The sequence below is a fragment of the Pseudidiomarina gelatinasegens genome (assembly GCF_004025325.1).
Taxonomy (GTDB): Bacteria; Pseudomonadota; Gammaproteobacteria; order Enterobacterales; family Alteromonadaceae; genus Pseudidiomarina; species Pseudidiomarina gelatinasegens.
This window is the reverse complement of the sequence record NZ_RSFE01000001.1, coordinates 230687-458015: the sequence shown is the minus strand read 5'-3', so window position 1 is coordinate 458015 and position 227329 is coordinate 230687. Positions and strand designations below refer to the sequence as shown.

General features: G+C 48.7%; 205 protein-coding genes, 4 tRNA genes and 5 pseudogenes (1 of these 214 only partly in view). 158 read left to right on the top strand and 56 right to left on the bottom strand.

From position 1 onward, the window contains the following. A pseudogene (locus EGC76_RS02210) lies at window positions 1–515 on the bottom strand (transposase); the annotation flags it as partial. 42 nt (window positions 516–557) lie between these two features. On the opposite strand from EGC76_RS02210, the gene EGC76_RS02205 reads away from it, so the two are divergent. Next, window positions 558–1058 (top strand): hypothetical protein, encoded by a 501-nt coding sequence (locus tag EGC76_RS02205; RefSeq protein WP_128351379.1) that lies wholly within the window; start codon window positions 558–560, stop codon window positions 1056–1058. 8 nt (window positions 1059–1066) lie between these two features. Then, window positions 1067–1549 carry a hypothetical protein gene (locus EGC76_RS02200; RefSeq protein WP_128351378.1) on the top strand — a complete coding sequence of 161 codons (483 nt, stop codon included), beginning with the start codon at window positions 1067–1069 and terminating at the stop codon, window positions 1547–1549. Between the two features lie 72 nt (window positions 1550–1621). Here EGC76_RS02200 and EGC76_RS02195 read toward each other — a convergent pair whose 3' ends face one another. After that, window positions 1622–1930, bottom strand: a complete 309-nt coding sequence (locus tag EGC76_RS02195; protein WP_128351377.1) for a hypothetical protein — start codon at window positions 1928–1930, stop codon at window positions 1622–1624. Window positions 1931–2292: 362 nt separating this feature from the next. On the opposite strand from EGC76_RS02195, the gene acnB reads away from it, so the two are divergent. The 7 genes from acnB to EGC76_RS02160 all read left to right on the top strand — a co-directional run bounded on the left by acnB (window position 2293) and on the right by EGC76_RS02160 (window position 10228). Further along, window positions 2293–4881: a bifunctional aconitate hydratase 2/2-methylisocitrate dehydratase gene (acnB, locus tag EGC76_RS02190; protein WP_128351376.1), complete on the top strand. Its 2589-nt coding sequence runs from the start codon at window positions 2293–2295 to the stop codon at window positions 4879–4881. A gap of 224 nt (window positions 4882–5105) precedes the next feature. After that, window positions 5106–5633, top strand: a complete 528-nt coding sequence (locus EGC76_RS02185; protein WP_128351375.1) for a YajG family lipoprotein — start codon at window positions 5106–5108, stop codon at window positions 5631–5633. A gap of 46 nt (window positions 5634–5679) precedes the next feature. Continuing rightward, window positions 5680–6315 (top strand): penicillin-binding protein activator LpoB, encoded by a 636-nt coding sequence (locus EGC76_RS02180; RefSeq protein WP_128351374.1) that lies wholly within the window; start codon window positions 5680–5682, stop codon window positions 6313–6315. After that, window positions 6272–7504 carry a COG3014 family protein gene (locus EGC76_RS02175; protein ID WP_128351373.1) on the top strand — a complete coding sequence of 411 codons (1233 nt, stop codon included), beginning with the start codon at window positions 6272–6274 and terminating at the stop codon, window positions 7502–7504. Before EGC76_RS02180 ends, EGC76_RS02175 begins: the two co-directional genes overlap by 44 nt. A gap of 22 nt (window positions 7505–7526) precedes the next feature. After that, window positions 7527–7988, top strand: a complete 462-nt coding sequence (locus EGC76_RS02170) for a putative periplasmic lipoprotein (RefSeq protein ID WP_128351372.1) — start codon at window positions 7527–7529, stop codon at window positions 7986–7988. A gap of 1 nt (window position 7989) precedes the next feature. Continuing rightward, window positions 7990–8868, top strand: coding sequence for a hypothetical protein (locus tag EGC76_RS02165; RefSeq protein ID WP_128351371.1), 879 nt, complete (start codon window positions 7990–7992; stop codon window positions 8866–8868). A gap of 46 nt (window positions 8869–8914) precedes the next feature. Next, on the top strand, window positions 8915–10228 hold the full coding sequence (locus EGC76_RS02160; RefSeq protein WP_128351370.1) for a S41 family peptidase: 1314 nt from the start codon (window positions 8915–8917) through the stop codon (window positions 10226–10228). Window positions 10229–10230: 2 nt separating this feature from the next. On the opposite strand, the gene EGC76_RS02155 is transcribed toward EGC76_RS02160, so the two are convergent. Then, window positions 10231–12081, bottom strand: coding sequence for a DUF885 domain-containing protein (locus EGC76_RS02155; protein ID WP_128351369.1), 1851 nt, complete (start codon window positions 12079–12081; stop codon window positions 10231–10233). Window positions 12082–12278: 197 nt separating this feature from the next. Between EGC76_RS02155 and EGC76_RS02150 the strand changes: the two genes are divergently transcribed. After that, entirely contained in the window at window positions 12279–13205 is a 927-nt protein-coding gene (locus EGC76_RS02150) for a Dyp-type peroxidase (protein ID WP_128351368.1), read from the top strand. 70 nt (window positions 13206–13275) lie between these two features. Here the strand turns inward: EGC76_RS02150 and argR are convergent, their stop codons facing one another. Next, complete coding sequence (gene argR / locus EGC76_RS02145) at window positions 13276–13749, bottom strand: transcriptional regulator ArgR (protein ID WP_128351367.1); 474 nt, start codon at window positions 13747–13749, stop codon at window positions 13276–13278. Window positions 13750–13917: 168 nt separating this feature from the next. Here argR and mdh point away from each other — a divergent pair, with 168 nt between their 5' ends. The 11 genes from mdh to EGC76_RS02090 all read left to right on the top strand — a co-directional run bounded on the left by mdh (window position 13918) and on the right by EGC76_RS02090 (window position 23093). Beyond that, window positions 13918–14850 (top strand): malate dehydrogenase, encoded by a 933-nt coding sequence (mdh, locus tag EGC76_RS02140; RefSeq protein WP_128351366.1) that lies wholly within the window; start codon window positions 13918–13920, stop codon window positions 14848–14850. Between the two features lie 24 nt (window positions 14851–14874). Continuing rightward, window positions 14875–15423, top strand: a complete 549-nt coding sequence (rrtA, locus tag EGC76_RS02135) for a rhombosortase (RefSeq protein WP_128351365.1) — start codon at window positions 14875–14877, stop codon at window positions 15421–15423. A 45-nt stretch (window positions 15424–15468) separates the two neighbouring features. Further along, a complete protein-coding gene (gene ispB / locus EGC76_RS02130; protein ID WP_128351364.1) occupies window positions 15469–16440 on the top strand; it encodes an octaprenyl diphosphate synthase in 972 nt (323 codons plus the stop codon). Window positions 16441–16626: 186 nt separating this feature from the next. Further along, window positions 16627–16938 (top strand): 50S ribosomal protein L21, encoded by a 312-nt coding sequence (gene rplU / locus EGC76_RS02125; RefSeq protein WP_128351363.1) that lies wholly within the window; start codon window positions 16627–16629, stop codon window positions 16936–16938. 18 nt (window positions 16939–16956) lie between these two features. Next, the gene (gene rpmA, locus EGC76_RS02120; RefSeq protein ID WP_128351362.1) at window positions 16957–17214 is read left to right on the top strand and encodes a 50S ribosomal protein L27; all 258 of its coding nucleotides are present in this window, start codon (window positions 16957–16959) and stop codon (window positions 17212–17214) included. Between the two features lie 82 nt (window positions 17215–17296). Beyond that, a complete protein-coding gene (gene cgtA, locus EGC76_RS02115; RefSeq protein WP_128351361.1) occupies window positions 17297–18469 on the top strand; it encodes an Obg family GTPase CgtA in 1173 nt (390 codons plus the stop codon). Between the two features lie 115 nt (window positions 18470–18584). Continuing rightward, the gene (gene folA, locus EGC76_RS02110) at window positions 18585–19082 is read left to right on the top strand and encodes a type 3 dihydrofolate reductase (protein WP_128351360.1); all 498 of its coding nucleotides are present in this window, start codon (window positions 18585–18587) and stop codon (window positions 19080–19082) included. A gap of 132 nt (window positions 19083–19214) precedes the next feature. Continuing rightward, window positions 19215–19628 carry a DUF3718 domain-containing protein gene (locus EGC76_RS02105; RefSeq protein ID WP_164876776.1) on the top strand — a complete coding sequence of 138 codons (414 nt, stop codon included), beginning with the start codon at window positions 19215–19217 and terminating at the stop codon, window positions 19626–19628. A 91-nt stretch (window positions 19629–19719) separates the two neighbouring features. Continuing rightward, window positions 19720–21192, top strand: a complete 1473-nt coding sequence (locus EGC76_RS02100) for an alpha/beta hydrolase (protein ID WP_128351358.1) — start codon at window positions 19720–19722, stop codon at window positions 21190–21192. Between the two features lie 9 nt (window positions 21193–21201). After that, window positions 21202–21936, top strand: coding sequence for an ABC transporter ATP-binding protein (locus EGC76_RS02095; RefSeq protein WP_128351357.1), 735 nt, complete (start codon window positions 21202–21204; stop codon window positions 21934–21936). Further along, the gene (locus EGC76_RS02090; protein ID WP_128351356.1) at window positions 21933–23093 is read left to right on the top strand and encodes an ABC transporter permease; all 1161 of its coding nucleotides are present in this window, start codon (window positions 21933–21935) and stop codon (window positions 23091–23093) included. Before EGC76_RS02095 ends, EGC76_RS02090 begins: the two co-directional genes overlap by 4 nt. A 110-nt stretch (window positions 23094–23203) precedes the next feature. Here the strand turns inward: EGC76_RS02090 and EGC76_RS02085 are convergent, their stop codons facing one another. From EGC76_RS02085 to folE2, 5 genes are all read right to left on the bottom strand, one after another. Further along, window positions 23204–24535, bottom strand: a complete 1332-nt coding sequence (locus EGC76_RS02085; protein ID WP_128351355.1) for an NAD(P)/FAD-dependent oxidoreductase — start codon at window positions 24533–24535, stop codon at window positions 23204–23206. A gap of 30 nt (window positions 24536–24565) precedes the next feature. Then, the gene (locus tag EGC76_RS02080) at window positions 24566–25123 is read right to left on the bottom strand and encodes a GNAT family N-acetyltransferase (RefSeq protein WP_128351354.1); all 558 of its coding nucleotides are present in this window, start codon (window positions 25121–25123) and stop codon (window positions 24566–24568) included. Window positions 25124–25226: 103 nt separating this feature from the next. Beyond that, complete coding sequence (gene ahcY / locus EGC76_RS02075; protein ID WP_128351353.1) at window positions 25227–26591, bottom strand: adenosylhomocysteinase; 1365 nt, start codon at window positions 26589–26591, stop codon at window positions 25227–25229. 112 nt (window positions 26592–26703) lie between these two features. Next, entirely contained in the window at window positions 26704–27717 is a 1014-nt protein-coding gene (locus EGC76_RS02070) for an adenosine kinase (RefSeq protein ID WP_128351352.1), read from the bottom strand. Between the two features lie 90 nt (window positions 27718–27807). Continuing rightward, window positions 27808–28746: a GTP cyclohydrolase FolE2 gene (gene folE2 / locus EGC76_RS02065; protein ID WP_246013867.1), complete on the bottom strand. Its 939-nt coding sequence runs from the start codon at window positions 28744–28746 to the stop codon at window positions 27808–27810. Window positions 28747–28899: 153 nt separating this feature from the next. Here folE2 and EGC76_RS02060 point away from each other — a divergent pair, with 153 nt between their 5' ends. Continuing rightward, window positions 28900–29259, top strand: coding sequence for an Hpt domain-containing protein (locus EGC76_RS02060; RefSeq protein ID WP_164876775.1), 360 nt, complete (start codon window positions 28900–28902; stop codon window positions 29257–29259). On the opposite strand, the gene arcA is transcribed toward EGC76_RS02060, so the two are convergent. The 8 genes from arcA to mutH form a co-directional block, all read right to left on the bottom strand. Next, window positions 29236–29991: a two-component system response regulator ArcA gene (gene arcA, locus EGC76_RS02055; protein ID WP_128351350.1), complete on the bottom strand. Its 756-nt coding sequence runs from the start codon at window positions 29989–29991 to the stop codon at window positions 29236–29238. The two genes, EGC76_RS02060 and arcA, sit on opposite strands and share 24 nt — an antisense overlap. 109 nt (window positions 29992–30100) lie before the next feature. Next, on the bottom strand, window positions 30101–31747 hold the full coding sequence (locus tag EGC76_RS02050) for a HAMP domain-containing sensor histidine kinase (protein WP_128351349.1): 1647 nt from the start codon (window positions 31745–31747) through the stop codon (window positions 30101–30103). Window positions 31748–31768: 21 nt separating this feature from the next. Then, a complete protein-coding gene (locus EGC76_RS02045) occupies window positions 31769–32800 on the bottom strand; it encodes a methyltransferase (protein WP_128351348.1) in 1032 nt (343 codons plus the stop codon). A 25-nt stretch (window positions 32801–32825) separates the two neighbouring features. Next, window positions 32826–33848, bottom strand: coding sequence for a succinylglutamate desuccinylase/aspartoacylase family protein (locus EGC76_RS02040; protein ID WP_128351347.1), 1023 nt, complete (start codon window positions 33846–33848; stop codon window positions 32826–32828). A 13-nt stretch (window positions 33849–33861) separates the two neighbouring features. Then, window positions 33862–34767 carry a 30S ribosomal protein S6--L-glutamate ligase gene (gene rimK, locus EGC76_RS02035; protein ID WP_128351346.1) on the bottom strand — a complete coding sequence of 302 codons (906 nt, stop codon included), beginning with the start codon at window positions 34765–34767 and terminating at the stop codon, window positions 33862–33864. Then, window positions 34764–35195 (bottom strand): ATP-dependent zinc protease family protein, encoded by a 432-nt coding sequence (locus EGC76_RS02030; RefSeq protein ID WP_128351345.1) that lies wholly within the window; start codon window positions 35193–35195, stop codon window positions 34764–34766. The genes rimK and EGC76_RS02030 overlap by 4 nt, the downstream gene beginning before the upstream one ends. A gap of 34 nt (window positions 35196–35229) precedes the next feature. Further along, window positions 35230–35925, bottom strand: a complete 696-nt coding sequence (locus EGC76_RS02025) for a DUF2982 domain-containing protein (protein WP_128351344.1) — start codon at window positions 35923–35925, stop codon at window positions 35230–35232. Then, on the bottom strand, window positions 35918–36628 hold the full coding sequence (gene mutH / locus EGC76_RS02020; RefSeq protein ID WP_128351343.1) for a DNA mismatch repair endonuclease MutH: 711 nt from the start codon (window positions 36626–36628) through the stop codon (window positions 35918–35920). Before mutH ends, EGC76_RS02025 begins: the two co-directional genes overlap by 8 nt. 57 nt (window positions 36629–36685) lie before the next feature. Here mutH and rppH point away from each other — a divergent pair, with 57 nt between their 5' ends. From rppH to tcdA, 8 genes are all read left to right on the top strand, one after another. After that, window positions 36686–37201: an RNA pyrophosphohydrolase gene (gene rppH, locus EGC76_RS02015; protein WP_128351342.1), complete on the top strand. Its 516-nt coding sequence runs from the start codon at window positions 36686–36688 to the stop codon at window positions 37199–37201. Window positions 37202–37246: 45 nt separating this feature from the next. Continuing rightward, a complete protein-coding gene (gene ptsP / locus EGC76_RS02010) occupies window positions 37247–39520 on the top strand; it encodes a phosphoenolpyruvate--protein phosphotransferase (protein WP_128351341.1) in 2274 nt (757 codons plus the stop codon). Window positions 39521–39529: 9 nt separating this feature from the next. After that, a complete protein-coding gene (locus tag EGC76_RS02005) occupies window positions 39530–40321 on the top strand; it encodes a sulfite exporter TauE/SafE family protein (protein WP_128351340.1) in 792 nt (263 codons plus the stop codon). Window positions 40322–40324: 3 nt separating this feature from the next. Further along, the gene (gene lgt, locus EGC76_RS02000; RefSeq protein WP_128351339.1) at window positions 40325–41146 is read left to right on the top strand and encodes a prolipoprotein diacylglyceryl transferase; all 822 of its coding nucleotides are present in this window, start codon (window positions 40325–40327) and stop codon (window positions 41144–41146) included. Then, window positions 41143–41994 (top strand): thymidylate synthase, encoded by an 852-nt coding sequence (locus tag EGC76_RS01995; protein ID WP_128351338.1) that lies wholly within the window; start codon window positions 41143–41145, stop codon window positions 41992–41994. Before lgt ends, EGC76_RS01995 begins: the two co-directional genes overlap by 4 nt. Before the next feature lie 384 nt (window positions 41995–42378). Further along, on the top strand, window positions 42379–42711 hold the full coding sequence (locus tag EGC76_RS01990) for a helix-turn-helix transcriptional regulator (RefSeq protein WP_128351337.1): 333 nt from the start codon (window positions 42379–42381) through the stop codon (window positions 42709–42711). Then, on the top strand, window positions 42705–44021 hold the full coding sequence (locus EGC76_RS01985) for a type II toxin-antitoxin system HipA family toxin (RefSeq protein ID WP_128351336.1): 1317 nt from the start codon (window positions 42705–42707) through the stop codon (window positions 44019–44021). Before EGC76_RS01990 ends, EGC76_RS01985 begins: the two co-directional genes overlap by 7 nt. Before the next feature lie 21 nt (window positions 44022–44042). Beyond that, window positions 44043–44801: a tRNA cyclic N6-threonylcarbamoyladenosine(37) synthase TcdA gene (gene tcdA / locus EGC76_RS01980; RefSeq protein ID WP_128351335.1), complete on the top strand. Its 759-nt coding sequence runs from the start codon at window positions 44043–44045 to the stop codon at window positions 44799–44801. A gap of 2 nt (window positions 44802–44803) precedes the next feature. Here the strand turns inward: tcdA and EGC76_RS01975 are convergent, their stop codons facing one another. The 3 genes from EGC76_RS01975 to EGC76_RS01965 all read right to left on the bottom strand — a co-directional run bounded on the left by EGC76_RS01975 (window position 44804) and on the right by EGC76_RS01965 (window position 46140). Next, the gene (locus tag EGC76_RS01975; protein WP_128351334.1) at window positions 44804–45217 is read right to left on the bottom strand and encodes a helix-turn-helix domain-containing protein; all 414 of its coding nucleotides are present in this window, start codon (window positions 45215–45217) and stop codon (window positions 44804–44806) included. Between the two features lie 23 nt (window positions 45218–45240). After that, window positions 45241–45555, bottom strand: a complete 315-nt coding sequence (locus EGC76_RS01970; protein ID WP_128351333.1) for a type II toxin-antitoxin system HigB family toxin — start codon at window positions 45553–45555, stop codon at window positions 45241–45243. Between the two features lie 180 nt (window positions 45556–45735). Next, window positions 45736–46140, bottom strand: a complete 405-nt coding sequence (locus EGC76_RS01965; protein ID WP_128351332.1) for a SufE family protein — start codon at window positions 46138–46140, stop codon at window positions 45736–45738. Between the two features lie 129 nt (window positions 46141–46269). Here EGC76_RS01965 and EGC76_RS01960 point away from each other — a divergent pair, with 129 nt between their 5' ends. From EGC76_RS01960 to EGC76_RS01940, 5 genes are all read left to right on the top strand, one after another. After that, window positions 46270–47019: an electron transfer flavoprotein subunit beta/FixA family protein gene (locus tag EGC76_RS01960; protein WP_128351331.1), complete on the top strand. Its 750-nt coding sequence runs from the start codon at window positions 46270–46272 to the stop codon at window positions 47017–47019. Next, window positions 47016–47945, top strand: a complete 930-nt coding sequence (locus EGC76_RS01955) for an electron transfer flavoprotein subunit alpha/FixB family protein (RefSeq protein WP_128351330.1) — start codon at window positions 47016–47018, stop codon at window positions 47943–47945. Before EGC76_RS01960 ends, EGC76_RS01955 begins: the two co-directional genes overlap by 4 nt. Window positions 47946–48229: 284 nt before the next feature. After that, window positions 48230–49102, top strand: a complete 873-nt coding sequence (locus EGC76_RS01950; protein WP_128351329.1) for a hypothetical protein — start codon at window positions 48230–48232, stop codon at window positions 49100–49102. 229 nt (window positions 49103–49331) lie between these two features. Beyond that, a complete protein-coding gene (locus tag EGC76_RS01945) occupies window positions 49332–51176 on the top strand; it encodes a DUF1302 domain-containing protein (RefSeq protein WP_246013866.1) in 1845 nt (614 codons plus the stop codon). 234 nt (window positions 51177–51410) lie between these two features. Continuing rightward, on the top strand, window positions 51411–53426 hold the full coding sequence (locus EGC76_RS01940; protein ID WP_128351327.1) for a S9 family peptidase: 2016 nt from the start codon (window positions 51411–51413) through the stop codon (window positions 53424–53426). 22 nt (window positions 53427–53448) lie between these two features. Here the strand turns inward: EGC76_RS01940 and EGC76_RS01935 are convergent, their stop codons facing one another. Both EGC76_RS01935 and EGC76_RS01930 read right to left on the bottom strand, forming a co-directional pair. Further along, window positions 53449–54207: a glycosyltransferase family 25 protein gene (locus tag EGC76_RS01935; RefSeq protein WP_164876774.1), complete on the bottom strand. Its 759-nt coding sequence runs from the start codon at window positions 54205–54207 to the stop codon at window positions 53449–53451. 22 nt (window positions 54208–54229) lie between these two features. Beyond that, entirely contained in the window at window positions 54230–55015 is a 786-nt protein-coding gene (locus EGC76_RS01930; RefSeq protein ID WP_164876773.1) for a glycosyltransferase family 2 protein, read from the bottom strand. 89 nt (window positions 55016–55104) lie between these two features. Between EGC76_RS01930 and ung the strand changes: the two genes are divergently transcribed. After that, window positions 55105–55770 (top strand): uracil-DNA glycosylase, encoded by a 666-nt coding sequence (gene ung, locus EGC76_RS01925; protein WP_128351324.1) that lies wholly within the window; start codon window positions 55105–55107, stop codon window positions 55768–55770. Between the two features lie 51 nt (window positions 55771–55821). Here the strand turns inward: ung and EGC76_RS01920 are convergent, their stop codons facing one another. After that, complete coding sequence (locus tag EGC76_RS01920; protein ID WP_128351323.1) at window positions 55822–55989, bottom strand: DUF3545 family protein; 168 nt, start codon at window positions 55987–55989, stop codon at window positions 55822–55824. A gap of 170 nt (window positions 55990–56159) precedes the next feature. On the opposite strand from EGC76_RS01920, the gene suhB reads away from it, so the two are divergent. From suhB to fdx, 9 genes are all read left to right on the top strand, one after another. Next, on the top strand, window positions 56160–56960 hold the full coding sequence (suhB, locus tag EGC76_RS01915; RefSeq protein WP_128351322.1) for an inositol-1-monophosphatase: 801 nt from the start codon (window positions 56160–56162) through the stop codon (window positions 56958–56960). A 1-nt stretch (window position 56961) separates the two neighbouring features. After that, on the top strand, window positions 56962–57687 hold the full coding sequence (gene trmJ, locus EGC76_RS01910; protein WP_128351321.1) for a tRNA (cytosine(32)/uridine(32)-2'-O)-methyltransferase TrmJ: 726 nt from the start codon (window positions 56962–56964) through the stop codon (window positions 57685–57687). A gap of 147 nt (window positions 57688–57834) precedes the next feature. Beyond that, window positions 57835–58317 (top strand): Fe-S cluster assembly transcriptional regulator IscR, encoded by a 483-nt coding sequence (gene iscR / locus EGC76_RS01905; protein WP_128351320.1) that lies wholly within the window; start codon window positions 57835–57837, stop codon window positions 58315–58317. Between the two features lie 25 nt (window positions 58318–58342). After that, window positions 58343–59557, top strand: a complete 1215-nt coding sequence (locus EGC76_RS01900; protein ID WP_128351319.1) for an IscS subfamily cysteine desulfurase — start codon at window positions 58343–58345, stop codon at window positions 59555–59557. Between the two features lie 15 nt (window positions 59558–59572). Then, entirely contained in the window at window positions 59573–59956 is a 384-nt protein-coding gene (gene iscU, locus EGC76_RS01895) for a Fe-S cluster assembly scaffold IscU (protein WP_128351318.1), read from the top strand. A gap of 12 nt (window positions 59957–59968) precedes the next feature. Next, window positions 59969–60292 (top strand): iron-sulfur cluster assembly protein IscA, encoded by a 324-nt coding sequence (iscA, locus tag EGC76_RS01890; RefSeq protein ID WP_128351317.1) that lies wholly within the window; start codon window positions 59969–59971, stop codon window positions 60290–60292. Between the two features lie 10 nt (window positions 60293–60302). Continuing rightward, complete coding sequence (gene hscB, locus EGC76_RS01885) at window positions 60303–60806, top strand: co-chaperone HscB (protein ID WP_128351316.1); 504 nt, start codon at window positions 60303–60305, stop codon at window positions 60804–60806. 83 nt (window positions 60807–60889) lie between these two features. Further along, window positions 60890–62764 carry a Fe-S protein assembly chaperone HscA gene (gene hscA, locus EGC76_RS01880; RefSeq protein ID WP_128351315.1) on the top strand — a complete coding sequence of 625 codons (1875 nt, stop codon included), beginning with the start codon at window positions 60890–60892 and terminating at the stop codon, window positions 62762–62764. Between the two features lie 137 nt (window positions 62765–62901). Further along, on the top strand, window positions 62902–63240 hold the full coding sequence (gene fdx, locus EGC76_RS01875) for an ISC system 2Fe-2S type ferredoxin (protein WP_128351314.1): 339 nt from the start codon (window positions 62902–62904) through the stop codon (window positions 63238–63240). Window positions 63241–63296: 56 nt separating this feature from the next. Here the strand turns inward: fdx and msrA are convergent, their stop codons facing one another. Next, window positions 63297–63836, bottom strand: a complete 540-nt coding sequence (gene msrA, locus EGC76_RS01870; RefSeq protein ID WP_417685481.1) for a peptide-methionine (S)-S-oxide reductase MsrA — start codon at window positions 63834–63836, stop codon at window positions 63297–63299. 214 nt (window positions 63837–64050) lie between these two features. On the opposite strand from msrA, the gene ndk reads away from it, so the two are divergent. From ndk to der, 9 genes are all read left to right on the top strand, one after another. After that, window positions 64051–64482 carry a nucleoside-diphosphate kinase gene (ndk, locus tag EGC76_RS01865; RefSeq protein ID WP_128351312.1) on the top strand — a complete coding sequence of 144 codons (432 nt, stop codon included), beginning with the start codon at window positions 64051–64053 and terminating at the stop codon, window positions 64480–64482. A 144-nt stretch (window positions 64483–64626) separates the two neighbouring features. After that, window positions 64627–65760 carry a dual-specificity RNA methyltransferase RlmN gene (gene rlmN / locus EGC76_RS01860; RefSeq protein ID WP_128351311.1) on the top strand — a complete coding sequence of 378 codons (1134 nt, stop codon included), beginning with the start codon at window positions 64627–64629 and terminating at the stop codon, window positions 65758–65760. Between the two features lie 97 nt (window positions 65761–65857). After that, window positions 65858–66625, top strand: coding sequence for a type IV pilus biogenesis/stability protein PilW (gene pilW, locus EGC76_RS01855; protein ID WP_164876772.1), 768 nt, complete (start codon window positions 65858–65860; stop codon window positions 66623–66625). A 9-nt stretch (window positions 66626–66634) separates the two neighbouring features. Then, complete coding sequence (locus tag EGC76_RS01850) at window positions 66635–67678, top strand: RodZ domain-containing protein (RefSeq protein WP_128351309.1); 1044 nt, start codon at window positions 66635–66637, stop codon at window positions 67676–67678. 138 nt (window positions 67679–67816) lie between these two features. Beyond that, window positions 67817–68926, top strand: coding sequence for a flavodoxin-dependent (E)-4-hydroxy-3-methylbut-2-enyl-diphosphate synthase (gene ispG / locus EGC76_RS01845; RefSeq protein ID WP_128351308.1), 1110 nt, complete (start codon window positions 67817–67819; stop codon window positions 68924–68926). Window positions 68927–69004: 78 nt separating this feature from the next. After that, a complete protein-coding gene (gene hisS, locus EGC76_RS01840; RefSeq protein ID WP_128351307.1) occupies window positions 69005–70252 on the top strand; it encodes a histidine--tRNA ligase in 1248 nt (415 codons plus the stop codon). Between the two features lie 72 nt (window positions 70253–70324). Next, window positions 70325–70930, top strand: a complete 606-nt coding sequence (locus EGC76_RS01835; protein WP_128351306.1) for a YfgM family protein — start codon at window positions 70325–70327, stop codon at window positions 70928–70930. Next, a complete protein-coding gene (bamB, locus tag EGC76_RS01830; RefSeq protein ID WP_128351305.1) occupies window positions 70927–72120 on the top strand; it encodes an outer membrane protein assembly factor BamB in 1194 nt (397 codons plus the stop codon). Before EGC76_RS01835 ends, bamB begins: the two co-directional genes overlap by 4 nt. Window positions 72121–72126: 6 nt before the next feature. Then, window positions 72127–73728, top strand: a complete 1602-nt coding sequence (gene der, locus EGC76_RS01825) for a ribosome biogenesis GTPase Der (protein WP_128351304.1) — start codon at window positions 72127–72129, stop codon at window positions 73726–73728. A 6-nt stretch (window positions 73729–73734) separates the two neighbouring features. Here der and hslR read toward each other — a convergent pair whose 3' ends face one another. Together hslR and hslO are read right to left on the bottom strand one after the other, a co-directional pair. Next, entirely contained in the window at window positions 73735–74115 is a 381-nt protein-coding gene (gene hslR / locus EGC76_RS01820) for a ribosome-associated heat shock protein Hsp15 (RefSeq protein ID WP_128351303.1), read from the bottom strand. A gap of 4 nt (window positions 74116–74119) precedes the next feature. Next, the gene (gene hslO / locus EGC76_RS01815; RefSeq protein WP_128351302.1) at window positions 74120–74971 is read right to left on the bottom strand and encodes an Hsp33 family molecular chaperone HslO; all 852 of its coding nucleotides are present in this window, start codon (window positions 74969–74971) and stop codon (window positions 74120–74122) included. A 150-nt stretch (window positions 74972–75121) separates the two neighbouring features. Between hslO and gspC the strand changes: the two genes are divergently transcribed. From gspC to rfbC, 38 genes and pseudogenes are all read left to right on the top strand, one after another. After that, window positions 75122–76024 carry a type II secretion system protein GspC gene (gene gspC, locus EGC76_RS01810; protein ID WP_128351301.1) on the top strand — a complete coding sequence of 301 codons (903 nt, stop codon included), beginning with the start codon at window positions 75122–75124 and terminating at the stop codon, window positions 76022–76024. Window positions 76025–76034: 10 nt separating this feature from the next. Then, window positions 76035–78146 (top strand): type II secretion system secretin GspD, encoded by a 2112-nt coding sequence (gspD, locus tag EGC76_RS01805; RefSeq protein ID WP_128351300.1) that lies wholly within the window; start codon window positions 76035–76037, stop codon window positions 78144–78146. Then, entirely contained in the window at window positions 78139–79665 is a 1527-nt protein-coding gene (gspE, locus tag EGC76_RS01800) for a type II secretion system ATPase GspE (RefSeq protein WP_128351299.1), read from the top strand. Before gspD ends, gspE begins: the two co-directional genes overlap by 8 nt. A 3-nt stretch (window positions 79666–79668) precedes the next feature. Further along, complete coding sequence (gspF, locus tag EGC76_RS01795; protein ID WP_128351298.1) at window positions 79669–80919, top strand: type II secretion system inner membrane protein GspF; 1251 nt, start codon at window positions 79669–79671, stop codon at window positions 80917–80919. 11 nt (window positions 80920–80930) lie between these two features. Further along, window positions 80931–81347 carry a type II secretion system major pseudopilin GspG gene (gene gspG, locus EGC76_RS01790; RefSeq protein ID WP_128351297.1) on the top strand — a complete coding sequence of 139 codons (417 nt, stop codon included), beginning with the start codon at window positions 80931–80933 and terminating at the stop codon, window positions 81345–81347. A gap of 3 nt (window positions 81348–81350) precedes the next feature. After that, window positions 81351–81935: a GspH/FimT family pseudopilin gene (locus tag EGC76_RS01785; RefSeq protein ID WP_128351296.1), complete on the top strand. Its 585-nt coding sequence runs from the start codon at window positions 81351–81353 to the stop codon at window positions 81933–81935. Beyond that, a complete protein-coding gene (gene gspI / locus EGC76_RS01780; protein ID WP_246013873.1) occupies window positions 81935–82330 on the top strand; it encodes a type II secretion system minor pseudopilin GspI in 396 nt (131 codons plus the stop codon). Before EGC76_RS01785 ends, gspI begins: the two co-directional genes overlap by 1 nt. Next, window positions 82323–82931 carry a type II secretion system minor pseudopilin GspJ gene (gene gspJ / locus EGC76_RS01775; protein WP_128351294.1) on the top strand — a complete coding sequence of 203 codons (609 nt, stop codon included), beginning with the start codon at window positions 82323–82325 and terminating at the stop codon, window positions 82929–82931. Before gspI ends, gspJ begins: the two co-directional genes overlap by 8 nt. Further along, window positions 82924–84084 (top strand): type II secretion system minor pseudopilin GspK, encoded by a 1161-nt coding sequence (gspK, locus tag EGC76_RS01770; RefSeq protein ID WP_128351293.1) that lies wholly within the window; start codon window positions 82924–82926, stop codon window positions 84082–84084. The genes gspJ and gspK overlap by 8 nt, the downstream gene beginning before the upstream one ends. Before the next feature lie 3 nt (window positions 84085–84087). Beyond that, the gene (gene gspL / locus EGC76_RS01765; RefSeq protein ID WP_128351292.1) at window positions 84088–85293 is read left to right on the top strand and encodes a type II secretion system protein GspL; all 1206 of its coding nucleotides are present in this window, start codon (window positions 84088–84090) and stop codon (window positions 85291–85293) included. Continuing rightward, window positions 85293–85823 (top strand): type II secretion system protein GspM, encoded by a 531-nt coding sequence (gene gspM / locus EGC76_RS01760; RefSeq protein ID WP_128351291.1) that lies wholly within the window; start codon window positions 85293–85295, stop codon window positions 85821–85823. Before gspL ends, gspM begins: the two co-directional genes overlap by 1 nt. Next, window positions 85820–86581 carry a type II secretion system protein N gene (locus tag EGC76_RS01755; RefSeq protein ID WP_128351290.1) on the top strand — a complete coding sequence of 254 codons (762 nt, stop codon included), beginning with the start codon at window positions 85820–85822 and terminating at the stop codon, window positions 86579–86581. The genes gspM and EGC76_RS01755 overlap by 4 nt, the downstream gene beginning before the upstream one ends. A 12-nt stretch (window positions 86582–86593) precedes the next feature. Continuing rightward, window positions 86594–87412, top strand: a complete 819-nt coding sequence (locus EGC76_RS01750) for a mechanosensitive ion channel domain-containing protein (protein WP_128351289.1) — start codon at window positions 86594–86596, stop codon at window positions 87410–87412. A 102-nt stretch (window positions 87413–87514) separates the two neighbouring features. Further along, the gene (locus EGC76_RS01745) at window positions 87515–88126 is read left to right on the top strand and encodes a porin family protein (RefSeq protein WP_128351288.1); all 612 of its coding nucleotides are present in this window, start codon (window positions 87515–87517) and stop codon (window positions 88124–88126) included. 116 nt (window positions 88127–88242) lie between these two features. Beyond that, window positions 88243–88521 carry a hypothetical protein gene (locus EGC76_RS01740; RefSeq protein WP_128351287.1) on the top strand — a complete coding sequence of 93 codons (279 nt, stop codon included), beginning with the start codon at window positions 88243–88245 and terminating at the stop codon, window positions 88519–88521. 137 nt (window positions 88522–88658) lie between these two features. Further along, window positions 88659–89372, top strand: coding sequence for a YjbF family lipoprotein (locus EGC76_RS01735; RefSeq protein WP_128351286.1), 714 nt, complete (start codon window positions 88659–88661; stop codon window positions 89370–89372). After that, entirely contained in the window at window positions 89369–92443 is a 3075-nt protein-coding gene (locus EGC76_RS01730) for a YjbH domain-containing protein (protein ID WP_128351285.1), read from the top strand. The genes EGC76_RS01735 and EGC76_RS01730 overlap by 4 nt, the downstream gene beginning before the upstream one ends. A 30-nt stretch (window positions 92444–92473) precedes the next feature. Further along, complete coding sequence (locus EGC76_RS01725) at window positions 92474–93640, top strand: nucleotide sugar dehydrogenase (RefSeq protein WP_128351284.1); 1167 nt, start codon at window positions 92474–92476, stop codon at window positions 93638–93640. 50 nt (window positions 93641–93690) lie between these two features. After that, window positions 93691–95187 carry a glucose-6-phosphate isomerase gene (gene pgi, locus EGC76_RS01720; protein WP_128351283.1) on the top strand — a complete coding sequence of 499 codons (1497 nt, stop codon included), beginning with the start codon at window positions 93691–93693 and terminating at the stop codon, window positions 95185–95187. Window positions 95188–95892: 705 nt separating this feature from the next. Continuing rightward, on the top strand, window positions 95893–98616 hold the full coding sequence (locus tag EGC76_RS01715; RefSeq protein ID WP_246013865.1) for an SLBB domain-containing protein: 2724 nt from the start codon (window positions 95893–95895) through the stop codon (window positions 98614–98616). Window positions 98617–98654: 38 nt separating this feature from the next. Continuing rightward, window positions 98655–99587 (top strand): Wzz/FepE/Etk N-terminal domain-containing protein, encoded by a 933-nt coding sequence (locus EGC76_RS01710; RefSeq protein ID WP_128351282.1) that lies wholly within the window; start codon window positions 98655–98657, stop codon window positions 99585–99587. Between the two features lie 258 nt (window positions 99588–99845). Further along, window positions 99846–100955: an MATE family efflux transporter gene (locus EGC76_RS01705; protein WP_220445650.1), complete on the top strand. Its 1110-nt coding sequence runs from the start codon at window positions 99846–99848 to the stop codon at window positions 100953–100955. Continuing rightward, complete coding sequence (locus tag EGC76_RS01700; protein ID WP_128351280.1) at window positions 100936–102168, top strand: hypothetical protein; 1233 nt, start codon at window positions 100936–100938, stop codon at window positions 102166–102168. The genes EGC76_RS01705 and EGC76_RS01700 overlap by 20 nt, the downstream gene beginning before the upstream one ends. Beyond that, window positions 102155–103099 carry a glycosyltransferase gene (locus EGC76_RS01695; RefSeq protein ID WP_128351279.1) on the top strand — a complete coding sequence of 315 codons (945 nt, stop codon included), beginning with the start codon at window positions 102155–102157 and terminating at the stop codon, window positions 103097–103099. The genes EGC76_RS01700 and EGC76_RS01695 overlap by 14 nt, the downstream gene beginning before the upstream one ends. Before the next feature lie 7 nt (window positions 103100–103106). Next, on the top strand, window positions 103107–104243 hold the full coding sequence (locus EGC76_RS01690) for a glycosyltransferase (RefSeq protein ID WP_128351278.1): 1137 nt from the start codon (window positions 103107–103109) through the stop codon (window positions 104241–104243). 148 nt (window positions 104244–104391) lie between these two features. Continuing rightward, window positions 104392–105426 carry a polysaccharide biosynthesis protein gene (locus EGC76_RS01685; protein ID WP_128351277.1) on the top strand — a complete coding sequence of 345 codons (1035 nt, stop codon included), beginning with the start codon at window positions 104392–104394 and terminating at the stop codon, window positions 105424–105426. Between the two features lie 4 nt (window positions 105427–105430). Further along, window positions 105431–106588 carry a UDP-2-acetamido-2,6-beta-L-arabino-hexul-4-ose reductase gene (gene wbjC / locus EGC76_RS01680; RefSeq protein WP_128351276.1) on the top strand — a complete coding sequence of 386 codons (1158 nt, stop codon included), beginning with the start codon at window positions 105431–105433 and terminating at the stop codon, window positions 106586–106588. Then, a complete protein-coding gene (gene wecB / locus EGC76_RS01675; protein ID WP_128351275.1) occupies window positions 106585–107739 on the top strand; it encodes a non-hydrolyzing UDP-N-acetylglucosamine 2-epimerase in 1155 nt (384 codons plus the stop codon). Before wbjC ends, wecB begins: the two co-directional genes overlap by 4 nt. Window positions 107740–107747: 8 nt before the next feature. Continuing rightward, window positions 107748–108950 (top strand): glycosyltransferase family 4 protein, encoded by a 1203-nt coding sequence (locus EGC76_RS01670; protein ID WP_220445649.1) that lies wholly within the window; start codon window positions 107748–107750, stop codon window positions 108948–108950. Window positions 108951–109110: 160 nt separating this feature from the next. Continuing rightward, window positions 109111–110157, top strand: coding sequence for a UDP-N-acetylglucosamine--undecaprenyl-phosphate N-acetylglucosaminephosphotransferase (wecA, locus tag EGC76_RS01665; RefSeq protein WP_164876771.1), 1047 nt, complete (start codon window positions 109111–109113; stop codon window positions 110155–110157). Window positions 110158–110187: 30 nt separating this feature from the next. Continuing rightward, window positions 110188–110330: pseudogene (locus EGC76_RS11970) on the top strand (UDP-glucose 4-epimerase); the annotation flags it as partial. A gap of 40 nt (window positions 110331–110370) precedes the next feature. After that, window positions 110371–110871 carry a transcription/translation regulatory transformer protein RfaH gene (gene rfaH, locus EGC76_RS01655; protein WP_128351273.1) on the top strand — a complete coding sequence of 167 codons (501 nt, stop codon included), beginning with the start codon at window positions 110371–110373 and terminating at the stop codon, window positions 110869–110871. Window positions 110872–110946: 75 nt separating this feature from the next. Next, a pseudogene (locus EGC76_RS01650) lies at window positions 110947–111905 on the top strand (IS3 family transposase). A 59-nt stretch (window positions 111906–111964) separates the two neighbouring features. Next, window positions 111965–112201 (top strand): annotated as a pseudogene (locus EGC76_RS01645) (polysaccharide export protein Wza); the annotation flags it as partial. A gap of 39 nt (window positions 112202–112240) precedes the next feature. Then, complete coding sequence (gene rfbB, locus EGC76_RS01640) at window positions 112241–113308, top strand: dTDP-glucose 4,6-dehydratase (RefSeq protein WP_128351272.1); 1068 nt, start codon at window positions 112241–112243, stop codon at window positions 113306–113308. Next, window positions 113305–114183: a dTDP-4-dehydrorhamnose reductase gene (gene rfbD, locus EGC76_RS01635; protein WP_128351271.1), complete on the top strand. Its 879-nt coding sequence runs from the start codon at window positions 113305–113307 to the stop codon at window positions 114181–114183. The genes rfbB and rfbD overlap by 4 nt, the downstream gene beginning before the upstream one ends. Then, window positions 114183–115052: a glucose-1-phosphate thymidylyltransferase RfbA gene (rfbA, locus tag EGC76_RS01630; protein WP_128351270.1), complete on the top strand. Its 870-nt coding sequence runs from the start codon at window positions 114183–114185 to the stop codon at window positions 115050–115052. The genes rfbD and rfbA overlap by 1 nt, the downstream gene beginning before the upstream one ends. Before the next feature lie 11 nt (window positions 115053–115063). Continuing rightward, the gene (gene rfbC, locus EGC76_RS01625; RefSeq protein ID WP_128351269.1) at window positions 115064–115606 is read left to right on the top strand and encodes a dTDP-4-dehydrorhamnose 3,5-epimerase; all 543 of its coding nucleotides are present in this window, start codon (window positions 115064–115066) and stop codon (window positions 115604–115606) included. A gap of 28 nt (window positions 115607–115634) precedes the next feature. On the opposite strand, the gene EGC76_RS01620 is transcribed toward rfbC, so the two are convergent. From EGC76_RS01620 to EGC76_RS01585, 8 genes and pseudogenes are all read right to left on the bottom strand, one after another. Continuing rightward, window positions 115635–116048, bottom strand: a complete 414-nt coding sequence (locus EGC76_RS01620; RefSeq protein ID WP_128351268.1) for a WbuC family cupin fold metalloprotein — start codon at window positions 116046–116048, stop codon at window positions 115635–115637. A gap of 77 nt (window positions 116049–116125) precedes the next feature. Next, window positions 116126–117454: pseudogene (cysN, locus tag EGC76_RS01615) on the bottom strand (sulfate adenylyltransferase subunit CysN); the annotation flags it as partial. A 2-nt stretch (window positions 117455–117456) separates the two neighbouring features. Next, entirely contained in the window at window positions 117457–118359 is a 903-nt protein-coding gene (cysD, locus tag EGC76_RS01610) for a sulfate adenylyltransferase subunit CysD (protein WP_128351266.1), read from the bottom strand. A 77-nt stretch (window positions 118360–118436) separates the two neighbouring features. After that, window positions 118437–118835 carry an SH3 domain-containing protein gene (locus EGC76_RS01605; RefSeq protein ID WP_128351265.1) on the bottom strand — a complete coding sequence of 133 codons (399 nt, stop codon included), beginning with the start codon at window positions 118833–118835 and terminating at the stop codon, window positions 118437–118439. Next, window positions 118835–120628, bottom strand: coding sequence for a hypothetical protein (locus EGC76_RS01600; RefSeq protein ID WP_128351264.1), 1794 nt, complete (start codon window positions 120626–120628; stop codon window positions 118835–118837). Before EGC76_RS01600 ends, EGC76_RS01605 begins: the two co-directional genes overlap by 1 nt. Window positions 120629–120652: 24 nt before the next feature. Then, complete coding sequence (cysQ, locus tag EGC76_RS01595; RefSeq protein WP_128351263.1) at window positions 120653–121438, bottom strand: 3'(2'),5'-bisphosphate nucleotidase CysQ; 786 nt, start codon at window positions 121436–121438, stop codon at window positions 120653–120655. A gap of 68 nt (window positions 121439–121506) precedes the next feature. Beyond that, entirely contained in the window at window positions 121507–122130 is a 624-nt protein-coding gene (gene cysC / locus EGC76_RS01590) for an adenylyl-sulfate kinase (RefSeq protein WP_128351262.1), read from the bottom strand. A 40-nt stretch (window positions 122131–122170) separates the two neighbouring features. Then, the gene (locus EGC76_RS01585) at window positions 122171–123544 is read right to left on the bottom strand and encodes an MBL fold metallo-hydrolase RNA specificity domain-containing protein (RefSeq protein WP_128351261.1); all 1374 of its coding nucleotides are present in this window, start codon (window positions 123542–123544) and stop codon (window positions 122171–122173) included. A 140-nt stretch (window positions 123545–123684) separates the two neighbouring features. On the opposite strand from EGC76_RS01585, the gene EGC76_RS01580 reads away from it, so the two are divergent. The 5 genes from EGC76_RS01580 to pgsW all read left to right on the top strand — a co-directional run bounded on the left by EGC76_RS01580 (window position 123685) and on the right by pgsW (window position 129788). Next, entirely contained in the window at window positions 123685–123945 is a 261-nt protein-coding gene (locus EGC76_RS01580) for a hypothetical protein (protein ID WP_128351260.1), read from the top strand. Between the two features lie 86 nt (window positions 123946–124031). Then, complete coding sequence (locus tag EGC76_RS01575; protein ID WP_128351259.1) at window positions 124032–126728, top strand: putative bifunctional diguanylate cyclase/phosphodiesterase; 2697 nt, start codon at window positions 124032–124034, stop codon at window positions 126726–126728. A gap of 103 nt (window positions 126729–126831) precedes the next feature. Beyond that, complete coding sequence (pgsB, locus tag EGC76_RS01570) at window positions 126832–128037, top strand: poly-gamma-glutamate synthase PgsB (RefSeq protein WP_128351258.1); 1206 nt, start codon at window positions 126832–126834, stop codon at window positions 128035–128037. Beyond that, the gene (pgsC, locus tag EGC76_RS01565) at window positions 128034–128609 is read left to right on the top strand and encodes a poly-gamma-glutamate biosynthesis protein PgsC (RefSeq protein WP_128351257.1); all 576 of its coding nucleotides are present in this window, start codon (window positions 128034–128036) and stop codon (window positions 128607–128609) included. Before pgsB ends, pgsC begins: the two co-directional genes overlap by 4 nt. 27 nt (window positions 128610–128636) lie before the next feature. Then, window positions 128637–129788 (top strand): poly-gamma-glutamate system protein, encoded by a 1152-nt coding sequence (gene pgsW / locus EGC76_RS01560; RefSeq protein ID WP_128351256.1) that lies wholly within the window; start codon window positions 128637–128639, stop codon window positions 129786–129788. Between the two features lie 105 nt (window positions 129789–129893). On the opposite strand, the gene EGC76_RS01555 is transcribed toward pgsW, so the two are convergent. Beyond that, window positions 129894–131087, bottom strand: a complete 1194-nt coding sequence (locus EGC76_RS01555; protein ID WP_128351255.1) for a DcaP family trimeric outer membrane transporter — start codon at window positions 131085–131087, stop codon at window positions 129894–129896. Between the two features lie 346 nt (window positions 131088–131433). Between EGC76_RS01555 and acs the strand changes: the two genes are divergently transcribed. From acs to EGC76_RS01530, 5 genes are all read left to right on the top strand, one after another. After that, on the top strand, window positions 131434–133377 hold the full coding sequence (gene acs, locus EGC76_RS01550) for an acetate--CoA ligase (RefSeq protein WP_128351254.1): 1944 nt from the start codon (window positions 131434–131436) through the stop codon (window positions 133375–133377). Window positions 133378–133380: 3 nt separating this feature from the next. Then, window positions 133381–134028: a response regulator transcription factor gene (locus EGC76_RS01545; RefSeq protein WP_128351253.1), complete on the top strand. Its 648-nt coding sequence runs from the start codon at window positions 133381–133383 to the stop codon at window positions 134026–134028. 135 nt (window positions 134029–134163) lie between these two features. Then, entirely contained in the window at window positions 134164–138096 is a 3933-nt protein-coding gene (locus tag EGC76_RS12035; RefSeq protein WP_128351395.1) for a S8 family serine peptidase, read from the top strand. A gap of 97 nt (window positions 138097–138193) precedes the next feature. Further along, window positions 138194–142189: a S8 family serine peptidase gene (locus EGC76_RS01535; protein WP_164876770.1), complete on the top strand. Its 3996-nt coding sequence runs from the start codon at window positions 138194–138196 to the stop codon at window positions 142187–142189. Between the two features lie 8 nt (window positions 142190–142197). Continuing rightward, window positions 142198–142659 (top strand): hypothetical protein, encoded by a 462-nt coding sequence (locus EGC76_RS01530; RefSeq protein WP_128351251.1) that lies wholly within the window; start codon window positions 142198–142200, stop codon window positions 142657–142659. Window positions 142660–142662: 3 nt separating this feature from the next. Here EGC76_RS01530 and EGC76_RS01525 read toward each other — a convergent pair whose 3' ends face one another. Then, window positions 142663–146109, bottom strand: coding sequence for a PAS domain-containing hybrid sensor histidine kinase/response regulator (locus tag EGC76_RS01525; RefSeq protein WP_128351394.1), 3447 nt, complete (start codon window positions 146107–146109; stop codon window positions 142663–142665). A 328-nt stretch (window positions 146110–146437) separates the two neighbouring features. Here EGC76_RS01525 and EGC76_RS01520 point away from each other — a divergent pair, with 328 nt between their 5' ends. The 10 genes from EGC76_RS01520 (at window position 146438) to EGC76_RS01475 (ending at window position 165152) form a co-directional block, all read left to right on the top strand. Then, the gene (locus EGC76_RS01520; protein ID WP_128351250.1) at window positions 146438–149410 is read left to right on the top strand and encodes a TonB-dependent receptor; all 2973 of its coding nucleotides are present in this window, start codon (window positions 146438–146440) and stop codon (window positions 149408–149410) included. Between the two features lie 74 nt (window positions 149411–149484). Then, window positions 149485–150939: a tetratricopeptide repeat-containing sulfotransferase family protein gene (locus EGC76_RS01515; RefSeq protein ID WP_128351249.1), complete on the top strand. Its 1455-nt coding sequence runs from the start codon at window positions 149485–149487 to the stop codon at window positions 150937–150939. A 78-nt stretch (window positions 150940–151017) separates the two neighbouring features. Next, complete coding sequence (locus EGC76_RS01510) at window positions 151018–151284, top strand: DUF4212 domain-containing protein (protein WP_092856100.1); 267 nt, start codon at window positions 151018–151020, stop codon at window positions 151282–151284. A gap of 11 nt (window positions 151285–151295) precedes the next feature. Beyond that, a complete protein-coding gene (locus EGC76_RS01505) occupies window positions 151296–153008 on the top strand; it encodes a sodium:solute symporter family protein (protein WP_128351248.1) in 1713 nt (570 codons plus the stop codon). A 127-nt stretch (window positions 153009–153135) separates the two neighbouring features. Next, complete coding sequence (locus EGC76_RS01500; RefSeq protein ID WP_128351247.1) at window positions 153136–155157, top strand: DUF294 nucleotidyltransferase-like domain-containing protein; 2022 nt, start codon at window positions 153136–153138, stop codon at window positions 155155–155157. Window positions 155158–155160: 3 nt separating this feature from the next. After that, window positions 155161–155775, top strand: coding sequence for a 3'-5' exonuclease (locus EGC76_RS01495; protein WP_128351246.1), 615 nt, complete (start codon window positions 155161–155163; stop codon window positions 155773–155775). Window positions 155776–155987: 212 nt separating this feature from the next. Next, window positions 155988–158909 carry a TonB-dependent receptor plug domain-containing protein gene (locus EGC76_RS01490; RefSeq protein WP_128351245.1) on the top strand — a complete coding sequence of 974 codons (2922 nt, stop codon included), beginning with the start codon at window positions 155988–155990 and terminating at the stop codon, window positions 158907–158909. 259 nt (window positions 158910–159168) lie between these two features. Then, window positions 159169–161994, top strand: a complete 2826-nt coding sequence (locus EGC76_RS01485) for a TonB-dependent receptor domain-containing protein (RefSeq protein WP_128351244.1) — start codon at window positions 159169–159171, stop codon at window positions 161992–161994. A 93-nt stretch (window positions 161995–162087) separates the two neighbouring features. Next, window positions 162088–163656, top strand: coding sequence for a tetratricopeptide repeat-containing sulfotransferase family protein (locus EGC76_RS01480; protein WP_128351243.1), 1569 nt, complete (start codon window positions 162088–162090; stop codon window positions 163654–163656). A gap of 17 nt (window positions 163657–163673) precedes the next feature. Next, the gene (locus tag EGC76_RS01475; protein ID WP_128351242.1) at window positions 163674–165152 is read left to right on the top strand and encodes a sulfotransferase; all 1479 of its coding nucleotides are present in this window, start codon (window positions 163674–163676) and stop codon (window positions 165150–165152) included. Window positions 165153–165160: 8 nt separating this feature from the next. Here the strand turns inward: EGC76_RS01475 and EGC76_RS01470 are convergent, their stop codons facing one another. Continuing rightward, complete coding sequence (locus EGC76_RS01470) at window positions 165161–166774, bottom strand: tetratricopeptide repeat protein (RefSeq protein ID WP_128351241.1); 1614 nt, start codon at window positions 166772–166774, stop codon at window positions 165161–165163. A 966-nt stretch (window positions 166775–167740) separates the two neighbouring features. After that, the gene (locus EGC76_RS01460) at window positions 167741–169756 is read right to left on the bottom strand and encodes a DEAD/DEAH box helicase family protein (RefSeq protein ID WP_128351239.1); all 2016 of its coding nucleotides are present in this window, start codon (window positions 169754–169756) and stop codon (window positions 167741–167743) included. A 342-nt stretch (window positions 169757–170098) separates the two neighbouring features. Here EGC76_RS01460 and EGC76_RS01455 point away from each other — a divergent pair, with 342 nt between their 5' ends. Both EGC76_RS01455 and EGC76_RS01450 read left to right on the top strand, forming a co-directional pair. Continuing rightward, a complete protein-coding gene (locus EGC76_RS01455) occupies window positions 170099–171724 on the top strand; it encodes an RNA-directed DNA polymerase (RefSeq protein WP_128351238.1) in 1626 nt (541 codons plus the stop codon). A 34-nt stretch (window positions 171725–171758) separates the two neighbouring features. After that, window positions 171759–172472 carry a hypothetical protein gene (locus EGC76_RS01450; protein ID WP_128351237.1) on the top strand — a complete coding sequence of 238 codons (714 nt, stop codon included), beginning with the start codon at window positions 171759–171761 and terminating at the stop codon, window positions 172470–172472. A gap of 72 nt (window positions 172473–172544) precedes the next feature. On the opposite strand, the gene EGC76_RS01445 is transcribed toward EGC76_RS01450, so the two are convergent. Both EGC76_RS01445 and rpsT read right to left on the bottom strand, forming a co-directional pair. Further along, window positions 172545–172621 (bottom strand) — tRNA-Arg (locus EGC76_RS01445). An 81-nt stretch (window positions 172622–172702) separates the two neighbouring features. Then, a complete protein-coding gene (gene rpsT / locus EGC76_RS01440; RefSeq protein ID WP_128351236.1) occupies window positions 172703–172963 on the bottom strand; it encodes a 30S ribosomal protein S20 in 261 nt (86 codons plus the stop codon). 167 nt (window positions 172964–173130) lie between these two features. Here rpsT and EGC76_RS01435 point away from each other — a divergent pair, with 167 nt between their 5' ends. The 9 genes from EGC76_RS01435 to ispH all read left to right on the top strand — a co-directional run bounded on the left by EGC76_RS01435 (window position 173131) and on the right by ispH (window position 181842). Then, entirely contained in the window at window positions 173131–173502 is a 372-nt protein-coding gene (locus EGC76_RS01435) for a four helix bundle protein (protein WP_128351235.1), read from the top strand. Window positions 173503–173533: 31 nt separating this feature from the next. Beyond that, entirely contained in the window at window positions 173534–175093 is a 1560-nt protein-coding gene (murJ, locus tag EGC76_RS01430) for a murein biosynthesis integral membrane protein MurJ (RefSeq protein WP_128351234.1), read from the top strand. A 162-nt stretch (window positions 175094–175255) separates the two neighbouring features. Next, on the top strand, window positions 175256–175534 hold the full coding sequence (locus tag EGC76_RS01425) for a type II toxin-antitoxin system prevent-host-death family antitoxin (protein WP_128351233.1): 279 nt from the start codon (window positions 175256–175258) through the stop codon (window positions 175532–175534). After that, window positions 175518–175853 carry a hypothetical protein gene (locus EGC76_RS01420; protein ID WP_128351232.1) on the top strand — a complete coding sequence of 112 codons (336 nt, stop codon included), beginning with the start codon at window positions 175518–175520 and terminating at the stop codon, window positions 175851–175853. Before EGC76_RS01425 ends, EGC76_RS01420 begins: the two co-directional genes overlap by 17 nt. Before the next feature lie 90 nt (window positions 175854–175943). Further along, entirely contained in the window at window positions 175944–176876 is a 933-nt protein-coding gene (gene ribF, locus EGC76_RS01415) for a bifunctional riboflavin kinase/FAD synthetase (protein WP_128351393.1), read from the top strand. 125 nt (window positions 176877–177001) lie between these two features. Further along, entirely contained in the window at window positions 177002–179854 is a 2853-nt protein-coding gene (gene ileS / locus EGC76_RS01410; protein WP_128351231.1) for an isoleucine--tRNA ligase, read from the top strand. After that, window positions 179847–180359, top strand: a complete 513-nt coding sequence (gene lspA, locus EGC76_RS01405) for a signal peptidase II (protein ID WP_246013864.1) — start codon at window positions 179847–179849, stop codon at window positions 180357–180359. Before ileS ends, lspA begins: the two co-directional genes overlap by 8 nt. After that, window positions 180356–180796 (top strand): FKBP-type peptidyl-prolyl cis-trans isomerase, encoded by a 441-nt coding sequence (fkpB, locus tag EGC76_RS01400; protein ID WP_128351229.1) that lies wholly within the window; start codon window positions 180356–180358, stop codon window positions 180794–180796. The genes lspA and fkpB overlap by 4 nt, the downstream gene beginning before the upstream one ends. A 104-nt stretch (window positions 180797–180900) precedes the next feature. Continuing rightward, a complete protein-coding gene (gene ispH / locus EGC76_RS01395; protein WP_128351228.1) occupies window positions 180901–181842 on the top strand; it encodes a 4-hydroxy-3-methylbut-2-enyl diphosphate reductase in 942 nt (313 codons plus the stop codon). 5 nt (window positions 181843–181847) lie between these two features. On the opposite strand, the gene EGC76_RS12030 is transcribed toward ispH, so the two are convergent. Then, window positions 181848–182231, bottom strand: coding sequence for a type IV pilin protein (locus EGC76_RS12030; protein ID WP_128351227.1), 384 nt, complete (start codon window positions 182229–182231; stop codon window positions 181848–181850). A 68-nt stretch (window positions 182232–182299) separates the two neighbouring features. Between EGC76_RS12030 and EGC76_RS01385 the strand changes: the two genes are divergently transcribed. From EGC76_RS01385 to EGC76_RS01305, 17 genes are all read left to right on the top strand, one after another. Beyond that, window positions 182300–182827, top strand: coding sequence for a GspH/FimT family pseudopilin (locus EGC76_RS01385; RefSeq protein WP_128351226.1), 528 nt, complete (start codon window positions 182300–182302; stop codon window positions 182825–182827). Continuing rightward, the gene (locus EGC76_RS01380) at window positions 182821–183432 is read left to right on the top strand and encodes a prepilin-type N-terminal cleavage/methylation domain-containing protein (RefSeq protein WP_128351225.1); all 612 of its coding nucleotides are present in this window, start codon (window positions 182821–182823) and stop codon (window positions 183430–183432) included. Before EGC76_RS01385 ends, EGC76_RS01380 begins: the two co-directional genes overlap by 7 nt. Continuing rightward, entirely contained in the window at window positions 183422–184519 is a 1098-nt protein-coding gene (locus tag EGC76_RS01375) for a hypothetical protein (protein WP_128351224.1), read from the top strand. Before EGC76_RS01380 ends, EGC76_RS01375 begins: the two co-directional genes overlap by 11 nt. Beyond that, complete coding sequence (locus tag EGC76_RS01370) at window positions 184509–186437, top strand: type IV pilus modification PilV family protein (RefSeq protein WP_128351223.1); 1929 nt, start codon at window positions 184509–184511, stop codon at window positions 186435–186437. The genes EGC76_RS01375 and EGC76_RS01370 overlap by 11 nt, the downstream gene beginning before the upstream one ends. A gap of 80 nt (window positions 186438–186517) precedes the next feature. After that, on the top strand, window positions 186518–187162 hold the full coding sequence (ccmA, locus tag EGC76_RS01365; protein WP_128351222.1) for a cytochrome c biogenesis heme-transporting ATPase CcmA: 645 nt from the start codon (window positions 186518–186520) through the stop codon (window positions 187160–187162). Continuing rightward, the gene (gene ccmB / locus EGC76_RS01360; RefSeq protein WP_128351221.1) at window positions 187155–187838 is read left to right on the top strand and encodes a heme exporter protein CcmB; all 684 of its coding nucleotides are present in this window, start codon (window positions 187155–187157) and stop codon (window positions 187836–187838) included. Before ccmA ends, ccmB begins: the two co-directional genes overlap by 8 nt. Before the next feature lies 1 nt (window position 187839). Then, a complete protein-coding gene (locus tag EGC76_RS01355) occupies window positions 187840–188595 on the top strand; it encodes a heme ABC transporter permease (protein ID WP_128351220.1) in 756 nt (251 codons plus the stop codon). After that, complete coding sequence (ccmD, locus tag EGC76_RS01350; RefSeq protein WP_128351219.1) at window positions 188582–188815, top strand: heme exporter protein CcmD; 234 nt, start codon at window positions 188582–188584, stop codon at window positions 188813–188815. The genes EGC76_RS01355 and ccmD overlap by 14 nt, the downstream gene beginning before the upstream one ends. Then, on the top strand, window positions 188799–189320 hold the full coding sequence (gene ccmE, locus EGC76_RS01345) for a cytochrome c maturation protein CcmE (RefSeq protein ID WP_128351218.1): 522 nt from the start codon (window positions 188799–188801) through the stop codon (window positions 189318–189320). Before ccmD ends, ccmE begins: the two co-directional genes overlap by 17 nt. Then, a complete protein-coding gene (locus EGC76_RS01340) occupies window positions 189320–191293 on the top strand; it encodes a heme lyase CcmF/NrfE family subunit (RefSeq protein WP_128351217.1) in 1974 nt (657 codons plus the stop codon). Before ccmE ends, EGC76_RS01340 begins: the two co-directional genes overlap by 1 nt. Further along, a complete protein-coding gene (locus tag EGC76_RS01335) occupies window positions 191280–191855 on the top strand; it encodes a DsbE family thiol:disulfide interchange protein (RefSeq protein ID WP_128351216.1) in 576 nt (191 codons plus the stop codon). The genes EGC76_RS01340 and EGC76_RS01335 overlap by 14 nt, the downstream gene beginning before the upstream one ends. Further along, on the top strand, window positions 191852–192331 hold the full coding sequence (locus EGC76_RS01330; protein WP_246013863.1) for a cytochrome c-type biogenesis protein: 480 nt from the start codon (window positions 191852–191854) through the stop codon (window positions 192329–192331). Before EGC76_RS01335 ends, EGC76_RS01330 begins: the two co-directional genes overlap by 4 nt. Next, a complete protein-coding gene (gene ccmI / locus EGC76_RS01325; protein ID WP_128351215.1) occupies window positions 192328–193527 on the top strand; it encodes a c-type cytochrome biogenesis protein CcmI in 1200 nt (399 codons plus the stop codon). Before EGC76_RS01330 ends, ccmI begins: the two co-directional genes overlap by 4 nt. Window positions 193528–193572: 45 nt before the next feature. Beyond that, window positions 193573–194304, top strand: coding sequence for an MlaA family lipoprotein (locus EGC76_RS01320; RefSeq protein ID WP_128351214.1), 732 nt, complete (start codon window positions 193573–193575; stop codon window positions 194302–194304). 96 nt (window positions 194305–194400) lie between these two features. Further along, window positions 194401–195897, top strand: coding sequence for a peptide MFS transporter (locus EGC76_RS01315; protein WP_128351213.1), 1497 nt, complete (start codon window positions 194401–194403; stop codon window positions 195895–195897). An 11-nt stretch (window positions 195898–195908) separates the two neighbouring features. Further along, complete coding sequence (gene galU, locus EGC76_RS01310) at window positions 195909–196805, top strand: UTP--glucose-1-phosphate uridylyltransferase GalU (protein ID WP_128351212.1); 897 nt, start codon at window positions 195909–195911, stop codon at window positions 196803–196805. 110 nt (window positions 196806–196915) lie between these two features. Then, complete coding sequence (locus tag EGC76_RS01305) at window positions 196916–197227, top strand: helix-turn-helix domain-containing protein (protein ID WP_128351211.1); 312 nt, start codon at window positions 196916–196918, stop codon at window positions 197225–197227. 219 nt (window positions 197228–197446) lie between these two features. On the opposite strand, the gene cmoB is transcribed toward EGC76_RS01305, so the two are convergent. Further along, window positions 197447–198427, bottom strand: a complete 981-nt coding sequence (gene cmoB, locus EGC76_RS01300) for a tRNA 5-methoxyuridine(34)/uridine 5-oxyacetic acid(34) synthase CmoB (protein ID WP_128351210.1) — start codon at window positions 198425–198427, stop codon at window positions 197447–197449. 27 nt (window positions 198428–198454) lie between these two features. Continuing rightward, window positions 198455–199186, bottom strand: a complete 732-nt coding sequence (gene cmoA / locus EGC76_RS01295) for a carboxy-S-adenosyl-L-methionine synthase CmoA (RefSeq protein ID WP_128351209.1) — start codon at window positions 199184–199186, stop codon at window positions 198455–198457. 174 nt (window positions 199187–199360) lie between these two features. Between cmoA and aspS the strand changes: the two genes are divergently transcribed. The 14 genes from aspS (at window position 199361) to nadA (ending at window position 210412) form a co-directional block, all read left to right on the top strand. After that, window positions 199361–201127: an aspartate--tRNA ligase gene (gene aspS, locus EGC76_RS01290; RefSeq protein WP_128351208.1), complete on the top strand. Its 1767-nt coding sequence runs from the start codon at window positions 199361–199363 to the stop codon at window positions 201125–201127. Window positions 201128–201152: 25 nt separating this feature from the next. After that, window positions 201153–201680 (top strand): crossover junction endodeoxyribonuclease RuvC, encoded by a 528-nt coding sequence (gene ruvC, locus EGC76_RS01285; protein WP_128351207.1) that lies wholly within the window; start codon window positions 201153–201155, stop codon window positions 201678–201680. Then, the gene (ruvA, locus tag EGC76_RS01280) at window positions 201677–202297 is read left to right on the top strand and encodes a Holliday junction branch migration protein RuvA (protein ID WP_128351206.1); all 621 of its coding nucleotides are present in this window, start codon (window positions 201677–201679) and stop codon (window positions 202295–202297) included. The genes ruvC and ruvA overlap by 4 nt, the downstream gene beginning before the upstream one ends. Before the next feature lie 100 nt (window positions 202298–202397). Continuing rightward, on the top strand, window positions 202398–203417 hold the full coding sequence (gene ruvB / locus EGC76_RS01275) for a Holliday junction branch migration DNA helicase RuvB (protein ID WP_128351205.1): 1020 nt from the start codon (window positions 202398–202400) through the stop codon (window positions 203415–203417). Window positions 203418–203791: 374 nt separating this feature from the next. Beyond that, complete coding sequence (ybgC, locus tag EGC76_RS01270; RefSeq protein WP_128351204.1) at window positions 203792–204214, top strand: tol-pal system-associated acyl-CoA thioesterase; 423 nt, start codon at window positions 203792–203794, stop codon at window positions 204212–204214. Next, entirely contained in the window at window positions 204204–204899 is a 696-nt protein-coding gene (tolQ, locus tag EGC76_RS01265) for a protein TolQ (RefSeq protein ID WP_128351203.1), read from the top strand. Before ybgC ends, tolQ begins: the two co-directional genes overlap by 11 nt. Further along, complete coding sequence (gene tolR / locus EGC76_RS01260; RefSeq protein ID WP_128351202.1) at window positions 204896–205330, top strand: protein TolR; 435 nt, start codon at window positions 204896–204898, stop codon at window positions 205328–205330. The genes tolQ and tolR overlap by 4 nt, the downstream gene beginning before the upstream one ends. Beyond that, on the top strand, window positions 205330–206259 hold the full coding sequence (gene tolA / locus EGC76_RS01255) for a cell envelope integrity protein TolA (protein ID WP_246013862.1): 930 nt from the start codon (window positions 205330–205332) through the stop codon (window positions 206257–206259). Before tolR ends, tolA begins: the two co-directional genes overlap by 1 nt. 15 nt (window positions 206260–206274) lie before the next feature. Further along, window positions 206275–207627, top strand: coding sequence for a Tol-Pal system beta propeller repeat protein TolB (gene tolB / locus EGC76_RS01250; RefSeq protein WP_128351201.1), 1353 nt, complete (start codon window positions 206275–206277; stop codon window positions 207625–207627). A gap of 56 nt (window positions 207628–207683) precedes the next feature. Continuing rightward, window positions 207684–208223 (top strand): peptidoglycan-associated lipoprotein Pal, encoded by a 540-nt coding sequence (gene pal, locus EGC76_RS01245; protein ID WP_128351200.1) that lies wholly within the window; start codon window positions 207684–207686, stop codon window positions 208221–208223. A gap of 16 nt (window positions 208224–208239) precedes the next feature. Further along, a complete protein-coding gene (gene ybgF / locus EGC76_RS01240) occupies window positions 208240–208977 on the top strand; it encodes a tol-pal system protein YbgF (protein WP_128351199.1) in 738 nt (245 codons plus the stop codon). A gap of 139 nt (window positions 208978–209116) precedes the next feature. Then, a tRNA-Lys gene (locus tag EGC76_RS01235) sits at window positions 209117–209192 on the top strand. Between the two features lie 31 nt (window positions 209193–209223). Continuing rightward, window positions 209224–209299 (top strand) — tRNA-Lys (locus tag EGC76_RS01230). Between the two features lie 66 nt (window positions 209300–209365). After that, window positions 209366–210412 carry a quinolinate synthase NadA gene (nadA, locus tag EGC76_RS01225; protein WP_164876769.1) on the top strand — a complete coding sequence of 349 codons (1047 nt, stop codon included), beginning with the start codon at window positions 209366–209368 and terminating at the stop codon, window positions 210410–210412. Window positions 210413–210492: 80 nt separating this feature from the next. Here the strand turns inward: nadA and EGC76_RS01220 are convergent, their stop codons facing one another. From EGC76_RS01220 to EGC76_RS01205, 4 genes are all read right to left on the bottom strand, one after another. Continuing rightward, window positions 210493–211308 (bottom strand): SDR family oxidoreductase, encoded by an 816-nt coding sequence (locus tag EGC76_RS01220; protein ID WP_128351198.1) that lies wholly within the window; start codon window positions 211306–211308, stop codon window positions 210493–210495. Next, on the bottom strand, window positions 211305–212084 hold the full coding sequence (locus EGC76_RS01215) for a ZIP family metal transporter (RefSeq protein ID WP_128351197.1): 780 nt from the start codon (window positions 212082–212084) through the stop codon (window positions 211305–211307). Before EGC76_RS01215 ends, EGC76_RS01220 begins: the two co-directional genes overlap by 4 nt. 20 nt (window positions 212085–212104) lie before the next feature. Continuing rightward, the gene (gene ggt / locus EGC76_RS01210; RefSeq protein ID WP_128351196.1) at window positions 212105–213829 is read right to left on the bottom strand and encodes a gamma-glutamyltransferase; all 1725 of its coding nucleotides are present in this window, start codon (window positions 213827–213829) and stop codon (window positions 212105–212107) included. A gap of 150 nt (window positions 213830–213979) precedes the next feature. Beyond that, window positions 213980–214067, bottom strand: a tRNA-Ser gene (locus EGC76_RS01205). A gap of 260 nt (window positions 214068–214327) precedes the next feature. Here EGC76_RS01205 and EGC76_RS01200 point away from each other — a divergent pair. Further along, on the top strand, window positions 214328–216199 hold the full coding sequence (locus EGC76_RS01200; RefSeq protein ID WP_128351195.1) for an acetate--CoA ligase: 1872 nt from the start codon (window positions 214328–214330) through the stop codon (window positions 216197–216199). A 1-nt stretch (window position 216200) separates the two neighbouring features. Here the strand turns inward: EGC76_RS01200 and EGC76_RS01195 are convergent, their stop codons facing one another. From EGC76_RS01195 to EGC76_RS01170, 6 genes are all read right to left on the bottom strand, one after another. Beyond that, complete coding sequence (locus EGC76_RS01195) at window positions 216201–217181, bottom strand: mechanosensitive ion channel family protein (protein WP_128351194.1); 981 nt, start codon at window positions 217179–217181, stop codon at window positions 216201–216203. A gap of 6 nt (window positions 217182–217187) precedes the next feature. Further along, a complete protein-coding gene (gene bfr, locus EGC76_RS01190) occupies window positions 217188–217661 on the bottom strand; it encodes a bacterioferritin (protein ID WP_128351193.1) in 474 nt (157 codons plus the stop codon). Window positions 217662–217671: 10 nt separating this feature from the next. Further along, entirely contained in the window at window positions 217672–218142 is a 471-nt protein-coding gene (gene bfr / locus EGC76_RS01185) for a bacterioferritin (RefSeq protein ID WP_128351192.1), read from the bottom strand. 34 nt (window positions 218143–218176) lie between these two features. Further along, window positions 218177–218398: a bacterioferritin-associated ferredoxin gene (locus tag EGC76_RS01180; protein WP_128351191.1), complete on the bottom strand. Its 222-nt coding sequence runs from the start codon at window positions 218396–218398 to the stop codon at window positions 218177–218179. A gap of 209 nt (window positions 218399–218607) precedes the next feature. Beyond that, window positions 218608–219054 (bottom strand): DUF3429 domain-containing protein, encoded by a 447-nt coding sequence (locus EGC76_RS01175; protein ID WP_128351190.1) that lies wholly within the window; start codon window positions 219052–219054, stop codon window positions 218608–218610. Then, window positions 219051–220025: a calcium/sodium antiporter gene (locus tag EGC76_RS01170; protein ID WP_128351189.1), complete on the bottom strand. Its 975-nt coding sequence runs from the start codon at window positions 220023–220025 to the stop codon at window positions 219051–219053. Before EGC76_RS01170 ends, EGC76_RS01175 begins: the two co-directional genes overlap by 4 nt. A 117-nt stretch (window positions 220026–220142) precedes the next feature. On the opposite strand from EGC76_RS01170, the gene EGC76_RS01165 reads away from it, so the two are divergent. Continuing rightward, window positions 220143–221108 carry a CorA family divalent cation transporter gene (locus EGC76_RS01165; protein WP_128351188.1) on the top strand — a complete coding sequence of 322 codons (966 nt, stop codon included), beginning with the start codon at window positions 220143–220145 and terminating at the stop codon, window positions 221106–221108. Here EGC76_RS01165 and EGC76_RS01160 read toward each other — a convergent pair. From EGC76_RS01160 to EGC76_RS01150, 3 genes are read right to left on the bottom strand one after another with little or no spacing between them, the layout of a single operon-like run. After that, window positions 221085–222209, bottom strand: coding sequence for an ABC transporter ATP-binding protein (locus EGC76_RS01160; protein ID WP_128351187.1), 1125 nt, complete (start codon window positions 222207–222209; stop codon window positions 221085–221087). The genes EGC76_RS01165 and EGC76_RS01160 overlap by 24 nt on opposite strands. Then, window positions 222190–223860 (bottom strand): ABC transporter permease, encoded by a 1671-nt coding sequence (locus EGC76_RS01155; RefSeq protein WP_128351186.1) that lies wholly within the window; start codon window positions 223858–223860, stop codon window positions 222190–222192. Before EGC76_RS01155 ends, EGC76_RS01160 begins: the two co-directional genes overlap by 20 nt. Next, on the bottom strand, window positions 223860–224888 hold the full coding sequence (locus EGC76_RS01150; RefSeq protein ID WP_246013861.1) for a Fe(3+) ABC transporter substrate-binding protein: 1029 nt from the start codon (window positions 224886–224888) through the stop codon (window positions 223860–223862). The genes EGC76_RS01155 and EGC76_RS01150 overlap by 1 nt, the downstream gene beginning before the upstream one ends. Before the next feature lie 145 nt (window positions 224889–225033). On the opposite strand from EGC76_RS01150, the gene EGC76_RS01145 reads away from it, so the two are divergent. Further along, window positions 225034–226836 carry a cation:proton antiporter gene (locus EGC76_RS01145; RefSeq protein ID WP_128351185.1) on the top strand — a complete coding sequence of 601 codons (1803 nt, stop codon included), beginning with the start codon at window positions 225034–225036 and terminating at the stop codon, window positions 226834–226836. A gap of 223 nt (window positions 226837–227059) precedes the next feature. Further along, window positions 227060–227329: the 5' portion of a hypothetical protein gene (locus EGC76_RS01140; protein WP_128351184.1), read on the top strand. It continues 201 nt past the right edge of the window; 270 of the gene's 471 nt are visible here — the first part of the coding sequence; the start codon lies at window positions 227060–227062; its stop codon lies beyond the right edge, outside the window.

Genomic DNA, 227329 nt, shown 5'->3' with positions numbered 1-227329 from the left:
CAAACGATAGGTCCGCTTTTTGTTCTTAACTAATCCCTCACGCTTGAGAAGGCCGTGAAGCATCAAGTAGCCGTATCGTGGATATTCAACCGCCAGCTCTTTTAAACGAGCCGTAACCGGCTCATCCCGACGTTTTTTAGGCTGATATCGATACGCGGTACGACTCAGCCCAACCAACTTGCACGCAAGGCGCTCACTAAGCTTGAAGGTGGTTACCATATACTCAACCACACGCTTTTTGCTGGCGGGCTTTACCACTTTTTTGAGACAACGTCCTTCAACGCTTCCGTCTCCAACATCTTCTCTGCTAGAAGCTTTTTGAGTTTGCTGTTCTCAGCCTCGAGCTCTCGTAGACGCTTGGCCTCGTTTACTTCCATACCCGCATACTTGCTGCGCCAGTTGTAGAATGTACCGCTCGAAATACCCATCCGTCGGCATATATCATCTACCTTGGCACCAGCTTCATGCTCCTTGATAGCCTTGATAATCTGTTCTTCGCTGTGACGTTTTTTCATAGTGAGATCTCCAATAACTCAATTTTAATGGAAATCTCATCGATGTCATGGTTCTATTTTTGGGGGAGACGTCAAATAAATATGGCAGACCCGACAGGTGAATTTGCAATTGTATTGTTATTTGTTCCAGAAGTTGTTGCACTCGGGAAAGCTGCTTTTTTTGTTGCTACTGCGGCAGCAGCTGGCTACGCGGGCTCAGAGACGTTAAACGCTTACAATGAATCCGCAGACAATAGCAATCGAGGAAAAAACGGGAGACCGACTAGTGACTCGGTAGACCTGGCAGAAGATCTTGCGGGACAAGAAATACTGGGTGATTTTGCGGGTGGCGGTGGTAGTAACATTAGTGACAAAATGGGCGATAGAAGTCGTTATGGCGAAAATGGTTCACACGATAAGTTAACTGGGAGTAGAGCCCATCCTGATGGAACTAAAACCGAAGTTCATGGTGATCGTAATAGGCAAACAGGTCAACTTTCAGATACAAAATTTAAAGACGGGCCAGATAATCGTAAAAGCCGTAATGAACTATTTAAGAAATAGAGGTAAGTATGTTTATTAAACTAAAACATGGACATCATTCCGAGCATATAAAACCAGATAGAGCATACCCAGTATTCGCTATATATATTGGTAGTACTAGTGACTTTTTGGTTATGGGAGAGTCACATTCTTTCCCTGTATCGATGAATATTCGAGAAATTGATATTTTGGATAACCGGTTGTCAAAGTATTGGGAATACGGTTGTTACGATTCAGACAAGTGGTCAACTATTTTGTCATTTAGAGAGTGGTCATCTGATTCTTATTTCTACCAAAACTTGGTCGAAGGTAATGAGAATGCGAGAGAAGCGCTACTAAAATACCAAGCAAAAATAGAAAATGAATATGCCGATAGCAGTTTGAATGAATCAGCAATCAAACTGAATAACGAATGGTATCAATGTCCGTTCTGCGACGATCCTTGGACGGATACAGAAGAATCAGAAGTATTAGTTTGCCCTAGTTGCAAATCAAAACTTCTTCGTTCTTAAATTTCAATTGGAATGCCCCCGGTGCACCCTGACACCTCAAAATAAGGATATCTTGGACGCCTTAGCAATAAATTAGGGCGCGAGCGCCTTCCAGCTTATGCGTTCCTTGCGCTTCGGAATATAAATTGCGTAGCCAAATTGAGCTTTAAGCTCCGAGCCACTATTCTTCAGGCTTAGGAGCGAGTCACTTTTAATGTCACTCGCCGTTTCATTGCGAATATCGTTGCGCGCAATATCCACAGCGTGGTCCCAGCTACCAATTGCGCGCTCGGGTGAATAAACGTAACGGTAAACTTGCATGTTCGTATCGTCAGCTAATGCTGGTGCAGCCGTTACAAGAGCTGCGGTTACCAATAAGGTTTTCATTGTGAATGTTTTCATGATCAATCCCCCCACAGAGATGTCATGTATTAAGATAGTTCAAAAGTGTGAAAAGTTTATTGCACAAGTGTAACGAGTCGTTACTCGTTATTCGTTGTTCGTTATTCGTCCAGTCACTTCGTTCCTTGTTGGTCCGCACTACGTGCTGTTCGTATTTATTTCTCGAACAACAAGCGCAGCGCGTGCACGAACAGCGAAGCGCACGAATAACGAACAACGAACAACGAATAACGCTTTCGCTCTTCATTCACAGCATTTATCGCAAAGATTGATGCATATATCCCCATATGAATTCAAATCAGCCGCTAAAACCCGTATAATCCGCCACACTTTTCAAACCGCAACAGCAAAAGGGGTACCCAGTGCTGCAAGAATATCGTAAGCATGTCGAAGAGCGGGCCGCAGAAGGCATTCCGCCAAAGCCACTGACAGCAGAGCAAGTTGCTGATTTAGTCGAATTACTGAAAAACCCACCAGCCGGTGAAGAAGACTTCTTATTAGAACTTCTTTCTGAGCGCGTACCTCCAGGTGTTGATGAAGCTGCTTACGTAAAAGCAGGTTTCTTGTCAGCAATCGTAAAAGGTGAAGCAACAAGCCCTGTCGTCAGCAAAGACGCTGCAGTTTCTCTGCTTGGCAATATGCACGGCGGTTATAACATCGTAACTTTGGTTGAGTTGCTAGACGATGCCGACTTAGGCGAATTAGCTGCTGAAGAACTGAAACACACCTTGTTGATGTTTGATGCCTTCCACGACGTAGAAGAGAAAATGAAAAACGGCAATGAACTGGCCAAAGAAGTTGTTGAATCATGGGCAAATGCCGAGTGGTTCACGGGCCGTGACAAAATGCCTGAGCAAATTAAAGCAACCGTATTCAAAGTAACTGGCGAAACCAATACCGACGACTTGTCACCAGCACCTGATGCGTGGTCACGCCCGGATATTCCGTTGCACGCCAAAGCGATGTACAAAATGCCACGTGAAGGCGTAACCGACGCGGCCAAGCAAATTGAAGAGCTGAAGCAAAAAGGCCATCCAGTTGCGTTTGTTGGTGACGTTGTAGGTACCGGTTCTTCGCGTAAATCTGCCACCAACTCAGTGTTGTGGTTTATTGGCGAAGACATGCCAGGCACCCCAAACAAGCGTGCTGGCGGCATCTGTATTGGTAGCAAAGTTGCGCCAATTTTCTTCAACACCATGAAAGACGCAGGCGCGTTAGTGTTTGAAGCAGACGTTGAAAAAATGAACATGGGCGATGTGATCACCATTCACCCATACGCTGGCAAAATTGAAAACGAAGCAGGCGAAGTAATCGCAGAGTATGACTACGCATCACGGGTTATCCTTGATGAAGTGCGTGCTGGCGGTCGTATTAACCTGATCATCGGTCGTGGTTTGACAGAAAAAGCGCGTGAGTCACTCGGTTTGGGTCACTCAGAGCTGTTTTTGAAGCCTGAACAACCAGTCGACAGCGGTAAAGGCTTTACCCTAGCGCAAAAAATGGTCGGTAAAGCATGTGGTATGGAAGGCGTTCGCCCAGGTACCTATTGCGAACCGAAAATGACCACTGTGGGTTCACAAGACACCACCGGACCAATGACGCGTGACGAGTTGAAAGACTTAGCCTGCTTAGGCTTCACTGCGGATTTAACCATGCAGTCATTCTGTCATACGGCTGCGTATCCAAAGCCTGTTGATGTTGAAACACAGCACACCTTGCCAGACTTCATCATGAACCGTGGCGGTGTGAGCTTGCGTCCGGGCGACGGTATCATCCACAGCTGGTTGAACCGTATGTTGTTACCAGACACCGTAGGTACTGGTGGCGACTCGCACACCCGTTTCCCACTGGGTATTTCATTCCCGGCAGGTTCTGGTTTGGTTGCGTTTGCTGCAGCTACCGGTGTTATGCCGTTGGATATGCCTGAGTCAGTATTGGTGCGGTTTAAAGGCGAAATGCAGCCAGGAATTACCTTACGTGACTTGGTTCACGCTATTCCGGCATTTGCGATTAAAGAAGGTTTATTGACCGTTGAAAAACGTGGCAAGAAAAACATCTTCTCAGGCCGCATTTTAGAAATCGAAGGCCTCGATCACTTAACCGTTGAGCAAGCGTTTGAATTATCAGATGCGTCAGCAGAGCGTTCAGCTGCAGGTTGTACGATTAACTTGTCAGAAGAATCAGTTGCTGAGTACTTGCGTTCGAACATTACCATGTTGCGTTGGATGATCAACGAAGGCTACGGCGATGTGCGCACGCTTGAACGTCGTGCAAGCAAAATGGAAGAGTGGTTGGCGAACCCAACGTTGATGCGTGCTGATGCAGACGCAGAATACTCAACCGTGCTTGAAATTGACTTGGCCGATATCAAAGAGCCAATCGTGTGTTGCCCGAATGACCCAGATGACGCGAAATTCTTGAGCGAAGTTGCTGGCGATAAAGTTGACGAAGTGTTCATCGGCTCGTGCATGACCAACATTGGTCACTTCCGTGCTGCAGGTAAACTGCTTGAGAAAAATACGCAAGAATTGAACACGCGTTTGTGGATTGCGCCACCGACTAAAATGGACGAAGCGCAGTTACGTGAAGAAGGCTACTACAACATCTACGCCAACAACGGTGTGCGTACTGAAATGCCAGGCTGTTCATTGTGCATGGGTAACCAAGCACGTGTTGAAGCGGGCGCAACAGTGTTGTCAACGTCTACCCGTAACTTCCCGAACCGCTTAGGTGATGGCGCCAATGTTTACCTGACCTCAGCTGAACTTGCAGCTGTTGGTGCAATTCTAGGTAAGCTGCCAACGCCTGAAGAGTACATGGAGTACGCGCAGGACATCAACGCAATGGCTGGCGAAGTTTATAAGTACTTGAACTTCGACCAAATGGACGCCTTCCGTGAAGCAGAAGCTGCAGCGAAAGCGAACATTATCCCAACCATTAACGTTGGCTAATTGCGTTCACGCAATAGGTTAAAAAAGGAGCTCAGTTGAGCTCCTTTTTTTTGCTTAAAACTTTTATTTAATAATCAGCCGTTTAAACAAAAGTTATAAATTCTGCTTGCCTATTTCTCATCTTTGCATAATCTTAACGTTAACTGAACATAAAGTACCCAAGGTACGAATAACAAATCAGTTGCACCATCAATAACAAAAATAACAGCTCATTGGAGAGCTCTATGAACAACATCAAACTAGCTATCGTAGCTATTCTCGCTTTATTCCTCAGCGCTTGCGCAATGGGTCCACAACTCGCTCAGCCTTACCAACTTACCGCACCACCAGCTATTGAAGGAAATAGTGGCCAATATATGAGCCCCTATACTTCTGACGGTGTGCTAGCCGAATGGGTTAACAACGCGCGCAATGCCGACATGGGCAGTGCGATAGGCGGGATGGCTGGCGCTTATGCTGGACAAAAACTCGCGGAAAACATTCCATTCATCGGCGGTTGGTTAGGCCAGGAAATTGGTGAAACTGTTGGCCGTGAAGTGGCATTAGAAATGGCTGGCGGTGAAGAAATTATCCGTGGTACTTCTGATATCTCCTTTAACAGTCTCGAAGAGCTGTCAGTGTGGATGTACGTAACCCACTCAGCGCACCCGCATTATCAAGACGCGCTCGAATCGGCAATGTCGATTTACCCTGAGTTAAAAACTGTTTACTCACAAGCTTTGTACACAGCCTCTGGTCAACTTGGCTACTAAGCACTGAAACGTTAACAGTTACTAATCAGAAAAAAGGGCAACCCTTATGAATAAAGTCGTTTTATTAGCGACCCTGGCAAGCGTTATTACGCTTGCTGGGTGTTCGAGCACCTCAAACATAGACAACAGTGCAGGCCGAGCCACGGTGTATGAAGACGCTCGCTCACCGGGCAAAGTGCAAGGTGTTGGCGTTGAATCACAAGATATCATGGCCGTTACCGATCAAATGATGCGCGACATGCTGAGCAATCCACAGCTGGTTAGCCGTGATGTTGCACCGCGCATCATTATAGACAGCCAGTACTTCACCAACGAAAGTTCATCACGTATCAATAAAAACATGCTGACCGATCGGTTGCGGATTAACTTAAATCGTGCGTCCAATGGCCGCTTGGTTTTTGTTGGCCGTGAATACGCTGACATGGTTGAAAAAGAACGTGAATTAAAACGCATGGGCGTGGTTGACGGCGGCACCATTCGTGCCACCCAAGCAACAGCCGGTGCTGACTTCCGTTTGGTTGGGCGCATCATGTCGCTTGACGCGATGGACACGCGTAGCCAAGAACGTTCGCGTTATCACCAAATCACTTTCGAGCTTGTAGACCTCGAACTTGGCACCTACGTGTGGAGTGGCATGTATGAATTCCAGAAAACTGCACAAGACGACGTTATCTATCGTTAGTGCAGCCTTGGTGTTGGGCCTTGCTGGCTGTGCCAGTACGGGCCCAACGCAATACCAAGCGTTAGCACTGAATCAACAAGAAAAAGACGCACTGAACGACAAGCCTGCTTATTTACGTCCGCTTTATCGCAAACTTTTCGAAGAAGGTAAGCGTAACGAAGTGCTGAACCGCATGGAAATTGGTACAGCGGCGTTTTATCAGGGCGATATTGATATTGCGCGTGAGAACTTTGATGCGGCTTTAGAAGTTATCGAAACCGTTTATGCGGACAATGAATCAGCAACGAAAGCCCGTAGTTTATGGCACGAAGAGGGTCGCAAAGACTTTAAAGGCGAGCCCTACGAACGTGCCATGGCCTACTACTATCGTGGACTCATCTATTTGATTGATGGTGTTTACGATAACGCACGCGCAAGTTTCGTCAGTGGCTTAATGCAGGATGCATTTGCCGAAGAAGAACAAAATCGCAGTGACTTCGCGGTGATGCTGTTGCTTGCTGGCTGGTCAGCGCAAAAAATGGGTAGCCCAGTACTTGCTGAAGAAGCTTACGACGAATTGCGTGAACTGCGCCCTGACTTTCCGATTCCAGCCGCCGATGACAACGTGTTAATTCTGGCTGAAACCGGGTACTCACCGCGTAAGCTCGCGGATGGTATGGGCCACTATGAATTGGTGTTCAGGCCAGGTAAAAACTTCAAAGAAAAGCAGGTTGTGATTAATACGGGGCAACAAGAAGTCGAGATGGAACCGATAGAAAGTGTTTATTGGCAGGCCACTTCTCGTGGCGGTCGCCCAGTTGATGCCATTATTGAAGGTAAAGCTGCATTTGCGAATAACACTGCCAGTTTTGGCCGGGATATAGCCCAACTTGGTGTCACCGCGCGTGTGTTTTCACCGGCAATAGGTGGCAGCAGCGGGCAAGTTGGTAACACCTTGGCGCTAATCGGTGTGGCAAGCATGGCGTTGTCGGCCAACGTTAAGCCGCGCGCAGACACCCGTTACTGGTCACGTTTACCTGATGCTGTGCATAGTTCCACCACCAAGGCCAACCCAGCTGACGTGGCAATGTGGCAAGCACAGTACACAGATATTGATGGGAATCCTGTCGCCCTAGACTCTGGCGTGTTTCATCACTACCAAGATCCACAGGGTAATCATTTGATCTGGCACAGCTCACGTGCCCGTTAACACAGCATTAAGGATACGCATTATGAAACGACATTTTATATTAGTCGCCAGTTTAGTACTTACGCTTGCCGCATGCGGCAGCACACAAAATGGTTACAGTGGCTCACACCCGGTGCAGCGTACAAGCACCAATGAGCTCAATTCAATTGTTTTTATTGACCATAGTTTGAATCGAACTGACATTACCAAAACCCCATTTGGCGAAAAAGTTAAAGACACCGTCAAGGTCACTTTAGACCGCAGCGGCATCACCAACACCGCGACTGGGCAGTTGGAAGTGTGGACGATGATTCGTAACCGCACAGATTATGATTTGCAAATTGAAGGCAAAGCATTGTTTTTTGATGCCAACCAAGCACCGTTAATGGATGAGTCCATGTGGCGCCGCGTGTACGTACCGGCAAACGGCACGGCCATCTACAAGGAAACATCACTCAACAATCGGGCCGAATACTTTTTAGTCGAGCTACGTGAGGGCCGCTAATATGAAAGCCGTGTTTCTGTGTGGTATGTGTGCTGCTACCTTGTTGGGTAGCAGCGCTGTGCAAGCGCAAGATACCCAAGCACAACCGATGCTGAATGACCCGTACTTTGATCGGGCCCGGCAAGCTGAGCAGCAACAAGTCAATTTGTTGCAGGTGGACAAAGCGACGTTTCGCGCAGCTTACGACAAGGCAGGGAAACCAAAGTTAGTGATGTTAGTTGGTGAACCGTTCAGTGATATGGTGTCTGACTGGCACATGCAACGTCGGGTAAGCGTTAATGCCCAAGCAACGGGCACTGAGGGCACTTTTGTACCCGAATCGCAAAGCGTGCAGGTGGGCGTTGAGCAACGCGGTTATGACAACCCACGCCGCTCCACTATGCTTAGCGCAGCCCAGTGGGATGAATATCAACGCGGTTATCAGAGCATGCTGATGAGTTTTGGCGTGCGGTTGGTCAATCGCAGTGTAGCCATGCGTTTATTGGACTCGGAAATTCGTGCGAAAACCAGCCGTAACCCGCAAGACGACAATCAACGCTTAGAAATGGACATGTTGCGCAAGCACACCAATCTGCTCATTGAAGTGATGCCATACCGCGAAACCAAAATGAACTACGAGCCTATTGGCTATCACATCACGATGACCTCGTTAGAAGACGCCACATTGCTTGCTGATGACCGCGTGCCAATTCCACAAGGGTTGTATGAATACGGGGCAACGGCCGGTGGTTATGAGTTGCAACGACCGCGTAATGTTGCTGGGGTAACCGCGCAACCAGGTGGTTATGAAGTGATTGAAGAGCAAGCCGAGCTATGGGCCGAGCAAGGGCAATTAGCCGCGCAGGCAACGTTGCAAATGCTTTACGACCGTTATCTGTAAGGCTAGTCTACTAGGCACAGGTAGCTAATATTGGAGTGACTGTGCCTTGAACATTAAAGGTTCGGTTCTGACCGCCGTTACAGCAATACTGCTGGTCGGTTGCAGTGGCAGTGAGCGCAACACACCGCAACTCGATATCAAAGACGGCGTGTATTGGTCAGAACGTTATCAAAGCTATTTGGTGGTTGATGACGCGGTGATTACCCGCTATCAATGGACACCGTCACAATGTTGGGCCGCAGATGCCGGCCTCATGCCGCGCGTATTTTCCAGCAAGTTCAATCCCGGCCAGCATGCCTGGGTTGGTGCGGGCTATCGAACCTTGGTATTGCAACGCTTATCCGATGGCTTACCCGTGGTGTTTACCCGCGAACCCTTTTTACCCAAACACTGCACGCAAAAGCCCGAGTCAGGTGCACAGCAAGTTGTTGATACACTGGCCGAGCTCTTACAGCAATTCCATCATGGCTTAAGCCAAACGGCGCTGCTGCGCTGGCAATATGAAGCGCAGCGCATAGACGCCATCGAATCCGATGTGCCATTTGATGATCAGGTCGCGTTGTTTGCCTTGGTCAGCGAAGTATTAGAAGACAGCAACGACGAACATGCTTTTATTTTGGCGCAAGGCATTCAACGGTATTATCGCGTCAGCGACTTTGAAGTGGGTGAGGCGCAGCGCGAGCAAGCGCGGCGGCAGTTGTTGCAAGATCTGCAAACCAGCCGACTCAACCACGGTTGTGAACAAGCCTTATGGTGGGGGTTACTCAATACCGGAGAATATTACCTTGGTGTACAACGGCTGCATCGCTTTAGCCCTGAAGCCAGTTACAGTGAACCCGGGCAGCGTTGCTTGCAGCGCGCCTTGTACAGCATAGAAGAAGACTTAAAAGGTGTTGCACAAGTTACCGGCGCCAAACCGAAGCTACTTATTGATTTACGCTACAACGAAGGCGGCAGTTTGTTGCTGGCCAGTCAACTCGCTAACAGTTTGGTGAACCGTGACGAAGCACTCACAACCATTCAAGGGTTCAGTGTATTTGAAACCCGTCGGCCTGATTTATCGGCGTTGCATCAGCGCGGCACGGTGTTGGTTACTGAAGTTACGGCAAGTGCTGCGGAGCATTTAGCTCAAGCTTTGCGGTTGCGCGGATTTTTATTGCGTGGGCAAAAAACTCGTGGCGCATTTTCACCGACAACCGTTAAAAGCCTACCCAACGGATGGATAGTGGGCTTGTCGATGTACGCCCCGGATGCTGTGGTGGATGGTCGTGGCGCAGTCCTTCCGGAAGGGGAAGGACTCACACCCGACGAAAACTTACCGATAGAAGTGCTGTTTCCAACGGAACCAGCACAGGACTAGCGTTAGGCATCGTTCGCAGCAGAACGCTCAGCAGAACGTTCGGCCACTTGGCTGTCTATCCAGTTGCGCGTTTCCTGCTGCAGAACATCCAGCGGAATACTGCCATTGCGCAGAATCACCTCATGAAACTCGCGCAAGTCAAAGTCGGCGCCTAACGCTTGCTCAGCTTCGGTGCGCAACTGACGTATCAGCATTTCACCCAATTTGTACGACAGTGCTTGGCCAGGCCAAGTAATATAACGGTCAATTTCCGTTTTCACATTGTGCAAACTCAACGCCGTATTCGAGGCCATAAAGTCCATCGCTTGCTCACGGCTCCAGCCCATTGCGTGCATACCTGTGTCGACCACTAAGCGCGCTGCGCGCCACATTTCATAGCTTAAGCGACCAAAGTCACTGTATGGGTCCTGATAGAAGCCCATTTCTTTACCAAGCCACTCCGCATACAAGCCCCAACCTTCACCGAAGGCAGAAATATAGGTGTAACGACGGTAATCCGGTAAATCTGACATTTCGCGTGCTAACGCACCTTGCAAATGATGGCCCGGCGCAGCTTCATGCAGGGTCAGCGCTTCCATCTGGTAGAGCGGGCGGCGATCAAGCGCGTAGGTGTTCACCCAGTAGAAACCAGCACGGTCGTCGCGGTTGCTACCGGCATAACGTCCGGTGGTGTATTTCGGCGCAATTTCAGCAGGAACCGGGGCTACTCCGTACGGCTGACGCGGGAGTTTTTTGAAAAACTTCGGGAGTTCGCCATCGGCTTTCTTGGCAATGTACGCAGCTTCTTTTAGCAATTCTTCTGCGGTTTCTGGGTAAAACTGCGGGTCTGTGCGCAAGAAGTCGGTGAATTCCTCAAAGCTACCTTCAAAACCAGTCTGTTCAATGACTATCGCCATTTCGTTGCGAATACGTTTAACTTCGTCCAAACCGCGCTGGTGAATCTCTTCAGGCGTTAAATCAAGTGTCGTGAAATGTTTAATACGGTTTTGATAATAATCGCGGCCATCAGGTAACTCGCTGGCGCCCACACTGTCGCGACTATTTGGTAGGTAATCCATCACCATGAAGTCAAAGTAACTTTGGTACGCCGGCAATACCTGTTCATCAATAATCGTTGCCGCTTCTTCTTGCAGCTGAACCCATTGCGTTGCGGTTACAAAAATTGGTTTTTTGCCGGTAAAAGGTTCAAAAAACAAACTATCTTCAGGCGCCTGTACAATGTATGCAGCAATGCTTTCTTCAAACCCTTGCATGGCAGCTTTAGGTTGGGTGTAGCCTTCTGCTAAAGCAGCTTGTAACCAAGCGGTTTGCTGAACCATGTAGCGCGGAACCGAACGTAACCGTTCTAAATAATTCTGATAGTCTTCAAAGCTCCGAAAACTGGCGTTACGCACCATGAAGCCTAGGTTACTATGAAAGCCACCTTCAGCGTTTAGCGGCATATAATGCTCTTTGTAGGTGTAGCCATCCACTAAGTTTTGTAACCGATAGGTCAGCATGCGATGGTTGATTTGATTCTGTCGCGACAGCGCAGACACGTCCACCTGTTGCAACTGAGCCAGCCAAACCTTTTGTTCTTCAGCGCGTTCGGCGAGGGCAGCGGCAGACATATCAGGCAATTGGTTACCTTGCTGTGAGCCCTGCGCTTGCAGCTTTTTGAAAATACCGTCAGCCAGCTCAGTGTAACGGCTGTCAGCGTTCTCAGCCGCTTGTTGAGTGGTCGCTGTATTGGCTTTTGAAGCTGTCTCTTGCGTGCTGGCGCAACCGCTAAGCAGCAGGGCAATAGCTGTCGCCGCTAAGCTGGTTTTAAACAGAATTTTGGTGTTGGACTGTGCGGGTATTCCTGAACGCATGATATCTCCGGCAATTGGTTCAAACAGTTACATATTAACCTATGACATGAATTTGCTAGACTTTATAATCTACATCAGTGTCAAAATATGGTAAAAACCATCATTAAAGAAAACCAATCTATCGCACAAACGAGCACGGTGCTACAAGCACGATGCGACCGACACTCAGTATTTGGCGAGGAATCTACGAGGAATCTATGACGCACGCACAGACAGGGATATACGCGGAACCCAATTTACACGGGGTGACCTTGCTGTTGAATGTCATGACGGACGACGTTGCTCACGTGCGTCGTAAACTCGCCAGGGTTCCCCAGTTGCTCGAGGACTTAGACCTACGCTTCTCAGAAGCCATGCTCAATGGCTATATCGCCATTGGCAGCGATTATTGGGACGTGGTTTACCCAGAGTCGCGGCCACTGCAACTTACCGGCTTCCCAGATTTAAACGATGGCGACCGTCAGGCTCCCCGAGAGTCAGTCGATTTGATGCTATGTGTGCGTTCTGATCGCTTCGATGTAAATTTTCAGGCTGCACGCACCTTGATGGAGTGGCTGGGACACGACGTGGAACTAATTGATCAAATCAACACGTTCCGCTTTATGGACGGCCGTGATTTGCTTGGCTTTATTGATGCACCAGATAATCCGCGTGGCATGCGCCGCCGTGAAATCGCCTTAGTCAATGACGATCCAGTTTTTAAAGGTGGCAGCTACATATTTAGTCAGCGCTTTCGTTATGACCTGCGGCGCTGGGAACAATTGAGCACCGAAATTCAAGAACATGTGATGGGGCGTAAAAAAGTTACCGGCGAGCGGATCAGCGAAGCGGTATTAAGCATGGTCACCCATACTCAAAAAGCACGTTTGGTAGACGCCAAGGAACAACCCTTGGAATTATTGCGCCAGAATATGCCGTGGGGCAATTTACGTGAACAAGGCCTGCTAGGTATGTATATGTCAGGCAAGCCGCAGCACGTTATCCATTGGCTTAAAAATCGGTACATTGCAGACGAGCAGGGCGATTATGATCCGTTGCTGGATTACATTGAGGCCGTTAGCAACGCAGCCTTCTTCGCCCCTTCAATCGATTTTTTGAAAAGCAAAAGCGATATTAGTCGTTAGATATTTGATATTAGGAAAACACTGTTACATCAGATCTAATATCTAATATCTAATATCTAATATCTAATAACTAATATCGTGGTTGCCCTTCGAAGAGTTTTTTGACGTTCTGCAGCGTGAAATCAATCTCCGACACCTTCAGCGGTGCAATGAAAATTGTATCATCGCCAGCAATCGTGCCCAGCACACCTTCTTGTTTGCCGACCGAATCAAGCAAGCGAGCAATTAACTGGGCTGCTCCCGGCGTCGTACGAATAATCACCATCACATCATTGTGTTGTATATCCAAAACAAGCTGGGTTAATGGTGCGCGGGTGCTTGGAATACCTAATTCTGCGGGCAGGCAGTACACCATTTCTTGCCGCGCATTGCGGGTTCGTACGGCCCCATATTTGCTTAATAAACGCGAAACCTTTGACTGACTAATATTGGCAAAGCCTTGTTCTTTAAGGGCATCGACAATGTCCCCTTGCGAACCGTAACGTTCTTCTTTTAGCAACGCCTTAAAGGCTTCAATCATGTCGTCTGGTTTTTTGTTTGGCATAAGTTTGGCTCAATCAACACATTAAATTAATCCTCAATCATATACAGCCAGCACCGTAACGCAAGTGTTTCCGAGCACTTACGCAGCTGCTGCTTGGTTGTAATTTGGCCGAAAAAGGAGTAAAGTTTTCGGCCTGAAATATCCCCACACAAATGGATGGAGTCTGAGATGAAAGTTGCAGTTTTAGGTGCTGCTGGCGGTATCGGCCAAGCATTATCATTACTTTTGAAAACCCAATTACCTGCTGGTTCTGAATTGGCGTTATACGACGTTGCGCCTGTAGTACCTGGTGTTGCTGTTGATCTGAGCCACATCCCTACTGCGGTATCCGTTGCTGGTTATGGTAAAGACGACTTAGCTTCAGCTTTAGTTGGTGCCGACATCGTGTTGATTCCCGCGGGCGTGCCGCGTAAGCCTGGCATGGACCGTTCAGACTTGTTCAACATCAACGCAGGCATCGTTGCGAACTTGGTTGAAGCAATTGCTGATAACTGCCCGAAAGCATGTGTGGGTATTATTACCAATCCGGTGAACACCACAGTTGCTATCGCTAAGAAAGTACTTGAGAAAAAAGGCGTTTACGACAAAAACAAATTGTTCGGCGTGACCACCCTCGACGTGATTCGTGCAGAAACATTTGTGGCAGAAATTCATGGTAAAAACCCAGCTGAAGTTACCGTTCCAGTTATTGGCGGCCACAGCGGTACCACGATTTTGCCATTGCTGTCACAAACCGGTTTAAGCTTCTCAGATGAGCAAATTGAAGCGCTAACCAAGCGTATTCAAAATGCTGGCACCGAAGTTGTTGAAGCAAAAGCTGGCGGCGGTTCTGCAACCCTTTCAATGGGTCAGGCAGCAGCGCGCTTCTGTTTATCGTTGGTTAAAGCAATGGAAGGTGACAACAGCGTTGTTGAATGCACCTACGTTGAAACTGACGGCAAAGACGCCTTGTTCTTCGCACACCCAGTACGTTTGGGTAAAAATGGTATTGAAGAAATCCTGCCATACGGCGAACTGAGCGCTTACGAAGAAAAAGCAAAAGCTGATATGTTGGGCGGTTTGAAAGCTGATATCCAAGCTGGCTTAGACTTCGTTAAATAAGCCTTTAACCTAAAAGGCTGAATCATGCCAAAGCAGAGTGTCTTACCACCCCTTGTGATAAGCGCTCTGCTTTTGTGTTTCTACTACCTGCTCATGCCATGGCATGACGCACTGCTGATGCGTTACCCCCGAGTTATCGACGGCGCGTGGTGGCAAATTATCACCGGTCAGTTGATGCATCATGACCAACCCCATCTTTGGTTCAATGTTATCGGCGTTTGGATTGGCTGGTTGCTGTTCCCTGAACAACTCAAACACACAAAGCACTGGTGGGTGACTCTACCCATCCTACTTGCTAGCAGCGCTGGACAGTTGCTGGGTGCCCCAAGCTATGAAGTTTACGCCGGCTTTTCAGGCACGCTCTACGGGTTATTTGCCTACGCAGCATTCAAGGATGCCCTGGCCAAGCAATGGATAGGCATGGTCGTGCTCGCAGCACTGGTGCTAAAAATCATTTTTGATCTCGACCAACCGGCAACCGGCGATGCAGTTGCTGTATTTGCGCATATCGGCGGTGCGTTGTGCGGTATTATTTTGGTGTTTTTAAGCCGTTTTTCTGTGCCAAAAACCTAAATTCGTGTACAATCTTTGGCTTAATTTAACTGTTGCACTGAAGCTATGAAGTTATCAGAAATCAATGCGTTGATGGCCGACGATATGTCAGGCGTAAATCGATTAATTGGCGCTGAATTACAGTCAGACGTCGCTTTAATTAATCAGCTCGGTTTGTACATTGTTAACAGCGGTGGCAAGCGTTTGCGCCCACTGTTGGCAGTGACTGCCGCACGAGCAGCCGGTTACCAAGGGCAGGGGCATTTGACCTTAGCCACCATCATTGAGTTTATTCATACTGCAACGTTGTTACATGACGACGTTGTGGATGCCTCAGAATTGCGCCGTGGCCAAGAAACAGCCAATGCGGTGTTTGGTAACGAAGCCAGCGTATTGGTGGGTGACTTCTTATACACCCGCGCGTTTCAGTTAATGGTTACGCTGAACTCGATGAAGGTGATGAAGATTTTGGCGGATGCCACCAACATCATTTCTGAAGGCGAAGTGTTGCAACTCATGAATTGCAACGACCCGGACACCACCGAAAAAAGTTACTTTGAAGTGATTTACGGGAAAACCGGCAAGTTATTTGAGGCTGCTACCCAATTAGGTGCTGTATTGGCAGACAAACCGGCAGCAGTTGAAGAAGCACTCGCGGCTTACGGACGTCACCTTGGCACCGCGTTTCAGTTGGTTGATGACTTACTCGATTACACCGCTGACAGCGAAACCATGGGTAAGCAAGCTGGTGACGACTTAGCCGAGGGTAAGCCAACCTTGCCGTTGTTGTATGCCATGTGGCACGGCAATGAGGAAGAAGCTGCACGCATTCGCTTAGCGATAGAGCAAGGCGACGGCCGTGACCAGCTGCAAACTATTTTAGCGGCCATGCAGCGTACTGGGGCACTCGATTACACACGTAATCGCGCGTTAAAAGAAGCAGAATTGGCGCAGCAGCAGTTAGCGCACCTGCCGGATTCGCCTCACCGCGAAGCCCTGCACGCTCTCGCTGCCATCGCCGTTGATAGAATCGCGTAAAAAAACAAAAACGATATAAGTTGTTAGATATTAGATATTGGATATTAGAGCTGATGTATCGAGTATTGATTGGTTGTCCAATATCTAAAAGCTAATATCGTAGTTGCATTTCGTCCCGTAGGGACATATAATTCGCGCCCTGAATTTAATTCAAATAAAGACCCTTCGGGGAAATCGGAGAAAGACATGTACGCAGTATTCCAAAGTGGCGGTAAGCAACACCGTGTATCTGAAGGCCAAATCGTCCGCCTGGAAAAACTGGAAGCGGCCACTGGTGATGTGGTTGAGTTCGATCAAGTGTTAATGCTATCGAACGGTGACGACGTTAAAATCGGCGCGCCCTTTGTTTCTGGTGGATCTATCAAGGCGGAAGTTATCAACCACGGTCGTGGCGACAAAGTGAACATTATCAAGTTCCGTCGTCGTAAGCACCATATGAAGCGCCAAGGTCATCGTCAGTGGTTCACTGAAGTGAAAATCACTGGCATTAACGGTTAATTGAAGGAGTAACGACACATGGCACATAAAAAAGCCGCAGGCTCAACTCGTAACGGTCGTGACTCAGAAAGTAAACGTCTGGGTGTAAAACGTTTCGGTGGCGAATCAGTATTAGCTGGTAGCATCATCGTTCGTCAACGTGGTACCAAGTTCCACGCTGGTGATAACGTTGGTATTGGTCGTGACCACACTTTGTTCGCGCTTAGCGACGGTAAAGTTTCTTTTGCGGAGAAAGGTCCTAAAAACCGCAAATACGTTAGCATCGTTACTGAATAATTTCAGTTAGAACGCTAGCGCAGAAATAAGAAACCCCGTCCGGAGTGGCGGGGTTTTTTCATGTAAGCAAGTAGGTAAAATCATGAAGTTTGTAGATGAAGTCGGAATTCGCGTAGAAGCAGGCGACGGCGGTAACGGTGTCGTAAGTTTCCGACGTGAGAAATATATCCCCAAGGGCGGTCCCGATGGCGGTGACGGTGGCGATGGCGGCGACGTTTATCTAGAAGCCGATGAGAACCTGAACACACTCATTGATTATCGCTTCGAGCGTTTTCACCGTGCTCAGCGTGGCGAAAACGGTCACGGCAAAAATTGTACCGGCAAGCGCGGCTCAGATCTGGTACTAAAAGTACCTGTGGGCACACGTGCTACCGATGAAGAAACCGGTGAAGTACTCGGTGACTTAACCCGTCATGGTTTACGTCGCATGGTGGCCAAAGGTGGTTTCCACGGCTTAGGTAACGCGCGTTTCAAAAGCTCGACCAACCGTGCACCGCGGCAAAAAACCATGGGCACCCCAGGCGAAATTCGCAACCTGAAGCTTGAACTGATGCTGCTTGCAGACGTCGGTTTGCTCGGTATGCCAAACGCAGGCAAATCAACCTTTATTCGCTCAGTTTCTGCGGCGAAACCGAAAGTTGCCGACTACCCGTTCACGACCTTGGTGCCAAACCTTGGTGTTGTACGTCCAGTGCCCCATGCAACCTTCGTTATCGCAGATATTCCAGGCCTGATTGAAGGCGCTGCAGAAGGTGCCGGTTTAGGCATTCGCTTCTTGAAGCACCTTGAGCGCTGCCGCTTATTGTTGCATCTTGTTGATTTAGCGCCGTATGATGAATCAGACCCAGCTAAACAAGCGGTAAAAATTGTCAATGAGCTGGAAAAATACAGCCCAGCTTTAGCCGCAAAACCGCGTTGGTTGGTGGTTAACAAAGTTGACTTGCTCAGCGAAGAAGAAATTGCTGAAGGCATCGAGCGCGTGAAAGAAGCACTTGATTGGGACGGTCCGGTGTATCAAATATCGGGTCTATCCAAGATCAACACTGACTCGCTATGCAAGGAAATCGTCAATTACCTTGAAACCTTGCCGAAGCCAACGCCAGAAGAAATGGAAGCGGAAGCCAAGGCTAGCGTTGAATTCAAGTGGGACGATTACCACAAAGAGCAACTTGAAGCCTTTGCGCAAGACGACGAAGATGATGATGACGATTATGACGACGACGATCACGACGTCGAAGTGATCTACCAGAAATAAAAAAAGCAAATTCGATATTAGTTATTAGATATTAGAACGGATGTGCCGAGTATTTATGTTTGGCTAATATCTAATATCCAACAGCTAATATCGTTTTTGTATTCAAGGAGGTTAGATGCATATTGCTTTGGTGGCGGCGATGGCTGCGAATCGCGTTATCGGTAAAGACGGCAAAATGCCATGGCACCTTCCTGCCGAGCTGCAACATTTCAAACGGGTTACCCTTGGTAAGCCGGTGGTTATGGGGCGCACAACCTATGAATCTATTGGGCGGCCGTTACCTGGGCGCACTAATATTGTTCTTAGCCGCAAGCACCAGCAACCTTACACCGACGAGCAGGGTGTTATTTGGGTGAACAGCCCACAATTAGCGGTTCGCGAAGCGGGTCACACCGATGAATTGATGGTGATTGGTGGCGGGCATGTTTACGCCGAGTTTCTCCCTCATGCCGACCGTTTGTACTTAACTCAAATTCAACTCGAAACTGAAGGCGACACGTTTTTTCCTGACTACCAGGCTGCCGCTGAATGGGAATTGATCGAGTCCGTCGAGCATCCTGCTGATTCCAACAACCCGTATGCATTTGTAACAGAAGTTTACCGTCGTCTTTGAACCTGTTTGTAACCCCTTTAAAGTGTAAATAACCTGTTAAAAACGGAATATAATTAACAAATTATTCCGTTGCGCACGCATTAACAGCTGTTTACCATGCTAGACATAATAAAAATAAAGCGATGTTTAGTTATGGTTGGTTCAGCGAGTCGACTGCGGTTGCTCACATTATCATGCGTATTAATCGGGGTATTTAACAGCCCAGCGTCCGCTCAAGTGAGTATGAACTCATTTGGTGACGATTTGGCCTTGCTGTTTTGTAGCCATGTGTTGACCAATGATTCCAACGCATTTCGTAATAAGCTTCGCGAGCATCGTCTTCGTATTCGTGATATCTATCCCCGCATTCGCTGTAATGGCGAAACTATGATTCAATTTGCTGAGCGACATGGCTCAACTGAGATTGGCCTGTTCATTGTCCATAGCGTACTGCATGCTGACCTGCAACAAGCAGGTGATTTAAGCTGGGCTCAGAAACTTCCTTATAATCATCCGATAAACTCGGTGTTGCGTGAGCGCTTTGAAAGCACAGCGCCACAACAATAGCCAAAAAAATAAACATTTACAGTTTGTTGCTTTCCTTTGCATAACCTCGCGCGCTAAACTAACCGCAATTGTTACAACTGGATAACAAATCATGGGAATTAAGGGAATATCTGTAATAGGAACACTGTTGGCTTCGTTAGCCAGCATCAATGTCGCAAATGCTGATGAAACAGCAGCAACAAATGCATCACAAGCGCCATTAGCTTCATGTTATTTAAAGAATATCAGCGAGCAGGTTCTTTGTGGCGAGCTTGCGGTTCCTGAAAACTACGACCAGCCGGAAGGTCGTCAAATTACCATTAATTACGCTGTGCTACCTGCGGTTAGCGAGAGTAAAAAAGCTGATCCGCTGCTTATCTTAGCAGGCGGGCCAGGCCAGGCAGCAACTGAGTTGGCGGCAATGATCAATCGTATGTTCAGTGATGTTCGTAAGCAGCGTGACATCCTGTTAATCGATCAGCGCGGCACTGGTAAATCGAACCCCTTAGGTTGCGAATTGAGCCATGTCGATGAGCTTGTTAAAGCCGATGATGACATACAGCTGGATCGTATTGCTGGCGAGTGTCTTGCACAGTTTAGCGAAGAAGATTTAACTCAGTATCACACCGTGAATGCAATTCGCGACTTTGAAGCAGTTCGTGAACATTTAGGCTACAGCCAAGTTAATTTATATGGCGGTTCTTACGGTACGCGAGCTGGCTTGGTGTACATGCGTGAAGCACCTAACTCAGTGCGTGCAGCGGTATTAGATGCGGTTGCACCGCCAGAAGTCGTGGTTGGGCCATTTGGTCGCCATGGCGCACAATCGTTTGAACTGTTACTTGAGCAATGTGCGGAATCTAAAGCCTGCACCGCAACATTTCCTAATTTAGAACAAACCTACGCCAACACCCTGGCTTCACTTGAAAGCCAGCCAGTGCCGCTAACTGTGGCCGATCCGCTCAGCAACGAAGCGACCGAAATTCTGATTACGGCTGGACGGTTTACGTCGGTAATGCGTGTTGGGCTATACCACCCAACGACACGACAAATGTTGCCGTACGTAATTCAGCAAACTGGGCTAGGTAACTACACGCCTTTGGTGGGATTGCTAGGCAGCGCAATGTCGCAATCTGAAATGTACATGGGGTTGACCCTGTCGGTACTGTGTAGTGAAGACCTTCCGCGAGCAACCGAACGGCTGCTGGCCGAAGACGGCAACAACAGCTTTATCGGCAGTCGCACAGCCGATGCCTTTATTGAAATGTGTTCCGTATGGCCACAAGCACCGCGCCCTGAAGCGTGGTTCGAACCTGTTTACAGCGACATTCCGACACTGCTGTTGTCAGGTCGCCTTGATCCAGTTACCCCGCCAACATGGGGTGCTCTTGCAGCACAATCGTTAAGCAACAGTCGGCATTTAATTGCGCCAAATGGCTCACATACCATTGCCGGCCATACCTGTGCCAATAAGCTTGCGGGGCAATTTATCGAAACGCTCGATGCGCAGGTACTGGATGACAGCTGCTTAAAAAATCAAAAGCCTGCACCTTTCGTGTTGAATGCAAACGGTAAAGGACTATAGGAGGCCGCGATGATTGAAGTAACTGGACTACGCAAACAATTTGGCGAAGTAGTGGCTCTCGATGGTTTGACGTTTACAGCACCCGAAGGGCAAATAACGGGTCTGCTGGGCCCTAATGGAGCCGGTAAAACAACCTGCCTACGCACTATTTATGGGCTGTTAAAGGCAGACAGCGGTCATGCACTGATCGACGGCATTGATGCCAGTAAACAGCCGCTGGAAGCGCGTCGCAATATCGGTATTTTCCCGGATAAATTTGGTTTATATGAGCGCCTGACAGCGCGTGAGCAAGTGGCTTATTTTGCCGCTTTGCATGGTTTAGAAAAGCAAGCCGGCGAAGCTGCGGTGCAGCAAGCGCTAGAACGTCTCGACATGTTAGCCATTGCCGACCGCAAGGCAACAGGCTTTTCGCAAGGGCAACGGATGAAGGTTGCTTTAGCGCAGGCCATTGTACATAGCCCTAAACATTTGATTCTTGATGAGCCAAGCCGCGGGCTGGATGTGATGAGCACGCGTATTTTACGCGAACTACTGCGCGAACTGCGCGGGCAAGGCACCAGTATTCTATTTTCGAGTCACGTCATGCAAGAAGTTGCCGCATTGTGCGACCAGGTTGTTGTCGTCGCGAAGGGGAAAGTCGCAGCGCAAGGCACCACCGAAGAACTTTGTGCGCAAACCGGCGAAACCGCATTGGAAGAAGCGTTTGTGAAAATCATAGGAACAGATGAGGGTATCGCAGCATGAGTAATTTAGTTCGCAATCCAATCCGGATTGTTTGGCGAAAAGAGCTTCGTGATGCGATTCGTGACAAGCGCTCCGTTATGGCGGCTATGTCCTATGCATTTTTTGGTCCATTGCTGATGGCTGTGGCGTTTTACGTCATGATCAGCCAATTGACTGATCCCAGCGACGTCGAGATAGACATCACCGGTGCGGAACATGCACCTGCTTTGGTTGAGCATTTAAACAGTAATGGGATTGTGGAGCGCGATAAACCTTGGCCTGCTGGGCGTCAACCCATCGTACTAGCGATTGGTGAGAGTTGGGCCGAAGATATCGCACTCGCCAAACCAGCACCAGTTACCTTAACGGCAGACTTCAGTGCCACCAAGCAGACCGGAGACTTGCGACGCATCGAACGTGCCATTGAAGGTTATAGCAATCAAATAGCCTTTATTCGCATGCAAATGCGCGGCCTCGATCCACGCGTGGTTCAGCCTATTGAACTGGTCAAGCATGACACCGCAACCAAAGGCTCGCGTTCGGCTATATTAATGGGCAGCGTACTCATTTTCATTCTGCTCTCAGTGTTCTTCTCGGGCATGAACGTGGCCATTGATATCAGTGCCGGTGAACGCGAACGAAATTCACTCGAATTGTTATTATCGCAACCGCTAAGTTCGCATCAATTGGTGTTGGGAAAGGCTCTTGCCGCGAGTTGTTTTGCGATGTTTGGTGGGGTACTCAGCGTGGTGTTAATTCCAATTATCTTCCGCTTTTTACCGCTGCATAATATTGGTATCAGTTTGACGCTGGACTGGACCATGATGTTGTTAATTGTCTTAATGCTGGCACCGCTTGCTTTGTTTGCGACCGCATTACAGTTATTTGTCAGCTTCCGCGCCAAAAGCTTTAAAGAAGCGCAAACCTATATTTCGTTTTTGCTGATGCTGCCAATGTTAGCGGTATTCGGCGTGGAGTTCGCGCGTCTTAAAAATCCAATACTCTATTACTTACCATTAACTGGTCAGCATCAAGCGCTATTGGACATTATAAAGGGCGACAGTTTGCAGTGGCTGCCCATTTTCATTAGTGCAGGCGTAACAGCGATTTTAAGCTTGTTGATTATTCGCTATATCGGACGGATGCTCGCCAGCGAGAAAGTGGTCTTCGGATTGTAGAGCAAGAGCGTTATTCGATTGCTTCGCTGTTCGTCCGCTGCGCTATTCGTCCGCTTCGCTATTCGAATAGTGCGAAGCACGGACGAACAGTGAGCAAAGCGAACGCACGATCAACGAATAACGCTGTTTATTTGATAGTACAGCCACTGACCAAGGCGCCTCAGCTGCGGCAGTGGAAACTTTGGTAACTGCGACTGATAAAACGGTAAATCGGGCATTTTCTCACCCATGGCCAGTTGCGCAACGCGCTGGCCAGCTAACTGTGTAAAAGTCACACCTGCACCGCAATATCCCATACTGGTATAAACACCCTCAGCTGGACTGTATATACGTGGATAATCATCTAATGCAACGGCTACCCAGCCACTCCAACTGTACGCTGGTGCTTCTTGGCTGAGCGCAGTTAGCGCTGGAAACGTTTGTGCCATGGCAGCCAACAGATGTTTGGTATAGCGCGGTTTTTCCGCATCACGCCCTCGAATGGCGCCGCGCCCTCCGAATAACATGCGGCCGTCAGGGAGTAACCGAAAATAATATTTGAGTGTGCGGGTATCCATAACCAGCTCATGCGGTTGCACACCAATGGCAGTGCGCTCTGCTTCCGTCAATTTACGCGTAACCAACACACTCGAGAGCACTGGCAAGCTGCGGCCATGAATACTGGGGTGCAAGTGATTCGGTGTATAGCCATTGGTGGCGATAATCACTTTCTTTGCTTGAATCACACCTTTGGCGGTGGTGAGCTGATGCATGCCATTTGCGAGTGTCTGCCAATTTTGCACCGGTGCATGCTCAACTAAAGTCGCGCCGGCTTGAGCAGCCTGACGTGCAACACTCGCTAACAGCAACAATGGGTTTACACCGAAGCTCTGCGGAAAATGAATTGCAGCGAAGGCTTGCGGGCTTTTCACGCGCGCCTGAATGGCATCGCGATCCAGCCAGCGTGTGTCGGGTTCGTACTGGCATAGCGCGTGGTATTGCTGGTTTAATTCAGCCACAGCGCGCTGGCGGTGGGCAATCTTTAAGTAGCCGCCGCGTTGCACCTGCAGTTGTTCTGGGCACGCACTTAAGTGCCGCTCTAAGCGCGCAAAAGCTTGTTGATATTCAGCTTGAATACCTTGTGCAACGGATTCACCGCAGCGCTTTTTCCATGCTGAATAACCAAGCCTTCCGGTACCTGGCATGGCGAACCCCGCATTACGGCTTGAGCAGCCCCAGCCGAGTTGATTCGCCTCAACCACAACCACCTTTTGTTGATAAGCTTCAGCCAGCTCAAGCGCGGCGTTTAATCCGGTGTAGCCCGCACCAATAACAACAACATCGGCGTGTTCGGGTAAGGCAGTAGGGCAGTCTGGCCATTGTGGCGCGCTGTGGGCGTGCCAATAACTGGTGGGGTAAGGCTGATTAGGGCCTGGGCTGCGGTCGTGAAGTGGGTCGTACATGCCAGGCCTCCAAAGGTAACTTCGTGCTGCTTAGAATTTCAAAATCATCTCGCCAGCCGTGCAGTGGCAAACGCCATCACAGACCGGACAGTGGTAACCATCGTTGATGGATAAATCATACCAGCGCTTGTCATGTTCACGAATTAGCTCACCGCCACAGCGGGTGAAGTATTCGAACGCTGCATTGTCTGGGCTTTGCATCCAAATGTGCGCCAATCCCGCCTGACAGCCAAGCTTCTTAGCTTCAGCAATCGAGCGTTCTAACAAGCCACGGCCAATACCGCCACCACGCACGTCAGGGTCAACAGCAACGCATTTAAAGTAACAAATCTGCTCAGCAGGCACCGGCCACTCTGCCGGGCAACAATGGCCATCAATGTCCCAGTTACCTGGGGCAAAAGTCAGTCGAATACCGGCCAGTTTACCGTCGGCAAATGCCAACCAATTCAAGTTCACATCACCCACACGCCCACGCTGGTCATAATCCGCCAGAGACTCAGGTGTCAGGTAATTGTCGCCGTGAACACGGTTGCCTAATTCAATTACGGCCGCGTAATCGGCGGCCGTCATTTGTTTGTATTCAATCATAAAAACCAAGTGCGTTATTAGATATTAGATATTAGATATTAGAAAAATCCGAAACATCAGGGCTAATGTCTAATATCCAAGTGCTAATATCGCTTTTGCATTATTAGTAGCGGTAGTCGTCGGACTTAAACGGCCCTTCCACGGCTACATGAATATAATCCGCTTGTTGCTGCGTCAGCTTGGTCATTACGCCACCAAAGCCTTGCACCATGTAGCGGGCAACTTCTTCATCAAGCTGCTTCGGTAAAACTTCAACGCGCAGCTTGGCAGTTTTTTCAGCCGCTGGCAAGTCAGCAAACTTCTCTTCGAACAAGTGCATTTGCGCCAATACTTGGTTCGCAAATGAGCCATCCATAATGCGACTTGGGTGACCGGTTGCGTTGCCAAGGTTGACTAAGCGACCTTCAGAAAGCAACAACAAGTAATCGTTGTCGTCATCGCTACGGTAGATCTTGTGAACCTGTGGCTTCACTTCGTCCCAACGCCAATTGTCGCGCATAAACTTGGTGTCAATTTCGTTATCGAAGTGACCGATGTTACAGACAACCGCGGTAGGTTTTAATGCCGCCAACATGTATTTATCACAGACATTCACGTTACCGGTTGTGGTCACAATCAGGTCGATATTTTGCAGTAAATCACGGTTAATGCCTTCAGCAGAGTTGGTGTTCACACCATTTTTGAACGGTGACACCACTTCATAGCCATCCATACAGGCTTGCATGGCACAGATTGGGTCTACTTCGGTAATCTTCACAATCATGCCTTCTTGACGCAAGCTGGCTGCAGAACCTTTACCCACGTCACCATAACCAACAACAAGCGCCTTTTTACCGGACAATAAGTGGTCCGTTGCACGCTTAATCGCGTCATTCAACGAGTGACGGCAACCGTATTTATTGTCGTTTTTTGACTTGGTTACAGAATCGTTCACGTTAATGGCAGGCACGCGTAAGGTGCCGTGCTTCAGCATCTCGAGCAGACGGTGCACACCGGTGGTGGTTTCTTCCGTAATGCCGTGCACTTTATCCAGCATTTGCGGATATTTTTCGTGGATCAACAGGGTTAAATCGCCGCCGTCATCCAAAATCATGTTGGCATTCCACAACTCGCCGTCTTTGCGACACGTTTGTTCCAAACACCACTCATACTCTTCTTCGGTTTCACCTTTCCAGGCAAACACAGGTACGCCAGCTGCAGCCATTGCCGCCGCTGCGTGGTCTTGAGTTGAGAAGATATTGCATGACGACCAGCGTACTTCTGCACCAAGCTCAATCAAGGTTTCAATAAGCACAGCGGTTTGAATGGTCATGTGAATACAACCAATAATGCGTGCGCCGGCCAGAGGCTTGCTGTCAGCATATTTGCGGCGAATGGTCATCAACGCTGGCATTTCTGATTCAGCGATAGAAATTTCTTTGCGGCCCCAATCGGCCAAGTTAATGTCTGCGACTTTGTAATCTTGCATGTGAAACCTCTTGTTATTCAAAAGCCAGTTCGATATCAGCTATTGGATATTAGCCCTGATGCTTCGGAGCCTTCTAATATCTAGTATCCAATAACTATTATCGGTTCTGCTGTTAACTAAATTCTGGTTCGTGCTGTAAACGAATCAACAACTGTTGCTGCCGGCTTAACGCTAAGCGTGGCCCGAAATTTGATACAACCTCTGCTGCTGCGTGGCTGGCTAATAGACCGCAGGCTGCAAGTGAATAGTTTCGTGTTAGGCCATACATCATGGCGCCGGCAAACATATCTCCAGCACCGTTGGTATCTACTGCTTTTACCGGCACACCAGGCACCACAACTTGGCGTTCGCCGTCGCCCAATAAGGCACCGTCTTTACCCAGCGTAATTGCAACTAAGTCAGCATGCTGCTGCAACTGTTGCATGGCTTCTTGTACGTCATCGGTGCCGGTTAAGATCCGTGCTTCTTCTTCATTACAGAACATCACGTCAACGCCGCCTGCTAAAATTTCATCAATGCCGTCACGGAAATACTTCACCATGGCCGGATCAGAGCAGGTAACCGCAATTTTAGTCCCATTGGCACGCGCGACTTCTTTGGCGCGGGTTATTGCCTGACGTGCAATTGGCGATGTGACTAAATACCCTTCAATATACAAATACTGAGCACGAGCAATAGCGTCTTCATCAAGTTCGGCTACCGATAAATCAGCGGTAATACCTAAATAGGTGCGCATGGTGCGCTCAGCGTCAGGAGTGACCATGACTAAACAACGACCGGTTTTGCCTTCATGCTTTTGGCTGCCGGTATTGGTGGTAATCCCAACTTTCTCGAGATCGTCACAATAAAATTTGCCCGCTTGGTCATCGGCTACTTTGCAGCAATAAAATGCGGTTCCGCCAAATTGCGCAAACCCTACCAGTGAGTTGGCCGCAGAGCCACCGCCGGATTGTTTCTTGAGTTCACCACGTTTTGCCAGTAGCTCAATAAGCCGCTCTTGGTCAGCATCTTCAATCAGCGTCATCATGCCTTTTTCAATCTGATGCTGCTGCAAAAATTCGTCCGTTACTTCAAATTCTTGATCGACGAGCGCGTTGCCAATGCCAACGATATCAATAGGTTCCATGCCTTTCTCGTGTAAGGTTCTAGTCGTGTTTAAAAACAAAAAATCCGGCTGCGTAGTATACCGCAGCCGGATTAGTAGGTCGATAAATGGTTAAGCTTTGAAGCCGCCAGGCACGCCTTTGGTGGTGATACTTACAGCATCATGCGCGTGCAGAGATTCGTAGTGGTTTACGCGAATCCAGAAGTCTGAAAACTGCTTCTGTACATTCAAAGCATGTTGTAACCGGCGCGCAGCATCTTCACAGAACATCAGGTTCTGACCGTTCAAACGTGCAAACTCTTGTTCGTCTTCACGTTTTACAGCCGCTTGCACTGGAGTTTTCAAGGCATCTTCAATGGTATCGATTAAGCCAATAATTGGCAGCTCAGACACGCCTTCACCCATAATGACATTCACCTGGGCAATGGAGCGCTGGCTATGTGGTGTGGCTACAATACCTTGGGTGGTGCCTAACCAGCGGTGCACCATTTCGGCATCAACTTCGCTGTCTGTACCAAACTGGTTGGCAAAGGCTTCTTGAATAAGCTGGCGTGCTAAAGCAGCCGAACACGGGCAGGTGCTGGAATAAGGTACTTCAACACCTAACTCAAGATTCAGTTTACCGTTATCGTAACGCCCTGTGACAGTTACAGGGTAGGCTTTCCAACCCTGTTTTTTGCTGATCAGTGACTTTCGACGCAGGTGATAATCGAAACTAAACTTCACATAAGCTTGATCTGCAAGGCCATCATGACTATCTATAAAGTCATGTAAGAGCTTGCTGAGCGAATGATGGCTAAGTACATCATTGTTTGATAAATCTTCCAACAGCAGGTATAAGCGAGACATGTGAATGCCTTTCGCTTTAGGGTCAGTTAAGTTCACAAACGCGTCAACGTGTGCACTAACTGGACGCTCCGGCTCTTGGGCAGCACCGACAACCAGCGGCATTTCGATATTACTCATGCCCACCCAATCGAGAGTCCCCTCGGTTTGTGCGCGGGTTTGATTGGCGATGTCTGGCATCAAAGTTGGTGTAGCTGTTGGCATGCTTGTACGGCTCCAAACGTTAAAAATACTTAGTCCCAGTAAAGGGGGCGATAGTATACTAGATTTAACCTTAATACGGTAGTTTGCCAGATTGGGTTTAGAACCGAAGTAAAACTTTTCGATTAACGGAATCGAAAAAGATGGATGATCACGATGGATAAGGAAACCACGATGTTAGATGAGAAACTATTAGACCAATACTATGAGCTATTGGGCAGCGATGGCGTACGCGAAATGTACGACACATTTAACGACAACATTGGTGGTTATCTGGACCATTTAAAGCACTTGGTTGGCAAACGGGACGAAGGTGATACCCGCCGTCAGGCTCACAAAGTAAAAGGTGCGTGCCGTTCAGTCGGTTTAGCACAATTGGCAAGTCAGATGGAGCGTTTGGAGCGGGAAGAGTGGCATTGGCAAGATGCAGATGACTTGCTGGAGCAATGGGTGATTGAATTACCATTGCACCAGCATCAACTACGTCGATGGTTACATGCCCGGGGCATTCAGTGACGGTTGTTCCAAGTGCTTAATCGAAACATCACCAATAAACCGGTAACCTTCACCATGAATGGTGGTAATTAAGTTCGGTGAATCCGGCAGAGCCTCAAAATGACGGCGAATGCGGCGAATGGCGACATCAACAGTACGGTCATTCGGACGTAAATCGCGGTCGAGCATTTTCTTAACCAGTGTTTCGCGGTCAAGAATTTTACCAGGATTCGTTAGGAACAACTCCATGGCGCGGTATTCACTTTTCGGCAAGCGGAACATCTTGCCGTCTGGCGAGAATAAGCAGCGGCTATCACTTTCTAAACGCCAGCCGTTAAACTCATAAACAACACTGTCGTGGCCAACGTTTTTCTGCTGGCTTTTTAGTGCCTCGATGCGACGGTATAAGTTGCGCACCCGAATAATGAGTTCTTTTGGATTGTAGGGCTTGATTAAGTAGTCGTCGGCGCCTAACTCAAGGGCCAGCAAGCGGTCTTCTTCAGCATCACGACCGGTTAAGAAAACCAATCCGATATTGTCATTTTCACGGAGTTTTTCCGCAAGTTCGATACCGCTCTTGCCTGGCAAGTTGACGTCCATGATCACCAGGTCAATTTGTTGGCGAGCCATAATGCGTTGCATCTGCATGCCATCGGCGGCATCAAACACATCGTAGCCTTCTTGCTGAAATAAACGAGTAAGGGTATTGCGTGTTACGACTTCATCTTCGACGATTAATAATCTGGCGCTCATAAGCAGTTCCGAGAATCCGTTAACATGTGTTGAAATTTGGTAATGAAAGATAGTGTAGCATGCGATTTTATATATAGCTGCAAAATCGTGCAACAATTCTTACAATTGTTTACTTCGATTGTACTAAGCGCCGCACCGGAAATACAACTTTGAAACGTGTGCCTTGGTGTGGCTGGCTTTCAAGTTCAATGTGACCCTGTAAAACTTGTACCACCAGGTTATAAACCAGGTGCAATCCTAACCCTGCGGCGCCATGACTGCGCTTGCTGGTTACAAAGGGGTCGAATACGCTTTTTATCAAATCATCCGGAATGCCATCGCCGTTATCTTCATAGGTCATTTGTAAGTCACCTGACTCGCTATTTTCAGACTGCGGTATAAAACTGAAGCTGAATTGAATCATCGGCTTGGCGGTATTTGAGAAAGCATGTTGCAAAGCATTTTGAACCAGCTGACTAATAACTTGATTTAACGGCCCGGGGCGGGTGCTAATAATAAGGTCATCTGCCACCTGACATGACAACGCAACGGATGTCAGTTCAGGGTGACGATTGTACAAACTTTGTGCAATCTCATCCCAGAATTTGATCAAGTGCAACGAGCGGTCATCGTCGCTGAACTGGTCCATCGATAATTTACTGAAATTACTGATGAGGTCGGCGGTGCGTTTGATGTTTCGGCTTATCAGCGCAAGGTTCTCTTCAAACCCAGACATATAGCGTTGAAACTCTTGGCTGGTAAGCTTTTTATCCGCAAACTTTTGTTTCAGTAGTTGCAGGTTGTCCTGCAAAATTGAGGTAGAGGTTACGGCTAAACCTACCGGTGTATTAACCTCATGCGCAACACCCGACACCAGTTTCGCCAAGCTGGACATCTTCTCGGCTTGCACCAGCTCACTTTGATATTGGTGCGCAGTTTCTAAAGCTTGGTGCAACTCTTGGTTCGACTCATACAGTTTTTGCGTACGCTGTTTTACCTGCAGCTCCAGCTCCGCATTTAATTCACTGGCTTCACGTTCGGCTTGCTCTTGTCGGCGAATGTGTTGCTGAATACGGCTCAGAAGCGCATTAAAGGCATCCGCAACACGGTCGAGCTCTTGCAGCTCAAATTCATGCAGGGTGCGGTCGTAATTTTTATCGCGCGCAATTTGCTGAATGCTCTCAACCATTTCATCCAGTGGTTGCGTGATCACCCGACGTAACCACAACGACATCAACCAGCTCAAAATAAAACTTGCTGTAATAATCACGCCACTAATAGCGGCGGCATACCACTTGGCCTCATCAAGCGCGGCGCGTGAGGTGCGCAAATACACGTAGCCTTGCAAGGTGTTTTGCACATACAGTGGCACGGCACTTTCCACATAATTGGTCGAGAAACGTGCCTCAGTAATATTCTTCACGCGGTCGAAACGAACCGGAATAGGTGCTTCGCGTTCAGCATAATAACTGGCAAAGAAACCAAGGGCCTCGGTATTCGGATCATAGCGATATAAGTGAACATGCTGAATCAGCGGAGAATGCCGTAATGATTGCAACCAGCGTTCGGCCGCTTCGGCTTGGTTGTATACCATGTATGAGGTGGCATTCTCGGCAATAAATCGACTGACCTGCTCAGACTGCCGCAACAGACGGTGGTGCGTGTCCGCAATGAAGTTGTAACTCAGTACCAAGCAGGCCAGCGTCACCGATATTGTGGTAATTAAAATTACCAGACTGGTGACACTGCGTTTAATGGAACTGACTTTTAAGTTCATTGGGTTGCTCTATCGGTCTCGTTATCTATCCCGTTTCGCAAGATATACCGCGAATTTGTTGTCTTGTGCAACTCGAATGCAATGGCCAAATGCGTGCTCAATAAGCTCTGGCCATGGCAGAAAACGATTTGCAACTAACCACAGCTCGCCTTTTACGCGTAAATGACTGCGGATGCCGCGTAAAAACTGCTTGCCGATTTCGTAGTCGGTTGCTAAGCCGGTATGAAAGGGTGGATGGCTCACCACATAATCGAACTGTCCCAGGTTGTCTTGAAGGCCTTCACTGGCAATGCACGAGCCTTTTAAGCCATTTAATTCCAGAGTTTTTTCGGCGGCTTTTAACGCAAGGGCGCTGACATCAAGGTAGGTAACCTCCAGCTCAGGTGCTTGGCGGTTTAGCCATGCACCAAGCACACCATGACCACAAGCAAAATCAAGCAGGCGGCCCTTCTGCCAGTGGGGCAGGTGCTGTAATAAAATTTCACTGCCGGTATCAATACTCGGAAACGCAAATACACCCGGTAAGCTGGCAAGATGCAGGGGTTCTGCTTGCTCAGGTTGTGGTAAGTCGACATAGGCAAAGTGTTCGTCGACGCTAAATTCAGTAGCACATTCGGCAATTGTGGTACGTATTAATAGCGAGTGATTTCCCACCGCCATTTTTTGTGCCGCGGTAACGGTTTCTGGAAATTGCTTATGAATGCTTTTAATGCCGCCACGGTTCTCACCCACTAACCAGATGGTTGCATCTTGCGGCAAAACGCTGCGCAGTGCATCGAGTACATACCAAGTGAGTTGTTTTTCTTTCGGTAACCACACCAGCGCGGCCTGAGCGCCTGCGGCGGCTGGCGCACTTGCACCAAAATGGTGCGCTATATCCGGTGCTTGTTGTTTCCAGCGCACGGCAAACCCTGCGTGCCACTGCCAGCAGCTGACCACTGGCAGTGCCTCGGCCACTTCTGCTTCAGGCGCATTAACCACGAGTAGTGGCACGTCATCGAAACGCTCTTGATGGCGTAAAACAAGTTGAGATGGTGGGCTTAAATGCTTCAAATTTTTGTTCCGTTTAAATCGTCAGTTATATCGTTTTTTGATCATAAGTTTCAGCGAATACATCAACATTTTCGCTGGCGTCGCCAATTTGTTCGCCGTCAAACTGCGCCACATTGAATAAAGCCTCGCCTTCATTGGCGACTGGAATATTACTAATACCAATCACAATGCCATGATAAGGGCTTTTAATCGCATGTAAATCATCGCCATGCGGGTTCACGGTTTGCGCAACCACTTGCCCTTTGTTGATGGTTTGCCCCAGTTCAACCTTGGGCACCACCAGGCCGTCGTATTCATTACGAATCCAGCCGCTGCGATGCGCCACCACAGGTTTAACTTTTTTGCGGCTACGGCGGCCTTTCATCATTTTTAGGCTTTTCATTACATTTTGCACGCCAATAACACCGGCTTTTATTGCGGCATAGTCAAACCGCAACGCTTCACCGGCCTCATACAAAATCAGCGGAATACCTAATTCAGTTGCCAGAGAACGCAATGAGCCATCGCGTTCTTTGCTGTGCAAAATTACTGGCGTACCGAACGACTCAGCCATCTTAAGCGCTTCGCCGTTGTCGGTGTCGACGCGAATTTGTGGCAGATTGCTACGGTGAATGGCGCCAGTATGCAAATCAATAATGTGGGTTGCGTTTTGTACCAAAGTTTCGCTAAACAGGTAAGCTAAACGGCTACCCAATGCACCGCGTTCAGAGCCAGGGAAGCAGCGATTCAAATCGCGGCGGTCAGGCAAATAACGGGACTGCTGGATAAATCCAAACACGTTAACGACAGGCACAATAATCACCGTGCCGCTTAATTGCAGTGGGTCCAGCTCGCCCATTAGGCGTCGGCATACTTCGATACCGTTTAATTCATCGCCGTGAATGGCTGCGCATACCAACAGGGTCGGCCCTGGTTTCACACCATGGAAAACCTCAGCGTGTAAATCCATGGGCGTATCGTTATAAAGTCGCGCCGCCGGAATTTTAACGCTATGGCGCGAACCCGGCATGATGCGCTGGTTGGCTAAGTGAAATGCTTTTTGCTTCATGGCTTTTATCGTCTTAGCCTTTACCTTTGGTGCGGGTTTTATGCGCTTTTGCGGTTTTCTCAATGAAACTGATGATTTGATCAGCCACGTCTTTATTGGTTGCGCCTTCAATGCCTTCAAGGCCTGGGGAAGAGTTAACTTCCATCACCAATGGGCCATGATTGGAGCGTAAAATATCGACACCGGCCACGTTTAATCCCATCGTTTTCGCCGCTTTTACAGCGGTTGCGCGCTCGGCAGGGGTCAATTTAACCAAGCTGGCTGAGCCGCCGCGATGCAAGTTGGAGCGAAACTCACCGGCTTTAGCCTGGCGCTTCATGGCGGCAATAACTTTATCGCCAATCACAAAGCAGCGGATGTCTGCACCGCCAGCTTCTTTTATGTATTCCTGCACCATGATGTGCGATTCCAAGCCCATAAAGGCTTCGATAACACTTTCTGCTGCTTGGCGCGTTTCAGCAAGTACCACGCCTATGCCTTGGGTGCCTTCGAGTAACTTAATCACTAACGGGGCACCGCCAACCATATCAATCAAGTCGGGAATGTCCTGCGGCTGGCTGGCGAAACCTGTGGTTGGCAGGCCAATGCCTTTACGGCTTAACAGCTGCAGGGAGCGCAATTTGTCGCGGCTGCGTGAAATTGCCACTGATTCATTCAGCGGGTAGGTGCCAATCATTTCAAACTGACGCAATACGGCCGTTCCGAAAAACGTAATTGATGCGCCGATGCGTGGAATAATCGCATCGTACGGCGGCAAGTCTTTACCCTTCATATGAATGGACGACTCGCGCGCATTAATATTCATGTAGCAGCGCAGCGGGTCCAGAACATCCACGGTATGGCCGCGAGCTTCACCAGCTTCGACTAAGCGACGGGTTGAATAGAGGCGTGGGTTACGCGATAAAATTGCAATTCTCATGCATTAGCTCCTGGCTGGCCGAATAGATAAGACTTATCAGGGTCGACAATAAAATGTCCGCGCATTGCTTGGCGGCCGAGTAACATACGAAACTTCATGGTGTCGCGATTAGTAAGCGTGAGCTCTACAGGTTGCGAAAAATCGCCAATAGTTAATGTCGACAGAATAACGTACCGAAGCTCGGTATGGCCACCGGAGTCGGTTACTTCACGTTGGTCGTGAATTTTAGATTCACAGACGAGTTCCCGATCACTATGTTGTTCTGGGTGTAGCCAAATACGCAGCCAATTCTCGCCGTTTTTTTCAAAGGGTTCCAGCTTAAATGCATGCAAACACGAGGTGCGGGCGCCGGTGTCTACTTTCATTTTAAGGGCATTAATACCAAGATCAGGTAATGACCCCCATTCGCGCCAACCTAATGTCTGCATGTTAAAATCCTCGTTATTCGTTATTCGTTATTCGTTATTCGTTATTCGTTAAGGTTCTTGTCTGTTGCAATTGCTGCAAGAAGCGCAAGAACTCAACTGCTGGGCGATCAAGTGCCCCCGCAGGAATGAATAGATCATAACCTAATATGTCGCGAAAGTGTTGGCATCGTACCGCGAACATCGCTTGTACACCTCGGTATTCTTTTCCCGAGACAGCTTTATAGCGATCTGGAACCTCGAAGTACGTGGAGTAATCTTTCAGTTCCGGGCGTTCGTGCCGTAAAGCAACCACCAGCAGGTGGCGTTGCTCACTTAATAAATATACCGCAAGACGCGGTGTTATAGCATGTAATACTGGCTCAATGTCATGTAATCGAAAGCCGATATAGGGCAGTTCTTCAATATCTAAGCCGCGGTGGGTGCGCGGAATATCAAAACGCACGATATTTTCCCACGTAATGTGCCAGTTGCCACGTCCATGTAGGTAGGAAATTGTGGCTGGCGTAATTTTTATACTTACCGCGGGTTCAAACACCTTCGCGCTGCCCAAAAATATTAACACCGCGCTGGCGATATAGAGCAATCCGAATGCGGCCTGAGGTATTGGCGCCTCTACCAGCCACATAAACATGGTCACCGCAAAAATAACAACGCCAAGGGCGCTAAAACCAACGCCGTTGGCGCGGGTGTGTGGGCTTATCAGTACTTCGCGCTCGTGGGTATCAGTCATGGGTTGCTGGCGCCGTTTCGAGCCCAAAGGTGGAGCAAATGATTTGCCAGGTGAATTGGGTCTTCAAATAAAAACCACGTGGCAAGGTTTTAATGATTTTCCCATCTGCGCCAATGGCTTCGGTTAGTACCCGACTGTTAGCCGCCTTCGGGCGCAGTTGTAAAACCTCACCTTGATGCGCGCTAATTGAGTCAATCTCACCGAGTGCAATTTTATCCATGTGCTCTTGCCAGTCTGCGCGTAACTGCGCTTCTTGTTCGGCGCTGGGCTGCCACAGAAACGCGGTGCCAATGGTGCGCTCTGCCAGCGGAATTTCCCGGCGGCCATCAATGGGTATCCACAACACACACTGCAGCTTGTTGCGCACATTGCTGGTTTCCCAGGTTAAATTGTGAATATTAATCAGCGGTGTAGTGCACACAAAGGTAGTTTCCAGTGGTTTGCCAGCGGCATCCAACGGAATCGTTTTCAGCTCCACGCCAAGTTCAGGGAAATCTTGTAACGCTTGCGAACCTGCACTTGCACCTAAAGCGCTTTCCAGCAGCTGGCCCACCCAACCTTTGTTGCGGCGCAAGTCATTGGGTACCGACATACCTTGGTGCGCCGCTAATTCGGCAAAGCTCATACCGGCTAGGGCGCTAGCGTTTTCAAAGAGCTGCTTAAGCTGCACAATTACCTCGTCTAAACGGATTAATCCTTTCATTCATGCCGCGATTATGGAAAAATCCAAGCAATATGTCGAATTTATGAGGGCGCTCGCGTGATAGACGCAGAAGGATTTCGCGCCAATGTGGGAATTATTATCTGCAACGAGCAGGGACAAGTCTTTTGGGCGCGTCGATTCGGACAACATAGCTGGCAATTTCCACAAGGTGGAATAGATGACGGTGAAACACCTGAACAAGCTATGTTCCGTGAACTCTGGGAAGAGGTAGGGCTAAAACCCGAACAAGTTGAACTTATCTACACTAGCCGAAACTGGTTCCGTTATCGGTTACCAAAACGTTTAGTGCGACGCGAACAACGGCCAACCTGTATTGGTCAGAAGCAGAAATGGTTTTTGCTGCGGTTAAAATGTGATGAGAAAGATGTGAACGTGATGCAGTCGTCGCATCCCGAGTTTGATGACTGGCGTTGGGTCAGTTTCTGGTACCCGGTGCGACAAGTTGTGTCGTTTAAACGGGAAGTATACCGTCGTGTGTTGAAAGAGTTCTCGTCGGTCATTATGGCCCCGTTTCAACGCCGACAAAGACCCCCACGCCGCCGCCGTTCTTGAGTAGTTAAGTAAGAAAGGTTGAGTAAGAAAAACTAAAGGCAGGCTATGCTCCGAATACTGCAACGCATTGTGGAAGCGGTGAACCAAGCGCCAGATTTTGAACTGGCGCTGCAAACCATGGTGCGTCAAGTAAAAGAGGCCTTAAAAACAGATTCCTGCACTGTTTATTTAGCCGACCACGAGCAGCAAATGTTCGCCTTGGCAGCTACCGATGGCCTCGAAATTCGTTCCAATGAACCCATCCATGTGCCTTTTGGTGAAGGGGTTATCAGCCTGGCTGCTAGCCGCGAAGAGCCCCTAAATATTGCCAATGCTTCCGATCACCCTGCATTCTTAAAACTCGAACACGTGGTCGAAGACCGTTATAAAGCCATGTTGGCCGCCCCAGTTATCCATCGGCGAAGGGTGCTCGGCGTACTTGCTGTGCAACAAGAACAAGCCCGCGCGTTTACCCGTGACGAAGAAGCTTTTGTGGTCACTTTGGCTGCACAGTTGGCGGTGGTTATTGCGCATGCAGAAGCGAAAGGCTTTTTACGCACCGCCAAACAGTCACCTTGGCTGCAAACCATCAAAGGTATACCCGCCGCGCCCGGCGTAGCTATCGGCGAAGCATTTGTGGTCAAGCCGCCCGCACGGTTAAGCGAGGTTACCCCGAAACGCAGCAACATGCCGGAGCACGAAATTCGTGCATTTCGCGCCGCCGTTGCACGTACCCGCCAAGAATTATTAACCATTAGCGACAGCATGAAGGGCCATGTGGCCGACGAAACGCTGGCAATTTTTGACGTGTACCACGCCATGATGGACTCAGCCAGCTTGGGGCAAGAAGTGGAGCAAACCATTAATGATGGCTGGCGCGCACAAACCGCGTTAAAGCTGGTGGTTGAGCAACTGGTGAATCAATTTGAAAACCTTGATGACGAATACATCCGCGAGCGTGCAAGTGATGTTCGTGACCTAGGCAATCGCATACTCGCGCACCTGCAAAACCGCGAAGTGCGCAACTTAAACCCGCCGGCACAATGCATTTTGGTGGCCGACGAAGTCACTGCCACCATGCTGGCTGAACTGCCCCAAGCCGAAATTATTGGCATGGTGTCGCTACGCGGCTCAGCCAACTCACATGCAGCCATTATGGCGCGCAGTATGGGCATTCCGGCAGTATTGGGTGTGGACAACATTCAGCTCAATGAAGTCAGTGGTGAAACCCTGATTGTTGATGGTTACAACGGCGACGTGTTCGTCAACCCGCCCATTCAAGTTGAAAATGAATACAGCCAACTGGCCGAAGAAGAATTAGCTCTGCGCCAAAAAGTTATGCAAGCGCGTGACTTACCGGCCGAAACAACCGATGGCGTGCGCGTGCAGCTGAATTTGAATGTCGGCTTAAACACCGAACGCGATTGGCTCAACGATTTGAATGTACACGGGGTCGGGCTGTACCGCACTGAAATCCCGTTTATGATGCGCGAGCGGCTGCCAACTGAAGACGAACAAGAAGAGCTTTACAGTCAGGTATTAGAGCAATTTCGTGGTGCGCCTGTGGTAATGCGTACGCTTGATGTTGGCGGCGACAAGCCACTGCCGTATCTACCCATGGACGAGGAAAACCCGTTTTTGGGCTGGCGCGGCATTCGCATGACACTGGACCATCCAGAAATCTTTTTAATGCAAATTCGGGCTATGCTGCGCGCCTCCGTGGGGCGTAATAATTTGCGTATTTTGTTACCGATGATAACCAGTGCGGAAGAAGTTGATGAGTCGGTACGAATGATTCATCAGGCTTATCATGAAGTGGCTGAAGAGCTTGCATGCAGTGTCGATGAACAATTATTTGAACCACAAATTGGTGTCATGATAGAAGTGCCGGCGATGATCTATCAGCTGCATTGCGTCGCCGATAAAATCGATTTCTTTTCGGTCGGTACCAACGACTTAACCCAATATATGCTGGCGGTGGATCGCAACAATTCGCGGGTCGCCAGTTTATACGATGCGTTTCATCCCGCCGTGTTGCATGCGCTGAAGCAAATTATCGATCGCTGCGATGCGCTGAATAAGCCAGTATCCGTGTGCGGTGAGTTAGCAGGTGAGCCGGGCGGTGCGTTGTTACTGCTCGCCATGGGCTACCGAAACCTCAGCATGAACAGCTACAATATAGATCGTATTCGATGGATCATCCGCCACATTGCGGCCGATGATTTAACCGAGGTGTTGCAACGTTCACTCGCGGCGCGTTCGCCCTACGAAGTGAAGCAGCAAGTTATCATGGCACTCGAAAACGCCGGTTTAGGTGGCTTCGTTCGTGCAGGTGGTTAAGGAGAACACGTGCTCTTAGCAGGCTGGTTGTGGTGTTTAGCCGGAGGCATGGTGGCAGGCCTGTTAGCAGGTATGCTCGGCATTGGCGGCGGCCTGGTAATTGTTCCCTTGTTGATTTACTTGTTGCCGTTGTTGGGTGTTGCCCCTGATTTAGTCGTGCAGATGGCGGTTGCGACTTCACTGGCCACCATTGTGATGACCACTTTAAGTTCGGCGCGCTCGCATTTGAAACACGGTCAGGTCAGTTTCTTCTGGGTACGTCGGCTTATTCCAGGGTTGATGGTTGGTGCCGTATGTGGCGCTTGGCTGGCCACGTTGCTTCACCCTGACTGGTTACAGCGCATTTTCGCAGTGGTGCTCATGCTGCTGTCGCTGCGCATGTTGGTGCCACAACGCGGTGGTGAGCCCCTCACTGACGTGTCGAAACGCCTGATGGCTTTAATTAGTGCCGGTATGGGCACGCTTTCAGCATTAGTAGGTATTGGCGGCGGCTCGTTAACGGTGCCGTTGCTGCAACGCTTAAGAGTTCCTATCCGCCAAGCGATTGCGGTATCCTCGGTGGGTAGTTTAAGCATTGGTCTAAGCGCCGTTATCGCGTTTGTGGTGCTTGGCCAGCAGCTGGAAGGCGCTGACGGCTTATTTGGCTATGTACATGTGCAGGCCTGGTTGGCTATCTCCATAGCCTCAATGCTCTGCGCACCATTAGGTGCGAGCCTGACCCAACGTATACCGGTAAAACATTTACAGCGCGGCTTCGCAATATTTTTAGTCATCATTTCACTCAAATTGGTTATAGGATAATTCATGCAATCAGCGTTCAAGCAATCAGACTACCTGGTGCACCCCAATATTGATCCCATTATCGTTAGTATCGGGCCATTTGATTTGCGTTGGTATGGCTTGATGTATCTTGTCGGCTTTCTGTTTGCATGGTGGTGGGGAAACCGTCAGTGCCAGCAACCGCATCACGCCGCGCAAGGTTGGACCGAAAAGCGCTTCAGCGATCTGCTGTTCTGGGGATTCATGGGCGTGATTGTTGGCGGCCGCGTTGGTTATGTAATTTTTTACCAGTTTGACCACTTTGTGCAAAACCCGTTGTACCTCTTTGATATCACCAGCGGCGGCATGTCCTTTCATGGCGGCATGCTCGGCGTGATTAGCGTATTGTGGATATTTGCGGCCAAAACGAAACAGTCGTTACTTGCCGTGGGTGACTTTATCGCCCCGTTGGTGCCGGTTGGGTTAGGCGCTGGCCGTATTGGCAACTTTATCAACGGCGAATTATGGGGCCGTGTTACGGATGTGCCGTGGGCCATGATATTTCCAGCAGCCGGACCCTTCCCGCGCCATCCATCGCAGCTTTATCAGGCCTTACTTGAAGGCTTTTTGCTGTTTGCTATTTTGGCGCTTTACAGCCGCAAGCCACGCCCAGTAGGGGCCATTGGTGGCTTGTTCTTAATCGGCTACGGCTTAGCACGGTTTGTGGTTGAATACGCCCGTGAGCCCGATGCGCATCTTGGGTTGCTAGCCTTTGGCTGGTCAATGGGGCAGTGGCTATCTGCACCTATGGTGGTGATTGGTGCGTTGTTAATGGTATTTGCATATAAGTGTGGGAGCCGAGCGTGAGACAGTATTTAGATTTATGCCAACGGATTGTGGACGAGGGCGTTTGGATTGAAAACGAGCGTACCGGTAAACGTTGCCTTACGGTTATCAATGCAGATTTAGACTATCGCGTTGACCGCAATGAATTTCCGCTTATCACCACCCGTAAAAGCTATTGGAAAGCCGCAATCGCCGAATTAATCGGTTACATTCGTGGTTACTCCAGCGCCGCAGATTTCCGTAAAATAGGCACACCCACCTGGAATGCCAACGCCAATCTCAATGAAGCCTGGCTAGCGAACCCGCATCGCAAAGGTGAAGACGACATGGGGCGTGTGTATGGCGTGCAAGGCCGTGCATGGGCTAAGCCAGACGGCGGCACAATCGACCAATTACGCAAGGTGGTTGATAACCTTACAAAGGGTATCGACGATCGCGGCGAAATTATCAGCTTCTATAACCCGGGTGAATTCCACATGGGCTGCTTGCGCCCCTGCATGCACACCCACAACTTCTCGCTACTTGGCGACACGCTCTATTTAACCAGCTATCAACGTTCATGCGACGTGCCGTTGGGCCTTAACTTCAATCAAGTGCAAGTATTCACCTTCTTAGCGCTGATGGCTCAAATTACCGGCCACAAAGCTGGCGTGGCTTATCACAAAATCGTGAACGCCCATATCTACGAAGACCAACTTGAACTGATGCGCGACGTGCAGCTTAAGCGCGAGCCATTCGCCGCACCAAAATTAGAAATCAATCCAGACATCAAGTCGCTGGAAGACCTGGAAACCTGGGTGACGATGGATGACTTTGCGGTGCATGGGTATGAGCATCATCCGGCGATTGCGTATCCGTTTAGTGTTTGACGAGCGTTATTCGTGCGCTTCGCTTTTCGTGCGCTTCGCTGTTCGTTAATCGTTAGTCGTTATTGGTTATTGGAGCGCTGTAAGATGGGTTGTTTAAAGTGCTAATATTGGTACTTTGTTTGGTGTTTTAGTTATTAAGTGCTTAAATTTGGACTTTGTGGTTATTTGTTTGACTTTTCTTGATTGTGTTCTATCCTTTCTAATATCCTTTTTATGGCACAGTAGATGTGTATTTTGGGTATAAAGTGCCTATAACGTAACTTTATTTGTTTTTATGGTTTGTGTTTACCGAACAGCGAAGCGTACGAACAGCGCAGCGCACGAACCACGAATAACGAATAACGAATAACGAATAACGAATAACGAATAACGAGTAACGAATCAATGAACCCACTTTCCCCCGCCGCATGGGCCGAAGAACTCGGCGATCGGCTCAAGCAGGCTCGACTCAACGCCAATATCACGCAGGCAGAACTCGCCAAGCGCGCAGGCGTGTCGCGTAAAATTGTATTGAATGCCGAAAAAGGGCAGGCGCAGCTCGAGAATTTCATCGCGCTGTTGGTTGCGCTCGATTTAACCGACCAGCTGAAGAATTTTCTGCCGCCACAGCCCATTTCACCGTTGCAACTGCGCAAGCTGCAAGGCAAACAGCGCGTACGTGCAAGCGGCGGCCGGGGGCAGGGTGATGACAAGAGTGAGGAGCCATCCGTATGGTAATGGAAGTTGTCAGTGTCTGGTATCACGAACACGAAGTAGGCGCACTCAGCTTTGACACAGAGCAGGGGCTTGGCGCGTTCGAATACACACCGGCATTCTTGCATACCGGCATTGAGCTGGCGCCCTTAAAAATGCCGCTGCGCAAACGCATCTACAATTTTCCAGAACTGAATTTTGAAACATTTCATGGGCTGCCCGGGCTGGTTGCGGATTCCTTGCCGGACGATTTCGGCAATGCCGTGTTGAATGCGTGGGTGGCCAGCCAAGGTAAACAGCCCACCGACATCTCGCCGTTACAACGGCTGCAATATACAGGTAAACGCGGCATGGGCGCGCTGGAATACCGCCCGGCCACGCGTATGCGAGGCTTCGAAGCGTCGCAGCAAGTTGAAATTGCCCAGCTTATTGAGATAGCCCAAGAGGTGCTGAATAAGCGGGCAAAATTTCATGTGGAACTCACAGCGCCCGGGCAAGCTGACCGTGAAGCCATGCTGGCACTATTGTCAGTGGGTATGAGTGCCGGTGGTGCACGCCCGAAGGCAGTACTGGCATTTAATTCTGACTTCAGTCAGGTATGCTCGGGCCAAACCGATGCGCCAGAAGGCTTTACCCATTATCTAATGAAATTTGATGGCGTGAGTGAGCGCAGCACCGCCCACGAAACCTTTGGCGATCCGCAAGGTTATGGCGCTATGGAATATGTGTATTACCTGATGGCGCAGCAGTGTGAGATAGACATGACGCCGTGCCATTTATTGGATGAAGGCAACCGCAGGCATTTTCTTACGCAGCGATTTGATCGCCGTCACAATGAAAAGCTTCACGTGCAGACATTGAATGGGCTGGCGCACGTTGATTATAAACGGCCTGGTAGCTTTTCCTACGCCGAGCTGTTTGCAACCGCAAGGCAATTGAAGTTATCGGCGGTAGAGGCAGAACAGCTATTTCGGCGGATGGTTTTTAACGTGGTGGCTCGTAATCATGATGACCATGCCAAGAACTTTGCGTTCTTGCTCGAGCAAGGGCGTTGGCAGTTAGCACCCGCGTATGATTTGGCTTACAGCTACAAGCCTGACAGCAAATGGGTGAACCAACACTGGATGCAATTGAATGGTAAGCGCGAAAACTTCAGCCGTGATGACTTTTACAGCCTGGAAAAAGTTAGCCCCTTGTTCACTCGCAAAAAGATAGACGCAATTGTCGAACAAACCATCGATGCTGTCGCGCAATGGCCGCAACTTGCGCGCGACCATCATGTGCCTGAGGTTTTGATCACTGAAATACAGGGTAACCTTCGCCTTGATCTATAACCCGTGATAAAATCCGCCGCTATGACAAAACAACGATTTTCTGGCATCGAACGCGTCTACGGCCAAACGGCTGCGGCGCGTTTTCAACATCACCACGTAGCTGTAATTGGCCTCGGTGGTGTTGGCTCGTGGGCAGTTGAAGCACTGGCCCGTTCAGGGGTTGGTGCGCTGACACTGATTGACCTTGATGACGTGTGCGTCACCAACATAAATCGTCAACTGCCAGCGCTAACGAGTACCGTTGGCCAACTGAAAACTGAGGTACTTGCTGCACGGGTGCGCGATATTAATCCGGATTGCCAGGTGCGCGTTATCGATGACTTTCTCACCGCAGATAACCTTGAGCAATGCCTTGGTGAGCCTGTCACTGCAGTGCTGGACGCCATTGACAGTGTCACCGTGAAAGCTGCGTTAATTGCGTGGTGTAAGCGGCGTAAGTTGCCTTTGGTTACGTGTGGCGGCGCCGGCGGGCAGGTTGATCCAAGCCAAGTCACCTCAGGTGATTTAGCCAAAGCCACTCAAGACCCGTTACTGGCGAAAGTGCGTTACCTGTTGCGGCGCGACTACAATTTTTCGAAGAACCCTAAGCGTAACTTCGGTGTAGCGGCAGTGTATTCCACCGAGCAATTGCGTTATCCAACCGCCGACGGCGAATGGAACCACGCCAAGCCTGGTGCCGGTAGCATGCGCATGGACTGTGCCACAGGCTTCGGTGCGGCCATGCCAGTCACCGCCACCTTCGCCATGCACGCTGTCGCGTTATTACTCAAAAAACTATAACGTTAAAAAAATACCCCCGGCGAGACACCGAATCGATTCGCCAAATTCTCAATGTGCCGTCTTGTGAGTTGCTTGTGTCCGTTTAAAATTTGAGACACGAGACTTTTTTTACCAATTTCCGCTTCAAAATCGGTGGTATTTAAACCATGTTGCTCCATTAGCAACCGAAACATCTCGACAGCTGAATCTAAGCTTTTTTGACGGCGATTGAAGGGTTGGAATTCGTTAGCTTGGGATTCGTAACGTTCAATCGCAGCGGCAAGCGCCTCAATAATAATGCAATTGGTATCGTAGTCCTCTAACAAAACCTCAAGCTGTGCTAAGGCTTGCTCGTGCTGCTTTACGGTTTGAATTTCACGAGCTAACGGAAACGCACTGTTCAATGCATTAAGTAACTCTTGCTGCTGTGTGTGCATGGTGCCCCCGCTCACTTGAAGTACTAGCTATGTAGTGTCTTACGGTAATATTCGCACAGAGCGTCATACCGCTTATGATCACAAATATATTTTACGAAAACCTTTTGATGCTCAAAATCAATAAAAGCAATGAGACGCAGTTGATTTCCACCAATATTAATAACCCACCATTTATCGCGATATTTAAAGTTATCTAAACTCGCAAATACTTGCTTGAGATGATCCGGTGTCCTGAACGAGGTTCGGCTTAGTATGCGATAAACAAAATCGATACTTGTCGCCTTACTCGGAAACTCCCGTGCAGCATCAGCAAAAGGTTTTCGTGATATCACGTGCATTATCTTGGTTCACTTTTAGTAAACTATAGCAGGGGTGCCTAAGGTTTACAAATAGTAAACCAGTTCGGTGATTCAATTGTATTTGATGCTAACACTGACAGGCAAAAATTGGTCGATGGAGAAGTCTGAATTTTAAGCGCAATATAAACTCACTTATTAGATACCCACACGATAGCTAACTTATTCTTGTAGTTTTTTGATGACGTTGCTTAAGCCATTGCGGCGAGACGAGGTAACAAAGTCGGAAAGGCCGAGCGCGTCAAAATGTTCATCAAGGGAGTACGCGCTGACTTGATCGCGCCGCGCACCCTGCAACGCCTGCCGAATCACCATCAGCAATCCCAGCACCACCCGCGACTCACTATCAACGGTTAACGCCAACTGATCATCTTGCCAATCGGCTTGCACCCAAACGCGCGCTTCACAGCCAAATACTTCGTGCTCGGCGGTGCGAAAATCAGCAGGTACCTGTGCAGCCTTGGCGAGTTGCACCAGATAGCGCATCCGATTTTCACGGCTACCTAATTGCTGGCGCATTGCCGCTAGATCCGTTTCAGCCATCACGCCGTACATGAAACCACCCATGAAATTCCTTAATTATTCACACTGGTCAACAAAAACGGCCGTAAGAGTACCATTTTTGCTGCGAAAAATGTTAATCTTGCGCAGTCTCAGTTTACTTTGAACCGAACCTCAAACAACAGGAACCACAACATGAAAGTATTAGTGGCGGTCAAACGCGTCATTGATTACAACGTGAAAGTTCGCGTAAAAGCGGACAATTCAGACGTTGATCTGGCCAACGTGAAAATGGCCCTGAATCCGTTCTGTGAAATCGCGGTAGAGGAAGCAGTACGACTAAAAGAAAAAGGCATCGCTGACGAAGTGGTGGTTGTGAGCATTGGCCCGAAAGCCGTGCAAGAGCAATTGCGTACTGCTTTAGCCTTGGGCGCAGACCGTGCCATTCAGGTTGAAACCGATGAGTTACCTGATTCATTGGCCGTGGCTAAACTGCTAAAAGGTGTGGTTGAAAAAGAACAGCCTCAGCTGGTTATCTTGGGCAAACAAGCAATTGATTCAGACAACAACCAAACCGGCCAAATGCTGGGCGCGCTAACCGGCATGCCACAAGGCACCTTCGCATCGAAAGTTGATGTTGCCGACGGCAGCGTAAACGTAACCCGCGAAGTGGACGGCGGTTTGCAAACTGTAAAGTTGCAGTTGCCAGCAATCGTAACCACCGACTTACGCTTGAACGAACCACGTTATGCGTCGTTGCCAAATATCATGAAAGCGAAGAAAAAGCCGCTTGATGTAACCACCCCCGATGAATTGGGTGTGAGCGTGGCGCGTACGGTTAAGCTACTCAAAGTTGAAGCACCTGCAGAACGCAGCGCCGGTGTGAAAGTAGCAGATGTCGCAGAATTGGTCGAAAAACTTAAGAATGAGGCAAAAGTGATATGAGCATTCTCGTTATTGCCGAACATGACAACGCAACCCTAAATCCAGCCACGCTAAAAACCTTAGCTGCGGCGAAGCAAATTGGTGGTGACATTCATCTGTTAGTTGCCGGTGAAGGCTGCCAAGCAGTGGCTGACGAAGCCGCAAAAGCTGAAGGCGTAAGCAAAGTACTGCTCGCCGACAATGCTGCTTATGGCCATTTCTTAGCCGAGAACCTTGGCCAGTTGGTTGCCGATTTAGGCAAAGACTACGGTCACATCTTGGCACCAGCAACCACCACCGGTAAAAACTTTATGCCGCGTGTTGCTGCATTGCTTGATGTTGCGCAAATTTCAGACATCATTGCGGTTGAAAGCGCCGATACCTTTAAGCGTCCTATTTATGCAGGTAACGCAATCGCGACCGTGCAATCAGAAGACACAATCAAAGTTATTACCGTACGTGCAACTGCATTTGATGCAGTCAGCGCAGAAGGCGGCAACGCCAGCGTTGAAGCTTTAGATAACGTGGTTAACAACGACAAATCTGAATTTGTTGGCGAAGAACTGGCGAAATCAGAACGCCCAGATCTTACCGCAGCAAGCGTGGTTATCTCAGGTGGCCGTGGCATGCAAAACGGCGAAAACTTCCACTTATTGGAAAAAGTTGCCGACAAGCTTGGCGCAGCAGTAGGCGCGTCTCGCGCTGCAGTTGATGCCGGCTTTGTGCCGAACGATATGCAGGTTGGTCAAACCGGCAAAATCGTCGCACCTGAACTGTACATTGCAGTCGGTATCAGCGGCGCCATCCAACACTTGGCAGGCATGAAAGACTCAAAAGTCATCGTTGCCATCAACAAAGACGAAGAAGCACCGATTTTCCAGGTTGCTGATTACGGCTTAGTTGCTGATTTGTTCGATGTACTGCCTGAGTTAGAGCAAAAGCTTTAAAAGACGAACAGCGTAGTTCGTGTTTCGTGCGCTTCGCTGTTCGTCCATTCGGCTGCGCCTCATTGTTCGACTTCCATGAAATCTCCGTTGCACTCTGTGCACGGAGATTTTTTATTTAACGAACAGCGCGTAGCGCGCACGAACAGCGAAGCGCACGAATAACGAACAACGCCTTTGCATTTATTTAACTTTGCAAAGTGCATAGACAGCCCCAATTCTCGTTGCTATAACATCCGTATACGTCAATGATCATATATCGTCGTTTACATTCGAGGATGCAAGGCATGAAAATAACACTAATAAAGTCACTATCAGCATTGACCCTGACCACCGCCCTGACTGTGATGAGCGTGCCACCTGCGCATGCCGAAACTGTAGAAGTTCGTGGCCAAATCAGCTACGGCTATAGCTTTACGCCAGCCGGCGTTGAGCAGTATACAACTGGACACTACCTGCTCGAAATCACCCAACAGCCAAGCATGCCACTCATGTACAGTGCAAGCAGCTGGCGTCAGTACACGGATGCATTAAGCCAGGTGAAAGTTACTTTATTTGACGCAGAAGGTAACGAAATTGCCGTACGTCAGCCGCTTAAAGTTGCCGAGTTAACCCAGCCAACGAATACCTTATATTTTGATTTTGGCCGCATGGCAAACTACGCCAGCTGGACGCTAACCGGCGTTAGCCAAGATCAGTTTAATAGCCAGCTCAATTTGAATTTACGTGGGCCAAATCAAAGTTTGTTTGAATCGACGGCTGAGTTTCCACGCTTCGTAAGCTCCCCGAGGTACGTGAACGCAACCTTGTTTTCGAGCGTGGAAACAGCCGTGGGTGATGACGCTCTCTATATAAGCGGCTCAGTTACAGAAATTAATTATCTGACGCAGGATAGTGACGCCGACGGCATCCTGGACGATGTCGACGCCTGCCCAGCTTCCGACCTCAGCACCACCGTAGTCGTTGGCGCGAATGACACTGGCGTTACGAATAGTGTGGATAGTGCCGGCTGCTCAATCTCGGACAAGGTTCAAGCCTGCAGTGCCGATGCCAACAGCAAAGGTGCCGAGGTGTCATGCGTTAGCCATTTAGCTAAGCAGCTGCGCAAAGAGGGCATTATCAGCAATAGCGACCACGGCCCACTTCTCCGACATCTATAAAAAGAGCGTTATTCGTGCATTCTGCTGCGCCTCATTGTTCGAAAAACATAAAATCTCCGTTGCATTACATAGTGCTCGGAGATTTTTTTATGTTGAACGAATAGCGCGAAGTGCGGACGAGCAGCGAAGCGCACGAATAACGCATTTTTTCCTAACGAATCACTTGCATATTTGTAACTCATCGGACATGATTGAACCAATAACATCCTAATCGGATTAGGTGGCTAACATGAAAAGAAGAACAACTATGCTAAAAAAATTACCTATCGCGTCGGCGATTACGCTGGCATTAGCAGGAACAGCAAGCGTCCAGGCAGCGGAGTTTGAAGTAGGTGACTTCCGCGTTAAGTTCGACTCAATCATTTCATATGGTGCCGCATGGCGTATGGAAGAGCGTGATATGCGCTTTATCCACCCAGGCAATATGGAAGGTGGTCTTGGTCAGTCAGGTGTAGCCGATGACGGCAACCTGAACTATGACGACGGCGACATGGTTTCGTCTGTTATTAAAGGTGTTCACGATCTGAGCATCGATGGCGGCGACTACGGCGCATTTATCCGTTTCAAATATTGGTATGACGACGTCATCAAAAATGAAGAAGTCGCGCATGGCCACACCGCAACAAATTATTTCCCTAATGTTACCCTTGATAACAACGGTTTAGACGACTATTCAACCGGTTCTGGTTTTGAACTGCTTGATGCATTCGTTTATGCCTACTTTGACATCGGTGACATGCCTGCCAACGTCCGTTTAGGCCGTCAAGTTCTTAGCTGGGGCGAAAGCACCTTTATCTTTAACGGCATTAACGCCGTTAACCCTATCGACGTGAACGCGATTCGTCGTCCGGGCGTTGAAATTAAAGAAGCATTATTGCCAGTTGGCATGTTGAACCTGAACATTGGTTTAACCAACGAAACCAGCTTGGACATGTTCTATCAGTACGAGTGGGATGACTACAAACTTGATGGTTGTGGTACCTTCTTCTCAACTGTAGACATTTTAGGTGGTCCAGGCTGTAACAAGGTTACTCTGAACCCAACCTTAGTGGCTGGCGACCCAAGCTCAAGCTTGAGCGACCGCGAGTCCATTCAGTTCGGTACCTACCTTGAGCGTCGTCCAGACATTGAGCCAGATGATGCAGGCCAGTACGGTTTCGCTTTGCGTCACTACGCAACAAGTATCGATACCGAATTTGGTGCGTACTTCATGAATATCCATACGCAGACCCCAATTATTTCTGCGTACAACTGGCAACAACAGCCAACACCAGCATTTAGCCACCCTGATGGTATTCCGATTGCTGGCCCTGACTATGTGTTGCAGTTCCCTGAAGACCAACAAATCTTTGGCTTCAGTGCATCAACCTTAATTGGTGACTGGTCTGTTGGTGGTGAAGTAAGCCATCGTTTAGACATGCCAGTACAAATCAACACCACTGAAATCTTAACAGCTGGTCTGCGCGCAGGCGTTCCAAGCACGTTCTCGAACCGCATCTTGCGTGACGACACGGGCGCAATCACCAACTTAGGTGAATTGCAGGAAGGTTATGACGAATATGACGTAACCCAGTGGCAGTTAACCGGTGTTAAATTCTATGACCGCGCATTGGGCGCTGACCGTATCACCTTTATCGGTGAAGTTGCGGTAAGCAAAGTGCACGGCTTGGCAGGGCTTGACGAGCAACGCTATGGTCGTAACCCAGTATTCGGCAAATGCTTAACTGTTGCTGACCAAGCTGCTTTAGGTAACCCTTCAGCTACGTCAAACATCAACTGTGAAGGCTTTGTAACGTCAACTTCGTGGGGCTATCGTGCTCGCATCGTGGGTGACTACAACAACGTATTCTCAGGCTGGAACATGACCCCAACCATCGCGTTTGGTCACGATGTGAAAGGCTACTCAGCGAACTCAAACTTCATTGAAGGTCGTCGTACCTTAGGTTTGAGTGTTGATTTCAGCTACTTAAACAAATACAAAATCGGCGTTGGTTACAACATTACCGACGGTGCTGATTTTGATGCAGCTGATGACCGCGATTTCGCAGCGGTAAGCTTCAGCTACAGCTTCTAAGGAAAAACCCGCTTCGGCGGGTTTTTTTTCGTCCGTTACACTATTCGTGGTTCGTACGCTGCGCTTCTTCGTGCGCTCCGCTATTCGACTGTGTAACTTGACGCATTATCTACCCGCTTCGGCGGGTTTATCTTTTTGTTTTTCATAGTTTCGTTATCTTTAAAGTAGACGAACAGTGCGGAGCACGGACGAACAGCGCAGCGTACGAATCACGAATCACGATTGAGGCAATTTATGAAAAAACTCTTAACACTCACCTTGGCATTGGTCGCAAGCAGTTCCTACGCTGCCACCGACAATGCCTTACAGCTCGAAGACGTGTTCCAACTGGAATACGCAAGCCAACCTGCTATCCATCCCGACGGTGGCTACACGGTGTTTGTTCGTAACTATATGGACATCATGAGTGACCGTCGCTTAGGTAACTTGTGGCGTGTTGATAACAAAGGTGAATTACGTCCGTTAACTGGCGGACAAGCAAACGATCATTCCCCAACGTGGTCGCCAGACGGCAAAACCCTGGCGTTCGTATCGAATCGTTCAGGTAGCAACCAGATTCATCTATATTGGACCGACACCCGTGAAGACGCAGCTGTAACGCGCCTAACCGGCAGCCCAAGTAGCTTAACTTGGTCACCAGATGGAAAATGGCTGGCATTTACCATGTTCACGCCAAGCAGCAATCCAGCGCCAGTGAGCTTGCCTGGCAAGCCTAAAGGCGCTGAGTGGGCTGAACCTGCACGTTATATCGATAAAGACAACTACCGCTTTGACGGTTCTGGCTTTGCGCCCGATGGTTATACCCAAATTTATGTGATACCAGCCAGTGGTGGCACCCCGCGCCAGATAACTACCGACACTTATCACCATGGTGGCCAGCTCACATGGACAGGCGATAGTAAAAGCATCGTGTTCTCGGCGAACCGTCGCGATGACGCCTTTGACCAACCGAATAATTCAGAGTTATATCAAGTTGCAGTGGCTGACGGCGCTATTAAGCAGTTAACCGACCGTAATGGGCCGGATCGCTCGCCTCAAGTTAGTCCTGATGGCAAGAAACTCGCGTGGCTTGGCTACGATGATGAATACATGAGCTATCAAAATACCATGTTGTACGTGATGGACTTAGACGGCAAAGGCACGCCGAAACTACTATCTACCGAACTTGATTATTCAGTCGGTGACGTAAAATGGTCAGCGGATAGCCGTGGTGTGTATTTTAGCTACGACAAACATGGCAAAGGTAACATCGTTTACCAAAGCTTGAGTGGCAATCGCCGCGTGCTGACTGACGCCATGGGCGGCTTAAGTTATACCCGCCCTTACAGCGGTGGTAGCTTTGATGTCAGCGCCGGTGGTGACTTAGTGTTCACCATGGCGAACCCATACCGTCCAGCCGACTTGATGTTGCAAACCAGCAAAATCAAACGCAAGTTAACTGCGTTGAATGACGACGCATTGGCGCACAAAGAATTGGGCCGCGTTGAAGAAATCTGGTACGAATCAAGCCATGACGACCTTAAAATTCAAGGTTGGATTGCGTATCCACCGAATTTCGACCCAACGAAAAAGTACCCGTTGATTTTAGAAATCCACGGTGGGCCACACACCGCCTATGCAGGCTCGTTCTCAGCTGAAGTGCAGTTGATGGCAGCCCAGGGTTATGTGGTGCTTTATACCAACCCGCGCGGCAGCACCAGCTACGGTGAAGATTTCGCTCAAGAAATTCATCACAACTACCCAAGCAATGACTACACCGACTTAATGGACGGTGTCGATGCGGTTATTGAGAAGGGCTTTATTGACGAAGAGCGCTTGTATGTAACCGGTGGTAGTGGCGGTGGTGTGTTAACAGCATGGATTGTTGGCCATACCGATCGTTTCGCTGCAGCGGTTGTGGCGAAGCCGGTGATTAATTGGTACAGCTTTGTGCTCACAGCCGACATGTACAATTACTTCACCAAATATTGGTTCCCAGGCTTGCCGTGGGAGAACCAAGAACATTATATGAAGTATTCGCCGATTAGCTACGTAGGTAATGTGACCACGCCAACCATGCTATTGACCGGTGAGGCTGATCACCGCACACCAATTTCAGAGTCTGAGCAGTATTACCAAGCGCTGAAATTAGCTGGGGTTGAAACCGCCATGGTGCGTGTACCTGACGCACCGCACGGCATCGCTGGGCGACCATCAAACCTGATGGCAAAAGTTGCGTATATTCTGCATTGGTTTGGAAAACACGAATAAACGCAATTGGGTAAATATCAACTTACAAGCGCGGCGTTTTACGTCGCGTTTTTTTATTGTCAAAATACAAGGCAATTTGATGCTTCATGCGTCGCCAAGCGCTCTTACGCGCATGGTGCCTATTCTCAACAGCAAAAATATCGCTGCTATGTTGATGGGTGTTATCAACCGTATAAGGCACCAACCCGAACGTCCGAATGCCGAGTTCGTAAGACCACTGCAAATCAACGTCCACGGGGCGGAAAACTGGCGGGCGCAACTTTAATAGCTGCCGCGCACCCGAGAAGCTAACAGCCTGAGCACATGCTCCCATCGGCGGCTTGCGTCGGTAGCTCACAACATGAAGACGAGTATCCGACTCTATAACGTCATATGGTTGCTGTTTAAATGGGGCGGCAAGCTTGATGAAATCCCACTTCGCCTTAAACGCGGCAATTCGCTTTGGTACCTCGACAAACAGTGAACTGATATTGATATCGTCCTCAAGAATAATTCCAAAATCTAAACCTTCATCCACTATCTTTTGCCAGGCTTTAAGGTGTGAAAGATAACAAGCAATTTCGCCGCGCGTGAGGCGATAATGGAAATACTTATCGGCAAGTTGGGTCGAGAATACGGCGTTAATCTCAGCTTCTGTGAGTGATTTGCCGTTAATAGCATCAAGGCGCTCGTAGGGTAAGTGAAGCCTATCGAGTTGCTGTGAAACATGTTGCCAGCGCTCAGTGGAGTGAGCTAAGTTGATAACAAATATCTTGAAATTTGGTTGTTTGAGATGTCTCACAGTTCCTCCTGATAACATTCGATTATTGATGATGCGGCTTCCCTTTCTGCTGCTTTTGACGGTATTGAATTTCATAAAGTTTCGCTTCAGTTAAAAAGAAATGAAAGGCATCAATGTTGGCTTTAATAAACCCACGCCAGCCCGACCAAATCATCTGTCGGCCCAGATAAAACTTTAAAAACATCAGTGGGAAAATCAGTAACAAACGCGGCAAGCTGCACGGGCGGCCTTGCTCGATGCGCTGCTCGGCCTTAAGCAATGAATATTTGTTCAGCTTGTCCATGTAGCCGTGTGCGGAATCGTAACCGTAGTGTTTTAGATAAATCGGCAGGTAGGCGGTCGGTTCATCCACGTGAATGTGTTCATGCACCCGCACCGACGTGTCCATGTGGCTGCGATCTTTGCGGTATACGCGGCGGTATTTATGATGCCGCGCTTTCTTCAAGCTGTGGCCCATAAAAATATCATCGTGATGTATCCAAATACCATTGATGTCGCCTTGGGCAATGCGCTCGCGAATCATCTGCAAGCCACCTTCCGGCATCACTTCATCGCCGTCCAAATTTAACACCCAATTGTGCGTGCATTGTTCAATACCAAAGGCTTTTTGCTTGGCGTAGCCCGGCCAATCGTTGTGAACCAAACGTGCACCATGCTTTTTGGCAATCTCTAAGGTGCCATCTGTAGACCCTGAATCAATAACCACAATTTCTTCAACACCATGCACACTCTCCAAAACTTCATCCAAGTGTTCGGCTTCATTCAGTGTAATTACAAACACACTCATTGGCGGGTAGGGCTTACTCATTGGGCGCTCTCTTTTATTGGTACAACAATTCAGGACAGTGTTAGGATACATATATCGTATGTACCAATAATACAAAGGTTAGTCGGTAAATGACAGCACAGGCGTTACGCTGGAGCGACTTGCTCAGCGAAGAAAAAAAACAATCGTACTTTATTGATCTACTGCATCGTGTACAGACCCAACGTAATGCAGGCAAAGTTATCTATCCGCCCAGCGAGCAGGTATTCCAAGCTTTCAAAATGACGCCTTTGGCCGAGTTAAAAGTGGTTATTTTAGGGCAAGACCCTTATCACGGCCCCGGCCAAGCCCATGGTTTGTGCTTTTCGGTGCCCGAAGGCGTCAAGCATCCGCCTTCGTTGCGCAATATCTTTAAAGCTATCCAGCATGACTATCCCGATTTTCAGGTACCAGAATCCGGCAATCTGGAACATTGGGCCAAGCAAGGCGTGCTGCTGTTGAATACCGTACTCACAGTTGAACAGGGCAAGGCGCATTCGCATGCCAGCTGGGGCTGGGAAACCTTTACAGATAAAGTGGTAGAACAAATCAATATGCAGTGCAGCGGGGTAGTATTTCTGCTCTGGGGAGCGCATGCGCAAAAGAAGGGGGCGCTGATTGATCGCCAGCGCCATCATGTGTTGGAAACTGTTCACCCATCGCCATTGTCGGCGCACCGCGGGTTTCTCACCGCAGGGCATTTCCGCCGCACCAACGAGCTGCTCGCAGAGCAGGGCGAAGACGTTATTAGTTATTAGTTATTCGTTATTGGTTATTCGAGTAACGAGTAACGAACAACGAGTAACGAACTAAAACTCCAAACTATCGAGTTCGGCATCGAACTCGAAATCAATATCCTGCAGTTCATCGCGTAAACGATATTTCTCTTTCAGCGTTTCAATTTCACGCCACTTACGCGGGGCACCTTTTTTATTCGACTTAGATTCAACTTGTTTTAGCTCTTGTGAATGATCCATGGGACCCTCCGGCTTTTGTGTTGTTATTCTAAATTAGCGCAACATCGTTATAACACGGTCCGGATAAAAAGTGAACAGATCCATTCACTTGGGTAATTCTTGCTTAAACTTTGTAAGCTGCGTATAATTCGCGCCCACAAAATCGTTCTTTCACAGTACAGGTAATTGGTATGCATCCGATGTTAAACATAGCGGTGCGCGCAGCGCGTGTGGCCGGCAAAATTTTAGTCAAAAACTTTGGTGTTGAGGTTGATCTGAATGTTCAAACCAAAACCCAAAACGATTTCGTAACCGAACTCGACAAAGCGGCTGAAAGTGCCATCATTCGCACCATTCAAAAAGCCTACCCACAACACTCATTCCTCGCGGAAGAAAGTGGTGAAGTGGTTGGCGGCGAGCCAGAGCATCAGTGGATTATTGACCCACTAGACGGTACCACCAATTACCTGCGCGGAATTCCGCATTTCTCAATTTCTATCGCATACCTGCATAAAGGTGTGGTGCAAGCAGCAGTTGTTTATGACCCGCTGCGCGAAGAGCTGTTCAGCGCTTCACGTGGTCAAGGCGCACAATTAAACGGCAAACGCTTACGCGCCACCAAACAACGTGACCTGAACGGCGCGTTATTAGCCACCGGCTTCCCATTCAAACGTAAAGACATGACCAAAGACTATATGGCCGTGTTTGCATCCTTGTTCGAGTACACCTCAGACATGCGCCGCAGCGGTTCTGCAGCGCTGGATCTTGCCTATGTAGCCAATGGCCGCATTGACGGGTTCTGGGAGTTTAGCTTGAAGCCGTGGGACATCGCCGCAGGCCAGTTATTGGTGCGTGAAGCGGGCGGTATTGTTACCGATTTCGCGGGTGGGCATGGCTTTATGACCAGCGGCAACGTGGTTGCGGGCAACCCGAAAGTTGTGCAACATTTGCTAACTACCGCGCGTCCACATTTACCAGCAAGCTTAAAATAACATGAACAACATTCGTATTGTCTTAGTCAACACCAGCCACACCGGCAACATCGGGTCGGTCGCGCGTGCCATGAAAACCATGGGACTAAACGATTTGTATTTGGTTGATCCAGTACAAGCGCCTGACAGCCATGCTTCGGCATTGGCTGCCGGTGCTACGGATGTGTTACATCAAGCAAAAATCGTCAAAACCTTACCAGAAGCAATTCAAGACTGTGGCTTAGTAGTAGGTACCAGCGCCCGAAACCGCACTTTGGATTGGCCATTGCTTGGCCCACGCGAAACGGCGGCAAAAGTACTGGCGGAAGCTCCGAATTACCCGGTGGCTATGGTATTTGGCCGTGAAAGCAGCGGTTTAACCAATGAAGAGCTGCAACAATGCACCCACCACGTGCATATTCCCTCAAATCCTGAGTACAGCTCATTAAATTTAGCCATGGCGGTACAAACTCTGGCTTATGAAGTGCGCATGCAGTTCTTAGAAGCCGATGCCAAACCACCGGTCAGTGACGTGGACTATCCGCTGGCTGGCGACCTGGAGCGCTTTTACCAGCACCTTGAAGAAACGCTAGGTGAAACCGGGTTTATTATTAAAAATCACCCCGGTCAGGTGATGGCGAAGCTACGCCGAATGTTTAGCCGCGCTCGCCCTGAGTCAGCGGAACTGAATATCCTGCGCGGCATTCTGACGTCAATTGATAAGAAAAACAAAAACGATATTAGCTAAAAGATATTGGATATTAGAAGAAGTAGCCATTACCGCTAATAGCTAATATCCAATAGCTAATATCGACTTTGCCGTTCAAGTGAATACTTGACTAAAATAGTCGGGAATGGCACACTTAAGGCCTAAGACAAAGGAGGCAATACCGCTATGCGCTTAACCTCAAAAGGCCGCTACGCCGTGACCGCTATGATCGACGTCGCGCTTCATACAGAAAATGGTCCAGTACCATTGGCAGATATTTCAGAACGCCAAGGTATTTCTTTAAGCTATCTTGAACAATTGTTCGCGCGCCTGCGTAAACAAGGTCTGGTTAGCAGTGTGCGCGGCCCAGGTGGCGGTTATCGGTTGGGCCTTGAGTCGCACCAAATTTCCATCAGCGCCGTAATACAAGCCGTTGATGAAAGTATTGACGCCACACGTTGCCAAGGCAAAGGCGGATGCCAAAGCGGTAGCCGTTGCTTAACGCACTCACTCTGGACAGACCTAAGTGAGCGTATTGAAGACTTTCTCGCCAACATTAGTTTGGCAGAACTGGTCAAGCAAGAAGACATTGCCCGCGTGGCCTTACGTCAAAACAACTTAATTTCCGAACAGAAAAAACGCGAAAACCAAATTGCATTGAGCCAGTAAGCAGTCTGGCAAGAGGAGTAGCTTGATGAAATTACCGATTTATTTTGATTACGCAGCAACCACGCCGGTTGACCCGCGCGTGGCCGAAAAGATGATGCAATTCCTGACCCCAGATGGTCAGTTTGGTAACCCTGCATCGCGTTCTCACCGGTTCGGTTGGCAAGCTGAAGAAGCGATTGATATCGCCCGTAATCAGATTGCTGATCTGATTAACGCTGACCCACGTGAAATTGTATTCACCTCGGGTGCAACCGAATCAGATAACTTGGCTATTAAAGGCGCGGCTGAGTTTTACAGCAAAAAAGGTAAGCACATCATTACGGTGAAAACCGAACACAAAGCCGTGCTGGATACGTGCCGCCAAATGGAGCGCGAAGGCTTCGAAGTAACTTATCTAGACGTAAAAGAAGACGGCTTGGTAGATCTTGACGCATTCAAAGCTGCGCTGCGTGATGACACCGTATTGGTCAGCATCATGCACGTAAACAACGAAATTGGCGTGATTCAGGACATCGAAGCTATCGGTAACCTGTGTCGTGCAAACAAAACAGTATTCCACGTTGATGGCGCACAAAGTACCGGTAAAATCGAAGTGGATATGGAAAAGCTGCCGGTTGATATGTTCAGCATTTCAGCCCACAAAATGTATGGCCCGAAAGGTATTGGCGCGTTGTATGTGCGTCGTAAGCCACGGGTACGCCTAAATGCACAAATGCATGGTGGTGGACACGAACGTGGTATGCGTTCAGGCACCTTGCCAACGCATCAAATCGTCGGCTTCGGTGAAGCTGCACGCATTGCCAAAGAAGAAATGGGCGCAGAATTTGAGCGTTTTAAAATGCTCCACGACCGTTTATGGAATGGCGTAAAAGACATCGAAGAAGTGTACATTAACGGCAATCAAGAGCACGCTGTGCCGCACATCTTCAACATCAGCTTTAACTTTGTTGAAGGCGAAAGCTTGATTATGGCGCTGAAAGACCTCGCGGTTTCTTCAGGTTCAGCCTGCACATCAGCAAGCCTTGAGCCTTCGTACGTATTGCGCGCCTTGGGCCGCAACGACGAACTGGCGCACAGCTCAATCCGTTTCAGCTTCGGCCGCTTTACTACCGAAGAAGAAGTGGATTACGCCATTAAACAAATTCAAAATTCGATTGGTCGTCTACGCGACATGTCACCCCTTTGGGATATGTACAAAGACGGCGTCGACCTAAGCAAAGTCGAGTGGGTCGCACACTAAGAGAGGTAACACGGTATGGCATACAGCGAAAAAGTAATCGACCATTATGAAAATCCGCGCAACGTAGGCGCGTTTGACAAGAATGATCCGTCAATCGCAACCGGCATGGTCGGCGCACCAGCGTGTGGCGACGTTATGAAATTGCAGTTGAAAATTAATGCCGAAGGCATCATTGAAGACGCAAAATTCAAAACCTACGGTTGTGGTTCTGCAATCGCTTCAAGCTCACTTGTTACTGAGTGGGTTAAAGGTAAGTCAATTGCCGAAGCTGAGCAGTTGAAAAACACGCAAATTGCTGAAGAACTTGCATTGCCACCAGTGAAAATTCACTGTTCAATTTTGGCAGAAGACGCAATAAAAGCAGCAATTGCTGACTACAAAAAGAAACACGTAGCGTAATCGGGTTATAAGATGGCAATTACCATAACTGAAGCGGCGGCGCATCGCGCCCGCTCGTTTCTAGAACAACGCGGTAAAGGTGTGGGCATTCGGTTGGGAATTAAAACCACCGGCTGCTCCGGGCTCGCCTACGTGATGGAATTTGTTGACGAAGTGGACGATACCGATACGATTATCGAAGCCAACGGCGTGAACATTGTCGTCGACGGCAAGAGCTTGGTGTACCTTGATGGCACCGAAATCGACTTTGTCAAAGAAGGCCTAAACGAAGGTTTTGAGTTCCGTAATCCAAACGCCAAAGGCGAGTGCGGTTGCGGAGAAAGCTTCAACGTATAACAGGCAAGCAATGAATCATTTTGAACTGTTTGATATGCCCGCCGCATTCTCTTTAGATGCGGCGGAATTGCAACAGCGCTACCGCAAATTGCAGCAAACGCTGCACCCTGATCGCTTTGCCACTGGCAGTGAACGCGAAAAATTACGTGCCGTGCAACGTACTGCACAGCTCAATGATGCGTACCAAACCTTGCGTTCACCGCTTACCCGCGCGGAGTACTTACTGGAATTACGCGGTATTGATCTAGCGCACGAACAAACCACCTTGCAAGACCCTGACTTTTTGATGGCGCAAATGGAATGGCGCGAACGCATCGAAGAAATCACAGACTTGGAAGCGCTCGATAGCGCCTACAAAGACTTGCAAGAGCAAATGAATGCGTTGCAAGGCGAGCTTGAACAGCACCTTGAAGCGGCAGCCAATGAAGAAGCCGCCATTGCGATACGCAAGCTGAAGTTCATGCACAAGCTGCATCACGAACTCGAGCAAACCGAAGAGCAAATTCGATATTAGCTGTTAGATATTAGCAAAAGCCGAAACATCAGATCTGATATCTAATATCTAATATCGCTCCCGTATTTAAAAAGAGGTTCTAAATGGCTTTACTACAAATTGCGGAACCGGGTCAAAGCACCGCGCCGCACCAACATCGTCTTGCCGCCGGCATCGATTTGGGCACCACCAATTCATTAGTGGCAAGCGTGCGTAGTGGCGAAGCCGCAGTGCTCAAAGATGAGCAGGGTCGTGCCATTTTACCGTCAGTAGTTTATTACGGTGCCGACGAAATCCTTACTGGTAACGAAGCCCTGGCAAAACATGCTGACAAGAGCATTGAAACCCAGAACACCATTGTTTCTGTAAAACGCTTTATTGGCCGCACCATTGCCGACGTGCAAAAAAACTTCTCGAACTTGCCGTATCGCATGAGCGAAACCGACAACGGCGTGCCGGTATTCCATACCGCCGCGGGCGAGAAAAACGCAGTTGAAGTGTCCGCTGATATCTTGCGCACCTTGGCAGCACGCGCTGAAGCCTCATTAGGTGGCGAGCTGACTGGCGTGGTGATTACCGTGCCGGCTTATTTCGATGACGCACAACGTCAAAGTACCAAAGACGCTGCGCAACTGGCCGGTTTAAAAGTTTTACGCTTATTAAACGAACCCACTGCAGCAGCAGTTGCCTATGGCCTCGACTCAGGTCGTGAAGGCCTAATTGCAGTTTATGATTTAGGTGGCGGTACCTTTGATATTTCCATATTGCGTTTGCAGGGTGGCGTATTTGAAGTGCTGGCAACCGGCGGCGACAGCGCTCTGGGTGGTGATGACTTCGATCAGCTCATCGTCAACTGGCTTAAAGTGCAGTGGTCGTTGCCCGAGAATGTCGATGCGCGTGATGAGCGTGATCTGATCAATGCTGCCAAAGCGGCAAAAGAACAACTAACAGATGCTGAGTCTGTGGTGATACCTCGTTCTTCTTCGAGTGATGAAGGTGACGCCGTGACGTTAACGCGCGCTAAATTAAATGAATTGATTGAACCAATGGTGCGCAAAACGTTAACAGCCTGCCGTCGTGCTTTAAAAGATGCCGAAGTCAGCGCCGATGAAATACTCGACGTGGTCATGGTAGGCGGCTCAACCCGCGTGCCACGTGTACGTGAAGCTGTCGGTGAATTCTTTGGTCGCGAGCCGTTAACATCTATTGACCCAGACCAAGTTGTAGCGCTCGGTGCGGCCGTACAAGCGGATATTTTAGCGGGTAACAAACCGGACTCTGACATGCTGCTGCTGGATGTGATTCCACTCTCGCTGGGCCTCGAAACTATGGGCGGCTTGGTAGAAAAAGTCGTTGCACGCAACACCACGATTCCAGTCGCAAAAGCGCAAGAATTCACCACGTTTAAAGACGGCCAAACCGCCATGATGATTCACGTGGTGCAGGGCGAACGTGAGTTGGTCGATGACTGCCGTAGTTTGGCTCGTTTCGTGTTAACGGATATACCGCCAATGGCAGCCGGTGCCGCACACATTCGGGTAACTTTCCAAGTGGATGCAGACGGCTTATTGAGCGTGACCGCCATGGAAAAATCGACCGGCGTGAGCGCATCAATTCAGGTGAAGCCATCCTATGGTTTGGGTGATAATGACATCACCAAAATGATTGAAGCATCTATGAGCAATGCCAAAGAAGACATGGTGGCGCGCATGTTGCGTGAACAGCAAGTTGAAGCCGACCGCGTTATCGAGGCGCTAAGCAGTGCCTTAGCCGCAGACGGCAAACTGCTTGACGAGAACGAGCGCGCAACCTTGGATGCCGCCATGGAGCAACTTCGTGTTGCCCGCAGCGGCACAGATGTTGCAACCATTGAACAAGCTATTGAAGCCGTAGACAAAGCCAGCGATGACTTCGCCGCGCGCCGCATGGACGCCAGCATTCGCAAAGCACTCTCCGGCACAAAAGTCGACGAATTATAAAACAACAGCGTTTTTCGTACGTGCTACGCACTGTTCGTTGTTCGTACGCTTCACTGTTCGAAGAGCATCGCGTACGAACAGTGTAACGGACGAAAAGCGTAGCGCACGAATAACGAGTAACGATTAACGAGGTTTTTATGCCAAAGATTGTATTTTTACCCCATGAAGAGCTTTGCCCAGAAGGCGCAGCCCTCGAAGCAAAAGACGGCGAAACCGTGCTTGACGTGGCCTTGCGCAACGGCATCGGCATAGAACACGCCTGCGAAAAAGTGTGCGCCTGCACCACCTGCCACGTGTACATTCGCGAAGGCATGGACTCAATTAACGAAATTGAAGAAAACGAAGACGACATGCTCGATAAAGCGTGGGGCCTCGACCCAGATTCACGCTTAAGCTGTCAGGCCAAAGTTGACGGCGAAGACCTCGTTGTAGAAATCCCGAAATACAGCATCAACCACGCCAAAGAAAACCATTAGTAAGAAGGGGGTGCAGTCCCAGCTCCGGAGCTGGGACTGCACCCCACTTACTTGTTTTAGCCGTCGAGCTTTTCGGCGAAAGTGCGTTTGAATTTTGCTAACTTCGGATGCACAACCGCTTGGCAATAGGCGTTTTCAGGGTTACGTTCCACATAGTTTTCGTGGTAATCCTCAGCCGGCCAGAACTTCTCCAGTGCCTCAATTGTGGTCACAATTGGCGCATCCCAGGTTTTTTCACGTTCCATTTCGGCAATAATCTCTTCCGCTAAGCGTTTTTGTTCGTCAGTTTGGTAGAAAATAGACGTGCGATATTGGGTACCCACATCATTACCCTGACGGTTCACTTGGGTAGGATCGTGCAACGCAAAAAAGATTTCTAAAATTTCCCGTACACTTAAAGCTGTTGGCTCAAAAGTTACCTGCAGCACTTCAGCATGCCCGGTGCTGCCTGAGCAGACTTCTTCGTACGTTGGATTTTCTTTGTGCCCGCCGGCATAACCAGACTGCACCTTTAAAACGCCACGAACTTGCTTAAAAGCACCTTCCAGGCACCAAAAACAACCGCCACCTAATGTAATTTGTTGCGTCATAACCACCTCATGTACTGCGAAATAAAATAGACGTCTAGATGCCCACACTTTACGCCTGTTCGATGCCGCTGTAAAGCGTTTGAAGTGGGGTGCAGTCCCTGCTCCGGAGCAGGGACTGCACCCCACCTCTGCCCCTAGCTCTGAAGGCGGCTTTTATGTATAATCCGCGCGACTCTAACTTAGACAACCTTTCACTTATAAAACTTGATTGGAGAAAATCATGGCTCTAGAACGCACCTTATCAATTATCAAGCCGGATGCCGTTGGCAAAAACGTAATCGGCGCTATCTATAACCGTTTTGAAACTGCCGGCTTCCGTATCGTTGCAGCCAAAATGATGCATTTAAGCACTGAACAAGCTGAAGGCTTCTACGCTGAACACAAAGAGCGTCCTTTCTTCCGCGCATTGGTAGACTTCATGACTTCTGGCCCAATCATGGTGCAAGTGCTTGAAGGCGAAAACGCAGTAAAACGTCACCGCGACATCATGGGTGCAACCAACCCAGCTGACGCATTGGCAGGAACTTTGCGCGCAGACTATGCTGTATCTATCGACGAGAACGCAACGCACGGTTCTGACGCATTAGAGTCAGCAGCACGTGAAATTGCATATTTCTTCGCTGACGAAGAACTCTGCGCCCGCACCCGTTAATTAAAAAGCGTTATTCGTTATTCGATCGCTTCGCTGTTCGTCCGCTGCGCTATTCGTAGGTTGTTATTCCGAACAGCGCGAAGCGCGTACGAACAGTGAGCGAAGCGAACGCACGAATAACGAACAACGCACTTAAGGTTTTATATGAATGCAGTAGACAAAAAAGTGAATTTACTCGACTTGAACCGCGAAGCAATGCGCGAGTTCTTTAAAGAGTTGGGTGAAAAACCATTTCGCGCCGATCAGGTCATGAAGTGGGTGTATCACTATTGTGTCGATGACTTTGACGAGATGACCAATCTCAACAAGGTGCTGCGTGAAAAACTGAAACAGGTGGCCGAAATTCGGGCGCCTGAAGTGCGTGTTCAACAACAATCGTCGGACGGCACCATCAAGTTCGCGATGACTTTATTTGACGGCCAGGATGTGGAAACCGTATGGATTCCAGATCGTGACCGCGCCACCTTGTGCGTCAGTTCACAAGTGGGCTGTGCACTGGAGTGCACCTTCTGCTCGACCGCCCAGCAAGGTTTCAACCGCAACTTAAAAGTTGCCGAAATCATTGGCCAAGTATGGCGTGTGAGCAAACTCATCGGCGCCTTTGGCGACACCGGCGTAAAAGCTGTCACCAACGTGGTGATGATGGGCATGGGTGAACCGCTGTTGAACCTGAATAACGTGGTTCCAGCCATGGACTTAATGCTCGACGATAACGCCTTTGGTTTATCGAAGCGTCGTGTCACCCTGAGTACCTCGGGTGTGGTGCCGGCTTTGTATAAGCTCAAAGAGCAAATCGACGTGGCCTTGGCGATTTCCTTGCACGCACCAAACGACGAGCTGCGCAACGAAATTGTGCCAATCAATAAAAAGTACAACATTCAAGAATTCCTCAAAGCCAGCCGTGACTACATTGACGGCTCAAAGGCAAATAAAAACATCACCATTGAATATGTGATGTTGGACCACATCAATGACTCGATGGAGCAGGCGGCTGAATTGGCCGAAGTGCTGAAAGACACGCCGTGCAAAATCAACCTCATTCCGTTTAATCCATTCCCAGGTTCAGACTATGGCCGATCGAGCAATTCACGCATCGACCGCTTCGCCAAAGTACTGATGGATAAAGGCTACATTGTTGTCGTACGGCGCACGCGCGGTGACGACATTGATGCTGCTTGCGGCCAACTTGTCGGTGATGTGATTGACCGCACCAAGCGCATCTTGAAAAAGCAACAAGCGCAACGCGGTGGCGACGGCATCGAAATCAAAGCGGTTTAATCGCACGCTTAAGACAAACTTAACATAGCTTTGACGCCACACAGCTTGATCTGCCGCCGATAAAGGTTAAGATAGTTTCTTTATGGGGGAGATTTACATGCGGATTCTGCTGTTAGCGCTTATCACCGTGGTGTTCAGCACCGGTTGCGTGAGCCAACGTACGGTCGATGGTAAACAAGAACCGGCACAGCAATTCAACGCACAAGAGGCTTCGCGCACGCGGTTGGCACTTGGGCTGCAGTATTTACGCTCCGGTAATTTTGAGCAAGCTAAAGCAAATTTAGAACGCGCCCGCGAATACACCCCCGACAACCCAGATGTTTATACCGGCCTTGCTTATTATTATCAGCAAGTTCGTGACGTAAAAAATGCCGAGGCCTATTATCGTAAGGCCATCGACCTGCGCCCTAATGACGGCGACAGCTATAATAACTTAGGCGTGTTGTTGTGCGGTCAAGATCGCTACAACGAAGCCGACCAAATGTTTCGTAAAGCCGTTGCGCAGCCTGGTTACGTGAAGATTGCCAGCACCTATCAGAATGCTGGGCGCTGTGCAGCCGCGCAAAAAGATATGGCAAATGCCGACCGATATTACCTTTTGGCGCTTAACCACAGTGGTGGCAGCGTCAATATTTTAGAGAATTATGCATCCTTGTTGCTTGAGCAGAAACGCTATGACAAGGCTGCGGACATGATAGAGCGCCGAGCCAATTACCCGCAGTTGTCGGCGCAATATTTATGGTTAGAAGTGCAGTTAGCTCACGCCTTAAACAATAAGAACAAACGGCAGCAATTCGGCGATCTGCTTGTGCAGCGCTTTCCGGCTTCTCAGCAAGCGCGTGGTTATCAGCAATTAACTAAATAGCGAACGAGAATGGCATCAGATAAAGACTTATTCGAAGAGAACAGCGAAGAAGAACAGCCTAAGCCAGAACCTTATACAGGGGAGACGCCCGGCCAGTTATTTCGTGAAGCGCGTGAAGCAAAAGGGCTAACCACACAGCAAGTGGCGGACAGCCTGCGTCTGCGCAAAACCGTGATTGAACTGCTCGAAGCCGATGAGTTTGACCAGCTATCGTCAGCTACTTATGTGCGTGGCTACTTGCGTTCGGTAAGTAAAGCGCTTGAAGTTGACGAAATACGCGTATTTGAAGCCTACGGTAAAATGGGCTTCGGTGAAGTACCGGTCAGCACCATTACCATGCAAAGCTTTTCCAAACGCAAGGTGCGCGAGCGCAACGACAGCCGTTTAATGTTATTTAGCTACTTTATTATTGCCATTGTTATTGCCATGGCGGTGGTGTGGTGGTGGCAAGACACCAACAACGGCGACATCTTTAATGGTAACGGCAATGGCTCCGTCAATAATGGTAGCAGCCAGCAGGTTGAGAATCGCACCGCAGTGCGTCGTGATGCGCCTACAGAGCGGGTTACGGAAGACCAAGCTCGTGGCCAAACGACCACCGACGACGACCAACAGGCCAATGAAACCGAAGGCCAGACCGTCACCAGCCGTAACGACGACAGTGCGCCGGTGGTGACAGATGAGCCAACGGAACCCCCAACTGAAGACACCACAACAGCGCGTGACACCAATGAGCCAACAGTTGTGGCTGACACCGCAGCCGACGCCGAGGTGGTCACTGACCCCATTCCAAATAACCAGCCAAGCGCAAGCGAAGGCGCGGAGCTGGTCATGGCATTTAGTGGTGACTGCTGGATAAAAGTAACCGATGCCACGGGCACCGACATCGCCATCGGCGTTAAAAAAGCCGGTTACACAATGCCGCTGACGGGCGAACCTCCTTTTGATATCATTTTATGCAAGCCAGAAGTTGTCACAATGACGTATAATGGTGAACCGGTGGACTTAAGCAGTTATCGCCGTAACCGCAGCGTCACAATGACCCTGAACTGATTAAAGCGTACTTCGTCCGTTCGCTCTGCTCACTGTTCGTTATTCGTCCGTGCACACGTGCACTGTTCGAAACAAACGAAAAGCGCAGCGTACGAATAACGAAGTGTACGAACAACGAATAGCGAAGCGTACGAATTTATGCATTCAAACCCGATCAAACGTCGACCTTCACGCCGCATTTATGTGGGCAACGTGCCTATTGGCGATGGCGCACCTATTGCCGTGCAGTCCATGACCAACACCGAAACCACCGACGTTGCCGCCACAGTCAAACAAATTCAGGCTATCGCCGCTGCCGGTGCTGATTTGGTGCGGGTAAGTGTACCGACCATGGACGCCGCTGAAGCGTTTAAACTGATCAAGCAACAAAGCCCAATTCCATTGGTTGCTGACATTCATTTTGACTACCGTATCGCGCTTAAAGTGGCCGAGTACGGCGTCGATTGTTTGCGCATCAACCCAGGCAATATCGGTAACGAGCAGCGCATTCGCTCCGTTGTTGATGCAGCTCGTGACCGCGGTATTCCAATTCGCATTGGTGTAAACGGCGGTTCGTTAGAGAAAGACCTGCAAGAAAAATACGGCGAGCCAAATCCTGCCGCGTTGGTTGAATCAGCGATGCGCCATGTGGATATTCTCGACCGCTTAAATTTCCAGGACTTCAAAGTCAGCGTTAAAGCGTCCGACGTGTTTTTAGCCGTTGAAAGTTATCGTTTGCTGGCCAAACAAATTGAACAACCTCTGCACTTGGGCATCACCGAAGCCGGTGGTTTGCGCAGTGGCTCCGTGAAATCGTCGATTGGGCTTGGCATGTTGTTGGCCGAAGGCATCGGTGACACCTTGCGTATCTCACTCGCGGCCGACCCAGTAGAAGAAGTGAAAGTGGGCTTTGATATTTTGAAATCCCTGCGTATTCGTAGCCGCGGCATCAATTTCATCGCGTGCCCAAGCTGTTCGCGCCAGGAATTCGACGTAATCGCCACCGTTAACGCACTGGAACAGCGCCTTGAAGACGTTGTTGTACCTATGGATGTGTCCATTATCGGCTGCGTAGTAAACGGTCCGGGCGAGGCATTGATCTCCCATGTGGGCTTAGCCGGCGCCAAGAATAAAAGCGGTTTTTATCTGGATGGCGAACGCCAAAAAGACCGACTCGACAACAATGATTTGGTGGATGAGTTGGAACGCCGCATCCGTGAAAAAGTAAAACGTTTAGAAGCTGAACAGATTCCCGTGAAGCAAGCGTAAAGCTGCGGTATACTATGCGCCATTTTTCGAAATAAATTTTCGTCTTTACGTCGAACATAAGCAGAAAAGAATCCGAACGTGGCTAAAAATATACAAGCAATTCGCGGCATGAACGACATCCTGCCGAATCAATCGCCAGCGTGGCAATACGTAGAAGGCGTGATTCGCCAGGTCGCGGCACAATATACCTATCAAGAAATTCGCATGCCGGTGCTGGAAAGTACCGACCTGTTCAAGCGATCCATCGGCGAAGTAACCGATATCGTCGAAAAAGAAATGTACACCTTCGACGATCGTAACGGTGACAGCCTGACCCTGCGCCCTGAAGGCACCGCCAGCTGCGTACGCGCCGGCAACGAACACGGCCTGCTGTACAACCAAACCCAACGGTTATGGTACATGGGGCCAATGTTCCGCCATGAGCGTCCGCAAAAAGGCCGCTACCGCCAGTTCCATCAGTTTGGTATTGAAGCCTTCGGTATGGACGGCCCAGATATCGACGCGGAAGTGATTTTGCTTTCGGCGCGGTTATGGGAGCGGTTTGGTATTCGTGACCAAGTGCAACTGCAACTGAACTCATTAGCTTCTAACGAAGCGCGTGCGCGTTACCGTGAGGCACTGCGCGAATTCTTGCGTGCTCACGAAGACAAACTTGACGAAGACTCAAAGCGCCGGTTAGACACCAACGTATTGCGCGTTCTCGACAGCAAATCGGAAGAAACCCAAGCGGTACTTGCCGATGCCCCGAAACTGTCTGAATATTGGGACGACGCCTCACGTGAACACTTCGAAGGCCTGTGCAAGCGTCTTGACGCTGCCGGTGTTGAGTACGTATTGAACGAACGCTTAGTGCGCGGGCTTGATTATTACAACCGCACTGTGTTTGAGTGGGTGACCACAGAACTGGGCGCGCAAGGCACCGTATGTGCTGGCGGCCGTTATGACGGCTTGGTTGAACAGCTCGGTGGCAAGGCAACCCCAGCAGTTGGCTTCGCTATGGGCATGGAACGTCTGGTTCTACTGTTAGAATCACAGGATAAAATTCCAGCTGAACAAGCGGTTGATATCTATGTACTTGCGGCAACGGAAGCGGCGGAACTAATCGCCCCGGGCGTTGCCGAACAAATTCGCAGTGCGCAACCGAATTTGAAAGTGCAACTGCACAGCGGCACCCAGAACATGAAGAAAAAATTGGCAAAAGCTGACAAGTCGGGCGCAACCTATGCGTTGATTGTCCGTGACACCGATTTCGAACTTAAACACCTGCGCGACCGCAACGCCGAGTCTTCGGTCGGGGAAAGTGCAACGGCGCTATTAGATATTTGATATTAGAAAAACCGTTCTTGCTATCAGCTAATATCCAATGGCTAATAGCTAATATCATTTTTGGAGTTAAAAATGGAAACTGAAGATCAGCAAATCGAACGCATCAAGCAATTTTGGAACGAACACGGCAAAGGCATCATCGCCGGTCTGATTGTTGGTTTCGGCCTGTTTTACGGCTGGCGTTATTATGACGCGCAAACCCGTGCCAACCAGGAAGAAGCGTCGCAGCAGTTTGAAAGCATTTTGGTGCAACTCGAAGCTGACCAAGAAAACAGCATGACAGCCGCACAAGACTTTGTGACCAGCAGCGATACCACGTATGCGCAGCTGGCAGCACTTGAACTGGCGAAGTATGCGGTTGATAACAACGACTATGCAACCGCTATCAGCGCGCTGCAAAGCGTACGCGACAACGCAGAGCCAGCAATTCGTGCAGTCGCCGATATGCGTCAGGCACGTTTGTTGTTCGCACAAGAACAGTACGATGCGGCCATGGCAGCCGTACAAGCCGCTGAATCGGTAGAAGCATTCAAAGCGCAAGCCGCTGAACTGAAAGGCGACATTCTTCTTGCTCAAGGCGACACCACTGGCGCACGTAGCGCCTATCAAGCAGCGCTTGATGCAGGTGCTGAAGGCCTGGCAGAGATTAAACTCAACAGCATTGTGGCGGGTTCATGAAATTAGCACGTTTTAAAAGTTTAGGGTTAGCGGCACTGGCAACCACATTAATCAGTGGTTGCTCGGTGTTTAGCAACGACGAAATCACCTACAAAGAGCTGCAATCATTCAACCAGCAGGTTACCCCGCGTGTTGTGTGGGAAAGCAGTGTCGGTGGTGGCGTTGACCATTTTTACTCACATCTGCATCCGGTTGTTGTAAACGACATGATTGTCGGTGCTGACCGTGACGGAACTGTTGCTGCGTACAATCGCGACAATGGTGACCGCTTATGGCAGGTGGATTTGCGCGGTGCATTAAACTTAAGCAAAGGCGGTTGGTGGAGCGCGGGTGAATCCATGCGTATCGCCGGTGGCTTAGCTGCAAATAATGAAGTGATTTACCTTGGCACCGAAAACGGTGACGTGGTTGCGCTCAATGCCAACGACGGCAGCGTGAAATGGCACCAGGTTGTGCGTTCAGAAGTCATGGCAACGCCTGCCGTTGGTGGTGGTGTGGTTGTGGTTAAAGGCTCAACGGGTGAAGTAATCGCTTTGGCCGAAGACACGGGCGAACAACGTTGGAAGCACGTTTCTGAAGTGCCACCGCTGTCAATGCGCGGCACCTCGGCGCCAGTATACGAACAAGGTGGTGTGTTTGTTGGCACCTCAACCGGTAAAGTCATTGTACTTATCGCTGAAAACGGCCAGCCAGCTTGGGAAGCACGTTTAGCGGTACCAAGCGGTAACACCGAACTGCAACGCATGGTGGATGTTGATTCCAAGCCAGTGTTAGCCGGTGCCTTTGTGTATAACGTGGCCTACAACGGTTCGTTAGCGGCTATCAGTGCCAACAGCGGCGAAATTGCATGGAAACGTGAGTATTCATCGTATCAGAACCTGCATTTTGCTGGCGGTCGGTTGTTCGTAACTGACGCCGAAGACACAGTGTCAGCACTTGATTCTCAAGGTGGCGTTGAGCTGTGGTCGAATAACGACTACAACGGCCGTCATTTAACTGCGCCAGTGCGTTTCGGTGACTACATTGTGGTTGGCGACCGTATGGGCTACCTGCATTTTATAAACCTTCTTAGCGGTGAAACTGAAGGCCGTTTAGAAGTGGATAGTGACGTCTATACAGCCCCTGTGGTTGCTGGCGACACCCTTTATGTACAATTACGCGACGGCAGTTTACTCGCGGTAAGGATTTAACCCTATATGTTACCCGTAGTTGCCCTGGTAGGGCGCCCAAATGTGGGCAAATCAACCTTATTTAATCGGCTTACCCGTACTCGGGACGCCTTGGTTGCGGACTTTCCCGGCTTAACGCGGGATCGTAAGTACGGCCAGGCCAACTACGACGGTTATCAGTTTATTGTCATCGACACCGCCGGTGTACATGGTGATGAAGAAGGGATTGATGCCGAAATGGCATCGCAATCATTGCGCGCCATTGACGAAGCAGATGTTGTGCTGTTTATGGTTGATGCCCGCGACGGCATCACCTCTGCCGACATGGGCATTGCTGCGCACTTGCGCCGCATTGGTAAAAAGGCCTATGTGGTTGCCAATAAAATTGACGGCATTGACGCCAACACGGCCATGCTCGATTTCTTTGAGCTGGGCCTGGGCGAAGTGCATGGCATTGCTGCTGCGCATGGCCGTGGTGTCGAGCAGTTGCTGCAAGAATGTTTTGACCCACTGCTGGAAGAATACCCAGAAGTTGCAAAGCGCTCAGCGCAAGGCGGCTCTGAAGGTGCGGTAAATCTTGATGCTGAAGGCAATCCAATTGATGCCAACGGTGAAATTGTTGAACCTGATCCAGAAGGCAACGTGTTCGACGTAGATGGCAACATTGTTGACGCCGATGGCAACGTTATTGACCATGAAGGCAACATCATTGGCCAATTGGGTGATCGCAAGCACGATGAAATCGATTATGACGCGCTGCCATTAAAATTAGCCATTGTTGGCCGTCCGAACGTAGGTAAATCAACGCTCATCAACCGTATTCTCGGCGAAGAACGCGTGGTTGTGTACGATATGCCAGGCACCACCCGTGACTCGGTGTATATCCCGATGCAACGCGATGGGCGTGAATACATTCTGATCGATACCGCAGGTGTACGTCGCCGTGGCCGGATTGATGAAACCGTAGAAAAATTCTCGGTTATCAAAACCCTGCAAGCCATTGAAGACGCCAACGTGGTTATCGCAGTCATTGACGCCCGCGAAACCGTGTCTGACCAAGACTTAAACTTGATTGGCTTTGCCTTAAACGCAGGCCGTTCAATTGTTATCGCAGTGAATAAGTGGGACGGCTTGTCCAACGATCACCGCGACGAAATCAAACGCGAACTCGACCGCCGCTTAGGCTTTGTCGATTTTGCACGCTTGCACTTTATCTCAGCCTTGCACGGCAGTGGCGTGGGTAATTTGTTTGAATCGGTACTTGAAGCTTACGCCTCAGCATCGGCGCGGGTCGGTACATCCAAGCTAACGCGTATTTTAGAAACCGCCGTTGAAGACCATCAGCCACCGCTGGTGAGTGGCCGTCGGGTGAAGCTGAAATATGCGCATGCAGGTGGTTATAACCCGCCGCGCATAATCATTCACGGCAACCAGGTCGACTCGCTGCCAGGCTCTTACAAGCGCTACTTGATGAATTACTTCCGTAAATCATTGGGCGTTATGGGCACGCCAATTAAGATTGAATTCCGCGAATCCGAAAACCCGTACGCTGGGCGCAAAAACCAGCTCACGCTGTCTCAAACCCGCAAGCGTAAACGCTTAATGCGTCACCTGAAGCGAAGAAAATAACGCCTGTTACTGATTTTTGAATTTGATTAAGTCCCGACGTTCTTTTTTGTCGGGCTTATGATCGGGGTGGGGGTTGTACAACGCATTCATTTTGCGCAGCTCTGCTTCTTTCTCGCGCCGCGCAACCGACTCAGGCGTTTCCGCGTAAAGCGCTTGCGCTTCTGGCGCGCCAAGCCGCCGTTCGCTCACAGCCAGCACTTCAACTTCATAAATATCATGCCCACGCGGTGCTTTTATAACATGCCCCGCGCTGATGGTTTTGGATGGCTTGCACCGCTGGCCGTCAATGGTCACCTTGCCCGACTGCACAACCTGCCGAGCCAGCGCACGCGTCTTATAAAAACGCGCCGCCCACAACCACTTGTCAATGCGTACTGGCTCGCTCATCGGTTTATACCGTGAGGTCTTTTTCAGTGAAGCGGTATTCGGTTTGGCAATACTCGCAGTTCATAACCACCGCACCTTCTTCACGCAAAATGTCCTGCAATTCTTCCGGTGAAACCGAAGCCAATGCTTCCATGGTGCCTTCACGCGAACAACCGCATTTAAAGGTAACCGGCTGGGGCGGGTACACTTCCACGTGCTCTTCGTGATACAAACGGTGCAACACCTGCGCGCCCGGCAATTTAAATAGCTCGGCTGCGGTCATGGTGCTGGTTAAGTGCTCCAAATGCTCAAAAGCTTCCAACGTGGTGCCTTGTGCGGGCATTACCTGCAACATCATGCCGGCCGCGTGTTCGCCGTCGGCAAACAACCAAATGCGCGTACGCAACTGCTCAGACTGCATAAAGTAGTCTTCAATTACTTTGGAAATACTGTCGGCATCGGCACTGACCACGCCTTGATAACGCTCGCCGACTTCAGGGGTTAAGGTAATTACCAGTACCGCCTTGGCGCCCATAAGGGTGCGCAAGTCATTCAGGTCGTCGGGAATCTCCGAGCGTACCCGTGCAATACCGCGCAGTTCTTGGTGATGCGAACCGTTCACCGCAATAAAGTTAACCGGGCCATCGCCTTGAATTTGAATTGAAATACGGCCTTCAAACTTTAACGTGGCGGTCAGCAACGAGGTGGCCGCCATTAATTCTCCCAGCAAGCGCTGAACTGGTGCCGGGTAATTGTGTCCTAGAATCATGCGCTGATAGCTGGTGCTCAATTGCACCAATTCGCCGCGCACATCTTGCTCAAGAAACGTGTAGCGTAATAATTGGTCGGTTGGATAATTCGTTACTGGTTTGGTCATGGTGTTTGGGCGTCTGTCATACTTGTGTAAAAATTTGGCTGCATTATACCAGAATCCTCGAATTTGATCTGTTCACTTGTGTATAGTAAGGCTAGAATGACCAAAAGACGCAAATGTCACATAATTATAACGAAAGCGTAGTAGTTACCCATGCAGATACAGAACACGCACGTCAATGCACTGGTTACCGCGGTCTGTGCGGTTGCCGCAGTGTGGATTGGCGCGCAATTAACTTGGCAGATCATTACGCCAACGGCAGACGTCCAATCCGGCCCGCTTAAAGTGACCGCTGATAGCGGCAAGCAGGCGGTTTCGGCGCGCCCAATTATCGCCCTTGACCTATTTGGCGCAGCTGCCAATGCTCCCCAAGTGGCATCTTCGAATGCTCCGAAAACCTCACTCAATATTCGCTTACTTGGTGTATCCGCCTCGAACGTACCCGAGCGCTCTGCTGCAATCATTGAACGCAGTGGCAAGCAGGAAGTCTACGTGGTGGGTGATAACCTTGAAGGCACCCAAGTTAAGATTAAAGAAATGTACGCCGATCGCGTTATTTTAGATAACAACGGGCGTATAGAAACGCTTGAACTGGAAGGCATTGGCGAGCTAAGCGAAGGCTTGTCGCTGACCATGGCCAATTCAACCGGCCGTAACAGCGTGCGCACCAGTTCGCGCGCGGTTGTGTCAGACACCATCACCGATGTGGTGCGCAGCAATGATATCAACGCCGAAAGCTTGCTCGAGTTTATCCAAATAACGCCAGTGCGCGGCGGCAATGGCATCAAAGGCTACAGCTTGCGCGCCGGCAGCAACCCAGAATTATTCCGCCAAGCCGGCTTCCGAGATGGCGATTTGGCGGTGGCAATTAACGGCCAGGATTTAACCAATATTAGTACCGCAATGAAGGTTACGGGCGAACTCGCCACCATGACCGAAGCCACGGTTACCGTGATGCGCGGCAATGAATATATCGACTTGCGTCTGGATATTCGTGATTTACCGGCTGATGTAGCAAAGCCGGCGAACGAAACCAAGCAAGACCAAGGGAATTAAGGGAACAGTTATGCGAAAAACCTCACTCGCAATTGCCATCGCAGTAGGCGCAGCACTTGCCGGATCGCTCCATGATGCGAGCGCGCAACAATCACGCCAGGCGGCGCAGCAGCAACGCCAGCAAGATGCAGAAGCACCGGTTGAATACGCGGCCAGCTTCAAAAACACCGACATCACGGAGTTTATTCAAGTGGTTGGCCGTAATTTAGGCCGTACCATGATTATCGACCCCGATGTGCGCGGCCGCATTGACGTGCGTAGCTACGATGTCATGACCGAAGACCAATACTGGCAGTTCTTTTTGAACGTGTTGGACGTGTACGGTTTTGCCACCATCGAAATGGAATCGGGCGTGATTAAAGTCATGCGCGACAAAGACGCCCGCAACGGCGCCATTCCTGTGGTTGATGACAACGCTTTAGGCGGCGATACCCTGATTACCCGCGTGGTTCCAGTTTCTAATGTGAGCGTGCGCGAACTAGCGCCATTGCTACGGTTGCTCAACGACCAAAGTGGCGGCGGCAACGTGGTCAGCTATGACCCGTCGAATGTGATCATGATCACCGGCCGCAGCGAAACTGTGCAGCGTTTAGTTGAAATCATCGAGCGGGTTGACCGTGCCGGTAACCAAGACGTAAACGTGATTAAACTTGAGTACGCATCAGCAGCAGAAGTTGTGCGCATTGCGCTTAGCTTGTTTCAAAAAGCCAACGATGGCACTCCAGATTTATTGATTCCGAAAATTGTTGCTGACGAGCGCACCAATAGCGTGGTCGTGAGCGGTGAGCCGCGCGCGCGCGAACGCGTGGTCACCCTGATTAACCAGCTTGACCAAGACTTAAAATCAGAAGGCAACACGCGGGTTTATTACCTCAAGTACGCCAAAGCCGCAGAATTAGTTGAAGTGCTGCAAGGCGTTAGCCAAAGCTTACAAGCGGAAAAAGAATCCGCCGCAACGGGCGCAGGTACCTCTGCAGCCGCGCGTCGTTCGAGCTCTTCAAGCGGTGAAATTTCGATTAGTGCGCACGATGCGTCGAACTCGCTGGTAATTACCGCGCAGCCGGATTTGCTCTCGAGCCTGGAAAGCGTGATTCGCCAGTTGGATATTCGTCGCGCACAAGTGCATGTTGAAGCCATCATTGTTGAGATCATGGAAGGCGACGGCGTTGATTTTGGCCTGCAATGGATTAGTGAAGATGGCGGCATGGTGCAATACAACAACGGTCGCCAAGCGCCGATCGGTCAAGTTGCAGCAGGTGCGTATTTGGCGCGTGAACAGCCAGGCCGCGAAACCACTACCGTGGTCGATGGCAACTTGGTAACCACCACCGAGCCGCCGCGCCCGGGCGACGTATCGTTGTTGGCGCAAGTGCTACAGAACGTGAACGGCATGATGGTTGGTGTGGTTAAAAATGACTGGGGCGCCATTTTGCAAGCCGTCACCACCAATACCAACTCAAATATTTTGGCGACGCCGTCAATTATGACCGTCGATAACGAAGAAGCGTCGTTTTTGGTGGGGCAATCAGTGCCGACTATAACCGGTTCCACCACCGGCTCGAACAACGACAACCCATTCCAAACCGTGCAACGTGAAGATGTGGGTATCAAACTCAAAGTGACGCCGCAAATTAACGAAGGCAGTGGCGTGCAATTGGTGATTGAGCAGGAAGTTTCCAGCATCAGCGGTGCAACCTCGGTGGATATCACCATCAACAAACGCGAGCTGAAAACTGTGGTGATGGCTGATGACGGTGAAACCATCGTGCTAGGCGGCTTAATTGACGAAGACGTACAAGAATCGGAATCGAAAGTACCGATTTTGGGCGACATTCCATTTTTAGGCCATCTGTTTAAGAGCACATCAACGTCGCGTCAAAAACGTAATTTGATGGTGTTTTTACGTCCAACGATTGTGCGTGATGGCGCAACGGCAACGCAAATATCCTCACGTAAATATAACTATATGCGTGCGGAGCAAATTAAAGCAGACGAAGAAGGCATTTCATTGATGCCATTGACCGACCAGCCGGTATTGCCAGAGTGGGATGGGCCGCTGACCTTGCCACCTTCGTTTGAAAAATATATGGACGAAGATAAAAAGGGCAGTGGCAATGACTGATATCGCGAATGTGGCCGCGCAAGTGGCACCGCGACGGTTGCCATTTGCTTTTGCCAAACGCCATGGCGTGGTGGTGGCATTTGCCAACACGCCGGCTGCAGGCGAAGCCGCCACGCAAGCCATCGTGCATGCGCGCCAGGGCGTTACTCCACAAACCTTGTCTGAAGTGCGACGGGTGCTGGGTGCGTCATTCATCCTGCAGGAACATGTCGCGGATGAATTTGAAGCCATTTTAACCCAGGCCTATCAACGCGATTCGTCTGAAGCCAAACAGCTGATGGAAGACATCGGCAACGAAAGTAACTTATTTTCTCTGGCCGATGAGCTGCCGCAAACCGAAGACTTGCTCGAAAGTGAAGACGACGCGCCAATCATCAAACTGATCAACGCCATGTTGTCCGAAGCCATCAAAGAAGGCGCATCGGACATTCACATCGAAACCTTCGAAAAAGACCTGTTGGTGCGTTTTCGTATCGACGGCGTGTTGCGTGAAGTGATTCGCCCAAACCGCAAACTCAGCTCGCTGCTGGTGTCGCGGATAAAGGTTATGGCGCAGTTGGACATTGCTGAAAAACGTATTCCGCAAGACGGCCGCATCAGTTTGCTGATTGCTGGCCGCGCGGTGGATGTGCGGGTATCGACCATGCCATCCAGTCATGGCGAGCGCGTGGTATTGCGGTTGTTGGACAAAAACAACGCGCGCTTAAACCTTGAGCAGTTGGGTATGACCGAAGCCAACCGCAAAATTTTCTCGCAACTCATTAAAAAGCCGCACGGCATTATATTGGTAACTGGCCCCACAGGTTCCGGTAAATCCACCACCTTGTATGCGGGCTTGATGGAAATCAACTCGCGCGATCGCAACATTTTGACGGTCGAAGACCCCATCGAGTATTCCATTGAAGGCATCGGCCAAATGCAGGTGAACCCGAAAGTGGACATGACTTTTGCCCGCGGGCTGCGCGCTATTTTGCGGCAAGATCCCGATGTGGTCATGGTGGGTGAGATTCGTGACGTTGAAACCGCGCACATTGGCGTGCAGGCCTCGTTAACCGGGCACTTGGTGTTGTCGACCTTGCACACCAACACGGCTTCCGGTGCGATTACCCGTTTGGAAGACATGGGCGTAGAGCCGTTCTTATTATCGTCGTCGTTATTGGCGGTGTTGGCACAGCGCTTAGTGCGCACCTTGTGTGCCGACTGCAAAGAACCCTATGACGCCTCAGCCGAAGAGTTAGCCTACGTGGCCGACGGTGCTGTTGACGGTGGTGCCCGCTTGTACCGTGCAGTGGGCTGCGACAAGTGCAATCACAGTGGTTATCGCGGCCGAACCGGCATTCACGAAATGTTGGTGGTGGATGAAAAAATTCGCGAACTTATCCACAACGGCCACGGCGAACAAGCCATTGATAAATACGCCCGCAAAACCAATCCATCGATTCGTGATGACGGCTTGGCCAAAGTGATGGCTGGCGTCACCACCTTGGAAGAAGTATTGCGCGTAACGCGCGAGGAGTAAGCCGTGGCAGCCTATGCATTTCAAGCGCTAAACGCCAGCGGCCGCAAAAGCAAAGGCGTGATTGAAGCCGACACCGAACGTCAGGTGCGGGCGCAGTTGCGTGAGCAAGGCTTGATTCCGGTGCATGTTGAGCTGGCGGAGGAAACCCGAGGTTCGGGGGTCGGAGCCGGCTCCGGAGCTGGGACTGCACCCCTCCTCAAACGGCTGCAAACGCGCGGTGTCAGTGCCTCCGACTTAGCCTTGATCACGCGCCAGTTGGCAACCTTGGTGAGCGCGGCGTTGCCGATTGAACAGGCCTTGTTTGCGGTTTCGGAGCAAACCGATAAGCCGCGTCTGCAAAAGCTCATCATGGCCGTGCGCTCCAAGGTGGTTGAAGGCTATTCATTGGCCGAAGCCATGGCCGAGTATCCGCACGTGTTTGATAAATTATTTACCGCGATGGTGTCAGCGGGCGAGAAATCCGGTCATCTGGACGAAGTGCTAAATCGCTTGGCCGATTACACCGAGCAGCGCAACCGACTTAAAGGCCAGCTGGTGCAGGCCTTGGTGTATCCAACCATTCTCACGTTGGTGGCCATTGGCGTGATTATTTTCCTGCTGGTTAGCGTGGTGCCGCAGATTGTTGAGCAATTCAGCGGGCTGGATCAAACCTTGCCGCCAACCACCACCTTCTTGCTGGCTGTAAGTGAGTTCCTACAAAATTATGGCATTTATGCCTTGGTCGCAATTTTCCTGACCTTGATTATCGGGTCGCAGTTATTACGCAAACCCGAATGGCGCGATAAATTCGATGCCTGGGTGCTCAAAGTGCCTTTATTTGGGCGCGTGATTAAAGGCGTCAATACCGCGCGTTTCGCACGCACTTTAAGTATTTTGGCGGCGTCAGCGGTGCCATTACTTGAGGGATTGCGCATTACCGGCCGGGTATTAACCAATCGCGCCATGCAAATTGCCGTGGAAGCAGCTGCCGACCGTGTACGTGAAGGTTCGTCCTTACGTGCGGCGTTAGCGCAGACCAAATTATTCCCGCCAATGATGCTGCACATGATTGCCGCGGGTGAAAAATCGGGCGAGTTGGAGCAGTTGCTTGGGCGCGCCGCCGATAACCAAGACCGCGACTTCGAAACCACCATGAACGTGGCGCTGAAAATATTTGAGCCGGCCCTGATCGTTGTCATGGCTGGCGTTGTCTTACTCATTGTATTGGCCATCATTCAGCCAATACTCGCACTCAACCAGAGCGTTGGCTTGTAACGAGGAACTTTATGAAAAAGCAAACCGGATTTAGCTTAATCGAAGTGATGGTGGTTATCGCCATCTTGGGCTTGTTGGCATCATTGATTCTGCCAAACGTGCTGGGTTCAGCCGACCAAGCGAACCGCCAGAAAGCGCGTACCGATATCATCGCCTTGGAAAATGCCTTAGCGCAGTATCGTTTGGACAACAGCGTGTTTCCAACCACTGAGCAGGGCCTTGAAGCCTTAATCCAAGAGCCAAATGTTGACCCGCGCCCACGCAATTACCGTCGTGGCGGCTACATTCAGCGCTTGCCGGCCGACCCGTGGGGCAACGAATATTTGCTGCTTAGCCCAGGTGAATACGGCGACGTCGATATTTTTTCAGCGGGCCCTGATGGGCAAACCGGCACCGACGACGATATCGGCAACTGGAATATCGAGTAATTTGTGAATCGCGGTGTATCCAAAGGCTTCACCCTTGTTGAAGTAATGGTCACCATAGCGGTGATTGCCATGCTGGCAGTCACCGTCAGTTTTGTGGTGCCCGATAACCGCGATGACAACCTTGAAGAAGACGCCCGCGTACTCTATGAACGCATTAAATATGCCCGTGAATATGCCTTGGTGCGTAATGCCGTGCTGGGTTTGCGCATCGATCAAGGCAACAGCTACCGCTTTTTGCAATTCACCGACGGCCGTTGGCAAACCGTAAACCATCGTGGCCTGCGCCGCACCGAGCTGGATGAAACCGTGTTGCTGGACGTGCAGGCGGCTGACTTAGAGTTACTTGAGCAAGACGACACCGACATTAATGCGGTGTTTGATATTGAAGACGACGAACGTGATGCCGATGACTCACAAACGAAGAGCGAGCCCACACCCCAATTATTTATTTTTGGTAGCGGCGATCTGCCACCGTTTGAATTAACGCTGAGCGACACCGGTTTATTTGCCGATGGCGCGGGCGGCGCAAGCTGGACAATTACCAGCACCGACGGCATTGAAATTTCATTACAGCGAGAGCCATTGTGATGCGCGCGCGTGGCTTTACCTTAGTCGAAGTGATGTTTGCGCTCGGCATTTTTGCCTTGGCAGCTTTGGCGGCGGTGGCCTCAACCAGCCAGCATTTGCATAACCTGAACTACATGCAGGACAAATCCTTGGCGCAATACGCGGCATCGAACGCGTTAGCGCGGATCAGCCTGAATTATCCACCGAAAAATAACGCCAAAGGCACTGAAATTGTCGGTGACAAAGAATGGCACTGGCGCAGCGAAGTATTAGAAACCCAAACCAACGACGTGTTCTACGTAACCGTGCGGGTTTATGAGCAAGCGCCCGTTAGTGACAGCTCTGATTCTGGCTCGATGGTCACGCTAAGCCGTTACCTTGGGCCAAGCACGGACGGGGGCGGCACCGATGAGTAAGTTTGTGCGGCGCGAAGCGCGAGGCTTTACCCTGGTTGAAGTGCTGGTTACCGTGGTGATCATGGCCGTTATCGGGCTGGCCTCAGCGGCCGTGATTAACGCCATTATGCGCACCAGCGAGCAAAGCGAAAAAGCCATTGATCAGCTGCAAAAGTTGCAGTACGCCATGCTTATTTTAGAGCAAGACATTCGCCAAATTGTGCCGCGCGATAACCCCACAGGGTTGTACATTTTTGCCGAAGAAGGCCGGTTAGGCTTTGTGCGCTCGGGCTGGTTTAATCCACAAGGTTTATTCCCACGCAGCGAATTGCAGCCGGTGGCTTACATTTTGCGCGACGGCAACCTGGTGCGTGAGCATTTTACCTTTGTGGATGTGAGCGAATCCAGTGAGCCCTTTAGCCGCGTTGTGCTGGAAGATGTGGATGGGTTTGAGGTTGAGTTTTTGCGCGCCGGCGCTGATAAAGAGGGGCGTGCAGTCCCAGCTCCGGAGCAGGCACTGACCCCCACCTCATTACCGCCTGGCATCGAGATAACGCTCGATACCCAACGCTGGGGGCGCATCACGCGTGTGTTTTTGATTAACGGGGGCAGCTATGAATAACTGTGCTGCCCGTACTAAACAGCGCGGCGTCGCGCTGCTAATGGTATTGCTGGTTGTGGCTTTAGTGTCGGTAATGGCAGTAACGCTAAGTGGGCGCTTACAAACCAGCGTGCTGCGCACCGGTAATTTGCAGCAAGCCGAGCAGGCTTATTGGTACTGGCTGAGCGCCGAAGAAATCGTCACCGAGCTATTACGAACCGAACTCAGCGAAAGCGACAACGTCGCGCACCAACAACAAATGTGGTACCAGCAAAGTGAGAGTGGCAACCTCTATCCGGTTGATGGTGGCGCCATTCAAGGCAAAATCAAAGATTTGCACAGCTGCTTTAATTTGAACTCATTGCGCGTCGACGACCGCGACGAATCGGGCAGCAGCAACACTGGCAGCAACGCTGGCACTGATGCCGACGCAGATGCAGAGGAGGGGGGCAGTCCCAGCTCCGGAGCAGGGACTGCACCCCACCTGATACGGGAGCGGCGCAAGGCTCAGCTGCGCATGCTAATGCTTGCAAGCAATGATTCACTGGAGCCGTACGCGGCCGATGTGATTGTCGATGCGCTCGCGGATTGGTTGGATGACGACGACACCATTGACGGCAGTTATGGCGCTGAGTCGGTTGATTATCAAAGTTTGCAGTTCCCATACAGCGCGGCCAATAACTGGCTGATTCACGTCAGCGAATTGCGCCTTATTCGGGGTGTGAGCGCGAAGATATATCAACGGATTAAGCCGTACGTGTGTGTTATTCCGCGGGACAACACCTTGCAAATAAACCTCAATACGGTGGACGATGATCAGCCGGAGCTATTGCACGCGGTAACGCTTGGCGCGATGTCGATGGACGACGCCAGTAATTTTTTAAGTAGCCGCCGCGCCGAGGGCTATGAAAGCATGGACGATGCACGCAATAATGGTGCACTTAACGACGCTGCGACGCGTGGGCCACGACCGAATCTCGGCGGTGGCGTAAAGCCAAACGGCGTGAGTGCGGAAACCATTGGTGGCGTGCTTGACGATTTGGACGTGAAAAGTAAATACTTCCAGTTGAACGCAAAAATTGGTTACGGCGACCTTGTGATGGCTGCCGAAAGCCAGTTTTTAATCACCAGCGAAACAGCAAAGGTGCTGTATCGCGGTGCAGGAGAACCTTAAATCATGGAACAATTATTCATTCGTTTGAGCTCGCAACCGCATGAGCCGCTGCACTGGCTGATTTGGAGCCCGGTGCAAGAAGAACTTATTGCCAGCGGCACGCTCAACGATTTGTCCGAGCTAAGCCAATTGAGCGATCATGCGCGCAGCCGTGAGGTGATTTGTTTCGCGCCGGGCACCGACGTGCTGATCACTGCCGTTGAGTTGCCCAATAGCGCGATGCGCATGTTGTCGCAAGTAATCCCCAATGCGCTGGAAGACGAGTTGGCGCAAGACATCAGTGAATTGCATTTTGCCTGGCCGCCGGTGAAAAAGAGCGGCACAGGTTTATCGCTGCACGTTGCCGTGGTCGCGCACGAAGCCATGACCAAGTGGCTGCAAGCGCTGGATGCCGCTGACATCGAGTGCGATGAAATGTATCCGGATATCTTCATGGTTCCGGCTCCGCAGGAGGGGGGTGCAGTCCCTGCTCCGGAGCAGGGACTGCACCCCACCTCGCTCACGCTCGGCGAAACCGTCATCATCCGCACCGGCCAATACAGTGGCTTTAGCACGGACATCGCGCTGTTGCCGGTTATGGCTGAAGGCATGCAACTGCAGGCCGTTGAGCAGATGGACATTGAGGTGCCGCTGAGCATCGTGGCAACCACTTACAACGCGCGCAAATCCCAGCCAGAAATGATTAACCTACGGCAGCATCAGTATCGGGTACAGCGTAAGAAGCGCAAGGGCGCATCTAATGTGGGCGCTTACAAACCGGCTGCGATAGCTGCTGCGGTGTTATTGGCTGTCGGTTACAGCTCGCAGGTAGTTGAATATGTGCAGTTAGGGGAGCAAAGCGCGCAGCTTGAACAAGCCATTGAGCAAACCTACCGCGATACCTTCCCGAATGAAAAGCGCATTGTTAACGTGCGCTCGCAGTTGAACCGTCACCTTGAAAGCCTTGGCGTTGAGGGTGTCACCGCGTCGCCACTGGAGTTGTTGGCCCATCTGGAACCGGCGTTTAAAGCGAACCGCGATGTACGCCTTGAGATGCTGCGCTTCGAAAATGAAACCTTACGTATGCAAGTAAAAGCCAATAGTTTCGGTAGCTTAGAGAATTTCCGCAAAGTGGCGAACGAAGGCGGGCAGGTGACTGTTGAGCAGGGCCCTGTGAATAACCAGTCGGGAGCCGTTAGCGGCGCTTTGACCGTGAAGAAGGACGTATAATGGCCAATTTGCTGCAACAACTTATCCACCGTGTGCCCGGGCTTGAAGCACGCGTGAATCAAATGAACCAACGCGAAAAGGTGTTGGTGAGCACTGCCGCCGTATTGCTGGTCATCACGCTGGCGTACTTCCTGCTGTGGAAGCCAGTTACCGACGGTATCGCCGAGCGTGAAACCAAAATCAATGCCCAGCAAGAACTGCTGCAATGGGTGCGTGAAAATACCGGCCGCTACCTCGCGCAAAGCGGAAGTGGGGTGCAGTCCCAGCTCCGCACCCCCACCTCAAGCATGGGTGGCAGCGTCAGCGAGCGGGTGACAACCTTGGCAAGCGCCGCAAAAATTGAAGTAACGCGCATGCAGCCGCAGTCCGACAGCCTGTTGGTGGTCATCGACCAAGTTGGCTTTAATACCTTGCTGCAATTTATCGAAAGTCTACAAACCGAAGCGGGCCTCACCATTGAGCACCTCGACGCCACTGAAGGCGGCGAACCAGGTATGGTGCGCGTGCGCCGACTGCAGGTGAGCGAATGATGTCGTGGCGTTGGTTACTGTGGTTGATTCCACTTTATCTTGTTGCGCTGGTCGCGCTCACTCCCGCCGCCGTTATTAAGTGGGGTGCAGTCCCGGGACTGCACCCCACCTCAACGCAGGGCACGCTATGGCATGGTAAGACATCCATGAGTGCCGAATTGCCAACCGGTGGAACGTTAAACTTGCAGGATGTCAGCTGGCGCTTAAGCCCTTGGCAGTTATTCTTAGGGCAAGCCGATATCGCACTGCAAATTCCGTCGACAAATTACATCCACGGCAGCGCGACCATCAACGCCAGTGCATCAAAAGCGACGATTACCGCGAACTTGCAAGGCGCGATGCAACCGGCGATCCAACAGCTCAAATTACCCGTACCCATCACCATGGCCGGCAATTGGGAATTGGCAGTCGCTGATTATCAACTGTCTGATTATCAAAGCGGAAAAATCTGTGATAGCCTGGATGCACGCTTTAATGCGCGCACCACAGAAATGCGCATCAACCAGCAATGGCATGCGCTGGGCGATTACGTTTCGACGCTCAGCTGCAACGAGCAAAACGGTATTGCCGTGAAAGTTGACGATAATAATTTGGTTGGGCTACGCTTAAACGCACAAGTGAATGGGCGCATCGATTCGCCGCAAGTAAGCCTAACAGGCAGTATGCAGCCAACCTTGCAAACACCGAAACCCATCACAGATTTGTTAGTGTTTCTCGGCAAGCCAGACGCCCAAGGCCGCTATAATTTTAAATGGTAAAAAGGAGTACACATGGAACAGGTCATGACATGGATTAGCGAGAACCAAGAGTTGATTCTCAGCTACACCGTAAAATTCATTGTCGCAATCATCATCTTGATTGTGGGTAAAATAGTTGCGAATTCAGTTGCTCGAATAATGGGCAAAGGCATGGAAAAACGCGGCACCGATAAAGCCGTGATCAGTTTCCTTGGCGCCATCGTGCGCTCAGTGATTTTCATCGCCGCGGTGCTCATGGCATTGTCGCAAGTGGGGGTTGAAACCACCTCGTTTATCGCCATCTTGGGTGCAGCCGGCTTAGCTATTGGCTTGTCGCTGCAGGGCTCACTGTCGAACATGGCCTCAGGCGTATTAATTATCCTGTTCCGCCCATTCCGCGCCGGTGAATACGTCGACGCAGGCGGTGTGTCAGGAACCGTGGAAGAAGTGAATATATTCCAAACCATCCTGAAAACGCCTGACAACAAAGTGGTGTTTGTGCCAAACGCGCAAATTACCAGCCAGCCCATCACCAACTACAACCGCGAAGACACGCGCCGCGTCGATTTGCTGATTGGTGTGTCGTATGACGCAGACCTGCACAAAACCAAAGAAGTGCTGGAAAACGTGTTGAAAGCCGAAAGCCGTCTGTTAAAAGACCCTGCCTGGAATATTCAAGTGCATGCATTAAACAGCTCATCGGTAGATTTCATAGTACGCCCCTGGGTGAACAGCACCGACTATTGGCCCGTGTACTGGGATCTGATGCGCGAAATTAAAATCGCATTAGACAAAAACGAAATTGGTATTCCATATCCACAAATGGATGTGCATTTACACAAGCAAGATTAGACACCGCACGTAAATAAAGAGCAAAAGAGGGTGCAGTCCTAGGACTGCACCCCACTTATAGGTCTATACTGTGGATAGGAACTCCACAGAAGGACTACAAGAATGAAAACAATATTTAAAATTTCTGCCATCGCCGCAGTAATGGCTACTGCAATGGGTACCACCGCCGCGAATGCGCAACAGGCTCCAAGCTTCGATAAGCTTGGTGTTAGCTACATTAGCTATGATCTTGATGGAGAAACCCTCAACGGCGCAGGCGCGCACTTGAATATGTCCATCAACCCGGAGTGGTTCTTCAGCGCTGAGTACATCTATGCCAGCGACGATTACAATGCAGGCGGTTTTTCGGTAGATGCGGAATCTGCCAGCCTGTACGGCAACATCGGCTATAAGTTCTACAACATGGGCAACACCGTAGGCTACGTGGCCGGCGGCCTGGTGTATAACGACGCCGAAGTGCGCTCGTCAGGTTTTGGTAACTACAGCGAAGACGATACCGGTTGGAACGCACAGATTGGCTTACGTTCGCGTTTAACCAACGACATTGAAGTGGACGCGAACGTGCGCCACGTCGACATTTACGATGGCAGCGATCAAGAGTGGACTGTTGCCGGTCGTTACTTTATCACCCAAGAGTTCAGCTTGGGCGCTGGTTACACGTTAATTGACAGTGATAACAGTTATATGGCTTTAACTGGTAGCTTCCACTTTTAAACAAATTAGCTTACAAAAATCACCTTTACAGCCTTATAACAAGCTGTTAAATTTACAAATGATCACCCACATAGATGTGGGGTGATTGGCCAATCAAAGTATGGAAGAGGTATATTATGAAAACATTAACAGCATTATTTGCTGCAGCAGTGATGGCGCTTGCGCCAGCCGCTATTGCACAAGACGCTGGTTCTGCTGGTGGTAGCAGCGCATCTGGTTCAGGTGCAGCGTATACTACTGGTGCTATGGTAGCTGCTGGTGTAGCTGCTGCGGCAGTATTAGTTGTTGCAACTGACGACGACGACGACTTCGTAGAGCCAACGCCTCCAGGTCCAGGTCCGGGTCCAGGCCCAGGTACTGGTACGCAAACCAGCACCACTACTGGCACTAACTAAGTTAGAGCTAGCTAGAGATGCCAAAGCCGTGGGAGCAATCCCGCGGCTTTTTTATTTTGAACAGGCAACAAATATGCTACTATTCGTGGCACACAACCAGCATACAAAAATAACGAAAACAACAACGAAGCGGAAGCATGACAACCCAGCGCAAGCCATCCCAAATGCTCAAACAAGCAGCCATTATCGCTTTACTAGTCACCACCGCTAGCGGATGCAGTGTGCGTGTAAAAAACTACGTAGAAATTGCCCAACGTGCGTTCGAAACGCCGGATGACGTAAGCCTGAGCGTGCAAGAAATTAAAGATTATCCGTATGCCGCCCAATATATTCGTGTAGACGATCGTCCACGCGCACTCATGGCGCTGGCTTTTGATGACGACAACGTACTCAAGTGGCGTACCGGAGGCGACGAAATCATCCACACCCGGCATGGCCGTTTTATTGGTAGTGTGAACATCAGTGGCGCCATCGCACACACCGATAACCTAAACGCTGATCCGCTTGCCTGCCTGAAGCGCAACCTACAAGAACCCAGCCAGTGCCCAACCACATGGCAGCGTAAAGTGTGGATAACCAGCGCCACCGAGAAAAACTTAAAAGATTCAGTGCTAACCTACAGCAGCGAATTTGCCGTGCTTGGCACCGAGCAGTGGACCCATCCAGACACCACCGAGCTCACCGTATACAAAATTGAAGAAACCAGCGAGCTGTTCACTAACACCTTCTATCTTGAACAAAACACCGGGCGCACCGTGAAGTCACGTCAATTTGTGGCGCCAAGCACCGGCTATGTTGAAATTGAAGAAGTGAAACCCTACGCGAATGACTTGAAGGCAGTGAACGAATGAACCAACGCCGTTTTATCAAGGCCGCAAACACGCTGAGCACGCTCGTGATTGCCGCCGTGCTCGCCACCAGCGCTAGTGCCAATGCACAAGAGTCAGCCCAAGAGCCAAGCCAGCAACAACCAAGCCAGCAACAAAAAGTCGCCATCAAAATTGAAGGCCCCGCGCAAAAGAAGCAACTTGAGTTTTTAGGCACCCCGCGCCTGCACCAAGTGTATGAACAAGCACAAATCAGTCAAACCGAAATATTTTGGCCCGGCGTGCGGCTCGTTAGTGCTAACATGCAAAACCAAATCATGCAGCAGCAGCGCGAACTCACTCAGCAACTGTATCAGCTGCAAGCGCATTTTCGCGACAATGACGAACACAATTACGCGCAGCTTGCTGGCCGTGTCGCCGTGCAAGTGGCGAATTGGCCGCTTATTGGCGCCGAGCCTATCGGGCGTGGCCACGTTGAGGAAGGCCCGAAGAGCATCACCTTTGGCGTTGATATCAACAAAAAGAGCGCACTAACCAGCAGCTACGACGAAGCGCGCTTGTTTCTAAATGCTAACCCAGCGCTCACTGCCGACCGCTATCAATTGCTGCTACCGAGCATCAAGCAGCACCAGTTTGAGCACCTGCAAATTATTGGTGCCGTGTGGGTGCCGTTTGCAATGACCTATCATCCGGATTTCACCGCGCGTGAAACCGCCGTTGCCGAAAAACTCAAGCAGCGCTTTGAAGCCATTACGCTGCAAGAAAAAGTGGTGCAAATCACCGCCGCCGGTGACGTACAAACCCTGTACATTGACCCACACAATGCCTACCAGCAAGAATTTTCTGCCGGTGCAAAAGTTGTTGCCCTGTTTGATACCAGCAAGCTGCCAAGCCGCTACAAACATATCAACGAGCAAATGATTGAGCTGGCGCGCTACTGGAGCCCCATGCAGCCGCAAATAAGCCAGCAGGAGCATTTCACCACCTTGAGTCAATACATAAAAGATAAACAGGAACCGCCCATGTTATGGCTGGGTGAATTGCATAAACGCCAACAGCCAAGCACCAATGACTTCGGTAGCTGGGGCTTATTGCAAATGCCAAGTGGCCGTCATGCCGATGTGGGCGAATTCGCATTCACCTATTTTGATTCCGAGGAATACCGCCGCTGGGCCATTAACCTGCAGGTGTTTCCATGGCTAGAAGCCACGCTGCGCTATAACGACATTCGCACCCGTCGCTACAGCCCATATGAGAGCTTTTCGGGCGATCAAACCTATAAAGATCGTGGCGTAGATTTCAAATTCCGTCTGACTGAAGAGTCGCGCTGGGTACCTGAAACCAGTGTGGGTATCCGCGATTTAGCCGGTACCGGTTTGTTTGCCGGTGAATATGTCGCCGCGAGCAAGCGCTTCGGTAACTTTGACTTCACTGCCGGTATCGGTTGGGGTTATTTAGGCAAGAACGGCAACATCAACAACCCGTTTTGTGAACTCGCCGATGAGTTTTGCCGTCGTGAAGGCGGTTTTTCAGGCCGAGGTGGCACATTTGAAGTCGATAAATGGTTTAAAGGCCGGGCTGCTTGGTTCGGTGGTCTGGAATATCAAACACCGTGGGACCCACTGACCGTAAAAGTAGAATACGACAGCAACAACTACATTCGTGAGCCTTCAACCGTTCCCATGCCGCAAGACTCACGTTGGAACTACGGGCTTGAGTATGATCTTGGCCGTAATATGAGCCTGAAGTTCAGCTACGAGCGTGGCAACACCTTCATGTTCGGTTTCACCATTCGCACCAATTTTGATCAAATGACGCAGCCAAAGCTGGACACACCACCGCGCGAACCCCAACCAACCAAGGTTGCCAGCATTGAAGAGCTCAAGCAGCAAGAACAAATGAATCAGCTGCGCAGTGCCATCAGTCAAGAAGCCAGCACTTGGGTTAGCGAAATTGCGTTAAACGAAGAAGACAAAACCTTAACTTTATACGGTGGCCAAAACCGTTACCGTGACAGCGAAATAGCGCTTGAGCGCTTAGGCCGTGTGTTGGCCTCGGAAACTCCAGAAAGCATTGAAACCTACCAGTTCGTGACCGTGTCAGGTAACACCGAATTGGCACAGGACAACATTGATGCCGAAATTTTCAAAGATGCGATAGCGCGTCGCACCATTAACGCGACCACGCAGCAAGCCTATAGCCGCAGCGAAGTCACCGACGCCCCGGGTGAAACCCTATATGGCAGCGAATTTAAATTTGCTAAATTACCGACCATGAGCGTCAAGCCTTATATAAATCAAAGCTTTGGCGGGCCCGAGGCATTTTATATGTACCAGGTAGGGCTAGACGTGCGCGCCCATTACGCCTTAAGCAAGAATACCTTTGCGTATACCACTGTTAGCGGACGTATTCTCGATAACTACGACAAGTTTAACTACCTTGGTGGTAGAGAAGAAGGTCCGCTGCCGCGGGTGCGTACCTATGTGCGTGAATACGTGACCAGCTCCGACATCTACTTGCGCAACCTGATTATTGGCCATCAAGAACAGCTGAGCAAAGACCTGTTTGCCTTCGGTTACGTGGGTTACCAAGAAGAAATGTTTGGCGGCTTTGGTGGCGAGTTATTGTATCGTGAACTCGACAGCAATTGGGCCGTTGGCGTAGACGTGAACTATGCCCGTCAGCGCGACTGGGAAAATCATTTTGGCTTCCGTGATTATGACGTAATAACCGGACACGTAACCGGCTATTGGCGTCCGAACTTCTTCCCGAACACCTTGTTAACCGTGGCGGCGGGCCAGTTTCTGGCCGGCGACCGTGGTGTGCAAGTGGCGTTTGAACATAAATTCGAAAGTGGCATTATCGCCGGTGCTTATGCCGCGAAGACTAATGTGTCGTCAGAAGAATACGGCGAAGGAAGCTTCACCAAAGGCTTTTATATCAGTATTCCGTTTGATCTAATTCAATTGCGTCACAGTGCAGGCCGAGGCAGTATCGGCTGGAGCCCGCTAACGCGTGATGGCGGCCAAATGCTAGGCCGCGAATTTAGCTTGTTCGGCGCGACGGATAAGCGTAGTCCGTACTATGTGGATTAAGAGAATGTCGACTAAAGAGGGAATTTAAGCATGGCTAAAGTCGTAATAGCCGGAACCGGATATGTCGGGTTATCGAACGCGGTGTTGCTAGCGCAGCACCACGAAGTGACCGCTGTAGACATTCAGCAAAGCCGCGTGGATGCCGTAAACGGCAAACGAAGCCCAATTGAAGATAAGGAAATCGCGGACTTTCTAGCCAATAAACGCTTAAACCTGACGGCAACCACTGATCCGCAAGCTTACGCAAGCGCGGAGTGGGTGATTATTGCCACGCCAACCGATTACGACGCCAAGAATAACTACTTCAATACCAGTTCAGTTGAAGCCGTAATTGAAACCGTGTTGGCGCATAATCCACAGGCCGTGATGGTGATTAAATCGACCATTCCAGTGGGCTACACCAACGAATTAAAAGCTAAATTCAAAACTGACAATATTATATTCTCACCGGAATTCCTGCGCGAAGGTAAAGCGCTGTACGACAACCTATACCCGTCGCGCATTATTGTGGGTGAACGCTCACCACGCGCTGAAACCTTCGCGCAAATGCTGCAGCAAGGCGCCATCAAAAAAGACGTTAATGTACTCTTTACTGACGCAACCGAAGCCGAGGCTATTAAATTGTTCGCCAATACCTTCTTGGCCATGCGCGTGGCTTACTTTAATGAGCTGGATACCTATTCCGCAGTGCATGGCTTAGACAGTCGTCAGGTTATTGAAGGCGTGTGCTTAGACCCACGCATAGGCAACCACTATAATAACCCCAGCTTTGGCTATGGCGGCTACTGCCTGCCCAAAGACACCAAACAGTTACTGGCGAATTACGACGAAGTACCGCAGAATATGATTCGTGCCGTGGTGGATGCCAACCGCACGCGCAAAGACTTTATTGCCGAAGACATACTGCGTCGCAATCCGAAGGTGGTGGGTATATACCGCCTAGTGATGAAACAAGGTTCGGACAACTTCCGTGCCTCGGCCGTTCAAGGCATTATGAAACGCCTGAAAGCCAAAGGGATTGAGGTAGTGGTGTATGAGCCAGTATTGAAAGAAGAAACATTTTTTCACTCGAGAGTTATAAAGGATTTAAATGAATTCAAAGAAGCATGTTGTTTAATCGTATCAAATAGATTAACAGTCGATCTTCATGATGTAGCGGACCGCGTTTATACACGTGACTTGTTTGGTTCTGATTAATGCCCTTTTAAAAATTGGTATTTGGACATATTTATGATGGAGTTGGTGCAATGGTAAATAATTCTCCAGCAAATAATTTCTATTGCATAGAGACGGACCTTTTAAACCTTGATTTTAGTTTTCAAGGTTTAACCCAAAAGCAACTAAACGAGCTTGCGGAGCGCAGGCTTCCCGAAAATTTTGAGCTGCTACGTAAAGAACTTCTTGCAGGTGAGTTTGACAACAAAACCGAAGGTCGAAAAGTAAGCCACTGTTTGAACCGAAGTATTCACAACGTGGTGAAAGCTGGTAATGGAAAAAACCGGTTCACTGAGATTGTGCGAGAGTTACGCAGTGGTCAGTGGCTCGGTACTACAGGTAAAGTCATTACTGATGTGGTAAATATTGGCGTTGGTGGCAGTGACCTTGGCCCCATGATGGGCTCATTCGCCTTGAAAGAATTTGCCGACGATAACAGCCTGCACACGCTGCACACACATTTTGTGAGCTCAATGGACGGGGGGCAGCTTTATGCCGTGCTCCCGATTCTGAACCCCGAAACCACGGTATTTATTATCGCGAGTAAAAGCTTTGGCACAATTGATACGCTCGCCAATGTCAACACCGTAAAAGCTTGGTTAGAACCAAAATTAACTGAACACCAATGGCTAGAACGGCATGTGATTGGTGTGAGCGCCAACAGTCAGGGCATGACTGATTTTGGGATTCCACCAGCGCAACAATTGAGCTTCGCTGATTCGGTTGGCGGGCGCTATAGTTTGTGGTCGGCTATTGGTTTACCGATAGCGTTAACCATTGGAGCAAACCAATTCAGTAAAATGTTAGAAGGTGCGAAGGCCATGGATGACCATTTTTCCAAGGCTCCATTTCTTGAAAATATTCCTATGTTATTGGCCCTTATTGGGATTTATAACCGCGAAGTGCGTGGTATAAATAACCTAGCTATTTTGCCCTATGATGGCCGTTTGCGTTATCTCCCAAGTTATATGCAACAACTTGATATGGAAAGTAATGGCAAACAAGCTACGCATGATAATCAGCCGCTAAACGCGCCGACAGGGCCTATTATTTGGGGGGGCTACGGGCCAAATGGTCAACATGCATTTTTCCAGCATCTGCACCAAGGCTGGGATCACTTTACTGCAGACTTCATTGCGGTATTACACAGACAAGCGCCGAATTTTAGCAGCGATGTGCAACGCGCATTGCGCGAACAACAACGTTTATCTGTGAGTAATTGCTTAGCCCATAGAAAACTTATGTGGGAAGGTGCTCAAAGTTCGGGCGACCCTCGCAACGCCTATATAGGAGGTCATCCAACCAACTTGTTGTATGTCGATGAGCTAACCCCACAAAGCTTTGGCGCACTAATTGCTGCTTATGAACACAAAGTGTTTACGCAGGGAGTTATTTGGGGAATCAATAGCTTTGACCAGCCAGGTGTTGAAAAAGGCAAAAAGTGCGCAGTCGATATTCTTGATGTTATTGATGGAAACCGCAGCATGGTGTTTGATCCCAGCACTAATAATATAATTAAACGCATGTGATCGGTCAGCAGTTGCAGCCTTCACGGTAGGAGCAATCTACGCCGAGACAAGCGGGGTGTTAGTGAAGAGGCATTTTGTTTCTCGGTTATCTGGTTGTACAGTTACCCGAGGGATTAGAAAACATACATAAAATTAAAAATACTTTAGGTGTACTTCACTTACTACGATTTGGTCATAAACTTACCGAAGTGAATGACTAGTTTATCGTTGAAATGCAACAATTAAATACGCAACAGATGATAACAGTAAAGTCAGCGCCAGAAGCCAGGTGATAGCGTCATATTAAATGATGGCCCATTTAACGGCTTCTTCTTGGCGAAAGTGATTTAAATTACATGGCGCAAGCCGTTGCTTTGTTTTTTAGACAGGTTAAATCAGCAGGTTTGTGCAAGCGTTAACTATACCCAGATTGAGCAGAGTTAACGAACATCAACATGGAAAGTCGGCGCTCAAAATGTACTGGCTAAATAAGAAGCAGACGCTTGTATAAGAGGGTATTGGCGGTATTCACAACTAACCAGGCGTGATAGTATTATTTACAAAATTACAATAACTACACATGTATTTATTGTCTATTTAAACCTTAATATTTCAGTATTCGCGGAGCACATCGGGCTTTAGTTTACCGTAAACTATGGGCGGTAGCGTGTCTGGAACATAATATTAACAACGGCAAGCTATATTAAGCATCATAAGGAGCAGATAATGCAAGGCATTATCAAACAACTTCTCATCACAGCCATGGCTGCGTCACTCTTGTTTGCGGCGGCAATAAACCCGCTGTCGACGGCTAATGCACAAGCCATAAGCCAAGCACAGATTGAGCAATTTAAAAAGCTACCGCGCAGTCAACAAGAAATGCTGGCGCGCCAGTACGGTTTTGACTTGAGTATGCTGGAAGGAGGCGCAAGTAATAAAGCCTCAGACACGGCCGGTCAAGAATATCCAGAAATTATGGAAGCGCGGGACAAGAATAATCAGCAGCGGGAACAAACCACCCCAGACGATCTCGAAAAGCAGTTCGATGTGAGTGATAAAAGTTTGCAGCCGTTTGGTTATAAACTTTTTGCCGGTAAACCAACAACGTTTGCACCCGTTAGTCATGCGCCAGTGCCGTCGAATTATACCGTGGGTTCGGGCGACACAGTAAGCATTCAACTCTATGGCAAAGAAAGTCAAGATTACGAATTTACTGTTGACCGCCAAGGGCGTATTACAATTCCTGAGTTGGGCCCTATTCAGGTAGCCGGTTTAAGCTTTAGCGATGTTCAAGCTTTGATAAAAAACGAAGTCGCGAACCGAATGATCGGCATGCAAGCAGCGGTTTCGATGGGGAAGCTGCGTAGTATCCAAATTTATGTGATGGGTGAAGCTTATCAGCCAGGTACTTACACGGTCAGCTCGCTCACCACCATAATGCAGGCGTTGATTGTGAGTGGTGGGGTATCGGATATCGCTTCGCTACGAAATATTCAATTAAAGCGCGATGGTAACACCCTAACTACACTTGATTTGTACGATTTCTTGATTAAAGGCGACCCCTCCGGCGACCGTTTGTTGCAGCAGGGGGATATTGTCTTTATTCCACCGCGCGGTGACATGGTGCGCGTGTATGGTGAAGTGTTACGCCCTGCCATTTATGAGTTGAGAAATGAACGTAGTTTAAAGGAAGTGATTCAGCTTGCCGGCGGTACCAAAGCTGGTGCATATACCGATTCCATTCGGATTAAACGTATTGATGGCAGTAAGCGTATTACCCAAACCGTTGATTTAGATGCGGCAAACGCCATTCAATTGCGTAATGGTGATGAAGTGGAAATTAGTGCGGTTTCAGATGAAATGAACCAAAGCATCATGCTGGTCGGCGCGGTGGCGCGCCCAGGCTATTATGAATGGCGCGAAGGAATTCGCATAAATAATATTATTAAAAACGTAAGCAGTGGGTTGTTGGGCATCGCCGACTTGGGCTACGGCATAGTAGTGCGTGAACGTAATTTGCGCCGTGATATTGATATTTATCAGTTTGATGTAGCCGCCGCGGTTTCGGGACAAACGCAAGATAATATAGAACTCTTGCCACGTGATCAGGTTGTTATTTTCTCGCGGTACGAAAATGCTTCCGACGAGAAGCTGCTATTAAGCGATTGGATATTGAACGAAAGCGAGAAAGAGCGCAAAGAGCGGCAAGAGCTGTTGCGTGAATACCGCAAGAAGTACTATCGTGAATTAGCAGGTGTTGAGGAAAAAGACGAAGAAGAGGGTACCTTTGGTGAATCAGAAGTTGCATCGAAGCTGCAAGGGTTATTTTCAAGCAGTGACACAGATGAAGGTGACGAGATAGAAGAGTATGCGCTGTATTCTCGCAATAATTTGCTTGAGCCGATATTAGCAAAACTACGTAACCAGTTCAGTTACGATCGCGAACTACCAATAGTGAGCGTTACCGGTGAGGTACGTTATCCAGGAATTTACCCGTTAGCGCGTAACGCCAGCGAAATGGATTTGATCTCTGCTGCAGGTGGCTTCAAAGAGTCGGCGTACCTAGACCGCGCAGAAGTGACCCGCTCGTCAATTGTTGATGGGCAAACACAAACCGACTATGTGACCGTAAATTTACGCGAAAGCTTAGCCGGTCGCGAACACGTGCAGCTTAAAGGTCGTGATAGCCTACACGTATTCCAAATTCCGGAATGGCAAAACACGGTTGAAGTAACGTTAAAAGGCGAAGTACGTTTTCCTGGCACCTATACTGTTCGCCGTGGTGAAACCTTGTCAGCATTGGTTGAACGGGCTGGTGGATTTACCGATTATGCCTTCCCACAGGGAGCTATTTTCACCCGCGAAGAGCTTAAAACTCTAGAAAAAGAGCGCATGAGAGTGCTGGCGCAGCAGTTACAACAAGAGATTGCCACTAATGCGATTACTGGCTCTGAAAATAATACGCGCAGCTACAACGAAATTCGCCAGTTGTTAACGGATTTGATGAATGTCGAGCCGGTAGGGCGACTCATTATTGATTTGCCACAAATAATTTCCGGCGACGTTTCAGACGACATTGAACTTAAAGATGGTGACCGGTTAGTGATACCGAATCGTCGCAATACGGTGAATATTATCGGAGAAGTTCAAATGGCTAGCTCCTATGTATACGACGGAAGCTTAAATGCGCATGATTACATTCGTCGCGCAGGGGGTATTCGTAAGAAAGCGGACGAAGAGCGAATTTTCATCGTTAAATCAAACGGTAGTATCGAAATGCTGGGAAATGGCGGTTGGTTCGGTTTAGGAAATGATAAACGTTTAGAGCCTGGCGATACCATTGTGGTGCCATTAGATACACAATATAAAGACGGTTTAACGGTTTGGTCACAAGCGACGCAAATTGTGTATCAGATCGGTGTTGCGCTCGCCGCATTGGCTGCAATTTAACTCTAATCAAAATCGAATATTATTAAAGAGTGTGATAAATGACTAACATCAAGCGCGATATTAATACTGATGGAGCAATCGATTTAAGAAAAGTTGCGTCAACTTTATGGTTAGGCAAGAAGCTTATTGTAGTAATCACTGGGGCGTTTGTGATCATATCTATCGCATATTCGTTATTTCTACCCAATATATATAAAGCTGAAGCGATTGTCGCGCCGCATGATGAATCGAGCAATAGTAATATAACAAAAATGATTGGACAGCTAGGAGGCTTAGCTAGCCTTGCTGGTATAGATTTAGGATCCGGTGGGAACGCAGATAAAACAAAGATTGCATTGCAACTCCTAGAATCCCATAATTTTCTTAGAGAATACATCGAGACTCAAGATATCATTCCTGAGATTATGGCTGTGGAGAAATGGAGCCCTTCTGAAAATTTGATTTTTGATGACGAAATTTACGACCCCAACGAGAAAAAGTGGGTGAGAGATGTAAAACCACCGAAAAATCTTAAACCTTCAAGCTGGGAATACGTAACTGAGTTTAAAGAAAGTAATTTAATTATTAGACAGGAAAGTGAAACCGGCTTTATAAGAATAGCTGTGCAACACGAATCTCCAATTTTTGCGAAGAATACAGTTGATTCTTTAATTTATACGATCAATGAAACTATGCGTGAAAGAGATATAAAAGACGCAGAGTCTAGCCTTAAATATTTGGAAGAACAGCTTGAATCGACATCTTTAAGTACAATACAACAAGGGTTGTATGATCTAATAGAAAGTCAATTACAAACATTAATGCTCGCCAATATTAGGTCTGAGTATATGTTTCAGGTATTAGACCCCGCAATCATTCCCGAAGAAAAGCACAAACCTTCAAGGTTCCTCATTGTTATATTAGGCGGAATTTTAGGTTCTTTCCTTTCGATGGCTTATGTATTAATTCGCTACTATCCACGTAACTCCTAGACATTCGATTAGATATCCAAAGCGTATAAAAAAGTCCTTCTTCGTTAATTAGCACACTCCCTATTTTAACGACACTTGAACGTTACGAAACAATAGTGATTGACTCTTGGCCATAGGTTACAGCTGTAGAAAATTGGGTACAAATTGATTAAATTAAATTCGCAATTAATGAACCCAAAGGAATTAATTCCTTTGATGTTCTATTTTCTCGCGCGAGTTATACCAGCGGTTTTAATGTTCATATCAAATATTTATTTGATGAAAATATTAAGCCCAAATGATTATATTCTTTATTCAAATGGATTTGCTACCGCAACGTTGCTGTCTCTGACTTGTTCGAGCATGTTAGGACAATCGTTTTTAAGGTACTTCCCAGGGAATAAAACTGATGCTGAGTTTAATAGTACTTGGGTATTTTTCTTTCTAATTGTTCTTAGTTTTCTAGCAGTTCTATTTGTAATACTAGATGACTATCGTCTGTTGGTATTCCTCACTGCGATGATGTTTTTATTAAATGTCCTTTATTCAATCTTTCAAGGAAGTGAGCAATCTAAACTATTTTTAATATCCAATATAGCTAGGTCTTTAATTTTTATTTCAACTATTGTGGTTGTATTTGCATTCAATAAAGTACAACCAAACGGTTCGAGTGCACTTTGGATATTATCCATTTCATTTTTGATACCTATTGGACTATTCATTAAGTGGGCAGTACGGCCTTTGGGGACGATATCTTTATCCGCGTTTTCAAAACCTGAATTCAAAAAGATATTAAATTTCTCTATTCCGATCGCGGTTTGGATATTGTTTTATACATTTAACAATATGACGTTCAGGTATATTTTATTAATATCTGATGAACTTGAATTGTTAAATTCCTTTGTTAGAGTGCATGACGTGGTTTTTAACATCACTACCGTGATGCTTTCTTTTATAGTTACGTGGAGCCACCCCAAGTTCTCGAACTTATTCAACCGAGGGTTACTAAAAAAATTCTACCAAATTCGTGGACACATAATATATATACAAGTCGCTATTGGTTTGCTCGGATTTGTTTCACTGCTTGCTATGAATGTGGTCTGGCCTAATGTGATTAATGGAATTGGAATCTCATCGATTGAGTTACAAATATACAGCTTGCTCTCAGCCGTTCTAGCTCAAATTGCTTTAGTTTTCCACAAGTCACTCGAGATGTCAGGTCATTTAAAGCGAATGATTGTATTCATATTTGTGAGCGTGGGTCTAAATGGCTTCCTTATGATAGTGTTTTTAAAGTTCGGCTTAGGTATTCATTCCGCACTCTCCCTGCCGTTGAGTCTTTGTTTCTATATTATTTTAACTAAGTTCTATGAAACAAGATTGGTTTAATAAATTCCTATTCTACTCTCTTATTCTTTCTTTGGCGTTTTTCACGGCAGGGAAATTTCTTTATTTTTCAATTCTACTGATAATGTTTATAGTCGTCTTTGAGCGTGGTTTAAGAGCTTGGGAAAGAGATTATTTCTTATACTTCCTCATTGTGATTTTCTTATTTCATATCTCGTTTTACGTCGGTGCGTTAAAAGGTAATAGCCTACAGCACATGCTGCGAAATAATTATTTCTCCATTTATTATTTTCTGTTTCCTTATGTTTTGATCAGCACGTTAAACTATGGAACCTTAAGAAATGTTCTGGCTAAAATAAATTTTTCTGTATTTTTGATATGTACAGCACATATTTTTATCTATGTTGCTGCATTGTTATCTCCTAAATTTCACGTTTTCTTTGATACAACGCTAGTGGGACGGTTGGGTTATGCATTTGGATTTGCGGGCGCAGCTGAAAATGGTTTAAAAGTTTATAGTAACCTCACTTCTTTGATAATTTTTTGTCTAGGCATAGAGATATTTTTTTATAAACGACGATTACTGATTGGTATTTTAATAGTAACTATCGGGTTATCGGCGTCGATTACTCAATATTTTATACTGTTACTATTCTTAACGTTGATTGCATCCGAAATAATCATGCGATTTTTTCTAAAATTGCGCTTGCATTTAGGCCATTTCCTAATTGGTATAGCTGGTGCAATATCTATGATTGTATTGATCGTAAACTTAGGTTTATTTGGATTAGTTCAGGAAAAAATTGAAGGCTTTAACCAATCTCAATCATTTAATACGGTATCCATTAGAAAAGATCAGGCAGAGATTCTTATTCATGAAGCAGAAGCTCATCTGCCGTTTGGTGCGGGATTGGGGTATGAAAGTCCGGCATATAGCGAATATCGGAAGGGCTTTGGCGACACAAAAGAGCTAAACCAATCTATGTATGAGAATCAATATTTAGACGTTCTAATGAAGTTTGGGTTTTTGGCTGCTTTTATTGCGATACTTTATATACTTCTTCCATCTGTATTTTTAATCATAAACTCAATTTCGAATAATGATTTCGGTTACCTTAAAGTTCTATTCACATATTATGGGGTTTTGCTCTACAGCGGCTCGAACGGTAATACGTTTTATATGTATTCCACAATGATTGTTTGGGGAATTGTAATGCTAGTTTGCTTTAAAGGTCTTAACAATGAAGGACGGTAAAATTTCAGTCGTTATAGCTACATATAACGGTGAAAAGTATCTGAAAGAACAATTAATAAGTATTTTGAATCAAAGCGTCGAGGTTGATGAAATAATTATCTCTGATGATAACTCTAGCGACCGCACATTAGAGGTAATTGGATCGATATCCTGTTCTAAGATAAAGGTAATAAAAAACAATAATAATGTTGGTTATAAAGAAAATTTCAATATCGCTTTGAGCCATGCAGGTGGTAATTTTATATTTCTTTGTGACCAAGATGACAGTTGGGTTGAAGATAAAGTGAAAGTATGCATGGATAGCATTGGTGATAATCTGCTATTGATGCATGATATTTGGTTTTGCAACGGAAATTTGAAGAGAGTTGGGGATACCAAACTTAAACGGCTAAGGTTTCAACGAAATCTAAATCGAGCCTACGCTACGGGTATGGCGATGATGATAAAAAAAGAGCTTGTTCAGTTGGTTACACCAATCCCTTCAGAGTGGACCGCGGGCCATGATAACTGGTTTAATGAGTGGTCGATCTTATTGGGCCGAAAAGTAATTATTAATAACTGTCTTGCGGATTATCGACGTCACGAGTCCACTGTAACATTTGACGATAAGCTTAATCAGGAAGAGGGAAATCCGTTAAATTTTATATCGAGCAGAAGTTCTTATGATCTGAGGTTACGAGAACTAGAGAATTACAATGTTATGAGCAAATTTATAGATCGACATAGAAATGATTTTGTTTTTTTAGAAGACTTTGATTACCTGATAGTATCTAACCGGCTCAACTTATTAATTGATATTTGTAAACGCAGACTTGCAATGACTCAGATGAATTTATTTTACAGGTTTATGAGTGCTTCGACCCTACTTCTTCGTGGCCGGTATAGATTTTTCAATGGCATTCTTAGTTTTATGAAGGACTTAAGGAATTGATTTTTTAATGCGTATATTAGTATTTACTTCGTACTATCTTCCAGCTAAGCGTGCTGGTGGTCCAATTAAAACTTTAAAGAACATTGTTAACAAAATATCCCCTCATGGCATATCTTTTGATATAGTGACATCCGATAGAGATATTGGAGACAAATATCGGTTTCATAGTGTGAGCAAAAATAGCTGGGAAGCGGTAGGAAAAGCAAATGTATTCTATTTTTCAAACGGGCTATCCAAGCTAATCGCATTAGTACGAGATAAAAAGTACTCGTTTTTGTACATAAATAGTTTTTTCTCAGTAAAGTTTTCAATAGTACCGCAGCTGCTAGCAAGATTATTTAACAGAAAGGTTTTAATTGCACCCAGAGGCGAATTTTCTGATGGTGCACTTCGTATTCGATACCTAAAGAAGAAATCATATATTGCAGTTTATAAATTGCTGCTCTTGCACAAGAATGTTGTTTTTCACGCTTCCACTGTGCATGAAAGAGATGATATTAAAGAAATATTTGGAGATAAGGTCGATATTGTAATAGCTGAGAATATTCCAAATGTTGAGTCTCCGAAAATATGTAGAGTGAAAGATAGCGATAAGTTACGAGTTGCCTTTCTTTCTCGAATATCTGAGAAGAAAAATTTACTTTTCGCGCTGGATGTCTTGAGTGATGCGGCAACTGAAATTGAGTTTGATATTTTTGGTCCAGTTGAAGATGACTCTTACTGGCAGCAGTGCCAGAAATTGATTCACAAGCTTCCTAATCGAATAAAGACAAATTATCGAGGTATGCTTGAGCCAAGCAAGGTGATCAGCACTCTTGCAGATTATGATCTTTTCTTTCTTCCCACACTCGGGGAGAATTACGGACATGCGATTGTTGAAGCTTTATGCGCTGGCCTTCCGGTACTGATATCAGATAAAACGCCTTGGAGGAATCTTGAAGAGTTGGGTCTCGGTTGGGATGTGGCATTAGATAACCGCCAAAAATTTGTTGAAGCAATAAATAAAACGGCTGCTGCCAGCAGTGCTGATCATTTAACAATGAGAAAAAATATTAGCACGTGGGCATCCAAGCAGTTTGCGAGACCAGAAATAGAAGAAGCTAATCTAACAATGTTCAGAAGTTTGTTAGAGCGTTTTGGATAAGAAATTTAGAAATGGTAGCATCGAGCGGTTAAACGAGAACCTAGTTTTTGATATTTTAATCAGTGTAAAAAGCTAAATACTTCATAACTGGTCATTCCCGCTAATGAGATCAAACAACCAACCTATGTCAGGGTAAAATAGGCAAACTATGTTTAAAGATAATGTATTAATGATTACCGGCGGCACAGGCTCTTTCGGTAACGCGGTTCTTCGTCGTTTTCTCGATACAGATATTGCCGAGATTCGCATCTTCAGTCGCGACGAGAAGAAACAAGATGATATGCGTAAAGCCTACAACAATCCGAAGCTAAAATTTTACATCGGTGATGTGCGCGACTATCAAAGTATCCTGAATGCGACACGCGGTGTCGACTATATTTATCATGCAGCGGCACTGAAGCAGGTACCATCCTGTGAATTTCATCCTATGGAAGCGGTGAAAACGAACGTTGTAGGTACCGAAAATCTACTGGAAGCTGCTATCCAAAACGGTGTTAAACGCGTTGTTTGCTTGAGCACAGATAAAGCGGTTTATCCGATCAATGCAATGGGCATTTCAAAAGCCATGATGGAAAAAGTGATGGTGGCTAAATCGCGGAATGTCGACGAGACAAAAACCGTCATTTGCGGTACGCGCTATGGGAATGTTATGGCCTCTCGCGGGTCTGTTATTCCACTGTTTGTTGACCAAATCAGGGCTGACATGCCTATTACTATTACTGACCCATCAATGACGCGCTTTATGATGACGCTGGATGATGCGGTTGACCTTGTTCTCTATGCTTTTGAACACGGCAAAAATGGTGATATTTTTGTACAAAAAGCACCCGCAGCAACAATTGAAACATTGGCGCAGGCTATTTTGTCGCTAATCAATAGAACAGAGTATCCAATTAATATCATGGGTACACGCCACGGTGAGAAACTCTACGAAGCATTATTATCGCGAGAAGAGATGGCCTGTGCAGAAGACATGGGGCAGTATTTCCGCGTACCGCCAGATCTGCGTGACTTAAATTATGCCAAGTATGTTGAGCAGGGCGATACCAACATATCGGAAATAGAAGATTACAACTCACACAATACCGAACGTTTAGACGTCGAAGGTATGAAACAATTATTGCGAAAACTCGACTTTATGAATGCATTTGCCGCTGGCAAATACGTCAGTCCAGAAGGTTAACGCCATGAAGTTGTTAATTACTGGAGCAAACGGGTTCGTCGGTAAAAACCTCATTATTCATTTAGGCGAAATAGATGATATTGAGGTGATTAGTTTTACCCGCGAAAATAAAATAGATGAGTTGCCTCACCTGCTTAATAAGGTTGATGCAGTAATTCATCTAGCAGGTGTTAATCGACCTAAAGATGACTATGAATTTCAGGTTGGAAATGCTGATTTAACTGTCGCGTTATGCGAAGCAGTGAAACAGCAAGCGCGCGCTATTCCCATCGTGTTCAGCTCGTCGATTCAAGCCGATCGGAATAACGCATATGGCTGCAGCAAAAAGGCTGCCGAAGATGCGTTGTTGAGTTTGTCAGAAAAAACGGGTAATCCTGTTTACATCTTTAGATTAGCAAATGTCTTTGGTAAATGGTGCAAGCCGAATTACAACTCGATGGTTGCTACCTTTTGCCATAACATCATTCGAGATATACCCATTCAAGTTCACGATGAAACTGCCGAAGTGCAGCTTGTCTATGTAGATGATGTTGTACGAATGATGCTTGAGTGTGTGCAAGACGCTGTTAATGCTATTCGAACCAATAAAATGCCGCCTGCATCGGGCTTTGTACAAGCAGGGCCCGTTTACACAAAAACCGTTGGGCATATAGCGCAGCAGCTTAACTTTTTTAAAGAAAGCCGCAATACGCTAATTTCTGAACGTGTTGGAACCGGCTTTACTCGGAAGCTCTACTCAACCTACGTGAGTTATTTACCGACAGACAAATTTACTTATAGCGTGCCGAAATACGGTGACGAGCGTGGCGTGTTTGTTGAAATGTTAAAAACACCTGACGCCGGACAATTTTCATATTTCACTGCACACTCGGGTATTACTCGCGGTGGTCATTATCACCACACTAAAACAGAAAAATTTTTGGTGATTAAAGGTAAAGCCTGTTTTGGTTTCCGTCATATGGTGACCGATGAGTTTTATGAACTTTTTACCGATGGTGAGAATCCAGAAATCGTCGAAACTGTGCCAGGCTGGAGCCATGACATTACCAATGTTGGTGATGACGAAATGGTTGTCATGTTGTGGGCAAACGAAATATTCGATCGTGAAAACCCTGATACCTATGCAAGCCCAGTGGCACAACCGCGAGAGTTGAAAAAATGAAGAAATTAAAAGTAATGACGATATTGGGGACGCGCCCAGAAATCATTCGTCTATCGCGTGTTATGGCCGCACTGGACCAAGTTGTCGATCATAAAATTGTGCACACCGGACAAAACTACGATTACGAACTCAATGACGTATTTTTTGAAGAGCTTGGCGTACGTCAGCCCGATCATTTCTTAAACGTCGATACGTCAAGCTTAGGCCGTAGCCTCGGTGAAATCTTAATTAAAACCGAACAGGTAATTCTCGAAGAAAAGCCGGATGCAGTTTTAGTGCTTGGTGATACGAACAGTGCCACCGCAACCATTATGGCCAAGCGGATGAAAGTACCGACTTACCACATGGAAGCGGGTAACCGAAGCTTTGACGCTAACGTACCAGAAGAGATTAACCGTAAGCTAGTTGACCATCTGGCAGATTTTAACTTGGTGTATACCGAGCATGCGCGGCGTCACTTAATTAGCGAAGGGCTATCGCACCGGTTTATCTACCTGACCGGCTCGCCAATGCGCGAAGTGCTCGAACATTCACTTGAATCGATTAAAAACTCGGACGTATTGAACCAACTTGAGCTAGAGGCCAGCAAGTTCTTTATTGTGAGTGTGCACCGTGAAGAAAACGTGGATAGTAAAGAGAACCTTGCAAAAGTAGTTGAAGCATTAAATGCCTTACATGAAACCTTTGGGTATCCAGTCGTTGTGTCAACGCACCCGCGCACACGCAACCGCCTTGAAAAACTAGGCTTAGATAAAGTTAGCGACGGTATTCGCTTCTTGAAGCCGTTCGGATTCTTTGACTACAACAAACTTCAAATGGAAGCTTTTTGTGCAATCTCAGACAGCGGCACAATTAGTGAAGAATCCTCGATACTGAACTTCCCAGCAGTAACGATGCGTCGCTCGATTGAACGCCCTGAGGCATTGGATACTGGCGCGATTGCATTAACTGGCTTAGACGCTGACACCTTGATAGAAGGCGTAAGAATTGCGACTGCCTCGCGCGATGTATTCTCAGGAACAGAACGTGAAATTCCAGAAGAATACAAAATCAGAAACACGTCAGAGCGCGTTGTGCGTTTAATCACTGGCACCGCCAAGCTTACACCACATTGGAAAAATATGGACTCGTTTAGTCGGTATGACTGGTAGTTGAACGCATGGCTAAGTTGCTTTTATTAATCGATGACTATTTGCCCCATAGTACGCGCGTTGCTGCGAAAATGTTTCATGAGCTCGCATTAGAGCTAGTGAAGCAAGGCAACGAGGTGACTGTTGTTACCCCGAAGGCAGTGCAAGAAGGGTTATTTGATGAGCAGGTAATCGATGGCATTCGCGTTTGGTATTTTAAGAGCGGTGATGTAAAAACTCCATCTAAAATCAAACGAGCCATCAACGAAACGTTACTGTCTAACAGAGCGTGGACCAGCCTCAAATCGAAATTCAAAACCGAAGTGTTCGACGGCATTATTTATTATTCACCGTCAATATTTTGGGGTGGGTTGGTAAAACGATTAAAACAACGCTATCAAATACCCGCTTATCTTGTGCTGCGTGATATCTTTCCGCAGTGGGTTATTGATGCGGGAATGGTTTGTGAAGGCTCTCTCATTCATCGCTATTTTAAACATTTTGAGCTGCGGTCTTATCGTCAGGCAGACATGATTGGGATGATGTCCCAAGCAAGTATCAATTTTTTTAAAGAGCTTCACGGGGATAATTTTCCTCTAGAAGTGTTACGGAACTGGGCATCGATTAATGAACCTCGCAAATTACAAACAGTAATTTCTCAGCGAGAATATCTCGGGTTACAAGATAAAGTTACTTTCTTCTACGGAGGCAATATTGGCCATGCGCAAGATATGGCAAACCTCATGCGATTAGCACGAGCTCTAAAAAATGAAACTCAAGCCCACTTTTTGTTTGTAGGCCAAGGTGACGAAGTTGAATTGATTAATCGCTTAGCTGAAGACTGGGAATTGAATAACTTCAGCTATCTTCCACCTATTGATCAAGGGGCATTTATAGCGTTGCTCGATGAGGTTGACGTAGGCTTGTTTTCTCTATCGAATAAACATTCGTCACATAATTTTCCTGGAAAGCTCTTGGGGTATATGCAGCGTAAGTTACCAATATTGGGTAGTGTCAATAGTGGGAATGATTTAATTGATATCATCGAAGCAAACCAAGCAGGTTATATCACCATCAACGGCGAAGATGAGAAGCTCTATAAAAATGCCCTAGTTCTGCTAAAGAGTTCGCAAGCACGTACAAAATTGGGTGAAAATAGTTACAAATTGTTAACGAAAGAGTTTTCTGTAGAGTCCGCCGCAAATCAAATCTCCGATAAATTGACCAAATAGCGCGAAGAATGCTAAGCCTGCGTAATTTGTAACCACATAAACTTAACGTATGTAAATGTAAATGTGCTTACTGCGCGTGGCACTCGCAACAACAATAGTGTAAAATTCTGCTTAATTTGGTTATGAAAACAAAGCATTCCGCTTGGAGATGACTCAGAGTATGTCCGTTTTACCAATTCTGATCGTATTAACTGCGACAGCTTTAATGTTGCGCCTTATGCATCCAGTAGCCGTTTTGATCGATTTGTTGGACAAACCCTGTGTTCGTAAACAGCACACAGGCTCAGTACCTCTGATAGGAGGTATTGCGGTGTTTGGTGGCTTGGCCGTAGCTATGCTTTTTTCGGCCGAATTAGCACTGCACAGTCGCTTATTCTTAGTGAGCGCCGCGATGATGGTTTTTATTGGCATGCTCGACGATAAATACGATTTAAGTGTACGTATACGCCTAATTGGTCAATTCATTGCTGCGAGTGTTATAATCTTCGGCGGTGACTTATATATTTCAAATCTTGGTAATCTGTTCGGTTTAGGAAATGTTGATATGGGTATGGCGGGAATCGTCTTTACCTATCTTGCTGTGTTAGCAGCAATGAATGCTTACAACATGATCGACGGCATTGACGGTTTGTTAGGCTCAATGGGAGTCATCTCTTTCTTTAGTATCGGTTTGCTAGCAGCTTTGAACGGGCACGCTGAATTACAGCTGATTGCAACGTTGGCGGGGTTTGCATTATTTCCATTTTTATTCTGTAATCTGTCGATTTCAAAACATTGTCGTAAAGTATTTATGGGTGATGCAGGATCGATGTTTGTTGGCTTAGCGGTTGTTTGGTTATTGACTTTAGCTACACAGTCGCAATTTACGAGTACTCAAACAGTGATTATTAGCCCAGTAACCTCCCTATGGTTAGTTGCCATCCCAATAATGGATATGGTGACGATAATGGTTCGCCGCGCTATAAATGGTAAGAATCCAACCTCACCGGATCGTGATCATATTCACCACTTTTACATTCGAGCCGGATTTTGTCAGAGTCAAACATTAGCGATTCTATGTGGTCAAGCTGTTGTATTGGCAGTAATTGGTGTTGTTTTGAATCAACTTCAAACACCAGCTTGGGCGTCGTTGCTATTATTCTTAGGCGCTTACACGGTATATTGCTATCAATTTAAGATACTACGAAGCAAGGCCGTCCAGTCGTAGTGATTGAACGAAACTAAAAGAACATAATAGATTGGTGCAGACCCAAACGATATCTCAATAATTTGGTTCCGTAAATTTCGCAGGTAGTGGCCGAGCGTTTAAAGCAATTGAGTGCATTCGGCAAGGACTATGATACCGGCGTTCGAGATTACATTCATGTAGTTGACTTGGCGTATGACATTTAGCCTCACAAGACTATAAGAATAACAGTTTATGAAATGGTACGTAATCCGCACCAAGCCGCGTCAAGAACAACGCGCACTGGTGAACCTAGAAAACCAAGACATTGCAGCCTATTTACCGCAGGTGACATTGCAACGAGTCCGTCGTGGTAAGCGCACAGCTGCGACTGAAGCGTTGTTTCCGGGGTATATCTTTGCGCAGTTGGATGACTTTGCAGGGCGCTTCCATAAAATTCGCAGTACTTTTGGGGTGCAGAAGATGTTGATGTTCGGCGAACAGCCTGCGACAATTCCTGACGCACTGATTGAAGAACTGAAAAACATTGAGCTTGATCCGCATACTCGGAATGCAGCGGAACACCAGTCATCACCGCAAGTGAATGATAACGTTGAGATATCAACGGGGCCGTTTGCGGGTTTCGTTGCAAAAATTATTGAACTTGACGGCGACTCGCGTTGCATCGTTTTGCTTGATTGGCTGCAACAAGAAGTAAAAGCAACATTTTCTTACAATGATCTGAATAAAATTTAACCATTGTAATCCCCCCGAAGAATCGGAGCAGTTATAAGTAGAAAATTCCGTTAAACTAAAACGAGGGAGTTTTCTATGCGCAAATCACGATACACAGACAGTCAGATCTTAGCGATTCTGAAACAAAACGAGAACAGTGTACCCGTTCCAGAGCTCTGCCGTGAACACGGTATGAGCTCAGCTCAATTTTATAAATGGCGCGCCACGTTTGGTGGCATGGACGCATTAATGATGAAGCGTCTCAAAGAGCTTGAGGACGAAAATAAACGTCTCAAAAAAATGTATGTCGAAGAGCGACTCAAGGCTGAGATCCGCAAGGAGCCCTTGAGGGAAAGTTGTAAAGCCATCTCAGCGATGAAAACGCTGTGATTGCTGATTGGTTGCTACGCCTAACCACCGCGCAGAAGCGCTGGCGTTTTGGTTTGTGCTTTTTGCACTTACGTAACGTGAAAGGGTATCCATGGAACCACAAACGCATGTATCGCATTTATCGTGAGCTAGAGCTGAACTTAAGAATCAAACCCAAGCGTCGCCTGCGACGCGATACACCAGATGCTTTAAGTGTGCCAACCGCAATGAATCAAGTCTGGTCGATGGATTTTATGTCCGACAGCTTGGCTGACGGGCGTTCACTGCGAACATTTAACGTCATCGACGATTACAACCGCGAAGCGTTAGCCATCGAAGTCGACCTTTCGCTGCGAAGTGCTCGTGTTATTCGCGCCTTAGAGCAAGTTATTGAATGGCGAGGAAAACCTGCTGCTATTCGCTGCGACAATGGGGCATAATATTTGTCAAGCGAGCTGATTAACTCGGCTGAAAAGCATCAAATTACGATGCTTTACATTCAACCAGGTAAACCGACTCAGAATACCTATGTTGAACGATTTAATCGAACAGTGCGGCATGAATGGCTCGAGTTACACCTGTTTGAAAGCGTCGAACATGCACATGAACTTGCCACTCAGTGGCTTTGGCTTTATAACAACGAACGGCCTAATACGGCCATCGGAGGCATTTCGCCCAAACAATAATTAACGCAAGCGGTTCATTAATTCTACGAATAACTGCTGCTTAAAATGGGGGGAATACATTTGTTATTCGTGCCGCCGATGCTGCGACAGGACGTGTCGCAGACGTGTACCAACTTAACGCCAAAAACGCGACTGCACTGGTTTTAGCCGAACAATTTAAGCTGCAGCAGCGCGATATTGTTTACGTAACGGCTGCACCAGTAGCCCGCTGGAACCGCGTCATCAGCCAGCTATTGCCATCGATAACTGGTTTATATAGTTTAGGCCGTTTCCAAGACGATATCGGAAGTAACTAGATCATTTAATAACAAGTAAAAGTTAGCGAGTTTTAATTTATGGGAAAGACATTTTTAATAACGGGTGGCGCAGGATTCATAGGTTCGGCGGTAGTACGTGAACTTATTAAGAACAGCGAACATCAGGTCGTGAACGTCGATAAACTGACATACGCAGGTAATCTCGAATCATTAAGTACAGTGGCTAATGATTCACGTTACTCGTTTGAAAAAGCCGATATTAGTGATTCTTCGGCTATGAAAGTGATATTTGAAAAGTATCAACCTGAAATCGTAATGCATTTAGCAGCGGAGAGTCATGTTGACCGATCAATTGATGGCCCTTCGGAATTTATTCAAACCAATATAATTGGCACTTACACTTTACTTGAAGCGGCAAGAGGTTATTGGGATAATTTGCCATCGGAAAAAAAATCTGCATTTCGTTTTCATCATATTTCAACTGATGAAGTTTACGGTGATTTACACGGGACTTCAGATTTATTTGTTGAAACAACAGCTTATGCACCGAGTTCACCATATTCGGCCAGCAAGGCAAGCTCAGATCATCTGGTTCGAGCATGGCACCGTACATTTGGTCTGCCAACATTAATAACTAATTGTTCAAACAACTACGGGCCATACCATTTCCCAGAAAAACTTATTCCATTGATGATACTCAATGCTTTGGGTGGTAAACCACTGCCTGTTTATGGGGATGGTAATCAAATCAGAGACTGGCTTTTCGTCGAAGACCATGCGCGAGCATTAATTCATGTTGCTCAAAATGGTGCAATAAATGACACATACAACATCGGTGGTCATAATGAACAGAAAAATATCGATGTGGTGAAGCTGATTTGTGAGTTGTTAGAAGAGCTGGCATCGCAACACAAGCCAGAATCAGTAAGTAGTTACAGTGACTTGATTACGTTTGTAAAAGATCGCCCAGGCCACGATGTCCGCTACGCTATTGATGCCTCTAAAATCGAAAAAGAACTTGGGTGGAAGCCCCAAGAAACCTTTGAGACAGGTTTGCGTAAAACAGTTCAATGGTACTTAGATAACAAGAATTGGTGGCAACGAGTGTTGGATGGTAGTTATAAATTGGACGAAAAGTCGGCATGAGGATTTTAGTAACAGGTGTAAACGGGCAAGTTGGTTTTGAAATCGTTCGAAGTTTATCGATATACGGCGAAATTTTGGCCCCCGTGCGTAGCGAACTTGATTTGACTAGGTTAGAAGCTGTTAACGATTATCTTCAAGCAACTCAGCCTGATGTAATTGTTAATGCTGCGGCATACACAGCGGTCGACAAGGCTGAAACTGAGCAGGACTTGGCTTTTCGAATTAATGCCGAACTGCCCGCAGAGCTTGCCAAATATGCTCAACGTAATAGTGCGTTTCTTGTCCACTTTTCTTCGGACTATGTTTACCCTGGTTCTGGCGATATTTCTTGGAAAGAAACAGACGAACCTGCGCCACTTAGCACGTATGGAAGCTCAAAGCTTGCCGGTGACGAAGCGATAATAAGCTCGAAAGCAAATGCTGTTATATTGCGAACAAGTTGGGTGTATAGTGCACGCGGCAATAACTTTATGAAAACCATGCTGCGATTAGCTAAAGAAAGGAAATCACTCTCAGTTGTCGCAGATCAAGTAGGGGCGCCAACAGCGGCTAGGCTACTTGCTCAAGTAGCGACAGAATTTGTCGCAAAGCGCAATGAGATTGAATCTGGTGTATACCACATCGCTCCGAAAGGAGAGACTAGTTGGCATGGATTTGCGAATAAAATTTTTGAGTTGTCTCGTCAACTAGGGGAAAAACTAGATATCGAAACGGTTCAGGCAATATCAACCGAAGAATACCCAACACCAGCAAAGCGCCCGTTAAATTCTCGGTTGAATACTAACAAGATAGAGTCTGAACTTGGTATTGAGTTACCTCGTTGGCAGTCACAACTAGAACTAACATTGAAAGAATATTTTGGAAGGTTTAACTAATGGCTTATAAAGGAATAATTTTAGCTGGCGGTTCTGGGACGCGCTTGCATCCAATTACTCGCGGTGTATCGAAGCAGTTATTACCCATTTACGACAAGCCAATGATTTATTATCCGATATCGGTATTAATGTTAGCCGGTATACGTGAAATTTTGATTATTTCAACGCCGGAAGATTTACCCCAATACGAAAAATTATTAGGAAATGGTGATGATTTAGGCGTGCGTTTTGAATATGCCGTACAACCAAGTCCTGATGGATTAGCGCAAGCATTTATTATTGGCGAAGAGTTTATCGGTAATGACAATGTATGCCTTGTATTAGGCGACAACATTTTCCACGGACAATTTTTTTCAGACCAACTGAAACGTGCTGCAAGTCACGCAACTGGCGCGACAGTATTCGGTTATTTGGTAAAAGACCCCGAGCGCTTTGGGGTGGTTGAATTTGATGATAAAGGTCAGGCCCTAAGCATTGAAGAAAAACCTGCGAGACCAAAATCAAACTACGCTGTAACTGGTTTGTACTTCTATGATAATGATGTTGTCGACATTGCAAAGCAAGTAAAACCGAGCGAACGCGGTGAGTTAGAAATTACGTCAGTTAACAATGCTTATTTAGAACGAGGCTCGCTGCATGTGGAACGCCTTGGGCGTGGTTTTGCATGGCTTGATACAGGCACACATGATTCATTACTTGAAGCAAGCTCTTACGTGCAAACCATTGAGCACAGACAGGGTTTAAAAGTGGCGTGCTTGGAAGAAATTGCTTGGAAGCAAAAATGGATATCTGATGAGCAATTGGCGGCTCATGCAAAAGCACTGAGTAAAACACAATATGGTCAGTATCTGGCAACGCTTTTGAATTAAATAGGTGGTTTATGAATTATAAGAAGCTCGCTATTCCAGATGTGGTTCTTATAACACCGAAAGTCTTTGGTGATGAGCGCGGTTTTTTTCTTGAAACATTCCGTCGTAGTGAATTTCAAAAATATTGTGGTGACTATGAGTTTGTCCAAGATAATCACTCAAGATCTGCTCATGGTATCTTACGCGGCCTGCACTACCAGTTACAGCACACTCAAGGAAAATTAGTTCGTGTCATTCGCGGAGAAGTTTATGATGTTGCGGTAGATATGCGTGAAAATTCAGAGACTTTTGGAAAGTGGGTTGGTGCTTATTTAAGTGAGCATAACAAGAAAATGCTGTGGGTACCGCCAGGTTTTGCCCACGGATTTTACGTTACCAGCGCGGAAGCTGAGTTCGTTTACAAGTGCACCGACTATTATGCTCCCAAGTACGAAGTGTCGTTATTATGGAACGATCCGGATGTGAGCATTGAATGGCCGTTAATGAGTGCCGACCCAAAATTATCGGAAAAAGACAAAAGTGGGTTTAATTTTGTAGACGCCCCTAAACTTTAAAGGGTACATTTACGGCACATGCATTTTGTTAAAGCCCCCAACTGGGGAAAAACTTGGCATTTTTATGTATAAATGGGCCTTCTTTTATCTCTAAAATAAGAGCGGTTTCCGACATACATTCAACGCTATGTATTTCACCATGTTGAAACTCAATTAGCTTCGGATGGGCTTCGTTGTTACTTATGGTTTCCGATTGAGTAACATTTCCTAGATCATCATATATCTTTATAGATAACTCGCCATGGATTATCGAGAACATTTCCCATTTTGTAGGTAATTTGTGGTAGTGAGGTTCAACAAAGCTGCCCTTTACTAAACCTATTAAAATTCGCTGAACTGGTTCTTGGTGATTTGAATGTAAAAGTAAATGAGCTCGTTTGCGTGAAGATTGCTCAGCCTCCTTTAATAGCTTGTCAATTATCTTCTTATCAATAAGTCGCATAATTAGAATATTTTCGTCAATAGGATGGGTTTAAATTGTGTCAATTTTTCTCGCTTGTCAATCAGGTGTAAGCCCCGTCACACTTCCTTCGCCCCCCAATGTGGAAAATGCCTACGCACGTAGGCATTGAGGTTTTTCTCGAATTCGCTGACCTCGCCCGGTTTCGCGGGTTCATCGTTAAGCGGCTGCTGCACCATGCCTGCGCCGACGGTTGCGTTGGTTTGTTTATCAATCAAAATAAAGGCGCCGGTGTTGCGGTTAATACGATACTTGTCGAACACTGCGCGCTCGTGCAGGTTTAAATCCACCAAGCCAATTTCATTCAGTATCAAGGTTTCCGCTTCGTTTTCTTCCAAGCTGTTCACATCCACCCGGTAACGAATTGATTCGACCGAACCGATGGTCAACTTGGTACCCATCTTCACGTAGTATTCCCGAAACGGCACAAGGCCATCCTCGTTTAACCACACCATTTTTGCGCGCAGTCGGCTCGACATATGCGGCATGGCGTTCTTATCAACAATCATATCCCCGCGGCTTACATCTATTTCATCGTTCAGTGTTAATGTCACCGCCTGCGGTGCATGGGCTTCCTGCAGATCGCCTTCGAAGGTATAAATGCTTTTGATGGTGGATACTTTGCCAGACGGCAGGGCACGAATGGTATCGCCAACTTTCACGCCCCCTGAGGCAATGGTACCGCTAAACCCACGGAAGTCTTGGTGGGGGCGATTCACGTATTGCACGGGGAAACGGAAGTCACTGTGGTCGGCATCACGGTTGATTTCGAGGGTATCCAGGTATTCCATTAAGGTACGGCCACGGAACCATGGCGTGTGTTCGCTGCGGTTTACCACGTTGTCGCCGTCGAGCGCTGAGATAGGCACAAAGTGGATATCTGGAATATCCAGCTGCCCGGCAAGCTTTAGGTAGTCGTCTTGAATTTCTTTGTAGCGCGCTTGGCTAAAGCCAACTAAGTCCATCTTATTTACGGCGACAATGGCGTGTTTAATACCCAATAAACTCACAATATAGCTGTGGCGTTTGGTTTGGGTTTGTACGCCATAGCGGGCATCGATAAGTATGACGGCTAAATCGCTGGTGCTGGCGCCGGTGGCCATATTGCGGGTGTATTGCTCGTGCCCGGGCGTGTCCGCGATAATAAACTTCCGTTTGTCGGTGCTGAAATACCGGTAGGCCACGTCGATGGTGATGCCTTGCTCGCGTTCTGACTGTAAGCCGTCAACGAGCAATGCTAAATCAACGGTGTTATCGGTTCTTTTAGAGTCTTTGGTAATGGCGGCTAATTGGTCTTCATAGATCATTTTGCTGTCGTGCAGCAGTCGGCCGATGAGGGTGCTCTTGCCATCGTCAACGCTGCCGCAGGTGATAAACCGCAAAAAGTCCATTAGAAGTACCCTTCCATTTTCTTCTTTTCCATGGAGCCGCTGGCATCATTATCAATCACCCGGCCTTGTCGCTCCGATGTGTTCGTGAGCAACATTTCTTGGATGATTTCCGGCAAGGTGCTGGCGCTGGATTCGATAGCGCCGGTGAGTGGATAGCAACCGAGGGTACGGAAGCGCACGGTTTTGAGTTCTGGTGTTTCGCCCGGTTGTAATGGCATACGCTCGTCATCGACCATGATGAGGGCTCCGTTACGTTTGACTACGGGGCGCGGCTTGGCGAAATACAGCTCGGGAATTTCGATTTGTTCCAGATGGATGTATTGCCAGATATCCAGTTCGGTCCAATTGCTTAGCGGAAACACGCGAATACTTTCTTGCGGGTGTACTTTGCCGTTGTAGATATTCCACAGCTCTGGGCGCTGATTTTTGGGGTCCCAGCGGTGGTTTTTGTCGCGAAAGCTGTAAATACGCTCTTTGGCGCGCGACTTTTCTTCGTCGCGGCGAGCACCACCAAAGGCTGCGTCAAACTGGTACTTATTGAGCGCTTGCTTCAACGCTTGGGTTTTCATCACGTCGGTATGCACGGCGCTGCCATGAGTAAATGGGCCAATGCCTTGTTCGATGCCATCTGGATTGGTGTGCGTGATGAGTTTGAAACCGTGTTTTTCGGCCATGCTATCACGAAATTCAATCATTTCTTTGAATTTCCAGGTGGTGTCAACATGCATCAGCGGAAATGGAATTTTACCGGGCGCGAATGCCTTGCGCGCAAGGTGTAACAGCACAGAACTGTCTTTGCCGACAGAGTAAAGCATGACTGGATTGCGCAGCTCAGCCACCACCTCACGCATAATGTGAATGGCTTCGGCTTCAAGCTGTTGTAAGTGGGTTATTTGGTGCATGAGCCGAGTTTATCTTAAGTGGTGGGTGGTTGGAAGTGGGGTGCAGTCCTAGCTCCGCACCCCGTTGGGGTTCGGTGCTAAAACTGCACCCGCAACAGATCCTGATGGATGTAGCCTTCGCGGTTGTCGCTGAGTTGCACGTGGTACCAGCTTTGAAATGGGTTTTTGCCGATAATTTGCACGGTATCACCCGGGTTTAGCTTGTCGATGATGGCGGTGTCGGTGGAGGCGCCGGCGCGCACCAGCACGCGGCTGTTCGCATTCACCACATACTGCACGTTGGCGGCCTTGAGGTCGTTTTCATTTACCCATGCCACACTGTTCATGCCGGTAAACCAGCTCCAGGCGTCGGCCAGCGGCAATTCAGTAAGAAACTCGCCGAGCTTTGAACCCCAGCCCTCGGCAGCCTGTGCACTTGGTACACCACTGCCCAATGTTACTGTCAGTGCGAGCGCGCAGATTCGTTTGGTTGTCATCAGTCGTCCCCTGCTAAGAAACTCAGTCCGGCCAGCATCATGTCGGTTGCGGCTTCGAATGCCAGTTCGTACAGCGCATCCATGTCGGCCTCGATGGCGCCGGTGTATTGTTGCAATGCCGAGCCAGCGTTGCCAGCCAAGGCTTCGTTGATAAGCTCCAGCACAATGTCTTCGCCAGTGCCTTTGGCGACTTCTTTGGCGGCGTCGTTCAGCTCATCCATTAAGCGGCGTTTTTGTGCAGCCGATACCTGTTGCGGCTTGCCGCTTGGGCTAAGGGGCGACTGAATGGAATTTTTCAGCAGCAGTGCGGCTTCTAAGCGGCCGAAGGCATCGCTGCTGATTTTCTTGTCCACGGGCACAGAAACAGTGCCTAAGCGGCGTTCCCACAATAAGCTGCCGTACTGATCGGTGGCGACCATTTGTGCGCCCACCGTTGGCTCACCGCTGTAACGGCGGCTAAACGGAATCAGCATGATGCTAAACTTCAGCCCGGCGGTGCTGCTGTTAGTGCTCTCGTCAAACAGCTCGCAGCCTTGGTCGCTGTAGGTTTCTTCGGGGAAGAAACTGGTGACTAAGCGCACTACATCAGCGCGCAAGTGTTTGGTAAACGAGCGGCGATAGGCGCCCTCGCGGGTTGGGCTGGCCAGTTGCAAGAACAGCTTCTGATTGAAGTGTTGTGTGGCTAAATAGGTGGCGCTGCCAACGTTGGCTTCCGGTAGATGGCTGCGTAGGTAGTTGGTTACGAACTCGCGGTACTGGCCGACGACCTTGGCGGTTTGTGCGTTGTCGGCCTTGAAGCGTTCAGCCATGGCGGCCATGGATTCGGTTTGGTCGGTGAACGCTTGGTATACCTGCTCGAGCGTTACGGTGTCGGAGATGCTCTTGCGCCAGTAGGCTGCAGCTTCTTCCGCTGAGGCATGCGCATGTGCCGACAGCGACCCGTGGCTGGTTGGGTTGTTAAAGGTGGTGTCGGTGGTGTACCAGCCTTCGGCAAGGCTTACGTCCATAGGCAGCCCGCGCTGGGTGCTGGCGGCGCGCAAGTTAAGCAGCTCGCGCAGCATGCGATAAAAGTCACGGTTGGCGGCTAGTGCCCGGTTGTGCCCTTGTTGTTGAATTTGGTCCTGGCCGTTGGTGGTAATTAACTGTGCTGCGGTGGCCGAGGCTTTTTCTAACAGCTGTAGGCGGCGATGGTATTTGGCGAACACTTGGCGACGGCCTTCTTCGGCGGCCAGAATTGTCTTTTTTGGCTTCAGGCGGAACTGGTTGCCGCGCTTTATGACGTTTTCAAAAGCCCAGACGGTGTTTTCGGCCTCGGCGCGCTCGAGTGCCTCGCGCAGCTCTTTGCGGCGTGTGGCAAAGCCGAACAAGTTAACGATAGGCGCGCGTTTCAGCAGCCAATAGCCAAGGTACACGGCTGGGAATATCCACCACCACAGATGCAACCAAATGCTGTTGCCGGGCGGCGGTACAAAGGGCAGGGCGACCTGCGCGGCTTGGGCTTGATCCAACCGGCGAAAAATTTTGTTCTCAGGGTCATAAATGCCAACTCTGGCGTGCTTGGCGCTGGTGGGGCCAAGTGGGTTTATCTGCCAGCCAAAATAGTGCACGTGTTCGCGGTTGTCAGCAGCGGTGCGCGCGGTGTGTTCTTCCAGCACCACATAGGTAGGCGGGCCGAGCACGATGCCCAGCAGCACGGCCAGTACGGTAAGGAAAACAAACTTCCGAAACCCTTGGAATTTAAAAAACAAAACCACTGCAACCAGCAGCGTTCCTAACGCAATCCACAGCCACATGCTGCGTTCTCCTTATTCGGCAACCTATTCGCCTGCTGATTCGGCAATAAAGTACGGGTTCAGCAGCGATTCTTTGGTGTTGTAGCGCAATGGCTCGCCGGTTAGGGTGTTAACCGTACCGCCTGCGGCAAGCACTACGGCGTGCGCGGCGGCGGTGTCCCATTCGCTGGTTGGCCCGAGGCGTGGGTACAAGTCAGCGGCGCTTTCAGCAATTAAACAGAGCTTGAGCGAGCTGCCCATGGGCACCATTTCGTGCGGTTCGTTTAGGTTATCGAGATATGCCTGCATGCTTGGCGACTGGTGTGACCGTGAGCCAACGACGCGCAGCGTGGCTGGTTTTTTCTGCCGGGCAGTGATGGCTTGACCATTCTTCATGGCACCAAGGCCGCGCGCCGCACTGTATAAGGTGTCTGTAGCAGGGGCGTACACCACGCCAGCCACCGGTTCATGGTTGTGAATAAGCGCAATGTTCACCGTGAATTCGCCGTTGCGTTTGATGAATTCTTTGGTGCCGTCCAGCGGATCAATCAGCCAATAGGTGTTCCACTGCTGGCGCACGTCCCAGTCTATTTCTGCAGACTCTTCAGAAAGTTGCGGCAGCTGCGCAAGTTCGATATCAGCGAGCTCTAAAATGCCAGCCTTAATGATTTCATGGGCCGCGAGGTCGGCCTGAGTAAGCGGGCTGTCGTCGCCTTTGGCTTGCACGGCAATACGCTGTTCAAAATCAGGCGCGTTGTATATTTGCATGATGGCGGCGCCAGCTTTTTTGGCGACGGCTTCAAGTTGGCTTAGTGCATGTTCGGTGATCATGGTAAATCCCTTTAGCTGATGAAGTGGGGTGCAGTCCCTGCTCCGGAGCAGGGACTGCACCCCACCTCTTACGCGATATAGTTGTGGGTGCGCAGGTAGTCAATGACCTGTTGTGCGGCACCTTCAATGCTGAGTTCAGCGGTTTTTAAGTGAATTTCTGGTGTGGTGGGTTGCTCATAGGGCGAGCTGATGCCGGTAAAGTTGGCGATATCGCCCGCACGGGCCTTTTTATAGAGGCCTTTTGGGTCGCGCTGTTCGCAAACTTCCAATGGCGTATCCACGAACACTTCAACAAACTCGCCTTCGTTCAGTAGCTGGCGCACTTGTTCACGGTCACGCGCAAACGGCGACACGAAAGCACTCAACACAATTAACCCGGCATCGACAAACAGTTTGCTGACTTCACCAATGCGGCGAATGTTTTCGACGCGGTCTTCTTCGCTAAAGCCAAGCCCGTGGTTGAGGCCTAAACGAATGTTGTCGCCGTCAAGCAAATAGGTATGGTTTTGGTTGCGATTGAGCAGCTCATCCACCGCGTTGGCGATGGTTGATTTACCCGAGCCGGAAAGCCCGGTAAACCACAGCACCACAGGCGTTTGATTCTTCTGTGCGGCGCGGCGGTCGCGGCCAACTTGATGGTTATGCCAGACAATATTTTCGTTGTTAGGGTTGGCGTTTTTGTCGGCGCTCATAGTTATACTTCCTTGAGAAATTCCTTTACGGCTGCAGGCATCATACAAAGGAAACATCACCAGTAACATACCCGCCGTCCGAAATCTTTGTCGCAAGGACTTTTTTCGCGTTTTCTTCGCCGTGCACCAGGCGCACGTTGTGCACCGGCTTCACCGTGGTTTGTAAAAATTCCAGCAATTCGCGCTGATCAGCGTGCGCGGAATAACCGCCCAAGGTGTGTACGCGCGCCCGAATTTGGTAGCGCTGATGGTCAAGCACCACATAGCCGCCACCGGGGCCATGCTCCTGAATATCGCGCCCGGGGGTATTTGCTGCTTGATAGCCAACGAACACAATGTCGGTGCGCTCATCGTCCAGCAATGCCTTGAGGTAATTCACGATGCGGCCACCGGTGCACATGCCGCTGGCGGCTAAAACAATGGCAGGCTCGCCGCTACTGCGCAGCAGTTCGATGATTTGTTCGTGCTGGTGATGGCTTTCAACCACATGCAGGCGCTCGAAGTTTAACGGGTGACGGTCATCCGCCAAGCGTTGTTTCGCTTCGTCGTCCCACAGCGCCTTGAGCCGCCGATAGTGTTTGGTGTATTGGCTGGCTAGCGGCGAATCTAAAATTACCGTCATTTTTCGCCAGTCGGGGTCTTGATGCATGATGTCTTCTATTTCATACAGCAGTTCTTGCGTGCGACCGATACTAAAGGCCGGAATCAACACGGTGCCTTTATCGACGAAGGCTTTCTCAATAACATTTTTCAGCCGCTGCTGCCGCGTGTCGCGGTCTTCGTGCAAGCGGTCGCCGTAGGTGCTTTCCAGCACCAAGGTGTCGGCATATTCCAGCGGGGTAGGGTCTGGCAACAACGGCGTATTCTTGCAGCCCAAGTCACCAGAGAATACCACCCGCTTTGGCAAGCCTTCGGCGCCTTTCGCAAGCGACTGTTCAAACTCAACGTACGCCGAGCCCATGATATGCCCTGCGTTACGCAAACGCATGCGCCACCCATGTTCCAACCCGTGCCACTGGTCAAGAGGTAGGGTGCGGAGCTGGGACTGCACCCCACTTAATACCTTTTCAGGGTAGGGGAAGCGGGTGACTTTCATGGCATCGGCCAGCACCAGTGGCAGCAGTTGGGCGGTGGCTGGGGTGCAATAAATGGGGCCGCGAAAGCCAGCCATGAGTAAACTGGGCAGCCTGCCAACATGATCGATATGACAATGAGTGACCACCAGCCCAATCAGATTATCGATATAAAAGTCGATGTCTTGCACACGCCGATCAAAGTCGTTGCTTTCAGCATCGCGCGCTTGAAACTGGCCGCAGTCAACCAGCATGGATGCGGTTTCGGTTAGATAAAACTCGTGGCATGAACCGGTTACGCCTTGGTGCGCGCCGTGATGAACAATCTGAGTAACTTCCATGTAAATGGCTCTCGATAAAATGAAACTTAATATGCCATTAAATTTAACATGATGTTATGATTTGTGCATGTATTTGTTTAAATTACTTTATAGCGTATTCTTTACATTGTGATTAGCAAATGCACTACATGGAGGTATCAATGAGAGAAGAATACATCGACCATGAGCGGCGCAAGCGGCCGCGAAAAATTTCGTTGTACAATGGCGATGAAAAACTGTCTGATTTAGGGGTGCCGATGGCGGAGTCAAATCACGCCGCGCTGAAGCGTACCTTGCAGGAACTGCACCGCTCGCCGATTCTTACGCATGCGGTATTTCGTGATCGCAACGGTAAAACCTGGGTTATCCCGCGATCTATTTCGTACTTCAAACGGTTAAAGATTCAACTGTTCGCCGCTTAACAATATTTACAAAAACGCGCTAGTCATTCGTAGTGTGTTGTGGTTATATTGTTCCCATAACAATTATAAAAGATTGGGGCGGGGGCATGCGCATAATTCAGGTGGATCAACAAGCCAAAGCTGTGGTGAATTTGGTGCTTGGGGCAGCATTATTTATCGCAGCTTTTGTGATCTTGCTGTATCGATTGTTTGAACCGACTCAACTGCAGGTTTACCATTCGTTAAGCTCTTCTTTATTAATTGCAGCCTGTGCCAACGGTATTGCCTTATTAACCTACGATTTAAATAGTCAACGTGAATGGAAGCCTGCCGTGTCGCGGGTGTTCGCGGTACTCGCCATTATTGCTTCAGCCGATGGTATGGCTGGCAACTTGTTTGATAGTTTTGATGCCCAGATTCACCCAAGCCTTTACATTGCGAGCGGCATAGCTGGTTTGTGGATGTCGTTGCGTTTACGTGCGCACTGGGCCATTCGCGCTCAACGCATTATTGCTGGCATTGCGGCACTGGCGCTGGCGGTGGTGCTGTTGATGCATTTTGTGATGGAAACGCCACTGCTGGCACGTCACCCTTCCGGTAGCCTGGTTGCCGGCGCATTGGTGCTGATTACAATGATTGCGCTGTGGAACCTAAGTACCGCCAGCGAGCAAGAACTGCCGTGTGTGAGTATGTTAACCACGTCCATTGCTTTGGTGGGTTTGTTGGTTTCTACCAGTATCGGTGTGGTGCTGTTTCATAATGAAATGAATGAGCTGCGTGACCGTGGCGAAGAGGCGGCGGTTAACTTGAATATTGCGCGCCGTGCGGCGGGCAACGAGCATGTGAGCACCTTGAAGCGCTTAGCTGAGCGCTGGGAAAACTATCCCGATAGCATTCACAACAGTTTAATGGAATTGGACATGAACGCGTTTTTGCGTGATGTCGATTTCTTAGAAAGTATTATTTTGCGACGCGGCACCGAGCTTATGTGGGAACGTTCGCGCGATCAAGACACCTCGTTCAAAGAAATGTACCAAAACGATGGCTACGTGCAGCAGCAGTTTGATCCGTTGCGCAAAGAAGAGGTGCAAATGCTGGTTGCGTCACGCTCGAACACCGAGGATGGCGCCCGGGTTTATATTCATATTCCGATAGATTTTAAAGACGACAATTACGAGAAGGGCTACTGGGGTATTCTGGCGGTTATGAATGTACCGCAAATGCTCAGCAACCAAGCACTTACGTACCGTTCACCTATTTATACCTACACCGCAATATCTAATGGCATGTTGCTTGATCAACACGGCCATTGGGTAACCAGCCCAACTTTGGACTACCTGCACAATCATGCGCTGTTTTTGTATGAGAGCTCACTAGAAACTGAGTTCACTACCGGCACGCCAATTTATTCGTACATGTATGACTTGCAAGAAATGCAGGCGCGCGCCAATTTGCAGATTCTGGTTACCTTGGCAGGTATCGCCATTGTGCTATTTATGGCGCTAACCATTGAACGTAACCGCGAGTTGGTGGTGCAGGGGCGGCAATTGCGCTTCCAGGCTGAACACGACGCTTTAACCGGCTTGTACAACCGCACCACCATTGAACACATGATTGCCGACCGTTTCCATAAACAGCGTGACTTAACCGCCATGTTTATTGATCTGGATGGCTTTACGCTGATTAATGACAGCTTGGGCTTGCAAGTGGGTGACCGCTTACTTCAGGTACTGGCGCAGCGCTTAACAAATATTATTGGCAAGCGCGGCATGTTGGCCCGTTTCGGTGGCGATGAGTTCTTAATCGTGATGCAAAAAATGCAGGACGATGAAGAAGGCCTGGCGGAAATTACCAGCAAAATATTGAGCGCCGTGGCGCAGCCGTACCGCATTATGCACCACAAGATTTACCTGACAGCCAGTATTGGTGTGGCGCATCAAACCGAAGACCAGTATGCGCCGTTGGAGCTGATTCAGCGCGCAGATATGGCCATGCATCAAGCCAAACGCCAGGGCCATAACCACGTACAGATTTATCAGGACAGTATGAGCCTGCAGTTTAAGTCATCGGCGGCGATGCGCTCGAGCTTGCAAGAGGCCATTGAGAAGAACCAGTTGACGCTGCATTATCAACCGATTGTGCGCTGTAACGACGGTGCCACGGTTGGCTACGAGGCCTTATTGCGCTGGGAGCGCGAGCCGGGTCGGTTTATCTCGCCAACCGAATTTATTCCATTGGCCGAAATGACCGGACAGATTATTCCGTTAAGCGAGTGGGTATTCCGTCGGGCTTGTGAAGCCGCGGTAACTCTACAAGAACACGGGCCGTGTAAAGTGGCGGTGAACTTGTCGACGCTGCACTTTAATCGCACTGAATTCACGCCGTTTTTGGAGCAGACGCTGGAAGAAACCGGCTGTAATCCGGAGTGGCTTGAACTTGAGCTTACTGAAAGCATCCTGATGGAAAACACGGACTATGCGGTTGAGGTTCTGCAGAACCTGCGCGATAAGAAAATCAGTATTTCCTTGGATGACTTTGGTACTGGCTTCTCGTCACTGAGTTATTTGAAGCGCTTGCCGGTGGATAAAGTCAAAATTGACCGCAGCTTTATTGCTGGCATTCGTACGCATCGATCAGACCGCGTATTGATTGGCTCGGTGATCAAGATTGCGCAAAGCCTGAACTTCGCGGTAGTCGCCGAAGGTGTCGAAACGCCGCAGCAAGCTGAGTTTGTCACTGAATTGGGGTGCAACTACATGCAGGGCTTCTATTTCGGGCGGCCAATGCCGTTGGAAGAGCTCTAGCCGATTAATTGAGCCATTGTGTAAATCCTTTGTTAATAGCGATCTTTTGAACTATTAATTACATACACTTATGCATGTAATTAACAATCTAAAGGACGCTTGGATGTCATTTCCCTTATTGTTAAGCATTGTGGTGCTGCTGTGGCTGCTGTTGGTGGCCGGTGGCGCCTTCGAAGCTTTACGCCATAAGCTGCTGTTGCGTTCCATCCCAGTACGCGTGCATGTGAACGGTACCCGCGGTAAAACCAGTGTCACCCGTCTTATTGCCGCCGGCCTACGTGGCGGTGGCAAACGCGTGTGCGCCAAAACCACCGGCTCAGCAGCGGCCATGACCGACCCCGAAGGCCGTGAATTTCCTATCTACCGCATCAGCGGTGCCAACATCATTGAGCAAATGCGCATGCTCAAACGCATGGCCACGTTAAAGCCTGAAATTGTGGTGGTGGAATGCATGGCGCTGCAACCGCATTACCAAAGTTTAAGTGAATTACGCATGGTGCGCTCCACCGTGGGGGTGATTACCAATGCCCGCGCCGATCACCTCGACGTAATGGGGCCCGGTGAGCGCGATGTGGCATTGGCATTAGCGGGCAGCACACCGGTGCGCGGTGATTTGTTTACCGCCGAGCGCGATTTGTTGGACGTGTTTCAGGAGTCGTGCCAAGACCGACGCAGCACCCTGCACGGCGTAACTGAAGATGAAGTTGCCGCGATTCCCGATACCGTAATAGGCCAATTCAAATACGCCGAACATGCTGAGAACATCGCCTTGGCGTTGAACGTGTGTGAGTTCTTGGGTGTGAGCCGCGAAGATGCCTTGCAAGGCATGCTGACCCTGGAGCCCGAAGCAGGCGCAATGCAGGTTTTGCATGTGCGCTACTTTGAACGTGAGTTGGTGTTTGTGAATGCCTTTGCTGCCAACGACCCGGAGTCGACCGGGCGCATTTGGGAAACCATGCTGAAAAAGCACGGTGAGGGTCGCCGTTCAATCATGCTGATTAACTGCCGCGCGGACCGGCCACACCGCTCGCAACAAATGGCGGAAGCGGTGGCACAATGGACTCCCGGCAGTAAAGTTATCTTGATGGGCTCCGGCACCTTTATTTTTGTGCGTGAGGCCATGAAGTATGGCCTTGACCCGGACACCTTACTTGTTATGGAAGGCGCCCACATGACCGAAATCACTGAAGTGCTGCTGGAACAGTCGCAGGGTAACGCGCTGATTGTTGGCATGTGCAATATTCATGGCGGAGGCGAAGAAGTCGCTCGCTTTTTCCAAAACCGCGCAATTGAAGAGGAAGACGTATGATAGCGCTCAATATTCTAGCCGTAGCCATTGGCATCGGGCTGTTTTTTACGCTGTTACTGACCCAAACCCTGGGGCTGGCGGCGGGTGGTTTGGTGGTACCCGGTTATGTGGCGCTGCAGCTGACCGATCCGTTAAGCCTGACGCTGACCTTAGTGGCCGCCTTTGTCACCTATCTGATTGTGAAAATTGTATCCAGTTTCGTGATTGTGTATGGCCGTCGCCAAACCATCATCATGATTTTAACCGGCTACATTATCGCAGGCTTGTTCGATTTGTTTGTTGGCAATTTAGTGAATTGGACCGACTTGCAAATGATAGCTGGTGCCGATGAGGCGCAAGCTCAAGTGCAGGCGCTGGAGTCGAGCTTCATGATGTCGGTAATGGAAAGCAGCATTATTGGCTACATTATTCCGGGCTTAATTGCCATTTGGTTTGAGCGCCAGGGGGTGCTGCAAACCTTGTGTGGTTTAGCCGTTACCGCGGTGTTGGTACGTTTGGCATTGATTGTGATCATGCCAGAGTCACTGCACATGTACGAAGCGAGCCGCGCGTTTGAAATGCCGGGCTGGTAAGAAACGCCAACAGGAGTAGATAGTGGTATGAGTAAATTTACGAAGATTTATTGGCGCTCATCAGGTGTACCCTTGTGGGGTCAGGTATTTTTGATTGCATTGGCGCTGTTGGCGATGGTGTTGGCCGAGAATTTGCGCCAGCGCGATCCGGTGGTGGATGACAACTATGCCACCATGGTGAACGCCGCCAAAATAATGCGCGACGGCATGGATGTGTTGAAACCGATGCGTGCGCAAATGGCACCGATTAATCCTGAATTTGACCCGCAGCGGTCAGGTTTGGTGGGTTTAGAAAACTCGATAATTACCACCAACCAAGGTGGCCGCGAGTCGAAGCAAACCACCGTGAACCCGAACTGGGCTGCGGTGGCGGTGAAACTCATGGCAGATGCAGGTGTTGGCCGCGGTGATTTGGTTGCGGTGACTATTTCGGGCTCGTTCCCTGCGATGAACTTAGCCGTTTATTCGGCTCTTGAGGCGCTGGAAGCCGATGCGGTGATTATTGCTTCGGCGTCGTCGTCACAGTGGGGCGCGAACGTGCCCGGTTTCAGTTGGCTGGACATGGAACGCGCTTTGCGTGACGCCGGCGTGTTGTCGCTAAAACCGATTTATGCCTCGTTGGGCGGCATTGAAGACCGCGGTATTGGTATTTCGGAAGAGGGCATTGCGTCACTGCGTAATTCAATTGAACGCGCCGATTTGAATGTGATTGAGCCTGCGAACTATCAAGAAGCTGTGGCGGACAGAATTGCGATATTCCGCGAGTATTCAGCGGACCGCAGCTACAAAGCTTTTGTGAACGTGGGCGGTGGTGCGACCATTGTTGGCCCGCCAGGTATTGATGATATGTTCAAATCAGGCTTACAAAAAGATGCCCCAGCCCGTGCTTTTGCGGTAGACACCGTGATGGGTTATTTCTTACAAGAAGAGATACCCGGCGTGCATTTCATTGGTATAAAGAACTTGGCGAATCGTTACGGATTACCGATTGCACCGGTTGAGCCTGTGCCCGTGGGTAACGGCGGCATTTACTCGTCTACTGTGTATAACCGCTGGTTGGCGTTAGCACTTGGCCTTGGCCTGTTCGGCATGACCTGGCTGATTGTGCGTTCAGCACGCATCACCAGTATCTTTAATCGCGCCGGCAATCACGGCAAAATCACCAAACCAATGGTCTGACGAACTACAAAGGCGATATTAGCCGTTCGATATTAGATATTCGCAAAACAAAAAGGCACCTCGCGGTGCCTTTCTAATGTCTAATGGCTAATATCGTACTTGCAGTTAGAAGCTATACATCGCCATAAACTGCAGGCGGGTTAAATCGCCTTCTTGATCGGATTCGTTTTCACGTTGTGCCAGCGACAATTCGCCACCGAAGGTTAGCTTTTTATCTACCGAATGCATCACGTTGAAGCCGATGCGTTGGGTGAATTCAGTGGCTAATGAACCTTCCAGGTTGTCGGTATTGTCGGCCCAGCCGCGGCTGTACACGATGTTCGAACGGGTTTTGTCGGTCCAGTTGTGACGGTAAGCGAAAGTCACACCCATTACGTCCAACGTTTCAAGGCTGTTGTTTTGGTCAACATACGCACCGTTGAAGGTGTTTAAGCCCATGTAGCGGCCGATACCTGAACCTGCGGTGAACGATGCACGAATGTCATTGCCGTTATCAAAGGCTAATTTACCGCCTAAAGTAACGCCGTAACCGGTTGCGGTTTCGTCGCTGCCGTCACTGTCGATGTCATAAGCCAATTGGCGTACTAAGCCTGCTACGCTGTAGCTGAAGTCGCCGCTTTTGCCTTTATATTTGGCGGTAAAGTCAGGCATGATGCCTTCGCCGGTGGCTGCACGCGATACGCCGCCGCTAACCGGATCAACCAAGCTCACAGTGGTTTCTGGGTTCTCGATAGAGAAGCTCCAGGCGCCGCTGCTGTAACGCACTTGTGGTTGACGCATAAACACCATACCGTCGGTTGCACCAACGAAGTCGACTGATTCAGGCAAGATGCTCAAGTCCTGGAAGTTTGACCAAGCTTGTCCAATCATCCAGTTCTTGTAGGTTAAGTAGGCTTGGCGCAAGCGTGGTGAATACGAGTTGGTGATACGCTCGTCGCCACTTGGTACGGTTAAGAAGTCGATTTCGATGTGACCGCTAATGTCTTCGCCGTTTTCAAGCTGTTGTTTTACGTCGAAGAAGAAGCGAGACTGACGGGCATGGAAGTCAGTAACTTGGTCGTCGCCTTGACCGCCAACTGGCGTTAAGCTAGGAATATAGAACTGACGACCGATGTTTTTGTCGGTACCAGAACCGGCCGAGCCGTCACCGTAATCAGAGATCATGGCGTCGAGTTTAACGTAACCGCTGAATGACCATTCTGGCCCTTCTGCGGCATGTGCGTTCGTGGCTAAGCCGCCTGCCAAGCTGGCAAGAACTGCACTGGCAACTAGCGATTTGGTTAGAGTTTTCTGCAACATTGCTGTGCTCCTGTTTTGTAAGACGTTGTTCGTTATTCGTCCGCTTCGCTGTTCGTCCGCTTGGCTGTTCGAATAGCGCGAAGCGCGGACGAACAGAGAGCAAAGCGAACGTACGAATGACGAAGCACGTAGTGTCTAAGCTTTTAACATGACGCGCTAATTATCAATCTAGACTATGGTCTAATGGCTTGATCGCGCGCAATAACTGAAGGTATAGGCATGAAAAACAAGAGCGATATTAGCTATTAGCTATTGGATATTAGCAAAACCCGAAAAACTGCTCTTCTTTCTCTAATATCCAATATCTAATAGCTAATATCGAACTCGCAGTTCACTAGGAGGTTCTATGCAACATGAAGTTTATAAAGTGCCGGCGGATGCGAAAGCGCGGGCGCATGTTGATAATGACAAGTATTTAGCCATGTATGCTCAGAGCGTGAAAGACCCGGAAGGTTTTTGGCGTGAGCAGGGTCAGCGTATCAGTTGGTTTAGTCCGTTCAGCAAGGTGAAGAACACCAGTTTTGCGCCGGGCAATGTAAGCATTAAATGGTTTGAAGATGGCACGTTGAATGCGTGCTACAACTGCGTTGATCGCCATTTGGCGGAGCGCGGCGATAAAACTGCGATTATTTGGGAAGGTGATGACCCAAGTGTTAGCGAAGAGATTAGTTACAAGCAGCTGCACCATGAAGTATCGCGGTTTGCGAATGGTTTGAAGAAACTTGGTGTGCAAAAGGGCGACCGGGTTGCGATTTATATGCCGATGGTGCCGGAAGCGGCTTACGCGATGTTGGCTTGTGCGCGTATTGGTGCAGTACATACTGTTATTTTTGGCGGCTTTTCGCCGAACGCAATTGCTGACCGCGTGAATGACTGCGGCGTGAAAGTTGTTGTGACCGCTGACGGCGGTCGTCGTGGCGGCAAAACCACGCCACTTAAGGCAAATGTTGATGAAGCTCTGCGTGGCGGGCGTTGTCCGACGGTTGAGCATGTGGTGGTGGCGAAAGTTATCCATGGCGAAACCGAGTGGGATGACAACCGTGATGTGGCGTGGGACCAACTGGTCAAAGACGTGCCAGCTGAGTGTCAGCCAGAAGTGATGAACGCGGAAGACCCATTATTCATTTTGTATACCTCAGGTTCGACTGGTAAGCCGAAAGGCGTGTTGCATACTACCGGTGGCTACATGGTGTATGCGTCGATGACGCACGAACTGGTATTTGATTACCACGAAGACGATGTGTATTGGTGTGCAGCCGATGTGGGTTGGATTACCGGGCACAGCTACATTGTTTACGGGCCACTGGCGAACGGCGCAACGACGTTAATTTTTGAAGGGTTGCCAACCTATCCGGGTGTCGGCCGTATTGGTGAAGTGGTCGACAAACACAGCGTGAATATTTTGTACACGGCACCGACGGCAATTCGTGCGTTGATGGCAAAAGGCACTGCAGCGGCAGAAACTTCTACCCGTAAGTCATTGCGCACGCTGGGTTCAGTTGGCGAGCCGATCAACCCAGAAGCGTGGGAGTGGTACTACAAGGTGATTGGCGAGAGCCGTTGCCCAATTGTGGATACTTGGTGGCAAACTGAAACGGGCGGCATCATGATCACGCCACTGCCGGGTGCAACCGACTTGAAACCGGGTTCAGCGACGCGGCCATTCTTTGGGGTGCAGCCAGCCTTGGTGGATGCCGATGGCAATGAGCTTGAAGGCGCAGTTGATGGCAACTTGGTATTGAAAGATTCGTGGCCGGGGCAAATGCGTACGTTGTGGGGCGATCACGAGCGCTTTGAACAAACGTACTTTTCCGCTTACAAGAACATGTATTTCACCGGTGACGGTGCGCGCCGTGACGAAGACGGTTTTTTCTGGATTACTGGCCGTGTGGATGACGTGTTGAACGTTTCGGGTCACCGCTTAGGCACCGCGGAAATTGAATCGGTGCTGGTTGAGCATGCGAAGATTTCTGAAGCTGCAGTAGTAGGCTACCCGCATGACGTGAAGGGCCAAGGTATTTATGTGTATGTGTCAGCGATGGCCGGCACCGAAATTACCGACGAGCTGACCAAAGAAGTGCGCGACTGGGTGCGTAAAGAGTTAAGCCCAATTGCCACGCCAGACTTCATTCATTGGACAGTGGACTTGCCGAAAACACGTTCAGGCAAAATCATGCGTCGTATTTTGCGCAAGATAGCTGCCAATGAGTTTGAAAACTTAGGTGATACCTCTACGCTTGCGGATCCGTCTGTGGTAGATTCGTTAATAGAGAACCGCTTAAACAAGTAGAGCATGGCCAAATTTTTAATCGCTGATGATCACCCGTTGTTTCGCGAGGCGCTGCAAGGCGCGCTCGCGAATCATTATCCCGAGCTGGAATTACGTGAGGCTGGTGATCTTGACGCGACTTTGGCTGCTTTAAATGACGATGATGATCTTGATCTGCTGCTGCTTGACTTGCACATGCCAGGCAGCGGCGATTTATATGGTTTGATTCGTATCCGCGAAGACTTTCCCTTATTACCTGTTGCGATTATTTCAGGCTCAGAAGACCCTGCTGTTGTAGCTAAATGCATTGGTTTCGGTGCCTTGGGTTTTATTCCAAAGTCACTGCCTTCGGCTAAAATTGCGGAAGCCATAGATGTGATTTTGCAGGGCGACACCTGGGTGCCTGAAGAAATGCGCGGGCGCTTAGACAACCTGACCGATGAAGACCAACAACTTGCCAAAAAAGTGGCCGATTTAACCCCGCAACAATACCGCGTGCTGTATTTGCTGCACGAAGGTTTGCTCAACAAACAAATTGCCTACCAACTTAATATTACTGAAGCCACCGTGAAAGCACACATTACGGCGATATTCAGAAAGCTCGGCGTTTATAGCCGCACCCAAGCGGTGTTGCTGGCTGAGCGCCTGCAGTTAGAATCCAACCTGAGCTAACCCACTTAACTACACGACTGAAATATTCTGTTACAACATTTAAACAAAATTTGTTTATTTGTTAATGGGTTGTGTTAATTTCTTCTGCTGCGAATAGTGAATGTCGCACATACCTCATGGACAGAAGGAAGAGCAATGAAAACAATTATAAAAGCTCGATGGTCAACCTTGGCCATTGCCGTTGCTGCTGCATCAAGCGTTTCGGTAGCTGTCGCTCAAGAGTTTACTCGAGTTGACACCAACGCCGCAGTTACTGAACACCGAATCAATAAACAGTTATCGAAGATTCCAACGCGCATTGCAGATGAGCAAAAGGCGTTTACTGATACAAGACGATATTTGATAGAGTTTGTCGAGCCGCCAGTAGCTACTTATAAGGGTGGTATTGCGGGATTTGTTGCAACATCAGCTGCAGCCAGCGGCGCAGAGCGTTTAGACCTGAAAGCTAAACCCGTACAAACTTACGCTGGGTATCTTAACAAACGTCAAGATACTGTATTGCGCGAAGTAACCCAACGTGTGCCTCAATTAACCGCAAAGTCGCATATGACGCTCGCGTTTAATGGAGCCGTGGTTGAATATGCCGGTGATGATTTGAAAGATAGATTACGAGGCATCCCGGGCATTAAGGCCGTACACGAAGATCACCTAATTTCAGTCAGCATGGATGCATCCAACGATTTAATTGGAAGCTCTGATGTTTGGCAGTTACTTGGGGGCCAAGATGCCGCCGGTAAAGGCATTAATGTTGCTGTGATTGATACGGGTATCGACTTTGATCATCCAATGTTTGCCGATAATGGGCATGATCGTCCAGACCTTGGTATTACTGATGATTTTTGCGCACTAAATACCGGTGTTTGTAATGACAAATTGATAGTGGCGAGAGCTTTCACGCCACCGAGTAACGTTGGCTCAAGCGAAACAGAGACGCCGCAAGACGTGGATGGTCATGGTAGTCATGTTGCCGGCACTGCCGTGGGTAACCCGACCAGTATTACGTATGATGGTGTAGCGGTGAATTTTTCGGGTGTTGCGCCGGGCGCGAACCTGATGGTTTATAAAGCGTTATACGTTACAACTGCAGGTACCGGCAGTGGCTCAAGTATAAGCTTAGCTGAAGCCTTAAACGCAGCGGCAGAAGATGGTGCTGACGTTATTAACAATTCTTGGGGTGGCGGTGCAGGTGGTAATCCAGCTACAAGCCCCTACGCAGCCATTATGAAGTCACTTGATGAAATGGGTGTTGTAACTGTTACCGCCGCTGGAAACGATGGACGTGCAGGTGCAGAAACTATCGGTTGTCCAGGTTGTGTTGAAGAAACCATTACAGTGGCAAGCACACAAACGGGTCGTACGTTTGGAAGTGCACTTGAGGTGACAGGTTTAGATGTAATAGACGCGCGAGTAGCCGAGGGTGATTTCACTATCAGCGAGGCAATTACGGCGGACTTATTGCCAGCATCTCAAGTTGATGCAGCTAATATTGAAGCCTGTAATGCGTTTGCTGCAGGAGCTTTTACGGGGCAAATTGCATTAGTTTCCCGCGGTACATGTGCATTTGAGCAAAAAGCTAATAATGTGCAAGCGGCCGGTGCTATCGGTTTGATTATATATAACAATGAGGCTGGCGCGTTTGGTGTTGATTTAGGTGTAGCCACGCTACCGACCGTGGCCATATTACAGGCAGATGGCCAGTTGATTGAAACGGACTGGGCGGTAGGAATGCAAGCTACGTTAAACCCTACGGTGGCGACTATCGATCAGGCAGTTGTAGATATCATGTCTGATTTCAGTTCGCGTGGGCCGAACGGCGATGCGAACATGCTGAAACCAGAGATTGCTGCGCCTGGGCATGGGATTTTGTCGGCAGCACCAGGTAAAAGCTATGCGATTCTAGATGGTACTTCAATGGCGAGCCCGCATGTAGCTGGAGCGGCAGCATTGGTTTTGGCACATAATCCTGAGCTTACACCTAAACAGGTCAAATCAGTGATGATGACCTCAGCTGCACTTACCGTGAAGAAAGAGGACGCGCTAACACCTGCAGACCCATTTGATGTGGGTGCTGGGCGTTTAGATTTACCGGCGGCTATTAATGTGGGCATGACCTTTGACAAGGCTTCATTTGCCGATAGCTGGTGCATGGTCGAATGCAGTTTCGAGCGCGTTATTACGAGCTTGGATGATGCTGAAACTACCTGGAACGTGTCGGTAAGTTTTGACGACCCTAATATTGTAGCGACATTCCCAGAAACAATAACTCTTGATGCCAATGGCTCTATTGATTTCAACCTTGAAATTCGTACTGAGATGGCTGCAGGCGATTGGCGTTTCGGAACACTGACGTTTACTGATGCAAGTGGCACTTATGTTGACGCAAATTTACCAATTGCGGTTTACAACGCACAGTCTGACTTGGAAAGCGGTGTAGCGGGTGCAGTAACTGCCGGTGAAATTGCAGCCAACAACGATATTACGCTGTCTGTAATTACGCGCATGGGAACCCTTCTTGGTGACGACGTTGAACTAACAGTACAACTTCCTACTGATGAAAATGTAGTCATCGCAGAGGATTCGTTGGTTTTAACAGAGCTTCGTACAACGACAACTGAGTCAGCATACGACGCTTCAACACGAACAATAACCTGGGTCGGTACGCAAACCAATGCCGATAATGTCAGTTTGGCGAATGCAACCTTTCCTTATGCGGGGTTAGGGTTCGACATGATTGGTGGTGCTACATATTCACTATGTACTACAGGTTGTGATGAAGCTGGCTGGGAACTTCCTATTGGCGCAATAGGCAGCGGTTGGCTTTATGAAGGCCAAAGCGTTGATACGATTGCTTTTACATCGAATGGCGTTATGACTGTTGGTGGCTATCAGGGCACATTCCCTGTTCCTGCACGTTTACCCAGTGAAGATGCACCAAGTGGGGTTATTGCACCATTTTGGAGCGACTTCATGTTCATGACCGGTGAGGGTGAAATTCGCTATGACATTATTAGTGACGGTATTGATACCTACTTAATAATTGAGTGGTATAACGCTGCGGCATATTTTGATGCTACCTATGGTGATAACACTGGCACACGTTACACGTTCAATGCGTGGTTTAAGTTGGGTACCGACGAAGTATATTTCAATTACGTTGATGTAAACCAAGCAGAAATGCCTTATTGGGGAAGCGTTATTGGTGTTGAAAACCTTATGGGCACCGTAGGTGAAACTTACTTCATGGACGACGGCGCAGGCAATGTATCAGGCTCCTACCCAACCGACTTTGATTCATTATTGGTCAAAGTTGGGGCAAGCGATCGCGCTGAATTGCAGGTTGACATGAATCTGAACGTTAGCACCTTTGGTGATGTGTCTGCAGCGACGCAGACTGGCGCTCATAGTCAGCCTATAGCGATTGATTTGACGGACAGCATAGGTGATCCGAAACGCGACTTAATAACGTTAATTAATGTTACTAGCGGTGAGCAGTCCTATGACGCCTTTATACCCGTGGTGATAAAACCTGACGGAGATTTGAGTACTGAAGTTACCGCACAACCAGCAAACGGTTCAGTTGTGGTAGACGGTATGACGGCAACCTATACGCCAACCGCAGGCTGGGTTGGAAATGATAGCTTTACCTATCGAGTCACCGATGAAGCTGGTGCAACATCAACTGAGAATAGCATTGAAGTAACCGTAACAAATACGGCACCGGTTATTTCCGTTCGTGCGCCAAGCACTGTTTCGCCAGACACTATTGTGGTTCTGAATGCTGCTGGCACTACAGACGCTGAAGGCGATACTTTAACGTATCAATGGCAGTTTATTGGTGGGGCTACGGTATCGCTAAGCAACGCAAACACGGCTGCAGCAAGATTCATTGCACCGCGTGTTGACGAAGACTCCGAAGCGAATTTTTTATTAACGGTATCAGATGGCATCACGACCAGTCAGAAGACTGTAAAGGTTGCTATAACCGCTTATAAATCAAGCGGTTCATTCGGTTGGTTATTCACCTTGTTGGCGTTACCACTGGTGTGGTTACGTCGCCGCAAGGTGTAAATTAACAGGTTAAAAATTACAATTTTTTAAATTTTGTAATTCAATACAAAACGGCGATAGAATGCTTTATCGCCGTTTTTTTATTAAAGGATGTACCATGACGTATCCAACTATCGCAGCAGCCAGTCGTATTGCGCTTGCCGTAGCTGCGAGTTTTACGCTGATTCCTGCCGCGAATGCCCAACAAGTAGCCGGCGAACAAACCAACCCATCTGATATTCAAGTCACCGTGCATGAACGCACCGTGAAAGCGCCGCAGCGCAAAGTGCAGCAACCGGTTGCTGAAATGCGTGCCGTGCGCAACAGCAACGTGCAGCGTTATTTAATTCAATTACAAGAACCCAGTGTCGCGACCTATAAAGGCGGCATTGGTGATTATGTTGCCACCTCAGCCAAAGCGACTGGGCAAGAGCGCATGAGCATGAAGTCAGCGCCTGTGCGCGACTATGCGAGTTTTGTGGGTAAGCGTCAGCAACAGGTCATGGCGAGTATTCAAGATCGGGTGCCGGAAGTGGCACTCAAAGGCCAGCTAAATCTTACATTGAACGCGGTAATTGTTGAGTATGCTGGCGACGACTTGCCGCAACGGTTAAAAGGTGTGGCGGGCATCAAGTCAGTGCATGCCGACCGTGAAGTGTATGTGCAAACGGACACCTCCAATGCCTTGATTGAAGCGCCTGCGGTATGGCAACAACTCGGTGGCCAAGCCAGTGCTGGCGCTGGGGTGAATATTGCGATTATTGACACCGGTATTGACCCTGAACATCCGATGTTTCAAGACGCGGGGCACACGGCACCTGATGTTGGGGTTACCGATGACTATTGTGCGACCGAGCCAACGTTTTGTAATGACAAGCTGGCGGTGGCGCGTTACTTCGTGCCAGATGGCGCAGACCTTCACCCTGACGAATATGCCGATTCACCGGCCGACCTTGACGGCCACGGCACCCACGTAGCGGGAACGGCTGCGGGCAATCCGCTCAGCACCACCTTTAATGGCGTGGCTGTGAATTTCTCTGGCGTAGCGCCGGGTGCCAATATCTTTGCCTACAAAGCCTTGTGGGTGAATGCCGACGGCACCACCACCGGTTCTTCAATTAGCTTAGCGCAAGCGTTAGACGCGGCGGCAAAAGACGGCGCGGATGTGATTAACAACTCGTGGGGTAGCTTAGACAATGGCTTAGCCCCGTATGAAGCCGATATTGTGCGTGCCATTGACGAAATGGGCATTGTGAATATCGCGGCTGCTGGCAACGACGGGCCGGAAGAAAGCTCGATGGGCTGCCCGGCATGTATTGATGAAATGTTTGCGGTGGCGAACACCCAAACAGGGCGTGAATTTGCCACCTTTATGGAACATAGCGATTACACCGACGCGTTTTATGTGACCGTAGGTAGCGGCAACTTCACCATTTCCAGCGCAATTAGCGGCCCGTTTTTAACTGCCAAGCAAGAAGCGCCAACAAATGAACTGGCTTGCAGTGCGTTCAATGCCGGTACGTTTACGGATGCCATTGTGTTGGTACAACGCGGCACCTGTACCTTTGAAGAGAAAGCCAATAATTTGCAGGCCGCTGGCGCGAAAGCCATGGTGCTGTACAACAATGAAGCCGGTTTGTTGAGTATGGATTTGGCGGCTGCAACCTTGCCGAGCGTGTCCATTAGTCAAACCATTGGTAATCAGTTGCAGCAAGGCTGGTCAGCGGGTGAGCAGGTCACTATTAATGCGCCGGAGCAAACTATCAGTGCGGATTTACGTGACCGGCTGAGCGCGAGCAGTTCGCGTGGGCCGAACCGTGACAGCACTTTGTTGAAGCCGGAAATTGCGGCGCCAGGTACTAACATTCTTTCGGCGTATCCGGGGCAAAGCATTGCGTTGTTAAGCGGTACGTCTATGGCAAGCCCACATGTGGCTGGCGCGGCTGCGCTGTTACGTGCATTGAACCCAAGCTGGACTCATGATCAAATCAAGTCGGCATTAATGACATCAGCGGAAGTTAACATTCGCCAGGATGACAGTGACGAATTAGCCACACCGCACCAAATTGGTGCCGGGCGTATTGATGTCGCAGCAGCAGCGGATACGGGCATTACCTTTAGTCGCGCTTCGTTAAATGACAATGCTTGCATAGGTACCTGTACGTTTGAGCGCACGGTCACCAATGTCAGCAACAGTTCGCGTACCTGGCAACTGAGCATGAGCTTTGATGATGCCAATATGACAGCAGACTTTCCGAGTTCGCTGACGTTGGCGGCTAACGAAAGCAAAGTATTAAGCATAACGGTCAATACAGCGTTTGCGGCTGAAGGTTGGCAATATGGTCGCCTTACGCTATCTGACAGCAGCGGCACCTTTGTTGATGCGAAGCTGCCGGTGGCGGTTTATACCTCGCTTTCGGACAACACCAGTATTATTTCAGGTGCTGTGGCCTCCGGTGAAGTTGTTGCCGGCGAACCCATGCAGTTGCAATTGCGCGGCGCACTTGGTTTTACCGGTAACCCGACGGACTTCAGTGTGGCCTTGCCAACCGATGCTGCCTTTGCGGTGGATTACGATGCCATTGATGTGACCTTAACGCGCAGCGACCAGCTAAGCTACAGTGCCAATCAAGACACCGGCATGTTGCTGTGGCAGGGCAACCAAAACGATGTGCCGGATACGGTTTCGGTAACCGACGCGCCGGGCTTTGCCTTTGCCGGTATGAGCTTAGACGATGTGGCCACCAGCAAAGATATTACTATCAGTAGTGTTTGCGCCGAAGGTTGTGATGACTTGGTTGCTGAAATTGAATTAGAAGGTGATGGCGCATTCTGGCAATTTGACGGTGCCGATCGCCGCGTGTTCTCAATGTGGAGCAATGGCTTGGTTGAAATGGGGCCGAGCCGTGCACTGCTTACCGCAAGCGCTACGGCACTGCCTGATGAAGCCGAGCCCAATGGCGTGATTGCGCCACTGTGGACGGACTTTGAGTTTGTAAATGGCGACGGCGAAATGCGTTACGCGCTGGTTACGGAAGGTTCAGATACTTTCTTGGTGCTGGAATGGTTGCGGGCCCGCAGCTGGGTGGCACCGGGTGAAGTGGACGACGGTTCGCGTTATACCTTCAATGTGTGGTTCCGCCTGAATAGTAACGAAGCATTCTTTAATTACGTGGATGTTAGTGACGGCGGTGGCCCTGTTTATGCCACCACGGTTGGCTTGGAAAACATGCGTGGCACCGTGGGTGAAACTTACTATTACTCAGACACTGCAACCGGTGTTTACCCGGCCAACGGGCAGGCACTTGCGGCCAGCTTCACATACGGTGAACGGGCTGCGGTGGTATTTGATGTGCCAGCAACCGTGCAAGACTTTGGCGCGCTGAGCAACGTAAGTGTGGCAGGGAGCACGGGCCGCGCAACGACCGTTGACTTTACTCAACAAACCGAGCAATTGGGCCGCGATTTTGTGGTGTTGATGCAGGTTAGCAGTGTCGAGAACGGCGTGGGCGTGGAATACGATGCCCAGTTGCCTATTTTGGCTGCACCGCAGGGTGCCTTGTCAGGAACTGTGGTAAGTGCACCGAGCAATGGTACTGCCAGCTTTGACGGATTAACGGCAAGTTATACCCCTGACGACGGTTGGAGTGGTACCGATACCTTCACCGTGCAATTGGTGGATAGCGTGGGTGCAACATCTGCAACAGCTACGGTGACGGTTGAAGTGACTAACGAACCACCTGTTGTTTCGGTGTCATCACCGGGCTCTGTTAATTCGGGTGAGACGGTTCGCTTAGATGCTTCGGCAAGTACTGATGCAGATGGCGATGACTTGAGCTATCAATGGCGCGTGGTAAGTGGCGCTGGGGTGAGTTTGTCGGGCGCAACCACTGCTGTTGCAACCTTTACTGCACCGCAAGTGACCACTAACACTACCGTGCAAGTTGAAGTCACGGTGAGTGACGGTATTACCACCAGTTCAGAAACGGTATCTGTGACCGTAACGCCTGCGCCAGAGAAGAGCTCCGGCGGGGCATTGCAGTGGTTTATGTTGATGTTGGCGTTGCCATTAATTGGCCTACGTCGCCTTGCGTATTTTAATAGAAAACAATGAGGTGTTGTATGGTTAAGGGACTAAGTGCTATTGCTTTGTTGGTGCTGCTTAGCGGCTGTGTTGACGCCGAGCAGGTTGACGAAACGCAAGCGGACAATGTTGCACAGAATGGTGCATCAGCTGCTGAGCAAGCCATGGAACCGGCAGCTGCAGCAATGCGTAACGCGCGCATTGCTGCATTGGATAACCAAATCCGCACCATGGTTGGTATTCCACGGGCCGATTCTCTGGACCAGTGCAGGCTGGCGGAAGTCGGTAAACGCGCGTGCGGTGGGCCGGAATATTATATCGCCTATTCCACCCAAGTAACCGATGAACAGGCCATGCAAAAGCTGATCACTGAATACACACAGTTGCGTGTGGAGCACATACAAGCGACGCAAGAAATGAGTACCTGTGAAGTGATTCCGCGCCCGCAATTGACCATTGAAAATGGCATTTGTCGGGCAACGGCGCTGAGTAGAATGTAACGGTTACTGACGTTCCAGATATTTAAGTAAGGATTTAAGCGCGGCGGGCTTAACCGGCTTGGCTAAAAAGTGCAGGTTACGCTCGCGCGCTTGTTTTCGCACGTTGTCGTCGCGCATGGCGGTGACTAACGCTCCTGACAAACTTTCGCCCCAGTACTCCCGCAAAGCTGCAGCAAGGCTTAGGCCATCGTGATCATCGTCGCCCAGCTGATAGTCCAGTAAGATACCATCCGGCCGCGTATGGGTGCTGGCATACTCTAGCGCTGTGGCGCTGCTGGTGAACGTTTCCACGGTACATCCCCATTTTTCCAGCAAGGCGCGCAGTGCACTGAGGTTTTCCTGATCGTCGTCCACGCACACCATCACCAAACCTTGGTGCAAGTCGGCGGTGCTTGGCTGTTCGGGTTTGTCGTAAACTTGTGCTGGGCTGCCCAGCGGCACTTTTACCGAGAAACAACTGCCGGAGCCTTCCACGGTTTTTAAACGCAGTTCACAGTGCAGTTGTTCACTCATGCGTTTGGCCACGCTTAAGCCGAGGCCAACGCCTTCAGCGCGCGTATTGGAGCCGCGGTAAAAAGCGTCAAATACCCGGTGGCGTTGTTGTGAGGTAATACCAGGGCCCGTGTCCCACACCGCAATCAGTAAATGCTCACCGCGACTGCGCACGCCAAGTAAAACTTTCCCGTTATCACGATTGTATTTAACGGCATTGGACAGGAAGTTTTGAATTATACGCCGTAAATAAGTTGGGTCGGTGTACACCACACTGTCGTGCAATCGAGTTTTCAAACGAATGCCGCGTTGCTCAGCAAGCACGCTGTACTCGTGAATCAGTGGCTCAATGATGGTGCTTAAGCGTACATGCCGGAAGTTGGGCTGCAACGCACCTTGGTCCATTTTGGCAATTTGTAGCAGGGTACTTAGCAAGTGTTCGGTGGAGGCCAGGGCCGTATCGAGCTTGCTGGTTAGTTGCAAATTGTTAGGGTTAAGATTGGTTTCATCCATAGCGGACAAATACAGCCGCGCCGCATTCAGCGGCTGCAAAATATCATGACTGGCCAGTGCCAGGAAACGTGTTTTTGAAGCATTGGCTTCTTCGGCTTCTTGCTTGGCTTTTTTCAGTTCTACTTCTACTTTGCGGCGGCGCTCAATTTCTTCGGTCAGTTCGTTGTTAATTTCACGGATTTTCTTTTGGCGCACGTTAATGCGTTGTTCCAAGTCAATGTTGGATTCTTCCAGCGCTTGCTGGGTTTCCACGTGCTCGGTAATGTCGGTAAACGAGGTTACAAAGCCGCCATTGGGAAGTGGGTTACCCACCATCTCAATCACCCGACCATCGCCACGGCGCCGAATAAAGCGGTGGGGTGAGCCCATTTGCATGTGTTTTAAACGTTTCGCGACTAGCTCATCGATTTCGCCCGGCCCGCATTCGCCGCGTTCGGCGTTATAACGAATTAATGTGGCAATGGGCTGGCCCGGTTTAACCATGCCCTCGGGATAATTAAACAGGTCTAAATAGCGCTTATTCCATGCCACCAGACGCAGTTCAGCGTCGACTACCGAGATGCCTTGGGCTAAGTTTTCCAGCGAGCTGAACAATATTGATTGCTGCGTTTGCAGCGCTTGCGTGGTGTCATCAAAAAAGTGCACCACTTCTTCAAGGTGTAAGCGACGGTCGCGCAGGGCTGCTTCGACCAAAGAGCGCGCCGTTGCGGCACCCAACACGCCGGTTAGCACGCGCTCTACGTAGTCGATAAACTCCCGTGATGCGACATCTTCTTTGTTGGTGTGGCTGGTATCGTCACCTTGTGATTCGGCAAAATAGTCAATGAGCTGTGCGGTGCGCTGTTCGCCCACAAAGGTTTGCAGTAGCAGCATCATATCGCCGTTGGTGGCTTGATGATGGCGGCCAACGCTGTGCTCTTTTACGGTTGAGCGCGGCTTCACAAAAGCGGTGGCTTGAATGCGGTCGATTAAGCGAGGCTGCGCAAGTAACGAAAAGGCAATATAGAAGGCGGTGTTCACCGCCATGCTGATCACGGTACCTTGGGTAATAATGCTGGTGTCGTTGATGGTGTGGGGTAAGTACATGGGTACGGCTACGGCGAATAACCACGCAATTAAACCGGTTCCCAAGCCGACATACACGCCGCGAGCATGGCCACGGCGCCAATACAAGCCACCGAGCACGGCTGGTAATAACTGCAACACAACCGAAAACGCCAATAAGCCAATACTGACCAAGCCGGTGCCTGCGGCCCAGAAGTAATAACACAGGTAGCTGAGCAGCAAAATGATGGCGATTGCCACACGGCGGATCAGGAGCAGTCGTTTTTGGAAATCAGCCGGGAAGCGCGTTTGGCGTTGCAAAATGACCGGCATGATAACGTCGTTGGTCACCATGGTGCTGAGCGTTACTGAGGCGATAATGACCATGGCCGTTGCTGCCGAAAACCCGCCGATAAAGATAAACACCGCCAGCCATGTTTGGTCATGCAACAGCGGTAACCTTAACGCGTAGGTGTCGCCATCGAACCCATTGCCGAAAAATAGCCCGCCGCTTAGGGCGATGGGCACTATAGCTACGGCCACTAACACTAAATAGATTGGAAAGCCCCAACGCGCAGTTTTAAGGTGGCTGACATTCACGTTATCCACTACCGCAACGTGGAATTGCCGCGGTAAACACAAAATAACGCCGGCGGCCATAAAGGTTTGCACAATAAAATCAAACTCTGAGAACGCTTCCCAGCTCCACGCTTTATCGGTGGGGTGGGTTACTTGTTGCCACATGCTGGTGGGTGAGGCGTCATTAAATAATGAATAGGCGAATATGGCTGCTGCGATTAGCGCGAGTAATTTCACGGCCGATTCAAAGGCAATGGCTAAGATCATGCCGTTGCGATATTCGGTGACTTCAATATGGCGGGTACCGAATAACATGGCGAACACGGCCATGATACCGGCCGCTATTAATTCATTAATCGAAAACTGGGTGAGCGCCGAGGTGTTTTCGGTAAGTACAACAAAAGTAAGCCCGACCGCTTTTAATTGTAACGCAATGTAAGGAATTGTTGCCAGCGCAGCAATGAGGGTTACAAACAAAGCTAAGCGTTGGCGTTTACCGTAACGACTGGCAATAAAATCAGCGATTGAGGTGATGTTTTGTTGTTTAGAGACGCTAACGAGCTTTTCTAGCAACGGCAGTGCAAAAACAAATAATAAAAAAGGGCCAAGCAAGATAGGAATATAAGCCCAGCCATCGGTGGCGGCGTTCCCAACCGCACCGTAGTATGTCCAGCTGGTGCAATAAATAGCCAATGACATACTATAAATTATTGGTTTATAACTAATTTTATTCGCCAGCGAGTTTGGCTTATCGCCCCAGTGGGCAACGGCAAACAGCAAAGCGATGTAGGCCAGCGAGGCAAGGATAAGGAGCAAGGTCATTGGTTCGATACTGTTCACGTGTGGCTGATGAGGTTAGTTAAACGGAAACTTGCTTGAACCGCAAGAGCGTTATTGGATATTAGATATTAGATACGAGCGCTCACCCAATATCTAATATCTGATAACTATTAACGGCTAATCGTTACTTTAAAAATATGTTGTATATTTTTTCAGTTCAGAACTTTTATTTAACGGATAATCTTGTTAAAACAGTACAAGTGTAACATTTGGTTACACTTCGAGATGACAGATGTGGCCTGTTAGCGTACTCGATCGATCCGCTACGCATCTGACAACAAAGAATAATAAATCCATGGAGAATGACAGTATGAAACGTACTTTTTTTAGAAGTACAGTTGCCGCTGCTGCGGTTGCAACTGCTTTAGGCGTTGCAGCTCCATCAATGGCACAAGATGCGTCTAAGGGTTACTTGCAAGGTCAATCCGTTGACCAATCTGGTAAAGTGGTTACAGATGTTTCTGTAACAATTACTAACCTTGAAACGGGCTTGACTCGTAGCGTGGAAACGAATGCGAACGGTAACTTCCGTTTCCCATTGTTGCCACCCGGCGCTTACTCACTTAAAGCCGAAAAGCCAGGTTACGGTACGGTTGCAGAAGACCGTGTTGACGTTGGTGTTGCTGGTGCAACCACTATTAACCTAACCTTACCAACCACTGAACAGATGGAAACGTTGACCGTTCGTGGTTCAAGCGTTTCTATGATTGACACTTCGTCATCAGAGTCGCAGTTGGTTGTTACGCAAGACTTCCTTGAGAAGGTTCCAGTCCCGCGTGACATCGCTTCAGTCGCGCTATTGGCGCCAGGCACAACCAAAGGTGATTCATCGTTTGGTAATTTGACCTCTTTTGGTGGTGCTTCGGTTGGTGAAAACGTTTACTACGTGAACGGTTTGAACGTAACCAACTTCCGTAACGGTTTGGGTGGTTCTGAACTGCCTTTCGAAATGTATGAAACTTTCGAAGTTAAAACCGGTGGTTATTCTGCGGAATATGGCCGTTCAACGGGCGGTGTTGTTAACGTAACCACAAAATCAGGTTCTAACGAATTTGAAGCTGGCGCAAGCGTATATTGGGAGCCTGATGCACTTGCATCACAAGCACCTGACGTTATTTTAACTGAGCAAGCACAAATCGATCGTAACGGTAGCCCGTATTACATCGTTAACAGTGAAAATAACAGTGAAGAAGCGAACGTCAACGTTTGGGCAAGTGGTGCTCTGATTGAAGACAAGTTGTTCTTCTTCGGTTTGGTGAATCAGAAAAACCGTACCAGTGATTTCGCAACCGCGTCACAGTATTACGACCGCGAGTCGAGCGACTTGCTGTACGCTGCGAAATTAGATTGGTACATCACACCTGATCATATTCTAGAATTTACCGGTTGGAACAACTCAAGCGATTTAGACTCAAGCAAGTATATGTACGAAGTTGAGTCGGATACGCGTGGTGATTTGTACGGTGATTACATTCTGGAACGTGGCGGTAAATCATACGCGTTGCAGTATACTGGTATTTTGTCTGACGACTTCACCATGAGTGTGCTTTATGGCGTGAACGAGGCTAGTTACTCGAACGTTAACGCATCGGGCGACACGGTCGCAATTTATGCGAGCGGCTACTCAGGTCAGTTTACCAACTTCGGCTTGGCAACACCTTCTGAGCAAAACGATAAACGTACTGCTTACCGTATCGACTTTGACTGGTACCTTTCGTTAGACCATACGTTACGTTTCGGTATCGACTATGAAGATTTGGAAGCGGATGAGAACACAGCGCGTGCTGGCGGTGTCGCATACACCTACTACGGTTGTGATCCTGCTGCTCTGCAAGAAGACCGTTTAGCGGGTTGTACTGAAGTTGACGAGAATATTTATCGCAACTCTGGTTCGTTCGAAACGAAATCAAACGCATTCTATATCCAGGATACTTGGACAATTACTCCAGATATCACGGCGCGTATTGGTTTGCGTAACGAAACGTTCGAAAACTACAACAAAGCCGGTGAGAAATTCGTTGACGTATCTGATCAGTGGGCACCACGTGTGGGTGTGAGCTGGGATGTATTCGGCGATGGCACCACCAAAGCCTTTGCCAACTATGGTCGTTATTTCTTACCTGTTGCAACGAATACCAACATTCGTTTAGCAGGTGATGAGTACTACGTAGTTAGCACCTATGAAGTTGCGTCAATCAACCCTGATAATACGCCAGTATATGGTGATTTAACGGGTCGCGCAGTATACGCTGACGGTACTTTGAAAGGTACGGCTGAAACGGTTAACGCTGATCTTGACCCAATGTATCAAGACGAGTTTATTCTTGGCTTCGAAACCATGGTTAGCGAAGATTGGTCAGTTGGCGTGAAAACCAGCTATCGTGAGTTGGGTAGTTCATTGGAAGACGTGGCAATTGATGCGGGCTTCAATGAGTACTTACTCGATGAGTTTGGTTCTGAATGTACAATGTGTGCGAGTGGTTTCCACTACTACGTACTCACCAACCCAGGTAACGATGTAACGATTACAACTGACCCTGATGGTGACGCGGGCCCACTTGAGTACGCTCAGTACACGGTTCCAGGTTCTTACCTTGGCTACCCAGAAGCCGTACGTAAGTATGCTTCAGTAGACTTCTCAGTGAAGCGTGCGTTTGACGGTGTTTGGATGTTAGATGCAAACTACACATGGTCGCATAGCTGGGGTAACAACGAAGGTTTCGTTCGTTCAGATAACGGTCAGGATGATGCCGGTTTAACCACCAACTTTGACCAACCTGGATTGGTTGATGGCGCGTACGGTAATCTACCGAATGACCGTCGTCACATGGTTAAAATTCGCGGTGCTTACCAAGTTATCGAGAACTTAACCGTTGGTGCGAACTTCCGTTGGGAATCTGGTCGTCCAGTAAGTGCATTTGGCTTCCACCCAACTGATACCTATGCGTCTCTGTACGGTGCGGAATCGTTTGTTTATAACAACGAAATCACACCACGTGGCAGCTTTGGTCGTACTCCAAACAATTGGAGCCTCGATTTAACAGCGCGCTACGATATGCAGATTCAAGACACTGATGTAACTTTCCGTTTAGACGTGTTCAATGTGTTTGATAACGATCAGCACACTGAAGTAAACGAAGTTGCAGAACGTTTTGCTGGATACGAAGCTGTTGATTATGGTTATGGCATAATCGCACGCGGTCAACCAAATGAGTTTTATGGTTTACCAACTTCATTCCAAGCACCACGTTCAGTGCGCTTGAGTGCAGAAATTAAGTTTTAAGAAGTAACGACAAAGGCCGGAAACTGATAGGTTTCCGGCCTTTTATTTTTCGGCTCTATGAAGGAATAACACAAGTGGTTGAAACATACTCGCTTAATGACTTGCTGCTTGCAGTACGTCGCGGATCGCGTGCCGAGTCAGTCGCTATTTTGAATCATTTTATTGAAAACGAAGAGCCACTAGAAAGTGATTGGATAAAGTGTGCGGCGCTCGCATTACGTATTGGTGAAATCGATAAAGCTAAACAAGCAGCTGATTTGTATCGTGCTGTGATGCCAAAGACCTTACGCCATCTCATTAATTATTGCGGCGTTTATGCTGAAGCGGGCGACTTAAACCGCGTTTTAAAGCTTGTTGAACCACAGATTAAGAAAGATATTCAAGATCCAAATTTATTTCATTTAGCAGGAACTGTTGCCGCGCAATTGGGCCATCTGGATCGTGCTAAATATTATTTGATGCATGCGCTTCGTAAAGCGCCACAGTCTGGCATTACGTGGTTTACGCTAAGTAGTATTACTGACTTTAAAAAATACCCAGAGTTGCTCGAAAAGCTTGAACACGCATTCGCAACGATACCGGCCGCAGATGAAAAGAACCTGCAACAGTTTCATTACAGCCTAGGTAAAGCCTATGCTGATTTAGGGCGTTTTGAGGATTCGTACAACGCCTACACGCAAGGCGCAGCGATTATGCAACGTGCCAGCCGTTATTCCGTTGAAAACGACCAAGCTTTTATTGCTGACCTCATTGCCAACCATAGCGCTCAGGCGCTCGCACAGCTGCCACAAGCGAAAACTGGCCATAATAGGGCCGTGGCCCTGCTGGGGCTCCCTCGTAGCGGTACAACGCTGTTAGGGCAGATGCTGGCGAAGCATTCAAAAGTAAAAGGTGCGGCCGAGACCAATGCGATTGGCCACGCAAGTATGCATTTGCGCAATGAAAACTTCTCTGACTTTCCTGGTTTTATTGCACAACACGGCGACGCTCAGGGCGCTATTGACCATATTGCTGATGTGTATGCCCATGTGCTGAACCAGCAGTTCAGCGGTAACAATTTGGTAGTGGATAAAACCATTCAATTAAGCCGTCACTTTGGAATTTGGGCGCAGGCATTTCCGCAAGGGCGGGCTGTATATATTAAGCGCGCACCGGCCGATGTGGCGTGGTCGTGCTTTAAGAGTAACTTCCGCAGCCGTGCTGACTGGAGTTGGGATGCGTGTGATATTGCGGCCTACATGCAGCACGAAGAACAACTGATGAACCATTGGTTGGCGGTAATGGGCAATCGCATTCTAACGGTTAGCTATGAAGAGTTGTGCCATGAACCCGAGCGCGTGTTGCGTGACGTGTGTGCGCACATCGGGTTAGCGTATGAGCCGCACATGCTGCATTTTTACAAGGACAATGGGCCGGTGTTTACCTCAAGTGTGGGGCAGGTGCATGAGCCTATTCATCAAAAACGTATTGGGTTGGCGGCAAATTACCCCGAGTTTTTAGCGGCGTACGACCAATGTCGTATTTCCTAGATAGCTATATCCCGACTAGATTGCATAAGTGAATAAATCACTAAAAACAAAACAACAACAGAACAATCTGGAGGGCGTATGGCTTTCAAAAGCGAAGAACTCGCAAAAGCCTATTGGCGCGATAATATCAGCCTAGTACTTAAGTTGCTGGCTGTATGGTTTATCGTTTCATATGGTTTCGGCATTATCCTGGTGGACTGGCTTAATCAGTTTACTTTCTTCGGCTTTAAGTTGGGCTTTTGGTTTGCTCAGCAAGGCTCGATCATCACTTTTGTTATTCTAATTTTCGTGTATGTGAAACGCATGGCGGCCTTAGATAACAAATACGAAGTTCACGAAGAGTAAGGGGCCGAAACATGGATATTCAAACTCTCACGTTTATTATCGTCGGTGCCACCTTCGCGCTTTATATTGCGATTGCTATTTGGTCGCGTGCCGGCTCAACCTCTGACTTCTATGTTGCCAGCGGCGGTGTACATCCGGTTATGAACGGTATGGCCACTGCAGCAGACTGGATGTCAGCGGCTTCGTTTATTTCGATGGCGGGTATAATTGCTTTCGCCGGTTATGACGGCAGTGTGTACTTGATGGGTTGGACCGGTGGTTATGTTCTCTTAGCCCTGTGTTTGGCGCCATACCTGCGTAAGTTCGGTAAGTTTACGGTGCCAGATTTTATTGGTGACCGGTACTACTCGCAAACCGCACGTACTATCGCTGTTATTTGTGCCATCTTGATCTCCTTTACTTATATTGCAGGCCAGATGCGTGGTGTGGGCGTGGTATTCTCGCGCTTCTTAGAAGTTGATATTGCTACCGGGGTGTTTATCGGTGCGGTTATCGTGTTCTTCTACACCGTGTTAGGTGGCATGAAAGGTATTACCTACACTCAGGTTGCACAGTACTGCGTATTGGCATTCGCCTACTTAGTACCAGCAATCTTTATCTCTTTCCAAATGACCGGCCACTTCCTGCCACAAACAGGTTTTGGTGCAACCATTGCGGAAGGGGTAGCTGGTGAGGGCACCTATTTGCTCGATAGGCTGGATGGCCTGTCGGCGGAATTAGGGCTGGCCGCATACACCGAGGGCATGCGTTCTAAAATTGACGTATTCGCAATTACCTGTGCCTTAATGGTCGGTACTGCAGGTTTACCACACGTTATTGTTCGCTTCTTCACCGTACCTAAGGTGAGTGATGCACGCTTGTCTGCAGGTTGGGCATTGGTGTTTATTTCTGTGGTTTACTTAACTGCGCCATCAATTGCTGGTTTTGCAAAAGTTAACCTGATCAACACAGTAAACGGTCCTGATCTACAAGGCGTTGAGTATGAAGCTGCGCCAGAGTGGATTAAGAACTGGGAAAAAACTGGTTTGATTGGTTGGGAAGACAAGAACGAAGACGGCAAAATGTTCTACTCAGGTGATGATCGCAACGAAATGACTGTTGACCGCGACATCATGGTATTAGCGAACCCTGAAATTGCTGACTTACCAGCTTGGGTTGTTGCACTTGTTGCTGCCGGTGGTGTTGCCGCTGCGTTGTCAACTTCGGCAGGCCTGCTGTTGGTTATCTCAACATCGGTATCGCATGACTTACTGAAACGAACCTTAACTCCGAATATTACTGATAAGCAGGAGCTAATGTGGGCCCGTGTGGCCGCCGCAGTAGCCATTGCACTGTCCACGTGGTTTGGTATTAATCCGCCCGGCTTCGTGGCGCAGGTGGTCGCCTTCGCGTTCGGCTTAGCCGCAGCGAGCTTCTTCCCTGCGATTATTCTGGGTATTTTCCACAAACGTATGAATAGCACAGGTGCTATTGCCGGTATGCTTGTGGGTATTGTGTTCACCTTGGCGTATATTATTTACTTCAAGTTTGTGAACCCAGCCGGAAATATTCCAGAAAACTGGTTATTCGGTATCTCGCCAGAAGGCATTGGTACTGTGGGTATGGTGCTGAACTTCGTTGTTTCTTATGCTGTGCATAAGATGACAGGCGATGCGCCGCAAGATACTCAGGACTTGGTTGAGTCAATACGTTACCCGCGCGGTGCGGGTGGCGCGACGCACTAAGATAAAAAAGCCCGGCATTCGCCGGGCTTTTTAATTCAAAAGCGATATTAGCTATTGGATATTAGAGTCATCGGTTTCGGGTTTTGCTAATATCCAATATCCAATATCGTACTTGGGTTTCAAAAACATGCAGCCGGAATTTACTGACGTACAACGCTTTTTACTCGACTGCCCGCCATTTGATGAGCTTAATAGTGAGCAACGTCAGTGGGTGGCGCAGCAAATTAAAGCCGCTTATGTAAACGAGCACAATGTGGATGCGCTGTTCAAGCAGCACAGCCCGGCACTTTATATTGTGCGCTCAGGCGGTTTTGATTTGCTGGCGCCGGACCAACACGTGATTGAACGGCTGGAGTCCCATGATTTATTTGGGTATCCGTCGTTGTTGAGCGGTCGGCCGGTGGTAAATAAGCTGAAGGTCATTGAAGACGGTATTATTTATATTGTCAGCGCGGGTGCTTTTGATAAATTACGTCAAAACTCACGTGCATTTGAGCAATATTTTATTCGTGCCCATGGCCAACGTTTGCTCGGTGAAGTATCACGGCCTTATTCGGCGGGAAGTACGACAGCCAATGGCGATACGCAGCGGTCGGCCGATAGTGCGCGCACCGCAGTTTTGGATAAAACCCCAGGTTTTGATGCGTTGGAACTGACCATAGGCGAGGTGGTGTCACGTAAACCGGTAACGCTGCCGATGTCGGCCACGATTCGTGAAGCGGCGCAACTGATGCGCGACCATAAAGTTTCCTCGGTGATGATTTTGGGTGCAGTCCCTGTTCCGAACCCCGAAGAGGGTGCGTCGGGTGCAGTTCCTGTTCCGAACCCCGAAGAGGGTGCGGAGCCGGGACTGCACCCCACCTCCCCATCGCAAAAGCTATTCGGCATTCTCACCGACCGCGACCTACGCAACCGCGTCATTGCTGCTGGCTTAAGTTACGACATTCAAGTGAATGCTGCGATGACACAGGCGCCTGCCACAGTTTACGGCCGGCAAACGCTGATGGATGCGCTTACCTTGATGACGCAGCACAATATTCATCACTTACCTGTGATTGATGATAACGACCAGCCCATTGGCATGATCACCAATACCGACTTGATGCGGCAGCAACGCAGCGAGCCGGTGATGCTGATTAGCGCGATTAATAAAGTGGAAACACGTGAGCAACTGATTGAGGAAGCCAAGCAAATACCGGCGTATATGCAAACCTTCGCGGCACGGGTGCATGACACCACCATGGTGGGGCGTTTATTGGCTTCACTCACCGATAGTATGACGCGGCAACTGATTCGCTTGTATGAGCAAGAGCACGGTGTTGCGCCCGGCACCTATTGTTGGATAGCGTTTGGTTCGCAAGGGCGCGAAGACCAAGTACTCAGCTCGGATCAAGATAACGGCTTGCTGCTTGGTAATGGGCTTAACGAGCAACAGCTGGAATGGTTTAAGGGGCTGGGGGAGTTTGTGTGCTCAGGGCTGAATGAATGCGGTATTCCGCTGTGCCCGGGGGATATTATGGCGTCCAATGCCGACTGTCGCCGCACGTTAGACGGTTGGCTTGAACGGTTCCAAACCTGGACAGAAAGCCCAACGCCGAAAGCCCTGATGTATTGTCAGATATTTTTTGATTCGCGCATGGTGCATGGCAATAAACGTTTGTATCAGCGTTACCGCGAAGAAGTGGCAAAGCTTGGCAAGAAAGATTTCTTTCTAGGAAATTTGGCGCGCTTGCAGGTGAGTGTGCAGGTGCCGCTGGGGCTGTTTAATCGTTTTCGTGGCACTGAATCAGGCAAAGATAGTGATTTGATCAACATTAAGCGCTACGGCATTGCCTTGATCAACGACATTGTGCGTATCTATTCGTTACAAGCGGGTTTAACTGTGCCGCAAACGCTACAACGATTGGAACAGCTACGTGGCAGTAATTTGTTGAACCGTAAAGACAATCAGTCATTGGCGGAGGCTTGGCAGTTTTTGACGCAGCTACGCCTGCAACATCAGTTGGATATATGGGGAACCGATAAGCCTAAAAACGCACTGGACCCTGATGAATTAAGTACCTTAACCCGGCGCCAATTAAAAACTGCCTTCCGAATTATTAAGGAATGTCAGCAGGGCGTGGGGTTAAAATTTGGCCGCGTGGGTTAATGCATGTTTGGCTATTTAAAGCGCTGGTGGTTAAAAACCATACAAGTGCGCAAATCATGGACGCATCACACCTATATTGCCCTAGATATTGAAACCAGTGGCTTGAACCCTAACACCGATCAGTTACTGGCCGTGGCTTGGGTTGAGATTAAGCCGCCGGTGATTGACTATAAAACAGGTCGCTACTACCTGATAAAGCATGATCAGACCGATTTAAAGCAGTCGCCAGTAGTGCATGGCTTGGTGAGTAAAGACTTTCTTGAAACCACGGAACCGCGCGCAATGTTAGAGCAGCTTGCTGAAATTTTGCGGGGCAAGGTTTTGGTTTGTCACCATATTCAGCTCGACTGGAGTTTTTTAAAGCATGCCGCACGTCAACATGGAATCAAACTTGAACCCCTTGCTCTATTCGACACGTTGGCGTTTGAAGCCAAGCGTTTAAAACGTCAGCAACACCATATTGAACGCGGCTCGTTAACCCTCGCTGCCTGCCGCGCGCGTTATGGCCTGCCAGAGTACAATGCACATCATGCGTTTAGCGATGCTGTCGGCTGCGGTGAATTAATGCTGGCGCAAGGTTATAAATTCGCCGGCAGCTCAAAATCCCGCCTGTGGTGATCCTTTTTTGTGCAAAGCGCGTTTGAAACGCGATGACTGACGTAATTTTAATGTTAAAAAGGCATTGAAAATAGTTTCCCTGTGTAGTTAACTAAGTGGGATTCTATACAAGTCAGTTATAACTGCTGTAGAACACTCAGAACTCGGCTTGAAAGCAAACTCGAAAAATAGGCTTCAAGCCGAGATAAATATAATGAATCGGGGAGTAAGACATGGCTAAAAAATCATTTTTAGCGAATTCGATCCAAGCTGCGTTAGTAGCTGGGTTCAGCTCTGCGTTGTTAGTTGGTGCACCTGCTTTTGCGCAAGACCAAACTGACAACCAAGAAGTTGATCGCGAAGAAGTTGAGAAGATCCAGGTAACTGGTTCTCGTATCGGTCGTATCGGTGAAAGTTCACCTACGCCAATCACTGTTATTGACGGTGACGCGTTAGTTGAAACTGGTGCGATGAACATTGGTGAAGTTTTAAGCCGTTTGCCAGCATTGGCAACCACCTTCACCTTAGCAAACTCAGGCCGTTTTATCGGTACTGCAGGTATTAGTACCCTGAACTTGCGTAACATGGGTGTTGACCGTACCTTGGTATTGGTTGACGGTAAGCGTCACGTATCAAGCTCGCCAGGTTCTGGTGCTGTTGATACTAACACCATTCCAAGTGCTTGGATTGAGCGCGTTGAAATCATCACTGGTGGTGCATCAGCGGTATACGGTGCTGACGCTGTAACGGGTGTAATCAACTTCGTATTGAAGAAAAACGTTGAAGGTTTGAACGCTACCGCTACCCGCGGTTATGCCGATAATCATGAATACGACAACGAAAAATACACCTTGTCATATGGTACTAACTTCAATGGCGGCCGCGGTAACATCGCTTTCTCTGTTGAGTACAACGGTCAAGATTCATTGAACTCGTTGGATAACCCTTGGACAGCTACATCTTTCGCTAACTTCCGTTATGAAGACCTGTATGGTCCACGTACGGCAGAACAGCAAGATGATCCAGCATTCCCTGATCAAATCTTGCTTCCAAACGCAGGGTACTATGCAATCTCGAATCCAGGTACTACCTGGAACCCGTTCACTGGCGGCATCATGGGCACGTTCAACCCAGATGGCAGCTATCGTGACGTTTATACTGGCGATGTAGTTAGCGGCTTGTTCTGTCAAGATTGTGACTATATTAACTTGCGTCAGTACAACGAGGTGCAACCGAAGTTCTCGCGTACCAACTACAACGTAAAAGGTAACTACGAAGTCAACGACGACATGTCCGTTTATTTTGATGCCAAATACGTAAACAGCAAAGGCCAGAACATCGGTCAGCCGTTCTTCCGTTTCTATGCTACGGGCGCGGCGGCAGCAGGTTACCCTTACTTGATGAAGCGTGACAACGCATTCTTACCTGAAGGCTTAGCGCAAGAAATGGATGACTTAGGCATTCCATTTGTTGGTGTTAACCGTATGTACAACGATGTAGGTCGTCGTATTGAAGAAAACACCCGTGAAACAACGCGTTTCGTAGTGGGTTCTGAAGGTAACTTGAACCAAGACTGGACGTATGACGTGTCATTGGTTTGGGGTAAATCTGAAATTGAGCGTGTTAACGGCGCGAACGTGATCTTCCAAAACATGGAATGGGCACTGGACGCAGTTGACGATGGTACAGGTAACATCGTATGTCGTAGCGCTGAAGCGCAGGCTGACGGTTGTGTGCCTATCAACATCTTTGGCGACGGTATGCCAAGTCAAGAAGCTCAAGATTACGTGACCACTACGTCAATCGGTACTTCTGAAATTGAACAAACTGTATTCAACGCAGCGTTTACCAATTCATTCTTGTATGAATTGCCAGCTGGTTTCGTTGGTTTTGCAGGTGGTGTTGAATACCGTGAAGAGAAATCTGTCACTGTAGAAGACCCGTTCGCTAAAACTGGCGCAACCTTCTTCAACGCGTTGGGTGAAACTGACGGTAAATACGACGTTTCTGAAGTGTTCGGCGAAGTTACCGTGCCTTTAGTAAGCGACGTAGCATTCGTTGACATGTTGACGTTTGACACCGCTGTACGTTTTGCTGATTACTCAACTATCGGTAACGCAACCAGCTGGAAAGTTGGCTTCGACTGGACCGTGAATGATCAATTCCGTACGCGTGTTACTTATGCCGAAGCGATTCGCGCACCAAACATCGACGAATTGTTCTCTGGCCAAAGCCAGTCATTCGCGAGTGTTAACGATCCATGCCGTACCAGCAACCTTGCTGATTTGAGTGGCGAAGCACGTACCCGTCGTGAGCAAAACTGTGCCGCACTTGGTGTGCCAGCAGATTTCGACTCTGACTACGATGCAGCAACACTTGAAACCTTAGTAGGTGGTAACCCTGACCTGAACGAAGAGTCAGCAGAAACCCTTACTGTTGGTTTTGTATACACGCCAACTTGGTTAGAAGGCTTCTCAGCAACTGTTGACTACTGGGAAATCGACATCGACGATACCATCAGTGGCATTGGCTTCCAGACTGTTCTTAACCGTTGTGTAGACGCTGAAAGCGTTGACAACCAATTCTGTAACCTTGTTGACCGTGATCCAGCAACAGGTGAAATCACCTTAATGCGTGGTTTCGCGTTGAACATCGCGCGCAGCTTGAACTCTGGTGTTGATTTCGAATTCGCTTATGAAACTCCATTGTTTGATGGCGAGTTCACCACCAACTTAATCGGTACTTATTTGATTGAAGCGAAAGACTATCCATTCGCTGATGAGCCAGATAACTTCACTGATTATGCTGGTATCACCGGTGACCAAGATCTGCAAATGCAGTTACGCTTCGGCTACCGCGTTGGCGCATGGTCATTCGGTACCAACACCCGTTACTTGAACGGTGTTGAACTGTACACTGCGGATTCATTAGAGCGTAACCCTAACCCAAGCAACGAATTACGTTGGGGTAGCTACGCGGTAACTGATGTAAACGCAGGTTACAAATTCGACAATGGTTTCGGTGTGAGCCTTGGTGTTGATAACTTCTTTAACCGTCGTCCACCGGGCATAGCAAACACTGCTACTGGCGCGGGTTCAGCGGTTTATGACAACATCGGTCGCTTTGCTTATTTACGTGGTACATACACGTTCTAAGCTGTTAGCTTAATCGGTAAAAGTGTAAGCCCGCCTCTGCAAAGAGGCGGGCTTTTTTTATTTATATTTACAATCAAATGGTTTAATTGCACTTCTGGGCTTGTGAAACGGCTTTGTTTTAATTAATATCGGGTGATGTCGGGTGTTTTTTATGCATGCGAATGCGTTAAAACGCACGATTTATAAGACGCACGCGGGCGTTCACGTGCCGACTTTAAACCTAGTAAATCACGTATAAGTGATCCAGGGAGAACACAGTATGTATACTAATAATAAATTAGCTAAGTCTATCCGCTTGGCTCTTATGTTCGGTGGCGCTTCACTTGCGTTGTCAGGCACTGCGGCAGCGCAGGACCAGTCTGGCGAAGAGCAAGCTGAAGAAGCTCAAGAACGTATTACCGTAACAGGTTCACGTATCAAACGTACTGACTATGAATCATCTAGCCCAGTACAAATCACTTCTTCTGAAGAAATCAAAAACTCTGGTTTTACCCGTATCGAAGATTTGATGAACAGTCTTCCACAGGTAGAAGCAGCACAAACTTCTTACATCGCTAACGGTGCATCTGGTGTAGCAACACTTGACCTTCGTGGTATCGGTACTAACCGTACTTTGGTACTTATGAACGGTCGTCGTCTGCAATCAGGCGGTATTTACTCGCAAGCAGCTGACGTTAACCAAATTCCATCAGCTTTGGTTGAGCGCGTAGAAGTGCTTACCGGTGGTGGTTCTGCTACTTACGGTGCTGACGCCGTATCTGGTGTTGTCAACTTCGTAATGAAAGATGACTTCGAAGGCTTAGAAGTTAATGTCGGTGCATCTGGTTACCAGCACAGCAACGGTAACGACTACATGCAAGGCCTGATGGATGAGCGTAACTTCGGTTATCCTACTGGTGGTAGCGGTATCGACGGTAAGTCATACAACATCGACGTAACCATGGGTAGCAGCTTCGCTGGCGGTAAAGGTCACGCAACTGCTTACGCTACATGGCGTCAAATCAATGAGCTTCGTCAAGAATCACGTGACTATTCATCATGTGCTCTGAACGCAGCTGGTACTGCTTGTGGTGGTTCATCTACTGCGCCATTACCAAACACATTCTTCGCGCCAGTTGTTGGCGGTGAATACGATCTTGACCAAGAAGTTTGGTGGTCATTGAATGGTGACGGCAGCTTCTCTCCGTATGATGGCAGCAACGTTTACAACTACGCGCCAGTTAACCACTTCATGCGTCCAGATACTCGTTACACTATGGGTGCGTTCGTAAACTATGAAGTAAACGACTCATTCCGTCCGTATATGGAACTGAGCTACATGCATGACCGTACTGTTGCTCAGATCGCTGAGTCAGGTACTTTCTACGCATTCCGTCAAGACATCGACATCAATAGTGCACTATTCAGTGACGCACAACGTGCGCAATTCCGTAGCGAATTCGGTCCAGACGTTGAAACTATTGGCGCCTACATTGGTAAGCGTAACGTTGAAGGCGGCCCACGCATGAACAACCTGGAACACAGCGCGTTCCGTATGGTAGTTGGTGCTGAAGGTTACTTGAATTCAAACTGGTCATATGACGCGTCATTCCAGTTCGGTTCAACTTCTTCAAACACTGCGTATGTTAACGACTTCTACGTTAAGTATGTACAAGATGCGTTAGAAAACGCTGAATACGACGTATTCACTCCAGGTGGTGTAACTGCAGAATCTGCTGATGCACTAGGTGGCGTTGCAATCATGACTGGTATCACCTCACAGCGTATTGTTAACGCATTCGTGACCGGTGAATTGGGCGCAAGCTTGCCATCTTCTGATTTGCCAATGGCTGCAGTATTTGGTGTTGAAAACCGCGAAGTAGATTTCGAGCGTACTGCTGACACTATCTACCAAGAAGGCGCGTTGGCTGGCCAAGGCGGCCCAACTAACAGCTTGGCTGGCGGTTACAACGTTAAAGAATTGTTTGGTGAGTTGAGCGTACCAATTGCTGAAGGCCGTGACGGCATTGATAGCATGACCTTAGATTTAGGTGTACGTTTCTCTGACTACAGCACTTCTGGTAACGAAACGACTTATAAAGCAGCTTTAGATTACAACATCACTGCTGACTGGAAAGTTCGTGCAAGCTACAACCGTGCAGTACGTGCTCCAAACGTTGGTGAATTGTTCGCTGCAACCTCTATCGGTTTGTGGGGTGGTACTGACCCATGTGCGGGCGATACTCCTGAGTTCACTGCAGCGCAGTGTGCTAACACTGGCGTAACTTCAGCGCAATACGGTAATGTTGATGCTAACCCTGCATCACAGTACAACGGTTTGTTCGGTGGTAACACTGAGTTGCAACCAGAAGTAGCTGATACCTTAACATTCGGTGTTGTTGCGAACCCACTTGACAACTTGAACTTCACAGTTGACTACTGGATTATCGAAATCGACGAAGTTATCGGTACCTTGGGCGCTTCAAACACACTTCGTTTGTGTGGTGAAACTGGCGACGCAGTTTACTGTAACAACGTAAACCGTGCTCCATCAGGCAGCTTGTGGCGTGGTAACGATGGATTCGTTCGTGCAACTAACATCAACGTTGGTTCTGAAGAATATAGCGGTGTTGACGTAAACGCTAACTATACTCTTGAAGACGTTCTTGGCGGTACTATTACTGCACGTATGAATGGTTCATTGTACCTTGAGAAGTACGCAGATAGCGTAGGTCAAGACTGTGCGGGCTTAATCAGTTCAAACTGTTTCCCACAGCCAGACTGGCGTCACTCTTTAACCATGACGTACACTCCGGATGATATCTGGACTGCACAGTTGAAATGGCGCTACTTCGGTGGTGTTGACTATGAAGGAACTACTGACCAGTTATTGGTTGGTAAAGGTATTGGTTCACAAAGCTACTTAGACGTAGTGGGTACTTTTGATGTGAACGAAAATACTTCAGTTCTTGTTGGTATCAACAACATCCTAGATAAAGAGCCACCATTGGTTGGCGGTTCACTGTCTACTAACGCAAACACTGTTGCTGGTTTCTACGACACATTGGGTCGTTACATCCACGCAAGCGTAACTTTCCGCTTCTAATAGCGAAAGAATTAGCGTTTAATAAAACGGCGACATTAGTCGCCGTTTTTTATTTCCGCTTCAGTAAAACAACAGCATTCCAGGATAAGTAACATGAGTGAGCAGTCATCGGTAACCGATATTCAAAGCATTACAAAATACGTATCCACACTAGTGAAAGGCGGACAGCAACAAGCTGCACGCGACTACATTGAAGATGCGGTCGGCAAAGAGCCAGATTCTGCTGCATTACTTCACTTAGCTGCACAGGTATGCAACCAGCAAAGCGATCTGCATGGCGCGTTGGCGTATTTAACCCGCGCAATTAAGGCTATGCCAGAGCAAATTGTGTTCCATATTGACCGATTGTATGTGCTTGACCGCTTAAAAGAGCGTAAACAACTGGCAACTGCGCTAGAAGCTGCAACCAAGCTCGCGCAAGACAACAGAAAGTATCAACAACAGCTTGCACGTTTTTATACGCAGTTGGATCAGCCAGCGAAAGCCTTGGCGATTATTGAAAGCCTGCGTAAACAGCACCCCGATGACATTGTATTGGCCTTTGATGAAGGGCTGAACCGCTGGTTCTTGGGCGATAGCAAAGCTGCTGAAAAAATAATTAAGAAAGTTTGTGATAACGAGCAAGCGCCGAGCATGGCATATTACGTGCTTGCACTGCTGCGTAAACAAACTAAAGCGCGTAATCATATTGAAGCGCTAAAAGCGCGCGCTCGCGCCAATGAAGTTGCCGACACACCGATATGGTTTGCTTTAGCGAAAGAATATGATGACCTTGGTGAGCATGAATTGGCATTTGATGCCGCAACCAAGGGCAATGCATTACAAAAGAAAATTACACCATATAACGAAGCCGCAGAGCTTGATGCGCTGCAGCAACTCACCCAAGTTGCGAAAACTTGGAACGTGCAGGGGCGTGGCAATAAGAAGACCGCGATAACGCCAGTATTTGTAGTGAGCATGCCCAACAGTGGTGCAACCTTGGTTGAGCGCTATTTAGCGGCACACCCAAAGGTGAAATCATTGGGTGAGTTTGCTGATTTCCCGTTACTACTCAATGAAGCTATAGCAAGCTACCTAGCTGAACACAGCGGGGCGACACGCGAACAAGCGCTGCAAAACTTGAACTACACCGATCTTGGCAAAGCGTATTTGGCTAAACTTTCAGAAGTTGCTGATGGGCACGAATTTGTTGTTGATAAACTGCCATTCAACTTCTTGTATTGCGGCTTGATCAAAAAGGCGCTGCCAACCGCGAAAATCATTCACGTGCAACGTGATGCGTTGGACACCTGTTGGTCAATTTACCGCACATTGTTCAGTGACCGTTATGCCTACGCGTACGATCAAGCTGAACTGGGGCATTATTACTCGCACTACCAGGCCTTAATGAGTGCGTGGCAATCAACACTTGGTGATGAGATGCTTAGCGTTGATTATGAAGCCATGGTTAGTGACAGCGCAGCAACTCAGCAACAGTTGCTTGAGTTCTGTGGCTTAAGCGCCGACCCAGTGCAAGATGACTACGTAAGCGTTGCTACCAGCGTTACTACAGCACGCGGCGAGCCAATGAATCAAAAGGTGTACGCTAAAGCCAAAGGCCGCGCTAGTGCCTATAACAAGCACTTAGCAGCCTTAACTGACGCTTTAACTGAGCTTAAATAACCATTGGGGTTAATGCGGTGACACCTCAGGGCTTAAAGACACAACTTGAACACCTTTGCCAGCAGTTGGTTGAGCAGCCAAATAATCTTGGTTTGCTTGACCAAGCTGCCGCTTTGGCAAGCCAAATGAAGATGCCCGAGCAAGCCGCAGAGCTCTACCGTACTTACGTGCACCATCATCAACAGCATGCCGGCGCGCAGTTCAATTGCGGTTATTATTTGCGTGTTGCCGGGCGTTATGCCGAGGCGATTGAGCATTATCAACAGGCACTTGCCTTGGGTATCAGCCAGCCGGAAGAAGTACATACCAACATTGGCGTTATTTATAACGAAGGTTTGTTGGATAACCAGCAAGCACAGCAAGCTTTTTTGCAGGCACTAACTATTGCGCCGAACTATGTGCCCGCTTTGTATAACTTGGCAAATAGCTATGAGCAAGACGGCGACAAGCAACAAGCCGCGCACTATTTCAATGAAGTAATAAAACGCCAACCTGATTATGCCATGGCGTATGTGCGACTGGCCGATGTGCACAAAGCTGAAGGTAGCGATGATGCGTTGATTTGTCGGTTGCGAAGTTTTTTGGAAGGCGGCAAGCAACCTTTAAACGAGCGCATTGATATTGCGTTTGCGTTGGGCAAGTTGCATGACGACTGCGGCAGCTACGACTTAGCCTGGCAGTTCTATCAGCAGGCCAATACGTTGAACGCGACTACCATGCCAGCATGGGACGTTGCCGAACAAGAAGCGTTACTTCACACCATCATTGAAAATTATACTGCGCCAGTTACGGCGACAGGTGGAGCAAGCCAACCCAAACCGTTGTTTATTTGCGGCATGTTTCGCTCGGGCTCCACCCTGTTGGAGCAAATGCTGGGCGCTCACGATTCGATAACCAGTGGTGGCGAGCTGGAGTTCTTCCCACGCCTTTGGCAGCAAGTGAAACGCGAAGGCATAGGTGCCTTTAGTCAGCGTACGACCGCACAAGACTATGCGGCGATAGGGCAGGACTACCTTGAATTCGTGCAACAGCGCTTCGGCCATGACGGTTGGGTGACGGACAAGCGGCCAGATAACATTTGGTTGTTGGGCCTTATTAAACGGGCGTTACCTGATGCGAAGTTCATAGTCACGCGTCGGCAGCTTTTGGATAACTGTTTGTCGGTGTATTTCACCCGTTTGGGTGCGTCAATGAATTACGCCAACTCTGTAGAGCACATTCAAGCGTTCTTAGCTCTCGAGCAGCAGTTGCTCGCGCACTGGCAACAGGTGTTTGGTGATGACGTACAGGTGGTGGACTATGATGCCTTGGTGGCGGATCCTGAAACCGAGTTAGGCCGCGTGTTCAAATGGCTGGAACTACCTTGGCAAGCACAATGCTTGGCGTTTCATCAACGCACTAACGCCGTACGCACGGCCAGTGTTTGGCAAGTGCGACAACCTCTTTATAAGTCGTCGTCGGGTCGCTGGCGAAACTACCAAAAATATCTAAAGTAAGTACGCACTTACCATGCTGGTGAGATATCGCAAGGTGCTGTCATACGAATGCCGTCACCTTGGAATGGCACCGTGCCGTGGAAGAAGTAGCTAGGAAAGAATACGCAGTAACCCACCTTCGGACAAACCGCATGCACCTTCGGCTCTACATTCGGTAACTGCATGCCAGGGTCGCCAAATTGAATCCAACCGGCCTTCGTGGCGTCATCAGGTTGCACTTGCTGCGGCAGCTGAATGTAGGTGCAGCATGATATCCAACCTTCTGGGTGCACATGATTGGAATGAAAACCCTTTTCAGCTAAGCGTACCGACCACGCTCCAGTAAACCGGGTGCCGTGGCTTTTACGCTGCAAAAATGGATGGCTCGAGCTATCGGGTAGGCCTTTAACATACTGTGTCGCAGCCGCCTCAATCATAGCTTCAAATTCGGCAATGATAGGAAATTTTTGGGCAAACAAGTTACCAACCGTTTGCGTGCCGTTGCGCACACTTTGATCAAGTGGCTGTTGCTGGGTTTTGTGTAAGCCCTGCAGTGCTTGGGCGAGCTCAGCCATGAATTGTTCGGTGTTGGCATAAGTCTTCGGTGCTTGCAGTGGAATGATTTTTACGAACTGGTCGTAATTATTTAGCGCATCGGCTTCAGCACGGCCTAACGCATGCAAGCAAAGCGCTTTGTAGGCTAAGGCTTCTTGGCTGTGCGGGTGTAATTTTTCCACCGCTTTTAGATTCGTTAGCGCAGTTTCGTATTTCCCCATGCGCATCATGCTGGTGGCGTAATCAATTCGATGGCGCAATACGTCAGGCTGTAACTGAAGCGCCTGTTCATAGGCGGCCACAGCATTGTCGAGTTTTTCTAAGCGCATGAAGGCCGAACCTTTCAAATGAAGAAATTCAGCACCGTCGGGCAGATCTTTTAGGGTTGCTTCGCAGGATTCCAAGCATGCCTGCGGCTGATTCGACATCAGCAAATGTGCCGCGAGGCTATAGCGCAATTGACGCGATTGCGGCAATTTTTCAAGCGCTTTGGTTAACGAGGTAAGAAACTTCTCCTGCGGGCCATGTTCCCAATACAATTTATTCAAAGCAACATGCGCATCAATGTATTCAGGAATTTGGCTGACGAGATTCTGCAATATCGCTTCGGTTTGCTCGTACTGGGCCAGGTCGTAATGAATGCAGGCTAAGTAGTAGTCAACAATTGGCAACGGCTTGGCCAGCCGTTGGCGTGCCTTTTCAATTGCCTGCAGTGCTTCGTCGGTTAAACCCATCGTGCGATATAACTGAGCCTGCAATAAATAGGGTTCAAATTGTTGCGGCTGTTGCTCACGCAGTGTGTCGCATTCAGTTTGCGCGCCAGCATAGTTACCCTGCTGAATATAAAGCGAAATTAAGCTTTTTCGTGAAGGTGCATGAGTGGGGTTATATTTGAGTGAAGTTTTTAAGTAGTCAGCGGCGGCTTTCGGTTGATGTTGGTTCTGTAAACATAGCGCAAGAACGTGCAATACATCGGGGTGTTTTGCGTTAAACCGCACTAAATGACGGAATTGTTGTTCGGCTGAACTAAATTGCCCGGCCCGAAACGACGCAACTGCTTGCTGGAATAACTTCTGGATATCAGCCATAACGACACTTTCTATTATTATTATTGTGTAGTTTTTGTACCAGAGTGCGACGAACTAATCAAGTATTGCGATGAATTGCGGGTGAAGTGCGATTTGGCGTCCACTTTAGTACTACGAATGGCTTTCTTAGTTTTACAGTTTCGGGGGTTGCCGCTGTTGTTACTGGTAGTATCGTTGAGAGCGCAGCCTAAATGGGCCTTCATTTCTGCTTCTAAATCGCATTCAGCTACTTTTTGGGGGAGTTGCTTGAGCGAGGGGCAGCTTCACCTAAAATGTATTCTACGGAATCACAGCGTTGAAGCAGCTGGTCGATGAGTTTATCTGATATTGGCATTCTGGTATCCTTCAAATAAGTTGATAAGAATGCTATTTACACAGATATTTTTACACTTTCATGCCGAATGGCTTCGGGCACAAAGAATAACATTAGTTGTATTAATCTATACGTTTTTTAATAGGCTCAATGTAACGCTGCTTAAAATCTGTTATTTGTAACTTGTTTGCTTTTAGTATGCTTTCCAATTCATGCTCTCCTATCAAACGAAGATTGTCAAAACGCAAAATATCGCCGATGAATGAGCGGAAATTATCTTTTAATATTGTTAAGTTTTTCTCTCTTAGGATATAGCTTTGATCATTGATGTAAGCATCGCGATTTAATCTGAGCGCAGGGATAATCAGTATTTTCGTACATGGTGCAGAGTTATAATTTGTATTAAACCATTGTATATGTTGTGAAAATTGTCCCGCTTCGGCTTTGCTAATGAAACGCCGATCTATTTTTACTTGATTTTTGCACTCAATTAAAAAATACGTATCGTCGTCGGCGCACCACAAATTATCGGGACCTGCTTTATCTTCTTTTTCAGGACGTCGACTTTTAAAACCTAACGCTTCTCCTAAATCCTTAATGGCAAGCTCAAACTTTTCAGAATCTGCTCCCCAGCTTAAGGAATCAAGTAGCTCCTAACAAAATAATTTTAAATCCATAGGATTCGCAAATTTTGCTATAAACTTCCTAATCAATTCGTACCGAGTTGAATTTCCGTACTGCAATTTCCGGTGTGGAATACCTTGAGGTGGTTTGAGTAGTGAGTTGTTTAATGTATATGCTTCTTGTTGTGCTTGGACTGATTCCGTCCGACTAAATCCATAGAGGAAAAAGGCTATTTTTTGTAGATACCAGCCTTTCTCATCGTTATCGAGACCTGCTTTGTTTAAGAGACCCTTAAGAATTTTGACACCGGTTTCTATGTCTCCGTTAGATACTGCAGTTTCTGCAGATCTCTCGAAATCTAATCTATGGACTAAACTGACCTCTGCGTCTGTTTTATCAGTATTCTCAAGCTCATTCATTCTAGAAGAGTAAAAACTTTTCCAGTCATCATCTCGAGTTAGAATTTGATTAAAGGTATTGAATAGGATACTCGTAGCTTGATCGTCTTTTGAGGAATCTTCTTTTGCAAACTCTGCAATTTGTTTGCCGATTTCGATTTGTTGTAATGTCTGATTCGAAAAATATTTAGATGTTCTTCCGCCTTTCATAAAAGCAACCAAGTCTGGATTGGTTATTACGATAATACAAAAATCTTTTTCGCCGCGAACACCTCTACCGAGGCCTTGTTCTATTTTCTGAGCAATTCGCACGTTAATTACATCGCTTGATCGCACGCATGACTCTTCGTAGCGGTCAGCTAGTGAATCGGTAAATGGCTTGCCATCTAACACGAGCACACGGCATGCATTATCGGGCAAATCTATTCCATCGTAACGATTAGCAAAGACCAGAGATTGTTTATAGTTACCTTTTTTAAGATCATCTACTAATTGAAACATTCCCTTACTATCAGCTACAAGGACGCCTAATGTTTTGTACTGTTCCGTTTTCCTAAAACTGGGAACTAAAGCGACGACTCCAAAGTTCACATGTTCGGTTGAAAAAATCTTGGAGACTACGGTGGACTGATCAAGTTCGTCACTAATTAGTTGAGGTATAATAATTGCTTTCTCACCTGACCAGCTGCGACTTTTGTCTTCAATGGGGTTTAAAACACTGTCTACTTCAAAACCAAGACCCTTTATGAAAAAGGCATCGTCTTGTGTTGTTGCAGACATAAGAACTCTCGATGTCGCGTTACTAAACGAGCCAAACCTGTCCATGATAGACATGGAGCAGTTAATTTCTATTGCATTGGAAGAGAGGTAAGCAGTACAGAAATCTAATCGATCTCGGAGTAGTGGCCATGTAAATCTTAAGTCACCATCATTGGAATATTTGTGCAGAATCTCAAGAACAGCTTCAGATTTTTCACGCCACGCCCAATAAGGGATTGGTAAAATCGCATCTGTATCATTTGAGCAGATATCTAAGTAGGTTCCAGCGCCTTGTTGCTCTAGTTCTTCTTTAAAAATATGAATAAGTGCCTTATATGAAGACTCAGATTTTTTGATTTTAATAGTTGAAGCGTTCTTTATAGCGTCAATGCATGAGTGTGAATCATCCAGTACAACTGTTCCAACCTCAATAGACTGTTTGTCGAGTTTGAAAACAGATCTTCCGTTAAATACTTTTTGGACATGAGTTACTAATATCTTGGAAGAATCTAAAAATTCATCTGGCAGTTTATTGGAGTCATCATCAAAAATACAGGTTTGAATTCCGAAACGGCTAGCGTCGGCAACTACTTGATTAGCAAGATACTTGTTCGGACAAATATAAAGTGCTGGGAGTTTTAATTCTACTAGTCTTGATTGAAGAAGCAATAGGCCGACTAGAGTTTTACCTTCTCCAGTATGCATTTTGATAATGTTATCCCTGCGATCTCGAAAATCGTGGAACCACCGGCCTAATACTTCAGCTTGCGACGTTCTCAACCTCCCTATATCACTCTCCCTATCTAAGCTGTCATAGATAATTTGAGGTTCGATCGGGCGTTGCTGCGTAGAGCTATTTAGCCGCTTAGAAAAATCAATGGTTGGCATGACAAAATTTCCACAGTGTTAATATTTCATTAACATAAGATCTTTGCGCGGGAAATGCAAAAGGCTAAAGGGAATAAATAGTTACAGCATATATATCTACTTAAATTTAAATGATTTCGGTATTTTGACAAAAGCTTTTCTTGCTAACTTTGCTGGCGGGCCCTGCAGAAGTGAAACTGATGGTTATAATCAAACTCTTGACGCGCTCAGGTAGCAGGGTTGGGGGCTCTTCCATCAAGTCCCGAGAGTTACAATTGGATTGCATTGGAACAGTGTACCAGCTTGCGTTTTGGATATTTTAATTTAATGTAGAGAGAGACTATCTGAACGCGGACTTCGCAGATGACTTTGAATATTAATTATTTTCGCCGTGCGGCCAGAGAAATAGCTAAACATGGTGATAATGACACCTTACCCTATGATATTGATACTTCATTCGTAAGAGATTGCGCAGAAGAACTGTCGCAGATAGCGATTGATTTCTATAATTCGATTGCTAATAGCAACAAGCGTGCAATAGAAAAAATCAAAAGCTTGGAGCTGTTCTCGGAAAAATTAATTACTCCAGCAGGATCAAATGGCTTCCGAATTACCACCAAAATACATTGTTTTTGGAATCTATATTTAAATGGACTCGCACTTTACGTTGCTGAAAATCTAGAACCTAGAAGATTAGATAACGCTCATTCCTATCGATTTTTAAATGAAGGCGATGAATTTTTTGATAGGGAAAAATCTTGGCGCTCCTACCGGGAGGCCACAATTTTAGATCAATCTCTAACGGATGAATCAATAGTTGTTCAAACTGATATATCTAACTTTTATGAACATATATATCACCATCCGTTAGATGTGGCTATTGGTGAGCTGGTTCCAAGTGGTAACTCATTACCAAAGCAGATTATTGAATTGCTCTCGAAGATGTCATCGGGGCGATCATTTGGTTTGCCTGTTGGAGGGCAAGCCTCTCGTATTTTTGCAGAACTGATGATGAGCCAAATTGATTATCTACTCGACACTGAGGGCTATGCATGGCACCGGTATGTTGATGATTTCACTTTAATTTGTGCTAATGAAAAGCATGCTTATGAGGCCTTATCTCGACTATCTAGCTTTCTTGCAGCTTTTGGCTTGTCCTTAAATAAGACGAAAACAGTCTTTTTAAACGCGAAACACTATCGTAATTTTGTCACATCGCAATTGTCGCCGGGGGATGGCACAGCTAGTAAACTTCGTGAGATTGATCTTTATTTTGACCCTTATACAGATAACCCTGGAAAAAATTACGAAGAACTTAAGAATAAAGTTGATGAAATCGACATTATGGAAGCTTTGTCGGGGGAACGGGAGAAAAGCCAGCCAGATAAATTTGTGATCGCTCAAATAAGTCGGTCACTTAACTTTTTGGGTGAGAATACCGCTTTGGAACTTGCTTTGTCGCTTCTTTCTGAGGAAAATTTAAATGCATTTAGAGGGTCAATATCAACGATTTTTAGAAGCATTAATAGAATATTAAATACCGACGTTAAGCCTGATGTAAAAGAGCAAATAAATCGAGCTCTCGATCAGGTGATAACACACTCACCATTTCTTCTAGTTCCTGATACAAATAAGTTATTCTTTTTGAGGGCTATCAGAAATGGGAACAGCCCATCAAGAGTAAAGTTTGTTCAAGAAGTATATCGTCAAAGTGAGTCGTTAACGGTTAAAAGAGCCTGTCTTGATTGTTTAAGAGAGTGGAAGAATCAGGCCGATTTCAATGTACTCAAGACGAAGTGGCACACGATTCGCGAACCTGAGAGTAGAATGTTTTGGTTGTTCACTTTTTCTTACCCATCTTCGGGGAGTCATTTCAGAATGAGTGAGAGTGGAACACTCGAAAATAAGTGGAGATTGGGTATCGAAGATTCATCTGAAATTAAGTTCTTTGAAGTTTATAAAAGTTGGGTATCAAGCCAACATGGATAGGTTTTCTAGGTTACCAGTCAAGGATCCACGAACTGTGGCACGAGATATTCCTGGCTTTTTCGATATACTATTACCAAGCTTAACTCGTTCGGTCGTAGCTGGATTTAATCGGCGCGCTTTTCAAGTCCCAGCATCTGAAAAGATAAACTTGGATGATTTAGCAAGATCCAAGTTACAGCCCTCCATGTTGTTTGAATTAGCTTATAGTCGCGCTGATCAATTATTAAACAATCACGATAATTGGCAAGATGTTATTCAATCCGCTCTAAGCAAACAAAAGAGATATTTTGACTATCGCGAAACACCAAGTCCTAGCGACGAGGATCTTGATTTTTCTGGTGCGGTGGCAAAAAGAATTATTGGAGGGTTAGAATTCATACGACATACTTATCGATCTGATTCGTTGGTTATAGCGCCGAAGATTCCAGGAATGCATTGGATAGCATCCAGTTATGGAGATTTTGCTCTTGACGATCACTTGATCGAAATTAAATGTTCAGCTCGAAACTTTAGCAGAGCGGACTATAAGCAATTGGTGATCTATTGGTTGCTCTTGCTTGCTGATTCACGGGTGCATAGTTCTAAACCTCCAAATTTCGGAGTTTTGTTTAACCCGCGGTTGAATTTGATAACTACGTTTGGTTTTGAGGAACTGATCGACATTGCCGGAGCAGGAATGAATTGTGTTGAGCTGTTAGGCTTATTTGAATCACTTATTGGTGATTATGGAGAACGTGCGCGCCTCTAGGGTAATATTAAAAATGTGCTAGATATTTTCAACACGGTACGATGCTGTTTATACTTTCATTTAAAGATTTTATGGCGTCCCCGGCAGGAGTCGAACCTGCGACCTGCCCCTTAGGAGGGGGCTGCTCTATCCAGCTGAGCTACGGGGACCTTGCGGTGATTCTTACTTTTATATCATAGGCACAAAAAAACCAGCCGCAGCTGGTTTTTTCAATCAAACGCGGCTGTGTATTACAGCGCGTTGATTTTTGCGTTCAAACGGCTCTTATGACGAGCAGCTTTGTTTTTACCGATAAGACCTTTTGTTGCGTAACGATCCATAATCGGTTGAAGGCCAGTAAATGCCTGCTGAGCAGCCGCTTTATCACCTGCTTCAATTGCAGCAGTTACTTTCTTCAACAAGGTACGCATCATTGAGCGACGGCTCGCGTTGTGGCGACGGTTTTTTTCCGCTTGAACCGCACGCTTTTTAGCAGACTTAATGTTAGCCAAGGTGAACTCCTAAAATTCGTTATCTAAATGCAATGGTTTATTAGGGCGGGGAATATGCCTGTTTTTGCCCTTAAAGTCAAGTCCGTTATTCGTTAATCGTTATTCGTGCGCTTCGCTGTTCGTCCGTTACACTATTCGTTGAAAACTTAAAACAGGGATTGTTTTTGATGGCTAGAGAATTGATCGTAACAAAGGTCGCTATAGAGCTGTGTTGTGATGTTTACCGCTTAACGCAGCAATTTCCTGACTACGAAAAGTTTGGGTTAAAAAGTCAAATGCAACGGTGTGCGGTGAGTATCCCGAGTAATATTGAGGAGGGAGCACACAGAGGAAGCAACAAAGACTTCTTGCGATTTCTTTTTATTGCTCGAGGTTCTCTAGCTGAGTTGAAGATACAGTTACGAATTGCTGTGCGACTTGGCTATATTAGATCGGAGGAAAATGAATTATTATCACGCACATACCAACTTTTAAATGCGTTGATTAGTACGCTGAAGCTCCGAATAGCGAAGCGGACGAACAGCGAAGCGCACGAATAACGAACAACGATTAACGAACAACGAGGCTCTCTTGTCTAAATCACTTGCAAAATCCGGCATTATCGTAAGCTTCATGACGCTGATTTCTCGCGTTATGGGGTTGGTGCGTGATGTGGTGATTGCTAATTTGATGGGGGCAGGGGCTGCGGCGGATGTGTTCTTCTTCGCCAATAAAATTCCGAATTTCTTGCGCCGGTTATTTGCTGAAGGCGCATTTGCGCAGGCGTTTGTGCCGGTGCTAACCGAGTACAAGCAGGGGCAGACCATTGAGGCGCAGCGGCTGCTGATAGCGCGCGTAGCGGGTACCTTGGGCACTTTAGTGACAATTGTTACCTTGATTGGTGTGATTGCCTCGCCGGTGGTGGCGGCTATGTTTGGTACGGGCTGGTTTCTTGATTGGTATCACGATGGGCCGCAAGGGCATAAGTTTGTATTGGCCTCTGATTTACTGCGCATTACCTTTCCTTATTTATGGTTTATTACTTTTACGGCGTTGGCCGGCGCGATTCTAAATACCATCGGTAAGTTTGCTGTGGCTGCGTTTACGCCGGTATTTTTGAATATTGCCATTATTGCTTTTGCAATTTGGGTGGCGCCGCAATTAGAACAGCCTGAATATGCGCTCGCTTGGGGTGTATTTGTGGGTGGCGCGGTTCAGTTTTTGTTCCAGATCCCTTTTTTAAAGCGCGCGGGGCTGCTGGTTTGGCCGCGGTGGGGTTGGCATGATCCTGGCGTGACCAAGATTCGCACCTTGATGATTCCGGCGCTATTTGGGGTATCGGTAAGCCAAATTAATCTGCTTTTTGATACCTTTATTGCTTCGTTTTTAATGAGCGGTTCCATTAGTTGGTTGTATTACTCTGATCGCCTGTTGGAGTTTCCACTTGGGCTGTTTGGCATTGCTATTGCGACGGTTATTTTGCCCGCGCTGAGCTCGCGCCACGTGGATAAATCAGCGGATGAATTCAGTAAAACGCTCGATTGGGGCATCCGTACGGTGGTGCTGCTAGGTTTGCCGGCCATGTGCGGTTTGATTGTGCTGGCTGAACCTATGCTCATGGTTCTGTTTATGCGTGGTGAGTTTTCGCCTGAAGATGCGCGCTTAGCGTCATATAGTTTATTCGCGTACGGTTCAGGCTTATTGAGTTTTATGTTGGTGAAGGTTCTGGCAACGGGCTTTTACTCGCGCCAAGACACTAAGCGGCCGGTTAAGTACGGCATTATTGCCATGGTGACCAACATGGTGTTTAACGTCATTTTCGCCATTCCTTATGGTTACGTCGGCCTCGCGATAGCGACCTCGCTGTCCGCTGCCGTTAACGCGGGTCTGCTGGGTTACAACCTTTGGCGTGACGGCGTACTCAAGCGTTACCCAGGCACACTGACCTATTTGTTGAAGGTTACTCTTGCTGTTGCCGCAATGGTCGCGGTCGTGCTGTATCTTGTTCCTGCTCGGCCGTGGTGGCTGGCTGCTGAATTCATTGATCGTGTCTGGCAGTTGACGCTGTTGATTGGCGCTGGTGCGGGGACGTATCTTCTGTCCCTCCTCCTGCTGCGCGTTTTGAAGAGCAAAAACGATATTAGATATTAGCTATTAGATATTAGATATTAGAAAAAGCCGAAACGTTAGGGCTAATATCTAATAGCTAATATCGCTTTTGCTTTTAGCTGGTCTATATTTGGTCTTTATTTGGACTTTCACGCCATTCTCGCCTATTCTTATTCCTGTAACTATCAACAAGGAATAAGTGCCATGTATACCGTTAAACGCCCGCGCATTACTACTGTTTCAGGGTTTAAGAAAGAGATTGCTACCATGGATGTGAATGAGCCGGTTTTGGTTACTCAAAACGGTGAGCCTTTGTATGTGGTGCAAGATCCTGCCCAATACGAGGCCATGCAGGAACAAATGGCCTTTTTGAAGATGATTGCACTGGCTGAAAAGGATGTTCGCGCTGGTCGTGTTGTATCGAGCGACGAGCTTTTCAAAGGACTGGAAGAAAAAGGTGCGCTCGATGACAACAACAGTTAACTACTCCGACGCATTCATTTCTCTACTTGATGCAGAGTTTAATTATCTTCGTAAGAAGGTTGGGTCACGAGCGTCTGCGGATTATTTGGCTGACATCATGAGGCGTTTTGAAGGGAAAGTGAAAGCGTTTCCACTGAGCTGCCCACGTTGCGACGAAGCAATGGTTCTTGGTTATGACGATTACTATGAATTTATTGATGGTAAATCGCAGTGTCGCGTTATTTATCGATACCACGATCAAGTGACTGTGCTTCTGTTTATCCGTACTCGGCAAAACCTGCGCGATCAGTTGTTGAATCTGGTATTAATGACACCTTAGTGTCTGGTTAGCTTTTGGCTAGCCTGTTATAATCGCCGCTTTGTTAATCACTCGACTCACGACACGTAACGACAGGTTTGCTAAGCATTGATGCAACTGATTCGCGGAATTCATAACATTCGCCCCAAGCACCGTGGGTGTGTACTGACTATTGGCAACTTTGATGGCGTGCATTTAGGCCATCAGGCGGTGCTGGCGCAGGTGAAAGCGCAAGCTTTGGCGCGCGGTGTTCCAGCAACGGTAATGACCTTTGAGCCGCAGCCGCAGGAACTGTTTCAGCCAGATAAAGCTCCGGCGCGCTTAACCAACTTTCGCGAAAAACATTTAGCGCTTCGGGCGCAAGGCATTGACCGGCATGTGGTGATTGAGTTTAATCGTAAGTTCGCCAATTTGCCGGCGCGAGAATTTATTGAAAAAGTGCTAGTTGAACAACTTGGCGTGCAGTTTTTGGTGGTTGGCGATGATTTTCGTTTCGGTCACGGCCGCGAAGGTGATTTCGCGATGTTGCAACAAGCCGGTGCTGAGCTAGGCTTTGATGTAGTTGATACACACAGTTATCGACAGCAACAGCAGCGGGTTAGCAGTACTGCAATTCGGCAAGCTTTAACCGCGGGTGACTTTACCCAAGCGGCCGCAATGTTAGGTCGGCCCTATGCATTTGAAGGTAGAGTAGTGCATGGCGAGAAAAAAGGCCGTACTATTGGCTTTCCAACCGCAAATATCCAGTTAAAGCGCTTGCATTCGCCCCTACAAGGCGTGTTTGCTGTAACTGTTGAAACCGCGGATGGAAATAAGCACGCTGGTGTTGCAAATGTTGGCCGTAGACCAACGCTGAACGGCGAGCGGATGCAACTGGAAGTGCACATTTTTGATTACACTGGTGACTTGTATGGTCGGCAGTTGAAGGTAATACCAACGCAGTTTATTCGCGGTGAACAGAAGTTCGCGGATTTCGCGCAGTTGAAGCAGCAAATCGAAGCCGACGCTGAAAAGGCAAAGGCGATATTAGCTATTGGATATTAGAGCTGATGTATCGGGTATTTATGTTTTGTCTAATATCAAATATCCAATAGCTAATATCCTATTCGCATTCAAACATTGAAATAAGTCATGGGGCAAGTAACTCCCCCGAAAAAGGAACCGACATAATGACCGACTACAAACACACGCTGAATCTGCCGGAAACTGAGTTTCCGATGCGCGGTAATCTTGCGCAGCGTGAGCCGCAGATGTTGAAACAGTGGTACGCGGATGACGTGTATGGCTTGATTCGCGAAGCGAAGGCGGGTAAGCCAGTGTTTATTTTGCATGACGGCCCTCCGTATGCGAACGGTGATATTCACATTGGTCACGCGGTTAATAAAATTCTAAAAGATATGATTGTGAAGGCGAAAACCCTGGGTGGGTTTGATGCGCCGTATGTTCCAGGCTGGGATTGCCACGGGCTACCGATTGAACTGCAAGTTGAGAAAAAACACGGCAAGCCGGGCAAAAAGCTGACCGTTGCTGAGTTTCGTCAGAAGTGCCGCGAGTATGCGTTGACGCAAGTTGACGGCCAGCGTGAAGACTTTAAACGCTTAGGCGTGTTTGGTGATTGGGATAACCCTTACCTGACTATGAACCCGCAGCAGGAAGCCGATAGTATTCGTGCGCTGGGCAAAATTATTGCCAATGGACACATGCAGCAAGGCTTTAAACCAGTGCATTGGTGTACCGATTGTGGTTCTGCTTTGGCTGAAGCTGAAGTTGAGTATCAAGACAAACGTTCGCCAGCCATTGATGTTGGTTTTACTGCGGTAAACGAAGCTGAGTTGGTGGCAAAGTTTGATCACCCGCATGACCACGCTGGTGAAGGCGAGGTGATGGTGGTTGTTTGGACCACGACACCGTGGACCATTCCTGCCAACCGCGCTATTGCACTGCATCCGAGCTTGGATTATGCCTTGGTGCAAGTTGAAGCAACCGATGAAAAGCCAGCGCATCGTTTGGTTGTTGCCGACGAATTGGTTACCTCTTCAATGGAGCGTTGGGGTATTGCGGACTATCACAAGTTAGGCTTTGCGAAAGGTGAAGCGCTGGAAAACTTAAAAGTGAATCATCCGTTGTTTGCGGATATTCAAGTGCCCCTTATTTTAGGTGAGCACGTTACCACTGAGTCAGGTACAGGCTGTGTGCATACCGCGCCAGGGCATGGTGTGGATGACTTTATTGTGGGTCAGCGTTATGGCATTGAAGTTTATAACCCTGTTGGCGACAACGGTGTGTATAAAGACGACACCCCGATGTTTGCTGGCCAGCATGTGATGAAGGCTAACCCAAATATTGTTGATGCGCTGCAAGAAGCGGGGCGCTTGGTGCACCACGAAGCATACAATCACTCGTATCCGCATTGCTGGCGCCACAAAACGCCAATTATCTTCCGTGCAACGCCACAGTGGTTTATCAGCATGGATAAAATGCATTTACGTGCCACCGCGCTCGAACAAATCAAACAAGTGCGCTGGGTACCTGAGTGGGGCCAAAGCCGCATTGAAAGCATGGTTGATGGGCGTCCGGACTGGTGTATTTCGCGTCAGCGCACCTGGGGTAACCCAATTGCGGTATTTGTGCGCCGCGATAATGATGAATTGCATCCGCGCACGCTAGAACTGATGGAAGAAGTCGCCAAACGCATTGAGAAAGATGGTGTTCAGGCCTGGTTCGATTTAGAGCCCGAAGAGCTGTTAGGCGATGAAGCGAAAGATTATCGCAAGGTAACCGACACCTTAGATGTGTGGTTCGATTCGGGTGTGACTCATGAAGCTGTACTGAATAAAACGCCGGGTCTGCAATGGCCTGCCGATTTGTATCTTGAAGGCTCAGATCAGCACCGTGGCTGGTTCCAGTCTTCATTGCTAACTGGTGTGGCGATGTATAAGCAAGCGCCCTATAAACAAGTGCTGACGCACGGCTTTACCGTGGACGGGCAAGGCCGGAAAATGTCGAAGTCTATCGGCAACGTTATTGCTCCGCTGGAAGTTATGAACAAACTTGGCGGTGATATTCTGCGCTTGTGGGTTGCGGCTACGGATTACTCCGGTGAAATGACCGTTTCTGATGAGATTTTAAAACGTGCCGCGGACAGCTACCGTCGTATTCGTAATACATCGCGCTTTTTGTTGGCGAATATCAACGAGTTTGAGCCGAGCAAACACGCGGTAGCGCCTGCCGATATGGTGGCCATAGATAAGTGGATTGTGGCGCGCGCAGTGAGCCTGCAAAAAGAAATTTTATCCGCTTTAGATGACTACCAATTCCACGTGGTGGTGCAAAAACTCATGCACTTCTGCTCAATTGAATTAGGTAGCTTCTATCTGGACGTGATTAAAGACCGCCAGTACACCGCCAAGCAAGACAGCGTTGCACGCCGTTCATGTCAGACGGCTCTGTACCACATCGCTGAAATGTTGGTGCGTTGGTTAGCCCCTATTTGTAGCTTTACTGCGCAAGAAATTTGGGACGCATTACCGCAACAGTTGTCTGACGGTGGTACGCGCAGCAAGTACGTTTTCACTGAAAGCTGGTACTTAGACGCAGAACACATCAGTGTTAGCCCGGCCGATAACGAGTTGTGGCAAACCATTTTAGAAGTGCGTGACGAAGTAAACCGCATGCTGGAACAAGCGCGCCGCGACGATGCGATAGGCGGTTCGCTGCAAGCAGAAGTGACAGTTTTTGCGGTTGACGATATTGCCGCGCAACTGAAAAGCCTCGGCGAAGAACTGCGTTTTGCCTTTATTACCTCTGCTGTGTCAGTAGAAACCGTCACTGAAGCCCCAGTGGGCGCGGTTGCTACGGAGCTCAAGGGGGTTTGGGTGAAAGTGGCTAAGTCGGACCATGCTAAATGTGATCGTTGTTGGCATCACCGTGCCGAAGTTGGCACCATTGCCGCGCATCCAAACTTGTGTTCACGCTGTGTGACCAATGTGGATGGCGCGGGAGAGGAGCGTCGCTTTGCCTAAATCAACTGTCGAATTGAAGAAGCGTGTGAGTGGGCTACGATTTTTGTGGCTTACTTTCATTCTTATTGTGCTGGATCAATTTACCAAGCAATGGGTAATTCGCGTATTCGATTTATACGAAAGCATTGAGGTGATGCCGTATTTAAATCTGACCTATGTGCGTAACATGGGCGCCGCGTTCAGCTTCTTGAGCGATCAAGGTGGCTGGCAGCGTTGGTTATTTACATTTTTCGCAATTGCCATCAGCGTGGTTTTATTGATTTGGTTACGTCGCAACCCAGTGAACTTGTGGCGTCAGAATACAGCATTTGCGCTGATTCTTGCGGGTGCCATCGGAAATGTTATTGATCGTATTATGTACGGTTATGTTATTGATTTTCTTGATGTGTATGTAAATGATTGGCACTGGCCGGCATTTAATGTGGCCGATATGGCAATTACTCTCGGTGCGGTATTAATGTTACTAGAGGCGTTTTTTGAACAACGCCAGGAGCCTCAAGCATGATCAGTCGTCTCCCGATCGAACACGGTCGCGAAGTGGTTTTGCATTTTACGATAAAACTTACCGATGATTCCGTTGCGGACAGCACCAAAATGTCTGGTAAACCGGCGAAATTCCGGATGGGCGATGGCTCATTAACTGAGAATTTTGAAGCCTGCTTGGTTGGTTTAAAAGCAGGCGATGACCGTGAGTTTGAGTTGGCGCCGGAAGATGCGTTTGGCATGCCGAACAAAGACAACTATTATCAGGTAGACACCACCAAATTTGGTCAAGAACGGCCCGCGGTAGGGCAAATATTTACCTTCCCGCAACCTGATGGCACTGAGTTGCCAGGCATTGTGCGGGCGATCAATGATCAGTTTGTGACCATTGACTTTAATCATCCGTTGGCAGGCCAACGAGTACGATTTGCCGTTGAAATTATTGAGGTAAATCCTTAGGAAAACGAAAACGATATTAGCTATTGGATATTAGATATTAGCTCGAAAATATCGGTTTTTTTAATATCTAATATCCAATAGCTAATATCGCAGTTGGAGTTTTTATGAATATTGTGTTGGCGAATCCGCGTGGTTTTTGTGCCGGTGTTGACCGGGCGATTACCATTGTTGAGCGCGCGTTAGAGATATTTGAACCGCCTATTTATGTGCGTCATGAAGTGGTGCACAACAAATATGTGGTGGACTCATTGCGTGACCGCGGTGCGGTATTTGTTGATGAGCTGCACGAAGTGCCGGACGACAGTATTGTTATTTTTTCAGCACACGGTGTTTCGCAAGCGGTGCGCCAGCAAGCGAAAGACCGCGGCTTGCGTGTGTTTGATGCAACCTGTCCATTGGTAACTAAAGTGCATATGGAAGTAACCCGTGCCAGTCGCAAAGGCCACGAATGTGTATTGATTGGGCATGCGGGGCATCCGGAAGTAGAAGGCACCATGGGGCAATACAACAACCCGCAGGGTGGCATTTATTTGGTTGAATCAACCGAGGATGTGGCCAAGCTGACGGTTAAAGACCCAACGCAATTGCATTACATGAGCCAAACCACGTTATCGGTTGATGATACAGCTGATGTGATTGATGCCTTGCGGGAAAAATTCCCTGAGGTGCAAGGGCCACGCAAAGATGATATTTGCTACGCCACTCAAAATCGTCAAGATGCCGTGCGCGAGCTGGCTGCCGAGGTTGATTTGTTATTGGTGGTTGGCGCACGCAATAGCTCCAACTCTAACCGTTTACGCGAGCTTGCTGAAAAAATGGGCACTCCAGCTTATTTGATTGATGATGCAACCTGCATTGATAAAGCATGGCTGGACGGTAATTCGAATATTGGTGTCACAGCCGGCGCCTCAGCACCTGAGGTGCTGGTGCGTGATGTGGTGAAACAATTGCAAGCGTGGGGCGGCACGACGGCGCAAGAGCGCAGCGGTCGTGAAGAAAATATTACTTTCTCCATTCCCCCAGAGCTACGCGTCGTCGAGCTCTAACAAGGCTACTTCCAACAGGCTGCGGGCGTTTTCTGATCGTTCTGATTAATGCTCATCGTCGCGCAATCGGTGTCCGAAGTCTGGACTCCGGTTGCTGTAGCCGTTAACGTATAAGTCTCTGCGCCGATGTTGGTTACGCTGAAAGTGTAAAACTCACTTGACGATGTAAAGCCCAAATCAGCTATGGAAGCATAGCTGGCATTGCGCAATCTGTACTCTTCCTGGACCATCTGTAATTTCATCAATTCGCCCATAGCGTCTGCCCTGCGGCCCTGTTTCACGTAGTTAGTGAAGTTTGGGTAGGCGATTGCTGCAATGATGCCTATAATTGCTACCACAATCATTAATTCTATGAGTGTCATGCCTGATAACGTTTTTTTAACTTGCATTTATTCCACCTGTTTATACTATGATTAATGCATCTGCTCATTAGTACGATAATTTTGGAACAAACGCAATGCGTCAAGGATTTACTTTACTCGAGCTTATCGTCACCTTATTAATTCTCAGTATAGTGCTGGGGTGGGGTGTGCCTGCGACTATTGATTTAGCGCGTACCATGCGCTTGCAAGGCGCTGCCCAAGACACTTATGCACTGCTGCAATATGCCCGTTCGGATGCGCTGAGCAGCGGCGAAAACCGTTTCGTGGTGTGGGATGAGCTGAATGGACAGTGGTGTGCGGCAGTTGCAGAGACATCATTGTGTAATTGTTTAACGGAAGACTGTGCTATTGATGGTGTATTGCGCCAAATTAACGGCGATGACTACACCGGCGTAAGCTATGCATCGGCCGTTTTTGCGGCAGGCGACCACACACGCTTCGACGCCATGCGTGGTTTAGCTGAGGGTAATGCCGGCACCGTGAGCTATCAATTAAAAAGTAACAATAATGTTGTTGAGCAAGAAGTTCGGGTAGTGGTTAGCCAACTCGGACGTTTACGCTATTGCCAGGTTGGCGGCGTGGGGAGTTATCCAGCATGTTAAAGCAGCGCGGCTTGTCATTAGTTGAATTGATGATCACGATTACCCTAGGCCTGATTTTGATGGCGGCACTCACCTCGGTGTTCTCTGCTACCTTGGGTACCAACTCGCGTAGCTTAAAACTGAGCCAATTGCAGGAAGAGTCGACCGCGGTTATGGATTTGCTGGTTGGCGACTTGCGTCGGGCTGGCTATCGTGGCGACGCCCACTTGTTGGTGGTAGACCCAGATAACGCCGTCGCAGGGTTTAATAACTCCATTGTGGTTTCTCAGCATCCCAGTGAAGTTGCGGCCAGTTGTTTATTGTTTGATTACGATGCCAACAACAGCAGCACGCACGATGGCGACCCTGAGCGGTTTGGTTATCGCTTGCGCGATGGGCAGGTACAGCGCCGCCAGGCTGGCGCCGCATGCGGTGATGCTGGTTGGGAAGGGCTAACCAGCCCAGATCTCATTCAAGTGGACGTTTTAGAATTTGTTTTAACCGAGCGTATGCTCGATGCAGTGAACGAACAGGTTGTCGAGGTTTTAATGGTGGTGTCTTTGCCAAGCGATAGCCAAATATCACGTGAACTTGCAACAGAGGTGGTGCTTCGCAATGCATTCTAAACAAACAGGCTTCGCCACCATCACAATTACCGTGTTGTTATTGTCGATTATTATTTTAGTTACGCTTTATACTGCGCGATTCAAAGTGCAAGAACAGCGAATTATGCGCAATCATGCCAGCATGCAAGAAGCAACTATGGTTGCTGATGCGGCGATTGAGCAGGTGATTATGGAAGTTGATGGTGACCGTTCCGACTTGAACCGAACCATTGCCGGGACGATTGGCGCGGCACAATATTCAGCCACGCTAGCCAGCACCTTGTTTGAAGAAACCATTCGTGGCGACGTAGAAATTGTCGATGTTGTGCTAACAGCAAACTCGGCGGACACTCGCGCTACACGTACCGTGCGCCAGCAAATTGCGGTGTTACCCATGATTCGCTCGGCCCCGGATACGCCGGTAGCAATTAAAGGCAGTATGAACGTTTCCGGTAACTTTGAAGTTGTGGCCAACCCCAACGGTGGCGGAGATGGCGTGCCTTTGTCGATATGGACCGAAGGTGATGTTGATATCAACGGTAGCGGCACTACCTGCGGGCAGCAAGAATATACCGAGGGTAATTGCTCATCTCAACCCTTTAGCGAGCGTGGCGAGCACGGTGTCGATATCCTCGATAATGACCCAAACTTCCCCGACGATTTACTGGAATATTTATTTGGTGTGCCCGAACCTAAGTGGCAGGACTTACGTGACTCAGCCACGGCTATCGTTAATGGCTGTGACAGTATTGGGCCAGCATCCACAGGTTTAATCTGGGTGATTGGTAACTGCGCACCCAGTGTTGACATTGGTTCTACTGAGAATCCTGTTGCGTTAGTGATTCAAGACGGCAGTCTCTCTATTAACGGCAACACGGTTGTAAACGGCCTTGTGTTTGCCTTTCGCACACCAGGTAATGTAACCGACTATGATTTAAAGCTTAACGGCGGCGCAACCATTAACGGCGCGGTGATGGCGAATTTCGACCCTTCTTTATCCAACGGTACGCTGTTAGTGCGCTACCATGAAGAGGTGTTAACCAACTTGGTTAACAATGATGCATTTAAGCGAGTGACTCGCGTGGGAGGTAGCTGGCGTGATTTCTAATCAAGCATATGCACCGCGAAAGCGTGGTTTTACCTTTGTGGAAGTTTTAGTAGCGCTGGTTATTATTGCCGTAGGCGTAACCGGACTCGTGAGTTTGCAGCGTACCTTTATGCAAAGTTCAACGCGGGCGACGGAACATTCTGCTGCGCTTGAAATTGCGCAGCAACGGCTTGAAGAACTAAGGTTTGAGCTGTTTGAAGACATTGCGTCGGGCACCGACAGCGTGTTACGCGATGATAAAACCTATGCTGTAAGTTGGGCGGTCGCACCCCAATATTTTGACGGATTGTGGCGCACAACAGGAGATCCTGATTTACCTAGCCCGCTGCCGCCTTCACCCGATGCCAAAATGGTATCCATTGAAGTGGCTTGGCAAATGCGTGGTGGTGAAGATCAAGTACTAACCTTAGAAGGTTGGTTAGGCCGCATCGCGATGCGCGATGGTGGTTTAGCGGTGACCACACCGCCGCCACGTAATGAACCCAGTGTTACGTATAACCCAGGTGCAGCACCTGAAGTTATCGCGGTTAAGCTCACAGAAGACGACAGCGCACTGAGCTATCAGGTGAAAGAGACAACGCGACCAACACCAACGGTGATGCGTAGTGGCGACCGGCTAACCGTGCGTTTTGACACAGTAACCTATGATGAAGCCACGCAAACGCAGCGCGTGGAAGACTTTATCACACTGAACTGCTCATGCATGTTTACCGGCTTTGAGTCGAGCTCGATTACCCCACACCGGTTGATTTTAAAAGATGATCGTTTAGTGCTTGACCCAAATGGTGGTGCGGAAACTACCAAAATGACGGGTGTGTTAAACCCAGCGGTTACTGGCCAGCCACAGCTGTGTAATGAGTGTTGTCGAAATCACCATGATAATTCGACCATGGTTAACACAGGAAATATTTTCAAACACGACACGCAACGTAAGCAAAATGGTAACCATCGCCATTTTTATCGCGACGAAAATGGGCTGTTAGTTGAATCCAATCAAGGCGCGAACAATGTGTACGAAGAGTCGTGCCGCATGCGGCGTATCGACGGATGGTACGCCATGTACCCCGACTGGCAGTTCCATGCGGTAACGGTAACTTCTGCAGATTATCTGATTAATCCAGATGGGGCTGCGGTATACACCAGTTATGTGCGTGATGTGGTCAAGTCACTGGTGATGGATTCGGCTTTACCTACCGCACCAAGTGATCGTGATGTAACTGTTAACCCAGGTTCGTACCAAATGATAGGCCGTGGCATTTATTTGGACGACATGTCGACCGAACATCTACAAACGGTGCGCACCGCAATTATGAATAACGAAGCCGACTGGATTTCGAAGGTGCCTTTTTATGAGGTCAACCTGACTTTGCTTGGGCTTTGGGAAACATCGAATCAACCGGTAGCTGACGTGACCAATGAGCCGATACAAACCATTGTAGACCCAGAGCTCAATTACTACGGAACCTACAGCCGCGGTCGTGTCAGTGCGCGTGATGCCGGTATAGCGACTGTAACGATGAATGCCAACTTAGGGAATGCCAGTGTGCTTGGTAGTCTCCCCGTACATCCGCTAGAAGATAGCGGGCTCAGCAGCACTGTCAATGTGACTGTTGATGCGTCGGAAGGAACGACACCATTGTACTCCGTAACCGGTGAGATTTATTGCCTGCAGTTTAACGGGCAGCCATGTAAGAATACGCACTACCGTGATGTTAGTGTTAGCGGCGTAAATGTAACCTGTAGTTTCTCGAAACAAGGTAATGCGGATACCGGCTCGTATGCTTGTAATGGTATTCCGGCTGGCACGTCAACGACGATTAATTTCGCCAAGGCTGGTTTTACGTTCACGCCTTCGTCGGTCTCTGTTGTTAACTTAAGCACCAACGAAGTTCATAACGTGCGAATGGACGAAAATTGATACGTGAGGCTTATATGGCCTTGCAAACCTGTGGTACTATCGGGTCACTTTTGTTGACCCGATAGGTTGCCTAACTTCCAATGTCTGTTGTTATTGAAACGAAACAACTCACGTCGGTTCGTGCGGGACGCACGCTCTTCTCATCACTTTCGCTGCAACTTTGCGCCGGGGAAATTCTTCACGTTGAAGGCCCCAACGGCGCCGGTAAGTCAACACTACTGCGAATTATCGCTGGCCTTTTAAGCCCGCAAGAAGGGCAGGTGCTGCTATTTGGTCAGCCTCAATATGAAGACCCTGAGCTTTGGCAACGTAACACCCTATTCATCGGGCATAAGCCTGCCGTCAAAGCTGAACTCACCGCTTTAGAAAATCTGCATTATCAAAGTCAATTTGATGGTGCTGAAGACGTTGATGCGTGGCACTTGTTAGAAACCGTTGGCCTGCTGGGGTTAGAAGACCTTCCAGCCCAACAACTTTCTGCCGGACAACAGCGCCGAATTGCGCTTGCGCGACTCTGGTACAGCACGGCACCTTTATGGATTCTTGATGAACCCTTTACCGCGCTAGACAGCCGTGGCATTAAATTGCTCCACGAGCGTTTTCAACATCATATTGACCAAGGGGGCGCCTTGTTGCTCACCTCGCACCAGCCATTAACGTGGTCTGGGGAACGATTACAAAAAATACGCATCGAACCTCATGATGAGGCGCTTGGCTATGAATAACGCAAGCACTTGGCGCATATTAAAAACACTGATGCGACGTGACTTAGCCGTGGCACTGCGGCGGCGCAGTGATGTTATTAATCCACTGTTATTTGTTTTAATCGTGGTCACTTTATTCCCACTGGCCGTTGGCCCGGGTCCTGATATTTTAGGGCGCATAGCCACCGGTGTGATTTGGGTGGCGGCGTTGTTGTCAGCGTTACTTGGTTCTGAGCGTTTGTTTCGGGATGATTTTCTTGACGGTAGTCTTGAGCAAATGGTGCTGTTGCCGGCGCCACTTCCTGCGCTGGCGTTGGGTAAAATTGTGGTGCATTGGTTGTTAAGTGGTTTGCCACTGGTGATCTTAGCGCCGCTTTGCGCATTATTATTAAAACTGCCGTTTGAAGCTTGGGGCACGTTAATGCTCACTCTCTTAGTGGGTACCCCAATGTTGAGTGCCATGACTGCCGTAGGGGCAGCGCTCACGGTAAGTTTAGGGCGTGGCGGTGCGCTGTTGAGTTTATTGTTGTTGCCGTTGTTTATCCCTTTGTTGATATTTGCGGCTGCGGCAGTTGAGAGTACGCTAGTGGGTACATCTGCATACGGGCAAGTGGTATTATTGGCAGGGTTAATGTTACTGACGCTAACGTTAGCGCCTTTGGCGGTGGCTGCAGCAATACGAGTGAGCGTGAATTAATATGTGGAAATGGTTACATCCATACGCCAAAGGCGAAGCAACGTTTAGATTGTTAGGTGCTTGGCTACCGTGGTTGAGCGGCTTGGCACTCATCTTGGTTTCCGTGGGCCTGGTTTGGGGGCTGTTTTATGCGCCACCTGACTACCAGCAAGGTGACAGTTACCGAATTATCTTTATTCATGTACCTGCCGCCATGTTCTCGATGGGCGCCTATACCGGCATGGCCATTGCAGCGCTGATTGCATTAGTTTGGCAAATCCGCACGGCGGAATGGGCCATTGCGGCAATCGCACCTGTCGGTGCGGTGCTAACCTTCGTCGCATTGTTTACCGGCGCCGTTTGGGGCAAGCCGATGTGGGGCACCTGGTGGGAATGGGACGCGCGGCTTACGTCCGAATTGATTTTGTTGTTTCTTTATATCGGTGTGTTGGCATTGTATTACGCATTTAATGATGCGCGCACTGGGGCCAAGGCGGCGGCTATTCTGTCGCTGGTTGGTGTGGTGAATGTACCGATTATTCATTTTTCAGTGTATTGGTGGAACTCGTTGCACCAAGGCGCCACCATTACCAAGTTTTCAAAACCTTCGATGCCGCCGGAAATGTTGATTCCGCTGTTAATAAGCATCGCTGGCTTTTTGTTCCTAACGGCTGCGCTGATAACGCAGCGTTTACGTAATGAAATATTAAAGCAAGAGCTGCACCGCCCGTGGGCTATGCAACAACTGGGTGTGGAGGCCAACAATGGCGTTCAATAGTTGGCAAGAAATAATTTGGATGGATGGCTACGGGTTTTATGTGTGGCTATCGTTCGGCGTATCGATTTTAGCTGTCGGCTTGTTGGTGGTGCACGGGTTGCTCACTCGTAAAACGCTGGCACGTATGGCCGTTCAAGAACAGCAGCGGCAACAGCGGTTGGCGCGTCGTAAACAGCAAGAGCGTAGTAGGAGTAAGAGTACTAATGATTCCACGTCGTAAAAAACGCCTCGCATGGGTACTGTCGTTAATTATTGGCGTTGCCGCAGCGATAAGCTTGATTCTGTACGCGTTAACGCAAAATATTGATCTGTTCTACACCCCGTCAGAAATGGTTGATGGCAAAGGGCCCGATAAGGTGCGTCCTGAAGTTGGTCAGCGTTTACGGGTTGGCGGTATGGTGGTTGAAGGTTCGGTTAAACGCGACCCACAAACTTTGGAAGTTAGTTTCCAAGTCACCGATACCGGGCCAGAAGTTACCGTGCTGTATACCGGAATTTTACCGGATTTATTCCGTGAAGGTCAGGGCATTGTGGCGCAAGGTGTGTTGATTGAACCGCGTGTGTTAAAAGCCACTGAAGTGCTGGCGAAGCACGATGAAGAATACATGCCGCCGGAATTGGCAGAGGCCATGAAGGGCATTAAGCACGTGAATCCAAACCAACCGGACTACACCGGTTCTGATAACGACTCGAATGACGACAAAAAAGAGTCGGGGAATTACTAATGATTGCTGAATTTGGACAATTGACACTGGCGGTTGCGCTGGCGTTTTCCGTATTGTTGGCGATTTATCCTTTGTGGGGCGCGTGGCGCGGGCACAGTGGCGCAATGTTGTTGGCACGGCCGCTGGCTTACGGACAGTTTGTGTTCACCGCGCTTTCTTATGCGGCGCTAACCTACGGCTTTATCGTGAACGACTTCAGTATTTCGTATGTCGCGCACAACTCGAATACCGCGTTGCCATTGGCATATCGTATAACTGCGGTATGGGGTTCGCACGAAGGTTCATTCTTGCTGTGGATGTTGATGCAGGCCGGCTGGATAGCCGCCGTTGCGATGTTCTCACGCCGTATGCCATTAACCATGATGGCCCGCGTGTTGGCAATACTCGGCTTGATCAGTATCGGCTTCTATTTATTTATGATGAGTGTGTCGAACCCATTCGACCGCGCGCTGCCGCTTATTCCTGTTGATGGCCGCGATTTAAACCCGCTGCTGCAAGACCCCGGCATGATTGTTCATCCGCCGTTGTTGTACATGGGCTACGTTGGTTTCTCAGTTGCCTTCGCATTCGCGATAGCCGCATTAATTAGTGGCAAGTTGGATGCGTCGTGGGCACGTTGGTCGCGCCCGTGGGCAACCGCTGCTTGGTGTTTTCTCACAGTTGGCATTGCGCTGGGCAGTTGGTGGGCGTACTACGAACTTGGCTGGGGTGGCTGGTGGTTCTGGGACCCAGTTGAAAACGCAAGCTTTATGCCGTGGTTGGTGGGTACCGCATTAATTCACTCGTTGGCGGTTACTGAAAAACGCGGCGCCTTTAAATCGTGGACGGTGCTGCTGGCCATTTCCGCATTTAGCTTAAGCTTATTGGGCACGTTCCTGGTGCGTTCTGGCGTGATTGTGTCGGTGCATGCGTTTGCGACTGACCCGGCCCGCGGTCTGTTTATTCTTGGTTTGCTTGCCGTTGTTATTGGCGGTTCGTTATTGCTGTTTGCGCTGCGCGCAGGCGCGGTAAACAGCCATACCAAATATGAAGCGGTGTCACGTGAAGTGATGTTACTGGGTAACAACATTCTATTGATGGCCGCCACCTTGGTGGTGCTGCTCGGTACTTTGTTGCCATTGGTACATAAAGAACTTGGCTTAGGCTCGATTTCAATTGGCGAACCCTTCTTCAACAGCATGTTTACCTGGCTGATTGTGCCGTTTGTATTCCTGATGGGGCTTGGTCCGTTATTCCGCTGGCGTCGGCAAGAGCTCAAAGCCATTCGCAGCGATTTGATACTAGCCTTTTTGCTGGCGCTCGGATTAGGCTTGGCGCTACCGTACTTACTGGCTGATCAAGTGGTTGCGATTACCGTACTTGGTTTGGTGATGGCGCTATGGATTGTGTTAACGCTACTTACCGAGTTGAAACAACGGATTCAGCAACGTGGTCAGGGGCTGGCTAGTCTAACCAAATTGGGGCGCAGCCACTGGGGTATGGTGTTGGGTCACTTAGGCTTTGCAATAGCTTTGGTCGGTATTGCTGCGGTGAGCCAATACGAAGTGGAGCGCGATGTGCGTTTAGCTCCGGGCGAGTCGGTGCAGATTGAACAGTATCGTTTCCAATTCGACCGATTAAGCAAACAGCAAGGGCCGAACTACATTGCCGATTATGCAGAGTTTTCTGTGTATAAGAACGACCGAAAAGTCTCTGATTTAGTGACTGAGAAGCGCTTCTATACTGTGCAACGTATGAGCATGACCGAAGTAGGGTTGGACTCAGGCTTTTTACGTGACTTGTATGTCGCGTTAGGCGAACCGTTGCAAGATGCCGACAGCCCGGATGCTTGGGCGGTACGAATTTACATTAAGCCATTTGTGCGCTGGATTTGGTTAGGCGCACTTATTATGGCTCTTGGTGGCGCACTGGCGATGAGTGACAAACGCTACCGTTCACAACGCAAACAACGAGGTAGTTATGGCACAGCGTAGTCGATTGCGTTGGGTAGTGTTAGCGCTGCCCCTGTTAGCTTTTTTGTGGTTAACGATATTTCTTTTACGCGGCTTATTTTCAGACCCGACTGAGCTCAGCTCTGCGTTGGTGGGTAAGCCGGTGCCGCAGTTTGAATTGCCCGATATTTATGACACCCAAAAAATTCATACTGAAAGCGTGCTGCAAGGCCGCCCTATGTTGATGAATGTTTGGGCTACCTGGTGCCCGACGTGCCGTGCTGAACACGAATATTTAAATAAGTTAGCAGCGCAGGATGTCTACATTGTTGGGTTAAACTACAAAGACGATTCACGCGCCAAGGCTGTTAATTGGCTTAATACGCTCGGCGACCCATACCAAGTGAATCTGTTTGACGAGCGCGGTATGGTTGCGATTGACTTTGGTGTTTATGGCGCCCCGGAAACCTTTTTGATTAATGCCGAAGGCGAAGTGGTTTATCGCCACGTTGGTGACGTGAATGAGCGGGTTTGGAACAACGTGCTGGGGCCGCAATATGAACGTTTAATGGCTGATTATACTGCGGCGGGAGGTACACCATGATGCGTTCATTGTGGCTGGCTGCCGTGTTGGCATGCTTAACGGTTATCAGTGTGGCCCATGCGGTTAATCTAGAGACTTACAAGTTTGATGACCCGCAAAAAGAAGCACTGTTTCGTGAGCTTATCGACGAAATACGTTGCCCTAAATGTCAAAATCAAACCATTGGTGATTCCGATGCGGCGCTGGCAAAAGACTTGCGTGACAGAACTTATCTGATGGTACAGCAGGGTGCCAGTAAGCAAGAAGTAGTCGACTATATGGTCGCGCGCTACGGCGACTTTGCGTACTACCGTCCGCCAATGAAGCTGAGTACGCTGGTGTTGTGGCTTGGCCCTGTGCTGGTAATCGTTATCGGCGCCGGTGTTATTTTCGTGCGCGTTCGTGCGCGCAACAATGCTGAAGTGGAAATGAGCGAGCAAGAACAGCAACAACTCGATGCGTTGCGCGCTGGGAAACAACAGGATAAGTCGTCATGATTGTACATATCGCTTTAATTATCGCCGTTGCACTGGCTGGGGGCTTGTTCTTTTTGCTCATCGGCCGTCGGCAGCGTGATCAGCAACGCACACGGCTTGACGTAAACCGCGAGTTGTATGAACAGCGTAAGCTTGAGTTGGTGCAAGAACGTGAAGATGGTCTGCTGAACGAAAATGCATTTAACCGTGCGAATTCTGAATTGGATAAGCGCTTTGTTACCGAAAACTCTGAATTAGAGCAGGTGCATGATCAGCAAGTTGGGCGTCATATATGGGTGCCGGCGGTGGTTATCGTGGTGCTTACTGTGGTGCTGTATAGCTTGTTTGGTAGCTGGAGCCTGCAACGCGAGGCCGACAGTGCGTTGGAACAACTGCCTGAGCTGGGTAAAAAAGTTTTAACCAACAGTGATGCGCAAACCACCCGCGAAGAGCTGGAAACCTTTGCGTTGGGGCTGCGTCAGCGTTTGGCGAAAGAGCCTGATGATGCGGTTGCGTGGTTGGTTTATGCGCGTTCAATGAGTGCCTTGGGGCAACTCGAACAATCGATAGATGCCTACAAAAAATCATTGAGCATTGAGCCTGATCGCGTTGGCACCTTGTTGAGTTACGCGCAATTGTTACTGCAAACCGGCGATGAGAGCTTTATGCCTGAAGCCGCGCGTAAGCTGCAACGGGTGCTGGAACAAGAGCCGGGTAACGAAGAGGCCCTCTCGTTGTTAGGTTTTGTGGCGTTTCAGCGTGGCGATTGGGAACAAGCAATTACGGCGTGGGAATTATTGCTGCAACAAATTCCAGAAGCCGATGAGCGCTACCAGCCCGTTGCTAAGGCGGTTGCTGATGCCAAGCAGCGTCTTTCTGCGACAGAGCAGCAACTTACGGTAACCGTGACGGTTTCAGAAGCGGTACGTGAGCAAATTCCGGCAGGCGCAACATTGTTTGTGTATGTGCGCGCTCCAGAAGGTCCAGGTATGCCAGCAGCGGTAATTCGTCAGCCGGTGGGAGACTTCCCAGTAACCGTGACTTTATCGGATGCCAATGCCATGTTGCCTGACTACCGTATGAGTCAGTTGAACCAATGGCAGGTTATGGCACGTATATCTGCGGATGAACAAATTGATGCGGCACCAGGCGACTTTGATGCCGAACCAGTGATTATTGAACCGTCTACCGCGCAGGTAGAACTAAAAATTCAATAACGAATAACCATTAACGAATAACGATTGACGGACATCGGAGTAGTCATGAAACGAATCTTAGCTATCGCTGCAGTTGCCCTATTGGCAAGCGGTTGCGCCACCACCCCCGAAGACGATGGATGGGCGGATCAACGCGACCCGTTCGAGGACGTAAACCGTGTGGTGTGGGACTTTAACGAAGAGTTGGACGATGCAGTACTTCGTCCTACCGCCAAAGCCTACAGCAAGGTACCACAGCCGGTTCGCTCGGGTTTGCTTAACGCTGTTGAAAACCTCGATGAGGTGTCGTCGATTGTTAACAATGCCCTGCAAGGGAAAGCTGTTGATGCCGGCGTAAGTTTTTGGCGTTTCGCCATTAACAGCAGTGTTGGTATCTTAGGCCTGTTCGATGTCGCAACGGAAATCGGTATTAATCGCCGCGAAGAAGGTTTTGGCGAAGTATTAGCGTTTTACGGTGTTGGCGATGGTCCGTACTTGATGTTGCCAGCCATGGGACCAACCGTACCCGTTGATCGCGGTGGTGATGTGGTTGATGGCATGTACTTTCCGCTCGACAACCTAAATGGGCCAACCAGCGTTGCGCGTTGGGTGATTAAAGGCTTGGAAGCTCGCATTCAGGTGATGGATCTGGAACCTATGCTGGAAGACTCACTTGACCCTTATTCATTTGTGAAAGAGTCTTATTTTCAGCGCTGGCAAGACAAAGTTTACGACGGCAATCCGCCAGCACCTCCTGAAGAGGAAGAGCTGGACGAAGATTTTTACGACCAGTTTTAACCCCAGAAGCCTTGCGCCGCGCAAGGCTTCTGCGTTATAAAAGCCAGTCACTTTTATAACTTCAATAACTATAACTAAATTACTTGAGGAATATTTATGAGCCAGGCGCCTTCTAAGTCAGAACTTTGGGGTCACCCAAAGGGCCTGTATGTGCTTTTTACCGCCGAAATGTGGGAACGCTTTTCTTACTACGGCATGCGTGCACTATTAGTTTTAACCCTGGTTGCAGCAACTGAAGCAGCTAACCCTGGTTTTGGTATGACCGACGCAGAAGCGTTGTCACTGTACGGCATGTACACCGGCTTGGTTTATTTTACACCGCTTATTGGTGGCTGGTTGGCAGATAATTTCTTAGGCCAACGAAAGTCAATTCTGCTGGGTGGCCTATTAATGGCCGCAGCACAATTTACCTTGTTCGCTGCAACACCCCATAGCATTGAGTTGTTTTACGTTGGTTTAGGTATCCTGATTGCTGGTAACGGCCTATTTAAGCCGAATATCTCCACCATTGTGGGTGATCTCTATACGCAAGGCGACGCCCGTCGTGACAGTGCGTTTTCAATTTTCTACATGGGGATTAACCTCGGTGCCTTTATTGCACCGCTGATTACCTCAACGCTGGGCGAAAGTGCAGATTACGGCTGGCGCTGGGGCTACTTCGCCGCCGGTGTTGGTATGATGCTTGCTGTGATCACACAAGGCTTGTTCTTCCAAAAATACCTCGGCGATATCGGCAAAATACCAGGCGCCAAACGTGACCGCGATGCCGCTGGTGGCGTGAAAAAGCCACTGACCAAAATTGAGCACGACCGTTTACGCGTTATCTTGTTCTTGTTCGTATTTGTTACTGTATTCTGGCTCGCCTTCGAGCAAGCTGGCGGCTTAATGAACATCTATGCCGACCGCTTCACAGATCGAATGATAGGTTCCACCGAAGTGCCAGCGGGTTACTTCCAGTCATTAAACCCATTATTTATTCTGTTGTTTGCGCCATTATTCTCATTTCTTTGGATGTGGCTGCACAAGAAAGACAAGAGCCCAGATGCGCCGATTAAAGTATTTACTGGCTTAATTCTTACCTCAATTGGTTTCGTGTTCTTGATTCTCGGCTTGTTCGAAATTCAGGTAACCGGTAAAGCCAACATGATGTGGCTGGTACTTGCGTACATGTTCCATACCTTGGGTGAACTTTGTATCTCACCAGTTGGCTTGTCGTTGATGACCAAGCTAGCGCCGTTACGCCTCGCGTCACTGGTTATGGGTATCTGGTTCTTAATGCCTGCTATCGCAAGCTACTTAGCCGGTATGGTTGGTGCATTCAGCGAAGAAGCAGACAAGTATTCGTTCTCGATTAATTTAGCTCAATCGATTGGCCTTGAAGCACAGTATTCAGGATTGTTAGTCGTGTTCGGAGGTGTTGCCGTAGGGCTGTTGTTCTTTGCCGTAGTGCTGTGGTTGATTTCTGGCATGTTGGTGAACTGGATGCACGGTGCTGAACGCGCTGCACCAACCACCGCAGTTGAAGGCGTTGAGCAAGAACTTGAAGCAGTTGCCGAGCATGAAGGCTTAGGCGACAAAGCAAAAAAACAATAGGACTGTAAAGCATGGTGAAGAAAGTTGTGATTCCGGTGGCAGGTCTAGGGACTCGGATGCTGCCAGCAACCAAAGCAATTCCAAAAGAAATGCTGCCGTTGGTTGACCGGCCGTTGATTCAGTACATCGTTGAAGAATGCGCCGCTGCGGGGCTCACCGATATTATTTTGGTGACACACTCAAGCAAAGCGGCCATCGAAAACCATTTTGACTCGAATTATGAGTTGGAAGACATGCTGGGAAAACGCGCGAAAGAACAACTTTTGGCCGAAGTGCGGGCAATTTGCCCGCCTAACGTCACCATTATGGCTGTGCGCCAAGACGAAGCCAAAGGCCTAGGCCATGCGGTGCTTTGCGCGCGGCCATTGATTGATGATCAGCCGTTCGCTGTAGTGTTACCTGATGTGCTCGTGGACGCAGCAAGCTGCGACTTAGCCCGCGATAACATGGCCGAAATGGTCGCCAACTTCAATGCCTCGGGCGCAGCCCAAGTCATGGTTGAGAAAGTACCCCAAGCGTTAACCAATCAATACGGTATTGCCGACATTGATGGGGTGCAATTGCAGCCAGGTGCGCAAGCACCAATAAAACGACTGGTTGAAAAGCCACCAGTGGCTGAAGCCCCGTCGGATTTAGCCGTGGTTGGCCGTTATGTGTTTCCAGCAGCGTTGTGGGCTTTGTTAGAGCGCACACCAGTGGGTGCTGGTAATGAAATTCAATTAACCGATGCGATGGCCATGTTGCTCGAACAGCAACCGGTCAATGCGTATTACATGAAAGGTCGCAGTCACGACTGCGGTAACAAGCTTGGCTACGCACAAGCTTTTGTCGAGCACGCAATGCGGAATCCCGCAATTGCTGACGACTTCACAGCATGGCTGAAGAGCACGCTAATGTCTGCGGAGTAAATCCGTTTTTGTGAATTGTGTTTATTGAATGTGCTTTCTAAACTTTCTTGAAGCTAATTTAGGTTGATTTAGGTTAATTTAGGCTATCAAGATTGTGCACGGAGGCACGGATGAACGAAACATTTCGGGCGGAACAGGACGAGCTCGCGATTAAGATAGCGCGCTTGATACGCTTGGAGCGCGAATACCAAATGAGTCAAGAAGCGCTCTCGGAGCGCTTGTTTTGCAGCCGCGCTTCGATATCGCGACTTGAAACTGGTCACAGTGTTCGCAGTGACTATCTTTTAGCAGCGTTTGCTGAGCTCGGGCTAGCGCGACACTTTATTGAACTCATCGATAATTTGCTAGCGGCCCCTCCCGCGAAACGCGCACGTGATGAACGTCAACGCAAGTTGGATGACCTCATGGCGCCATACCTCTGAAACTCGCAAAACGATAGTGGATTAGCGCCACAACTATGGCGGTGCCTGCAAAAGAAGTCAGGGTGGGTGTGGTGGCGTGCTATAAAAATAAAGTCGTTCAGTTGCAGCAATATAGTTACAAATCGGGGCGTTATTTTGTAACTATATTGCTGCAACTGAACACCAAAATATAACAGGGGTCGCATAGCTCTTAACCGACCCCTATTTCTCTCTTAACCGCTAACGATTCGCTATTATCACTGCGCGGCGAGGGGCTGGGAAGCCTTCAATCGTTCGTGTGGAGTCTTTTGGATCTAAAAAGTCTGCTAACGACTGGCCTTGCATCCATTCGGTGGCGCGTTGTTCTTCGAGTGTGGTGACGGACTCGTCCACCACGTGGGCATTTTTAAAGCCGCAGCGCTCCATCCAATGCAGCAATGCAGCGGTGCTTGGAATAAACCACACGTTTCGCATTCTGGCGTAGGTTTCGCCTGGCACTAACACGGTATTTTCGTCGCCTTCTACCACAAGGGTTTCTAACACAAGCTCGCCGCCTGGCTTTAATTGAGCGCGCAGCTGGTTGAGAAAATCAATGGGGGAGCGGCGGTGATACAGCACACCCATGCTGAACACGGTGTCAAACGCGCGTAGTTCGGGTAAGTCTTCGACGCCTAGCGGGAACCAATGCGCACGCTCTGCAAGCTCTTTTGGCATAAAGTGGCGTATGGCCATAAACTGAGCCATAAACAGCTGGCCGGGGTCAACGCCCCAAACTTGATCCGCGCCACTCTCAAGCATGCGCCACAGGTGGTAGCCGCTACCGCAGCCGACATCTAGCACTTGGCGCCCGCTTAAGTCACCGTTGTTGCTTAAATGCGGTGCGACGCGTTGCCATTTAAAATCTGAACGCCACTCTGTATCAATGTGTACGCCGTGCAAGTTAAATGGGCCTTTGCGCCAAGGAGTAAGCTGCATCATAAGGCCGCGTATGCGGTTTTGTTGGCCTTCTGAGATGTCGTCGCTGGTAACGGTTACGGTGTCGGCTAGGCTGACATGCTGGGGCGCTAGTTCAGGTAGCTGCTCGACACAACGTAGCCATTTCGGCAATTCACCGTGCTGTTGTTCTTTTTGCCATGTTTCGAGTTGCGCAGGCAACGTCGTTAGCCAGTGTTGCAGGGGGGAATCTGCGACAGCAATAAGGTCTTTGGCAAAAAGGTTCATGGTTTCTCCGGTTATGTTGACGGCCAGTTATTTGACGGCGAGCATGGCGGCGAAATTGTAGCACTGGAACCAGACTTGGGTGTGTTCGAAGCCAATGTCGCGCAGGCGCTCATGGTGTTGCTCGAGTGTATCGACACGCATCACGTTCTCGATGGCTGCGCGTTTTTGTGCAATTTCCAGTTCGCTGTAGCCGTTGGCGCGTTTGAATTCATGGTGGATATCAACGAGTAAATCATTCATCTGGGTATCGCTGCTGCGGAATTTCTCGCTTAATAGCAACACGCCGCCGGGCTTTAAGCCGTCATAAATTTTCTTCAATAGGTCGTAGCGTTGCTCGGGCGGCACAAACTGCAACGTGAAGTTCATTGTGGCTACAGAGGCATCCTGAATTTCTGATTGCTGAATGTCTTCGCAGCGGACAATCACGGGCACGTCGCTGCGGTAGCCTTGCAGGTGAAGCTTGCAGCGTTCGACCATGGCGGCTGAATTATCTATACCAATGACGGTAACGCCACTTAAATGCTGGCTGTTTTGGCGCATTGCCAAGGTGGCAGCGCCTAGCGAGCAGCCGAGGTCATATAAGTTCGAGTCGGGCTGGGCAAAGCGTTTGGTTAGCTGACCGATGCCTTGCAGAATGCTTTGGTAGCCGGGTACAGAGCGGTTGATCATGTCGGGGAATACTTCCACCACGGTTTGATCAAATACAAAGTCGCTAACTTGTGGCAGTGGCTCGGCGAAGATTGAATCTTTTTTTATCATAGACAGGTTGAATCTTTGGCTGACGGTCAGGTGGGACATTTTAGCCTAAGGTGAGCTTAAACTAAATTTTTTCTCATTGATGCGCTTCATTCGGGCTTCAGCTACTGACAATCAGCGCCAGTCCGTTATAATGTGCTGCTTTGTAATTTCTTAATTTGTGTTAGGGACAATCCCATGCGTAGCCATTATTGTGGACAGCTTGATAGCAGCCTTGTAGACCAGTCAGTCACTCTTTGTGGTTGGGTGAATAAACGCCGTGATTTGGGCGGTTTGATTTTTATCGATATGCGCGACCGCACTGGTTTGGTGCAGGTGGTGTTTGACCCAGATCAGCAGGCGTTATTTGAAACAGCAAACAAGTTGCGTCAAGAATTCTGCATTCGATTAACCGGTACTGTCCGTGCGCGCCCTGAAAGTCAGGTGAATAAGAGCATGGCGACGGGTGCGGTTGAACTGATGGCGACCGAATTAGAGATTATTAGTCGTTCAGAGCCGCTGCCGATTGATTTCAATCAACAAGTGAGTGAAGAGCAGCGGTTGCGTTTCCGTTATTTGGACTTACGCCGTCCGAATATGAATCACAATATTCAGTTTCGCGCGAAAGTAACCAGCGCGGTGCGTCGCTTCCTTGATGACAGTGGCTTTTTAGATATTGAAACGCCAATGTTGACGCGTGCAACGCCTGAAGGTGCGCGCGATTATTTGGTGCCAAGCCGAACGCATAAGGGTAAATTCTTTGCGTTGCCGCAATCGCCGCAATTGTTTAAGCAGTTGCTGATGATGTCGGGCTTTGACCGTTACTATCAAATTGTTAAATGTTTCCGCGATGAAGACTTGCGGGCAGACCGCCAGCCTGAATTTACTCAGATTGATATTGAAACGTCGTTCATGAGTTCTGATCAGGTTATGGCTGTAACGGAGCAAATGGTCCGTGAGTTGTTTGCTGCGATGCTAAACGTTGATCTAGGCGACTTTCCGCGCATGACTTGGCACGAAGCGATGCGTCGTTTCGGCAGTGACAAGCCGGATTTGCGCAATCCGCTTGAGTTAGTTGATGTTGCGGACTTATTAAAAGACGTCGAGTTTAAGGTTTTTGCTGGGCCGGCAAATGATCCGAAAGGGCGCGTAGCGGCCTTGAAGGTGCCGGGCAAAGCGGAAGCTATTTCGCGCAAAAATATTGATGAATACACGAACTTTGTCGGCATTTATGGCGCCAAAGGCTTGGCGTGGATGAAGGTTAATGACCTTGCTGCTGGGCGTGAGGGCATCCAGTCACCGGTACTGAAATTTATTCCTGACGACGCCTTGAACGCTATTTTAGAACGCACACAGGCAGCCAACGGCGATATTATTTTCTTTGGTGCTGATAAAGCAACAACCGTTGCCGAAGCCATGGGTGCGCTGCGCTTGAAAGTGGGTCAAGACTTTGACTTGGTCAGTGACGAATGGCGCCCATTGTGGGTGGTTGATTTCCCAATGTTCGAAGAGCATGAGGGCCGCTTACATGCCATTCACCATCCATTTACAGCACCAGTTGGTGTTACGCCTGAACAGCTTAAAGCAAACCCTGAAGAAGCGCTTTCAAATGCCTATGACATGGTGTTGAACGGTGTTGAAGTAGGTGGCGGCTCGGTGCGTATTCACAATAACGAGATGCAGCAGGCTGCGTTTGAGATATTGGGCATTGGCAAAGAAGAAGCACAGGAAAAATTCGGCTTTTTGCTGGAAGCATTAAAGTACGGTACACCGCCGCATGCGGGGCTAGCTTTTGGTTTAGACCGTTTGGTGATGCTAATGGTTGGTGCCAGCTCGATTCGTGAAGTGATTGCGTTCCCGAAAACTACGACTGCGGCGTGTGTGATGACGGATGCGCCTGGGGTAGCTAACCCTGAAGCATTGGCAGAACTTAATGTTGCTGTTACGGTTAAGGACAACGACTAATAACTTATTCAGCTAGGAGCGAATCATGACCATCATACTGGGAATTGACCCAGGTTCACGCCTAACCGGCTATGGTGTGATTCGCCAATCTGGCAATCAAATCACGTATTTGGGTAGCGGCTGCATCAATGTGATGCGTAGCTTAAAAGGCGAAGCTGAACCAACACTTGCCGATAAGCTCAAGGTCATCCATGATGGTATTGCTGAGCTTATCGCGCAATTCCAACCGAATGAATTTGCGATAGAACAAGTATTTATGGCTCGTAACCCTGACTCAGCGTTAAAGTTGGGGCAGGCGCGTGGTGCTGCCATTGTTGCCGCGGCAAGCGCTGGCTTACCGGTTGCTGAATATGCAGCGCGTTTGGTGAAGCAGGCTGTGGTGGGCACGGGTGCTGCCGATAAGACGCAAGTGCAACACATGGTTATGGCCATGCTGAAGTTGCAACATAAACCGCAGGCAGATGCTGCGGACGCGTTGGCGGTGGCATTGTGTCATGCGCATACGCGAACCCAACTTATTGCTCGAAAAACAACATCAAGGGGACGTGCGTGATCGGACTACTGACGGGCACTTTGATTGCCAAACAACCACCTGAAATTTTAATCGACGTGCAAGGTGTCGGCTACGAAGTACAGATGCCGATGACGTGCCTGTATGAGCTACCTGACATTGGCGAGCAGGTGAAGGTGATCACGCATTTTGTGGTACGTGAAGACGCGCAATTATTGTATGGGTTTAATACCTTTGCGGAGCGCACCCTGTTTCGCCAATTGATTAAGGCGCAAGGTGTTGGACCGAAACTGGCGCTTACGATTATGTCTGGCATGACCGCACATCAGTTTGTGCATGCGGTTACCCATGATGACGTGACAAGTTTAGTTAAATTGCCAGGGGTAGGCCGCAAAACAGCGGAGCGCTTGGTGGTTGAAATGCGTGATCGATTGAAGAATTGGGGTACGATTACACCGGCCACCGATGCCGCGCCAATCGACTTTGGCGATATGAATCCAACCGTTAGTGCAGGCTCGCCACGTGATGATGCTTTGAGTGCGCTATTAGCTCTTGGCTATAAGCCAGCGCAAGCAGATAAAGCAGTGGCTGCGGCAGCCAAAGCGGAACCCGATGCTGCCAGCGAAGTACTTATTCGCTTCGCCCTGAAGAACATGTAAAAAAAACGAAAGCGATATTAGATATTGGATATTAGCGCGGATGTATCGATCTTCGGGTTTTACTGATATCTAATTGCTAATATCGTACTTGAGGTTTTAAATGATTGAACCAGACCGCATTAACCAACCGCAGGCCACAGTCGATGACGAGGTTATCGATCGCGCAATTCGGCCGAAGCATCTTGCCGACTACACCGGCCAGAAGCATGTGGTTGAGCAGATGGAAATCTTTATTCAAGCGGCTCGGCAGCGCGAAGAAGCGCTTGATCATTTATTGATTTTTGGCCCGCCAGGGCTAGGTAAAACCACGTTAGCCAATATTGTCGCGAATGAGTTGAACGTAAATATCCGGCAAACTTCAGGCCCTGTGCTGGAAAAGGCGGGTGATCTTGCGGCATTGTTAACCAATCTTGAAGAACACGATGTGTTGTTCATTGATGAAATTCATCGGTTGAGTCCGGTGGTTGAAGAAATTCTTTATCCAGCGATGGAAGACTATCAGTTGGATATCATGATTGGTGAAGGCCCAGCGGCGCGTTCGATTAAACTGGAATTGCCACCTTTCACGTTGATTGGTGCAACGACGCGAGCTGGCGCATTAACGTCACCGCTGCGCGATCGTTTCGGTATTGTGCAGCGCCTTGAATTCTATAACGTTGAAGAGCTGACAACGATTATTCGCCGCTCGGCGAAGTATTTGAATTTAAACCTGGAGCCTGCAGGTGCTTTGGAAATTGCGCGGCGGTCACGCGGTACACCACGGATTGCCAATCGGTTATTACGCCGTGTACGTGATTTCGCTGAAGTAAAAAACAATGGTCACATCGATGAAGTTACGGCGTCGGCAGCGCTGCTGATGGTGGATGTTGACGAAGCGGGCTTTGATTACATGGATCGCAAGTTGCTGTTGGCAATTATCGAGAAGTTTATGGGCGGGCCGGTTGGTTTAGATAATCTGGCAGCCGCAATCGGTGAAGAAAAAGATACCATTGAAGATGTATTGGAGCCGTATTTGATTCAGCAAGGCTTCTTGCAGCGTACGCCGCGCGGTCGAATTGCAACGCCCCATGCGTATGCGCACTTCGGTTTGGGGAAGGGCAACGACGATATTAGCAATTAGATATTAGCGCTGAAGTATCGGGTTTTTGGTTTTGACTAATAACTAATATCGCCTTTGAATTTAGAACAAAAAAAAGCCCGCTCAAGGAGCGGGCAAAATACAGAACAACAAGGAAGTTAAATCCAGGGAACAATAACAGGAAGAAGTGACAACCGGTCTCTTCGTATCTGGTATATGCAGCGCATTATACGGAGGCCAGACCAGCTTTCAAACGAGAAAAATTGTATTTCACATTACTTTTACTAATGAGTTGATGTTTGAGCTGGTTAAAAATTATTCTCACATAAATTGGTCTGACCAAGTTTAGCCCCGAATATTAAGGGTTTTGTAAAAATTGGTCAGATCGTTAAGATGAAAAAATATCTGGTGTAAAATTGAACAAGTTAACATTTGAATGGCCGATACGGGTTTATTACGAAGACACAGATGCTGGCGGTATCGTTTATTATGCCAACTATCTCAAATTCCTTGAGCGAGCACGTACAGAATGGCTACGCTCCCTAGGGATTGAACAAAATACTTGGCTTGAACACCGTATTGGTTTTGTTGTGCGTCAGGTGCAAATGGATTTGATTGCGCCGGCTCGGTTTAATGATGAACTGACGGTGACTGTTGTGGTCGAACGCCTCGGGAAGGCTTCGGTGGTTTTTTCGCAGCAGGTACTGCATAGCGATGGAAGAATTTTTTGTGAGGCGCAGATTAAAGCAGCCTGTGTGAATTTGGGGCAATCGGGTGAATCTGTGAGAGCAGTGCCTATGCCAATGGAGATTTTTGAGGTGTTGAAACGTGCAAACTGAATTATCGATAACCGCGCTTATTTTAGAGGCTAGCATTGTTGTTCAGCTGGTGATGTTGTTACTGCTGGGCTTTTCAGTGGTGGGTTGGATGATGATTTTTCAACGCGCAAAAGTATTAAAAACTGCGTCACAGAGTGCTTTGCAGTTTGAAGACAGGTTTTGGTCTGGCGTTGATTTAGCGCGCTTGTTCCAAGAGGTTTCAGCACGAGCCCAGAATGCTTCAGGCATGGAAAAGCTGTTTCACGCGGGCTTTAAAGAGTTTGCACGGTTGCGCAACAACCAGGGGCTGGATCAACAGCAAGTGCTGGATGCGTCGTACCGCGCGATGCGCGTGGTGCATTCACGCGAACTGGACCGCTTAGAAAGCAATTTGTCATTTCTGGCCACCATCGGCTCGATAAGCCCTTATGTGGGTTTGTTCGGTACGGTGTGGGGCATCATGAACGCATTTATTGGTTTGGGTGCTGTGCAACAGGCAACCTTGGCCATGGTGGCGCCAGGTATTGCAGAGGCGTTGATTGCGACCGCAATGGGCCTATTTGCTGCGATTCCTGCTGTTATCGCGTACAACCGCTTTACGTATCGGGTAGAAAAAGTTGATAACCAATACGTGAACTTTATGGATGAGCTAATGGCCATTTTGCAGCGCCAAGGTTCACAAGTTAAAGCGAGCAAGCCGGCATGATGACGGTGACGCGCAGACGCCGTAAACAGGTGTCCGAGATTAATGTGGTACCCTACATAGACGTTATGCTGGTGCTGCTAATCATTTTCATGGTTACCGCACCGCTGATTACGCAAGGGGTGAAGGTTGATTTACCGAAGGCTTCAGCGGAACCGCTTGATCCTGAAAGTAAGCCACCCATTGTGGTTAGTGTTGATAAAGACGGGAACTATTTTTTAAGTACCGCCAATGACCCGAATGATGCAATTGACGTGGTTGATTTGGCAGTGGCGGTGCAAGCTGAGTTGCAAGTAAGCCCTGAACGACCGGTGGTGGTGAAGGGGGACGGTGCGGTACAATACAACCAAGTGGTTCAATTGATGGTATTGTTGCAACGTGCAGGCGTACCTCAAGTTGGTTTGATGACGGATAATTCGGCAGGTGAGCAGTAGTGGCAAAGAAAGGTTGGTCGTGGCCAAGTGAGTGGACAGTTCCGCTGGCACTTTCTGTGTTGGTGCATGTTGTCATCGTCGGATTAATGATATTTGGTATGAACTTTAAAATGCCATTTGATAAAACGCCGCTCCAGGTTGAATTAGCGACGCCGGACGAACCGCAACCGGATAACCGGGAAATTGTGCAAGCCGTTACGGTTGATCAAGCCGCTGTTGAGCAACGGGTTAATGAAATTCGCGAGCGTGAACGCCAGCAAGATATAGCTGAAAAACGCCGCCAGGAAGAATTAGAACGGCGTGCAGTTGAAGCGCGCAAAGCCCGTGAAGCGGAACAGCAACGTTTACGCGAGTTACAGCAAGAACAAGAAGCTGAACGGCGCAAGTTAGAACAAGAAAAAGCGGCGGCCCAGAAGCAACGCGAAGAAGCCGAACAGGCTGCAGCCGCAGCAGCGGAACGCCGCAAACGCGAAGAAGCAGCGGCGGCTAAAGCTGAAGCAGAACGCAAGCGTAAAGAAGAAGAGGCGCGTAAGGCGGAAGCTGAGCGGAAAAAACGTGAGCAGGAAGCGCGCGAGCGCGCTGAGCGCGAACGCCAGTTGCAAGAAGAGCTGGAGCGCGAGTCACAAGAACGCGCATCGGCGCGCCGGCAACAAGTTCAGAGTGAAGTCGACCGCTACTCAGCACTGATTCGAAATACTGTGACACGCAACTGGATTGTTGATGATTCGATGCGTGGTAAAGAATGCCGATTAAACATCACCTTGGCGCGGAGTGGTTTTGTGACTTCTGTCAGCGAAGGCGAAGGGGACCGCGCGGTTTGTGAGTCTGCACGCCGTGCAATTCTAAAAGTAGGCACGTTACCTATGTCGAAAGACCCCGATGTTTATGAACAAATGAAAGACATTACTTTTCCTTTTAAAGCGGAATAAATAAAGAAGCTTATGATGAAAAAACTGCTAATTTGTGTTGTAGCCGCTGCGGGCATGCTTATTGCGAGCCAGCAAGCGCGAGCGTCGCTCGAGATTGTTATCACCGGCGGAGTTGATTCCGCACGGCCGATTGCTGTGGTGCCATTCCAATGGAAAGGCACAGGCCCAAAACCCGACGGATTAACCGAGGTGGTGGCTGCCGACTTAATGCGCAGCGGGAAATTTAACCCGATTCCAATTACAGCGATGCCGCAGCAACCGACTAGCTCAGCGGAGATCGACTACACTGAATGGGCAAGTTTAGGCGTAGAAGCAGTTTTGGTGGGAACCATCGAACCGCATTCAATGGACCGGTATACGGTGTCGTTTGAAATTGTTGATATCTTGCGCGGGCAAATTACCAGTGGCACTCAGGTGCTACGCAATGGCCAGTTAGTGACGTCAGAAGATCATATTCTGGACGCGCGCTCTAGTGTGATTTCAGGTGATCAGTTCCGCCAATATTCGCACCGTATTTCAGATATTTTTTACGAAACCTTAACCGGCCAACGCGGTGCGTTTATGACACGTATAGCGTATGTTACTGTTAATCATAACTTAGATAAGCCGTATGAATTGGTTGTTGCGGATTATGATGGCTACAATGAACGTGTACTGTTACGTAGCCCTGAGCCGCTGATGTCGCCGTCATGGTCGCCAGATGGCAATAAATTGGCTTATGTCAGTTTTGAGAATAAAAAACCAGAGATTTTCATTCAAGACATCTATACTCGTAGTAGAGAACGGATTACGAATTTCCCTGGTATCAACAGCAGTCCAGTGTTTTCGCCTGATGGCAAAAGTATGGCAATGGTTCTTTCGAAAGATGGCAACCCTGAGTTGTATGTGATGGATTTGGCAAGTAAGCGGTTACGTCGTATTACCAACCATCACGCTATTGATACGGAACCAAGTTGGTCGCCAGATAGTAACTCGCTGATTTTTACGTCAGAAAGGGGTGGAAGACCGCAACTTTATAGCGTAAATTTAAGTGCAGGCCAAGTTCGCCGATTAACCTTTGAAGGTGAGCAGAACTTGGGGGGAACGTATTCGCCAGATGGTAAGCAAGTGATTATGGTAAACCGTACACAGGGGAACTATCACATTGCGCGCCAAGATTATCCAAACGGTACCATGCAAGTTTTAACGCAAACCGCTTTGGATGAGTCGCCAAGTCTGGCTCCTAATGGCAGTATGGTGATTTACAGCACCACCCATAATAACCAGCAGGTGTTAGCGCTGGTTTCGGTAGATGGACGGTTTAAAGCGCGTCTACCGGCGCGCGAAGGTGAAGTTAAATCACCGTCGTGGTCACCATTTTTACGTTAGAAAATGTGTTTAACATTGAAAGTTTAATCACTTACATGAAAGAAAGGAACGCGGATATGAACGCAAATAAAGCCTTAAAAAGTCTGTTCATTGCAGTACCTATGCTGACTTTAGCAGCATGTAGCTCTAACCAAGGTGCTGAAGAAGCTGTTGACCAGCAAACGAATCAACAACAGGAACAACAGCAAGACCAATCAGGTGTTGATGTTGGCGCAGTAGAGCGTCAGAAAACTCCTGAAGAAATTCGTGCTGAAAAAGTTGCTGAATTACGTCAAGAAAACATGGTTTTCTTTGCATTTGACGATTCACGTATCTCTTCTGAGTACGCACAAGTACTTGCTGCACACGCGGATTTCTTAGTTGAAAACCCAAATGTAACTGTGACTGTTGAAGGTCACTGTGACGAGCGTGGCACGCCAGAATACAACATTGCATTAGGTGAGCGTCGTGCGAAAGCTGTTGCTCAGTACTTGCAAAACTTGGGCGTAAGTTCAAGCCAGGTTACAACCGTTTCTTACGGTGAAGAAAAGCCGTTAATTAACGCTTCAAACAATGACGCCTACGCGAAAAACCGCCGCGGTGTACTCGTTTACTAAGTAACTGGTTGAGCCAATGCAAAAAGTAATATTAGTATTGGCCTTTCTGATTCCCGGTGTCCTGCATGCGCAGGCACCGGTTTCTAAGTTAGGCAGTGGTTCTCTCGAAGAACGTTTAAATCAACTTGAACGTGTCATGGATGCCCGTAATTCGGCACAGATGGCGCTTCTTGATCAAATGTCGCAAATGCAAGATGAGGTTGCTGATCTTCGTGGTAAAACCGAAGAGCACGCGTATCAAATCGAGCAAATTCTTCAGCGTCAGCGCGAAATCTACCAAGAAATTGACCGCCGCTTAGCTGCGCAGCCACAATCGCAGTCGCAATCGCCAAAGGTTGACCCGACGCCGGTTTCGGCAACCAGCGCCTATTCATCCGATGTTTCTGAAAATGATGCCTACGAGCAAGCGATTCAGTTGGTTCTGCGCGACAAACGCTATGATGCCGCTGTACCTGCCTTTGAGTCATTTATCAAAAACTATCCAGACTCAACCTATGTGCCAAATGCACATTATTGGTTAGGGCAATTGCTATTTGCTGAAAGCAAATATGACCAAGCGAAGGTTCACTTCTCGACCGTCGTGACCGATTTTCCTGATAGCAACAAGCGCGGCGATTGTATTCTGAAGCTCGGCATTATCGCTCAGCAGCAGAATCAAACTGAACAGGCGCGTGAGTTATACAATCAGGTCATCACCGAATATGCGGATTCGACTGAAGCCGGTTTGGCTCGCAAACGGTTATCGAATTTGTAAATATCCTGTAGAAAAATCGGCGAAACGTTCGCAAATTGAGCAAACGCACCCGATTCCTTCAATTTACAGTTGCAACGAGCGGCTTTTTAAGTAAACTATGCCGCCGTTGCCACTGATAAGTGCGCAGCAAGATAGTGATGGGTTGTTAGCTCAGTTGGTAGAGCAGTTGACTTTTAATCAATTGGTCGCAGGTTCGAATCCTGCACAACCCACCAATCACTCTCAACTTCTTCAAAAATTTATAGTGGGTTGTTAGCTCAGTTGGTAGAGCAGTTGACTTTTAATCAATTGGTCGCAGGTTCGAATCCTGCACAACCCACCACTATTTTCCCCCTGCAAGATTTTGATTTATACTACCGCAACTTTTTCTATGCACTGAAGTGGTACCATGAGCATTACGGCAGAAATTCAAGCACGGGTGATTGATAGTTTTGACTATCCGTTCCCGCCAAAACCAAAAGTTTTAACCGACGCGCAAAAGGCAGAATACATCGCCCGCATTAAGCAATTATTGCAGGAAAAAAATGCGGTGTTGGTTGCTCATTATTATACTGACCCTGAAATTCAGGCGTTAGCTGAGGAAACCGGCGGTTGTGTTGCTGACTCACTCGAAATGGCGCGCTTTGGCGCGCAGCATAAAGCAGAAACATTAATTGTTGCTGGCGTTAAGTTCATGGGCGAAACCGCCAAAATATTAACGCCGAACAAGCGCGTATTAATGCCCACTTTAGAGGCGACCTGCTCACTTGATCTGGGTTGCCCAATTGAAGAATTCTCCAAGTTTTGTGATGAGCACCCTGATCGTACGGTGGTGGTGTATGCCAACACCTCGGCCGCTGTTAAAGCGCGTGCCGACTGGGTGGTTACTTCAAGCATTGCGTTGGAAGTTGTTGATCACCTGGATGCTAATGGTGAGAAGATTTTGTGGGGGCCGGACAAGCATTTAGGTGCGTACATTCAGAAGCAAACCGGTGCTGACATGATTATGTGGCAGGGCGCCTGTATTGTGCATGATGAATTTAAGATGAAGGCGCTTGAAGATCTCAAACGCGTTTATCCGGAAGCTGCTATTTTAGTGCACCCAGAGTCACCACAGGCGGTGGTTGAATTAGCGGATGCGGTGGGGTCTACGTCGCAACTGATTAAAGCCAGCCAAGAATTGCCGAATGAAACCTTTATTGTGGCAACGGACCGCGGCATTTTTTACAAAATGCAGCAATTGTCACCGAACAAGCACTTCATTGAAGCACCAACAGCTGGTAACGGCGCAACCTGCCGCAGCTGTGCGCATTGCCCCTGGATGGCAATGAATGGTCTTGTAGCTATCGCTGAGGCACTAGAGAGCGGTGGTGCAGGCCATGAGGTTCATGTGGATGCTGCGCTTGCTGAGCGCGCGTTGAAGCCTCTGAACCGAATGCTGCAATTCAAAGGCTAATAAAACCCGTTGTTCGTTATTCGATCGCTTTGCTTGTCGTTGTTCGTTCACACCAACGATTAACCAATAACGATTAACGATTAAAGCGTTGGGTGCTTTAGAACGTAACCGGTCGCGCGCATCAGTTTGTTGCTTAAACGCTTGCTGCCGCGCGGCCCGACTTTATCGGTGCGTTTTAGATTGTCGATGGAAACGCCAAGGCGTGTGGCCATGCGTTGATAAGCATCGGCTTGCAACAATGGCTCATCATCAGTAACCAGATAAACCGGCGCATTGTGTGCAGGGTTTTCCAATAGATACGCAATAAATCCCGCAATATCGTCGCTATGAATGCGATTCGTCCACGCTGGCGTAATTACGGCCGAGCCTTCGCGTAATTGTTGCTGAAGCCGCTCACGACCCGAACCATAAATGCCCGAACACCGCAAAATACTGACAGCCGCCGGGCTGCCTTGAATCACTTGTTCAGCCTGTAACAGCATTTCACCGCTGTCACTGTCAGGTTTGGTTGGGCTGGTTTCGTCAACCCATTCACCATTGCGATGGCCATATACGCCTGTGCTGGAGATATAAAGTACCCGTGGTGGATTTGCCAGCTGATGCAATAGGTGTTGCAGGTGCCGACAGGGCACTACATAACCTTGGTGATAACCTTCGCGGCTGTAATCCGATGGTGTGAGTGTAACCACAATCGCATCGAACTCATGCGCTAATAAAGCGCTCAATTCACGTTCGTTGTTAGCATCTGCCGCAACAACCTCAACGCCGTTGATGGCCGGTTTGCGATCTGGATGTCTGCAGGCACCAACAACTTGCCAGCCCGCTGCCACCATAAGTTGCGCTGTACGCTGCGCGATGTCCCCATAACCTAAGAATAGTACTTTAGCCTGACTCATACCGCTCCTAACCAAACATCGAGAAATAACATCACCACCAAACCAACCATCAAACCTGCGGTAGCGCGGCTGTGATGACCGTGGCGGTGGGTTTCTGGAATAATTTCATGGCTAATAACAAATAACATGGCACCAGCCGCGAAAACCAGCCCCCAAGGTAATAGCAATTCGGAAATGTTGACGAAAACTCCGCCAAACAAGCCACCAATCGGTTCAATTAAGCCAGTCAAAGAGGCTACGCCAAATGCCAGCAATCGGGAATAGCCAACGGCGACCAGGCCAACAGCAACTGCCAGCCCTTCGGGTAAATTCTGCAAGCCGATCCCCAAAGCTAACGAGAATGCGGTTTCTTGTTGGCCACTGCCATAGGCAACGCCAACGGCTAAGCCTTCGGGAAAATTATGAATGGCGATGGCGAATATAAACAACCACACACCCGCTATTTTATCTGTGTTTGGACCTTCGGGGCCGCTAATAAAATGGCGGTGAGGCAGTAACCGATCAAGCAAGAAAATAGCGACAGCGCCGAGTAGAATACCGGCTACAGCAATGGCTGCCGGTAAGGGGCCTGCGCCATATATTTCGGTAGAAATATCGATTGAAGGAATGATCAGAGAGAAGAACGAAGCGGCTAGCATGACGCCAGCCGCAAAACCTAACAAGGTGTCGTTAAAGCGCTCTGAAGGCTTTTTACCGACTAAAATAGGAAGCGCGCCTACGGCCGTGAGTCCACCGGTTACGGTACTGGCTATCAATGCCGTAAGCACTAAATCCATTGTGTTAGTTCCTTATACGATTAATACCCTGCAGCATGGCCGTCTTTGCGGCTCTCTGATGCACCGTAATATACGCCTTCTTCATGGTTGCGCCAAATGGCTTGGTAGCCACCGTATGGGCCAACAGCTTCTTGCAAGGTATGGCCCATTTTAATCAATTCACGACGGGTATGGTCAGAGAAACCGTTTTCAAGGCTTATCGCACCGCCGTCGCTCATGATCTCGCCAGTCGGCTGACTTGAACCCGTGTGCAGGATTCGTGGTGCATCACCAGCTTCTTGCAAGTTCATACCAAAATCAATCATGTTGATAAGAATTTGCGCATGCATTTGCGGCTGTGTGGCACCGCCCATAACGCCGTAACTCATCAATGGCTTACCGTCTTTGGTTACAAACGCTGGAATAATGGTATGGAACGGACGTTTGCCCGGCTCATACACATTTCGGTGATTTTTGTCTAACGCGAACAGTTCACCACGGTCTTGAATGACAAAGCCGAGGCCGGTTGGCGTTACGCCTGAGCCCATGCCGCGGTAGTTGCTTTGAATCAGTGACACCATATTGCCTTCGGCATCAGCGGTAGTCAGGTAGATGGTATCGCCTTCAGTCGGTGGGTTACCCGGCTCGTAAGCTTTGCCAGCGCGTTCCATATTAATGAGTTTGGCGCGTTGCTTGGCATAGTTTTTATCCAACAAGCCTTCAACCGGCACATCGTTGAAATCTGGATCGGAGTAATATTTGGCGCGGTCTTCAAACGCTAACTTCTTCGCTTCGACAAATAAGTGCACGTACTCAGGGCTATCAAAGCCCATGCTAGCAAGGTCGTAGTTTTCCAGAATATTCAAAATCTGCTGGGCAGCAATACCTTGAGTGTTCGGGGGTAATTCCCACAAATCGTATCCGCGATAGTTGGTTGAAACCGGATTAATCCACTCTGAACTGTGGTTGGCTAAGTCGTCGTAGCTGAGAAAGCCACCGTGTTCTTGTACAAATTCGCCGATGGTTTTAGCAATTTCGCCTTTGTAAAAGGCATCACGACCGCCTTCAGCAATTTTGCGCAAGGTGTTAGCAAGGTCAGGGTTTTTAAACATTTTACCCTTTTGCGGCGGCACACCATCTTTCAGAAACACATCCGCAAAGCCCGGCTCGTCTTTAAGCACTTGCGCATTACGTTCAAAATAGTAAGCAATGACCTCAGTGACTGGAAAGCCCTGTTCAGCATATTCAATGGCTGGAGCCAGTACTTGGCTCATGGGCAGCTTGCCAAACTTTTCGTGCAACTCAAACCAGCCGTCTACTGCACCAGGCACAGACAGTGGCAATACACCCCGTGGCGGGATTGACTCGTAACCATTTTCAATAAAATAGTCGAGCGTCAGTGATTGCGGCGAGCGCCCTGAAGCATTCAAACCATGCAGGCGTTTACCGTCGGCATCCCAAACGATGGCAAATAAGTCACCGCCGATACCGTTACCCGTTGGTTCAACCAAACCCAGTAAAGCATTGGCTGCAATGGCCGCGTCAATGGCATTACCGCCAGCTTGCATGATGTCTAAGGCAACTTGCGTTGCTAGGGGTTGGCTGGTCGCTGCCATGGCGTTTGGTGCCATAGCCTCTGAGCGTGTTGCAAAATGATGCCCGGTTAGCCGGTCTGCGGCTGAACTTGAAAATGATGCAAAACCGCAGGCAAGCGCGAGCGCACAGCTTGCGATGGCGGCTTTGGACCCTGTAACGAGGTGGTTCATGGTGTTCACTCCATAGTGTGTACGTGCAAACCACTATATGAAGTGCTGCTACAATGAGCAATGTTTATAACCGCAGTAAAGGGGCGAACCGTCGCGAAGGGCCAAACTGAAGCCACAAAAAAACCGCCACATGGGCGGTTATTTTGTATCTGGCGGAGAGAGAGGGATTCGAACCCTCGATACGTTGCCGTATACACACTTTCCAGGCGTGCTCCTTCAGCCACTCGGACACCTCTCCTGAAGTGGCGGGTATGATAGGGAAAAGCCTTGAGTAAATCAACATCGTTATTCGTTATTCGTTAATCGATCGCTTCGCTTGTCGTTGTTCGTGCGCTGCGCTGTTCGTCCGCTACGCTATTCGATAAATCATTTCGAACAGTGAGCGGAGCGAACGCACGAATAACGAACAACGAATAACGAGCTTCATACCTAAGTCGTATGGGAAAAATCCCGTAACACGCTACATTAGAGCAAGTAGCAGTAAACAAGGAATTTACTATGAGTTACCCACGGGAATATGAGTCTTCATTACAACGCACCGAAGCATTTTGGCTAAAACAAGCAGGGCAGCTGCATTGGTTTAAGGAACCGACCAAAGCCTGCGCGATAAAGCCAAGCGGAATGGCGGACTGGTTCGCAGATGGCGAGCTAAATATTTCATTTATGGCGCTTGATTATCACGTTGATAATGGCCGTGGTGAGCAGCTTGCGCTGATTTATGATTCTCCGGTAACTGGGCAGAAACAAACCTATACCTACCGCCAGCTGCGAGATGAAGTGGCCCTGTTTGCTGGCTTGCTGAAAAAGCAGCATGTGAAAAAGGGCGATCGGGTTGTTATTTACATGCCCATGATACCGCAGGCGGCCATCGCAATGTTGGCCTGTGCCCGTTTAGGCGCGATTCATTCTGTGGTATTCGGCGGTTTTGCACCGCATGAGTTGGCGGTACGCATCGATGATGCCAAGCCTAAACTGGTTGTTACGGCCTCGTGTGGGGTTGAGGTTAACCGCGTGATTGCCTATAAGCCGCTGGTGGATAAAGCCGTGGACGAAGCCAAACATAAGCCAACCAATGTGATTGTATTTCAGCGCGAGCAGTGTAAAGCGGATTTAAGTCGCGCTGGCGATATTGACTGGCAGCAAGGCTTAAAGGGGGTAACCCCCGCAGAGTGCACTGTGGTGACCAGTACCGACCCTTTGTATGTGTTGTATACCTCGGGAACCACCGGCAAGCCGAAGGGCGTGGTGCGCGATACAGGTGGCTATGCTGTGGCACTCAACTATTCCATGCAAACGGTTTATGCCATCGCGCCGGGGCAGGTGATGTTTACTGCCTCAGACGTTGGTTGGGTGGTTGGGCATTCGTACATCGTGTACGGGCCGCTATTGGCTGGCGCGACTACCATTATGTATGAAGGCAAGCCCGTGCGCACACCCGATGCGGGCGCTTTTTGGCGCGTGTGCGCGGACTATAAAGTGAATGTGCTGTTTTCAGCGCCAACGGCATTTCGTGCCGTAAAAAAAGAAGACCCCGAAGGTACGCTGCTTGAGAGTTATGATCTCAGCTCACTGGAGCGTATTTATATGGCGGGGGAACGCCTCGACCCAGCAACCTATGATTGGACCACCGACATAACCGGTAAACCCGTGTATGACCACTGGTGGCAAACCGAATCCGGTTGGCCAATTTGTGCGAACCCAGTTGGCATTGCTGAGCATCCGATAAAGCCAGGCTCTGCAACCTTGCCATTACCGGGATACGATGTGCGTATCTTAGATTACAAAGCGCAGGAAGTTGCCCCCAATGAGCAGGGTGCGGTGGCCATAAAATTGCCGTTGCCGCCAGGCTGTTTAACCACCATCTGGAACGACGACGACCGCTTTATTAGCGGCTATATGAGTGAGTTTCCGGGCTATTACAGCACTGGTGACGGTGGCTATAAAGATGATGACGACTATGTGTTTATCATGGGCCGTACGGATGATGTCATTAATGTAGCGGGGCATCGTTTATCAACGGGCGAAATGGAAGAAGTGCTAACACAAGATGCTGCTGTGGCTGAATGCGCTGTTATTGGTGTGCAAGACGCGCTGAAAGGGCAAGTACCCGTGGGCTTAGTGATAACCAAAGACGGTGTAGCGATCAGTGACACAGAGCTGGCAGCCCGCTTGGTGCAACGGGTGCGCGATGAGATTGGTGCGGTAGCCTGTTTGAAGAAAATTTTGGTGGTGCCACGTTTGCCGAAAACCCGTTCGGGGAAAATTTTGCGCAGAGTGTTACGGCAAATCGCTGATGGTGAAGAAGTGGTGGTGCCATCAACCATTGATGACCCCACCTGTATTGACGAAATTCGTGATCGCTTAAGCTAAATTAAAGCTCTTCGGCAGCATCATTTTCAGGGCGTTTGTTTTTCGCTGATTTGGTGCTGCGTTTCTTCTCTTTGGCTTCCAAAGAGCCCATTTTCAACTGAGCATCTTCCGCCCAAGAGCGAATGTGCAAATCGCGTTGAGGGAATGGAATCTCAATGTCATATTCTTCGAGCGATGTATGAATTTCCCACATGAATGCGGCTTTAACGGCGCTGGGGCGGTTCACCGCTTCAGGCTGCAACCATACGACTAACTCAAAATTTAATGAACTGTCACCGAACTCGGTAAGCCACACTTGTGGCGGTCGGTGACTGCCATCATCGAGCGTATGGGGAACACGCGAAGCAGCCTCTAACACAGCCTTGCGCACTAACTCTTTGTCGGTTCCGTAAGCAACACCAAACTCAACTTTCAAACGACGAATGGTATCGCGCATGGTCCAGTTGGTGACGCGACCATTTACGAATTCAGAATTCGGCACCACGATATCGATGTTGTCATTGGTGGTAATAATGGTGCTGCGGATATTTATTTCTTGCACTTCGCCGGTAACACCGGATTCCAGTTCAACAAAATCGCCTACTTTTAAGGTTTTTTCGAACAGCAACATAATACCTGCGGTGAAGTTGCTGATGAGATTCTGCAAGCCAAAACCAACACCAATACCTAAGGCACTGGCAAAGATGGCAAACTTGGTAAGATCAATACCGATGGACGAGACAGCAATCAATGCACCGACTAACATCACCACGTAGTGGGTGATTCGCGTGAGTGCGTACACCGACGATTGAGCCAGTGATTTACGATATGACGCGAAGCGGCGTAAAGCATTTTGCAGCACCCGCGAGATAATGTACGTGACGATGAGGATAATCAGAACACGGAAAAATGACCCGTACGTAATTGCGGTTTCGCCCACTTTAAACAGCTCAGTGTTGAGCCAACTAAAGAGCTGGCGCACTTCTGCCAAAAATTCGTCCATCTGTGGTTATCTCACTTGTGCCTGTAAATACAGTGGTAGCCCCAACTTATCAATGAGCTCAAGTTGCTGACGCAGCCAATAAGCATGATCTTCTTCGGTATCTTTTAAAATCCCAACCAGCATGTCGCGGCTAACAAAGTCGCCGGCTTGTTCGCAAAAGTTAATCACTTCACGCAAGGTTTTCGCGTTGTTGTACTCAAGCTGCAAGTCATTGGCCAGCATGGTTGGCACATCGTGAGCGATGGTGTGTTGTTCGCGGCCATTCATATTCGGTTGGCCACCTAAAAATAATATGCGACGAATGAGCAAGTCGGCATGGCCGCGCTCGTCATCTACCTCATGATTAATGCGCTCGTAGAGTTTATCAAAGCCCATGTCTTCGTATTCGCGCGAATGCGCTGTGTACTGGTCAATCGAAGTGAGTTCGAACGCCAATAGTCGATTTAATTGTTCAATAATGGCCTGATGGTCAAGACTCATAGCTGCTCCTTTATGCGTCTAACTTGGTTTGCAAGTAATTAGCAATGCCAATTTTCTCAACCAGATCCAGTTGGGTTTCAAGCCAATCCAGTTGTTCTTCTTGTTGTTCGAGAATTTCCGTCAACTCATCACGGCTGACATAGTCTTGAGCGCTTTCGCACGTTTTGATTGCCTTGCGAATTTCAACCACATCATCGAGTTGCACTTTGTGATCGAGTTGCAGCATTTCGTGCGGGTCTTCGCCAATGTAGAGTTTGCCGAGATCTTGCAAGTTAGGCAGGCCACCAAGAAATAAAATGCGCTCAATGATGTCATCGGCGTGTTTCATTTCATAAATTGAGGCTTTATAGATGGTGCTATTTAGCTCACCAAAGCCCCAGTTTTTGTACATGCGGGCGTGTAGGAAATATTGGTTAATGGCTGTGAGCTTGCGGGTAAGTATGCGATTGAGCTCTTGCAGAACTTTGCTGTCACCTTTCATGGGTACTACTCCTTGCTGCTATTTTTTTAACAGCTTAAGCGTAGCACACCTCGATTGGCAATAAAGTTTCAGATTTGAGTCGGGCATTGCGCTCGGCAACTGCGTCTTTGACGATACTTTTCGCACATTGTGTACAGCAACCACACTGCGTACCCACACCATATTGCTGGCGTAGCTCGCGCATGCTGCTGAGGCCGTCATCGACGGCGCGGCGAATCGTTTTATCCGTGACGCCTTTACAAAGACAAACGTACATAGATAGCTCCGTATAGTTACTGAGCTAATGATAACGCAAACAAGAACGATTCGCAATAGCGAAAAGAAAAGAGCGTTATTCGTTACTCGTGCGCTTTGCTGTTCGTGCGCTGCGCTATTCGGAAAATCATTACGAACAGTGCGCAGCACGTACTAACAGTGAGCGGAGCGAACGCACGAGCAGCAAAGCGCACGAATAACGGTTTTCACTTAAATGCTTATGATGATTAGGATGACGTGCAGCGCTACAACGGTGAACGTGAGGCGGCTACGGAGCTCTAGGTACCAGCTGTGCTCTGCTAGCTTTCTGCGTTCGTAGTTGAGCCAAAACAAGTGCAGTAGTGCCAGAATGCTCAAGAAGGCGAGCGTGTAGTCGCAGCATAATGGCAGGGCGGCAATGAGTAAAATGCCAAAGCCTGCCACTGAGGGCAGCATGCTCCACTGCAATGCGCGCCGCTGGTCGTTGTCGGCATCGGCCATGCACAAGCCCCAGTGAATTCCACCAAGGAAGCTAAAAATGATTGCGCTGTAGATTATAAATAAACGTATGGCGAGCTCGCCGTTGAGATCGAGCAGCGCCACCAGCGTCAGCGCAATAAACGGGATTAGGCCTGCAAAGCCAAGCCGCTGCGCCGTATATTGCGAGATTAAATTCATACGTTAAATCCTGTTTGCAGCAAGTACACCGTGTAACCAATGTAACAGGCGATAAATATTCCGCCATGAATGCGATTGATTCGATTCGGGCGGTTATTTGGGCGAAACGCAAAAATCAGCAACAAGAACGTAAGCACTGTCATCACCAACCAATCGCGTTGCAACACTAAGGGTTCAAGTGAAATAGGTGTTATCGCACCGGCGATACCTACTACCGCAAGGGTGTTAAACATGTTGGAGCCGATGACATTACCCAGTGCTAAGTCATGTTCGTTTTTGCGCACTGCGGCAATGGCCGATGCCAATTCAGGTAACGAGGTGCCAATAGCGACCACAGTTAAACCAATAATCAAGTCACTTACGCCAAGCGCAGTAGCGATATCAACTGCGCCCCAAACGAGTATACGTGAACTTATAATCAGTAAGATCAAACCAACTACAAGCCAAGTGACCGCGCGGCCGATTGGCATGGCCGAAGCTTTTATCTCTTGATCGTACTCAGTACTGAGTACGTCAGTGCTGCCGGTCATACCTTGGTAAATGCTCCACCCAAGATAACTGGCGAAGATTGCCAATAACACCCAAGCCTCGAGTTCGGTAATGACGCCGTCCATCAGTGGCCAAGCGGATAATAATGTGATGGCAATAAGCATCGGCGCTTCGCGCTTTAATACTTGGCTGGCGACAGAAATAGGGGCAAGCACCGCGGTGATACCAAGAATTAAGGCTATATTGGTGATGTTGGAGCCGTACGCGTTTCCGAGCGCTAGCCCAGGATTTCCTTGCGAAGAAGCGAGTGCCGATACCACCATTTCAGGCGCGGAAGTACCAAACCCGATAATCACCATGCCGATAAGCAGTGCTGGCATGCCTAAGTGATTGGCGGTAGCGGCTGCGCCTTCAACAAAGCGATCCGCGCTCCAGACTAATAACGCGAGGCCAAAAATAATCGCAGCAATGGCAAGCAACATAATATTCCTTGGTATTTTTTTGAAGTTGGTCAATATTTTAGCGCGAATTGATAGTACTTGTGAATGCACCTTGTGAACGTCTAGACTGATTATATTCGAATGAAGAGGAATTTAGGCATGACGGACAAGCAGTTAGCACGCCCAGAATTTATGATCGACAGCTGGGATTTCAGCAGTCATCCAGCAGAACCGATTCACGATGCGTTTCATACACGCCAAAACAGTTGGTTTCATTTTCAACGCAATATTGCCGGATTATCTGCGTGGCTGGAACAGTCGGGTATTCCTGATCCTGTTATAGATGCGGTTTTGGAAGAGGACACGCGGCCGCGGTTTGATCGAATCAATGACGGTTTTCTGTTGATATTACGGGGCGTGAATAAAGCCGACGGTGATAAGCCGGAAGACATGATAAGTCTGCGTATTTTGTATTTCAAAGGCAATCTCTATAGCTTCCGTCGCCGTCCTGTTACTGCGGTACGACTCATTCAAGGCTTGCTTGAAACGCAACAGGGGCCGCAGTCTTTACCTGACTTTATTTTGCAGCTGGTTGATGAAATGACCAATAACATTGAGTTGCTGCAAGATAACATTGAAGCGGAAATGGAACGGCTTGAAGACGATGAGCGTGGCACCACCAGTGACCGTCAGCGTGCGCTGACGAATCTGCACCGGCGCTTGTTACGGTTAACGCGCTTTGTGCGCCCCCAGTTAACGGCATTAGACAAGCTGGCTGCAGACGGGCCGAAATGGTTTGATGCGGAGTGGGCGCAGTGGTTACTGAACGAGCGTGACAACACCCATCGTGAACTTGAAAACATGGAAATGTTGCTGGAACAGGTGTGGATGCTGCGCGAGCACCTGCATCAAGATTTGGCTGAAAAAATGAACCGCAACACCTATTGGTTATCGATGGTTGCAGGGGTGTTCTTGCCAATCAGTTTTTTAACTGGGTTGTTTGGAATTAATATTGGTGGCATGCCGGGTGTTGATGACAGCAACGCGTTTTGGATATTTAGCGGCGCGTTGCTTATCATCGCGGTTATCGAGTTTTTGCTGTTACGCCGACTGCGATTTTGGTAAAACGCTCGGTAACGGCTGCACTGTAGGTGCTTGCTCGTGAAAACCGGGTAGTTCGCAGTGATCTGCTGCGAATACGACGAGATGGTCAAACTCTGCGCGCAGGCCAATATCTGCGCCAACGTCAAGTACTTCATGCGACGGACTCAAAGTGAGCAATTCAATACCACTGCTTAGCTGCACCGTGTAGAGGTTGTGCGCACCACGAAAACCACGGGCCTTGATCTTGCCGCGCAAGCGTGACTCAGGGTCTGGCACGATGTCATCAGGGCGCACTAGAAAGCTTACCGGCGTGCCACCGGCTACCTGCATAAGGCTTGGGTGTTCAAGCATACCTAGTGGCGATGCCAGCGAGCCCTGGGTATTGACGGTGCCTTGTAATAACACACCGTGACCAATGAAGTCGGCCACTAATTGATGGCGCGGTTGGTGGTACAGTTGATACGGCGTGTCCCACTGCAATAACTCACCCTGATACATCACACCGGCTTTGTCAGCCATGGCGAAGGCTTCTTGTTGGTCGTGGGTAACCAGCAACGCAGTAATGCCTTCATTTTTTAATAACTCGCGAACTTCCACGGCCAAGCGTTCACGCAATTCGGCGTCGAGGCTCGAGAATGGCTCGTCGAGTAGGAGTAATCCGGGCTTGGGCGCTAAGGCTCTGGCTAATGCGATACGCTGTTGCTGGCCGCCGGATAATTCATGTGGGAACCGTTTGTGATAACCGGGTAGGCCAATGCGGTCAAGCAATTCATCAACGCGTTTACGGCGTTCGGTTGAGCTGGCCTTGCGCATGCCAAAGCTAATGTTATCGGCCACATTCAGATGCGGAAATAACGCAAAGTCCTGGAATACCATACCGACACCACGCTGTTCTGGTGGCACGGTTTTGTTACTTTCTGAAACGGTATTGTTGTCAATGCTGATGCTGCCAACCTGCAGGCTTTGAAAGCCGGCTATTGCGCGTAACAATGTGGTTTTACCACAGCCGCTTGGCCCCAGAAGACAGCCAATTTCGCCTTGCTCAAGTTGTAAGCTGACGCCGTTAACAATGTGTGCGGCGCCAAAGCTAATATGAATTTTATCAAGCTGTAACCGGGACAAACTCTTGCTCCTTCAGCGCAGATTGTTGCGACTTTAACATAGCGCGTGACAATAAAATAACTGGAATTAAGCCAACTAAAACCATCATCAAAGCCGGTGGGCCAGCATCGGGCAGCCGCTCGTCGCCAGCCATTTCGTATGCGCGAACGGCTAACGTATTAAAATCAAAAGGTCGCAGTACCAGCGTTGCGGGCAGCTCTTTTAGCACATCTACGCCCACTAAAATGAGCGCGGTGAGAACGCTGGGGCGCAGCAGTGGCAAATGTATTTTACGCAGCACTTGCAGCGGCGAGTAGCCTTGAATACGCGCGGCTTCGTCCATGCTGGGGCGAATTTCACCTAAGCCAGCATTAATGGTTTGCAGTGACACACTTAAAAAGCGAACACTGTAGGCAAACAGCAGGGCGAACAAGGTGCCTGAAAGCAGTAGGCCTGGATTGTAGTCAAACCATGCCTTGCTGAGCGCGATAATGCCGTGATCCAATGTGGTTAAAAACACCATTAAGCCAACCGCGATAACAAGCCCCGGAATAGCATAACCTAACCCTGCGAAGGCGACGCTGGTGCGGACAATTCGGGTGGGTAATTGGCGCCGACCATAAGCCAGCCACAAGGCCATAATGACCACCAAAACAGCAGCGAGAACAGCGAGCCCAAAACTGTTGAATGTGAGCTGCCAAAAGGCGCTATCGGCCCATACTTCGCGCCGTTCAAGCGACCAGCTGGCCAGCTGCAGTGCGGGCAGTAAGAAGCCAAATACTAGTGGCAACCAGCAGGCAATACTCGCTGCGATGGCTTTCCAGCCTGTCAGTTGAAAAGGTGGAGCAGGGCGATTGCTACGCTGGTCATAGCGCGCTTGGCTACGCGACCAGCGTTCGATAAAAATTAATAGAATTACCGCAACCAGTAGCATGCCCGCCAGTTGCAATGCGCCTTGCAAATCGCCCAACCCGTACCACGTGCGAAAAATGCCGGTGGTAAAGGTGGTGACACCGAAATATTGCACCGTACCGTAATCGGCGAGGGTTTCCATCAATGCCAGCGTGGTGCCAGTTACTATGGCTGGGCGCGCCAGGGGCAGCGCTAGCCGTAAAAAGCATTGCCACGGGTTAAGGCCTAAACTGCGACCTGCTTCTAAGGTGGTTGCCGATTGCTGGATGAACGTAGCGCGGGTGATTAAGTAAACATAAGGAAATAATACCAAACTCAATACGAGTATGGCGCCGCTTAAGCTGCGAACTTGTGGAAACCAGTAGTCGCCATAGCCCCAACCAAACCAGTCACGCAGCGTGCTTTGTACGGGGCCAGCGAAGTCGAGCATGCCGGTGTAGGTGTAGGCGGTAATGTAAGCTGGCATGGCGAGCGGTAACAGCAGCGCCCAACTTAGGAAACGCTGCCCGGGAAAGCGACATGCGGTAGTCAGCCAAGCGGTACTCACACCAATACTGATTACACCGGCTGCGACACCGAGCAACAGCAACACTGAGTTGCGAATGTACTCGGGCACAACCGTGGCCCATAAATGAGTTAAGGTGGAGGTATCGCCCCCACCTAATAATTGCAGCACCGACCAACAAATGACCAATAACGGCACGCCGATAACGACGGCCGTTAAGACCAAAGTAAATTGGCGCCACAAATTAAAACCCATTAACGCCAGCCAGCACGATTCATTAATTTAACTGCAGCGGCATTGTTTTCGCCAAGAAATGTCATCGACAAATCATCGGCTTTAAACTCGCCCCACGCTTGCAGGGTTTCGCTCCACTCAACGCCTTCAACAGCGGGGTATTCATTGTTGGTGGCTGCGTACCAAGCTTGTGATTCAGCTGATAATAAGAACTCGATGAGTTGCTCTGCTTCAGCTTTGTTCTTGGCGTGTTTGGTTAAGCCAATACCCGATACATTGACGTGAGTGCCGAATTCATCTTTATTTGGCCAGAAGATTTTAAGTTTACTGGCGGCTTCGCGTTGTTCAGCATCGTCACCGGTTTGCATTAAGCCAAAGTAGTAAGTGTTTGCTACGGCAAGGTCACAAACACCAGCGGCTGCGGCTTTCAGTTGATCACGATCGCCACCTACTGGCGGTTTGGCCAAGTTTGCCACTAAACCTTTCGCCCAGGCTTCGGTTTTCTCTTCGCCCCAATGTTCAATTAAAGCGGCGGTAAGCGATTGGTTGTAAATGTTGTCTGACGAGCGAATGCATACTTTGTTATTCCACTGCGGCTTGGCCAAGTCTTCGTAGCCACTGAGTTGACTTGGGTCAACGCGGTCTGCAGCATAAAAAATAGGGCGTGCACGTAAGCTTAAACCAACCCATAAATTGTCGGTGCCGTGCAGATGGTCAGGCACAGCTGCTAAGGCTGCAGCTGAGGTGAGCGGTTGAAATACGCCAGCTTCGGCCGCACGATGCAAGTTGCCCGCATCTACGGTGAGGAATAAATCGGCTGGGGTATTTGCTGCTTCATTTTGCAGGCGAGCAAGAAGCGCATCACCACCGCCTGTTAAAAGGCGTACTTCAATGCCAGTTTCTGCGGTAAACTTTTCCAGTACCGGCTTGATCAGTGCTTCTTTGCGGGCTGAGTAAAGGTTAACTGTGGCGGCTTGTGCTACTGTAGCAGTGAGGCCTGCAGCGATTGCTGTTAGAGTGAATAATTTACGCAACATAGTTGAACTCATTGTTGAATACCTCGTATTGATGGGGTGAAGTATATCGAAAAAAAAGAATGAACGATATTGATTCGCATTTGGTACCTACAAATAGTTTGACGCAAATGAGAATTATTATCAACACCAGATTTGGAAAATTTTAAAAGGATTCTTTATGTCAAATATGTCCGCGTTAGCCTTGATTGGTGTGCTATCAATTTTATGCCAATGGGGCGCTTGGCGCATGAAAGTACCGGCGATTCTGCCATTATTGATTGTCGGCATTGTAATAGGCCCGGTGTTTGGTGTGTTGAATCCCGATGCGGTATTTGGCGATATTTTATTCCCACTCGTGTCATTGTCCGTTGCGATTATCCTATTTGAAGGCTCGTTAACGCTGAAGTTTGATGAAATTCGCGGTCACGGTCGCATGGTGACCAACCTCGTCAGTATTGGCATGGTGATTACCTGGGTATCCATTGCAATAGCAGCCTATTATTTGATTGGTTTTAGTTGGGAGCTGTCGGCGCTGTTTGGTGCCTTGGTGGTGGTAACGGGGCCAACCGTAATCATGCCCATGATACGCTCAGTAAGGCCTTTGGCGCGTCTTGGCAACATCTTGCGCTGGGAAGGCATCATCATTGATCCTATCGGCGCGTTGTTGGCGGTATTGGTGTATGAGTTCATCATATCGAGTCAAGGTGCGGGCTGGACGCAAGCGCTACAAGCCTTTGCTACCACTATCGGTGTGGGCTTTGCACTTGGTTTTGCCGGCGGTAAATTGTTGGGCTGGGCCTTGCTCAAAAGTATCTTTCCGCACTATTTGAAAAACGTTGCAACCCTTGCTGTAGTTCTGGGTGTGTTTGCTGTCTCTAACGCCTTGCAGCATGAATCCGGCCTGTTGACGGTAACCGTTATGGGCATGGTAATGGCCAACATGCGTGGCTTAGATCTTGACGACATTCTCGAGTTTAAAGAAACCTTATCGGTGCTGCTAATTTCCGGGCTATTTATTATTCTTGCGGCGCGTTTGCAACCTGACGCGTTTAATTCGCTTGGCTTCCCGGCAGTGGTGTTACTGGCAATTATTATTTTTGTGGTGCGGCCATTAAGCGTGTGGGTTTCGTCGATAGGCACCCAAACAGCATTTAAAGAAAAGATACTGCTGAGCTGGATTGCGCCGCGCGGTATTGTTGCTGCGGCAGTGTCGGCATTGTTTGCATTGAAGTTGCAGCAAGCTGGGTGGGAAGAAGCCGAATTGTTGGTGCCGTTGGTATTCTTGGTTATTCTTAGCACCGTTGTACTGCAAAGCCTAACGGCAAAACCGCTCGCGCATGCGCTTAAGTTGCGAGAGCCACCAGCGCGTGGCTTCCTTATTTTCGGTGCCAACCCCACAGCACGATTGATTGCAAAGTCGCTGAAAGAGAATAAATTTCCGGTGTTGCTCGCGGATACCAACTGGGAACATATCAAGCAGGCCCGCATGGAGAATCTGCCGGTTTACTTCGGTAACCCAACCTCGGAACACGCCGAAAATAATATGGACCTCACTGGTATTGGCCATGTGCTGATTTTATCGCCGTATAGACAGTTAAATCCGGTGGTTGCGATGCACTTTATGGACTGGTTCTCAGAAGATAAAATTTATGCGTTGCACAGTACTGATCATGATGCTCCAGCGCGCAACCAACTGCCAGAAGTGTACCGTAAGCGTCTGAAACTATTCGGCAAAGGCGTTACATTCTCGAAGCTGGCTAGTCTAACTTTCCAAGGTGCGCAAGTTAAAACGACCGCGCTCACAGAATCGTTTCACTATGACGATTATCAGGATCGTTATGGAAACCGAGCGTTACCGCTTTACGCCCTAGATGAACGTGATTTTTGTCACCTTTTTTCAAGCGACCAGACATTTGAACCCAAGGCTGGATGGCAGATTGTGGCGTTGGTTAGCCCCGAGACGGAACAGTCTGAGGAATAATTATTTTTACACAAAATCAACTTTAAAAAGAGAAACTTAATAAATTGTTGCCAAATTGTAATTGAAATGAAACATTTAATTAGATATTATGGCTGCATGGATTAGGGATAGCACTCATGGAATGACGTTATCCCTTCGAACAAGGATGTTCTTCCCGCTTTTTAATTCCTTCTAGAGCCTTTATACTCCCAAGTCATATCGTTGTCTCAAATATGGGTGTGCTATGGCTTTCGCAAAATGGCTTGTTGTTGTCGGAATTACCTTCACGTTGCTGTCCGGCTGTGAGCCCCGTGCGACAGATGATTCGCTGGATGAAGCAACCCAGTGGGTACATGAAATTGATACGCTGCAACTGCCAACAGGCAATTGGGCGCTCTCAAACAGCATCATACAGTTAAGTTTTTGTCGCGATAGAATCAATCAAGCACTCATGGCTGAGCAAGACGAGCTTAATCGCTGGCGCCTGGTGGGTGACATTTCTGTATTCCCCAGC

Excerpts from the sequence above, each read along its gene's own strand:
- gspD (WP_128351300.1), top strand. The coding sequence starts at position 76,035 with ATGCGAAAAACCTCACTCGCAATTGCCATCGCAGTAGGCGCAGCACTT.
- rfbD (WP_128351271.1), top strand. The coding sequence starts at position 113,305 with ATGAGGATTTTAGTAACAGGTGTAAACGGGCAAGTTGGTTTTGAAATC.
- cysD (WP_128351266.1), bottom strand. The coding sequence starts at position 118,359 with ATGCACCAAATAACCCACTTACAACAGCTTGAAGCCGAAGCCATTCAC.
- tolR (WP_128351202.1), top strand. The coding sequence starts at position 204,896 with ATGATGACGGTGACGCGCAGACGCCGTAAACAGGTGTCCGAGATTAAT.
- EGC76_RS01330 (WP_246013863.1), top strand. The coding sequence starts at position 191,852 with ATGATGCGTTCATTGTGGCTGGCTGCCGTGTTGGCATGCTTAACGGTT.
- EGC76_RS01320 (WP_128351214.1), top strand. The coding sequence starts at position 193,573 with ATGAAACGAATCTTAGCTATCGCTGCAGTTGCCCTATTGGCAAGCGGT.
- cmoB (WP_128351210.1), bottom strand. The coding sequence starts at position 198,427 with ATGAACCTTTTTGCCAAAGACCTTATTGCTGTCGCAGATTCCCCCCTG.
- cmoA (WP_128351209.1), bottom strand. The coding sequence starts at position 199,186 with ATGATAAAAAAAGATTCAATCTTCGCCGAGCCACTGCCACAAGTTAGC.
- fkpB (WP_128351229.1), top strand. The coding sequence starts at position 180,356 with ATGATCAGTCGTCTCCCGATCGAACACGGTCGCGAAGTGGTTTTGCAT.
- EGC76_RS02080 (WP_128351354.1), bottom strand. The coding sequence starts at position 25,123 with ATGATTGAATACAAACAAATGACGGCCGCCGATTACGCGGCCGTAATT.
- EGC76_RS01195 (WP_128351194.1), bottom strand. The coding sequence starts at position 217,181 with ATGGACGAATTTTTGGCAGAAGTGCGCCAGCTCTTTAGTTGGCTCAAC.
- EGC76_RS01850 (WP_128351309.1), top strand. The coding sequence starts at position 66,635 with ATGGCATCAGATAAAGACTTATTCGAAGAGAACAGCGAAGAAGAACAG.
- EGC76_RS01520 (WP_128351250.1), top strand. The coding sequence starts at position 146,438 with ATGAAACGTACTTTTTTTAGAAGTACAGTTGCCGCTGCTGCGGTTGCA.
- EGC76_RS01470 (WP_128351241.1), bottom strand. The coding sequence starts at position 166,774 with ATGGCTGATATCCAGAAGTTATTCCAGCAAGCAGTTGCGTCGTTTCGG.
- ccmI (WP_128351215.1), top strand. The coding sequence starts at position 192,328 with ATGATTGTACATATCGCTTTAATTATCGCCGTTGCACTGGCTGGGGGC.
- EGC76_RS01710 (WP_128351282.1), top strand. The coding sequence starts at position 98,655 with ATGACTAACATCAAGCGCGATATTAATACTGATGGAGCAATCGATTTA.
- EGC76_RS01685 (WP_128351277.1), top strand. The coding sequence starts at position 104,392 with ATGTTTAAAGATAATGTATTAATGATTACCGGCGGCACAGGCTCTTTC.
- EGC76_RS01150 (WP_246013861.1), bottom strand. The coding sequence starts at position 224,888 with ATGAGTTCAACTATGTTGCGTAAATTATTCACTCTAACAGCAATCGCT.
- wbjC (WP_128351276.1), top strand. The coding sequence starts at position 105,431 with ATGAAGTTGTTAATTACTGGAGCAAACGGGTTCGTCGGTAAAAACCTC.
- fdx (WP_128351314.1), top strand. The coding sequence starts at position 62,902 with ATGCCAAAGATTGTATTTTTACCCCATGAAGAGCTTTGCCCAGAAGGC.
- EGC76_RS01480 (WP_128351243.1), top strand. The coding sequence starts at position 162,088 with ATGAGTGAGCAGTCATCGGTAACCGATATTCAAAGCATTACAAAATAC.
- hscB (WP_128351316.1), top strand. The coding sequence starts at position 60,303 with ATGAATCATTTTGAACTGTTTGATATGCCCGCCGCATTCTCTTTAGAT.
- galU (WP_128351212.1), top strand. The coding sequence starts at position 195,909 with ATGGTGAAGAAAGTTGTGATTCCGGTGGCAGGTCTAGGGACTCGGATG.
- EGC76_RS01525 (WP_128351394.1), bottom strand. The coding sequence starts at position 146,109 with ATGACCTTGCTCCTTATCCTTGCCTCGCTGGCCTACATCGCTTTGCTG.
- hslR (WP_128351303.1), bottom strand. The coding sequence starts at position 74,115 with ATGAGCGAGCCAGTACGCATTGACAAGTGGTTGTGGGCGGCGCGTTTT.
- EGC76_RS01530 (WP_128351251.1), top strand. The coding sequence starts at position 142,198 with ATGGTTAAGGGACTAAGTGCTATTGCTTTGTTGGTGCTGCTTAGCGGC.
- EGC76_RS01730 (WP_128351285.1), top strand. The coding sequence starts at position 89,369 with ATGAACCAACGCCGTTTTATCAAGGCCGCAAACACGCTGAGCACGCTC.
- iscA (WP_128351317.1), top strand. The coding sequence starts at position 59,969 with ATGGCAATTACCATAACTGAAGCGGCGGCGCATCGCGCCCGCTCGTTT.
- EGC76_RS01970 (WP_128351333.1), bottom strand. The coding sequence starts at position 45,555 with ATGCACGTGATATCACGAAAACCTTTTGCTGATGCTGCACGGGAGTTT.
- gspL (WP_128351292.1), top strand. The coding sequence starts at position 84,088 with ATGGAACAATTATTCATTCGTTTGAGCTCGCAACCGCATGAGCCGCTG.
- pgsW (WP_128351256.1), top strand. The coding sequence starts at position 128,637 with ATGAGTAAATTTACGAAGATTTATTGGCGCTCATCAGGTGTACCCTTG.
- ruvC (WP_128351207.1), top strand. The coding sequence starts at position 201,153 with ATGACCATCATACTGGGAATTGACCCAGGTTCACGCCTAACCGGCTAT.
- pal (WP_128351200.1), top strand. The coding sequence starts at position 207,684 with ATGAACGCAAATAAAGCCTTAAAAAGTCTGTTCATTGCAGTACCTATG.
- gspJ (WP_128351294.1), top strand. The coding sequence starts at position 82,323 with ATGAGTAAGTTTGTGCGGCGCGAAGCGCGAGGCTTTACCCTGGTTGAA.
- mutH (WP_128351343.1), bottom strand. The coding sequence starts at position 36,628 with ATGAAAGGATTAATCCGTTTAGACGAGGTAATTGTGCAGCTTAAGCAG.
- EGC76_RS01695 (WP_128351279.1), top strand. The coding sequence starts at position 102,155 with ATGAAGGACGGTAAAATTTCAGTCGTTATAGCTACATATAACGGTGAA.
- EGC76_RS01700 (WP_128351280.1), top strand. The coding sequence starts at position 100,936 with ATGAAACAAGATTGGTTTAATAAATTCCTATTCTACTCTCTTATTCTT.
- rlmN (WP_128351311.1), top strand. The coding sequence starts at position 64,627 with ATGAATGCAGTAGACAAAAAAGTGAATTTACTCGACTTGAACCGCGAA.
- lgt (WP_128351339.1), top strand. The coding sequence starts at position 40,325 with ATGCAATCAGCGTTCAAGCAATCAGACTACCTGGTGCACCCCAATATT.
- EGC76_RS02185 (WP_128351375.1), top strand. The coding sequence starts at position 5,106 with ATGAACAACATCAAACTAGCTATCGTAGCTATTCTCGCTTTATTCCTC.
- EGC76_RS01990 (WP_128351337.1), top strand. The coding sequence starts at position 42,379 with ATGAACCCACTTTCCCCCGCCGCATGGGCCGAAGAACTCGGCGATCGG.
- EGC76_RS01575 (WP_128351259.1), top strand. The coding sequence starts at position 124,032 with ATGCGCATAATTCAGGTGGATCAACAAGCCAAAGCTGTGGTGAATTTG.
- EGC76_RS01305 (WP_128351211.1), top strand. The coding sequence starts at position 196,916 with ATGAACGAAACATTTCGGGCGGAACAGGACGAGCTCGCGATTAAGATA.
- bamB (WP_128351305.1), top strand. The coding sequence starts at position 70,927 with ATGAAATTAGCACGTTTTAAAAGTTTAGGGTTAGCGGCACTGGCAACC.
- rrtA (WP_128351365.1), top strand. The coding sequence starts at position 14,875 with ATGCCAAAGCAGAGTGTCTTACCACCCCTTGTGATAAGCGCTCTGCTT.
- ggt (WP_128351196.1), bottom strand. The coding sequence starts at position 213,829 with ATGAACCACCTCGTTACAGGGTCCAAAGCCGCCATCGCAAGCTGTGCG.
- EGC76_RS02090 (WP_128351356.1), top strand. The coding sequence starts at position 21,933 with ATGAGTAATTTAGTTCGCAATCCAATCCGGATTGTTTGGCGAAAAGAG.
- EGC76_RS01145 (WP_128351185.1), top strand. The coding sequence starts at position 225,034 with ATGTCAAATATGTCCGCGTTAGCCTTGATTGGTGTGCTATCAATTTTA.
- EGC76_RS02070 (WP_128351352.1), bottom strand. The coding sequence starts at position 27,717 with ATGGAACCTATTGATATCGTTGGCATTGGCAACGCGCTCGTCGATCAA.
- gspG (WP_128351297.1), top strand. The coding sequence starts at position 80,931 with ATGAAAAAGCAAACCGGATTTAGCTTAATCGAAGTGATGGTGGTTATC.
- EGC76_RS01920 (WP_128351323.1), bottom strand. The coding sequence starts at position 55,989 with ATGGATCATTCACAAGAGCTAAAACAAGTTGAATCTAAGTCGAATAAA.
- EGC76_RS01175 (WP_128351190.1), bottom strand. The coding sequence starts at position 219,054 with ATGAATTTAATCTCGCAATATACGGCGCAGCGGCTTGGCTTTGCAGGC.
- EGC76_RS01335 (WP_128351216.1), top strand. The coding sequence starts at position 191,280 with ATGGCACAGCGTAGTCGATTGCGTTGGGTAGTGTTAGCGCTGCCCCTG.
- suhB (WP_128351322.1), top strand. The coding sequence starts at position 56,160 with ATGCATCCGATGTTAAACATAGCGGTGCGCGCAGCGCGTGTGGCCGGC.
- gspE (WP_128351299.1), top strand. The coding sequence starts at position 78,139 with ATGACTGATATCGCGAATGTGGCCGCGCAAGTGGCACCGCGACGGTTG.
- EGC76_RS02060 (WP_164876775.1), top strand. The coding sequence starts at position 28,900 with ATGGATAAGGAAACCACGATGTTAGATGAGAAACTATTAGACCAATAC.
- rpmA (WP_128351362.1), top strand. The coding sequence starts at position 16,957 with ATGGCACATAAAAAAGCCGCAGGCTCAACTCGTAACGGTCGTGACTCA.
- EGC76_RS01740 (WP_128351287.1), top strand. The coding sequence starts at position 88,243 with ATGAAAACATTAACAGCATTATTTGCTGCAGCAGTGATGGCGCTTGCG.
- EGC76_RS01460 (WP_128351239.1), bottom strand. The coding sequence starts at position 169,756 with ATGCCAACCATTGATTTTTCTAAGCGGCTAAATAGCTCTACGCAGCAA.
- ispH (WP_128351228.1), top strand. The coding sequence starts at position 180,901 with ATGAATATTGTGTTGGCGAATCCGCGTGGTTTTTGTGCCGGTGTTGAC.
- rfbB (WP_128351272.1), top strand. The coding sequence starts at position 112,241 with ATGGGAAAGACATTTTTAATAACGGGTGGCGCAGGATTCATAGGTTCG.
- cgtA (WP_128351361.1), top strand. The coding sequence starts at position 17,297 with ATGAAGTTTGTAGATGAAGTCGGAATTCGCGTAGAAGCAGGCGACGGC.
- EGC76_RS01340 (WP_128351217.1), top strand. The coding sequence starts at position 189,320 with ATGATTGCTGAATTTGGACAATTGACACTGGCGGTTGCGCTGGCGTTT.
- EGC76_RS01425 (WP_128351233.1), top strand. The coding sequence starts at position 175,256 with ATGTATACCGTTAAACGCCCGCGCATTACTACTGTTTCAGGGTTTAAG.
- EGC76_RS01945 (WP_246013866.1), top strand. The coding sequence starts at position 49,332 with ATGAAAAGAAGAACAACTATGCTAAAAAAATTACCTATCGCGTCGGCG.
- EGC76_RS02205 (WP_128351379.1), top strand. The coding sequence starts at position 558 with ATGTCATGGTTCTATTTTTGGGGGAGACGTCAAATAAATATGGCAGAC.
- EGC76_RS01170 (WP_128351189.1), bottom strand. The coding sequence starts at position 220,025 with ATGTTGCTTGCCATTGCTGCGATTATTTTTGGCCTCGCGTTATTAGTC.
- EGC76_RS02105 (WP_164876776.1), top strand. The coding sequence starts at position 19,215 with ATGGTTGGTTCAGCGAGTCGACTGCGGTTGCTCACATTATCATGCGTA.
- EGC76_RS02170 (WP_128351372.1), top strand. The coding sequence starts at position 7,527 with ATGAAACGACATTTTATATTAGTCGCCAGTTTAGTACTTACGCTTGCC.
- EGC76_RS01670 (WP_220445649.1), top strand. The coding sequence starts at position 107,748 with ATGGCTAAGTTGCTTTTATTAATCGATGACTATTTGCCCCATAGTACG.
- ccmD (WP_128351219.1), top strand. The coding sequence starts at position 188,582 with ATGGCGTTCAATAGTTGGCAAGAAATAATTTGGATGGATGGCTACGGG.
- pgi (WP_128351283.1), top strand. The coding sequence starts at position 93,691 with ATGGTAAATAATTCTCCAGCAAATAATTTCTATTGCATAGAGACGGAC.
- aspS (WP_128351208.1), top strand. The coding sequence starts at position 199,361 with ATGCGTAGCCATTATTGTGGACAGCTTGATAGCAGCCTTGTAGACCAG.
- EGC76_RS01375 (WP_128351224.1), top strand. The coding sequence starts at position 183,422 with ATGCATTCTAAACAAACAGGCTTCGCCACCATCACAATTACCGTGTTG.
- bfr (WP_128351192.1), bottom strand. The coding sequence starts at position 218,142 with ATGAAAGGTGACAGCAAAGTTCTGCAAGAGCTCAATCGCATACTTACC.
- gspM (WP_128351291.1), top strand. The coding sequence starts at position 85,293 with ATGGCCAATTTGCTGCAACAACTTATCCACCGTGTGCCCGGGCTTGAA.
- EGC76_RS01155 (WP_128351186.1), bottom strand. The coding sequence starts at position 223,860 with ATGGGTTTTAATTTGTGGCGCCAATTTACTTTGGTCTTAACGGCCGTC.
- trmJ (WP_128351321.1), top strand. The coding sequence starts at position 56,962 with ATGAACAACATTCGTATTGTCTTAGTCAACACCAGCCACACCGGCAAC.
- EGC76_RS01605 (WP_128351265.1), bottom strand. The coding sequence starts at position 118,835 with ATGACAACCAAACGAATCTGCGCGCTCGCACTGACAGTAACATTGGGC.
- ahcY (WP_128351353.1), bottom strand. The coding sequence starts at position 26,591 with ATGCAAGATTACAAAGTCGCAGACATTAACTTGGCCGATTGGGGCCGC.
- iscU (WP_128351318.1), top strand. The coding sequence starts at position 59,573 with ATGGCATACAGCGAAAAAGTAATCGACCATTATGAAAATCCGCGCAAC.
- wecA (WP_164876771.1), top strand. The coding sequence starts at position 109,111 with ATGTCCGTTTTACCAATTCTGATCGTATTAACTGCGACAGCTTTAATG.
- iscR (WP_128351320.1), top strand. The coding sequence starts at position 57,835 with ATGCGCTTAACCTCAAAAGGCCGCTACGCCGTGACCGCTATGATCGAC.
- ung (WP_128351324.1), top strand. The coding sequence starts at position 55,105 with ATGACAGCACAGGCGTTACGCTGGAGCGACTTGCTCAGCGAAGAAAAA.
- rimK (WP_128351346.1), bottom strand. The coding sequence starts at position 34,767 with ATGAGAATTGCAATTTTATCGCGTAACCCACGCCTCTATTCAACCCGT.
- EGC76_RS01745 (WP_128351288.1), top strand. The coding sequence starts at position 87,515 with ATGAAAACAATATTTAAAATTTCTGCCATCGCCGCAGTAATGGCTACT.
- EGC76_RS01315 (WP_128351213.1), top strand. The coding sequence starts at position 194,401 with ATGAGCCAGGCGCCTTCTAAGTCAGAACTTTGGGGTCACCCAAAGGGC.
- EGC76_RS01580 (WP_128351260.1), top strand. The coding sequence starts at position 123,685 with ATGAGAGAAGAATACATCGACCATGAGCGGCGCAAGCGGCCGCGAAAA.
- EGC76_RS01215 (WP_128351197.1), bottom strand. The coding sequence starts at position 212,084 with ATGGATTTAGTGCTTACGGCATTGATAGCCAGTACCGTAACCGGTGGA.
- nadA (WP_164876769.1), top strand. The coding sequence starts at position 209,366 with ATGAGCATTACGGCAGAAATTCAAGCACGGGTGATTGATAGTTTTGAC.
- EGC76_RS01165 (WP_128351188.1), top strand. The coding sequence starts at position 220,143 with ATGACGGACAAGCAGTTAGCACGCCCAGAATTTATGATCGACAGCTGG.
- tolB (WP_128351201.1), top strand. The coding sequence starts at position 206,275 with ATGAAAAAACTGCTAATTTGTGTTGTAGCCGCTGCGGGCATGCTTATT.
- EGC76_RS01455 (WP_128351238.1), top strand. The coding sequence starts at position 170,099 with ATGACTTTGAATATTAATTATTTTCGCCGTGCGGCCAGAGAAATAGCT.
- cysQ (WP_128351263.1), bottom strand. The coding sequence starts at position 121,438 with ATGATCACCGAACATGCACTAAGCCAACTTGAAGCCGTCGCCAAAAAA.
- folE2 (WP_246013867.1), bottom strand. The coding sequence starts at position 28,746 with ATGCCAACAGCTACACCAACTTTGATGCCAGACATCGCCAATCAAACC.
- rfbC (WP_128351269.1), top strand. The coding sequence starts at position 115,064 with ATGAATTATAAGAAGCTCGCTATTCCAGATGTGGTTCTTATAACACCG.
- EGC76_RS01490 (WP_128351245.1), top strand. The coding sequence starts at position 155,988 with ATGGCTAAAAAATCATTTTTAGCGAATTCGATCCAAGCTGCGTTAGTA.
- EGC76_RS02100 (WP_128351358.1), top strand. The coding sequence starts at position 19,720 with ATGGGAATTAAGGGAATATCTGTAATAGGAACACTGTTGGCTTCGTTA.
- EGC76_RS01500 (WP_128351247.1), top strand. The coding sequence starts at position 153,136 with ATGCAGCCGGAATTTACTGACGTACAACGCTTTTTACTCGACTGCCCG.
- EGC76_RS01620 (WP_128351268.1), bottom strand. The coding sequence starts at position 116,048 with ATGCGACTTATTGATAAGAAGATAATTGACAAGCTATTAAAGGAGGCT.
- EGC76_RS02050 (WP_128351349.1), bottom strand. The coding sequence starts at position 31,747 with ATGAACTTAAAAGTCAGTTCCATTAAACGCAGTGTCACCAGTCTGGTA.
- EGC76_RS01495 (WP_128351246.1), top strand. The coding sequence starts at position 155,161 with ATGTTTGGCTATTTAAAGCGCTGGTGGTTAAAAACCATACAAGTGCGC.
- gspK (WP_128351293.1), top strand. The coding sequence starts at position 82,924 with ATGAATAACTGTGCTGCCCGTACTAAACAGCGCGGCGTCGCGCTGCTA.
- ndk (WP_128351312.1), top strand. The coding sequence starts at position 64,051 with ATGGCTCTAGAACGCACCTTATCAATTATCAAGCCGGATGCCGTTGGC.
- rplU (WP_128351363.1), top strand. The coding sequence starts at position 16,627 with ATGTACGCAGTATTCCAAAGTGGCGGTAAGCAACACCGTGTATCTGAA.
- EGC76_RS01930 (WP_164876773.1), bottom strand. The coding sequence starts at position 55,015 with ATGAGTAAGCCCTACCCGCCAATGAGTGTGTTTGTAATTACACTGAAT.
- EGC76_RS01180 (WP_128351191.1), bottom strand. The coding sequence starts at position 218,398 with ATGTACGTTTGTCTTTGTAAAGGCGTCACGGATAAAACGATTCGCCGC.
- EGC76_RS01955 (WP_128351330.1), top strand. The coding sequence starts at position 47,016 with ATGAGCATTCTCGTTATTGCCGAACATGACAACGCAACCCTAAATCCA.
- bfr (WP_128351193.1), bottom strand. The coding sequence starts at position 217,661 with ATGAGTCTTGACCATCAGGCCATTATTGAACAATTAAATCGACTATTG.
- EGC76_RS02180 (WP_128351374.1), top strand. The coding sequence starts at position 5,680 with ATGAATAAAGTCGTTTTATTAGCGACCCTGGCAAGCGTTATTACGCTT.
- EGC76_RS01555 (WP_128351255.1), bottom strand. The coding sequence starts at position 131,087 with ATGTTGCAGAAAACTCTAACCAAATCGCTAGTTGCCAGTGCAGTTCTT.
- EGC76_RS01715 (WP_246013865.1), top strand. The coding sequence starts at position 95,893 with ATGCAAGGCATTATCAAACAACTTCTCATCACAGCCATGGCTGCGTCA.
- EGC76_RS02085 (WP_128351355.1), bottom strand. The coding sequence starts at position 24,535 with ATGTACGACCCACTTCACGACCGCAGCCCAGGCCCTAATCAGCCTTAC.
- EGC76_RS02095 (WP_128351357.1), top strand. The coding sequence starts at position 21,202 with ATGATTGAAGTAACTGGACTACGCAAACAATTTGGCGAAGTAGTGGCT.
- EGC76_RS02175 (WP_128351373.1), top strand. The coding sequence starts at position 6,272 with ATGAATTCCAGAAAACTGCACAAGACGACGTTATCTATCGTTAGTGCA.
- rfaH (WP_128351273.1), top strand. The coding sequence starts at position 110,371 with ATGAAATGGTACGTAATCCGCACCAAGCCGCGTCAAGAACAACGCGCA.
- EGC76_RS02200 (WP_128351378.1), top strand. The coding sequence starts at position 1,067 with ATGTTTATTAAACTAAAACATGGACATCATTCCGAGCATATAAAACCA.
- acs (WP_128351254.1), top strand. The coding sequence starts at position 131,434 with ATGCAACATGAAGTTTATAAAGTGCCGGCGGATGCGAAAGCGCGGGCG.
- EGC76_RS01220 (WP_128351198.1), bottom strand. The coding sequence starts at position 211,308 with ATGAGTCAGGCTAAAGTACTATTCTTAGGTTATGGGGACATCGCGCAG.
- EGC76_RS01510 (WP_092856100.1), top strand. The coding sequence starts at position 151,018 with ATGGCTTTCAAAAGCGAAGAACTCGCAAAAGCCTATTGGCGCGATAAT.
- EGC76_RS01485 (WP_128351244.1), top strand. The coding sequence starts at position 159,169 with ATGTATACTAATAATAAATTAGCTAAGTCTATCCGCTTGGCTCTTATG.
- EGC76_RS01435 (WP_128351235.1), top strand. The coding sequence starts at position 173,131 with ATGGCTAGAGAATTGATCGTAACAAAGGTCGCTATAGAGCTGTGTTGT.
- hscA (WP_128351315.1), top strand. The coding sequence starts at position 60,890 with ATGGCTTTACTACAAATTGCGGAACCGGGTCAAAGCACCGCGCCGCAC.
- pilW (WP_164876772.1), top strand. The coding sequence starts at position 65,858 with ATGCGGATTCTGCTGTTAGCGCTTATCACCGTGGTGTTCAGCACCGGT.
- ptsP (WP_128351341.1), top strand. The coding sequence starts at position 37,247 with ATGCTCCGAATACTGCAACGCATTGTGGAAGCGGTGAACCAAGCGCCA.
- gspI (WP_246013873.1), top strand. The coding sequence starts at position 81,935 with ATGCGCGCGCGTGGCTTTACCTTAGTCGAAGTGATGTTTGCGCTCGGC.
- EGC76_RS02150 (WP_128351368.1), top strand. The coding sequence starts at position 12,279 with ATGACGCACGCACAGACAGGGATATACGCGGAACCCAATTTACACGGG.
- folA (WP_128351360.1), top strand. The coding sequence starts at position 18,585 with ATGCATATTGCTTTGGTGGCGGCGATGGCTGCGAATCGCGTTATCGGT.
- ccmE (WP_128351218.1), top strand. The coding sequence starts at position 188,799 with ATGATTCCACGTCGTAAAAAACGCCTCGCATGGGTACTGTCGTTAATT.
- EGC76_RS02165 (WP_128351371.1), top strand. The coding sequence starts at position 7,990 with ATGAAAGCCGTGTTTCTGTGTGGTATGTGTGCTGCTACCTTGTTGGGT.
- EGC76_RS01385 (WP_128351226.1), top strand. The coding sequence starts at position 182,300 with ATGCGTCAAGGATTTACTTTACTCGAGCTTATCGTCACCTTATTAATT.
- EGC76_RS01755 (WP_128351290.1), top strand. The coding sequence starts at position 85,820 with ATGATGTCGTGGCGTTGGTTACTGTGGTTGATTCCACTTTATCTTGTT.
- EGC76_RS01535 (WP_164876770.1), top strand. The coding sequence starts at position 138,194 with ATGACGTATCCAACTATCGCAGCAGCCAGTCGTATTGCGCTTGCCGTA.
- hslO (WP_128351302.1), bottom strand. The coding sequence starts at position 74,971 with ATGACCAAACCAGTAACGAATTATCCAACCGACCAATTATTACGCTAC.
- EGC76_RS01940 (WP_128351327.1), top strand. The coding sequence starts at position 51,411 with ATGAAAAAACTCTTAACACTCACCTTGGCATTGGTCGCAAGCAGTTCC.
- ruvB (WP_128351205.1), top strand. The coding sequence starts at position 202,398 with ATGATTGAACCAGACCGCATTAACCAACCGCAGGCCACAGTCGATGAC.
- EGC76_RS01690 (WP_128351278.1), top strand. The coding sequence starts at position 103,107 with ATGCGTATATTAGTATTTACTTCGTACTATCTTCCAGCTAAGCGTGCT.
- rfbA (WP_128351270.1), top strand. The coding sequence starts at position 114,183 with ATGGCTTATAAAGGAATAATTTTAGCTGGCGGTTCTGGGACGCGCTTG.
- ileS (WP_128351231.1), top strand. The coding sequence starts at position 177,002 with ATGACCGACTACAAACACACGCTGAATCTGCCGGAAACTGAGTTTCCG.
- EGC76_RS01505 (WP_128351248.1), top strand. The coding sequence starts at position 151,296 with ATGGATATTCAAACTCTCACGTTTATTATCGTCGGTGCCACCTTCGCG.
- EGC76_RS01420 (WP_128351232.1), top strand. The coding sequence starts at position 175,518 with ATGACAACAACAGTTAACTACTCCGACGCATTCATTTCTCTACTTGAT.
- ribF (WP_128351393.1), top strand. The coding sequence starts at position 175,944 with ATGCAACTGATTCGCGGAATTCATAACATTCGCCCCAAGCACCGTGGG.
- mdh (WP_128351366.1), top strand. The coding sequence starts at position 13,918 with ATGAAAGTTGCAGTTTTAGGTGCTGCTGGCGGTATCGGCCAAGCATTA.
- EGC76_RS01975 (WP_128351334.1), bottom strand. The coding sequence starts at position 45,217 with ATGCACACACAGCAGCAAGAGTTACTTAATGCATTGAACAGTGCGTTT.
- ispG (WP_128351308.1), top strand. The coding sequence starts at position 67,817 with ATGCATTCAAACCCGATCAAACGTCGACCTTCACGCCGCATTTATGTG.
- EGC76_RS01985 (WP_128351336.1), top strand. The coding sequence starts at position 42,705 with ATGGTAATGGAAGTTGTCAGTGTCTGGTATCACGAACACGAAGTAGGC.
- gspC (WP_128351301.1), top strand. The coding sequence starts at position 75,122 with ATGCAGATACAGAACACGCACGTCAATGCACTGGTTACCGCGGTCTGT.
- der (WP_128351304.1), top strand. The coding sequence starts at position 72,127 with ATGTTACCCGTAGTTGCCCTGGTAGGGCGCCCAAATGTGGGCAAATCA.
- EGC76_RS01735 (WP_128351286.1), top strand. The coding sequence starts at position 88,659 with ATGACAACCCAGCGCAAGCCATCCCAAATGCTCAAACAAGCAGCCATT.
- EGC76_RS02195 (WP_128351377.1), bottom strand. The coding sequence starts at position 1,930 with ATGAAAACATTCACAATGAAAACCTTATTGGTAACCGCAGCTCTTGTA.
- EGC76_RS01200 (WP_128351195.1), top strand. The coding sequence starts at position 214,328 with ATGAGTTACCCACGGGAATATGAGTCTTCATTACAACGCACCGAAGCA.
- EGC76_RS01725 (WP_128351284.1), top strand. The coding sequence starts at position 92,474 with ATGGCTAAAGTCGTAATAGCCGGAACCGGATATGTCGGGTTATCGAAC.
- EGC76_RS01950 (WP_128351329.1), top strand. The coding sequence starts at position 48,230 with ATGAAAATAACACTAATAAAGTCACTATCAGCATTGACCCTGACCACC.
- pgsB (WP_128351258.1), top strand. The coding sequence starts at position 126,832 with ATGTCATTTCCCTTATTGTTAAGCATTGTGGTGCTGCTGTGGCTGCTG.
- ispB (WP_128351364.1), top strand. The coding sequence starts at position 15,469 with ATGAAGTTATCAGAAATCAATGCGTTGATGGCCGACGATATGTCAGGC.
- EGC76_RS01585 (WP_128351261.1), bottom strand. The coding sequence starts at position 123,544 with ATGGAAGTTACTCAGATTGTTCATCACGGCGCGCACCAAGGCGTAACC.
- cysC (WP_128351262.1), bottom strand. The coding sequence starts at position 122,130 with ATGAGCGCCGACAAAAACGCCAACCCTAACAACGAAAATATTGTCTGG.
- EGC76_RS01835 (WP_128351306.1), top strand. The coding sequence starts at position 70,325 with ATGGAAACTGAAGATCAGCAAATCGAACGCATCAAGCAATTTTGGAAC.
- ccmB (WP_128351221.1), top strand. The coding sequence starts at position 187,155 with ATGAATAACGCAAGCACTTGGCGCATATTAAAAACACTGATGCGACGT.
- ybgF (WP_128351199.1), top strand. The coding sequence starts at position 208,240 with ATGCAAAAAGTAATATTAGTATTGGCCTTTCTGATTCCCGGTGTCCTG.
- arcA (WP_128351350.1), bottom strand. The coding sequence starts at position 29,991 with ATGAGCGCCAGATTATTAATCGTCGAAGATGAAGTCGTAACACGCAAT.
- EGC76_RS01545 (WP_128351253.1), top strand. The coding sequence starts at position 133,381 with ATGGCCAAATTTTTAATCGCTGATGATCACCCGTTGTTTCGCGAGGCG.
- EGC76_RS01965 (WP_128351332.1), bottom strand. The coding sequence starts at position 46,140 with ATGGGTGGTTTCATGTACGGCGTGATGGCTGAAACGGATCTAGCGGCA.
- EGC76_RS02030 (WP_128351345.1), bottom strand. The coding sequence starts at position 35,195 with ATGCAGACATTAGGTTGGCGCGAATGGGGGTCATTACCTGATCTTGGT.
- pgsC (WP_128351257.1), top strand. The coding sequence starts at position 128,034 with ATGATAGCGCTCAATATTCTAGCCGTAGCCATTGGCATCGGGCTGTTT.
- tcdA (WP_128351335.1), top strand. The coding sequence starts at position 44,043 with ATGACAAAACAACGATTTTCTGGCATCGAACGCGTCTACGGCCAAACG.
- EGC76_RS12035 (WP_128351395.1), top strand. The coding sequence starts at position 134,164 with ATGAAAACAATTATAAAAGCTCGATGGTCAACCTTGGCCATTGCCGTT.
- EGC76_RS01355 (WP_128351220.1), top strand. The coding sequence starts at position 187,840 with ATGTGGAAATGGTTACATCCATACGCCAAAGGCGAAGCAACGTTTAGA.
- EGC76_RS01380 (WP_128351225.1), top strand. The coding sequence starts at position 182,821 with ATGTTAAAGCAGCGCGGCTTGTCATTAGTTGAATTGATGATCACGATT.
- EGC76_RS02155 (WP_128351369.1), bottom strand. The coding sequence starts at position 12,081 with ATGCGTTCAGGAATACCCGCACAGTCCAACACCAAAATTCTGTTTAAA.
- ccmA (WP_128351222.1), top strand. The coding sequence starts at position 186,518 with ATGTCTGTTGTTATTGAAACGAAACAACTCACGTCGGTTCGTGCGGGA.
- EGC76_RS01705 (WP_220445650.1), top strand. The coding sequence starts at position 99,846 with ATGAAAATATTAAGCCCAAATGATTATATTCTTTATTCAAATGGATTT.
- EGC76_RS02025 (WP_128351344.1), bottom strand. The coding sequence starts at position 35,925 with ATGACTGATACCCACGAGCGCGAAGTACTGATAAGCCCACACACCCGC.
- EGC76_RS01600 (WP_128351264.1), bottom strand. The coding sequence starts at position 120,628 with ATGTGGCTGTGGATTGCGTTAGGAACGCTGCTGGTTGCAGTGGTTTTG.
- argR (WP_128351367.1), bottom strand. The coding sequence starts at position 13,749 with ATGCCAAACAAAAAACCAGACGACATGATTGAAGCCTTTAAGGCGTTG.
- EGC76_RS02040 (WP_128351347.1), bottom strand. The coding sequence starts at position 33,848 with ATGAAGCAAAAAGCATTTCACTTAGCCAACCAGCGCATCATGCCGGGT.
- EGC76_RS01960 (WP_128351331.1), top strand. The coding sequence starts at position 46,270 with ATGAAAGTATTAGTGGCGGTCAAACGCGTCATTGATTACAACGTGAAA.
- wecB (WP_128351275.1), top strand. The coding sequence starts at position 106,585 with ATGAAGAAATTAAAAGTAATGACGATATTGGGGACGCGCCCAGAAATC.
- EGC76_RS12030 (WP_128351227.1), bottom strand. The coding sequence starts at position 182,231 with ATGCAAGTTAAAAAAACGTTATCAGGCATGACACTCATAGAATTAATG.
- EGC76_RS01750 (WP_128351289.1), top strand. The coding sequence starts at position 86,594 with ATGGAACAGGTCATGACATGGATTAGCGAGAACCAAGAGTTGATTCTC.
- EGC76_RS01900 (WP_128351319.1), top strand. The coding sequence starts at position 58,343 with ATGAAATTACCGATTTATTTTGATTACGCAGCAACCACGCCGGTTGAC.